At 62.1% G+C, this 222360-nt stretch carries 231 protein-coding genes, 1 tRNA gene and 1 pseudogene (2 of these 233 cut by a window edge); 89 read left to right on the forward strand and 144 right to left on the reverse strand.

Annotated elements, in window-relative coordinates; genetic code table 11:
• From GR197_RS00575 to GR197_RS00585, 3 genes are all read left to right on the forward strand, one after another.
• Positions 1-178: the 3' end of a type II secretion system F family protein gene (locus tag GR197_RS00575; protein WP_164006112.1), read on the forward strand. It extends 830 nt beyond the left edge of the window; the window shows 178 of its 1008 coding nt (coding positions 831-1008); its start codon lies beyond the left edge, outside the window; its stop codon occupies positions 176-178.
• A 15-nt stretch (positions 179-193) separates the two neighbouring features.
• Complete coding sequence (locus GR197_RS00580; protein ID WP_164006113.1) at positions 194-1180, forward strand: type II secretion system F family protein; 987 nt, start codon at positions 194-196, stop codon at positions 1178-1180.
• A gap of 75 nt (positions 1181-1255) precedes the next feature.
• Positions 1256-1888, forward strand: a complete 633-nt coding sequence (locus tag GR197_RS00585; protein ID WP_164006114.1) for a LysE family translocator — start codon at positions 1256-1258, stop codon at positions 1886-1888.
• A 38-nt stretch (positions 1889-1926) separates the two neighbouring features.
• Here the strand turns inward: GR197_RS00585 and GR197_RS00590 are convergent, their stop codons facing one another.
• Positions 1927-2763: a tetratricopeptide repeat protein gene (locus tag GR197_RS00590; protein ID WP_164006115.1), complete on the reverse strand. Its 837-nt coding sequence runs from the start codon at positions 2761-2763 to the stop codon at positions 1927-1929.
• 142 nt (positions 2764-2905) lie between these two features.
• Between GR197_RS00590 and GR197_RS00595 the strand changes: the two genes are divergently transcribed.
• From GR197_RS00595 to GR197_RS00605, 3 genes are all read left to right on the forward strand, one after another.
• Positions 2906-4297, forward strand: coding sequence for a leucyl aminopeptidase family protein (locus tag GR197_RS00595; protein WP_164006116.1), 1392 nt, complete (start codon positions 2906-2908; stop codon positions 4295-4297).
• Positions 4298-4469: 172 nt separating this feature from the next.
• A complete protein-coding gene (locus GR197_RS00600) occupies positions 4470-4820 on the forward strand; it encodes a MarR family transcriptional regulator (RefSeq protein WP_164006117.1) in 351 nt (116 codons plus the stop codon).
• A gap of 47 nt (positions 4821-4867) precedes the next feature.
• Positions 4868-5725, forward strand: coding sequence for an NlpC/P60 family protein (locus GR197_RS00605; protein WP_164006118.1), 858 nt, complete (start codon positions 4868-4870; stop codon positions 5723-5725).
• On the opposite strand, the gene GR197_RS00610 is transcribed toward GR197_RS00605, so the two are convergent.
• The 11 genes from GR197_RS00610 to GR197_RS00665 all read right to left on the reverse strand — a co-directional run bounded on the left by GR197_RS00610 (position 5726) and on the right by GR197_RS00665 (position 20297).
• Positions 5726-6586, reverse strand: a complete 861-nt coding sequence (locus GR197_RS00610; RefSeq protein ID WP_164006119.1) for an ABC transporter permease — start codon at positions 6584-6586, stop codon at positions 5726-5728.
• Between the two features lie 3 nt (positions 6587-6589).
• On the reverse strand, positions 6590-7537 hold the full coding sequence (locus GR197_RS00615) for an ABC transporter permease (RefSeq protein ID WP_164006120.1): 948 nt from the start codon (positions 7535-7537) through the stop codon (positions 6590-6592).
• A 350-nt stretch (positions 7538-7887) separates the two neighbouring features.
• On the reverse strand, positions 7888-9417 hold the full coding sequence (locus tag GR197_RS00620) for an ABC transporter substrate-binding protein (RefSeq protein ID WP_164006569.1): 1530 nt from the start codon (positions 9415-9417) through the stop codon (positions 7888-7890).
• A gap of 142 nt (positions 9418-9559) precedes the next feature.
• A complete protein-coding gene (locus tag GR197_RS00625; RefSeq protein ID WP_164006121.1) occupies positions 9560-10480 on the reverse strand; it encodes a LysR family transcriptional regulator in 921 nt (306 codons plus the stop codon).
• Between the two features lie 43 nt (positions 10481-10523).
• On the reverse strand, positions 10524-11519 hold the full coding sequence (locus GR197_RS00630) for a P1 family peptidase (protein ID WP_164006122.1): 996 nt from the start codon (positions 11517-11519) through the stop codon (positions 10524-10526).
• Positions 11520-11761: 242 nt separating this feature from the next.
• Complete coding sequence (locus GR197_RS00635) at positions 11762-11956, reverse strand: hypothetical protein (RefSeq protein ID WP_003544544.1); 195 nt, start codon at positions 11954-11956, stop codon at positions 11762-11764.
• 522 nt (positions 11957-12478) lie between these two features.
• The gene (locus GR197_RS00640) at positions 12479-15400 is read right to left on the reverse strand and encodes an aminotransferase (RefSeq protein WP_164006123.1); all 2922 of its coding nucleotides are present in this window, start codon (positions 15398-15400) and stop codon (positions 12479-12481) included.
• A 118-nt stretch (positions 15401-15518) separates the two neighbouring features.
• Positions 15519-16403: a formyltetrahydrofolate deformylase gene (gene purU, locus GR197_RS00645; RefSeq protein WP_164006124.1), complete on the reverse strand. Its 885-nt coding sequence runs from the start codon at positions 16401-16403 to the stop codon at positions 15519-15521.
• Positions 16404-16889: 486 nt separating this feature from the next.
• Positions 16890-17906, reverse strand: a complete 1017-nt coding sequence (locus GR197_RS00655; protein ID WP_164006570.1) for an acyltransferase family protein — start codon at positions 17904-17906, stop codon at positions 16890-16892.
• 64 nt (positions 17907-17970) lie between these two features.
• Positions 17971-19245, reverse strand: coding sequence for a hypothetical protein (locus tag GR197_RS00660; RefSeq protein WP_164006125.1), 1275 nt, complete (start codon positions 19243-19245; stop codon positions 17971-17973).
• A gap of 2 nt (positions 19246-19247) precedes the next feature.
• Complete coding sequence (locus tag GR197_RS00665) at positions 19248-20297, reverse strand: glycoside hydrolase family 5 protein (protein WP_164006126.1); 1050 nt, start codon at positions 20295-20297, stop codon at positions 19248-19250.
• 135 nt (positions 20298-20432) lie between these two features.
• Here GR197_RS00665 and GR197_RS00670 point away from each other — a divergent pair, with 135 nt between their 5' ends.
• A complete protein-coding gene (locus GR197_RS00670; protein WP_164006127.1) occupies positions 20433-22070 on the forward strand; it encodes a GumC family protein in 1638 nt (545 codons plus the stop codon).
• 59 nt (positions 22071-22129) lie between these two features.
• Complete coding sequence (locus GR197_RS00675) at positions 22130-22462, forward strand: hypothetical protein (RefSeq protein WP_164006128.1); 333 nt, start codon at positions 22130-22132, stop codon at positions 22460-22462.
• Positions 22463-22492: 30 nt separating this feature from the next.
• On the opposite strand, the gene GR197_RS00680 is transcribed toward GR197_RS00675, so the two are convergent.
• From GR197_RS00680 to rfbF, 14 genes are all read right to left on the reverse strand, one after another.
• Entirely contained in the window at positions 22493-23185 is a 693-nt protein-coding gene (locus GR197_RS00680; RefSeq protein ID WP_164006129.1) for a metallophosphoesterase family protein, read from the reverse strand.
• Positions 23182-24159 (reverse strand): ATP-grasp domain-containing protein, encoded by a 978-nt coding sequence (locus GR197_RS00685; RefSeq protein ID WP_164006130.1) that lies wholly within the window; start codon positions 24157-24159, stop codon positions 23182-23184. The genes GR197_RS00680 and GR197_RS00685 overlap by 4 nt, the downstream gene beginning before the upstream one ends.
• Positions 24160-24170: 11 nt before the next feature.
• Complete coding sequence (locus tag GR197_RS00690) at positions 24171-25046, reverse strand: NAD-dependent epimerase/dehydratase family protein (RefSeq protein WP_164006131.1); 876 nt, start codon at positions 25044-25046, stop codon at positions 24171-24173.
• Complete coding sequence (locus GR197_RS00695) at positions 25043-25774, reverse strand: class I SAM-dependent methyltransferase (RefSeq protein ID WP_164006132.1); 732 nt, start codon at positions 25772-25774, stop codon at positions 25043-25045. The genes GR197_RS00690 and GR197_RS00695 overlap by 4 nt, the downstream gene beginning before the upstream one ends.
• 132 nt (positions 25775-25906) lie before the next feature.
• Positions 25907-27064, reverse strand: coding sequence for a class I SAM-dependent methyltransferase (locus GR197_RS00700; RefSeq protein WP_164006133.1), 1158 nt, complete (start codon positions 27062-27064; stop codon positions 25907-25909).
• Entirely contained in the window at positions 27061-27921 is an 861-nt protein-coding gene (locus GR197_RS00705; protein ID WP_164006134.1) for a phytanoyl-CoA dioxygenase family protein, read from the reverse strand. Before GR197_RS00705 ends, GR197_RS00700 begins: the two co-directional genes overlap by 4 nt.
• Positions 27918-28643 (reverse strand): WbqC family protein, encoded by a 726-nt coding sequence (locus GR197_RS00710; protein WP_164006135.1) that lies wholly within the window; start codon positions 28641-28643, stop codon positions 27918-27920. The genes GR197_RS00705 and GR197_RS00710 overlap by 4 nt, the downstream gene beginning before the upstream one ends.
• A 78-nt stretch (positions 28644-28721) precedes the next feature.
• Complete coding sequence (locus GR197_RS00715) at positions 28722-29477, reverse strand: cephalosporin hydroxylase family protein (protein WP_164006136.1); 756 nt, start codon at positions 29475-29477, stop codon at positions 28722-28724.
• Between the two features lie 31 nt (positions 29478-29508).
• Positions 29509-30657 (reverse strand): DegT/DnrJ/EryC1/StrS family aminotransferase, encoded by a 1149-nt coding sequence (locus GR197_RS00720; RefSeq protein ID WP_164006137.1) that lies wholly within the window; start codon positions 30655-30657, stop codon positions 29509-29511.
• 122 nt (positions 30658-30779) lie between these two features.
• Complete coding sequence (locus GR197_RS00725) at positions 30780-32024, reverse strand: glycosyltransferase family 2 protein (protein ID WP_164006138.1); 1245 nt, start codon at positions 32022-32024, stop codon at positions 30780-30782.
• The gene (gene rfbC / locus GR197_RS00730) at positions 32021-32563 is read right to left on the reverse strand and encodes a dTDP-4-dehydrorhamnose 3,5-epimerase (RefSeq protein WP_164006139.1); all 543 of its coding nucleotides are present in this window, start codon (positions 32561-32563) and stop codon (positions 32021-32023) included. The genes GR197_RS00725 and rfbC overlap by 4 nt, the downstream gene beginning before the upstream one ends.
• Positions 32560-33795, reverse strand: coding sequence for a class I SAM-dependent methyltransferase (locus tag GR197_RS00735; protein WP_164006140.1), 1236 nt, complete (start codon positions 33793-33795; stop codon positions 32560-32562). The genes rfbC and GR197_RS00735 overlap by 4 nt, the downstream gene beginning before the upstream one ends.
• Positions 33792-34856, reverse strand: coding sequence for a CDP-glucose 4,6-dehydratase (gene rfbG, locus GR197_RS00740; RefSeq protein ID WP_164006571.1), 1065 nt, complete (start codon positions 34854-34856; stop codon positions 33792-33794). The genes GR197_RS00735 and rfbG overlap by 4 nt, the downstream gene beginning before the upstream one ends.
• Complete coding sequence (gene rfbF, locus GR197_RS00745; protein WP_164006141.1) at positions 34847-35620, reverse strand: glucose-1-phosphate cytidylyltransferase; 774 nt, start codon at positions 35618-35620, stop codon at positions 34847-34849. The genes rfbG and rfbF overlap by 10 nt, the downstream gene beginning before the upstream one ends.
• 285 nt (positions 35621-35905) lie before the next feature.
• Here rfbF and GR197_RS00750 point away from each other — a divergent pair, with 285 nt between their 5' ends.
• The gene (locus GR197_RS00750) at positions 35906-36202 is read left to right on the forward strand and encodes a DUF982 domain-containing protein (protein WP_164006142.1); all 297 of its coding nucleotides are present in this window, start codon (positions 35906-35908) and stop codon (positions 36200-36202) included.
• A 256-nt stretch (positions 36203-36458) separates the two neighbouring features.
• Here the strand turns inward: GR197_RS00750 and GR197_RS00755 are convergent, their stop codons facing one another.
• The 6 genes from GR197_RS00755 to GR197_RS32715 all read right to left on the reverse strand — a co-directional run bounded on the left by GR197_RS00755 (position 36459) and on the right by GR197_RS32715 (position 42193).
• Positions 36459-37682 (reverse strand): glycosyltransferase, encoded by a 1224-nt coding sequence (locus GR197_RS00755; RefSeq protein ID WP_164006143.1) that lies wholly within the window; start codon positions 37680-37682, stop codon positions 36459-36461.
• On the reverse strand, positions 37679-38521 hold the full coding sequence (locus GR197_RS00760; protein ID WP_164006144.1) for a class I SAM-dependent DNA methyltransferase: 843 nt from the start codon (positions 38519-38521) through the stop codon (positions 37679-37681). Before GR197_RS00760 ends, GR197_RS00755 begins: the two co-directional genes overlap by 4 nt.
• Positions 38522-38535: 14 nt before the next feature.
• Positions 38536-39660 (reverse strand): aminotransferase class I/II-fold pyridoxal phosphate-dependent enzyme, encoded by a 1125-nt coding sequence (locus GR197_RS00765; protein WP_164006145.1) that lies wholly within the window; start codon positions 39658-39660, stop codon positions 38536-38538.
• 36 nt (positions 39661-39696) lie between these two features.
• Positions 39697-40080, reverse strand: a complete 384-nt coding sequence (locus GR197_RS00770; protein ID WP_164006146.1) for a cupin domain-containing protein — start codon at positions 40078-40080, stop codon at positions 39697-39699.
• A 20-nt stretch (positions 40081-40100) separates the two neighbouring features.
• Entirely contained in the window at positions 40101-41324 is a 1224-nt protein-coding gene (locus tag GR197_RS00775) for a methyltransferase domain-containing protein (protein WP_164006147.1), read from the reverse strand.
• A 578-nt stretch (positions 41325-41902) separates the two neighbouring features.
• The gene (locus tag GR197_RS32715) at positions 41903-42193 is read right to left on the reverse strand and encodes a poly(hydroxyalkanoate) granule-associated protein (protein ID WP_164006148.1); all 291 of its coding nucleotides are present in this window, start codon (positions 42191-42193) and stop codon (positions 41903-41905) included.
• Between GR197_RS32715 and GR197_RS00785 the strand changes: the two genes are divergently transcribed.
• Positions 42114-42368, forward strand: a complete 255-nt coding sequence (locus tag GR197_RS00785; protein ID WP_164006011.1) for a hypothetical protein — start codon at positions 42114-42116, stop codon at positions 42366-42368. The two genes, GR197_RS32715 and GR197_RS00785, sit on opposite strands and share 80 nt — an antisense overlap.
• Positions 42369-42416: 48 nt before the next feature.
• Here the strand turns inward: GR197_RS00785 and GR197_RS00790 are convergent.
• Positions 42417-42503 (reverse strand) — tRNA-Leu (locus GR197_RS00790).
• A 168-nt stretch (positions 42504-42671) separates the two neighbouring features.
• Here GR197_RS00790 and GR197_RS00795 point away from each other — a divergent pair.
• Positions 42672-43094 (forward strand): BA14K family protein, encoded by a 423-nt coding sequence (locus tag GR197_RS00795; protein ID WP_164006149.1) that lies wholly within the window; start codon positions 42672-42674, stop codon positions 43092-43094.
• Between the two features lie 7 nt (positions 43095-43101).
• Here the strand turns inward: GR197_RS00795 and GR197_RS00800 are convergent, their stop codons facing one another.
• Positions 43102-43395 (reverse strand): SelT/SelW/SelH family protein, encoded by a 294-nt coding sequence (locus GR197_RS00800; protein ID WP_003589187.1) that lies wholly within the window; start codon positions 43393-43395, stop codon positions 43102-43104.
• Between the two features lie 124 nt (positions 43396-43519).
• Here GR197_RS00800 and GR197_RS00805 point away from each other — a divergent pair, with 124 nt between their 5' ends.
• The 3 genes from GR197_RS00805 to GR197_RS00815 all read left to right on the forward strand — a co-directional run bounded on the left by GR197_RS00805 (position 43520) and on the right by GR197_RS00815 (position 45351).
• Entirely contained in the window at positions 43520-44257 is a 738-nt protein-coding gene (locus GR197_RS00805) for a type 1 glutamine amidotransferase (protein WP_164006150.1), read from the forward strand.
• 11 nt (positions 44258-44268) lie between these two features.
• Positions 44269-44826, forward strand: coding sequence for a sugar O-acetyltransferase (locus tag GR197_RS00810; protein WP_164006151.1), 558 nt, complete (start codon positions 44269-44271; stop codon positions 44824-44826).
• Between the two features lie 72 nt (positions 44827-44898).
• Entirely contained in the window at positions 44899-45351 is a 453-nt protein-coding gene (locus GR197_RS00815; RefSeq protein WP_164006152.1) for a GFA family protein, read from the forward strand.
• 3 nt (positions 45352-45354) lie between these two features.
• On the opposite strand, the gene GR197_RS00820 is transcribed toward GR197_RS00815, so the two are convergent.
• The 4 genes from GR197_RS00820 to tenA all read right to left on the reverse strand — a co-directional run bounded on the left by GR197_RS00820 (position 45355) and on the right by tenA (position 48547).
• Complete coding sequence (locus tag GR197_RS00820; RefSeq protein WP_164006153.1) at positions 45355-45654, reverse strand: CcdB family protein; 300 nt, start codon at positions 45652-45654, stop codon at positions 45355-45357.
• Positions 45654-45884: a type II toxin-antitoxin system CcdA family antitoxin gene (locus GR197_RS00825; protein ID WP_003583594.1), complete on the reverse strand. Its 231-nt coding sequence runs from the start codon at positions 45882-45884 to the stop codon at positions 45654-45656. The genes GR197_RS00820 and GR197_RS00825 overlap by 1 nt, the downstream gene beginning before the upstream one ends.
• 58 nt (positions 45885-45942) lie before the next feature.
• Entirely contained in the window at positions 45943-47775 is a 1833-nt protein-coding gene (gene lepA / locus GR197_RS00830; protein ID WP_164006154.1) for a translation elongation factor 4, read from the reverse strand.
• 73 nt (positions 47776-47848) lie between these two features.
• Complete coding sequence (gene tenA / locus GR197_RS00835) at positions 47849-48547, reverse strand: thiaminase II (RefSeq protein WP_164006155.1); 699 nt, start codon at positions 48545-48547, stop codon at positions 47849-47851.
• 139 nt (positions 48548-48686) lie between these two features.
• Between tenA and GR197_RS00840 the strand changes: the two genes are divergently transcribed.
• Complete coding sequence (locus GR197_RS00840) at positions 48687-49256, forward strand: helix-turn-helix domain-containing protein (protein WP_164006156.1); 570 nt, start codon at positions 48687-48689, stop codon at positions 49254-49256.
• Between the two features lie 24 nt (positions 49257-49280).
• Positions 49281-49799, forward strand: coding sequence for a GNAT family N-acetyltransferase (locus GR197_RS00845; RefSeq protein ID WP_164006157.1), 519 nt, complete (start codon positions 49281-49283; stop codon positions 49797-49799).
• A gap of 18 nt (positions 49800-49817) precedes the next feature.
• Here GR197_RS00845 and GR197_RS00850 read toward each other — a convergent pair whose 3' ends face one another.
• Positions 49818-50426 (reverse strand): HAD family hydrolase, encoded by a 609-nt coding sequence (locus GR197_RS00850; protein ID WP_164006158.1) that lies wholly within the window; start codon positions 50424-50426, stop codon positions 49818-49820.
• Positions 50427-50560: 134 nt separating this feature from the next.
• On the opposite strand from GR197_RS00850, the gene GR197_RS00855 reads away from it, so the two are divergent.
• The 3 genes from GR197_RS00855 to GR197_RS00865 all read left to right on the forward strand — a co-directional run bounded on the left by GR197_RS00855 (position 50561) and on the right by GR197_RS00865 (position 53131).
• Positions 50561-51586: a histone deacetylase family protein gene (locus GR197_RS00855; RefSeq protein WP_164006159.1), complete on the forward strand. Its 1026-nt coding sequence runs from the start codon at positions 50561-50563 to the stop codon at positions 51584-51586.
• Between the two features lie 9 nt (positions 51587-51595).
• Positions 51596-52147 carry a recombination regulator RecX gene (gene recX, locus GR197_RS00860; protein WP_164006572.1) on the forward strand — a complete coding sequence of 184 codons (552 nt, stop codon included), beginning with the start codon at positions 51596-51598 and terminating at the stop codon, positions 52145-52147.
• Positions 52148-52237: 90 nt separating this feature from the next.
• Positions 52238-53131, forward strand: a complete 894-nt coding sequence (locus tag GR197_RS00865) for an EamA family transporter (protein ID WP_164006160.1) — start codon at positions 52238-52240, stop codon at positions 53129-53131.
• Positions 53132-53135: 4 nt separating this feature from the next.
• Here GR197_RS00865 and GR197_RS00870 read toward each other — a convergent pair whose 3' ends face one another.
• Positions 53136-53603 carry a group III truncated hemoglobin gene (locus GR197_RS00870; RefSeq protein WP_164006161.1) on the reverse strand — a complete coding sequence of 156 codons (468 nt, stop codon included), beginning with the start codon at positions 53601-53603 and terminating at the stop codon, positions 53136-53138.
• Between the two features lie 183 nt (positions 53604-53786).
• On the opposite strand from GR197_RS00870, the gene mbfA reads away from it, so the two are divergent.
• On the forward strand, positions 53787-54770 hold the full coding sequence (gene mbfA / locus GR197_RS00875) for an iron exporter MbfA (protein WP_164006162.1): 984 nt from the start codon (positions 53787-53789) through the stop codon (positions 54768-54770).
• Positions 54771-55000: 230 nt separating this feature from the next.
• Here mbfA and GR197_RS00880 read toward each other — a convergent pair whose 3' ends face one another.
• Together GR197_RS00880 and GR197_RS00885 are read right to left on the reverse strand one after the other, a co-directional pair.
• Complete coding sequence (locus GR197_RS00880) at positions 55001-55600, reverse strand: transglutaminase-like cysteine peptidase (RefSeq protein ID WP_164006163.1); 600 nt, start codon at positions 55598-55600, stop codon at positions 55001-55003.
• 164 nt (positions 55601-55764) lie between these two features.
• Complete coding sequence (locus tag GR197_RS00885) at positions 55765-56604, reverse strand: alpha/beta hydrolase (RefSeq protein ID WP_164006164.1); 840 nt, start codon at positions 56602-56604, stop codon at positions 55765-55767.
• Between the two features lie 179 nt (positions 56605-56783).
• Between GR197_RS00885 and infC the strand changes: the two genes are divergently transcribed.
• The 5 genes from infC to pheT all read left to right on the forward strand — a co-directional run bounded on the left by infC (position 56784) and on the right by pheT (position 61962).
• On the forward strand, positions 56784-57320 hold the full coding sequence (gene infC / locus GR197_RS00890) for a translation initiation factor IF-3 (protein ID WP_164006573.1): 537 nt from the start codon (positions 56784-56786) through the stop codon (positions 57318-57320).
• Between the two features lie 324 nt (positions 57321-57644).
• Positions 57645-57848, forward strand: coding sequence for a 50S ribosomal protein L35 (gene rpmI, locus GR197_RS00895; protein ID WP_003544621.1), 204 nt, complete (start codon positions 57645-57647; stop codon positions 57846-57848).
• A 38-nt stretch (positions 57849-57886) separates the two neighbouring features.
• Positions 57887-58291, forward strand: a complete 405-nt coding sequence (gene rplT / locus GR197_RS00900) for a 50S ribosomal protein L20 (protein ID WP_164006165.1) — start codon at positions 57887-57889, stop codon at positions 58289-58291.
• 148 nt (positions 58292-58439) lie between these two features.
• Positions 58440-59522, forward strand: coding sequence for a phenylalanine--tRNA ligase subunit alpha (gene pheS, locus GR197_RS00905; protein ID WP_164006166.1), 1083 nt, complete (start codon positions 58440-58442; stop codon positions 59520-59522).
• 16 nt (positions 59523-59538) lie between these two features.
• Entirely contained in the window at positions 59539-61962 is a 2424-nt protein-coding gene (gene pheT, locus GR197_RS00910; protein WP_164006167.1) for a phenylalanine--tRNA ligase subunit beta, read from the forward strand.
• 51 nt (positions 61963-62013) lie between these two features.
• On the opposite strand, the gene GR197_RS00915 is transcribed toward pheT, so the two are convergent.
• Both GR197_RS00915 and GR197_RS00920 read right to left on the reverse strand, forming a co-directional pair.
• A complete protein-coding gene (locus GR197_RS00915) occupies positions 62014-62373 on the reverse strand; it encodes a nuclear transport factor 2 family protein (RefSeq protein ID WP_164006168.1) in 360 nt (119 codons plus the stop codon).
• Positions 62374-62460: 87 nt separating this feature from the next.
• Complete coding sequence (locus GR197_RS00920; RefSeq protein WP_164006169.1) at positions 62461-63456, reverse strand: aldo/keto reductase; 996 nt, start codon at positions 63454-63456, stop codon at positions 62461-62463.
• Between the two features lie 123 nt (positions 63457-63579).
• Between GR197_RS00920 and GR197_RS00925 the strand changes: the two genes are divergently transcribed.
• Positions 63580-64467 carry a LysR family transcriptional regulator gene (locus tag GR197_RS00925; protein WP_164006170.1) on the forward strand — a complete coding sequence of 296 codons (888 nt, stop codon included), beginning with the start codon at positions 63580-63582 and terminating at the stop codon, positions 64465-64467.
• A 51-nt stretch (positions 64468-64518) separates the two neighbouring features.
• On the opposite strand, the gene GR197_RS00930 is transcribed toward GR197_RS00925, so the two are convergent.
• On the reverse strand, positions 64519-65016 hold the full coding sequence (locus tag GR197_RS00930; RefSeq protein WP_164006171.1) for a ferritin-like domain-containing protein: 498 nt from the start codon (positions 65014-65016) through the stop codon (positions 64519-64521).
• A 149-nt stretch (positions 65017-65165) separates the two neighbouring features.
• Here GR197_RS00930 and GR197_RS00935 point away from each other — a divergent pair, with 149 nt between their 5' ends.
• Complete coding sequence (locus tag GR197_RS00935; RefSeq protein WP_164006574.1) at positions 65166-65783, forward strand: hypothetical protein; 618 nt, start codon at positions 65166-65168, stop codon at positions 65781-65783.
• Here the strand turns inward: GR197_RS00935 and GR197_RS00940 are convergent.
• Together GR197_RS00940 and GR197_RS00945 are read right to left on the reverse strand one after the other, a co-directional pair.
• Positions 65773-66216 (reverse strand): GNAT family N-acetyltransferase, encoded by a 444-nt coding sequence (locus GR197_RS00940; RefSeq protein ID WP_164006172.1) that lies wholly within the window; start codon positions 66214-66216, stop codon positions 65773-65775. The genes GR197_RS00935 and GR197_RS00940 overlap by 11 nt on opposite strands.
• 12 nt (positions 66217-66228) lie before the next feature.
• Entirely contained in the window at positions 66229-67176 is a 948-nt protein-coding gene (locus GR197_RS00945; protein WP_164006173.1) for an aldo/keto reductase, read from the reverse strand.
• Between the two features lie 236 nt (positions 67177-67412).
• On the opposite strand from GR197_RS00945, the gene GR197_RS00950 reads away from it, so the two are divergent.
• Complete coding sequence (locus GR197_RS00950) at positions 67413-68399, forward strand: Gfo/Idh/MocA family protein (protein ID WP_164006174.1); 987 nt, start codon at positions 67413-67415, stop codon at positions 68397-68399.
• Here the strand turns inward: GR197_RS00950 and GR197_RS00955 are convergent, their stop codons facing one another.
• Both GR197_RS00955 and GR197_RS00960 read right to left on the reverse strand, forming a co-directional pair.
• Entirely contained in the window at positions 68400-68777 is a 378-nt protein-coding gene (locus tag GR197_RS00955; RefSeq protein ID WP_164006175.1) for a GtrA family protein, read from the reverse strand. It abuts the gene before it with no gap.
• The gene (locus tag GR197_RS00960) at positions 68774-69781 is read right to left on the reverse strand and encodes a glycosyltransferase (protein WP_164006176.1); all 1008 of its coding nucleotides are present in this window, start codon (positions 69779-69781) and stop codon (positions 68774-68776) included. The genes GR197_RS00955 and GR197_RS00960 overlap by 4 nt, the downstream gene beginning before the upstream one ends.
• 160 nt (positions 69782-69941) lie before the next feature.
• Between GR197_RS00960 and GR197_RS00965 the strand changes: the two genes are divergently transcribed.
• A complete protein-coding gene (locus tag GR197_RS00965; protein ID WP_164006177.1) occupies positions 69942-71786 on the forward strand; it encodes a hypothetical protein in 1845 nt (614 codons plus the stop codon).
• Positions 71787-71810: 24 nt separating this feature from the next.
• Here the strand turns inward: GR197_RS00965 and GR197_RS00970 are convergent, their stop codons facing one another.
• Positions 71811-72056 (reverse strand): hypothetical protein, encoded by a 246-nt coding sequence (locus GR197_RS00970; RefSeq protein WP_164006178.1) that lies wholly within the window; start codon positions 72054-72056, stop codon positions 71811-71813.
• Between the two features lie 322 nt (positions 72057-72378).
• Here GR197_RS00970 and xseA point away from each other — a divergent pair, with 322 nt between their 5' ends.
• The 5 genes from xseA to GR197_RS00995 all read left to right on the forward strand — a co-directional run bounded on the left by xseA (position 72379) and on the right by GR197_RS00995 (position 75948).
• Positions 72379-73965, forward strand: a complete 1587-nt coding sequence (gene xseA / locus GR197_RS00975; RefSeq protein ID WP_164006179.1) for an exodeoxyribonuclease VII large subunit — start codon at positions 72379-72381, stop codon at positions 73963-73965.
• 129 nt (positions 73966-74094) lie between these two features.
• A complete protein-coding gene (locus GR197_RS00980) occupies positions 74095-74790 on the forward strand; it encodes a helix-turn-helix transcriptional regulator (protein WP_164006180.1) in 696 nt (231 codons plus the stop codon).
• Between the two features lie 66 nt (positions 74791-74856).
• Positions 74857-75231 (forward strand): VOC family protein, encoded by a 375-nt coding sequence (locus GR197_RS00985; RefSeq protein WP_164006181.1) that lies wholly within the window; start codon positions 74857-74859, stop codon positions 75229-75231.
• Positions 75232-75234: 3 nt separating this feature from the next.
• Positions 75235-75648 carry an EVE domain-containing protein gene (locus tag GR197_RS00990; protein WP_164006182.1) on the forward strand — a complete coding sequence of 138 codons (414 nt, stop codon included), beginning with the start codon at positions 75235-75237 and terminating at the stop codon, positions 75646-75648.
• A 57-nt stretch (positions 75649-75705) separates the two neighbouring features.
• Positions 75706-75948 (forward strand): hypothetical protein, encoded by a 243-nt coding sequence (locus tag GR197_RS00995; protein WP_432444191.1) that lies wholly within the window; start codon positions 75706-75708, stop codon positions 75946-75948.
• On the opposite strand, the gene GR197_RS01000 is transcribed toward GR197_RS00995, so the two are convergent.
• Both GR197_RS01000 and GR197_RS01005 read right to left on the reverse strand, forming a co-directional pair.
• Positions 75896-77149 carry an aminopeptidase gene (locus GR197_RS01000; protein WP_164006183.1) on the reverse strand — a complete coding sequence of 418 codons (1254 nt, stop codon included), beginning with the start codon at positions 77147-77149 and terminating at the stop codon, positions 75896-75898. The genes GR197_RS00995 and GR197_RS01000 overlap by 53 nt on opposite strands.
• A gap of 122 nt (positions 77150-77271) precedes the next feature.
• Positions 77272-77955 carry a glutathione S-transferase family protein gene (locus GR197_RS01005; RefSeq protein WP_164006184.1) on the reverse strand — a complete coding sequence of 228 codons (684 nt, stop codon included), beginning with the start codon at positions 77953-77955 and terminating at the stop codon, positions 77272-77274.
• Between the two features lie 111 nt (positions 77956-78066).
• Here GR197_RS01005 and GR197_RS01010 point away from each other — a divergent pair, with 111 nt between their 5' ends.
• Entirely contained in the window at positions 78067-78510 is a 444-nt protein-coding gene (locus tag GR197_RS01010) for a MarR family winged helix-turn-helix transcriptional regulator (RefSeq protein WP_164006185.1), read from the forward strand.
• Here the strand turns inward: GR197_RS01010 and ybaK are convergent, their stop codons facing one another.
• From ybaK to GR197_RS01030, 4 genes and pseudogenes are all read right to left on the reverse strand, one after another.
• On the reverse strand, positions 78511-78984 hold the full coding sequence (gene ybaK, locus GR197_RS01015; protein ID WP_164006186.1) for a Cys-tRNA(Pro) deacylase: 474 nt from the start codon (positions 78982-78984) through the stop codon (positions 78511-78513).
• Positions 78985-79013: 29 nt separating this feature from the next.
• Complete coding sequence (locus tag GR197_RS01020) at positions 79014-79364, reverse strand: ArsC family reductase (RefSeq protein ID WP_164006187.1); 351 nt, start codon at positions 79362-79364, stop codon at positions 79014-79016.
• A 104-nt stretch (positions 79365-79468) separates the two neighbouring features.
• Entirely contained in the window at positions 79469-80530 is a 1062-nt protein-coding gene (locus GR197_RS01025) for a succinylglutamate desuccinylase/aspartoacylase domain-containing protein (RefSeq protein WP_164006188.1), read from the reverse strand.
• 97 nt (positions 80531-80627) lie between these two features.
• Positions 80628-81237: pseudogene (locus GR197_RS01030) on the reverse strand (2'-5' RNA ligase family protein).
• A 168-nt stretch (positions 81238-81405) separates the two neighbouring features.
• On the opposite strand from GR197_RS01030, the gene GR197_RS01035 reads away from it, so the two are divergent.
• Positions 81406-81969 (forward strand): methylated-DNA--[protein]-cysteine S-methyltransferase, encoded by a 564-nt coding sequence (locus GR197_RS01035; RefSeq protein WP_164006189.1) that lies wholly within the window; start codon positions 81406-81408, stop codon positions 81967-81969.
• Positions 81970-81985: 16 nt separating this feature from the next.
• Here GR197_RS01035 and GR197_RS01040 read toward each other — a convergent pair whose 3' ends face one another.
• Genes GR197_RS01040 through GR197_RS01050 form a run of 3 tightly spaced genes read right to left on the reverse strand, consistent with a single transcriptional unit; the run spans position 81986 to position 84022 of the window.
• Positions 81986-82720, reverse strand: a complete 735-nt coding sequence (locus GR197_RS01040; protein WP_164006190.1) for an SDR family oxidoreductase — start codon at positions 82718-82720, stop codon at positions 81986-81988.
• Between the two features lie 37 nt (positions 82721-82757).
• Positions 82758-83609, reverse strand: coding sequence for an oxidoreductase (locus GR197_RS01045; protein ID WP_204330002.1), 852 nt, complete (start codon positions 83607-83609; stop codon positions 82758-82760).
• A gap of 38 nt (positions 83610-83647) precedes the next feature.
• On the reverse strand, positions 83648-84022 hold the full coding sequence (locus tag GR197_RS01050; protein WP_164006192.1) for an Atu4866 domain-containing protein: 375 nt from the start codon (positions 84020-84022) through the stop codon (positions 83648-83650).
• 126 nt (positions 84023-84148) lie between these two features.
• Here GR197_RS01050 and GR197_RS01055 point away from each other — a divergent pair, with 126 nt between their 5' ends.
• From GR197_RS01055 to GR197_RS01075, 5 genes are all read left to right on the forward strand, one after another.
• Positions 84149-85045, forward strand: a complete 897-nt coding sequence (locus GR197_RS01055; RefSeq protein ID WP_054182085.1) for a LysR family transcriptional regulator — start codon at positions 84149-84151, stop codon at positions 85043-85045.
• 119 nt (positions 85046-85164) lie between these two features.
• Positions 85165-85731, forward strand: a complete 567-nt coding sequence (locus GR197_RS01060) for an isochorismatase family protein (RefSeq protein WP_164006193.1) — start codon at positions 85165-85167, stop codon at positions 85729-85731.
• Positions 85728-86738, forward strand: a complete 1011-nt coding sequence (locus GR197_RS01065; protein WP_164006194.1) for a GlxA family transcriptional regulator — start codon at positions 85728-85730, stop codon at positions 86736-86738. The genes GR197_RS01060 and GR197_RS01065 overlap by 4 nt, the downstream gene beginning before the upstream one ends.
• A 126-nt stretch (positions 86739-86864) precedes the next feature.
• The gene (locus GR197_RS01070) at positions 86865-87719 is read left to right on the forward strand and encodes a helix-turn-helix domain-containing protein (RefSeq protein ID WP_164006195.1); all 855 of its coding nucleotides are present in this window, start codon (positions 86865-86867) and stop codon (positions 87717-87719) included.
• A 38-nt stretch (positions 87720-87757) separates the two neighbouring features.
• The gene (locus tag GR197_RS01075; RefSeq protein ID WP_164006196.1) at positions 87758-88303 is read left to right on the forward strand and encodes a YbhB/YbcL family Raf kinase inhibitor-like protein; all 546 of its coding nucleotides are present in this window, start codon (positions 87758-87760) and stop codon (positions 88301-88303) included.
• Between the two features lie 226 nt (positions 88304-88529).
• Here GR197_RS01075 and GR197_RS01085 read toward each other — a convergent pair whose 3' ends face one another.
• The 5 genes from GR197_RS01085 to GR197_RS01105 form a co-directional block, all read right to left on the reverse strand.
• The gene (locus GR197_RS01085; RefSeq protein ID WP_164006576.1) at positions 88530-88952 is read right to left on the reverse strand and encodes a DUF6130 family protein; all 423 of its coding nucleotides are present in this window, start codon (positions 88950-88952) and stop codon (positions 88530-88532) included.
• Positions 88953-89046: 94 nt separating this feature from the next.
• A complete protein-coding gene (locus GR197_RS01090) occupies positions 89047-90015 on the reverse strand; it encodes an MBL fold metallo-hydrolase (protein ID WP_164006197.1) in 969 nt (322 codons plus the stop codon).
• 82 nt (positions 90016-90097) lie between these two features.
• Positions 90098-91081, reverse strand: coding sequence for an alpha/beta fold hydrolase (locus GR197_RS01095; protein ID WP_164006198.1), 984 nt, complete (start codon positions 91079-91081; stop codon positions 90098-90100).
• Between the two features lie 79 nt (positions 91082-91160).
• Positions 91161-92147 (reverse strand): alpha/beta fold hydrolase, encoded by a 987-nt coding sequence (locus GR197_RS01100; protein ID WP_164006199.1) that lies wholly within the window; start codon positions 92145-92147, stop codon positions 91161-91163.
• Positions 92148-92215: 68 nt separating this feature from the next.
• On the reverse strand, positions 92216-93031 hold the full coding sequence (locus GR197_RS01105) for an alpha/beta fold hydrolase (protein WP_164006200.1): 816 nt from the start codon (positions 93029-93031) through the stop codon (positions 92216-92218).
• A gap of 289 nt (positions 93032-93320) precedes the next feature.
• Between GR197_RS01105 and GR197_RS01110 the strand changes: the two genes are divergently transcribed.
• Positions 93321-94214, forward strand: a complete 894-nt coding sequence (locus tag GR197_RS01110; RefSeq protein WP_164006201.1) for a LysR family transcriptional regulator — start codon at positions 93321-93323, stop codon at positions 94212-94214.
• Positions 94215-94320: 106 nt separating this feature from the next.
• Here the strand turns inward: GR197_RS01110 and guaA are convergent, their stop codons facing one another.
• The 3 genes from guaA to GR197_RS01125 all read right to left on the reverse strand — a co-directional run bounded on the left by guaA (position 94321) and on the right by GR197_RS01125 (position 97081).
• Entirely contained in the window at positions 94321-95883 is a 1563-nt protein-coding gene (guaA, locus tag GR197_RS01115) for a glutamine-hydrolyzing GMP synthase (RefSeq protein WP_164006202.1), read from the reverse strand.
• 113 nt (positions 95884-95996) lie between these two features.
• Positions 95997-96635 (reverse strand): 5'-methylthioadenosine/S-adenosylhomocysteine nucleosidase, encoded by a 639-nt coding sequence (locus GR197_RS01120; protein ID WP_164006203.1) that lies wholly within the window; start codon positions 96633-96635, stop codon positions 95997-95999.
• Positions 96632-97081, reverse strand: coding sequence for a PaaI family thioesterase (locus GR197_RS01125; protein ID WP_003544704.1), 450 nt, complete (start codon positions 97079-97081; stop codon positions 96632-96634). The genes GR197_RS01120 and GR197_RS01125 overlap by 4 nt, the downstream gene beginning before the upstream one ends.
• A gap of 232 nt (positions 97082-97313) precedes the next feature.
• Here GR197_RS01125 and GR197_RS01130 point away from each other — a divergent pair, with 232 nt between their 5' ends.
• The gene (locus GR197_RS01130) at positions 97314-98390 is read left to right on the forward strand and encodes a DUF2252 family protein (protein ID WP_164006204.1); all 1077 of its coding nucleotides are present in this window, start codon (positions 97314-97316) and stop codon (positions 98388-98390) included.
• A 57-nt stretch (positions 98391-98447) separates the two neighbouring features.
• Here GR197_RS01130 and GR197_RS01135 read toward each other — a convergent pair whose 3' ends face one another.
• From GR197_RS01135 to GR197_RS01175, 9 genes are all read right to left on the reverse strand, one after another.
• Positions 98448-99527, reverse strand: a complete 1080-nt coding sequence (locus tag GR197_RS01135) for a DUF1513 domain-containing protein (protein ID WP_164006205.1) — start codon at positions 99525-99527, stop codon at positions 98448-98450.
• Positions 99528-99531: 4 nt separating this feature from the next.
• Positions 99532-100635, reverse strand: coding sequence for an imelysin family protein (locus GR197_RS01140; RefSeq protein ID WP_164006206.1), 1104 nt, complete (start codon positions 100633-100635; stop codon positions 99532-99534).
• Positions 100635-102173 carry a di-heme oxidoredictase family protein gene (locus GR197_RS01145; protein ID WP_164006207.1) on the reverse strand — a complete coding sequence of 513 codons (1539 nt, stop codon included), beginning with the start codon at positions 102171-102173 and terminating at the stop codon, positions 100635-100637. Before GR197_RS01145 ends, GR197_RS01140 begins: the two co-directional genes overlap by 1 nt.
• Before the next feature lie 46 nt (positions 102174-102219).
• Positions 102220-103494 (reverse strand): imelysin family protein, encoded by a 1275-nt coding sequence (locus GR197_RS01150; protein WP_164006208.1) that lies wholly within the window; start codon positions 103492-103494, stop codon positions 102220-102222.
• Between the two features lie 199 nt (positions 103495-103693).
• Positions 103694-104983: an RsmB/NOP family class I SAM-dependent RNA methyltransferase gene (locus GR197_RS01155; RefSeq protein WP_164006209.1), complete on the reverse strand. Its 1290-nt coding sequence runs from the start codon at positions 104981-104983 to the stop codon at positions 103694-103696.
• Between the two features lie 205 nt (positions 104984-105188).
• Positions 105189-105551: a septal ring lytic transglycosylase RlpA family protein gene (locus GR197_RS01160; protein WP_164006210.1), complete on the reverse strand. Its 363-nt coding sequence runs from the start codon at positions 105549-105551 to the stop codon at positions 105189-105191.
• Between the two features lie 407 nt (positions 105552-105958).
• The gene (locus GR197_RS01165; RefSeq protein WP_164006211.1) at positions 105959-106828 is read right to left on the reverse strand and encodes an SDR family oxidoreductase; all 870 of its coding nucleotides are present in this window, start codon (positions 106826-106828) and stop codon (positions 105959-105961) included.
• Positions 106828-107985: a tRNA epoxyqueuosine(34) reductase QueG gene (queG, locus tag GR197_RS01170; protein ID WP_164006212.1), complete on the reverse strand. Its 1158-nt coding sequence runs from the start codon at positions 107983-107985 to the stop codon at positions 106828-106830. The genes GR197_RS01165 and queG overlap by 1 nt, the downstream gene beginning before the upstream one ends.
• Before the next feature lie 12 nt (positions 107986-107997).
• Positions 107998-108690, reverse strand: coding sequence for a glutathione S-transferase family protein (locus tag GR197_RS01175; protein ID WP_164006213.1), 693 nt, complete (start codon positions 108688-108690; stop codon positions 107998-108000).
• A 236-nt stretch (positions 108691-108926) separates the two neighbouring features.
• Here GR197_RS01175 and GR197_RS01180 point away from each other — a divergent pair, with 236 nt between their 5' ends.
• Positions 108927-109724 (forward strand): undecaprenyl-diphosphate phosphatase, encoded by a 798-nt coding sequence (locus tag GR197_RS01180; protein ID WP_164006214.1) that lies wholly within the window; start codon positions 108927-108929, stop codon positions 109722-109724.
• A 672-nt stretch (positions 109725-110396) separates the two neighbouring features.
• Here GR197_RS01180 and GR197_RS01185 read toward each other — a convergent pair.
• The 7 genes from GR197_RS01185 to dnaN all read right to left on the reverse strand — a co-directional run bounded on the left by GR197_RS01185 (position 110397) and on the right by dnaN (position 115904).
• The gene (locus tag GR197_RS01185; protein WP_164006215.1) at positions 110397-111377 is read right to left on the reverse strand and encodes a complex I NDUFA9 subunit family protein; all 981 of its coding nucleotides are present in this window, start codon (positions 111375-111377) and stop codon (positions 110397-110399) included.
• Positions 111378-111488: 111 nt separating this feature from the next.
• Positions 111489-111776, reverse strand: a complete 288-nt coding sequence (locus GR197_RS01190; RefSeq protein WP_028758382.1) for a DUF1330 domain-containing protein — start codon at positions 111774-111776, stop codon at positions 111489-111491.
• Positions 111777-111804: 28 nt separating this feature from the next.
• On the reverse strand, positions 111805-112512 hold the full coding sequence (gene pyrF, locus GR197_RS01195) for an orotidine-5'-phosphate decarboxylase (protein ID WP_164006216.1): 708 nt from the start codon (positions 112510-112512) through the stop codon (positions 111805-111807).
• Positions 112513-112518: 6 nt separating this feature from the next.
• The gene (locus GR197_RS01200; RefSeq protein WP_164006217.1) at positions 112519-113100 is read right to left on the reverse strand and encodes a histidine phosphatase family protein; all 582 of its coding nucleotides are present in this window, start codon (positions 113098-113100) and stop codon (positions 112519-112521) included.
• Positions 113100-113699: a phospholipid N-methyltransferase PmtA gene (gene pmtA / locus GR197_RS01205; protein WP_164006218.1), complete on the reverse strand. Its 600-nt coding sequence runs from the start codon at positions 113697-113699 to the stop codon at positions 113100-113102. The genes GR197_RS01200 and pmtA overlap by 1 nt, the downstream gene beginning before the upstream one ends.
• Positions 113700-113794: 95 nt before the next feature.
• A complete protein-coding gene (locus GR197_RS01210) occupies positions 113795-114706 on the reverse strand; it encodes a DUF72 domain-containing protein (protein ID WP_164006219.1) in 912 nt (303 codons plus the stop codon).
• 79 nt (positions 114707-114785) lie between these two features.
• Positions 114786-115904, reverse strand: coding sequence for a DNA polymerase III subunit beta (gene dnaN / locus GR197_RS01215; protein ID WP_164006220.1), 1119 nt, complete (start codon positions 115902-115904; stop codon positions 114786-114788).
• A 92-nt stretch (positions 115905-115996) separates the two neighbouring features.
• Here dnaN and GR197_RS01220 point away from each other — a divergent pair, with 92 nt between their 5' ends.
• The 4 genes from GR197_RS01220 (at position 115997) to GR197_RS01235 (ending at position 118047) form a co-directional block, all read left to right on the forward strand.
• The gene (locus tag GR197_RS01220) at positions 115997-116155 is read left to right on the forward strand and encodes a methyltransferase (protein ID WP_164006221.1); all 159 of its coding nucleotides are present in this window, start codon (positions 115997-115999) and stop codon (positions 116153-116155) included.
• Positions 116152-117069, forward strand: a complete 918-nt coding sequence (rsmI, locus tag GR197_RS01225; protein WP_164006222.1) for a 16S rRNA (cytidine(1402)-2'-O)-methyltransferase — start codon at positions 116152-116154, stop codon at positions 117067-117069. Before GR197_RS01220 ends, rsmI begins: the two co-directional genes overlap by 4 nt.
• The gene (locus GR197_RS01230) at positions 117059-117427 is read left to right on the forward strand and encodes a YraN family protein (protein ID WP_164006223.1); all 369 of its coding nucleotides are present in this window, start codon (positions 117059-117061) and stop codon (positions 117425-117427) included. Before rsmI ends, GR197_RS01230 begins: the two co-directional genes overlap by 11 nt.
• A 116-nt stretch (positions 117428-117543) precedes the next feature.
• Positions 117544-118047, forward strand: a complete 504-nt coding sequence (locus GR197_RS01235; RefSeq protein WP_164006224.1) for a cupin domain-containing protein — start codon at positions 117544-117546, stop codon at positions 118045-118047.
• A gap of 20 nt (positions 118048-118067) precedes the next feature.
• Here GR197_RS01235 and GR197_RS01240 read toward each other — a convergent pair whose 3' ends face one another.
• A complete protein-coding gene (locus GR197_RS01240; RefSeq protein WP_164006225.1) occupies positions 118068-119078 on the reverse strand; it encodes a LacI family DNA-binding transcriptional regulator in 1011 nt (336 codons plus the stop codon).
• Between the two features lie 336 nt (positions 119079-119414).
• Between GR197_RS01240 and GR197_RS01245 the strand changes: the two genes are divergently transcribed.
• From GR197_RS01245 to GR197_RS01270, 6 genes are all read left to right on the forward strand, one after another.
• On the forward strand, positions 119415-120398 hold the full coding sequence (locus GR197_RS01245) for a sugar ABC transporter substrate-binding protein (protein ID WP_164006226.1): 984 nt from the start codon (positions 119415-119417) through the stop codon (positions 120396-120398).
• Between the two features lie 156 nt (positions 120399-120554).
• Positions 120555-122075 (forward strand): ATP-binding cassette domain-containing protein, encoded by a 1521-nt coding sequence (locus tag GR197_RS01250; RefSeq protein WP_164006227.1) that lies wholly within the window; start codon positions 120555-120557, stop codon positions 122073-122075.
• Complete coding sequence (locus tag GR197_RS01255) at positions 122059-123081, forward strand: ABC transporter permease subunit (RefSeq protein WP_164006228.1); 1023 nt, start codon at positions 122059-122061, stop codon at positions 123079-123081. Before GR197_RS01250 ends, GR197_RS01255 begins: the two co-directional genes overlap by 17 nt.
• A gap of 85 nt (positions 123082-123166) precedes the next feature.
• The gene (gshB, locus tag GR197_RS01260) at positions 123167-124114 is read left to right on the forward strand and encodes a glutathione synthase (RefSeq protein WP_164006229.1); all 948 of its coding nucleotides are present in this window, start codon (positions 123167-123169) and stop codon (positions 124112-124114) included.
• Positions 124115-124291: 177 nt separating this feature from the next.
• The gene (locus GR197_RS01265) at positions 124292-125824 is read left to right on the forward strand and encodes a YifB family Mg chelatase-like AAA ATPase (RefSeq protein ID WP_164006230.1); all 1533 of its coding nucleotides are present in this window, start codon (positions 124292-124294) and stop codon (positions 125822-125824) included.
• Positions 125825-126021: 197 nt separating this feature from the next.
• Positions 126022-126885, forward strand: a complete 864-nt coding sequence (locus GR197_RS01270) for a hypothetical protein (RefSeq protein WP_164006231.1) — start codon at positions 126022-126024, stop codon at positions 126883-126885.
• Between the two features lie 108 nt (positions 126886-126993).
• On the opposite strand, the gene cysK is transcribed toward GR197_RS01270, so the two are convergent.
• Positions 126994-127956 carry a cysteine synthase A gene (cysK, locus tag GR197_RS01275; protein ID WP_164006232.1) on the reverse strand — a complete coding sequence of 321 codons (963 nt, stop codon included), beginning with the start codon at positions 127954-127956 and terminating at the stop codon, positions 126994-126996.
• A gap of 143 nt (positions 127957-128099) precedes the next feature.
• Entirely contained in the window at positions 128100-128717 is a 618-nt protein-coding gene (locus GR197_RS01280) for a LysE family translocator (protein ID WP_164006233.1), read from the reverse strand.
• A 233-nt stretch (positions 128718-128950) separates the two neighbouring features.
• On the opposite strand from GR197_RS01280, the gene GR197_RS01285 reads away from it, so the two are divergent.
• Complete coding sequence (locus GR197_RS01285) at positions 128951-129469, forward strand: Dps family protein (RefSeq protein ID WP_164006234.1); 519 nt, start codon at positions 128951-128953, stop codon at positions 129467-129469.
• A 44-nt stretch (positions 129470-129513) separates the two neighbouring features.
• Here GR197_RS01285 and GR197_RS01290 read toward each other — a convergent pair whose 3' ends face one another.
• Positions 129514-130416 carry a DMT family transporter gene (locus tag GR197_RS01290; protein ID WP_164006577.1) on the reverse strand — a complete coding sequence of 301 codons (903 nt, stop codon included), beginning with the start codon at positions 130414-130416 and terminating at the stop codon, positions 129514-129516.
• Positions 130417-130528: 112 nt separating this feature from the next.
• Between GR197_RS01290 and GR197_RS01295 the strand changes: the two genes are divergently transcribed.
• Positions 130529-130993, forward strand: coding sequence for an Lrp/AsnC family transcriptional regulator (locus GR197_RS01295; protein ID WP_164006235.1), 465 nt, complete (start codon positions 130529-130531; stop codon positions 130991-130993).
• A 77-nt stretch (positions 130994-131070) separates the two neighbouring features.
• Here GR197_RS01295 and GR197_RS01300 read toward each other — a convergent pair whose 3' ends face one another.
• Positions 131071-131970 (reverse strand): GNAT family N-acetyltransferase, encoded by a 900-nt coding sequence (locus GR197_RS01300; RefSeq protein ID WP_164006236.1) that lies wholly within the window; start codon positions 131968-131970, stop codon positions 131071-131073.
• Positions 131970-132440, reverse strand: a complete 471-nt coding sequence (dut, locus tag GR197_RS01305; protein WP_164006237.1) for a dUTP diphosphatase — start codon at positions 132438-132440, stop codon at positions 131970-131972. Before dut ends, GR197_RS01300 begins: the two co-directional genes overlap by 1 nt.
• An 89-nt stretch (positions 132441-132529) precedes the next feature.
• On the opposite strand from dut, the gene GR197_RS01310 reads away from it, so the two are divergent.
• Positions 132530-134113: a peptide chain release factor 3 gene (locus GR197_RS01310; RefSeq protein WP_164006238.1), complete on the forward strand. Its 1584-nt coding sequence runs from the start codon at positions 132530-132532 to the stop codon at positions 134111-134113.
• Between the two features lie 13 nt (positions 134114-134126).
• On the opposite strand, the gene GR197_RS01315 is transcribed toward GR197_RS01310, so the two are convergent.
• From GR197_RS01315 to GR197_RS01335, 5 genes are all read right to left on the reverse strand, one after another.
• A complete protein-coding gene (locus GR197_RS01315; RefSeq protein WP_164006239.1) occupies positions 134127-134528 on the reverse strand; it encodes a GFA family protein in 402 nt (133 codons plus the stop codon).
• Positions 134529-134536: 8 nt separating this feature from the next.
• Positions 134537-136069 carry a S10 family peptidase gene (locus GR197_RS01320; protein WP_164006240.1) on the reverse strand — a complete coding sequence of 511 codons (1533 nt, stop codon included), beginning with the start codon at positions 136067-136069 and terminating at the stop codon, positions 134537-134539.
• Between the two features lie 95 nt (positions 136070-136164).
• Positions 136165-137457: a CynX/NimT family MFS transporter gene (locus tag GR197_RS01325; protein WP_164006241.1), complete on the reverse strand. Its 1293-nt coding sequence runs from the start codon at positions 137455-137457 to the stop codon at positions 136165-136167.
• A complete protein-coding gene (locus GR197_RS01330) occupies positions 137454-138131 on the reverse strand; it encodes a FadR/GntR family transcriptional regulator (protein WP_164006242.1) in 678 nt (225 codons plus the stop codon). Before GR197_RS01330 ends, GR197_RS01325 begins: the two co-directional genes overlap by 4 nt.
• Positions 138132-138447: 316 nt before the next feature.
• Complete coding sequence (locus GR197_RS01335; RefSeq protein WP_164006243.1) at positions 138448-139359, reverse strand: pirin family protein; 912 nt, start codon at positions 139357-139359, stop codon at positions 138448-138450.
• Positions 139360-139600: 241 nt separating this feature from the next.
• On the opposite strand from GR197_RS01335, the gene GR197_RS01340 reads away from it, so the two are divergent.
• Entirely contained in the window at positions 139601-140413 is an 813-nt protein-coding gene (locus GR197_RS01340; RefSeq protein WP_164006244.1) for a class II glutamine amidotransferase, read from the forward strand.
• On the opposite strand, the gene coaBC is transcribed toward GR197_RS01340, so the two are convergent.
• The 3 genes from coaBC to GR197_RS01355 all read right to left on the reverse strand — a co-directional run bounded on the left by coaBC (position 140400) and on the right by GR197_RS01355 (position 143354).
• Positions 140400-141611, reverse strand: coding sequence for a bifunctional phosphopantothenoylcysteine decarboxylase/phosphopantothenate--cysteine ligase CoaBC (gene coaBC / locus GR197_RS01345; protein WP_164006245.1), 1212 nt, complete (start codon positions 141609-141611; stop codon positions 140400-140402). The two genes, GR197_RS01340 and coaBC, sit on opposite strands and share 14 nt — an antisense overlap.
• A gap of 130 nt (positions 141612-141741) precedes the next feature.
• Positions 141742-142491, reverse strand: coding sequence for an SDR family oxidoreductase (locus GR197_RS01350; RefSeq protein WP_164006246.1), 750 nt, complete (start codon positions 142489-142491; stop codon positions 141742-141744).
• Positions 142492-142589: 98 nt separating this feature from the next.
• Entirely contained in the window at positions 142590-143354 is a 765-nt protein-coding gene (locus tag GR197_RS01355; RefSeq protein WP_164006247.1) for an SDR family oxidoreductase, read from the reverse strand.
• Positions 143355-143479: 125 nt separating this feature from the next.
• Between GR197_RS01355 and GR197_RS01360 the strand changes: the two genes are divergently transcribed.
• From GR197_RS01360 to GR197_RS01370, 3 genes are read left to right on the forward strand one after another with little or no spacing between them, the layout of a single operon-like run.
• Positions 143480-144385 (forward strand): LysR family transcriptional regulator, encoded by a 906-nt coding sequence (locus GR197_RS01360; RefSeq protein ID WP_164006248.1) that lies wholly within the window; start codon positions 143480-143482, stop codon positions 144383-144385.
• A 33-nt stretch (positions 144386-144418) separates the two neighbouring features.
• Positions 144419-145657 (forward strand): MFS transporter, encoded by a 1239-nt coding sequence (locus GR197_RS01365; RefSeq protein WP_164006249.1) that lies wholly within the window; start codon positions 144419-144421, stop codon positions 145655-145657.
• Positions 145654-146040, forward strand: a complete 387-nt coding sequence (locus GR197_RS01370; protein WP_164006250.1) for a VOC family protein — start codon at positions 145654-145656, stop codon at positions 146038-146040. The genes GR197_RS01365 and GR197_RS01370 overlap by 4 nt, the downstream gene beginning before the upstream one ends.
• Before the next feature lie 9 nt (positions 146041-146049).
• On the opposite strand, the gene GR197_RS01375 is transcribed toward GR197_RS01370, so the two are convergent.
• The 8 genes from GR197_RS01375 to ubiE all read right to left on the reverse strand — a co-directional run bounded on the left by GR197_RS01375 (position 146050) and on the right by ubiE (position 156048).
• A complete protein-coding gene (locus GR197_RS01375) occupies positions 146050-147711 on the reverse strand; it encodes a urocanate hydratase (protein WP_164006251.1) in 1662 nt (553 codons plus the stop codon).
• A 64-nt stretch (positions 147712-147775) separates the two neighbouring features.
• The gene (locus tag GR197_RS01380) at positions 147776-148105 is read right to left on the reverse strand and encodes a TfoX/Sxy family protein (RefSeq protein WP_164006252.1); all 330 of its coding nucleotides are present in this window, start codon (positions 148103-148105) and stop codon (positions 147776-147778) included.
• Between the two features lie 3 nt (positions 148106-148108).
• Positions 148109-149206: a DUF917 domain-containing protein gene (locus GR197_RS01385; RefSeq protein WP_164006253.1), complete on the reverse strand. Its 1098-nt coding sequence runs from the start codon at positions 149204-149206 to the stop codon at positions 148109-148111.
• Complete coding sequence (locus tag GR197_RS01390; protein ID WP_164006254.1) at positions 149187-150467, reverse strand: Zn-dependent hydrolase; 1281 nt, start codon at positions 150465-150467, stop codon at positions 149187-149189. The genes GR197_RS01385 and GR197_RS01390 overlap by 20 nt, the downstream gene beginning before the upstream one ends.
• The gene (locus GR197_RS01395; RefSeq protein WP_164006255.1) at positions 150464-151843 is read right to left on the reverse strand and encodes a dihydroorotase; all 1380 of its coding nucleotides are present in this window, start codon (positions 151841-151843) and stop codon (positions 150464-150466) included. Before GR197_RS01395 ends, GR197_RS01390 begins: the two co-directional genes overlap by 4 nt.
• Before the next feature lie 23 nt (positions 151844-151866).
• Positions 151867-153453, reverse strand: a complete 1587-nt coding sequence (locus GR197_RS01400) for an aromatic amino acid lyase (RefSeq protein WP_164006256.1) — start codon at positions 153451-153453, stop codon at positions 151867-151869.
• 195 nt (positions 153454-153648) lie between these two features.
• Positions 153649-155223: a 2-polyprenylphenol 6-hydroxylase gene (gene ubiB / locus GR197_RS01405; RefSeq protein ID WP_164006257.1), complete on the reverse strand. Its 1575-nt coding sequence runs from the start codon at positions 155221-155223 to the stop codon at positions 153649-153651.
• Between the two features lie 48 nt (positions 155224-155271).
• The gene (gene ubiE / locus GR197_RS01410; RefSeq protein ID WP_164006258.1) at positions 155272-156048 is read right to left on the reverse strand and encodes a bifunctional demethylmenaquinone methyltransferase/2-methoxy-6-polyprenyl-1,4-benzoquinol methylase UbiE; all 777 of its coding nucleotides are present in this window, start codon (positions 156046-156048) and stop codon (positions 155272-155274) included.
• Between the two features lie 149 nt (positions 156049-156197).
• Here ubiE and mutM point away from each other — a divergent pair, with 149 nt between their 5' ends.
• The 5 genes from mutM (at position 156198) to GR197_RS01435 (ending at position 162012) form a co-directional block, all read left to right on the forward strand.
• Positions 156198-157088 (forward strand): bifunctional DNA-formamidopyrimidine glycosylase/DNA-(apurinic or apyrimidinic site) lyase, encoded by an 891-nt coding sequence (gene mutM, locus GR197_RS01415; protein WP_164006259.1) that lies wholly within the window; start codon positions 156198-156200, stop codon positions 157086-157088.
• Positions 157089-157103: 15 nt separating this feature from the next.
• Complete coding sequence (locus GR197_RS01420) at positions 157104-157880, forward strand: enoyl-CoA hydratase (RefSeq protein WP_164006260.1); 777 nt, start codon at positions 157104-157106, stop codon at positions 157878-157880.
• Between the two features lie 191 nt (positions 157881-158071).
• Entirely contained in the window at positions 158072-158350 is a 279-nt protein-coding gene (gene rpsT / locus GR197_RS01425) for a 30S ribosomal protein S20 (RefSeq protein WP_164006261.1), read from the forward strand.
• Positions 158351-159207: 857 nt separating this feature from the next.
• Positions 159208-160758, forward strand: a complete 1551-nt coding sequence (gene dnaA, locus GR197_RS01430) for a chromosomal replication initiator protein DnaA (protein ID WP_164006262.1) — start codon at positions 159208-159210, stop codon at positions 160756-160758.
• 171 nt (positions 160759-160929) lie between these two features.
• On the forward strand, positions 160930-162012 hold the full coding sequence (locus GR197_RS01435) for a saccharopine dehydrogenase family protein (RefSeq protein ID WP_164006263.1): 1083 nt from the start codon (positions 160930-160932) through the stop codon (positions 162010-162012).
• A 64-nt stretch (positions 162013-162076) separates the two neighbouring features.
• On the opposite strand, the gene hemW is transcribed toward GR197_RS01435, so the two are convergent.
• Genes hemW through rph form a run of 4 tightly spaced genes read right to left on the reverse strand, consistent with a single transcriptional unit; the run spans position 162077 to position 165075 of the window.
• Positions 162077-163279, reverse strand: coding sequence for a radical SAM family heme chaperone HemW (hemW, locus tag GR197_RS01440; RefSeq protein ID WP_164006264.1), 1203 nt, complete (start codon positions 163277-163279; stop codon positions 162077-162079).
• Between the two features lie 9 nt (positions 163280-163288).
• Positions 163289-163933 carry an RdgB/HAM1 family non-canonical purine NTP pyrophosphatase gene (gene rdgB / locus GR197_RS01445; RefSeq protein WP_164006265.1) on the reverse strand — a complete coding sequence of 215 codons (645 nt, stop codon included), beginning with the start codon at positions 163931-163933 and terminating at the stop codon, positions 163289-163291.
• Positions 163934-164359, reverse strand: a complete 426-nt coding sequence (locus tag GR197_RS01450; protein WP_164006266.1) for a VOC family protein — start codon at positions 164357-164359, stop codon at positions 163934-163936.
• Positions 164356-165075: a ribonuclease PH gene (gene rph / locus GR197_RS01455; RefSeq protein ID WP_007633796.1), complete on the reverse strand. Its 720-nt coding sequence runs from the start codon at positions 165073-165075 to the stop codon at positions 164356-164358. Before rph ends, GR197_RS01450 begins: the two co-directional genes overlap by 4 nt.
• A gap of 126 nt (positions 165076-165201) precedes the next feature.
• Here rph and hrcA point away from each other — a divergent pair, with 126 nt between their 5' ends.
• Together hrcA and grpE are read left to right on the forward strand one after the other, a co-directional pair.
• Entirely contained in the window at positions 165202-166290 is a 1089-nt protein-coding gene (hrcA, locus tag GR197_RS01460) for a heat-inducible transcriptional repressor HrcA (RefSeq protein WP_164006267.1), read from the forward strand.
• Positions 166291-166449: 159 nt separating this feature from the next.
• Positions 166450-167082, forward strand: a complete 633-nt coding sequence (gene grpE, locus GR197_RS01465) for a nucleotide exchange factor GrpE (RefSeq protein WP_164006268.1) — start codon at positions 166450-166452, stop codon at positions 167080-167082.
• Positions 167083-167124: 42 nt separating this feature from the next.
• Here the strand turns inward: grpE and GR197_RS01470 are convergent, their stop codons facing one another.
• A complete protein-coding gene (locus tag GR197_RS01470) occupies positions 167125-168069 on the reverse strand; it encodes a nucleoside hydrolase (RefSeq protein WP_164006269.1) in 945 nt (314 codons plus the stop codon).
• Positions 168070-168307: 238 nt separating this feature from the next.
• Between GR197_RS01470 and GR197_RS01475 the strand changes: the two genes are divergently transcribed.
• On the forward strand, positions 168308-168733 hold the full coding sequence (locus GR197_RS01475) for an Hsp20 family protein (RefSeq protein ID WP_164006270.1): 426 nt from the start codon (positions 168308-168310) through the stop codon (positions 168731-168733).
• A 47-nt stretch (positions 168734-168780) separates the two neighbouring features.
• Positions 168781-169038: a DUF1150 family protein gene (locus GR197_RS01480; RefSeq protein ID WP_164006271.1), complete on the forward strand. Its 258-nt coding sequence runs from the start codon at positions 168781-168783 to the stop codon at positions 169036-169038.
• A gap of 338 nt (positions 169039-169376) precedes the next feature.
• Here GR197_RS01480 and trmB read toward each other — a convergent pair whose 3' ends face one another.
• From trmB to GR197_RS01560, 16 genes are all read right to left on the reverse strand, one after another.
• Positions 169377-170078 (reverse strand): tRNA (guanine(46)-N(7))-methyltransferase TrmB, encoded by a 702-nt coding sequence (gene trmB / locus GR197_RS01485; protein ID WP_164006272.1) that lies wholly within the window; start codon positions 170076-170078, stop codon positions 169377-169379.
• 8 nt (positions 170079-170086) lie between these two features.
• On the reverse strand, positions 170087-171325 hold the full coding sequence (gene metK / locus GR197_RS01490; protein WP_164006273.1) for a methionine adenosyltransferase: 1239 nt from the start codon (positions 171323-171325) through the stop codon (positions 170087-170089).
• A 175-nt stretch (positions 171326-171500) separates the two neighbouring features.
• Positions 171501-171917, reverse strand: a complete 417-nt coding sequence (locus tag GR197_RS01495) for a helix-turn-helix domain-containing protein (RefSeq protein WP_164006274.1) — start codon at positions 171915-171917, stop codon at positions 171501-171503.
• Between the two features lie 148 nt (positions 171918-172065).
• A complete protein-coding gene (lnt, locus tag GR197_RS01500; protein ID WP_164006275.1) occupies positions 172066-173670 on the reverse strand; it encodes an apolipoprotein N-acyltransferase in 1605 nt (534 codons plus the stop codon).
• 116 nt (positions 173671-173786) lie between these two features.
• Complete coding sequence (locus GR197_RS01505; RefSeq protein ID WP_164006276.1) at positions 173787-174935, reverse strand: hemolysin family protein; 1149 nt, start codon at positions 174933-174935, stop codon at positions 173787-173789.
• The gene (gene ybeY, locus GR197_RS01510; protein WP_164006277.1) at positions 174932-175447 is read right to left on the reverse strand and encodes an rRNA maturation RNase YbeY; all 516 of its coding nucleotides are present in this window, start codon (positions 175445-175447) and stop codon (positions 174932-174934) included. Before ybeY ends, GR197_RS01505 begins: the two co-directional genes overlap by 4 nt.
• Entirely contained in the window at positions 175447-176499 is a 1053-nt protein-coding gene (locus GR197_RS01515) for a PhoH family protein (protein WP_164006278.1), read from the reverse strand. Before GR197_RS01515 ends, ybeY begins: the two co-directional genes overlap by 1 nt.
• An 18-nt stretch (positions 176500-176517) precedes the next feature.
• Positions 176518-177927 carry a tRNA (N6-isopentenyl adenosine(37)-C2)-methylthiotransferase MiaB gene (gene miaB, locus GR197_RS01520; RefSeq protein ID WP_164006279.1) on the reverse strand — a complete coding sequence of 470 codons (1410 nt, stop codon included), beginning with the start codon at positions 177925-177927 and terminating at the stop codon, positions 176518-176520.
• A 60-nt stretch (positions 177928-177987) separates the two neighbouring features.
• Positions 177988-178785 (reverse strand): lysophospholipid acyltransferase family protein, encoded by a 798-nt coding sequence (locus GR197_RS01525; RefSeq protein ID WP_164006280.1) that lies wholly within the window; start codon positions 178783-178785, stop codon positions 177988-177990.
• A gap of 27 nt (positions 178786-178812) precedes the next feature.
• A complete protein-coding gene (locus GR197_RS01530; protein ID WP_007633774.1) occupies positions 178813-179241 on the reverse strand; it encodes a Fur family transcriptional regulator in 429 nt (142 codons plus the stop codon).
• An 84-nt stretch (positions 179242-179325) separates the two neighbouring features.
• Entirely contained in the window at positions 179326-179820 is a 495-nt protein-coding gene (locus GR197_RS01535) for a GNAT family N-acetyltransferase (RefSeq protein ID WP_164006281.1), read from the reverse strand.
• 2 nt (positions 179821-179822) lie between these two features.
• Complete coding sequence (gene tsaB / locus GR197_RS01540) at positions 179823-180485, reverse strand: tRNA (adenosine(37)-N6)-threonylcarbamoyltransferase complex dimerization subunit type 1 TsaB (RefSeq protein WP_164006282.1); 663 nt, start codon at positions 180483-180485, stop codon at positions 179823-179825.
• A gap of 87 nt (positions 180486-180572) precedes the next feature.
• Positions 180573-181139: a NifU family protein gene (locus GR197_RS01545; protein ID WP_003588987.1), complete on the reverse strand. Its 567-nt coding sequence runs from the start codon at positions 181137-181139 to the stop codon at positions 180573-180575.
• Positions 181140-181245: 106 nt separating this feature from the next.
• Entirely contained in the window at positions 181246-181737 is a 492-nt protein-coding gene (locus GR197_RS01550; RefSeq protein ID WP_164006283.1) for a universal stress protein, read from the reverse strand.
• A 109-nt stretch (positions 181738-181846) separates the two neighbouring features.
• A complete protein-coding gene (gene trpS, locus GR197_RS01555) occupies positions 181847-182911 on the reverse strand; it encodes a tryptophan--tRNA ligase (RefSeq protein ID WP_164006284.1) in 1065 nt (354 codons plus the stop codon).
• Between the two features lie 120 nt (positions 182912-183031).
• Positions 183032-183442 (reverse strand): VOC family protein, encoded by a 411-nt coding sequence (locus GR197_RS01560; RefSeq protein ID WP_164006285.1) that lies wholly within the window; start codon positions 183440-183442, stop codon positions 183032-183034.
• Between the two features lie 189 nt (positions 183443-183631).
• Between GR197_RS01560 and GR197_RS01565 the strand changes: the two genes are divergently transcribed.
• Positions 183632-184060, forward strand: coding sequence for a YcbK family protein (locus GR197_RS01565; RefSeq protein ID WP_164006286.1), 429 nt, complete (start codon positions 183632-183634; stop codon positions 184058-184060).
• A gap of 214 nt (positions 184061-184274) precedes the next feature.
• On the opposite strand, the gene murJ is transcribed toward GR197_RS01565, so the two are convergent.
• The 4 genes from murJ to mutS all read right to left on the reverse strand — a co-directional run bounded on the left by murJ (position 184275) and on the right by mutS (position 191910).
• A complete protein-coding gene (murJ, locus tag GR197_RS01570) occupies positions 184275-185855 on the reverse strand; it encodes a murein biosynthesis integral membrane protein MurJ (RefSeq protein WP_164006287.1) in 1581 nt (526 codons plus the stop codon).
• Between the two features lie 24 nt (positions 185856-185879).
• Entirely contained in the window at positions 185880-188786 is a 2907-nt protein-coding gene (locus tag GR197_RS01575) for a [protein-PII] uridylyltransferase (RefSeq protein WP_164006288.1), read from the reverse strand.
• 107 nt (positions 188787-188893) lie between these two features.
• Positions 188894-189169: a hypothetical protein gene (locus GR197_RS01580; RefSeq protein ID WP_164006289.1), complete on the reverse strand. Its 276-nt coding sequence runs from the start codon at positions 189167-189169 to the stop codon at positions 188894-188896.
• Positions 189170-189183: 14 nt separating this feature from the next.
• Positions 189184-191910: a DNA mismatch repair protein MutS gene (gene mutS / locus GR197_RS01585; RefSeq protein WP_164006290.1), complete on the reverse strand. Its 2727-nt coding sequence runs from the start codon at positions 191908-191910 to the stop codon at positions 189184-189186.
• A gap of 113 nt (positions 191911-192023) precedes the next feature.
• On the opposite strand from mutS, the gene GR197_RS01590 reads away from it, so the two are divergent.
• Both GR197_RS01590 and GR197_RS01595 read left to right on the forward strand, forming a co-directional pair.
• Entirely contained in the window at positions 192024-194309 is a 2286-nt protein-coding gene (locus GR197_RS01590) for an NADP-dependent malic enzyme (RefSeq protein ID WP_164006291.1), read from the forward strand.
• Positions 194310-194496: 187 nt separating this feature from the next.
• The gene (locus GR197_RS01595) at positions 194497-195483 is read left to right on the forward strand and encodes a helix-turn-helix transcriptional regulator (protein WP_164006292.1); all 987 of its coding nucleotides are present in this window, start codon (positions 194497-194499) and stop codon (positions 195481-195483) included.
• Positions 195484-195528: 45 nt separating this feature from the next.
• Here GR197_RS01595 and GR197_RS01600 read toward each other — a convergent pair whose 3' ends face one another.
• The 6 genes from GR197_RS01600 to GR197_RS01625 form a co-directional block, all read right to left on the reverse strand.
• Positions 195529-196407 (reverse strand): GNAT family N-acetyltransferase, encoded by an 879-nt coding sequence (locus tag GR197_RS01600; protein WP_164006293.1) that lies wholly within the window; start codon positions 196405-196407, stop codon positions 195529-195531.
• Positions 196408-196515: 108 nt separating this feature from the next.
• Positions 196516-198795: a hybrid sensor histidine kinase/response regulator gene (locus GR197_RS01605; protein WP_164006294.1), complete on the reverse strand. Its 2280-nt coding sequence runs from the start codon at positions 198793-198795 to the stop codon at positions 196516-196518.
• Between the two features lie 55 nt (positions 198796-198850).
• Positions 198851-199354, reverse strand: coding sequence for a signal peptidase II (lspA, locus tag GR197_RS01610; protein ID WP_164006295.1), 504 nt, complete (start codon positions 199352-199354; stop codon positions 198851-198853).
• Positions 199351-200211 (reverse strand): TrmH family RNA methyltransferase, encoded by an 861-nt coding sequence (locus tag GR197_RS01615; protein ID WP_164006296.1) that lies wholly within the window; start codon positions 200209-200211, stop codon positions 199351-199353. The genes lspA and GR197_RS01615 overlap by 4 nt, the downstream gene beginning before the upstream one ends.
• On the reverse strand, positions 200208-201305 hold the full coding sequence (locus GR197_RS01620) for a class I SAM-dependent methyltransferase (RefSeq protein WP_164006297.1): 1098 nt from the start codon (positions 201303-201305) through the stop codon (positions 200208-200210). Before GR197_RS01620 ends, GR197_RS01615 begins: the two co-directional genes overlap by 4 nt.
• 119 nt (positions 201306-201424) lie before the next feature.
• Positions 201425-202051, reverse strand: coding sequence for an NUDIX hydrolase (locus GR197_RS01625; RefSeq protein WP_432444189.1), 627 nt, complete (start codon positions 202049-202051; stop codon positions 201425-201427).
• A gap of 68 nt (positions 202052-202119) precedes the next feature.
• Here GR197_RS01625 and GR197_RS01630 point away from each other — a divergent pair, with 68 nt between their 5' ends.
• Both GR197_RS01630 and GR197_RS01635 read left to right on the forward strand, forming a co-directional pair.
• The gene (locus GR197_RS01630) at positions 202120-202575 is read left to right on the forward strand and encodes an SRPBCC family protein (RefSeq protein ID WP_164006299.1); all 456 of its coding nucleotides are present in this window, start codon (positions 202120-202122) and stop codon (positions 202573-202575) included.
• A 50-nt stretch (positions 202576-202625) separates the two neighbouring features.
• Positions 202626-203060 (forward strand): GNAT family N-acetyltransferase, encoded by a 435-nt coding sequence (locus tag GR197_RS01635; RefSeq protein ID WP_164006300.1) that lies wholly within the window; start codon positions 202626-202628, stop codon positions 203058-203060.
• Between the two features lie 31 nt (positions 203061-203091).
• Here the strand turns inward: GR197_RS01635 and GR197_RS01640 are convergent, their stop codons facing one another.
• From GR197_RS01640 to sppA, 3 genes are all read right to left on the reverse strand, one after another.
• The gene (locus GR197_RS01640; protein ID WP_164006301.1) at positions 203092-203424 is read right to left on the reverse strand and encodes a DUF1049 domain-containing protein; all 333 of its coding nucleotides are present in this window, start codon (positions 203422-203424) and stop codon (positions 203092-203094) included.
• A gap of 167 nt (positions 203425-203591) precedes the next feature.
• Complete coding sequence (locus GR197_RS01645) at positions 203592-203891, reverse strand: integration host factor subunit beta (protein ID WP_003544934.1); 300 nt, start codon at positions 203889-203891, stop codon at positions 203592-203594.
• Between the two features lie 29 nt (positions 203892-203920).
• Positions 203921-204871, reverse strand: a complete 951-nt coding sequence (sppA, locus tag GR197_RS01650; RefSeq protein WP_164006578.1) for a signal peptide peptidase SppA — start codon at positions 204869-204871, stop codon at positions 203921-203923.
• A gap of 224 nt (positions 204872-205095) precedes the next feature.
• Between sppA and lptC the strand changes: the two genes are divergently transcribed.
• The 7 genes from lptC to ptsN all read left to right on the forward strand — a co-directional run bounded on the left by lptC (position 205096) and on the right by ptsN (position 211435).
• The gene (gene lptC, locus GR197_RS01655; RefSeq protein ID WP_164006302.1) at positions 205096-205761 is read left to right on the forward strand and encodes an LPS export ABC transporter periplasmic protein LptC; all 666 of its coding nucleotides are present in this window, start codon (positions 205096-205098) and stop codon (positions 205759-205761) included.
• A 15-nt stretch (positions 205762-205776) separates the two neighbouring features.
• Positions 205777-206427 (forward strand): LptA/OstA family protein, encoded by a 651-nt coding sequence (locus GR197_RS01660; RefSeq protein WP_164006303.1) that lies wholly within the window; start codon positions 205777-205779, stop codon positions 206425-206427.
• 40 nt (positions 206428-206467) lie between these two features.
• Positions 206468-207244: an LPS export ABC transporter ATP-binding protein gene (gene lptB, locus GR197_RS01665; RefSeq protein WP_164006579.1), complete on the forward strand. Its 777-nt coding sequence runs from the start codon at positions 206468-206470 to the stop codon at positions 207242-207244.
• A 221-nt stretch (positions 207245-207465) separates the two neighbouring features.
• Positions 207466-209028, forward strand: a complete 1563-nt coding sequence (rpoN, locus tag GR197_RS01670) for an RNA polymerase factor sigma-54 (protein WP_164006304.1) — start codon at positions 207466-207468, stop codon at positions 209026-209028.
• Between the two features lie 89 nt (positions 209029-209117).
• Positions 209118-210023, forward strand: coding sequence for a DMT family transporter (locus GR197_RS01675; protein WP_164006305.1), 906 nt, complete (start codon positions 209118-209120; stop codon positions 210021-210023).
• A 301-nt stretch (positions 210024-210324) separates the two neighbouring features.
• Entirely contained in the window at positions 210325-210900 is a 576-nt protein-coding gene (hpf, locus tag GR197_RS01680; protein ID WP_007633740.1) for a ribosome hibernation-promoting factor, HPF/YfiA family, read from the forward strand.
• Between the two features lie 70 nt (positions 210901-210970).
• Positions 210971-211435, forward strand: coding sequence for a PTS IIA-like nitrogen regulatory protein PtsN (gene ptsN / locus GR197_RS01685; RefSeq protein WP_003570770.1), 465 nt, complete (start codon positions 210971-210973; stop codon positions 211433-211435).
• A gap of 155 nt (positions 211436-211590) precedes the next feature.
• Here ptsN and GR197_RS01690 read toward each other — a convergent pair whose 3' ends face one another.
• A complete protein-coding gene (locus GR197_RS01690; protein ID WP_164006306.1) occupies positions 211591-212490 on the reverse strand; it encodes a ribokinase in 900 nt (299 codons plus the stop codon).
• Positions 212491-212570: 80 nt separating this feature from the next.
• Positions 212571-213794 carry a DNA recombination protein RmuC gene (locus tag GR197_RS01695; protein WP_164006307.1) on the reverse strand — a complete coding sequence of 408 codons (1224 nt, stop codon included), beginning with the start codon at positions 213792-213794 and terminating at the stop codon, positions 212571-212573.
• Between the two features lie 202 nt (positions 213795-213996).
• Here GR197_RS01695 and GR197_RS01700 point away from each other — a divergent pair, with 202 nt between their 5' ends.
• The 6 genes from GR197_RS01700 (at position 213997) to truA (ending at position 218610) form a co-directional block, all read left to right on the forward strand.
• Positions 213997-215493 carry a globin-coupled sensor protein gene (locus tag GR197_RS01700; RefSeq protein WP_164006308.1) on the forward strand — a complete coding sequence of 499 codons (1497 nt, stop codon included), beginning with the start codon at positions 213997-213999 and terminating at the stop codon, positions 215491-215493.
• Between the two features lie 97 nt (positions 215494-215590).
• Positions 215591-216106: a peptide deformylase gene (gene def, locus GR197_RS01705; RefSeq protein ID WP_164006309.1), complete on the forward strand. Its 516-nt coding sequence runs from the start codon at positions 215591-215593 to the stop codon at positions 216104-216106.
• Positions 216107-216171: 65 nt separating this feature from the next.
• On the forward strand, positions 216172-216432 hold the full coding sequence (locus GR197_RS01710; protein WP_164006310.1) for a FitA-like ribbon-helix-helix domain-containing protein: 261 nt from the start codon (positions 216172-216174) through the stop codon (positions 216430-216432).
• Positions 216429-216848, forward strand: a complete 420-nt coding sequence (locus GR197_RS01715) for a type II toxin-antitoxin system VapC family toxin (protein ID WP_164006311.1) — start codon at positions 216429-216431, stop codon at positions 216846-216848. Before GR197_RS01710 ends, GR197_RS01715 begins: the two co-directional genes overlap by 4 nt.
• Positions 216849-216868: 20 nt before the next feature.
• The gene (gene fmt / locus GR197_RS01720) at positions 216869-217804 is read left to right on the forward strand and encodes a methionyl-tRNA formyltransferase (protein ID WP_164006312.1); all 936 of its coding nucleotides are present in this window, start codon (positions 216869-216871) and stop codon (positions 217802-217804) included.
• Positions 217804-218610 carry a tRNA pseudouridine(38-40) synthase TruA gene (gene truA, locus GR197_RS01725; RefSeq protein WP_164006313.1) on the forward strand — a complete coding sequence of 269 codons (807 nt, stop codon included), beginning with the start codon at positions 217804-217806 and terminating at the stop codon, positions 218608-218610. Before fmt ends, truA begins: the two co-directional genes overlap by 1 nt.
• A 6-nt stretch (positions 218611-218616) precedes the next feature.
• Here the strand turns inward: truA and GR197_RS01730 are convergent, their stop codons facing one another.
• The 3 genes from GR197_RS01730 to dapD all read right to left on the reverse strand — a co-directional run bounded on the left by GR197_RS01730 (position 218617) and on the right by dapD (position 221353).
• Positions 218617-219213 (reverse strand): hypothetical protein, encoded by a 597-nt coding sequence (locus GR197_RS01730; RefSeq protein ID WP_164006314.1) that lies wholly within the window; start codon positions 219211-219213, stop codon positions 218617-218619.
• Complete coding sequence (dapE, locus tag GR197_RS01735) at positions 219200-220393, reverse strand: succinyl-diaminopimelate desuccinylase (protein WP_164006315.1); 1194 nt, start codon at positions 220391-220393, stop codon at positions 219200-219202. Before dapE ends, GR197_RS01730 begins: the two co-directional genes overlap by 14 nt.
• A 99-nt stretch (positions 220394-220492) precedes the next feature.
• A complete protein-coding gene (gene dapD, locus GR197_RS01740) occupies positions 220493-221353 on the reverse strand; it encodes a 2,3,4,5-tetrahydropyridine-2,6-dicarboxylate N-succinyltransferase (RefSeq protein WP_164006316.1) in 861 nt (286 codons plus the stop codon).
• Between the two features lie 193 nt (positions 221354-221546).
• Between dapD and GR197_RS01745 the strand changes: the two genes are divergently transcribed.
• Positions 221547-222360: the 5' portion of an LOG family protein gene (locus GR197_RS01745; RefSeq protein ID WP_007633718.1), read on the forward strand. It continues 53 nt past the right edge of the window; 814 of the gene's 867 nt are visible here — the first part of the coding sequence; the start codon lies at positions 221547-221549; the stop codon falls past the right edge of the window.

Consider the following 222360-nt stretch of genomic DNA (forward strand, 5'->3'; position numbering starts at 1 on the left):
GGCCGTCATCATCGGTGCTCTGCCGTTCATCGTCGCGACCCTCGTCTATCTCACGTCGCCGAACTACATGATGATCCTTTTCACCGACCCGCGCGGCCATTTCATCATGGGTGTATCGGCGATCTGGATGTCGATCGGCATCTTCGTCATGCGCAACATGGTCAATTTTGACATCTAGCCGGAAGGACGCACCATGACGCAGGACCTTGCCGCAACCCTGACCAATCCGAGCATGCTGATCGCGCTGTTCGTCGCGATTGCCGTCTTCGCGACGTTTTACACGATCGCCACCCCCTTCTTCGAGCGCGGCGATCTCAGCAAGCGTATGAAGGCCGTCTCGACCGAGCGCGAGCAGATCCGCGCTCGCGAACGCGCCCGCATGAACGCCGAAACCGGCTCCGGCAAAGCCTCGCTCAGGAACCAGAACAATCGTTCGGTCCGCCAGATCGTCGAACGCTTCAACCTGCGCAAGGCGCTCGTCGACGAGAATACCGTCAACAAGCTGCGTGCTGCCGGTTTTCGCTCCGAGAATGCGCTGAATACCTTCCTCGTAGCGCGGTTCCTGCTGCCCTTCCTCTTCCTGGCGCTTGCCGTCTTCTGGGTTTTCGGTCTCGGCCATCTCGCCGCAAGGGGTACGCCGATCCGCATGTTCGCGGTCATCGCCATCGGCTATGTCGGTTTCTACGCGCCGAACATCTACATCTCGAACCGCATGAGCAAGCGTCAGCACTCGATCAAACGCGCCTGGCCGGATGCGCTGGACCTGATGCTGATCTGCGTCGAATCCGGCATCTCCATCGAGGCCGCAATGCGTCGGGTGTCGGAAGAGCTCGGCGAGCAGTCGCCGGCGCTCGCCGAGGAGATGGTGCTGACCACGGCCGAGCTCTCCTTCTTGCCGGATCGCCGCATGGCGCTCGAAAATCTTGCCACGCGCACCCAGATCGAGCTGGTACGCTCGGTCACTCAAGCGCTGATCCAGGCCGATCGCTACGGCACGCCGGTTGCACAGGCGCTGCGTGTCCTCGCCCAGGAAGGCCGCGACGAGCGCATGAACGAGGCGGAAAAGAAGGCAGCCGCCCTGCCGCCGAAACTGACGGTGCCGATGATCCTGTTCTTCCTGCCGGTGCTGATCGCCGTCATTCTCGGCCCGGCCGGCATCCAGGTGTCAGACAAGTTCTGATGCTTGCGGCCGGTTAAATCGATTCCGGTTTGAGGAATTATGCGGTAACCTTCGATCTCAAACGAGGGTTATCGGATGTCTTCTGCAGGCGTTTTCATCAGCATCATGGCAGCCCTGGCAGTCGGCGCCATGAGCCCCGGCCCGAGCTTCGTCATCGTTTCCAGGATTGCCATCTCGCGGTCACGGCTGGACGGTCTTGCGGCCGCACTCGGCATGGGTGCCGGCGGCGTCGTTTTTGCCGCGCTGGCACTCGCCGGGCTGACGGCGCTGCTGTCTCAGTTCGAATGGCTCTATGTCTTGCTGAAGGTCGCAGGCGGCGCCTATCTCATCTTTATCGCCGTCAATATCTGGAGAGGTGCTGCGCAGCCGCTGGAGGTTTCCGACGCCGGCGATAACCAACGTGCACCGATGCGAAGCTTCACCACCGCGCTGCTGACCCAGCTCAGCAACCCGAAGACCATCATCGTCTATGCCAGCCTCTTTGCCGCGCTTCTCCCGAGGACGGTGCCGCTCGATCTGATGGTTGCGCTGCCGCTCGGCGTCTTTGCTGTGGAGGCGGGGTGGTATTCGATCGTGGCGCTGGCCTTTTCGGCCCGCCATCCGCGGCGGCTCTATCTCGCATCGAAGAGCTGGATAGACCGGGCCGCCGGTACCGTCATGGGCGGCCTCGGCCTTCGCCTGATTCTGTCGGGCCTGAGCGCCCGCTAAAAAGGCCGACTGCCGACGACACAATCTGGATCGGTCGGTCAGTTGGTATTGCTGGCCTCCGCCGTACCCGGCGTCTTGTCCTTGGCGGCGAGTTTCTGCCAGGAATTCTGCTGCGAGAGCATGCCTCTTAGATAGGCGACATTGGCATCGGCCTGCTGCGGTGAAAGTTCGCGCCGCGCGATCTGCTCGGCCTCGGGGAAATGTCCCTGCAGGCCGACGACGAGGGCTAGGTTCTGCCTGACGCGGCTGTCGGCTGTGGGTTGGCTGGCGGCGGAGCGCAGATAGGTTTCAGCCGTGCGCAGATCGCCGGTCAGCACATAGGACATGCCGAGGTTGGAAAGGATGGAGGGCTCGTTCGGCTGGATGTCGAGCGCGTCACGGTAGCGCTGCCGGGCATCGCTTGCCCGGCCCATCTGGTCGAGGATCGCGCCTTCGGCCGAGATCAGCTTCCAGTCCGGACGGTCCGGTGTCTGGGCGCGGCCGATCGTGTCGAGTGCCTGCTGAAACTGGCCGGCCGCTGCCTGCGCCTTGCCGTAGGCGGCGAGCACGTTGCGGTCGGCGGGATTGCTGATCGCCACCTGCTGCATGACGGCGAGCGCCTGCGTGTCACGGCCGTTCATGCGCAGCAGATTGGCATAGTTGACGCCGGTGACGGGATCGCGCGGGTTCTTTTCATAGGCCTGACCGAGCCGGTCGGTTGCCGATCGCAACTCGGTCGCGTCCATCTCTTCAACCGGCTTGGTGAGCTTCGGCACCGAGCCTGTCGTCATCCGGTCCTTGGTCGTCGAGCAGCCGGCAAGTGCCAGGACGATCAGCGATGCCGCAGCACCCTGCAGGATACGATTCGTGAATGTGGTGGTGAGCGAGGCAGGCATGACGCGTTCCTGAGTTCCGAAATCGGCGCCTGACCTCGAAGCGGAACAGGGAAAGGTTTGACGCAATCTTCGCTCCAGCAATAGTCTGTTAACCCTAACAGACCGTTAAGGAGTGATTCCTTACGACCGCCGAAGGACAATCATGGCCCCCTATCAGTTCATCGAGAGAGCGACCCCTTTCAACACAAAGGGCGGTTCGACGCTGCCGATCTTTGCCGTCACTCCCGCCCATATCGAGACCGGCACGATCGATCCGATCGCGCTCGATTGGGCGCGCAGGGCGGGCTACAAAGCCGAAAGCGGTTCGGTGCTGCTGATCCCGACGGCCGAAGGCCATCTCGGCGGCGCGCTTTTTGGCCTCGGCACCAATCCATCCGAGCAGCCATACATCACCGGCAGGCTCGCCCGGGCGCTGCCGGCCGGCGACTGGCACATCGAGACTGCGCCGCTGACGGCAAATCGCCTGGCTCTCGGCTTTGGTCTCGGCAGCTACCGTTTCGACCGCTATAAGTCCGAAAAAACGCTGGCGGCGACGCTGATGATTCCCCGCGATGCCGACAGTGCCGACATCAAGCGCCAGCTCGCCGGCGTCTTTCTCGCCCGCGACCTCATCAACACGCCGACCAATGATATGGGGCCGGAACAGCTCGAGGCGGCTTTCCGCGGCCTAGCCGCACATTACAAGGCAGAGATATCGGTTATCAAAGGCGACGACCTGCTCAAACACAACTTCCCGCTGGTCCATACCGTCGGCCGCGCCAGCGCCGATGCACCGCGCCTTCTCGAATTGCGCTGGGGCAAAAAGGGCCACCGCAAGGTGACGCTCGTCGGCAAGGGCGTCTGTTTCGATACCGGTGGTCTCGACATCAAGCCTGCCGCTTCCATGCTGCTGATGAAGAAGGATATGGGCGGCGCGGCGAATGTCATGGGGCTTGCCCTGATGATCATGGACGCCAAGCTGAAGGTCGACCTGCGCGTCATCATCCCGGTTGTCGAAAACGCCATCTCGTCCAACGCCTTCCGCCCCGGCGACATCTATAAGAGCCGCAAGGGTCTGACCGTTCAGATCGACAATACCGATGCTGAAGGCCGTCTCATCCTTGCCGATGCGCTCGCCTATGCCGACGAGGAAGAGCCCGACCTCTTGATCGACATGGCGACACTGACCGGTGCCGCCCGTGTCGCCCTCGGTCCGGATCTGCCGCCCTTCTTCACCGATGACGCCAATCTGGCGCATGACCTGACCGAAGCGAGCCTGGAAACGGACGATCCGATCTGGCGCCTGCCGCTCTATTCCGGCTACGAAAAGGATATCCGCACCAAGTTTGCCGATCTGACCAATGCGCCGGCCGGCGGCATGGCGGGGGCGATCACCGCCGCCCTCTTCCTCAAGCGTTTCGTCGGCAAGGCGAAGAGCTGGGCGCATTTCGACATTTACGGCTGGGCGCAGTCCGAGCGGCCGCATTCGCCAGGCGGCGGTGAAGCGCAGGCAATCCGCGCACTCTTCCATCATATCCGCGAGAGCCTGCGCTGACGCTATAGCCAGCTGGAGCCGGGGCGCATCGCGTGACCTGTTGATGCGCTGCGCCTCCGCCGATCGTTAAAATTTTATTCACCCTGCCGGGCGGCAATTCCTGCCGCCTCTTGCAAGTCCATGCCAACTGCCGGAAAATGAAACGTTAGCGTAACGATCTTCCGGAGGGGCCGTGCCGATCGAACTGACCGCCTCGCAGGCGCTGGGGCTCTGGCATGGCGTGGCGCTCGATCAGGTCCGCCACGATGACCGCGATTTGACGTTGCGCCAGATGGCGATCCTGCTGCATATTTATCTGGTGCCGCCGCCGCATACGGTGCGCGGGCTTGCCGCCACCCTTGGCGTCACCAAGCCGGTCATCACCCGCGCCTTGGATACGATGGGCGAAATGGGCCTTGTCGATCGTGTGCGCGACGATGCCGACCGGCGCAGCGTGATTATCAAGCGCACCGTCGGCGGTGCGCTGTACCTGGAAAAGCTCGGCGATCTCGTCCGTGATCAGGCCCGCCGGCTGCCGCTCTGAGAGGCCATCTGAAAGGCCACTTGAAAGGCCACTTGAAAGGAATGCCAATGACGATGCTCGACCGCCGGCTGCATGCCTATCGGCCCGATCTCGCCGAAGCGGGGCTCGAAGGCAAGGTAGAGGCTTTGCGTTTCGTCGACGGCGCGCCGGCGCGTGTCGCCGTTCCGGTCGTCGGCCTGCGCCCCGAACCGGATCTTGCGCGTGGCATCGATACCGAACTGCTTCTTGGCGAGGACGTGACGCTGTTCGATCGCGCCGGCGGCTGGTCCTGGGTGAAAGCCGCCTCGGACGGTTATGTCGGTTATCTCCCTACAGAGGCGCTGTCGGAAGGCCTGATGGCACCGACCCATATCGTCACCGTCCAGCGCACCTTCCTCTATCCGGAGCCGGAATTGCGCAAGCCGCACCAGGCCATCCTGTCGATGGGAAGCCGCGTGCATGTCGCCGGCGAGGCGGAAGCGCGCGGCAATCGGTACGTCGTGCTCGAGGACGGGACCGCCATCTTCGCCAAGCACGTCCAACCGATCGGCGCGCTCGATGGCGCCGACTATGTCGAGATCGCAGCCCGTTTCCTGGAAACGCCCTATCTCTGGGGTGGACGCTCCGGCCTTGGCATCGATTGCTCCGGCCTCGTCCAGCTGGCGATGCTGATGACCGGCAGGGCAGCGCCGCGGGATACCGACATGCAGGCAGCCGGCCTCGGTGAGCCGATCGACCGCGCCGAAATCCGCCGCGGTGACCTGGTGTTCTGGAAGGGCCATGTCGCGGTCTTCGAGGATCCGGAAACCATCCTCCACGCCAACGGCCACAGCATGACGGTGGCGCGCGAGAATTTCGAGGCCGCGGTCAAGCGTATCGGCTGGCTCTACGAGCAGCCGACCGGCTACCGCCGCCCGACCGGCTGATCAGCGGCGCGCCTCGCGCGGGTCGAGAAGATCGCGCAAGCCGTCGCCGAGCATGTTGAAACCAAAAACGGCGATCGCGATGGCAAGTCCGGGCAAGACGGCTAGCCAGGGGGCGAGCGCCAGATAGGTTTGCGAATCGGCCAGCATCCGGCCCCAGCTCGGCGCCGGCGGCGCCATACCGAGCCCGAGGAAACTGAGACCGGCTTCGGTCAGGATCGCCAGCCCGAGCTGAATGGCGCCATGCACGATGATCTGGCTGATGATATTCGGCAGCACATGGCGCAGCGAAATGGCCAGGCGCGTATTGCCGAGCGCGCGCGCCGCCATGACATAGTCGCGGCTCCAGGCCTGCAGCGAGGTTGCCAGTGTCACCCGCGCAAAGACCGGAATCATGAAGACCGCGATCGCGGTGATCGCGGTAAAACGGCCAGGCCCGAGAAAGGCGCCGAGCACCATGGCCGACAGGATCGGCGGCAGCGCGAAGATGACGTCGCAGATGCGCATCAGCAGTGTTTCGAAAAGGCCGCGGATCGCCGCCGCCGAAATGCCGGCGATCGAACCGAGCGTCCCGCCGATCGCAACCGCGGTGATGGCGATCGACAGCGAATTCCAGCATCCCGCCATCAGCATCGACAGCACGTCGCGGCCGAACTGATCGGTGCCGAGCAGGCCGAAGACAAGCGGTGGCTGCAGTTTGTGAATGATCTGCATTTTTGCCGGCGGCAGCGGCGTCCAGACGAGCGACAGCAGCGCAACGGCGAGCAGCAGACCGATAATCACCGCCCCGGAAACCAGGTTCATTCGCCGGCTAATCTTAAAGGCCAGGCGGCTGGCAAGGGCGCTGGAAACAACGGGAGCCATGCCTCAAACCACCTTTCTCATCCTGGGATCGATCGCCAGATAGGAGAGATCGACGACGAAGTTCACCACGATGACGAGGGCTGCGAAGAACAGCACGACATCCTGCATCACGATGATATCGCGCTGGGCGAGCGCCTGCAGCGCCAGCCGCCCGAGACCGGGCAGGTTGAAGACGTTTTCCACCAGCACCGCGCCGGCGACGAGGAAGGTGAATTGCAGCCCGATCATCGTCAGGATCGGGATCAACGCGTTCGGCACGATATGCCGCCACAGCACCACTCTGGGAGAGAGCCCCTTGGCGATGGCGGTGCGGGCAAAATCCTCATGCATCGTCTCAATGACCGCCGAACGGGCCACCCGCGTCAACACGCCCGCCTGCGGCATCGCCAATGCGACGGCCGGCATGACCAGCGCCTGCAATGCGGGTAGCAGACCGGCGCTCCAGCCCGGGAAACCGCCGGCCGGCATCAGCCCGAGCATCGTCGAAAACAGGATGATCAACAGCAGCGCCACCCAGAAGGCCGGCACGGCAATGCTGATCTGCGAAAACAGCGTGGCGATGATGCCGATGAGACCGCCGCGGCGCGACGCGGCCAGCACCCCAAGCGGCAGGGCAATTGCCACCGAAAGCACGATCGCCATCAGCGCCAGCGGCAGGGTCACCGCCAGCCGCTCGACGATCAATCCGGCCACCGGGACGCCATAGGTATAGGATTGGCCGAGGTCGCCTGAGAATACACCGGCCAGCCATTGGCCGTAACGCAGGATAAGCGGCTGATCGAGCCCGAGATCGTGACGCAACGCTGCTAAGGTTTCCGGGCTTGCCGAGGTGCCGAGCATGATCGAGGCGGGATCGCCGGGGAGGAGATCCATGACCGTGAAGATCAGCAGCGAGACGATGAGAAGCGTGAGAAGCAGACCGGCGAAGCGACGGGCGAGGAGTGCGGTCATTCGGGCCACGCTTTCGGTGTGGCACCGCGGCTCTCCGATGTGCTGGCGGTGGGTTTGGTGAGAAGGCCAACCCCACTCTCCGTCATCCTCGGCCTTGAGCCGAGGATCCATGCCGCGGCTGCTGGTGGGTGCTGTGTGGATGCTCGGCTCAAGGCCGAGCATGACGGAGGGTGGGGTGGGCGGAAGGAGCCTTCCGAGGCGCCGACGCCAGGAGCGCCATCCGCCGGCAAAATCAAACAATGTCGGCCCGGGTTGAACTGACTTGGCGAGACAGGGGAAAGGTTGTGTCCTATATCGGCCAAATACATGTCGGATCTCTCCAAGGTCTCCTGCGTCCCCATCAGGCCGCCTCACTCCCCCCACGAAACCCCAGACAACACGTTGGAAGGGATCGGTTCGTTCTCCCACAGCCCCCTCAGCTTCCTGTCCCAGACGCCGAGTTTCGGCATGACGAAGAGGTAGAGCGCCGGCACATCCTTGGCGAGGATCTTCTGGGCCTCGCCATAGATCGCGTTCTGCGCGGCGGGATCGGCGGTCTCCTGGACCTTCTTCATCAGCGCGGTAAACACCGGGTTCTTATAGTTGAAATAATAGGGATCGCGCCCGTAGATGTCGATGTCGAGCGGCTCGGCATGGGCGACGATCGTCATGTCGAAGTTGCGGTCCTTCATGATGTCCTGGACCCATTTCGCCGGAAACTCGGTCGGCTCGATAGTCATCGTCACGCCGATCTCGGCAAACATCGCCTGCATCACCTCGGCGCTGCGCGGCGCATAGGCCATCTGCGGCGATTTGATCGTGAAGGTGAAGCCGTTGGGATAGCCGGCTTCTGCCAGCAGCGCCTTCGCCTTCTCGACATCGTAAGGCAGCACGCCGGTCATATCCTGATAGCCGGGATCGTTCGGCGTGTAGTGGCTGCCGATCGGCGTGCCGAGGCCGGACCATGCGCCGTCGATCACCGTCTTGCGGTCGATCGCCATCATCAGCGCCTGGCGCACGCGTCTGTCGTCGAACGGCTTCCTGGCATTGTTCATCCCGGCAACGACCTTGAGCTCGGTATTGCCGATCCTGGTGACCAGCCTCGCATCGCCATCCCAGGAACTCATCAGCTCGGGTGCGGCAAATTCCGGAAAGGCATCGAGATCGCCGGATTTCAGCGCCGCCGCCTGCGCCTGCGGATCGGCAATGAAGCGGAAGGTCACCTTGTCGAGCTTGGCGGCCGCAGCCTTGTTCCAGTAATCGGCATTCTTTTCCAGCTCGACCCTGTCGCCCTTCGCCCAACTGGCGAATTTGAACGGGCCGGTGCCCACCGGCATGGTCTTGTCGTCGGCAGCGGTCTTGGGGGCGAGCATCACCGAGGCCGGCCAGCCGAGCCAGTAGATCAGGCTGCCGGTCGGCGCCGAGAGATGCAGCACCAGCGTTTCGGCGTCGGGCGTATCGATCGAGGCGATCGAGGCGAAGAAGCGCTTCTGCGGATTGACCGAATCCGCGCCGCGGGCGCGGTCGAGCGAAAACCTGGCGCTGGCCGCATCGAAAGCCTCGCCATCGTGGAATTTGACGCCTGTCTGCAGCTTGAAGGTGTAGGTCAGGCCATCGGGCGAAATCACCCAGCTTTTCGCCAGCTGCGGCTGGATCTTGCCGGCCTGGTCGATCGTCACCAGTCCCTCGAACACGTTCTGCCAGGTCACCTGGCCGATGGCCACCGGTGCCGCGATCGTCGGGTCGAGGCCGGTCGGCTCGACGCTCATGCCAATGTTCAGGGTGGTCTTCGCTGCCTGCGCCGGCGTCATCGCCGTCATCACCAGGCCGGCCGAAATCCCGGCACCGAGGCAAAGCCGGCGGACGAAACGCGCCGAAGGCACCAACGAAACCCTGATCATCCTGTTCCCTATCTCGCGCTCGACGGCGACGACCTCTGCGGATAAAATGTCGCTATCAAGTGCACACATAATGACGATCTCATGCGCTTAGTGTAGCCGAAATAGCTACACAGCAAATTCGCCGCCATTGCAAGCCGGAACGTCAGCCTTTCCTCTCGGTCCGGCTGTCCGTAAGCTCGCGCATGAAGGTCTCGATGAAGTCGAGCAGCGTCGTTGCCGCAAAGGATAGCTGCCGATCCGGGGCAATGCAGAGATCGATGTGGGTGCGAATGCCGGTCTTGCCGGAGAGCGGAATAGCCAGAAGTTGGCCCGCTTCGATTTCGCGGCGGACGGTCAGCGCCGGCAGGAGTGTGACTGCGGCACCGCTGAGCACCAGTTCCTTCAGCATTTCGAGCGAACTGGTGACGAAGACGGGATCGAGGTCCAACCCCTCCTTTTCGAATAGGGCGTCGAAGGCCTGGCGGAAGCCGAAGGATTTCTCCGGCAGCGCCAATGCGTAGTCGGTGAGTTTCCTGATGGGGATTTCGGCATAAGCGGCGGCGGGATGCTCAGGCGTGGCGATGAGGTCATAGGCGATCTCGGAGCGCAGGCGCACCTTGGTGCCGGACATCGCTGGCGCAAACAACGTCACAGCAATATCCGCCTCGGCGCTGTTGACGGCATCGACCGCCTGCCGCGCGCTGGTGATCGTCACGCTAAAGCGCAGCTGCGGATAGTTCAGGCTGAATTCGGCCAGTACAGGCGCCAGCAGATTGGTGACGGTGGCGCCATTGGCATAGATGCTGACATGGCCGCGCTGCAGTCCCTTCAGGTCTTCGATCAGCTGCTGCACGTGATCGAGTTCGCGCAGCGTGCGGCCGGCGCGGGCAGCAAGCAGTTCGCCGGCGGCCGTCAGCTTGACGCCGCGGGCGCTGCGTTCGACGAGCGGCGCACCGAAATGATGTTCGAGGTTCTCGATCTGCCGGCTGATCGCCGTCGGCGCGACGTTGAGGTTCTCGGCCGCCTGGCGCATCGAATTGGTCCTGACCAGCTCGTCGAAATACATCAGCGCCCGGATCTGCATTCACGTCTCTCCGCCATTCTGCCCGGGTTGCGACCCTATTCAATCAATGACCGTCAGGATAGCGGTCGCGCCATGCCTTTTGCGCGCCCTCGGCCGGCAGCGCGGTGGCGGCGTAGACGCCGCGGGCGATCGCCCGCGCCATGACGATGGTTGTGAGGTGGCAAAGTTCCATCAGGCTCGCCATGTCGTCGCGGCGATGCCTGGCCGTCGAGGCGGCAAAGACGGTGTCGCCGTCGAGCGGCAGATGTGCCGGCAGCAGTGCCCGCGCAAGCCCGTCATGACCGGCGAGCGACAGCCGGTGCGCCTCGGCCTTGGTCAGCTGCGCGTCGGTCACCACTGCGCCGATCGTCGTCGCCGGCCCGTTCATACCCTTGAGCCGCATCCTGTGATCAGCCACCGCAGGCATGCCGAGCCCGCCGAATTCCCCGTCTTTTTCAAAGGGTGCCGCCCAGAAATGCGGCCCGTCGCCAATCGTTGGCGAGCCGAGCGCATTGACGGCGACAACAGCCCCGACGCGGTGGCCGGCGCTGCTGACGGCGCTGGCCGATCCGAGCCCGCCCTTGAAGGTGGCTGTCGTCGCACCCGTGCCGGCGCCTATGGTGCCGAGCGCAAAGGCGCCCTTGGCGGCCGCCTTCAAGGCGGCGTAACCCATATCGCGATAGGGTGAGTGCAGCCCCCAATCCTTGTCGCCGCCGTTCAGCAGGTCCATCAGGATCGCCTGCGGCACGATCGGTATGCGCACCGGCCCGACGGCAAAGCCGCGGCCGAGTTCGCGCAATCCTGCCTGTACGCCGCCGGCGGCATCCAGCCCGAAAGCCGAGCCGCCGGAGAGCACGAAGGCATCCACGGCATTGACGGTCATCGACGGATCGAGCAGGCCGGTGTCGCGCCCGCCCGGCGCGCCGCCGAGCACCGTGCCGGAGGCCACGGCCGGCGCGTCGAAGACGATGACCGTGACGCCGGAACCGAGCGCAAGATCGGTCGCATGGCCGACGGAAACGCCATCGATATCGGTGATGAGGTTGAGAAGATCGGGCACGGGCGGAATTCCAGCAAAAGTGTGCAGCGGTTTTGCCAGGCAAAGCGCGAAGCGCTTTCGCCGGGAATTGCGTGAAGACAAAGAGATAGAGCATTTTCGTGATTCGAAGAAAAACGGAAATACTCTAGACGCAAAGACCGCCGATAGGACTGCAATTGCCCTCAAAAAACAAGACCGGCCCCGAATGGCGGGACCGGTCGAACATCGGAAAAGCCGTGAATGCGAGTGCCGGCCTCATGCCCTCAGGCATGAAGCGGCTTCGGATGACGGCGGGTCATCAGGTCGTGGATGGCCAGCCGCACCTCGTCCGGCGAGCCGAAACGCTGCTCGTCGAGGTCGTGGACATGAAATTTCACGGCGATGAACTTCAGCCGGTCTTCATCGGGAATGACGATCCCGACGGGAACGCCTGCATATTCGATAACTTGCTTCTTCATAGATAGAACTCCTGCCGCGCGACATGCGCAGCCATGGCGAATTGACTTGTCTGGTACCGTTGAAAGGAGGACGAACGTCACATTCGACAGTTCGGGCGGGAGAGGGCGCCCGGACGGTCATTGCCAAGCACAGATCGCCCAAGGAGATCGGCGAGAATATCGATATTTATCATGCTCGTTCCTTGCGTTGGCGTTGCACTTGAGAGGTCCCGGAAGAGCCCGGGGCCGGCGATGGCTGTCTTTGATAATCCACCGACTTGGTAGAGATTACCCTGCAGCCTGTCAGAAACATATTCCGAAACGTGTCAAAAAATCGACGATCCGAAAAATTTCATTCCATCCAAGTGGAAACTTACGGAAAGAAACATATCAGCTCATCGTAAAATTCACATGACAGAATCAGCGTTCTATCGATCGCCGCAGCAGACATAGGAAGCCCGGCTGAATCAGGCAATGGCCCGTTTCGTTAAAAATCGAAATGCCTCGAAATGACCGATTTCGTTAATGCGGAAAGAGCCCCGCTCACCAGCCTTCCTCGAGCACCTTCTCCAGCATGTCCGCGAAGAAATCAGCGCTTTCGATGCTGAGGCAGAGCGGCGGCTTGATCTTCAGCACGTTTTGGTGATCACCGGTCGGCTGCATGATGACGCCGAGGGTCAGCAGCCGGTCGCAGATTGCCGCCGTCTCTTCGCTCGCCGGCTCCAGCGTTGTTCTGTCGCGGACGAATTCGAGGCCGAGATAGAGCCCCATGCCATGCACGGCGCCGGCAATCGGATGGCGGTCGATCAGTGCGGCAAGCCGCGCCTTCAGGTGATCGCCGACCGTCCGGGCATTTTCCTGCAGCATCTCCTCGGCCATGATGTCGAGCACCGCCATGCCGGCGATGCAGCTGACCGGGCTGCCGCCGGTGGAGGAAAAGAACGTGCCCTCCTTCTCCAGCGACCCGGCGATCTCCCGCGTGGTGATGACGGCGCCGAGCGGATGGCCGTTGCCCATGCCCTTGGCCACGGTGATTATGTCAGGCACGACCCCTTGCTGCTCGAAGCCCCAGAAATAATGTCCGAGCCTGGAATAGCCGACCTGCACTTCGTCGGCGATGCAGAGGCCGCCGCGGGCGCGCACCTGCGCATAGACCTGGCCGAGATACCCGTCCGGCAGCGGAATGCCGCCGGCATTGCCGTAGACCGATTCGCAGATGAAGCCGGCAAGGCCATTGCCGCCGGCGTCGATCGCCTCCAGCACGGGCGTTATGGCGCCGAGATAGCTGGTCGCCGTATCGGGACCGCGGAATGCACCGCGATAGGTATTCGGCGACACGACGGCATGCACCCAGTCTGGACGGGTGGTCAGTGCCTGCGGATTGTCGGCGATCGAGGTGGAGACGGCGTCGCTTGCCGCCGACCAGCCGTGATAGGCTTCGAGCAGGCAGAGCATGTTGCGCGCGCCGCTATGGGCCTGCGCCAGCCGGATCGCCAGATCGTTCGCCTCCGAGCCGCTGTTGACGAGGAAGACCGCGTCGAGCCCATCCGGTGAAAGCGCTGCGAGCCGCTCGGAAAATTCCGTGATCGCCGCATAGTGGAAGCGTGAATTGGTGTTGAGCCGCAGCCATTGCGCACTGATCGCCGCCGCAAGCTTGGGATTGCCATGGCCGAGAATGGAGACGTTGTTGACCATGTCGAGATAGGCGCGGCCCTCGACATCGAACAGATGTTCCTTCCAGCCGCGCTCGATCTGCGGCGGCGCTGCATAATAATTCTTCTGCGCCCCTGCCAGATGCGCGTGCCGCCTGGCGAGCAGCGCGGCGGTTTCCGGTTTCGGCGCATCGGCTCCAGGGCCGAGAAGCAGCGAGGGAGACGGGCAGAGCACCGTCCAGGCTGCTGTCTCGCTCGGTGTGGCAAAGAGCGGCGGCTCGAGCCCCGCGACGCTGCAAAGCTGAACGCGCAGCCCGCCGAGCGACGAAGCCTCTCCGACAACGGTGCCGAGCGGATCGCCGGCGGCAAGCTCGGCCTCATTCTCGACCGACAGGTCGAGCCCGTCGAGGTGCAGGGTCATGCTGTCGCTGGTCAGCGTCAGATGCTGGTCCTTCCAGCCGATGCGGCCGGCAAAGGGCGCAGCAACCGCGCTGCCCGCGGCAAGGCAAATATCGATATGCAGGGCTGCGGTCGCCTGCCCCTTGGCGGTTCCCGCCCGCGAAAGCCGGTATTCGCCGTAACGCGTCGCTGCCGTGCCATTTTCGGTCGCGGCGCGGGCAAGCAGCCGCCAGTCCATGTCGGCATTCAGCCAGTTGCCGGCGGAAAAATGCGGGCTCCGTACCCCAAGATCGACATAGGCGATCCCGGCGGGCTCGATGTCAGGCAGCAGCGGCAGCCATCCCGATGTTTCCGGGGCGGCGACATCGGCGCCGGCTGCCTTGAGGATCGCCGCTTCCATCAGCTCGAAAGGAACGGACATCGCCGTATCGAAGATCGCCCGCTCAAGGTCGAGATTGCCGCGGACATAGTCATTCTCGGGGTCGACGGAAATCTGCTGCTCGCCGCTGGCGACGAGAATGACCGCGCGCGCGACGATCAATGGCCAGAGCGCCTTCAGCTCCTCCCCGGTCAGCGGATAGATCGCCTGATAGGCGGTGACGGCGGGCAGGATATGAAAAGGGTCGCCCTCGGCATGATGCAGCAGCGAGGCGCAGGTGACGGCGAGGTCGCCGACCAGCCAGCCGCGGATGATGTCGCCGAAATCGATCACCCCGTCGGGGATTATATGGCCATGGGCATTGCGGTGACCGACGACATTGTCGCCGGTAACGTCGTGATGCACGGCCTGCAGCCGAAGCGACGGCGCCAAGGGCTGGATGCGGCGGACCGCCATCACCATGGTCTTGGCGATCCGGTCGCGCGCGGCGCTGTCGGTGATGACGGAAAGCAGTTGCACCGCGACCGGCCCGGCGCGCCTGAGATCCCATTGCAGGCTGCGGTCGAGGCCGGGATGGTTGAAATCGGCAAGCGCCAGCGCCAGCCGCGCGCAGAGCGCGCCGAGCGCAGCGACGGAAGCCGGCGCCAGATAGGTCAGTTCCGTCAGCCCCTGGCCTTCCAGATATTCGAGCAGCCGGACCTGGTAGCCCTGTCCGCGCACGGTCAGGACGAGGATCTCCCGTCCCTCATTCGTGGCGATCACATTGGGAACGCGCGGCGCATCCTGCTTGCTCTTGAGGTGATGGATCGCCGCATTCTGCGCCTGGAGTTCACGGGTCTCGTAGACGGCATGGCAGATCTTCAGGACGTAGCGACCGCGATCGCTATCGACGCGGAAGTTCCGATCTTGCTGGCTGCCGAGTTCGGCAACGGTGCCGGACAGACTGTAATGGGCAAGCAGGATCTCTTCCGCATCGGCAACGGTCACGTCGGGACGCGGCAGCGTCATACGATCAACAAGCGCCTCGTCGGTCATGACACCCCTCCCGCAGCATGATTCGATTACCTATTGAAGGCGATAATCAAATACTTGCTGCTGGCAGGCAACGGGAGATTGTCTTTGCCAGCAAAAGAGATGTGGGCCTCGGCCGCGTTCAACCCATGCGTTCGGAGGCGTAGCTGCCGGGGCTTGCCGGGAAGACCACGGTGCGGTTGCCGTTGATGAAGGTGCGATGGTGAATATGGGCGTGGATGGCGCGGGCCAGCACCTGGCTTTCGACATCGCGGCCGATCGAGACATAGTCGTCGGGCGACTGCGCATGGGTGATGCGCGCCGTGTCCTGCTCGATGATCGGGCCTTCGTCGAGATCGGCGGTGACGTAATGCGCGGTTGCCCCGATCAGCTTGACGCCGCGGCCATAGGCCTGCTTGTAGGGGTTGGCGCCCTTGAAGCTCGGCAGGAAGGAATGGTGGATGTTGATGATCTTGCCCGACATCTTCTGGCACATCTCGTCCGACAGGATCTGCATGTAGCGGGCGAGCACGATCAGCTCGGTGCCGGTCTGCTCGGCCACCTCCATGATACGGGCTTCGGCCTGAACCTTGTTGGCCTTGGTGACCGGAATATGGTGGAAGGGGATGTCGTGGTTGACCACGACCTTCTGGTAGTCGAAATGGTTGGAAACGACGCCGACGATGTCGATCGGCAGCGCGCCGATCTTCCAGCGATAGAGCAGGTCGTTGAGACAATGGCCGAAGCGCGACACCATCAGCAGCACCTTCATGCGCTTCTCGCTGTCGTGAAACTCGTAATCCATCGAAAAGGGGGCGGCGACCGGTGAAAAATCGGCGCCGATCTCGGTGCCCGAAAGACCCTCTTCCGAGATGAAGCTGACGCGCATGAAGAACTTGCCGGTATCGAGATCGTCGAACTGCGAGCTGTCGATGATGTTGCAGCCCTTGTCGGCCAGATAACTCGAAATCGCCGCCACGATGCCGCGCGTCGACTTGCAGGATACTGTCAATACATAGCTTCTCATGTCTCTCGCTCTTCCCTCTTCAAGACCGCCGCCGTGCTTAGATCAAAGCCCCGGCCGCGAACAGGCCTGCGCACTTTCATTGATGCGACAAATTGCAAGATGAACCGTCACGTTCTGCAAGTTCCCTCACGTTGGGCATAGCTTAGGAGAAGTTGCGCGAAAAACTGTGCCGCCAGCGCCGCCGGGATGCGTATTCTCGCCTTCGAGGGCTGAATCTAGAGTCTTTCCTGCTCAGATTGAAGCATTCTGCCGGAGCAGGTTTTCGTCAGGGCAGAGGCGATTGGCGATGGGCATACCCCTTGGTACGTCCGAGCCGATCGACTCTGATCCTGGCGGAAAGATGCCCGGCCCTTCGGGTTGGCTGAAACGGGCCGGCTGATCGACCGGCCGGCTTGGCCGTAGAGCTGGGCTACGACGCGCGCCGGCCGGTCGACCATCCGACTCCGTTTGAGCCAACAGAATGATTCAATCTGACCAGGAAAGGCTCTAGGCCGGCGGGCGGCCCGCCACCACCACCTTTCGCCGGGGCGTGGTGATTTCGTGGATGAGGGCGCCGCCGATCGACGACAGCGCCAGCGACAGGATCACGAAGAGCACCGGCTGCTTCAGGATGCCGATCGGCAGGTGGTCGGCGGCGACCCTGAGAAAAGCCAGCGTGAAGGCGTGAGTGATATAGATGCTGTAGGAGCAGTCGCCGAGATAGTTCAGCCAGCCGATAAAAGGCAGCCTGGAAAAGTCGATGGAGACCGCGCCGTAGACGATGAAGATCGCCGGGATCCCCCAGGCGTAGAACCGGCTTTCCGGCCCCATCAGCGCCTCGTTGATGAAGAGAAATGCGAACCCCAGGGCCAGTGCCGCCCATGCCCAGCGGTTCGGCAGAAGAAGCTTCTGCCTATACAACCAGCCGAGCACGACACCGGCGAGAAATTCCAGGATGATCGGCTCGCCGTAGAACCGGCTGGCCGTCATCTCAGGCAGCAGCCGGCAGACGATCAGGATCACGGCAAAGACGGCAAACATCGCTGGAATCCGGCGGACTTCCGGGAGCGGCAGCAGCAGCGCAAACACGAAGTAGAAGAACATCTCGTAATTCAGCGTCCAGCCCGGCACGACGACGGGGGTGATCGTGCTCGGATCCGCGGCATTGGCCCATGGGAGAAAGAATAGCGAGGCGATGAGATGCGGCAGGTCGAACACTGTCGATTTCAGCAATGACGGAGCAGTCAGCGCCACGACGGCCGAAAACAGCGTTGCCAGCCAATAGAGCGGCACGATGCGTTTGATGCGCCGGCGGGCGAAATCGATGGGGCTCATCGCGCGCCCGCTCGTCGTTAGCCACATCACCAAACCGCTGAGCACGAAGAAGATGTCGACGCCGGTCTCGCCATAGACGAAGGTGGAGGCGTCGACGGCGGGATTGACCTTGGCCAGCTGCAAGATCGCGTGGAAATAGACGACCATCAGCGCCGCGATAGCGCGCAGATATTGAAGCTGGACAAGCATCGAGCGTCTTGCTCCCTCGGGCTCGTGCGGGTCGCCGGTCTCAGCCGTGCCGCTGCGGTCAACTCTATACATCTGCCGGACGATCCTGCCGGATGCGCGGGCTGTCGTGGAAGCGCATATATCCGACGACGAACCACAGGAGACCGGCGATCTTCATCGAGAAAACAGCGGTCCCTCCGATCATCATATTCAGAAAAATGAAAAGAGAAAGTGAATGGGCGCAACGCCGCTGCGCCGCCGTGCGGCCCGCCGGAAACAGGCAGACGAACAGCCAGAAGGCGATGACGCCGAAGATCGTCGCCGCGTAGATCAGATAAACATAACCGCTATCGGCAAATTCGGCGACCCGGTCGACCGAAAGCCCGAGGATGGCGAGAGGATCGAGATCCATGACCTTCTTCATCGTCAGGTTGATGCGGCCGGTGAAGTTGTCGCCTGTCGCATTGGGTTTCAGGGTATAGACGAGGAAACCGGCGGCGACGATCAGCGGCATCAGCGCCAGATTGAAATTCTTCGGGATCTTCGGAAAGACGAAATAGCCGGCGATGCAGGCAAAACAGAAGATCAGCATCGTGCGCGTATCGTTGGTCACCAGGATCAGCACCGCCGTGCCGATGAACAGCAGCCGGTCCCAGCGGCCTGTTCTTTCCCACATGGAAATCAGGTAGATCGCGAGCACGCCGCAGAAATTGGCGAGCGACACTTGTTCGAGGAAGATCGACGACGAACGGTGGTCGATAATGCCGAAGGAGAAGCGCTCGGGAAAGCCGAGCGCGTTCTGGAACAGGCCCGTCGTGTTGTAGCTCAGCGGCAGTAGCCCGCGCGTATTGGCGAAATAATCGGACGGATGGACGATACTGACATAGAACGGCACGCTGACGATCTCGAAGATTAGGAAGATCATCACGGCAAGGCTCGCCCAACGAAAGGCGAGCTTCATGGTTTTCTCGTTGCTCCAGCCGCCGAGACCGGTAAAGCAGAAGATGATCAGCACGTTGCGGAAATGATCGACAAACAGCATGCGGTTGAGCACGCTGACGTAGATCGTCACGACAAGCGTGAACAGCAGGAACAGGAAGGCCGGGAGGTCGGTCTCGTAGATTCCCTTGTGCAGGATGTAGAAGATGGCGCTCGCCATGATCAGCCCCTCGCTGGCGGCGACATGGGTCAACGAGAGCGGCATGATGTTGTGGTTGATGAAAGCGAGAATGCCGTTGTAGAGCACCGACAGCAGGCCGAGCCAGAGCACCGGATAGTCGACGCGCGACGCTTGCCCGGCCGCATCCAGGCTGTTCCCCGCTATGGTGAACGTCACTGCCTTCTGGTCGAGGAGCGCCATTGTCAATTCCCCGCCGGCTTGACGGTGATGCAGGCGCCGGCTTTGGCTTTTGCCGCGGCGGCGAGAAGCCGCATTTGCGGCCGCTCGGTACCCTTTCGCGGCTGAACGTTGAACGGCTCGTCGGCCGGCCACCAATCGCCCGCCGCCCAATAAGACCAGCCGAGCCAGGCGTCGCCATTATCGGACATGGTGGAATAGATCTCGGTCAGCCCGCTCATGCAGTCCTTGTCGGCAGCGGCGCCGAATTCGCCGAGAAAGCCGCGCTTGTGGTTCTTCTTCAGCCAGGCAGTGACGCCGGTGATCGCTTCGACCGCGGCGGTGGCACCCTCGCAGGTCGGATGGGTTCCGGAGGAATCGACATCGAGATACTGGTGGACCTCATAGGCGTAGAAGTCGAGCGGATCGCGCACGGCGAGCATCACCGTGCCGTTGGCGCCGCCGATCACGTCCTTTTCCCAGCTTGCCGCGCCGCTCCAGGCGGTGCCCGGCACCAGGATGAGGTTGCGGGCGCCGACGGCGCGGATGCTGCGGATCGCCGCATTGGCGGCATCGAGCCAGTCCGTCGCCTTGATGTCGTGTGGCTCGTTCATCAGGCCGAAGAGCACACCATCCTGATTGGCGAATTCGACCGCGAGCCTTGCCCAGAAACCACCGAAGGCAGCATCCGTCGCCGGCGCCGTGCCGATCTGTACCTTGTCGTAATAGCCGAAATTATGCGGGTCGAGCAGCACGGCCATGCCGTGCTTGCGGATCACCTCGACGGTATCCTTGATCCGCTTGAGCTCGTCCTCGTCGAGCCGCCCGCCGAGCGCCGGCTGCAGCCGCTCCCAGCGGAACGGCAACCGGATGATCGTCATGCCTTTTTTGGCGAAATAGCCGATCGTGTCTTCGCTGGGATAGGTATAATTGGTGCCGAAGATGCCGCCGCGCTCACCATATTCGCCGCCGGAAAGATTGACGCCGCGAAAACAGGGCGCGTCGGCGGCAAGGGCCGGCGACGGGACGAGAGCGGCCGCAAGCAGCAGCGCCGTCAGATGTCGTCTCGTCCTCATGGCTATCCTCGCAATCGCGGCAAATCGCAACATCGGTGTCGCTGAGATTATTTTAACGGTCCGTTAGCTAAGAATTTCTAAAGTCTCAGCACCTCGGCTTCAGTCTTTCACGCTGGGCGGGACACGAGTGCGCGTATGAACCAGTATGACAGGAACAGGGTAAGCCGGCTCCCTGGCTGGCGCAGTTATGAGTCAACTCAGACTGCGCCGGAAGGCGTGCGCATGCGCAGCCCCGTCGTCCGTCCGGACGATTTTGTGCCTCCGGTGCCCGAACCCGCCGCTCCTGCCCCCACCGCTCCTGCCTTTGTGCCGCCACCGGCACGTGTCGTGGAACCCCGCCAGTCCGAGCGCCCGGCGCCTTCGCCCCCGACCGCACCTTTGAAACAGCCGGCCGTGGGCGTGCCGTCGAACGCAGTGCCTGTGCCTGCCGCACCGCTTCTCGATCTCCGCTCCAGCGTCGCGGCGATCTGGAGCCGGCGGCTGGTCGTGCTTGGTCTGGCACTGCTCGGCGCCGTTGCCGGCGGGGCGGCGGCGCCGTCCATCGGTCAGAAATTCACCGCCGTCAGCAGCCTCTATTTCGATCCGCGACAGATCGGCCTTGCCGACGCAAGCGGGCAATCGTCGGGGCCTTCGCCGGAAATGATTTCGACGCTAATCGACAGCCAGGTGCAGATCCTGACCTCGGGCAATGTGCTGCGCCGCGTCGTCGAAACCATGAAGCTTGACCAGGATCCGGAATTCACCGGCGGTCGCATCGATGGCGCCGCCGTCATCGGCACCCTGCAGAAGGCGCTGGTCATCACCCGCCAGGCCAGCACCTATGTCGTTTCGCTTGCCGCAACGACCAATGATCCCGAAAAATCTGCAAGGCTTGCCAACCAGGTCATCACCTCCTTCAACGAGGAGGAGAACAGCGCCTCGAACGGCATCTACGAAAACACCTCCTCGACGCTCGACGGACGTCTCGACGATCTGCGCCAGAAGGTGCTGGGGGCCGAGCAGGCCGTCGAAACCTTCCGCGCCGACAACGACATGGCCGCCACCGAAGGCAATCTGATCTCCGATCAACGGCTCGTCTCGCTGAACACGCTGCTGGTGACGGCGCAGGAAAAGACCATTCAGGCGAAGGCCCGCGCCGATGCCGTCGCCAATCTCCGCGTCGAGGACATCGTCGCCGGCAATCAGGCGGAGGGCGGCGTCACCTCGCCGCTGGTCAGCCTGCGCCAGCAATATGCCACCCAGGCCGCCGCCGTCGGCAGCCTCGAAAGCCAGATGGGCACGCGGCATCCGCGCCTGCAGGCGGCCCGCTCCTCGCTGCAAAGCATATCGGGCGAAATCAAGGGCGAATTGCAGCGTCTCGCCACCTCGGCAAAGGGCGAATACGAGCAGGCCAAGGCCGCCGAGGACAGCATCGCCAAGGAACTTGCCGTGCAGAAGGCGCTGCAGGCGAGCACCTCGGACAAGCAGGTGGAATTGAACGAATTGCAGCGCAAGGCGACGGCGGCGCGCGATATCTACGAGACGGTGCTGAAGCGCTCCAGCCAGACGAGCGAGGAGCAGAACCTCAACCAGAGCAACATTCGCGTCATCTCGCCGGCCGAGCCGCCTGTGAAGGCCGATGGCCCGGGAAAGAAGATCCTGCTGGTCGCCGGCGTCATCGGCGGTCTTTTCGCCGGTTTCGTCGTCGGTGCCGCGTTTGCGATCCTCGCCGGCCTCTTCGGCCATCCGGTCATCAGAAGTTATTTCAGGAAATCGCCCGCCACAGCCGCTTGATGACGGTCCCCGGTTTTCCTACATCCTGTGAGTGCCCTACTGCCGGCAGGAGAATTCCCATGCGGCCTATGATGATGCTTCTAATGTCGCTCGTTGCCGTGTCCAGCCTGGCGCCCGCATCCGCCTTTGCCGTCGACTGGACGAAATCGCTCGATTCCGGCGTTCAGCCGCTCTATCCCTACAAGGGCCTGCCCGGCGTCAAGGCGCAGCCGGACAAGAAAGAGGAAGAATCCTATAATTGCCGCACCGAAACCGTCCAGATCCGCCGCCGCTACGACGAGATCTTCCGCTCGGGCGGCATGCCAACGCTGATGTATGTCTGCGAACGCGACGGCTTCGTCACCATGGACGACAAGGTTCCGCTGCGCGGCCACTATCAGCCGGTGCGGTGAGAGCCGAAAGCGGACAGCGTCTCCGCCCCATCAGGCAGCTGTTATTGAGATCTTGTCGGTCCGGCCACCGATCTGAGCTCCGATATAGAGGTTTTCGTAACATTTCGCCGGAAAGCCCGTCTGTCGCATATGAAATGCCGTCCGGTCGATGTCGTAGTCGACACGGTGCAGGCCGATGACATCGCCGGCGAGCGTAGCGAAGGCGGCGCGTGGGTCGCCATCGCGCGGTTGCCCGACGGCGCCAGGATTGCAGAATCGTTTCCCGCCCAGTTCGAGCAATGCCTGGACATGGGTATGGCCAGCAAAAAGGATCGATGCTTCGTCCGGAAGATCGTCGAGCCCGATTTCATAGAGATATTGGTCGATCGGATCCTTCATACCGCCGTGGTAGAAATGGATCGGACCGTCGGCGATGAAACTCATCGAAGTCGCCAGCCAGGAGACCTGCTCCGGCGAAATGATCGTTCTCTGATAGTCGGTGATATCCGAAACCAGTTTCGACCGCGGGCATCCCTCGCCGCTGACAATGTAGTGGTCGTGATTTCCCAAGATGTTGACGATCCCGCGGGCACGCAGCAGATCGATACATTCGCCCGGCTGCGCGTAGTAACCCACGACATCGCCGAGCGATATGATTCGGCGGCATCCAAGCGCATCAATGCGCTCCAGCACCGCCTCTAGGGCCGGCAGGTTGCCGTGAATATCGGAAATGATCGCGATCATGTCACCACATAGTCTTCATAGTAGCGCCAGCCGCGGCCCGGGCGGATTTCCGGCGCTGCGGGCCGCTTGCCCCAAAGAAAAAGCTCTACGGCCATAAGGGCCTCGTTGTAGCCGAAAGCGGTGCGCAAGGACGTACTGCTGGAAAACCGGGGATTGATTTCGAGAAGATAGGGGATCTCGCCATCCATGCGGAATTGATAGTTTGTCGGTCCCAGCGGCTTGAAAAGGCCGGCAATCGTCTCGACCGTCTTGGCCAGCACCGGATGCTCGACGACTTCGGCATATTGCGTATTGCCGGCAACGGACAGCTTGCGACGGAAAATGATCGGCGACAGGCTGGTGCCGTCGCCGAAGCCGAAGGCGCCGACCGTAAATTCCGTGTCGTCGCTGCCGACGAATTTCTGGATCAGAAAATCGTCGCTGCTTTTCCGGCTCCAGTAGGAAAAATCATGCTCGTCCCGAAGAACGGCGATGCCGCGCGATCCGTTTCCGCGCCGCGGTTTCAAAAGCAGGGGAGGAGCGCCAAGGCGATCGATCGCATCCTGCCAGTCTGCGCTCAGGCAACTGGGTATGGCCGACAGGCCCAGGCGCTGCAGCGCTTCGCCGAAATCCCATTTGTCCTGCGCAAGTTCGATCAGATCGGGGTTGTTCAGTACGACCCGAGCGTCTGTCCCTTGGGTCAAGACCCGATTTCGATTGAAGAACAGGACGTCCGACTCCAGCCCTGGAAATACCAGATCGACGTTTTCTCGGATCAGGAGATTTTTCCAGAAGTCGAAATAGTCGGGGCTTTCTTCGCTGCGTGGCGGCTTGGCGAAGAAGTCGTCGCACCAGTAGCGGCCGATACCGTGCGCATCCCGATCGACGCCGATGATCCGGACAGAGTGCCCGGATTTCCGGAGGGAGCTGGCAATTCCTTGCCCGATGATGGCACCGACCGCGGTAACGACGACGGTGATGGGAGTTGTCTTCATGCCTGCTGCCGTCACGTTAGATCCATGGGGCCGAAGGCTTTCGCGGTCCCCGCATTCCGTATCATCTCAATGCCGTCTTTCATCGTGATCGAGGGCAACAAGTTCAGCTGGCTGAACGCCTGTGCTCCATCGGGGAAGTTTATCTTACGGAACGGCGCTTTTTCCGGCGCGTCGATGACATTGCCGCCAATACCGAAGGTGTCGTAAGCGACCACGGCGATTTCATCTGAGTTCATCGCTTCCGGATGGGAGATATTCAATATGCCTCTAACCTCAGTATGGCCGGCGCGGATCATCAAATCGGCGGCATCCCTGACGTGAATGAAGTTTCGGATACCGAGCGACCGGGGCATGCGGATATTTTCGCCGCGCGAGGCGTAGGCGATGATCCGACCGAACCAAGCCTGGTGGCTGCAGCAGCGTCCCTCCGTATCGTAGATCTGCGGAAAACGCAGGCTGCAAAACCGAAAACCCTGCTTTTGCGCCGCCCAGGCGAAGACTTGTTCCGCGAGACCCTTGGTCAGACCGTAGGATGTGAAATTGCCTGGATCCAAGATCTCGTCGGAAGAGGCCGAGCCTGCATAAACAAGAACGCTGGCGCCGAGCTCCTTGACCAGCTGCGCGACATCAACAGCGCTGGCAGTATTGACGTCGAAATTCTGTCTGCGCCCCTTGTCACCGTCGCCTGCAAAACTCGCCGCGCAGTGGAAGACGATATCGGCAGAGAGCCCCTCCGGCACCTTGGCCTCGGAGGCGCCGAGATCGAGGACGATATCGTCCGCCGCCGATCGTCCCGCTGTCAATATCTTGATATCGAGCGCCCGCAGCCGCTCGATAATTTGGCTTCCTAGCATCGACCGCGGACCGATGACGAGGGCTGTCGTCATGCCGCTTCGGCTTCCATCAGCAAAGCAACGCAAAGATCGGGAAATTCGATGCCGACGCGCAGCATCGCTTCGAGGTTTTCCTGGAAATCCGGCAGTGTCTTGAGAACGCCGAGCGGAAGCGGCTTGAGATAGATCCCTTCCTGGTAGGTCATCGAATAGCCGTGACGTTCCAGTTCCTGCTGGAACGTATCGCGGCAATATTGCCGACGGTGCCCAAGTGCCAGATCGTTCGCATTCAGACTGTAGATGTCGTCGATCTTGCCGAGCTCGACCCCGAGTCTCCGGTTCATCGACTTTGCGTTCGGAACTGCTGCAAAGAGCCTGCCGTCCGGCGTCAGGAATTTTCTGAACCGGTCGAGAACCACGCCCGGATCCTCGACGTGCTCGAGAACAAAGCCCATGACGATGGTGTCGAAGCGTTCTTCCGTATCGAAGTCCTCGAAGTAGGAGAAGACGACCTCGCCGGAGAAGTCAGGGCTTTTCTCGTTGAAGAGATCGATGACGACCTGAGAGCCCTCAATGATGACGTGGCGGTCGCAGGCAGCGTTGAAGATGCCAGGCGTGTATCCATGCCCAATGCCCAATTCCAGCAGCGAGCCGCAATGGCCGAAGCGCTTGATGATCCGCTCGGGGTACCAGTTGAGGATGAGATCGTTCTCGATCGCCGTTGCACCGTTCGGACGATACTCTGACGTTACCGCATCGAGGTTTATGGCTGCTGCTGTCATTGTGCAAATTCCTTCGAGTCGATGGTTCCCGAACGCACCGATATGGTCCCTTCGGTTCCGAAGTTGGCGACGACGATCGTCCGGCTCATGGACATTTTTATAGGATTCCATGCTTGCTGGTAGCTGTGCACCCTAGCCGTCAATCCAGACGAGGTTCAGTCCGGGGCGATGCAGGCTCGGCTGCTGTGCTATGGCAGCCCTTGCTTTTAACGGATTGAGCCCGACAAAAACCACGTCGACATCGTCTGCGAGGGTTGCAGGTGCAATGACCGGCTTTCCGAAATGGCTGGTACCTTGCAGGTTGGGATTCTGGTCGAGGAAGACGCTGAGAGCGACATCGCTTTCCACCCGGCTACAGATCCAGCTTCCGTAAAAGCCTGATCCGTAAATTGCCGCGCGGCGACCGGCAAACTCCTTCGCTGCCTCGTTGAGCCGAATGGCGGCTTGTTTCCAGAAAGCACAAATCTCCCTGGCCTTGTCCGTTGCCGTAGCGATCTCGGCCCTGTCGATGGTCAGCGGAACAGAATCGTCTGCACGTTTCGCAATGACGAAGAATGCGCCCGGAAAAACCTCCGTGTCGATCGTATCGACACGGAAGCCGGCCAAGCTGAAGGCCCGCTTGAACGATGGGATGCTGAAATGGTTGAGGTGATCGGCAACCGCCATGTCCCCCGGATTGGCGGCGACGTCGGGCATGGACAGGAGAAGACGCCCTTCGGGGGCGAGGAGATCATGCAGCGCCTTGAGAAAGGCGACCGGCTCGGGCACATGCTCAATCACGAAATGGCTCATGATCGCCTGGAAGCGACCAACCCATTCGGCCGGTATTGTATAGGATGCCTGATCTTCCGGTGCGACCCATCCCTGCCAGGCGGGCCTGTAGTCGGCGCTGACGTCGAAGACGTGCGGCCGAAGATCTGGTCGTGCCTTATGCATCTTGCGCAAGGTCGTCGATTTCGCCGCGCCATAATCGAGAATGGTGGCGCCTTGCGGCAGGTCGAGCAGGCGCAGGCTCACGGCTGCCTGATGGTCGGTGCGGTAGATCGGCTGATTGTCCGCACCGATGGCGAAAATCTGGTCGTGATCGTCCGACTCCATCGATATCTGGTAGGACGTATCGTAGAAGGCCTTGATATCGGGCAGATCGCCGGATTGCGCATGCCCGCATTCATCGCAAACGAAGGCGAGCGTCGGAATATCGACGAACGCCATGGTCGTTGTGAGCGCCGGCGCCGACGCCTCATATGAGGCTTCGGCAATATGCGACCCGCAGACGCGGCACGCTGTCATATGGTGTTCTCCCCATCGGTCACCAGTTCCGGGAGGATCTTGCTGAAATCGACGCCGGCGGCGAAGGAGCCGCACCATCCGATGCGGACGCCGAGCGGTTCGGCAAAATTGAAATACCGGAACTGAATGCTCCACCGCGGCGTCTTCGAAACGTTATGCCCACCCTGATGCATTGTCAGGAAGTCCATCAGAATGAGGTCGCCCGGTTCGGGAAGCGGTGCGACGACGTTATATTTTGCCAGGCGTTCGTCGACGCGATCCATGAACAGCGCATAGGCGCCGGTCTTTCCAAGACCTGCGTCATCGCGATAGACAGGGATCAGGCCCTCGGCATGGGAGCCTTCGGCGATCTGCACCGGGCCCATGTCCGGGGTAACCGGCAGCAGCGGCGTCCAGAAGACGATACCATCAAGGCTTCTCAGCTGGCCGGGAAATTCCTGGTGCCATTGCGCGCGGAATTTCTCTTCGCCGGGATTGTCGATGCGGATGCCGTAACCGCCGGCAGCGATGCCGGGGACGGAACCGGGCCGCAGATCTTCGAATACCGCAACATTTTTCGCTTTGGTGACGAGCCGCATGAAGGCCGGGATCTGCTTCACCGCATCATAGACTTCGCCGCCCCACGAACGGTTCTGGGCGATCAGCTTCGGATAGGCGATCGTCATGGCCTCATGCGTGGTTTCGGTCGGAGCGTCGACGCCGTACTTTCTGCAGAGGGTTTCGACGATCTTGCGAATACCTTCCTGGATAGGCGCGATATCGGCGGCCGGATCGTAGAAGCCGCGTATGACGAGGTAACCGTTGCTGTCGAATTCAGCGCGCAGGCTGTCCGTGAACTTCGGGTTTGCGTTGGTCATGATGTTACCGTTTCCTCCTTCAGGAAGCCTTGCCACGCCACGGTGGCCGGGATGAGACAGTTATGTGCCTCCGGACCCATTCGGGCGATTAGATCGAGTACAGAAACATAGGGGGTGAACGAGCCTCCGGGTTGTGGCCAGGGGGTGCGGCTGTAATCCATGTAGTCCACCTGCACGCCAGCTCGTTCGAAGGCTTTGTGATCCATATAGTTCGACGCGCCATGGCCGGTGAGATAGCGATTGCCGCCGGCCTTCAGAACGATGTCGAGCACGCGCTGCCAGGAAGTGCCCTCGACGCCCATATTGCTGGTTCTTTCGACCGTCCGGTTCGCACCGATGCCGAGATACCGGGCTGGCTCCTCGATGCTGGCGATCAGCAGCTTCGGCAGGGAGGAATGGCTGTAGACGCTGTCGAAGATCGAGAGAGCATCATCGATGAAGGGTGCGCCAAGCAGCGACTGACGCAGCAGCGCGCGATGGCTCGCCTTCCAGTCCTCGCCTGCCGCTGCGAGCTCGGAGATCTTCTGGAAGCTGCCTTTGCCGGCAAGCGGGATCGTCATCCAGCAGCGATCGTTGCCGCGCAGAAGCTGGATGCGGTTGGTGAAGCTGCCTTTCGAAAACTGCGTATCGTCGAGATAGACATAGCTGTCGGCGATCATGAGCTGTTCGAAGAAGCCCGGCCAGGGAAACAGCATCGGTTGCGTAATGACGACGGCAGTCATGTTACACGTTCTCCAGTCGCGGCTCAGGTCGCATCACGTCGCGCGTCATGCCACCAGCCACACGGCGGTGGCGCTCCGTCATTTGCCGACGCACTTGAGATATCCTCCCGGCGAGCTGGACAGTACCAGCTTGCCGTTCAGGGCTTCGTCGGTCTCGAAACGATCGGTCTCCTCGAGATACATGTTGAGCGCCGTATAGGGCTCATCACCCGGATGCCAGATTTTCGAGCGTCTGTTCGGCGTCAGCGCCGTATCTTTTCCATAGCCGAGCAGAGTATCGGCAACGACGATATACTGGCCCTCGGTAACTAGCGGGCCGTAGCAGCGCAACTCGTCGAGAACGTGGTCGCGGCTGTGATCGCTGTCGAGCACGACCATGACCGAAGCGCCGGCCGGAATTTCCGCTTTGACCTTGGCAAGCGTCTCCGCTGTCGTCGAAGGGCCCTCGATGAGTGTGATCAGCGGCGAGAGCGGATGTTTTTCGACGGTATCGCGGTTGTGGGCGCGGATGTCGATGTCGACGCCGATTACCTTGCCCTTGCCGATGACCTTCAGCAGCGAAGCCATGAAGATCATCGAGCCGCCGCGCGCTACACCCGTTTCGATGATGACGTCGGGTTTGGTGTTCCAGATCACTTCCTGGGTGGCAATCACGTCGGCCGGCATCTGAATGATCGGCACGCCCATCCAGGACCAGAGATAGGCATAGTCATACTTGTCGAGCGTCAGCAGCGTATTCAGCGACTGCTGGAAAGCATCTTCGTCATTGCCGAGCGCAAGCGACATTTCGCGCTTGCGGGCTTCGAATTCGAGGCGATCGTCCTTGGTGGTCATAAGTCTATGAAACCTTCTGTATATTCTGCGCTCAGGCCGATTGGCGGAGGTGAACGGAGCTTTTGTCCTGATGGCTGCGGACGACCGAGATCAGCGTCTCCGCCACGCGGTCGATATCGGCCTCGCTCATGTCGTGGTAGCTCGGCAGGTTGATCGCTCGCTCCGGAATGCTCCAGGCGTTGATGTTGGCCGGCTTTTTTCCGAACATCGAAAGGCTGGAAAGCGGGTGGAAGAAGACGCGCGCGTCGATATTGGCGGCTTCGAAGGCCTGTTGTAGCACTTCGCGGGTGATGCCGGTGGCGGGATGGAAGACGGCCGTCGGCATCCAGGCGCCGTTGATCGTGCCGGTATATTCCGGGTTCATGCTGATGCCGTTCAGGGTCGAGAGACGCACCATATAGGCGGCGAGAATTTCCCGCTTGCGGGAAACCAGCTCCTCGATACGCTCCAGTTGCGCGCAGCCGAGCGCTGCCTGGATGTTCGACATTTTATATTTGAAGCCGATCGCATCCGGCCAGAACTGCTTCTTCTGGCTGCGGGCACGGCCGTGGTTGCTGAGCGTCAGCACCTTTTCATGGAGATCGGCGTCGTTGGTGACGAGCATGCCGCCTTCGCCCGTGGTCAGCGTCTTGGTGCCGTGGAAGGAGAAAGTGCCGAATACGCCCATGGAGCCGGCGCGGCGACCATGCCAAACCGAGCCGATCGCCTCGGCTGCATCCTCGATAACGGGAATGCCTGTGCGACGGCTGATATCCAGCAGCGCATCCATATCGCAGAGATTGCCGTAGATATGGGTGGCGACAATGGCGCGCGTGCGTGGCGTGATATGACGCTCGACCTCCGCAGGGTCGATGCACCAGGTATCGGGCAACACATCGACGAACACGGGCTCGGCGCCCAGATGCTTGATCGGTGCGACGGTCGCGATCCAGTTGGTATCAGCCAGGATCACCTCATCGCCCGCGCCCATGCCGAGCGCGGCAAGCCCCATATGCATCGCGCCGGTGCAACTCGATGTCGCGATTGCAAATCCACTGTCGAGATAGGCGGCAAAATCGCGCTCGAAGCGATTGATGTAGTCGTAGCAGCGCGCGCCCCAGCCGTTCGCAGCCGCATCGGCGGCATAACCGGTTTCCAGCTCGGTGATCGATGGTTTGGTGTAGAATATCCTGTTCGTCATGCCTTGTTCTCTTGAGATGAGGGCCTGAAACTCGCAAAGCCGGGGGCACATTAAAATTGACTAACTCATGAAACTGGCGCGAGGCTTAGCGTTGACCGCAGAGCTCCGCGCGACCATCCGTCTCAGATGATCACGTGCTGGATGAGGTCCTGCTCGCTGAAGATCAGGTTCGGCTTGTAGCCGCGTGCGACGAACTCTCCGTGGCGTGCGGCGTCGGCAATGAAAACGGCTGTGTGTTTGGTGAGGCCGACATCATGTCCCGCCGTTTCCTCGATGACATCAATCGCCGCCGGCAGGCCGAGTTCGCGCAGCATCTCTTCGATGGAACGCCGGTCGGCGATGCCGCTTAGCATCAGCTGGCTGACGCCCTCGGTTGCGCCGACCTGATAGGCAAGCGTCTGGATCGCCACCATTAGCGGTAGTGAGTTGCGGATATGGACGACTTCCGGATGGTCGTGCATGCCGCCGATCGCCAGGCGTGTATAAAGCTCGTAGGCCTTGATGAAGTCCTTGCGTTGCGCCCAAAAACGAAATGCAACGGCCATGCGGTTGAGCGTGAAGACCTTGCATAATTCTTCGAATACGACGCGGGATTCGCGGGTCGTGGCAAGATTGCCGCGCTTGGAGCCGATGTAGAGGAAATATTCGAGACCGCCGCGATATTTGTCCCAGGAAGTCATGACATCGTCATTACCGGCCTGCTGCCGGTTCGGCGCGATCTTCGAAACGGCAACCGAGCGGTAGAACGGCTGTTTCAAGAAAGCGACGGCGCCTTGATCGAGGAAATGCGCGAGATAGGAGAAGGCCCAGAAGCAGAAATCGCGGGGAACCCAGGAGGAACGCAAGGCCGAGGCGCGATAGATGCCGATCTCGGGGAAGATGTGGCGCTCGCAGATGAATTGGAACACGGCTGCAAAATTACGCTGCTCGAACTTGATGGTCTCATCGATCGCGTAGAACTGAGAGAGGTCGCGGTTGGCCACCTCGTCGTAGAAATACCAGGGCGCATGACAGGCGGCGACATCGGGGTTGGTATCCAGATAGGCTATCGCCGCCTCGACGCCGCCTGGGATTAGGAAATCGTCATCGGCAAGGTATATCGAATATTCGCCGACCGCGTGATGGAAGGCGCAGGCGAGGTTTGGGCCTGCGCCACCGTTAACGGCCCGGCGATGATAGTGAATCGGCAGCCCCTTGGCGATGAATTCCTCGACGATTTGCGTCGTGTTATCCGTTGAAGCGTTGTCGGAGATGACGATCTCGTAGGGAAAGCTGAAATTGTATGTCCCGCAGTGCTCGAGCGCGTTTCTGAGATAGGCTTCGCGATTGTAGGTCGGGATGCAGATGCTGAGTTTGATACCGCTCAAAGGCTTCTCTCCTGGCTGTAGCTCTCAAGCGCGGCGTCGCGCTCGCTGATGACGCTCGGCATAAACGGCCAGGCGATGGAAAAGGCGGGATCATCCCAGCGGACCCCGCGGGCAAGTTCCGGTACGTAGCTTTGCGACATCTGGTAGAAAAGCTCGCAGTCGTCCTCGAGGGTCAGGAAGCCGTGCGCGCATCCGACAGGTATGTAGAAGGCGTTGTGACGGATGGCATCGAGTTCGACGGAGGCCCATTTGAGATAGCTCGGCGAATCCGGCCTGAGATCGAGTGCCACGTCGAAGACCCTGCCGCGCGTGGCGCGCACCAGCTTCGCCTCCGGCCGCGGTTCGGCCTGGTAATGCATGCCGCGCAGCGTCCCGAGCAGGTGGTTCCGGGAGACGTTGCACTGCGGGTAGACGGGCACCAGACCCCGCGCCGCAAAGGTCTGTGCATCGAAGGTTCGTGCGAACATTCCCCGGTCGTCGGAGCGCGCGTCGACTTCCACGACAAAGGCGCCCCAAACCGCGGTCGGAAGGAATTTCATCCGAGCACCGTCAGTTCCGGCACGGCAACTGCGAAGCGTCCGCCCCAGGCGCCGACCCTGCTATTGGCCGCCACGACTTCGTTCTTGATGTTCCAGGGCAGGATCAGAATGTAGTCCGGCTGCGTCTCGTCCATCTTCTCAGGCGCGTAGATCGGCAACTTGCTTCCCGGCAGGAAATGCCCCTGCTTGTGCGGATTGCGGTCGACGACGTATTCGATGAGATCCGTGCCGACGCCGCAGAAATTCAGCAGCGTATTGCCCTTGGCCGCAGCGCCGTAGGCGGCGACCGTCTTGCCGCTGCGTTTGGCTTGCTCGAGGAAGGCGAGCAGACCGTCCTTGATCGGCGCCACGCGGTTCTGGAAGGCCTCGTAGATCTCGACCTTGTCGAAGCCGGCGGCCGCCTCATCGGCGCGGACCTTGGCAAGGTCGTGACCGATCGCGTGAGCCGTGGATGTTGCACGGCAGGCCAGCACGCGGAGGCTCCCGCCATGCGTCGGCAGTTCTTCTACGTCGAATACCTTGAGGCCGTGCGCGGCGAAGACTTTTTCGACGGCGAGCAGCGAAAGATAGTAGAAATGCTCGTGGTAGACCGTGTCGAACTGGATGTTTTCTATCAGCCGCAGCAGATGCGGGAATTCAACGCTGACGACGCCGTCGGGTTTCAACACGGCCGAAAGCCCGCCGACGAAGTCGTTGATATCGGGCACGTGGGCCAGCACGTTGTTGCCGATGGCAATGTCGGCGGCAAGACCGCGGGAGACAAGGTCGGCAGCCGTTTCTTTGCCGAAGAAGCGCGCTTCGGTGGGAACGCCGATCTGCCGCGCCACCTCCGCGACGTTCTCGGCCGGCTCGATGCCGAGCACCGGCACGCCGGCCTCGACGAAATGCTTGAGCAGATAGCCGTCATTGCTCGCCACCTCGATCACCTGCGATGCCTCATCGAGGCCGAAACGTTCGCGGGCCATGATGGTAAACCGGCGGGCATGCTCCACCCAGCCGTCGCTGTAAGAGGAGAAGTAGGCATAGTGGCTGAAGATGTCTTCCGGCGGGACGAAGGCATCGGCCTGCACCAGCCAGCATTCTGAACAGACGAAGGCGCGCAGCGGATAGGATGGCTCCGGCTGCTCAAGCTGATCTTCCGTCAGATAGGCATTGGCGAGCGGCGTCGAGCCGAGGTCGACGAAACGATGCTTCAACGGAGCATCGCAGAACCGGCAATTATGCGCTGTCATGATACTGTTTCCTCATAGGCCTCAATCTGGCCGAGCGAGAAGGCGCGCATGTCGGCTCCGTCACGGTTGGCCTTGTACCAGGCGGCTGTCCAGTCGATGGTCTGTTGCAGGCTGAGCCGCGGGTGCCAGCCGATCGTGTCGAGTGCCAAGGCCGAGCTCAGCGTCAGCGCCGGCGCTTCCGGCAGATGTTCCCCCGGCGCCAGCCGCCACACGTCTTCGACGCGGTGCGCACGCCCGAGCGCCTCGGCAAGTTCGGAAACGGTGGCGAAGCTTTCGGGACGCGGGCCGAAATTCAACGCATCCGGCAGATTGCGCCCCCGCTTCTCGGTCAGCATTTGCGCGAAGCTGAGATAACCGCCGAGCGGCTCCAGTACATGCTGCCAGGGGCGGATCGCCGCGGGATAACGCAGCATGATCGGCTGGTTGCTTTCGAAGGCGCGGATGAAATCCGGGATCAACCGGTCCTTTGACCAGTCGCCGCCGCCGATGACGTTGCCGGCGCGCACGGTCGCCACCCTGATATCGCGTCCTCTAAAGAAACTGTCGCGGTAACTCTGGACAACGAGCTCGGCACACGCCTTTGAATTAGAATAGGGATCCTTGCCGCCGAGTGTATCGGTCTCGATGAAAGGAACGCCGCTGCCGCCATTGGCATAGACCTTATCGGAGGTAACGACGAGAACGGTCTTGACTGGTGGCGTCTCTCGGACAACATCGAGAAGATTCGCGGTTCCCATCACGTTGGTCGCAAAGGTTTCGGATGGATTATCGTAGGAGCGCCGTACCAGCGCCTGCGCGGCCATGTGGATGACAACCTCGGGCTCGAAATCGATGAGGCGCTGTTTGAATGCCGCCGCATCCCTGATGTCGGCGATGTGATGGCTGCTCCCGTTCCAAGGCGAGAGCCGCGTATAGAGAGAAGGGTTGGTCTCTGGAGCCAGCGAGACTGCCGTCACTTCTGCGCCGAGCTTTTCAAGCCACAGAGAAAGCCAGGATCCCTTGAACCCGGTGTGTCCCGTCAGGAACACGCGCCTGCCATTCCAGAAGTCTGTCAAGCCCATATCTTCCACGGTGCCTTTCCGGAACTCCAGAGCTCCTCGAGCTGGTGGCGCTCGCGGAGCGTATCCATGGGCTGCCAGAAACCATTGTGACGGAATGCAGCCAGTTGTTTGTTGGCCGTCAGCCACTGCATTGGGCCCGCTTCCCAAATTGTGTCGTCACCCCCTATGAGGTCGATCACCGAGGGGTTGAGCACGAAGAAGCCGCCATTGATGCGCTGGCCATCGCCCTCAGGCTTTTCGATAAAGGCAGTCACGACGTCGTTCTCAATGTTGGTGGCGCCGAAGCGGCCCGGAGGCGTCACCGCGCACATCGTCGCCTTCAATCCGTGACTGCGATGGAATGCGATCTCCGCGGAAACGTCGACATCGCCGACGCCGTCGCCATAGGTCATGCAGAAGGGTTCGCCTGGTGTGAGATGGTCGCGAATGCGCCCGAGACGGCCGCCGGTCATCGAATGCATGCCGGTATCGACCACGGTCACTCGCCAGTTCGGTCGTTTGCCGCCGTGATAGTTGATGCTGTTGGCACCGAGGTCAACGGTGATGTCGCTGTGGTGGAGAACAAGGTTTACGAAATATTCCTTGATCATATACCCCTTGTAGCCGGCGCAGATGATGAAGTCATCGAGCCCGTGATGGGCATAGATGTTCATGATGTGCCAGAGGATCGGCATGCCGCCGATTTCGACCAGGGGCTTAGGCCGCACGCTGGTCTCCTCGGCAAGGCGCGATCCGAGACCACCGGCGAGAATTACGACTTTCATGCCAAGCGAGCTCCCCGGGTGTTTATAAACAGTTGTGTTCCGGCCGCCTGCCGGCGAGGGCGTCCACATGCGAGGCGCTCACAGGCGGAACGGCCGTATGGGCATCCTCCTCCCGGTATCCGATTTCGTTCTTGTGCGAGCCTTGCGGGGTGTCGGACGAGGCTGCCGCGCGTTCGGCAGGCCGTTGACAAAAACGGTTCAATCGGCAACGAAACCGCCTCTGACCCTTCCCCGGCACGCTTTTTGCATTGTTACTAATATTCTAACTCTTGGGGAGAAAGTGCCATGCAATGGAACACATCGGCGGATTTTGCGCCTCTTGTTCTCTTTCTCGGCGACCGGCACAAGCGCAAGATCGTCAGGACGCTCCACGACGCAGCCGAAGTTCTGATGGTGGACTGGCCGTTTGAGGATGGCGAGGAGTATGTCGCGGCGGTGAAGGCCTGCGCCGATGCCGTCATGGGGCAAACGGGGATGGACGAGTTCAGGGAATTGCTTCTGAGCGCTGCCAGAGAAGCCGGCATCGGGGTTCTGACCGTTATTCCAGACAGCAGGAAGGCGACGGCCGAAATGGCCGCGTGAAAGCCATCATTTATTCCATCATGCGCCGACCGAAGCGGCGCTGACGCATAAAGTGCACATGCTGCGAACCGCCCGATAAGCGAAAGCTCTGCTGATGGTTCCCGCGGGATACCGGTCAACCGGCCGCTTACTGTCGACGGACGCACACGTCGTCACGAAAAAAACCTCACTTCGGAATCCCGAAATTCCCCTGCTTCGGGATTCCGAAGTGCTATATAGATTATGGAGGAGTTCCAGGAGTCGCCGCGTGAATCATTTAATGCCAGCAGCGACGTACCGCTTCGAATTCGTCAAGGATGGAGAAAATCTCCTGCACATAATCCGTCGCGGTCCATTTGCGAGCACGGATATGACCCAGTTCGATCATTTGCTGGCGCAGTGCGGGGTTTACCAGCAATTGTCGAACCGCCGCGGCGATTGAGTCCGGCGCCAACGCGTCGACATATAAGGCCGCATTCTCCAATTGTTCCTGGGCGCCGTCATAGTTCGACGCAATCACCGGGCAACCGAGAGCAAAGGCTTCCAGAGGCGGCAAATTATCCGGCCCGAAGAGGCTTGGATAGGCAAGCGCGAACGCTCCCTGATAAAGCGCGGTCAAGTCTTCACGGGTGACAAAACCGAGGAACAGCACCTGCTGCTCTACACCAAGAGTGCGCGCCAGCGAACGAAGGTGGTCGAGATTACCGTGATCAGACCCGACCAGAGCAAGCTGGAATGGCTCAGCCTCTCCATCATTGATCAATCGTAGTGCGTGCAGCAAATTGGCGTGGTTCTTGTGCGCCCAAAACTGTGCCGGATAGTACAGGTATCGACCGGTAATTCCCAGCGCCTGGAGCCGGGATGCGTTGTCGGCCGCAGGTGGATTGAAGCAAAAGCTTGGGGTCGGCAAGGGGAGGACACGGATACGCTTTGCGGGAACGCGGTAGAAGTTTTCGATTTCGCGGCGCCCCTCTTCGGTGCCTGTGATGACATAGGCAGCACGTCTGACATAACGGCTGAAGAACTCTTCGCGGACATCCCACAGGCTGCCCAGACTGACTTCGGGAAACCAGGGCTGCAGCCTGTGCTGCAGGTCAAACACCGTGGTGATGTAAGGCACGTCGAAAGCTTCGTGCTCGTAGTGTCCGATCGACCAGGTGAACTCGATTTCTTTGCGAACCAACACTGCGGCGGCCCGACTGATTTGGGGGCTCTTTTCGAGCGCCCTATTGTCTTTTCCCAATACGCGCCGGAAGAAACGCTTGACGCGCCGGCGTCGCGTCAGCGGTGGCTCGGGAGCGTCCATGGCGGAAATATGCACGTTGGCCGGACGGCCCGGAAGGGCGGAAAAATCCTCTTGCTTATGGTGCTCGCAAATCACGTGGAATTCGTGATGCGACTTCGCTGCCAGCTCCAGAAAGGACCTGAAGATATCCTGCTGATAGGTAAATACGCCGCCAGAGTGCGGGGAAGGGTCATTGAAGAAAAAACCGACCTTCAAGCTGCGCTCCGTTGCTGGCCTTGGCCGGTAGCTGTGGGTCGGCCCGACATTTTCCGCACGACATAGGTCATGTTCCAATCGCCGCTGGACAAGGCCTTGTCCGGCTGCAAAAACGGGCACCGCAGAAGAACCTCAAAACCGAGCGCTGTCAGCAAGTCGACCATTTCCTGCGGGAAATAAAACCGCACATGATGGTTCTCGCTGAAATGCTTCACCGCACCGTCGGCATATTCGACCTTGAAGTCGAAGTTGACGACGGCTTGTTGTGCGACCGCATCCACGGTTGTACGGGAGATGCGCTCCACCTTGCGCTTGTCGTCCGCATCCTGCCTCACCTTGTGGGGAGAATACTGCGGCAGCACCGCCGTGCCGTTCCACACATCGAAAATGAAAATGCCGCCGGGCGCCATTTTCTTCGCGACATTCTTCAAGGTCAGCTCAAAATCGGCAAAGTCGGTGAGGTAGCCGAGTGCCGCGAACATGGCCAGCACGACGTCGAAAGAACCCTGGATTGCGTCGGCAGTCTGAAACGAGCACTCATGAAATCGCACATCCAGCCCGCGTTCTGCCGCGCTATTACGTGCCACCGCCACCATTCCCGATGAGATGTCACTGCCTTCGACGACATAACCCGTAGTCGCCAACTCCATGGCGTGGCGACCGGTACCACAGGCCAAATCCAGAACCCGAATTGGCCCATCGTTTTGACGCGGCGCATGCTGCTCTATCAGAGCCGCGACAAAGCCGGCCTCACCAGCATAGTCCTTATCGCGGTAGATCAGGTCATAGATCGCGGAGTACTCGCCGAACGGAATCGGCTCTTGCTCTTTGCCTGTCATGGACGCACCAGCACTCATTGGTCCAACGCTTCGATCAGGCTCTGACAGACATAGTCGATATCATCATCAGCGATCGCCGGGCCACTCGGCAGGTAAAAACCACGCAGACCAAGGTCGTTCGCAACCGGGCATTCATCGGCGCTGGTCCAGCCGCGATTGATAAAAATTTCCTGCATGTTGTAAGGCAGGAAATTCTCGCGGCTTTCGACGCCTTTTTGCGCCAGCGCCTGCATCACTTCTCCGCGCCGACCCGCATTGCGTCCGCTGACGAGCACCATGTACATCCAGTGAACGTTACGGGCATACGGCTTTTCCACCGGCAGCTGCAGGTCGTCGCGTCCGCCCAGGCGTTGCGTATAGGCGTTCGCGATGCTCCGTTTGGCGTCGATGATCTGTTCGATCTTGCCGAACTGGGCATGCCCGATCGCCGCCTGCAGATTTGTCATCCGGAAGTTATATCCGATGTCCTTGTGCATGAACTTGTTCTTGTCGCCGAACGCCAATCCCTTGAGATTGCGTGCGCGAGCGGCCCACTCGGCGCTATTCAGTGTCAGCATCCCGCCTTCGCCGGTGGTGATCACCTTGTTGGCGTAGAAACTGAAGCAGCCGATGTCGCCGATACCCCCGACCTTGCGGCCTTTATAGCGCGCGCCATGAGCCTCGGCACAGTCCTCGATGACGTAGAGATTGTGCTCGCGAGCAACTTCCATCACAGGATCCATGTCGACCGGGTGGCCAAACAGGTGAACCACCAGGATCGCCTTGGTCCTGGGCGTGATCTTTGCTCGCAACAGCGTTGGATCGAGATTCAAAGTATCGGCTTCGGAGTCGATCGGCACTGGATGCGCGCCCTGGTACAGCACGGCGAAAAACGTTGCCATATTGGTCAGCGAGGCCACCAGCACCTCGTCGCCGGGGCCGATCGACAGGGTCGCCAGTGCCAGGTGAAGTGCAGTAGTGCCGCTAGACACCGCTACGCCATGGTCACAATCGCAATAGGCCGCGAATTCCTGCTCGAACATTGGCAGGTAGTCGCCAAAGAAACCCGAGATAGCGCCTTGGGCCAAGGCATTGTTGACGTGATGGGTCTCTTCAGCCCCCAGCAATGGCTGCGAGACAGGCACGCGACGTATGGACACGGATGAATCCTGACGTAAAGGGTCAATTGACATGATTTAGGTACCGGCTGCCAAAGGAACGTCGAGACGGAACGTATCGCTTTCATATTCCTTGCCGCCACGCGGCCCGCTGGTAAAGACCAGCAGCTCCGCATCATCCAGGCCGACAAGAGCATGGCGCACATGCGGCTTCGTCACGGTGAAATCGCCCGGATTCATCACAGTCTCGACCATTGGCTCGCCGGGTACCTGACTGACCAACATGATGCGGCCCGAGATCAGATAGTTCCACTGAGTGGTTTGCTTGTGGTAATGATTGCCGCGTACGGCGCCTTTTGAAAAGGTGATGCGGGTAATCGCGTTGATATTCTCGTTTTCGAGAAGATCGGTAATTTCGCCACGAGCATCCTTGAATGCGGGGATCAGCGAGATTCTCTCCATTGCGTGCTCCTTAAGCGTAATCAGTCGACGATTTTAGGGAAGGGGATCGGGATAATGAATTTGCCTCCCCGGCGCCGAAATTCGTGCAGGTTCCCGATGATTTCCTCGGCGAAATTCCAAGCCAGGAGCAAAGCATAGTCGGGCTGGTGATTGAGCAGTTCTTCGTCGGATACCACTGGAATGTGCGCTCCGGGGGTATAGCGACCAATTTTCAGCTTTGATTTCTCAGTGACGAAATCAAGTATGTCGGCGTCAAGCCCGCAGTAATTCAGCAAGGTCATGCCCTTGGCGGGAGCGCTGACGGCCGCGATCCGTTTGCCTTCATGCTTGAGCGAATGAAGCAGCCACGTCAGTTCGTCCTTGTTGCGTCGCACGGCAGCGGCAAATTCGGCCAGTTTTTCATGGCTGTATATGCCCATATCCACTTCTGCCTGCGCCATCCGTTCTGCGTCCTGCGAGGCAGGCCACATGCCGATCCGGCCGACATGCACCCGGAAAGAGCCGCCATGGATATCGCGCTCCTCAATGTGAAATATTTCCAGGCCGTGTTTGCGGAAAAACGCCAGCAAGGGTTTAACCGACAGGTATGAGAGATGCTCGTGGTAGATCGTGTCGTATTCGTTGTGCTTGAGCAGATTGACGAAATAGGGCGCTTCAAAAATGAACACGCCGCGTTCGCTGAGCAATTCCTTGACACTGGATATAAAGCTATCGAGGTCATCCACATGGGCAAAGACGTTGGTCGCCGTCACCACCGATGCATGACCTTTGTCAGCAACGATGGTGCGCGCCGTATCTTCATTGAAAAAATCACAGACCGTGTCGATGCCGTTGGCCTGCGCGATCATGACGATGTTTGCCGCAGGGTCGACGCCTTGCACCCGCAAGCCTTGGCTTTGGAAAGCTCCCAGCAACACACCCACATTGCTGCCGATATCCACCGCCAAGTCCTTTGGCCCCAATTTAAGGCGTGCAACCACACTGGCAGCGAACTCGGACCAGTGGGCTTGGCCGGTGCGGGTGGTGGAGGACTCATAGGGATAGTCGTTCCGGTATAAAACCTCTGGAGATACGACATGACTCAACTGAGCCAATCCACAGTCGTCACACATCACCACCTGCAAAGGATAATGAATGTCCGGCTCACGCGCTTGATCCTTGCGCCGGAATTGGTCGGCTGGAGGTGTAAAACCCAAGTCGAGAAATTTATGCAACTTGGTACTGCCACACATACGACAATTCATGGGTGATATCCCTTTATTTCCTATAGTCCGAAACCCAGCCGGCGATGCACTTATTCGACAGCAGACCGCTGAATTCAGCTGAACAAGGGTTTGCGAAATCGGTGTACTGAATATTGAACGGACGACGGCAATGCAACGAAGTTTTTCCGATCCGAGCGGCGTTACAGCACTGATCTCGCCCAAAAGTCGATCCCGTGCGCAACATTCTTCTTCGATGCATCGTCGGCATGAGGCCTGCCTGACGGTTTCGGATATGGGACTCAAGGTCGCTCACGCAACTGGACGGTGCAACGATGCCGCCGACATCAGCTTTCGGCTAAGGGCTGCACCTGAGCTATTGGAAAACAAGGACGCAAAACCACCCTGGGAAATTCGGCCAGTTCGCCGCCGATCCGAACAAAGCGGCCGATCGTTCCGGACAGCGCAGAAACACCATCCTTGACTATCGACAGTTGCGGGCGCGCCGCCAGAAAACCTCACTTCGGAATCCCGAAATTCCCGGCTTCGGGATTCCGAAGTGCAATAGATTATGGTAGGAATTCTTGGGATCGCCGCCAATTCTTGTCCCGGAGAGACGGTTAGGCCTCGAGATCAAGCTGGAGTGGAGTGCTGGCTGCTTCGGCGACTTTAGCCTTCCGATTTTTTGCCGCACGGCGTGGTGGCTTTGTCATCTTCGGCAGCGTGTCGGACCCGCGCTCGTCTGACTCGGAGCCGACCAGCAGCGGATAGGCAGCAGGGACCGCACCGGTCGAGGATTCATCAACGACCGGTTTGGGCGGAAGCATTTCAATGGCCAGCTTGGCGGCTGACGCCTCGCGCGCCTTTGAGGGCTCGGGGCTGCTGGCTACGGATGTGGCGTATCGGATCATCACAAGGCTCCATTATGTTCGCTTTATGTTCCATTCGGCGATCAACAAGTCAATGGCGGCCGGCTATCGCGGGCCGGAATACCCGTTAATACAGATTCTGAAAGTCCGTGGAGTTGAGCAGACAAGCCTTGAAGGCATTGCTGCCCGCCTGTTTCCACAGGCACAAAATGCGTAAATTTTGGAAAGGCTTAACTCCTTGATCCGGCAGCGATCAAGAATGGAATGGTGCCCAGAAGAGGACTCGAACCTCCACACCCTTTCGGGTACCAGCACCTGAAGCTGGCGCGTCTACCAATTCCGCCATCTGGGCGACGGAGAGCGATGTAAGGGGGCGGCTCCTGACTGTCAACCGGGTTTTTGAAGTTTTTCTGACAGTTGGCGAAAAACAGTTGGTCATATGAGCGGGAGCGGCCGGAGGGCAGGCATAGCGCTTCGCTTGGTCCGCCCTATATAAAGGAAATATCGAAAGGAATCCCTCATGCCCGTTGCCCGCATGATAGTGTTCGCCGGTCTTCTCGCCGTTCTCGCGCCTGCCATGGCGGGCGCTGATTCGCTGAAGCTGGGCAAGCCAGGGGTCGGGCCGCTCGATACCGGATCGACGCTCTGCGATTTTCGCGGCTGCTTCGGTTTCGGGCCGCAGCAATGGCATCGACCCGCCTATGTCCAGCCGAATTACCGCCCGCGCGGCGCGACGGGTCCGACCTATTACCAGCCGGGTGCGGCCGGCCGGCCGCAACTGACCTATGAACCGCCGCCGGTACGCCGGCTGCAGCCGAGGGTGGCTGACAAGAACAGCCATGTCGCCTGGTGCAGCAACGAATACCGCTCCTACGATCCAAGAACGGATCGTTTCCTCACCTATGAAGGCATCTATAAGACCTGCCGGTCGCCCTATCGCTAAGTTGTTGTCAGCTTTCGAGCGAGGCGCGGTCGACATGACCGAGATCGCGGCCCGGCTCGATGATATCGCGAACCCGCTGCTTCAACTCCTTCGGCCCGGGAAAGCCGCCGTCGCGCTTGCGCTCCCAGATCAGATCGCCGTTGACGCGGATCTCGAAATTGCCGCCGGTGCCGGGGATCAGCGCCACTTCCCCGAGACTGTCGGAAAAAGTGTGCAGCAGCTCCTGCGCCATCCAGGCGGCGCGCAGCAGCCAATTGCACTGGGTGCAGTAGAGGATGGAGACACGGGCTTTTTCGGTCATGGCAGACTCCTTTTCTCTGCGCTGATGTAAGCGCTGTTATCGGCGCGCGCAATCGCCTCCAAGCGTCTTGCGCGCCACTCGCCGGCATGGTCTCTTCCCCTATCGGCCATACCGGGAAACACCCATGCGAGTCGCGGTCATCGAAAACATGAGGAATATCGGTCTCGGCGCGCTTGCCGCTGCCCTCGACGAGGCGGGGGCTCATATCGAGTGGTTCCGGGTGTGGCAGGACGGCGTCCTGCCGCCGGATATATCCGGCCATGACGCGCTTGTCGTTCTGGGTGGCGAGCAGAGCGCGCTGGATGACGAGGCGCATCCTTACCTGCCGGAGCTCGTTCAGCTGACGCGCCGCTTCGGCGATGCCGGCAAGGCGGTGCTCGGCATCTGCCTCGGCAGCCAGATCCTCGCCCGCGCCTATGGCGGCGACAATATCTTGGGGAGCGCCCGCGAATTCGGCTGGCACGGGATCGGCGTCACCGAGGAGGGCCGGGCCGACCCGCTGCTGTCGGCGCTTGGCGGCGAATTCACCATCTTCGAATGGCATGCCGATACGTTTTCCTTGCCCGCGGGCGCGATGCGTCTGGCGAGAAGCCCCGTTGCTGAGAACCAGGCTTTCCGCATCGGCCGCGCCGTCTATGGCACTCAGTTCCATTTCGAGGCCAATTCCGCGGTCGTCGCGCAATGGAAGGCAGAATTCCCCGATACGATCGAGCGCATCGCGCCAGGCTGGCTGGAGAGCCATGCCGAACTGGCGGCAAACCATGGCGGTGCCGCCGATGCCGCGGGCCTGGCCATCGCCCGCGCCTGGGTCAGCCTGATCGAAGCTGCCGAGATCAGGATGCTGTCAGAGGCCTCGGCGTGAGAGGCGAGGTCATGCCGGCAAGCGAACGCGAGAAGATGGCGGCAGGCGAATGGTATTGCTGCCTCGATGACGAGCTCGATCTCTTGCGCCGGCAGGCCCGCCTGGCCGTCCATGCCCACAATACGCTGCCGCCCGACGCGCGCGGCGCGATGGCGCCAGCCCTGAGGGCGCTCTTTGCGGGCGTGGCACCCGATGTCTTCATCGAAGCGCCGTTTCACTGCTCCTACGGCATCAACATCACTCTCGGCGCGCGCGTCTATTTCAATGCCGGCTGCACCATCCTGGATTCCGGCCGGGTGACCATCGGCGACCGCACCATGTTCGGCCCCGGCGTGCAGATTTATTGCGCCGAACATCACAAGGACCCGAAACGTCGCAGCCAGGGCATCGAGATCGCCCGGCCGGTCGTTATCGGCAGCGACGTCTGGATCGGCGGCAGCGCCATCATCCTCGGCGGCATTACGATCGGCGATGGTGCGATTGTCGGCGCTGGCGCCGTTGTAACGAAAGACGTGCCGACTGGAGCAACCGTAGTCGGTAACTCGGCGCGCCGGATAAACGCCACCTGAAATTCGGCATGCCTCGCCTCTCTCGACAACGGCTCCAGCTCCACTAAATCAGGGCGGAACGGGAGAAATATCATGACAGCACAAAACCTACCCATGGAAGGCGGCTGCCGTTGCGGCCGGGTGCGGTTGAAGATCAGCGCGCCGCCGCTGCTGACCATGGCCTGCCATTGCACAGGCTGCCAGAGGATGACCGCGAGCGCCTATTCGCTGAGCGCCGCCGTTCCCAGTGAAGGCTTCGAGGTGACGAAAGGCGAGCCCGTCATCGGCGGCCTGCACGGCGTTACGAAACATTATTTCTGCCCGCATTGCATGAGCTGGATGTTCACCCGCCCGGAAGGCATGGACTGGTTCGTCAACCTGCGTGTCACCATGCTCGACGATCCCAGCTGGTTCACCCCCTTCATCGAGACCTGGACGAGCGAGAAGCTGGCCTTTGCCGAGACCGGCGCCGTGCACAGCTACGCGGCGCTGCCCGAGATGGACGCTTATGAGGGGCTGGTGAAGGAATATATGGCGCGCGAGTGATCCTCAGAAGCCCTGGAAGAGAAAATCCAGGGCGCTGGTGATACGATCGCTGTCGGAGGTGAGATCCGCGGCGACGACGCCGATCTCTTTAATGGAAATCGCACCGACAAATTGGGTCGCCATCACGTATGGCACGTGGTTGATCACGAATTGCGGATTGAGCTGGCGCATTATTTTGGGAAGAGCTTCCAGCGGAAGCATCGGCGCCATGATTCGCGTCGTCAGCTCGCCATGCAGAACTGACTGCAGATCGAGAGCAAGCGCATCGGTATGCACGAGATTGTAGACGTGAAACCGCGCCATCAGAATTGGCGATATTTCTGAAACGGCAGCCCGTGCTTTTCCACATAGGCGTTGGAAGCGGCGATGGCCTCGGCATTCTCGATACGCCAAAGCCGCTCGCGTTCCGCCTTTATGGCTTTCGCGATTCCATCTTCCGCCGCCCTGGATATATTGATCTTGAGCTCGCGCGCCTGCGAGACGAGTCCCTCATCGAGAGAGAGGTTCGCTGCTTTTCTCGCCTGTTGCGCCATGACGATCTCCTTGGCCTGATGCGCACACTATATGCGCATCAGATGCCATTGAGAAGCGTTACTCGTCGCCCATCTTCAGCGCTGCAATAAACGCTTCCTGCGGAATCTCGACCTTGCCGAACTGGCGCATGCGCTTCTTGCCGGCCTTCTGCTTGTCGAGCAGCTTGCGCTTGCGGGTGGCGTCGCCGCCATAGCATTTCGCGGTCACATCCTTGCGCAGCGCCGAGATCGTCTCGCGGGCGATGACGTTGCCGCCGATTGCCGCCTGGATCGGGATCTTGAACATGTGCTTCGGGATCAGCTCCTTGAGCTTCTCGCACATGTCGCGGCCGCGCTTTTCGGCCGCGGTCCGGTGCACCATCATCGACAGTGCGTCGACCGGCTCGCCGTTGACGAGGATCGACATCTTCACCAGGTTGCCCTCGCGGTGGTCGGTCAGCGTGTAGTCGAAGGAGGCGTAACCCTTGGAGATCGACTTCAGCCGGTCATAGAAATCGAAGACGACTTCGTTGAGCGGCAGGTCGTAGGTCAGCATCGCGCGCGTGCCGACATAGGTGAGCTCGATCTGGATGCCGCGCCGGTCCTGGCAAAGCTTCAGAATGCCGCCGAGATAATCGTCCGGCGTCAGGATCGTCGCGCGGATCCACGGCTCGTGGATTTCGGAGATCTTGACGACATCGGGCATGTCGGCCGGATTGTGCAGCTCGCGCTCCGTGCCGTCGGTCATGAACATCTTGTAGACGACGGAGGGGGCGGTGGCGATGAGGTCGAGATCGAACTCGCGCTCCAGCCGCTCCTGGATGATTTCGAGATGCAGCAAGCCGAGGAAGCCGCAGCGGAAGCCGAAACCGAGAGCGGCCGAGGATTCCATCTCGAAGGAAAACGATGCGTCGTTGAGGCGAAGCTTGCCCATGGCGGCACGCAGATCCTCGAAATCGGCGGCATCGACCGGGAACAGGCCACAGAACACCACCGGCTGCGCCGGCTTGAAGCCCGGCAGCGCTTGGGCGGTCGGCCGCTTGTCCTCGGTGATCGTATCGCCGACGCGGGTATCGGCCACTTCCTTGATCGAGGCAGTGATGAAGCCGATCTCACCGGGGCCGAGGCTATCGGCATTGACCATTTTCGGCGTCAGCACTCCGACGCGCTCCACCTGGTATTTCGCATCGGTGCCCATCATGCGGATCGTCTGGCCCTTGGTCAGCACGCCGTCGATGATGCGCACGAGAACCATGACGCCGAGATAGGTGTCGTACCAGCTGTCGACGAGCAGCGCCTTCAGCGGCGCTTTTTCGCCGCCGGGGCTCTTCGGCGCCGGCAGCTTGTTGACGATCGCCTCCAGCACGTCGGGAATGCCGAGACCGGTTTTGGCCGAAATCAGTACGGCCTCCGAAGCGTCGATACCGATCACTTCCTCGATCTGCTCCTTGATGCGGTCGGGTTCGGCGGCCGGCAGGTCGATCTTGTTGAGGACGGTGACAATCTCGTGATTGTTGTCGATTGCCTGGTAGACATTGGCGAGTGTCTGCGCCTCGACGCCCTGGCTGGCATCGACGACGAGCAGCGAGCCCTCGCAGGCCGACAGCGACCGCGAGACTTCGTAGGCGAAGTCGACATGGCCGGGCGTGTCGATCAGGTTGAGAATATATTTCTCGCCATTGTTCGCCTGGTAATGCAGGCGCACGGTCTGCGCCTTGATGGTGATGCCGCGCTCGCGCTCGATATCCATATTGTCGAGCACCTGCTCGGACATTTCGCGCTCGGCAAGGCCGCCCGTCGTCTGGATCAGCCGGTCGGCCAGGGTCGATTTGCCGTGGTCGATATGGGCCACGATCGAAAAGTTGCGGATATGGGACAGCGGAGTGGTGGAATTGGTGCTCATGCGCGCCATATAGCAGCGCCGCCCCCTGCCGCAAAGCGGTAATTAGCCCGCTGTTTACGCTATTTGTCGGCCGGTCGGGCGATCAGACCGGCCACGTCTCCAGCCGCCAGGCTGAATCCCAGAACATCCATTCATATTGCGAGGCGCGCACAAAGACATCGCTCATCTCGGCGCGCTCCACCGGCGATGCGGCGCGGGCGGCAATGTCGGTCAGCGCGATCACCTCGCGGGCGCCGGCGGCAAATTGCGGATCGCCATAGGTGTTGATCCAGGCCTGAAAGGCATTGCCCGCGATCGCCGGCCGGCTCTTGATCGCCTCGCCGACATGCCAGTAGATCCAGAAGCAGGGAAGGATTGAGGAAAGCGCCACCGCGTAGGAGCGGTGATAGGCCGTGGCGAGCAGAAAATTCGTATAGGCAAAGCAGGCAGGCGAGGGTTCGGCTGATGTCACATCCGCAGAGGTGATGCCGAACTGGGTGAGGAAGCCGGCATGCAGGCCCTGCTCGACGGTGATCGCCTTCTGTGCCGAACCGAGGAAGCGCAGCACCTGCGCATTGTCGGGGGCCTTGGCGGCGACGATCGCCAGGCAGCGCGCATAATGCTTCAGGTAGAGCGCATCCTGCAGAATGTAGTGCCGGAAAACCTCAGGCGGCAGCGTGCCATCGGACAGGCGGGTGAGAAGCGGCAAGACCTCGATTTTGGCCATGACGGGCGCGATCCTGTCCCAGGCAGCGGCCGTGAAGCTTCCGGTCGTATCCGTGCCGTGCGTGCTGGCGTCCATCACTTTCTCCGATCTGAATTGCGCTGCCATATACCGGCGAGGCTGTGGCGAAAGCAAGGTCGAGCGCCAGCCGCCTGAAGAGGGTTGATTCCATTATCGGATCATGTATTTCTCCTATAGTGGAATAATGGATCGGAAAATGGAAGAGCAACTGGAACAGGCGATCGGCATCCGTATCCGCAAGCTGCGGCTGGAAAAGGGGCTGACCCTTGACGATCTCGCCACGGCCTCCGGGGTCAGCCGGGCGATGATCTCGCGTATCGAGCGGGCCGAGGCGAGCCCCACCGCCTCGCTGCTGGCAAGGATCTGTGCCGCCCTCGGCCTGTCGCTGTCGGCCTTCTTTGCCGAAGAGGGGCAGCAGGCCTCGCCGCTTGCCCGCCGGCAGGAGCAGCAGGTCTGGCGCGATCCGGAGACCGGTTATCTCAGGCGGTCTGTTTCAGCGCCGGGCACGACGTCCGACGTCGATATCGTCGAAGTCGAATTCCCCGCTGGCGCCCGCGTCAGCTTTCCCCCGCATGCCAGCGCCCATGGCATGACGCAGCATGTCTGGCTGTTCGACGGAGAGCTGGAGATGACGGCGGGGGAGGCGGTCTACCGGCTGCGCCCCGGCGATTGTCTCTTCATGCCCGTCGGCGAGGGCCATGTCTTCCACAATCCCGGCCAAGCCCCGGCGCGCTATTGCGTCGTGCTCGATCGCGGCGGCCGGTAGCAACATTCATTTCAGGAGAACAGCATGGCCGATATTCGTACTCTTTCTGCCGAAGAAGCGCGCGCCGCTATTCCGGCGCTTGCGCAGGTGCTTGCCGATTGTGTCGCCGGCGGCGCCTCGGTCGGCTTCATGCAGCCCTATGGGCCAGAGGATGCCGAGCCCTATTGGCGCGATGTCGCCGATGCGATCGCCACCGGCGGCAATCTGCTACTGGTCGCCGAACTGGAAGGCCGGATCGTCGGCACGGTGCAGGTGGGTGCCGCGCAGATGCCGAACCAGCCGCATCGCGGCGATCTGAAGAAGCTCTTGGTGCACCGTTCCGCCCGCGGACGTGGCCTTGCCCGGCTGCTGATGGCTGCCGCCGAGCGCGAGGCGGCAAGGCGCGGCAAGACCCTGCTGGTGCTCGATACGGCAACCGGCAGCGATGCCGAGGCGATCTATCCGCGCCTCGGCTGGCAGCGCGTCGGTGTCATCCCGGATTATGCGCTGTGGCCGCAAGGCGGCTTCTGCGATACCACCCTGTTCTACAAGCGGCTCGCCTGATTGCGCTCCCGACTGATCTCAGATGGCTCGTCCCGGATGGCTGAAGGCGGAAAGCGTCTCGTGCAGCCTGGCGCCCGCGGTCCATTGCGCCGCGTTCCAGCCGAACTGCCGCGCCGCTTCGATATTTTCCGCCATATCGTCGATAAAGGCGATTTCACCGGGCAGGACGCCGGCCCGCTCGGTCCCCAGCCGGAAAAACTCAGGCGAAGGTTTTCGATGCCCGAGCGCTGCGGAATAGAGGATGCCGTCGAAATGCGCGCCAAGGCCGACCTCTTCCATGAGATAGCGCGCCCGCCTGTGTTCCTGGTTGGTCGCCAGGAACAGAGAGATGCCGCTTTGCCGGATCGCCGCGAGTTCTTCGAGCAGATTGAGATCGAGGCGGCGATCGTTTTCGAACCAGTAATCGATCAGCGTCGCGGCGCTGAGATGGGGTGCGATCTTTGCCAGCACTTTGGCAAGCCCGGGCTCCAACGGCTCGCGGCCGATAATGATATCGCCCCAGCAGGTCTGAAAGAATTCCTGCTGCAGCAGCCCGAGATCGCGCTCGAGATAGGTGAAGAGCGGCAGGCCGTCGGTCGGACGACCATGAATGAGCACGCCGTCGACATCGACCATCAGCACTTTCATGCAGGAAATTTCCTCGTTCTCAAAAACACCGGTGAAGGTGGCGTTATCTGCCGCGGCGATCAATGCCTCATGCGGCTTTTTTGCTGGCGTCAACCCGTGTAAATCTCGGCATTCAATCAAGGGCAGGATCTGAAATGCGCGTCATCTATTCCGAAGACCACAAGCTGCGCGACGCCAAGACCGAGCTTTATGCCGGTCAACTGGTGACGCCCTTCGAGGCGCCGTTCCGGGCCGAATGGATCCTGGCGGCGGTGAAGGAGGCGGGCTTTGCCGATGTTGTGGCGCCCGATGCCCACGGGTTGGAAACGGCTGGAAAGGTGCATGATCCCGCCTATCTCGATTTTCTCGCCACCGTCTGGGATCGCTGGGTGGCGGCCGGGTTCGAAGGTGAGGCGATCGCCAATTCCTTCCCGGTGCGCCGCACCAGCCAGCGCGTGCCCGACAATATCGTCGGCGCGATCGGCCATTATGCCAATGCCGCCGACACCTCGATCACCAAGGGCTCCTATGAGGCGGCAATCGCCGCGATGCGCTGCGCCGTCACGGGCGCCGACTGGCTGGCGCAAAATCATCGTTTTGCCTTCGCGCTTTGCCGCCCGCCCGGCCACCATGCAGGCATCGATCTCTTCGGCGGCTACTGCTTCATCAACAATTCGGGCGTCGCCGCACAGCGGCTGCTCGATCGCGGCGCGAAAAACGTCGCTGTGCTCGATGTCGATTTCCACCATGGCAACGGCACCCAGGATCTCTTCTATCACAGAGGCGATGTCTTCACCGCGTCGCTGCACGGCGATCCCATGCAGGCCTTTCCCTATTTCCTCGGCCATGCCGACGAGGAGGGCGAGGGGGCGGGCACCGGCGCCAACCGCAATTATCCGATGCCGCCGGGCACGCCCTGGGAGGTCTGGTCTTCGGCCCTCGCCGATGCGCTTGCCCGCATCAAGGTCTTCGGCGCCGAGGCGATCGTCGTGGCGCTCGGCGTCGATACTTTCGAGCGTGATCCGATCTCCTTCTTCAGCCTCACCTCCGACGATTTCACCCGCATGGGCGCAATGATCGCTTCCGCCGGCCTGCCGGTGCTCGTCTGCATGGAGGGCGGCTACGGCGTGCCGGAAATCGGCCTCAACGTTGCCAATGTCCTCAAAGGTCTGGAAGCCTGATTGCTTGATATGACCGAGGAGACCGTTCCATCCGATATTCCGACACCCCGTATGCTGAGCTGGGCGCGCAACTCCGCCATCTATCGCCTGGAGCGGCGGATGATGACGGAAAAGCAGCTCTTCGACGCCATCACCCGCAAGGCCAAGGAGAAGTTCGAGGATATCAGCGCGGCGCAACTCAAGGCCGTTGCCGATTTCGCCGTCAAATTCGCCTATGACAACAAGGTGCTCGACGATAGCGCCTATGCCGAGATCAGCGCGCGCTCTGCCGTGCGCGGCGGCAAATCGAAGCGCGCGATCGCCCAGAAACTGACAGCCAAGGGTGTCTCCAGCGACAAGGTTGAGGCAGCACTCGAGGGGGCTGACGATCTCCATGCCGCAGCAATATTTGCCCGCAAGCGCGCCTTCGGTCCCTTCCGCCGGGTCGAGCTCGACGAAAAGCGAAAGGCCAAGGAGCTCTCGGCTTTCGCCCGCAACGGCTTCAGTTTCGACATCGGCAGGAAGGTCTTCGAGATGAGCTTCGAAGACGCTGAAGAGGTGATCCTCTCCGGCCGCCTCTGATGCATCAGGTCTTTTGCTGCCTGGATCAGAAGTTTGAATTTGTCGGTCGTAAATCGCCTTCGTATGAAGAGCTCTCAATCGGAGACGCACATGGAAGACAGAACGAACGACGGTTCCGGCGTGCTGGCCATCGAAGCGCCGGCAACATCCGGCGGCCTGGCGGCGGGTGCCCTGATGTGCCTCATGTCCATGTCCTCAATTCAGTTTGGTGCGGCACTTTCCTCCTCCGCCATCGCCACCTATGGGCCAGCCGGCGCCAGCTGGCTACGCCTTGCCTTTGCCGCCCTCATTCTGGCCGTCGCCGTCCGTCCGCGCATATTCAGCTATAGCAAAGAGCAATGGACAAGCGCTCTGGTTCTCGGCACGACGACAGCGCTGATGACTATGAGTTTCTTCGCGGCGATCGAGCGCATCCCGCTCGGTCTCGCCGTGGCGATCGATTTTCTCGGCCCGCTTTCAGTCGCGACCATCGGCTACGGCCTCAGCCGGCGTCTGGTCTGGCCGTTGATTGCCGCGCTCGGCGTTCTGGCTCTTGCCCATGATGGTGAAGGCTGGGTTGGGAATATACCGGGCATTCTCTTCGCCTGCGGCGCGGGAACCGGTTGGGCGATCTATATCGTGCTCACCAAGAAGATCGGCGCAAGCTTCAAGGGGCTGGAAGGGCTTTCCATGTCGCTCATGGTTGCCGCTGTCGTCGCGACACCTTTCGGCTTCGCAGGCGCCGTGCCGGCGCTCGATAGCTACGGCCTGATCGAAATGGCGGGCCTCGCCGTTCTCGTGCCACTGCTGCCCTACACTCTGGAGCTAATTGCCCTGCGGCGCATGCCGACATCTTCCTTCGGCATCCTGATGAGCCTCGAGCCGGCCATTGCGGCTCTTGCGGGCTTTGCCATTCTGACGCAGCCAATGACCCTTCTGCAGATGGCGGGAACGGCTCTGGTCGTCGCCGCAAGCGCCGGCGCCACCTTTTCCGCAAAGCAGTAAGGGATCAGCCCGTCTTCCTCGTCGGGTCGTCGAGGGCGGGATTGTAGAACAGCGAGAGCGTCAGGCTTTTGGCGATCCGCTCCGCCGTCGCCATGAACCAGGCCTTGGCCTCCGGCGTTGGGGCGATATCGTCGAGCGTCGCGGCAAACAGCGACAGCCACTTCGGAAACAGGTCAAGCGTCAGGTTCTGGACACCGGAATGCGCCTGCACCGGCTTGCCGCCATAGGCGCCGCTGCGGAAGGCAACCGCCGACCAGAAGCTCTTCATCTTCGCTATATGCTCTGGCCAACGGCCCGACAGCCTGGCGTCGAACACCGGGCCGAGATCGGGATGCGCAAGCACGCGGGCGTAGAATGTCTCGACCAGCCTGTCGATGAAGGCCGCGTCGATACCAATTTCCCGCATTTCGGCCTCCGCCCTTTCGCGGATCGCCGCGATATGGGCAGGGCGGCCCTGAATCTCATTGTCCATCATAATCCCCGGCGCTGCGTGATGCAGCAGCCCTCATATAGGCCTTCATGGCTGCGTGCCAAAGTCGCCGGTGCCGATTGCGGCAATCTGTCAGTCGGTTTGCGCCGACGACTATCCCAAGCACTTGACCGTGATTGCCTCGTTCTTTAGATTTAGAATTATTCTAAAGAATTGGAGAAAGTCATGCTGGCGCGATTTTTCAGATCCCCGAAACGATCCTTTGAGTCGCTGTCCGAGCAGGAGATTCTCGCCCTTGCGATCGCCTCCGAGGAGGACGATGCCCGCATCTATCTCGCCTATGCCGATAGGCTGCGCCGCGAATTTCCGGCCTCGGCCAAAGTCTTCGAAGATATGGCCGAGGTCGAGGACACGCATCGCAAATCCTTGTTCGAAATCCATCGCCAGCGTTTCGGCGAGCGCATTCCGCTGATCCGGCGTGAACATGTCGAAGGTTTTTATGAGCGCAAGCCCGACTGGCTGAGGGCAAACCTGACGCTGGATGCGATGCGCCGGGAGACCGAGGCGATGGAGGAGCAGGCCTACCGTTTCTATGTCGAGGCGGCAAAACGCACCTCGGACGCCTCGACGCGCGAGCTTCTCGGCGACCTTGCGCTTGCCGAACAAGGGCATGAGGACATCGCCCGCATGCTGGGCGACAAACATACGCCTGAAGATGTCAAACATGACGAAAACGAGACGGTGCATCGGCAGTTCGTGCTGACCTATGTGCAGCCGGGTCTAGCCGGGCTGATGGATGGCTCGGTCTCGACGCTGGCGCCGATCTTCGCCGCCGCCTTCGCCACGCAGGATACCTGGCAGACTTTCCTTATCGGCCTGTCGGCCTCCGTCGGCGCCGGCATCTCGATGGGTTTCACCGAGGCCGCCCATGACGACGGCAAGATCTCCGGCAGGGGCTCGCCGGTCAAACGCGGCCTTGCCTGCGGCATCATGACGGCGCTCGGCGGGCTCGGCCACGCCCTGCCTTACCTGATCCCGCATTTCTGGACGGCGACCATCACCGCCGCCATCGTCGTCTTCTTCGAACTCTGGGCAATCGCCTTCATCCAGAACCGCTACATGGAAACCCCCTTCCTGCGCGCCGCCTTCCAGGTGGTGCTCGGCGGCGGCCTGGTGCTCGGCGCGGGTATTCTGATTGGCAATGGGTGAGGAGCGGTCGGCGAAGCCGAGCAATCGATCCAATGAATCGATTGCAGCGACGAACGCGCTGAGCCCAAGGCGAAGGGCCGGGAAACGGTGCGGCAAACCCATGCCTTATCTCATGCGAGGCTGCAGCACAGCGATCAGGCCTTCGTGAGGGCCGGAGCGCTCCCTTAGCGCCACCCCAAAAAGCAAAAGGCCGACTTTCGCCGGCCTTTTCCCACGCCCCCCAAAAACTCTTAGCGCAGTGCGCCGACCAGAACGTCGCGGCCGTTCTCGATGGTGACCCAGCGGCCGGAATTGTAGCTCGATTGGCGCTTGACGAAGGAATAGGGCGTCCCAAACCACGGCTTGACGTCGGAGGCGAGGTTGTCGAGCACGAAATCGCCCTCGCCAGTGCGCAGCGTCAGCACGGCATGGCCTTCACCGTCCGGCTTGCGCACGACGGTCATCAGCAGGTCGGCCGCCGAAAAGCCGCGCTGGATCAGCATGCGGCGCTTCAGCAGCGCGAAATCCTCGCAGTCGCCGGCCGTGGTCGGATAGGCCCAGACTTCATCCTTGCCGTAGATTTCCTTGTCGGTCATCGGCGTGATCGTGCGGTTGACCGTGGCGTTGACCGAACGCACCAGCGACCATTTTGCCGGCGTCATCTCGACCGGGCCGGAATTGCGGTTTGCGCCGCATTCACTGCGGTGGATCTGACAGAAATCGTAATGGCCAATCGGCTGAGACGTGGCATTGCCCGTTACCATGGAAGCATTTCTGCTGGGGGCCGGTATGGCGGCCGTCGCCATCGCAAACATGGCCATCATGGCCACAAAAATACCCTTTATCCGCACGCCCGCTCTTCCTCGCATCGCCCCTTATTTATTAACAAAGTGTTAATGGAGAGGGCCGAGAAGAGTCAATCGTTACTTCTTGGGAGCACCTTGCGACTCGCCGACATGGTTAAAATGTCACGGGTCAGGGGCTTGCGTCAGGGGAGTTTCTCGGCCGGTGCCGTTCAAACGGGCATCTGCCTGCTGGTCGATGAACGGATGATGCCTTTGACGGCGGCAAGCAGAAGGGCGATATCGCTCGGGCGGGACAGCCGGTGGTCGCCGTCGCGGATGAAGGTCAGCACCACGTCGTCGGCGGGAAGATGCTCCACAAGTTTCATCGCATGCGCATGCGGCACGTCGGCGTCTTTCATGCCCTGGAGAATATGTACCGGGCAGCCCGTTTCGATGATGCCGTCGAGCACCCGGTTTTCGCGGCCGTCCTCGATCAGTGCCCTGGTATAGATGTTCGGCTCGGGACTATATTGCGATCGCTCTTCGAAATAGCCGCGCTCGGCAAGCGACTTGCGCTCCTTGGCCTTGAGGTTCGGCTCGATCAGCTCGGAGGTGAAATCGGGCGCCGGCGCGATCAGCACCATTCCTTCGAGTTTTGGCCCCTCGAGCTTTGGGCCGTCTCGCCGTTGAAGTTCCTGAGCCAGGCGAAGCGCGATCCAGCCACCCATCGAGGAGCCGACGAGGATCACCCGTTCAGGGGCAACGTGGCGGATGACGGCAAGCGCCTCCTCCAGCCAGCGTGAGATCGTCCCATCTGTGAAGCTGCCGCCGGACAGTCCGTGGCCGGAATAATCGAGACGGATGCAGGCAAGCCCAAGTTCCGCCGCCAGCCCGTCGAGTTCCGCCGCCTTGGTGCCGCTCATGTCGGAGCGGTAGCCGGACAGCCAGACGAGCGCCGGGGCGCCATTGCCGGCCTGCGCCGGGCGCACCAGCATGGCGATCTCGCGCGCTGCCTCTCCCTCGCCGACCGTCAGGAACTGCGGCTGGGCATTGGGCATCTGATCGAACATCGGCGAAACTCCTGTTATTTTGGCCTATAAAACAGATTCTTGGCAGGCTGACAGCGGGTGATTTTTCCGCTAAAGGATGATATTGACTCCGTTGCAGCGATGACGCGACACGTTTGTGCACCCCGATATGGGAGCGCGAGGCTGCAACGTTCCGAAAACAACGCGAGGAGAATACGACCATTCGCAGACCTTTTAAAACCGACGCGCCCGTGAAGGACGGACCGCGCTCGAACCGTGAAATCCGCATTCCCAAAGTTCAGCTGATCGGGGCTGACGGCGAGAATATGGGCGTCGTGCCTACCGACCAGGCCTTGAAAATGGCTGAGGAAGCCGGCCTCGATCTCGTCGAAATTTCCCCCAATGTCGAGCCGCCTGTGTGCAAGATCCTCGATCTGGGCAAGCTGAAATATGCCAACCAGAAGAAGGCTGCCGAGGCGCGCAAGAAGCAGAAGATCGTCGAAGTCAAAGAAATCAAAATGCGCCCGAACATCGACACCCATGACTATGAGGTGAAGATGAAGGCGATGGGTCGCTTCTTCGACGAAGGCGACAAGGTCAAGGTGACGCTGAAGTTCCGCGGCCGTGAAATGGCCCACCAGGAACTCGGCATGAAGCTTCTGCAGCAGGTCAAGGCCGATACGACCGAGTTCGCCAAGGTCGAAGCTGAGCCCAAGCTCGAAGGCCGCCAGATGATGATGGTGCTGGCGCCGAAGTAAGCGCCAGGCACTTTTTCGCCCCAAGGCCGTCCGCAAGGGCGGCTTTTGTGCTTTCGGCCATGATGATTCAGGCCTTGTACCGGATGTGCGAAGATTCCGCCCGTCGCCCCGTTGCACTTTCAGGACGCTGCGGTTATAAGCGCGCGTCCGAACTGACCGGCAGGGCATGCCGTGGCAGTTTCGAATGCTTGCGGAACGGTTCGTCACTGAAGCCGCAGATCAACAACAAGCGCTCCCGCACCTTGTTGCGACGGCCGGAGAACCGGACTTCGCGAGAAGGGCTTTTTTGATAAAGCGCGCAGGGAGGACAGAAGGAGTAGCAAAATGCCCAAGATGAAGACGAAGTCCTCTGCCAAGAAGCGGTTCAAGATCACCGCAACCGGCAAGGTCAAGGCTGCCGCTGCCGGCAAGCGCCATGGCATGATCAAGCGTTCCAACAAGTTCATTCGCGATGCACGTGGCACCATGGTTCTCGCAGAACCGGATGGCCGCAAGGTTATCAAGAATTACCTGCCGAACGGTCTCTGAGACTCGTCCGCGAACGCTAGATTTAAGGAGATCATGATATGGCACGTGTAAAAAGAGGCGTCACCTCGCACGCCAAGCATAAGAAGGTTCTGAAGGCCGCAAAGGGCTTTTACGGCCGTCGCAAGAACACCATCCGGACCGCCAAGGCTGCTGTCGATCGTTCGAAGCAGTACGCTTACCGCGACCGCAAGGTCAACAAGCGCAACTTCCGTGCGCTCTGGATCCAGCGCATCAACGCCGCTGTCCGCGAATTCGGCCTGACCTACGGCCGCTTCATCGACGGCCTGACCAAGGCTGGCATCGAAGTCGACCGCAAGGTTCTCTCCGACATGGCGATCCACGAGCCGGAAGCATTCGGCGCGCTGGTCAACGCTGCCAAGAAGGCTCTTGAGTACCTCAAGGACGCCGGCACGGCCAACGAGTTTGAAGGCGCGGTCAAGTAACCAGCGCTTCCCAGCTTTGAATTTTTGATTTTGGGAAACCCGCGCTGGTTTGGGCTAGCGCGGGTTTTTCTTTCTTTATATTCCTTGCGCCGGCCGGCGCCGCCTGCCTCCCGATCGCCCGCCTGATACTGGACGGAAAGAAGTGACAATGTCAGATATCGACCAGCTCAACGCCTCGCTGCTCGCCGAAATCGCCGCCGCCAATGACGAGGCGGCCCTCGAGGCCGTGCGCGTTTCCGCCCTCGGCAAGAAGGGCTCCGTCTCCGAGCTGTTGAAGACGCTCGGCGCCATGACGCCGGAGGAACGCCAGACCAAGGGCGCTGCGATCAACACCTTGAAGAATGCGGTGACCGAGGCGCTCGCCGCCCGCAAAACGACGCTCCGCCAAGAGGCGATCAATGCGCGGCTGAAGGCCGAGACGGTCGATGTCAGCCTGCCGGTGCGCTCTTCGCCTGCCGAGCGCGGCCGCATCCATCCGATCAGTCAGATCGTCGACGAGATCACCGCGATCTTTGCCGACATGGGCTTCTCGATCGCCGAAGGTCCGGACATCGAGACCGATTATTACAATTTCACCGCGCTGAATTTCCCCGAAGGCCACCCGGCCCGCGAGATGCACGACACCTTTTTCTTCCATCCGGACGAGAATGGCGAGCGCAAGGTGCTGCGCACCCATACCTCGCCGGTGCAGGTGCGTACCATGGAGACGCAGAAGCCGCCGATCCGCATCATCATCCCCGGCAAGACCTACCGCCAGGACAGCGACGCCACGCATTCGCCGATGTTTCATCAGGTCGAGGGCCTGGTCGTCGACAAGAAGGCCAATGTCGCCAACATCCGCTGGGTGCTCGAGGAATTCTGCAAGACCTTCTTCGAGGTCGACAGCGTGACAATGCGTTTCCGCCCGTCTTTCTTTCCTTTCACCGAGCCCTCTTTCGAGGTCGATATCCAGTGCGACCGCTCCGGCCCGATCGTCAAGTTCGGCGAAGGCAGCGACTGGATGGAGATCCTCGGCTGCGGCATGGTCCATCCGAACGTGCTGCGTTACGGCGGGCTCGATCCGGACGAATATCAGGGTTTTGCCTGGGGCATGGGCCTCGACCGCATCGCCATGCTGAAATACGGCATGCCCGACCTGCGCGATTTCTTCAACGCCGACGTCCGCTGGATGACGCATTACGGTTTCCGCCCGCTCGACATGCCGACGCTGTTCGGCGGCCTCAGCGCTTGAACGGAGAATTGGGACGATGAAATTCACGCTCTCCTGGCTGAAAGAGCATCTGGAAACGGATGCCGGCCTCGATGAAATCTGCACGCGCCTCACCGAGATCGGGCTGGAGGTCGAGGATGTCGACGACAAGGCGGCATTCAAGCCCTTCGTTATCGCTAGAATTGTCTCGGCGGAAAAACATCCGCAGGCCGATCGCCTGAAGGTGCTGATGGTCGATACCGGGGCCGGTGCGCCGGTTCAGGTCGTCTGCGGCGCCCCGAATGCGCGCGCCGGCCTGGTCGGCGCCTTCGCCGCCCCCGGAACCTATGTTCCCGGCATCGATGTGACGCTTGCCGTCGGCAATATCCGCGGCGTCGAAAGCCATGGCATGATGTGCTCCGAAAAGGAGCTGCAGATCTCCGACAGTCACGACGGCATCATCGATCTGCCTGAAGATGCGCCGGTCGGAAAGAGTTATGCCGCCTATGCGCATCTCGACGATCCGGTCATCGAGATCAACCTGACGCCCAACCGGCCGGATTGCACCTCGATCCACGGCATTGCCCGCGATCTCGCCGCCTCCGGCCTCGGCACGCTGAAGACCCGGCCCGCGCCGTCCTTCGCCGTCGACGGCGAGACGCCGGTGAAGCTGACGCTCGATCTCGATGATCAGAGGCTCTGCCCGGGCTTTGCGCTGCGCCTCGTGCGCGGCGTCAGCAACGGCCCAAGCCCGCGCTGGATGCAGCAGCGGCTCACCGCCATCGGCCTGCGCCCGATCAACGCGCTGGTCGATGTCACCAATTACATGACCTTCGATCAGGGCCGGCCGATGCACGTCTTCGACGCTGCCAAGGTCAAGGGCAACCTCACCGTTCGCCGTGCCGTCGAAGGCGAGACCGTGCTGGCGCTCGACCAACGCGAATACAAGCTCGGCCCGAACAATGTCGTCATCTCCGATGAAGACGGCATCGAATCGATCGGCGGCATAATGGGCGGCGAACATTCCGGCTGCGACGAGAACACTGTCGACGTGCTGATCGAATCCGCCCTCTGGGATCCGATGAACATCGCCAAATCGGGCCGTAGCCTCGGCATCATCACCGATGCCCGCTACCGCTTCGAACGCGGCGTCGATCCGGACTACATGGTGCCCGGTCTCGAACGCACGACGGAACTGGTGCTGGAACTCTGCGGCGGCACGGCCGCCAAGGCCGAAATCGTCGGCTACAAGGGTTACGAACCGAAGATCGTCGATTTCCCTTATTCCGAGGTCAAGCGCCTGACGGGGCTCGAAGTCTCGGATGAGGAAAGCAACAGCATTCTGACCCGCCTCGGCTTCACGGTCTCCGGTTCCGGCGAGCGTGTCTCCGTCGCCGTTCCTTCCTGGCGTCCCGACGTCGACGGCAAGGCCGATCTCGTCGAGGAGGTCATGCGGATCCACGGCGTCGACAATATCAAGCCGGCGCCGCTCGAAAGCCATGCGGCCGTTAACGGCAAGATCCTGACGACGCTGCAGATCCGCACCCGCATCGCCAAGCGGGCGCTTGCTTCGCGCGGCATGCTCGAAGCCGTCACCTGGTCCTTCATTCCGGAAGATCAGGCCAAGCTCTTCGGCGGCGGTTCTTCCGCCCTCAAGCTTGCCAATCCGATCGCTGCCGAAATGTCGGATATGCGCCCCTCGCTGCTGCCCGGCCTGCTGACCGCAGCCCAGCGCAACGCCGACAAGGGTTACGCCGACGTCGCCCTCTTCGAGGTCTCCGGCACCTATGAGAACGACAGGCCGGACGGCCAGCGCCGCGTTGCCGGCGGCATCCGCCGCGGCACGGCTTCGCTTGCCGGCGCCGGTCGCGCCTGGTCGAATGCCGCCAAGGGCGGCGGCAAGCCGGTCGACGTCTTCGATGCCAAGGCCGATGCGCTCGCCGTCATCGAAGCCTGCGGCCTGCCGATGGGCAATATTCAGATCGAGCAGGGCGGGCCGGAATGGTATCATCCCGGCCGCTCCGGCACGATCAAGATGGGGCCGAAGGTGGTGCTCGGCTATTTCGGCGAATTCCATCCGCTGACGCTGGAAGCGCTCGATGTCTCCGGCGCGCTCTGCGGCTTCGAGGTCTATCTCGATGCCATGCCCGAGCCGAAGAAAAAGGCGACCCGCACCAAACCGGCGCTCGAGCTGTCGCCCTTCCAGGCGGTCAAGCGGGATTTCGCCTTCGTCGTCGACAAGACGGTGGAAGCAGGCGCCATCATCAAGGCTGCGACAAGTGCCGACCGCAAGCTCGTCACGGGCGTCAATGTTTTCGACATCTTCGAAGGCGCTTCTGTCGGCGAGGGCAAGAAGTCGGTGGCGATCGAGGTTCAGATCCAGCCGGTCGAACGCACGCTGACGGATGAGGATTTCGAGGCGCTGACGCAGAAGATCATCGCCAGCGTGATGAAATTTACCGGCGGCGTCCTCAGAAGCTGATCCTGCCGGCTTGCCGAGACAATGGGACCGGTCGTCAAGCGGCCGGTCTTTTCATGTGTGGAGATGGTAGAGCTTGCTGACGATCGTCCAACGGCCTTCGATCTTCAGCAGCGAGAGATAATCGGTGAATCGCATTCCGGCGAAATCGTCGGTGACCTTGACGCTCGCCGCATCGCCCTCGACATCGACGTTTTGGATATCCATGAACGGCTGCGTTCCGGGCGGCGCCGGCTCCTCCGCCAGGATTGCGGCGATGAACTCGTCCCGCGTCAGCCATTCGACGGCATTCTGGTAATAGCCGATGATCGAGCTTTTCGGGTGGAAGGCCTTTTTCAAGGCCGCCTCATTGGCGAAGGCCATGCCTTCGACATAGAGATGAACCGTCTGTTCGACTGCCTGCCTGTCCGACATGTTTTCATCCCGCTTGGTGAGATGGCGGTAAATAGTTTCACTCGGCTGGAAGGCAAGCCCGGCCGGTTGCAGCCGGCCGGGCTTGGTTTACAGGTTCGTCATCGCAAGCGAGGCATCCGAATAGCGTTTGCCGGCCACCTCCCCTACGGGGATCGCCCGGCCGAGCTCTTCAAGCTCCGCCGCACTCAGCACGATATCGGCAGCGGCGGCATTCTGTTCGAGGTGGTGAAGCTTGCGGGCGCCGGGGATCGGCACGATGTCGTCGCCCTGGCTCAACACCCAGGCCAGCGCCAGCTGTGCGGCGGTCACGCCCTTCTCGACGGCAAGCCGCTCGAGCGTGGCGACAAGGGCCGCGTTAACGCCGAAATTCTCCGCCTGGAAGCGCGGAACCTGGCGGCGGAAATCGTCGGCTGCGAGATCGTCGACCTTGCGGATCGCCCCCGTGAGGAAACCGCGGCCGAGCGGGCTGTAGGGCACGAAGCCGATGCCGAGTTCGCGGCAGGTGGCAAGCACATCCTCTTCGGGATCGCGTGTCCAGAGCGAATATTCGCTCTGCAGTGCGGCGATCGGATGCACCGCATGGGCGCGGCGGATGGTGGCGCTGCCGGCTTCGGAGAGGCCGAGCGCGCGGACCTTGCCCTCCCTCACCAGCTCGGCCATGACGCCGACCGTGTCTTCAATCGGCACATTGGGATCGACGCGGTGCTGGTAGAACAGGTCGATGGTCTCGATCCCCAGCCGCTTCAGCGAGGACTCGGCGACCGCTCTAACATGCTCCGGGCGGCTGTCGACGCCGGCGATGGCGGCAGCGCCAGCCTGGCTAGGATCGATCTTGAAACCGAACTTGGTGGCGATCACCACCCGGTTTCGAAACGGTTTCAGCGCCTCTCCGAGAAGAACCTCGTTGGTAAAGGGGCCATAGACCTCGGCGGTGTCGAAAAAGGTGACGCCGAGATCGACGGCGCGATTGAGCGTCCGCACCGATTCCGCTTCGTCGCTGGCGCCATAGGCAAAGCTCATGCCCATGCAGCCGAGGCCGACGGCAGAGACGGTCAGATCGTTTCCAAGTTTGCGGGTTTTCATAATGCGCTCCTGAGATGGTTTTGAACCGCGTGAGGGGGATGGCGGTACGGAGAGACCATATTCCTCCCGCATCCATCAGAAAACACATGCAGTTTCAAACGGGTTGTTCTATTATTTCGATCAATGAACCGGACACAACTCTCGCAACTCGCCGTTCTCGCCGCCGTCTCCGAGCATCGCAGCTTCCGGGCCGCGGCCAAGGAGCTCCTGGTCGCCCCTTCGGCCATCAGCCATGCGATCTCGAGCCTCGAGGAGAGCCTGGGTGTCAGGCTCCTGGCGCGCACCACCCGCAGCGTCGCGCCGACGGAGGAGGGCCGCCTTCTTCTCGACAGGCTTCGCCCGGCGCTTGAGGAGATTGGCATTGCTTTGGAGGCGGTCCGTGATACCCGCGCCAGGCCCGCCGGAAACCTGCGCATCACCGCGCCGCGCTTTGCCTCCGATCTCCTGCTCGCCCCGCGCCTCGGCGACTTTCTCAACCTCTATCCCGATATCACCCTGGAGATTGCCAATGAGGACGGCTTCACCGATATCGTCAAGGAAGGGTTCGATGCCGGCATAAGGCTGGAGGAGAGCCTGGAAGCCGATATGATCGCCGTCAAGGTCTCGCCCGATATGACGACGGTGATCGCCGCGTCGCCTGACTATTTCCAGCGCTATCCCAAACCTGAGCATCCGCGCGATCTCGTCCACCACCGCTGCATCAAACGGCGCTTCACCAACGGCTCGATCTATCGCTGGGAGTTTGAAAAGGACGGGCAGGAACTGGTCGTTTCCGTCGACGGGCCGTTGATCGTCAGCGAGGACCGGCTGGCCCTGCTTGCGGCGCTGAACGGCGCCGGCCTCGCTTATCTGTTCGACATGCGGGTCGATGCCGAGCTGGCGAGCGGCGGGCTCGTTCGGGTGCTGGAGGATTGGTGCGCGCCCTATTCCGGGCCGTTTCTCTATTATCCCACCCGCCGGCAGATGCGCCCGGCACTGCGTGCCTTCATCGATTTCTTCAAATATGTTTAGGAGGAAACGGGCGACCGGCAAGGAACCTGCCGCCCGTTTCTGTTCATTCCGTCAGGCCGCTTTCGCCTTCTGGTTCGCCGCCGTGGTGGCGAGCTGCGACAGGGTCTTGTCGGTCGCCGTTTCCTCCTGCAGCGTCTGGTCGAGCAGGCGGACGGCATCCTTGAGGCCGAGCGTCGCCGCCCAGGTCTTCAGCGTGCCGTAACGGGCGATTTCATAATGCTCGACAGCCTGGGCAGCAGAGATCAGACCGGCATCGAGGGCGGATGTGCCCTTGAATTCCTCCATGATTTCCTCGCCCTCGGCGATAATGCCCTGGATCGCCTCGCAGGTCTTGCCCTGAGCGCGTTTGCCCATCAGTTCGAAAACCTGCTGCAGGCGCTCGACCTGGCCTTCGGTTTCCTCGCGATGCTTTTCGAAGCCCGCCTTCAGTTCGGGTGACTGGGCGGCGCGCGCCATCTTCGGCAGGGCGCGCAAGATCTGCCGTTCGGCAAAATAAATGTCCTTCAGCGTATCGTAGAACAGATCTTCCAACGTCTTTTCCTTGGCCATTTTCTCGATCCTCGTTGTGGGAAAGGCCGCGAATGCGGCTACACATTAAGAAGCGAGGATTGCGCAAATTGTTCCCGATCGATTTCGGGTGGACTGGAAATCTGCTCCGAGCGATCATTCTGCTGTCGATGTGGGAGGAAGATAAAGTCATGCGCAAGCCGGGTTCGATGAAGGGTCTGGAGGATCTTGGCCGCGTGCGGCTGTCGCAGAACTTCTTCCTCCGCGATTTCCTGCACTCCGAAATTGCCGATTTCTATCGCATTCCCAATATCCCCGAGGATCCCGATCTGGCGATCGAAGCGGGCAGGAGGCTTTGCGAGGAATTGCTGGAGCCGCTGGAAGCAACCTTCGGGCGCCTGCATATCCGCTCCGGCTATCGCTCGCCCGCGGTCAACCGGTTCGGCAACGAGAATGATCTGAACTGCTCGACCAATGCCGCCACCGCAGCACATCACATCTGGGATATGCGGGACTTCGACGGCTGCATGGGTGCCGCGGTCTGCATTGTCGTGCCGTGGATGGTCGATCACTACAGCGATGAAAGCGACTGGCAACGGCTCGCCTGGTGGATCCACGACCACCTGCCTTATGCCTCACTCTGCTTCTTCCCCAAACTCTGGGCCTTCAACATCCAGTGGCACGAACGGCCGAAACGGGTGATCCAGAGTTACATCAGCCCGCGCGGCATTCTCACCAAGCCGGGCATGGCGAACTGGGAGGGCGATCACGCCGCTTTCTACCAAGGTTTGCCCAGACTCAAAAGCTGATGCGGTAGCGGATGTGGCCGTCGCTCTCGACATAGCTGTCGTAGAGCGTCCGGGCCGTCTTGTTCTGCTCGCTCGTATGCCAATAGAGCCGCGACCAGCCCTTGGCCTTGCAGATGGCGACGAGATCATCCATCAGCGCCCGCCCAACGCCTTTGCCGCGTGCATCGGCATCGACGAACAGGTCTTCGAGATAGCAGTCCCTGCCGCGGATCCAGGTGCCCTCGTGGGTGAGATAGAGCGCAAAGCCCATAATCCTGCCATCGACCTCGGCCACCCGCATGGCGATCACTGAGGCCGGATCGAAAATCCGGCGCCAAGTGGAATCGGTGATATCGGCATCGACCGTGACTTCGTAAAAGGCGAGGTAATCAGCCCAAAGTTCGCGCCAGCGGCTTTCGTCCTCGGCGCGGACATCGCGTGTTGTCACGGTCATGGGCCCTCTCTTTCAGTTCCCGGCTTGATCGAGCAGGGCCATAGCGTCATCGGAAAGCGCCAGTGTCGCCGATTTCGCCAGGCTTTCAAGCTGCGAAAGGCTGGTAGCACTGGCGATCGGCGCCGTCACGCCCTTCTTGCGCAGCAGCCAGGCGAGCGAAATTTCCGCGGGCTTGGCGCCGGTCTCGGCAGAAACCGTGTCGAGCGCGGCAAGAATGCGCAGGCCCTTGTCGTCCAGATATGTCGAAACCCGGCCTTCGCGGGCGCGGCCCTGCGTATCGGCCTTGCTACGGTACTTGCCGGTGAGGAAGCCGGCAGCCAGGCTGAAATAGGTGATGACGCCGATATCCTCTTTGACGCAGAGCTCGGCGAGCGGCCCCTCGAAGCTTGTGCGCTCATAAAGATTATATTCCGGCTGCACCACGTCGTAACGCGGCAGACCGGCTTTTTCGGCAGCGTCGAAGGAGGCCCGCAGCAGCGTCGCATCATAGTTCGAGCAGCCGATCGCGCGGATCTTGCCCTGCTGTTTCAGCTTGGCATAGGCGCCGAGCGTTTCCTCGTGCGGCGTATCGGCATCCGGCCAATGCGAGAGATAGAGGTCGATATAGTCAGTCTGCAGCCGGCTGAGCGAATCCTCGACGGCCTTCAGGATATAGCTCTCCTTCAGTGTCTTTCCCTGTCCCATGTCCGAGCCGACCTTGGTGACGATGACTGCCCGGTCGCGGGAAACCTTGGCCTGCTTCAGCCACCGCCCGATGATCTCCTCGGAATCGCCACCCTTGTTGCCCGGCACCCATGCGGAATAGACATCCGCCGTATCGATCGTGTTGAGGCCCGCGTCGAAGAAGGCGTCGAGGATGGCAAAGGATGTTTTCTCGTCGGCCGTCCAGCCGAAGACATTGCCGCCGATGACGATCGGCGCGACCGAAAGACCTGTTTTTCCAAGCCGCCGCATTTCCATGACGCTCTCCAAAATCCTGTATTGATTGAAATCGTGGTACGGCAGAACGCCGTCCCGGAGCATGATGCCGAAAAGTGTAAGCGGTTTTCGGGTGGCATCATGCTCCAGCTTTCTGACACAACCTAGCGCGATCCAGGCATGAGGGAAGGCAAACTTCCGTGATTTCAGCCCCCGCCATTGCGCCGCAGCTAAGGCCTGAATATGGTTCGCGGAAATCTGTTGGGGAGGTTTGGATCATGCTGCGCTTCGGTATCATTTCAACGGCAAAGATCGGCCGTGACAATGTTGTTCCGGCAATCCAGGACGCGGAAAATTGCGTCGTCACGGCGATTGCCAGCCGTGATCTCACGCGCGCAAGGGAGATGGCCGACCGCTTCTCCGTGCCGCATGCCTTCGGCTCCTACGAGGAGATGCTGGCCTCCGACCTCATCGACGCCGTCTATATCCCGCTGCCGACCTCGCAGCATATCGAATGGTCGATCAAATCAGCCGATGCCGGCAAGCACGTGCTCTGCGAAAAACCGCTTGCCTTGAAGGCCGGAGATATCGACGATGTGATCGCCGCTCGCGACCGCAACCGCGTGGTGGTCACCGAAGCCTATATGATCACCTATTCCCCGGTCTGGCAGAAGGTGCGCGCGCTGATCGACGAGGGCGCGATCGGTAAGCTCCGGCATGTGCAGGGCGCCTTCACCTATTTCAACCGCGATCCCGCCAATATGCGCAACGTTCCCGAACTCGGCGGCGGCGGTCTTCCCGATATCGGTGTCTATCCGGTGATGGGCACGCGTTTTTCCACCGGCAAGGAGCCGCTCTCGATCCAGGCGATCACCGAGCGGGATCCGGATTTCGGCACCGATATCTATTCGAGCGTCAAGGCCGATTTCGGCGATTTCGAGCTGAGCTTCTATATCTCGACGCAGATGGCCAACCGCCAGGTCATGATCTTCCACGGCACCGAAGGTTACATCGAGGTCAAGTCGCCGTTCAACGCCAATCGCTTCGGGCCCGAGGAGATCGAGCTTGCCGATCGCAGCCATAATGAATCGCGCATCTTCCGCTTCCAGGACAGCCGCCAGTACAAGCGGCAGGTCGAAGCCTTCGCCCGGGCGGTGAAAGGCGGCAAGGAAGAGATCGTCACGCTGGAAAATTCGAAACTGAACCAGAAGGTGATCGACGCGATCTACCGTGCCAGCGAGAAGGACGGCTGGGAAACCGTCTGACTATTCCGTCCGGAAGACGAAGCGCGAATAGCCGAAGAAGCTGAAGACCATCGAGGCCATGCTGGCGATCACCATGGCCGCCAGCGGCTGAAGTGCCGGCAGCGAAAGCAGAAGTGCGGAATAAAGCCCGTAATTGACGAGTGCTGCCGTTACCCCGACCGAGCCATAGCGGAAGCCTTCGACGGCCAGCGACCGGCTGGACCGCTCGAAGGTGAAGCGACGGTTGAAAACCCAGGTCACCGCCATTGCGGCCGCGATCGCCACGATCCGCGCCAGAAACGGCCCGAGCGGCGTTAGATGCAGCAGCGCCGCCAGCACGCCGGCATCGACCAGGAAGCCGATACCGCCGGCGATGGCGAAACGGATGAGCTTTCTCACGCCGCATCCGCCTTTCCGGGACGCGCGCGCGATGCGGGCGCTGCTTCGCTGAGCGGAGCCTTGGCCATGCTCGGCGTCTCCAGGCTCATATAGTGGATACGAAGCTGTTCGGCGCGGGCGCGGGCAACCGAATCCAGAATGACGCCGGCGGTAAACAGCATGAAGGAGATCATCATCAGCGCCGTCGACAGCACCCAGGTCGGCATTCGGCTGACGAGACCCGTCTGGAAATATTCCGCCAGCACCGGCGCCATGAAGCCGAGGCTCGTCAGCATGAACATGGCGCTGATCGTGCTGAAGAAGGCGAAGGGCCGGGTTTCCTTCATCAGCATGGCGAACATCCAGAGGATCTTGGCGCCGTCGCGGAATGTCGAAAGCTTCGAGTGCGAGCCTTCCGGCCGGCGGCCATAGTCGAGTTCCAGTTCGCTGACCGGAAGCTTCAGCCGCGAGGCGTGCACGGACATCTCGGTTTCGATTTCGAAGCCGCCCGATACCGCTGGGAAGCTCTTGACGAAGCGGCGCGAGAAAGCGCGGTAGCCGGAAAAGATATCGGTGAAGTCGGGGCCGAAGATCGTCCGGTAGAGCAGATTGAAAAGCCGGTTGCCGAGCGCATGGCCTTGACGGCCGGCATCGGCATGAACGCCGCGCCGGGTTCCCACCACCATGTCGGCGCGCTCGGTCAGCAGTGTGCGCACCAGCTCTTCGGCATCACCAGGCGCATAAGTGCCGTCACCATCGGCGATGATGTAGATGTCTGCGTCGATGTCGGCGAACATCCGGCGGACGACGTGGCCCTTGCCTTGGCGTCGCTCACGCACGACATGCGCGCCGGCAAGCATTGCCTGCAGCGCGGTGCCGTCGGTGGAATTATTGTCGTAGACGTGGATCGCCGCATCCGGCAGCGTCGCGCGGAAACCCCGCACGACTGCGCCGATCGTTGCGGCTTCATTATAGCAGGGAAGCAAGACGGCAATCTTGGGATTATCGGTACGCGATCGGGCCATGACTCTACTCGTTACACTGAAAGCCGCACGCAGCCTAAATCACCCGCCGTTAATAAGACCCTATGACGCAGGCAAAATCGGCACCGGCCGCAAGCGGCTTTACACTTTCTTGATCGGCGGTCGCTAAGCTTCGGCCATCTGAAACAAAGCGCTAACCACGATGAACGCTGTGCAGCCGATCGCCAATGCCTCCTCCGTAACCACTGCTGCAAGGGGAGGGCTGGGCAGGCTGTTGATGCGCCTCTGGCCAACCGTCATTATCTATAGCGTCATCCTCGCCGCTACCCTCCTTGTCACCAAGCTGTCCACCGCGACCGATTACGTCGGTCCCGACAATGACGACGGAATGCGCCTCATCGAGGTTCGCGATCTTCTCGCCGGGCAGAGCTGGTTCGATCTGACGCAATACCGCCTCGGCCTTGAAGGCGGCACGCTGATGCACTGGTCGAGGCTGATCGATCTGCCGATCGCTTCGCTGATCTGGTTCTTCGGCCTGTTTGCACCCCACGAGACGGCCGAGGCGCTGGCGCTTGCCGTCTGGCCGGTATCGCTCGTCCTTCCCGCCATGCTCGCCATGGCCGTTGCCGGGCGGCGTATCGGCGGTGTTGCCGGCATGCACCTCAGTCTCGTCATGACCGGGCTTGCGATCTACACCGGCAGCCGGTTCGCGCCGGGAGCCATCGATCATCACAATGCGCAGCTGGGGCTGGTCGCGACGATGGTGGCGATGCTTCTGGATCCGCAGCGCCGCGGCTGGAGCTATGCGATCGCCGGCATCGCCGCAGCGGTCGCCATCGCCATCGGCGCCGAGACGACGCCTTTCGTCGCCGCCGTCTGCCTGACCGTCGCTTTGCTCTGGGCATGGGAGGGGCAGAATTTCGCTGTTGCCGCAGGGGCCTTCGGCCTGGCGCTGGCGATTGCCATCAGCATCCTCTTTGCCGCAACGGTGCCCCCCCGGCTCTATTCGGTGGTTACCTGCGACAATCTCTCGCTCGGTTATTATAGCCTTTCGGCAATCGGCGGCGGGCTGCTGTTGTTTTCGGCGGTCTTTGCAAGCCGCCTGCGTCGACCCCTGCGCTTCGCCACGCTTGGTCTCGTCGGGGCCGGCGTTCTTGGTTCGGCAATGGTGATTGCGCCGCAATGCCTGAGCGACCCGCTGGCCAGTCTCGATCCGATGCTGGTCGAGCTCTGGCTGAGGAACGTGTCGGAAGCGCAGTCAGCCTTGGTGCTCGCGCGTACCGATCCCTTTTCGATCGGTGCCTTCTATGCGGCCGGGCTGTTCGGCATCGCCGTCTGCATTTTCCGCATCGTTCGGCGCGACCGTATGCAGATCCATCTGGTGCTGCTCTTCCTGCTCGCCACCAGCTGGGCGATCGCGCTGGTCCAGGTGCGCGGCGCGACTTTCTCGAACCTGCTCTCCATTCTACCGCTTGCGCTGCTGATCATCGATATCAGGCGGATCTCCAACAGCGACAGCGACAATGTTGCCGCCGCCTTCGTCTATATCGTGACGGTGCTCGCAAGCGTTCCGGCGGCCTGGGCGGTCGCCGGCGGACTTGTCTCGCTGCAGATGGAAAATGGCGCGCAGAAGGCGGCGGCGGCGGCAAAGGTACTTTCCTGCACCTCGAAAGAGGCGCTGGCGCCGCTTGCCGGGCTTCCGGATGGGCTGATCTCCGCACCGTCGCAGATGGGTGTCCCGATCCTTCGCTTCACCAAAAACCGGGTTCTCTCGGCGCCGTATCACCGCAATCAGGGCGGCATGCTGACGGAACTGCATATCGGCCTGGCGGAGCCGAAGGAGGCGGAAGCCTTCCTGAAGGGGACGGGGGTGGCGGTGCTTGCTTTCTGCCCCAACGACCCGCAGACCCGCGAGCTTTCCAAGCTGAAACCGGATGGCCTTTATGCTGAGCTCGGCAAGGGCAATATCCCGCCCTATCTGGAGCCGCTTCCGAAGGCAGCGGGGGTGGGCGTTCAGTTCTTTCGCTATCGGCCGGCGGCGAACTGACGCCGGCATTTTTCGGTAAAAAATTTAGTGGGAAACGCGCATCGCGCGGCGCAGGCGGGCATTGGCAAAGAGCCCGAGAACGAAGAGCATGAGGCCGCCGTTAAAGCCGAGCACGGCATAGACGAACGCCAGGATCGACACTGGTCCGGGCGAGGTTATCGCCGCCACCGCGAACGTTATTCCGATCAGCGCGGCGACCAACGCGATTGCGGCAGCCGAGCGCGTTTGCCCGGCGCTGACGCCCAATGCTGCTGCTGTGAGAATAATCATTTTCAGCACCTTCCCAGAGATAACGAGGGGAAGCATAGGAGGCGCCAACTAACAAAGATTTACCGGCGGCCATGGCCGAAAAGCCTTTGTATTGCGGTGGTTAGCAACTCCTTTCGTCTATAACGCGCATTCTAACGATACGTTCCGCAACCAAAACGGATTTGACCGATTTCGTTGTTAATCCGCCAAGCTGCCACAGCCGCATGGTGAGCATGCGTGGCGTAGCGTGCGCCCGCCGCCAACGACGTAGACAGCCCGGAAAACAAATCTCGGCGATGGCCGCGACCTTCCAGTTTGTCACCGATCGACATAGAAAGAAGGGATGAGCAACGTCTTCGACAGCGATTCGCCGACCAACCTTGCCGAATATTCGGTTTCGGAGCTTTCCGGCTCGATCAAGCGCACCGTCGAAACGGCCTTTGACCAGGTCCGCGTGCGCGGCGAGATCTCCGGCTATCGTGGCCCGCACTCCTCGGGCCATGCCTATTTCGCGCTGAAGGACGATCGTGCCCGTATCGACGCCGTCATCTGGAAGGGCACCTTCTCGCGGCTGAAATTCCGTCCGGAAGAGGGCATGGAGGTCATCGCCACCGGCAAGGTCACCACCTTTCCCGGCTCTTCGAAATATCAGATCGTCATCGAGACGCTGGAACCGGCCGGCGCCGGCGCGCTGATGGCGCTGATCGAGGAGCGCAAGCGCAAACTTGGCGCCGAGGGACTGTTCGATGCCGCCCGCAAGAAGCGGCTGCCCTTCATGCCAAGGGTGATTGGTGTCGTCACCTCGCCGACCGGTGCGGTCATCCGCGATATTCTTCACCGCATCTCCGATCGGTTTCCCGTGCATGTCCTCGTCTGGCCCGTGAAGGTTCAGGGCGAGGGGTCCGGCGAGGAGGTGGCGAACGCCATTCGCGGCTTCAACGCGCTGGAGCCGGCCGGCGCCATTCCGCGCCCGGACGTGCTGATCGTCGCGCGGGGCGGCGGCAGCCTCGAAGATCTCTGGAGCTTCAACGACGAAATCGTCGTGCGCGCTGCGGCCGAAAGCCGGATCCCGCTGATCTCGGCCGTCGGCCATGAAACCGACTGGACGCTGATCGACTATGCCGCCGATGTCCGTGCCCCGACGCCGACGGGGGCTGCGGAAATGGCGGTGCCGGTCAAGGCGGAGCTGGAGGCCCAGGCCGCCGCCCTTGCCGCGCGGCTGCAGGGCTGCATGAACCGGCAGATGGATCAGCGCCGCCAGTCTGTCCGGGCTCTGATGCGGGCATTGCCGTCGCTCGATCAGCTTCTCGCCTTGCCGCGCCGGCGTTTCGACGAGGCGGCGGCCGGTCTTGGCCGCGGCCTGGAGCTCAACACCATCAACAAGCGCCGCGGCTTCGAGCGCGTCGCCGCGCATCTGCGCCCCGATCTGCTCTCCGGCCGCATCGCCGAGCGCCGCCAGACGCTGAATGAGCGGATCGTGCGGGCCGAGCGCATGGTCGAGCGGCTGATCGACCGCTCGAAATCCCGCGTCGGCCGTGCCGAGGCGGTCTTCGCCACACTGCCCGCCCGCCTGCAGGCGCAGACCGGCCGCGCCCGCGAACATCTCGCCAATCTCGTCAGGCACGCCGATACCGCGACATCCCATCGGCTGATCCGGGCAAAAGCCGCGCTTGCGGCGCAAGATCGCGTGCTGCAGTCGCTCTCCTACAAGAACGTGCTGAAGCGCGGTTACGCGGTGATCCGCGACGACGAGGACAGGCCGGTTTCGCAAGCCGCAGGGGTTTCGGCCGGTACGGCGGTCTCGATCGAATTTTCCGACGGTCGCATCGGCGCGGTGACCACCGAAGGCGGCCTGCCGCCGGCTTCGCTGAGGAAGCGGCCCGCCAAGCCGGAAGCCGGCGATCCGTCGAAGCAGGGAAGTCTTTTTTAGAGTATTTCCGGTTTTCTTCGAATCACGAAAATGCTCTATCTCTTCGCTTTTGCGCAATTCCGAACGCAAAAGCGTGCAGTCTAATCCTGCCACTATCTGGCAGTGGCAGGAATGTATAGATTTGCCTGCATGTCCCGTTCAGAACGCCTCCTCGACCTTCTTCAGGTGCTGCGCCGCCATCGTCGGCCGGTGAGTGGCGCGGTGCTGGCCGACGAAATCGGCGTCAGTATCCGCACCCTCTACCGCGATATCGCCAGCCTTCAGGCCCAGGGCGCCGCGATCGAGGGTGAGCCGGGCGTTGGTTATGTCTTGAAACCGGGATTTCTGCTGCCGCCGCTGATGTTTCCGCCGGAGGAGATAGAGGCGCTTGTGCTCGGCTCCCGGTGGGTGGCGGACAGAGCTGACGGTCATCTGCGCGATGCGGCGCGAAATGCGCTGGCACGGATCGCCGCCGTGTTGCCGCCCGAGCTGCGCGACGAGCTGGATGCCTCTGCGCTTCTGGTGGGGCCTGGCGTCAGCATCCCTGTCGATTCGGTCGATCCGGCCCTGCTGCGCAAGGCGATCCGCACCGAACACAAGCTTTCCCTGTCCTATCGCGATGGCGCCGGCGTCGGGTCGGAGCGTGTGGTGTGGCCGTTTGCGCTGGCTTTTTTCGACCAGGTGCGTGTCCTCCTCGGCTGGTGCGAACTCCGCCAGGATTTCCGCTCTTTTCGCACGGATCGAATTGCCCATGCGGAAGCGCTCGACGCCCGCTATCCCAAACGCCGGCAGGCGCTGCTGAAACAGTGGCGGGAGATCCAGGGAATATCGCCTGGAGGCAAATGATACTGCCAGTTTTTGGCAGTATCAGATCGTAAGGTCATAACGTCCAACCAACGACGGGAGATCCTTATGACCGACAAAAACAGCATTCTGCTCTACGTGACCGACGCCCCGACCAGCGCCCGCTTCTACACCATGCTGCTTGGGCAGGAGCCCGTGGAGACAAGTGCAACCTTCGCCATGTTCATCTTGCCGTCCGGCCTGGGGCTCGGTCTCTGGGGCAAGGCCGGCGTGGAGCCCGCGCCGGCGGCAACAGGCGGCGGCAGCGAGATCGGGTTCAAGGTTTCCACGGCCGGCAAGGTCGATGCGACCCATGCCGATTGGCAGGCCAAGGGCGCCAACATCGTCATGGCGCCGGCCGATCTTGGCTTCGGCCGAAGCTTCGTCGCTGCCGATCCCGATGGGCATCGCCTGCGCGTCTACACCGTGTCCGAGGAGGTTTGAGCCATGGCCAAGGCCTGGATCGCCGTTGCCTCCGCAGCGCATGTCCGCATCGGCCGTCAAGTCGGCTTCATGCAGGTCTGTCACGGCAAGGCGTCACCCCTCAGGCGAATTACGCCGGGGGATCGTGTGATCTACTACTCGCCCACCGTCGTCTTTGGCGGCAAGGACCGCCTGCAAGCTTTCACCGCGATCGGCCTGGCACGCGATGGCGCGCCTTACCAGGTCGAGATGGAAAGCGGCTTCAGGCCTTGGCGGCGGGATGTCGATTGGCGGCCTGCGGAGGAAACCCCGATCCGGCCGCTGCTCGGCCGGCTTGCCTTCACCCAGGTCGGCCCCAATTGGGGTTACCAGCTCCGTTTCGGTCTGTTCGGCATCAACAATGAGGATGCCGATATGATTGCAGAAGCGATGCTGTAAGCGCGGCAGAACTTCTTCCCAAATGCCGTCATCTCCGCCCTTTCGCTGCCTTTACCTATCTGCTGTGGTTTCGCGGCCTGTCGCGCATCGAACCCTCGGCAGTCTCATCACTCGGCTTTCTTGAGCCCGCTGGTCGCGACGCTGCTCGGCTGGCTGGCGCTCGGCCAGAGCCTGGCGCCGGCGCAGATCGCCGGCCTCGTCATGGTGCTTGCCAGCGTCTGGCTCAGTCAGCGCATAATGATGCCGGTCAGGCCCATTCGCCCTGCCGCATCACCGGAACCCGCGAGCCATCCGGCTTGACGCCGTCGATATCTACTTTATCCGAGCCGATCATCCAGTCGATATGGATCAGGCTGGAATTGCCGCCCTGCGCCTTGATTTGCTCCTGGCTCAGTGTCGCGCCGTCGAGGAAGCACTTGGAATAGCACTGGCCGAGCGCGATGTGGCACGAGGCATTTTCGTCGAACAGCGTGTTGTAGAACAGGATGCCGCTGGCGGAAATCGGCGAGGAATGCGGCACCAGCGCCACTTCGCCGAGCCGCCGCGCGCCCTCGTCGGTATCAAGCACCTTGTTCAAGACTTTTTCGCCGCGCGAGGCCTTGGCCTCGACGATGCGGCCAGCCTCGAAGCGCACCTGGATATTGTCGATCAGCGTTCCCTGGTGCGAAAGCGGCTTGGTGCTCGAGACATGGCCCTCGACGCGCAGCGCATGCGGCGTCGTGAAGACTTCCTCGGTCGGGATGTTCGGATTGCAGGTAATGCCGTTCTTAGCGGTCGACGCGCCGCCATGCCATTCATGCCCGTCGGCAAGCCCGACCGTCAGGTGGGTGCCCGGTCCCTGGAAATGCAGCGAAGCGAAGCGCTCGCCGTTCAGCCAGGCGGAGCGCTTGGCCAGATTTGCATTGTGCTCGGCCCAGGCGGCGACGGGATCGCTGACATCGACGCGCGAGGCGGCAAAGATCGCCTTGGCGAGCTTGGCGATGGCGATCGGTTCGGGATCGTCGGGGAAGACCACCTTGGCCCAGGATGGATTGGGATAGGAGACGATGTTCCAGTTGATGTCGAAATTCGAGATCTTTTCCAGCGCCGGTTTGTAGGCGGTGGATGTGGCGCGGTTGGCGCGGCCGACCTTGTCGGCGTCCTGCTCTGAAAGCAGCAAAGGATTGTCGCCGGCGATCGCCAGACGGGCCGTCCCGTTGGCATAGGCCTTGGCCATGCCCTCGTAGAGCCAGCCGGAGGCGCGGTCGAAGCTCTCGTCGCTGCCATGCTGATAGCGCGAAAGCGTCGTTTCCTCGTCCGAATAGAAGGCGGTGACGAGGCCGGCGCCGGCCTGATAGGCGTGTTTGGTGATCAGGCGAACGAGCGGCAGCGCCACCACCGGCGCGGTAATCACCAGATCCTGACCCTTCTGCAGCTGCAGCCCGACCTTGACGGCAACTTTCGCAAGCTTCTCCAGCTTGACGGGATCAATGGTGTTCTGGCTCTGGGGCATGAAAGTCATGGTTCAACCTGCCTTCTGTCATAGACTGAGAGGACGGCAGGCTTAAACCCGTTTGCGGCGAAAATGAAGCGTAGCACCGCTGAATTGCCAGTAGCCGGATCGACACCCGGCCACTAGCGCGCTTACACGGCGGCGGGCTGCCTGAGCAGGATCGAGTCGTGTTTCTTGAGGAAATCCGTCAGCCGCTCGGGGTAATCCTCGCCAACGGCGGCCCGGACGCTCGCGCGCTCTGTCAGCGCCCTGCGCCAGCGCTTTACCCGCTCGAGCCCGTCGAAGATGCCGCTGTCGCCGAGTGTGTCGAAGAGATCGAAATAACGAAACACCGGCGCGAAGACGGCGTCGACGAGGCTGAAGCCACTGCCGGAAAAATAGGGCCCGTTGCCCAGCGCCCCTTCGATCGTCGTGAATTTTGCGATGAGCGCCTTGCGCTTGGCCTCCAGCTGCAGTTCATCCTGCGCCGTTTCATAACCCCAGAGATCGGACAGCACGGACGAGCCGAATTCCATCCAGCCGCGATGACGGGCGCGGGTCCGCGCATCCTCGGGATGCAGCGCAGTCCCCGCCTGCGTTTCCTCAAGATATTCGCAGATCACGCTGCTTTCGAACAGCACCGCCTCGCTGCCATCCTCCTCTTCGATCCGCAGCAGCGGCACCTTGCCGAGCGGCGAGATTTTCAGGAACCAGTCCGGCTTGTTGGCAAGATCGATGTTGATGCGCTCGAACGGCACGCCCTTTTCGAGAAGCGCGATCGCGGCGCGCTGCACATAGGGGCAGAGGTGGTGGCTGATCAATGTAAGCTTGCTCATGGCGCTCTCCTTGATGCCGCACGCCGCGGCTGAAAATATCGATAGCAACGATAGATGCAAATGCATATAATAGCGATTGCGCCGGCGATCAAGTTAAATGTAACTGCATCTATGTCCGATAAAACCACGACGCCGAGCGAAGCCGCGACCAGCGCATGGATACACATCATGCGCGCCCGCGATCGACTTCTTGCGGCGATCGAAACCGAGTTCAAGACCGCGAAAATGCCGCCGCTTTCCTGGTACGACGTGCTTTGGGAGCTGGCGAGGGCAAAGGGCGGGCGATTGCGCCCCTATGAGATCGAAGAGCGGACGCTGCTTGCGCAATATAATCTCTCCCGTCTGGTAGACCGGCTGGAAAGGGAGGGCTTGGTCCGCCGCGAGACCTTTGACGAGGATGCGCGCGGCCGCTGGGTCGTGATCACCGATGCCGGGCTGCAACTGCGAGAGCGCATGTGGGCGGTCTATGCCAGGTCGATCGAAACCCATATTGGCTGCAAGCTTGCCGAGAACGAGGCAAATACCATAACGGCTTTACTGGCTCGTTTCCTTTGATCAGGAGATCAGTGGCACGGCGACCGCTTTCAAGGCCTTCAATGCATCCTTTGGATCGAGCCGCACCTGCAGCCCTCTCTGGCCGCCATTGATATAGACGAGCGGTTCGGCCAGGGCAGTTTCCTCGATCGCCGTCGGCACGGATTTCTTCTGGCCGAAGGGGCTGATGCCGCCGACATGATAGCCCGTAAGCCGCTCGGCATCGGCAGGCTTCATCATGTTGGCCGATTTGCCGTGAAAGGCGCTGGCAAGCTTCTTCATGCTGACTTCGCGATCCGACGGCACGACGACGCAGACCGGCTTGCGGTCCACCTCGGCCATCAACGTCTTCAGCACCCGGTGCGGCGCTTCGCCAAGGGCTTCCGCCGCCTGCAGGCCGACGCGCTCGGCGCCCGGGTCGTAGTCATAGGCATGCACGGTGAAGGCGATGCCTGCCTGGGAAAGAACCTGTGTCGCGCGCGTGGTCTTGGACATCTCTAGCTCGGGAGGGTGTTGCCTGTCTTTCAGCCTGAAAACGCGCCGGCATAAATCTCCGGCTTGAAACCGATCAGTAATTTGCCGCTGGCTTCCAGCACCGGCCGCTTGATCATCGACGGCTGGTCGAGCATCAGTTGGACCGCCTTCTCCCGGCTGAGGTTCTCGCGCTCGGCATCCGGCAGTTTGCGAAAGGTGGTGCCGGCGCGGTTGAGCACGGTATCGAGCCCGGCCTGATCGATCCAGGCTTCAAGATGGGCGCGGTCGATGCCGAGCGCCTTGTAATCGTGAAACGCATAGGCAACGCCGTGTTCTTCCAGCCAGCTGCGGGCCTTCTTCATCGTGTCGCAGTTCTTGATGCCATAGATTGTGACGGTCATGCCCGGTCGATTCCTTGTGATCGCAGCGAGATACCATGCAAGAAGACCGGCGCAAACGCCCGTGCGACACTTTTATCCCGGCGCTCGCCGGGATCCGGCCCGGCTCAATTCTCCAGCGTGCCGGCCTTGCGCAAGGCGTCGCTTGGGCTGTCGCAGGCGATCTTCATCAGGTCGCCGCGCCGCCGTACCAGCCGGTCGGACGTTCGCGTCAGGATCAACCCGTCCTGCGGCGCGCGGAGCTCGATGCTGCCGCCAGGCTGACCCGGGCGGGTGACAATCGTCGCCAGAAGCTCGCCCTCTGCAACCCTGTCGCCGATGCTGCGATGAAAGAGCACGGCCCCACCTTCAGGAGCGCGAATGATCTCGACATTGTCGAGCGGCACGGCCGGGCCGGAAAACGCCTTTGCCTCCGCGTTCACGTCACCGACGATCCCCCGTGCCGCAAGGAACCGCCAAAGCCCCTCCGCATCCTTCTCTGCCAGCACCGGATCGACGTCGCGCTTGCCGCGCAGCTCGACGGTGACGGAAAGCTTGCCCGCCAGCCGCGATTGGCGTTCGCCGGGAACCTCATATGTCCAGGCAAAGCCGACGGCCTCTTCGAAGGCCGAGCTCTCGCCATCCGAAAGCAGCACGGCCTGCATGTCGAGTGCGGCGGCAAGATCGGCCGCCTCCGGCCAGAAGGCCTCGTCGATATAGGCATATTGCAGGGATTCGTCGTCGCAATGCAGATCGAGGACGAGATCGGCGCCCAGCGCCATATGCAAAAGCTGCCGCTTCAGCCTGTCGGTAGCCGGATAATCGTCGAGGTCTTCGATCAGTGTGGCCCGATCGGCAATGGAGATCAGCGGGAAATCCCGGTTGAAATTGGTGCGTGACCCAAGATCGAAACGGCCCTGCAGCTCGCCGAAATGCGATTGCGCCGCACCGACCGGATTGGCCTGCGGCACGATGGTGATGTCGCCGGCGATCCCGCCTTCGCTTTCCGCCTGTCGCAGCCGTTCGCAGAGGAAATGCAGGAGCACCGTTCCCGGCAGCTCGCCGGCATGCAGTGCGGCCTGGATATAGATCTTCGGCGCCTTCGGATCGTGGCCTGCAAAACGCAGCACCGGCAGCCGCCACTCCATTCCTGGCGTATCGCCGGGGATGATGATTTCTGAAACGTCCATGCTGCCTTCCCTCCGCGTTTGCCATCCCGGCGGTTCGTCCAGCTTTATGCGCGGAAATCGCGGAAGTGCAAGCTTTGGTCCGGAGATGCCGTTGCCGTCAGCCGAGCAGCGGCCAGCGATCGATGATGTGGTGTTCGGTTTTTCCAAGGACGCTGTGGATCAGCAGGAATTCCCGAGCCGTCCATGAGGCCGGCCTGTCGAGGCTCGTCGGCGGCACCGCCTTGCGATCATAGAGCAACGTCATATGCGGCGTGAAATCGCGGCCGATATTATGCGGCAATCCCGTTATTGTACATGCCGACACCAAGCTGGACATGCAGTCGCATGAGCGGCATCAGCCCGTCTTTGCTGCACAGCACCAGAGGCCGCGCCTTGCCTTCCCGCTTGAAGCTCATGATCCTGTCGAAGGTGACCGCGATCGGCGCGCCCTCGACTGTGGCGGCGGCCTGCCGGGCCGCAAAGATCACGTCCTCCGGCAACACTTCATAGTCGCCGATGCCGATAACGCTCACATGCAGGGTCGTCAGCCGCGGTTTTGCGGAAAGCGAGAAGGTCTTGCAATAGTCATCGGCGATCGAAGCCGCTTGCCGTTCGAGGATCGCAGGCGGGCGGGGTGCAAAGAAAAGCCTGTGACCGCCGGTCCGGCTTTCACCCGCCCGGCCGCGCTGATTTTGACCATGGTCGAAATCGAAGGAAAACTGGTTCATGGCCTGTCAGGTCGTCATGACCGCCTCGCGCTCCAAAAAAGAGGTGAAAGATACGCCGGCAAGGGAGAATATCAAGAACAAAAAAAGAACAAGATACGCGAGAATCGGGTTGAAACAGCGGCCGTCCCGTACGATTTTAGTGGTAATCGAAAACGCGGAGGCTGTGTCATGGCCCAGACGATCCATCACTATCTCATCTTCGAAACCGCAGGCGGTTTCTGCGGCGTCGCCTGGAGCGACGCCGGCATCGCCCGCTTCCAGCTGCCGACGAAGTCAGCGGAAGCGACCGAGCGGCTCTTGCTGCGCCGCCTGCCGGAGGCAGAACCCGGCGCGCCGACCCCGGATGTGCTCGAAACGGTGGCCGCCGTGAAGCGTTATTTCCAGGGCGAGGAAACGGATTTTTCCGGTGTCGAACTCGACCTTGACGGCCAGGATGCCTTCTTAAGGGATATTTACGCGGCGGCAAGGCGTGTCGGCTGGGGCCATACGACCACCTACGGCGCGCTGGCGAAAGAGCTTGGCGCCGGGCCGGAGGTCGCGCGCGACGTCGGCCAGGCGATGGCGAAGAACCCGGTCGCGCTGATCATCCCCTGCCACCGGGTGCTGGCCGCCGGTGGCAAGATCGGCGGTTTCTCCGCGCCAGGCGGCTCGTCGTCCAAGGCCCGCATGCTGGAGCTTGAGGGCGTCAACCTCGCCCCGCCGCCGCCCGCCCAGCAGTCGCTGGGCCTTTAGCCGAAATACCAGCTGCTCAATGCGGGCTCGCCGTCGGTCGGATGATGATCTCGCTGACGTCGACGTCGTCGGGTTGGCTGATGGCGTAGAGGATCGAATTGGCGACGGCCTCGGGGCTGATCGTCACCGCCCTGAAAGCTTTCATGGCGTCGCGTGCGGTCGCATCGGTGATCGTCTCGGCCAGTTCCGACGTCGTCGTGCCGGGCGAGATGACGGTGACGCGGATGCGATCGGTCTCCTGCCGCAGCCCGTCCGAGATCGCACGCACCGCAAATTTCGTCGCGCAATAGACGGCGGCCGTTGGCGAGACGCTGTGACCGCCGATCGAAGACAGGTTGATGATCTGCCCCGATCCTTGCACTTTCATGATCGGCAGGGCTGCGGCGATGCCGTAGAGCACACCCTTGATGTTGACATCGACCATCCGGTCCCACTCGTCGACCTTGAGAGCGTCGAGCGGCGAAAGCGGCATGACGCCGGCATTGTTCACGATGACGTCAAGCCGGCCGAATTCCGATCTGGCAAAACCGGCAAAAGCCTCGACCTCGGAACGGTCGGTGACGTCAAGTTTTCGCAGACGCACCGTCCCGCCCCGAGCTTCGATTTCGCCGGCAAGCGCCTGCAGCCGCTCGGTGCGGCGCGCGCCGATCACGATATGGGCGCCTGCGGCAGCCAGCACCCTTGCCGCGGCCTCTCCGATGCCGCTGCTGGCTCCGGTGATGGCAACTACTTTTCCTTCCACATTCGTCATTTCAAGCTCCATTTTTCGATAAGTGTTTTTCGGGCGATCAGCTGGGGAAATCGGCGCTGAGCGTCGTCTCCGCCCAGGCGTCGAAATTTGCCCGCAGCGCATCGAGCCGTTCGCGGGCGATCCTCAGGGCGGGTCCGCCAAGCAACAGGCGCAGCGGCGGCTCATCCGCCTCGAATGCCGATATGATCGCGGCGGCGGCGCGCGCCGGATCGCCCGGCTGCTTGCCGGAGACCGAACGGGTGGCTTGGCGCCGCTTGCCCGATGTCTCGGCATAGTCGTCGATCACGGTTTTGGATTCGACCATCGACCGGCCGGCCCAATCCGTGCGGAAGGCGCCGGGCTCGAGGATCGTCACATCGATGCCGAGCGGCTTGACCTCATGGAAAAGCGACTCCGACAGGGCTTCGACCGCGAATTTGGTGGCATGGTAATAGCCGGTCGCGGCGAAGGCGACGAGCCCGCCGAGCGAAGAGACGTTGAAGATATGCCCCCGATGGCGCGAGCGCATGCCCGGCAGAACCTGCTTGGTAACATCCACCAAGCCAAAGACGTTGGTCTCGAACTGGGCGCGGATCTCGGCATCCTCGCCTTCTTCGATCGCCGAGAGGTAGCCATAACCGGCATTGTTGACGAGCACGTCGATCGCGCCGAAATGCGCTTCGGCGTCCTGAACCGCGCGGGCGACGGAGCGGGCATCCGTCACATCGAGCGCGAGAGCGAGGGTGCGGTCGCCGTGTTCTGCCGTGAGATCTTTCAAGGCTTCGGGTCTGCGCGCGGTAATGGCGGCGCGCCAGCCACGGGCGAGAACCGCTGTGGCAAGCGCCCGGCCGAGGCCGGACGACGCGCCTGTTATGAACCAGATGGGTGTGGTGGAAGACATGATCGCCATCCTTTCCGGCCGGAAACGGCCTTATCCTGAGTGATGGGTTATTTGCGGCGAAACACCATGCCGCCATGATGGAGTGTGTTGCTGTCGACGAAATCGCCGTCGGCGGTGAAGCCGGTGTCGTCCCAATATTCGATGTGGCTTCCGGTGACTTGGTAGCGGCCGCGATAGGCGCTTTCCCGGTTGCCGCGGGCTTCGTCGTAACGGCCGTTGGCCAGAAGTTCGTGGCGCACACGACCGTCATCCGTGACCCACATGCCGACATAGGGATGGTGCTGCATCATGTTCTCGCTTGTTTGTTGACGCACGGATTGCCGGTCGTTGAGGGCATCCGTGGCTGACGGGCCGATCGCCGTGCCGGCCAGCGTGGTTGCGGCGAAAATATGCAGAACAGGTCTCGCTGAAATGTTTTGCATCGGTCTTCCTTTCGACAGAGGCCTGTCCATGAACACTGCGTTGCTTGGCCTCGAGAGGAAGATAGTCTCCTTGGTCGACGTGATTAAGTTGCCAATCCGGGATGCCATGGTTAGAAATGCTAACCAATGGTCGATGATCTCGAAGGAATTTCGGTCTTTCTTGCGGTGGCGGAGGCGCGCAACTTTCGTCTTGCCGGCGAGCGGCTGGGCGTCACCCGCTCCGCCGTCAGCCAGGCTTTACAGCGCCTGGAAGATCGCCTCGGCGTTGCGCTCGTCCAGCGCACGACGCGCAGCGTCAGCCTGACCGAGGCCGGCGAGGTGTTCTTCGAGGCGGTTCGCCCGTCGGTGCGGCAGGTCAGGGATGCGATGCAGACGGTGCGGGAAATGCAGGCGCGCCCGAGCGGCCTGCTCAGGATCACCGTCTCGTCGATTGCCGAGAGTTTTCTGTCCGGCACCCTGCTGGCCGGTTTCATGCAGGCTTGCCCCGAGATCAAACTCGATATCACCATCACCGATGACGAATTCGATATCGTCGAGGCCGGCTTCGACGCGGGCGTCCGGCTCGGTGAGGTGATCGAGCAGGACATGATCGCAATCTCGGTCTCCGAGCGGCAGAGGCAATATGCTGTGGCATCCCCCGCCTACCTCGAGCGCCGCGGTCGTCCCCGCCATCCCGGCGAACTGCAGGGTCATGCCTGCATCGGCTGGCGCCCGCGCCCGGATACGGCGCCCTATCGCTGGGAATTCACCGAAAATGACCGCGATTTCGACGTCGCCGTCGATCCCGCGGTCACGACCAACGACATGGGCATGATGATCCGCATGGCCTGCGCCGGCGCCGGGATTACCTTCGGCATGGTGGAAACCTTTCAGCCCTATGTCGAACGAGGCGAACTCGTGCCGCTTCTCGAAGATTTCTGTCCGCCGTTTCCGGGCTTCTATCTCTATTATCCCAGGCGCCAGCGGCAGCCGCTGAAGCTGCGAGCGCTGGTCGATCACATCAGGACCTCCGCCAGGCGTTAGGGTCTGCCGTTGAACTCAGCTGTTGGCGTGAATTGTCCGCTCTTTGTCCGCGGCGTGCATTTCGCGCCACTATCAAATCACGGAATATGACGTCATGATCAATCTCGAAGGAGCAAAAAATGTCCGATCATGATACCGTTCTTCTCGTCATCGACGCCCAGGAATCCTTCAGGCATTGCGATTATTGGGATGATGAGCTCGCCTCCGCCTATATCGATCGCCAGCAGGCTTTGATCGACGGTGCAGAAGCCCGCGGCATAACCGTCATACAGATCTTTCATGTCGATGGAAGCGGGCCGTTCTCGGAAAGCTCCGGCTTCGTCAGAACGCTTGGCCCCCTCCGGATCGCACCGAAGGCGACCTTCAGGAAGAGCCGCCATAGCGCTCTCGTCGGTTCGGGACTTGACGTGTGGCTGACCGAGAATGGCGTCCGCCGTCTCCTCGTCTCCGGCATCCGCACCGAACAGTGCTGCGAGACCACGACGCGTCACGCCTCGGATCTCGGCTATCAAGTCGATTATGTCGGCGAAGCCACCCTGACATTCCCGATGACCGACGCCACCGGACGCAGCTGGAGCGCCAGGGAAATCCGGGACCGGACCGAACTTGTCCTCTCCGGTCGTTTCGCGCGGATCGCGACCGTCGAACAGGCACTGGCCAGCCGTGGGGAGCTGCTCGCTGCATGACCGACCCTGCGCAGCCCCTCGATATCCCGGTTTTCGTCATCGTGCCGCCGCGCATCCTTTTGCTCGACGTGGCCGGCCCGATCGAGGTGCTGCGCAAGGCAAACCTCGAACAGCGCAGTGTGCGCTTTACCGTCACCTATATCGGTCCGTCGGCGACGGTCGGCAGCTCGATCGGTCTTGCCGTTACCGGCGTCGCTCCGTTGCCGGAGCGATTGCCGGATGGCGCGCTCGTCGTCATTGCCGGCAGCGCCGACACCCCGATGGAAAACGGCCTCGAGCATGGCGAACGGGGATGCGCCGATGAGGCTGCCATCGTCGGATGGTTGAGACGCGCCATTCGTCCGGGAATTCGCCTGGCCTCGATCTGTTCGGGTGCATTGCTCGCCGCCGAGGCGGGTATGCTCGACGATTACGATTGCACCACCCATCACGGCTGCATGGAAGATCTGATCAGGCTTGCGCCCACGGCGCGCGTCCGGGAGAATCGGCTTTATGTCGAGGACGGAGAGCGCCTGACGAGCGCCGGCATCACCGCCGGCATCGACCTCATGCTGCATATCGTCGCCGAAGCGGCGGGCCACGCATGCGCTGTCGCAGTGGCGCGATATCTCGTCGTCTACCTCAGGCGCGGCGGCTCCGACCCGCAGCTTTCGCCCTGGCTTGAAGGCCGAAACCATATCCATCCGGTCATTCATCGTGCGCAGGACGCAGTGGTGGCCGATCCGGCTCAGGACTGGTCGGTCGCCGCACTTGCCCGCCTCAGCGGCGCCAGCCCGCGCAACCTCTCGCGGCTGTTCAACGAACAGACGGGTATGAGCGTCACAGATTTCGTCAATCGTATGCGCGTGGCGCTCGCCCGCGAGATGCTCGCCGGTTCGCGGCTGGACATGGAGGCCGTCGCAATGCGCGCCGGCTTCGGCTCCGCGCGGCAGCTGCGTCGCGCCTGGAACCGTTTGCATGAAAGCCCGCCGAGTACGGCACGATCAAGGCTGCAGATGGGGGCATAGGTAAAGTCACTTCCGCTCGACCATGGTCTGTGCCCCGGCCCCAAGGTTGCCGCTGGCACGTGGTTTTGCTATCCCACCCAAAGGGAGAAGCGGTCGCGCTCCGCTCCATCCGTTGCCGGAGAACCTATGCTGGACGATGTCTTTCCCATTCCGACCAGGGCCTTGATCCGCCAAGGTGGGCGGGCCTGTTTTTATCGTCTCGTCAATACCAGCCCCTTGTTGATCCAGGTGCAATCGGGAACGAAGATCGTCATGGCGGATGATAAGGCCTTGCGCTTCGAGGCGGGCGCATATGGCCTGCTGCCCGACTATCGACCGTTGACAATGGAGAATATTCCCAAGGCGCCGCAGAAATATCAGACCCTGGCGCTTCCTGTTCCCAGGCCGCTCTTCGAAGATGCCTATCTTAGCATGGGGTCGGTGGCCATTCCTTCTCGGCCGCTCCCGGCAAGCGCCTCGACCCTGCCGGAGGAAGCAGCGGCATTGTTTGACTATTGCTGTCAGCCCGGCAATCTGACGCGGCTTCCCGGCGCCATTGCCAAGGCGCGTCTGATGGAGCTGATCACCTGGTTTGCGCTCTGCGGCGCGGTATTGGGCCAGAGCCAGAGCCCTCGACTTGAGGATCGGCTGAGGCAGATGATTGAAGGCGATACGGCTTTTGATTGGACGCTGGGGCACGCGGCGCGCGCCTTCAACATGAGCGAAGCGACGCTCAGGCGCAGGCTGGCCGCCGAGAAGACCGGTTTCAGCGAGATCCTGAGCGATACCAGGATGAATTGCGCCCTTGGCCTCATTCAAACCACAACCTTGCCGATGGCGCAGGTCGCGCTTGAGGTCGGTTACGATTCTCCCTCGCAATTTTCGGCTCGGTTCAAAGAGCGCTTTGGCGTCAGTCCGCGCCATGTGCGGGGCGAACCTGAGCGTTTTGAGCGGATCGGGGCAGAAGTTGAGCATAGTGGGGCAGATGCACCTGCTCCGTGACGATAGCTTTCCTGCATTATCAACCGCAGGAAAACAGCATGCGTCTCATAACAGCAGTCCTTCTCGCCGCATCCGTCTTCGGCGCTACATCAGCCCATGCCGAAATGAAGCTCACCTCGAAAGATTTGACCGGCGGTAAATCCATGGCCGATGCGCAGGTTTTCAACAGCTTCGGCTGTGCCGGCAAGAACATCTCCCCGGACCTGGCCTGGTCGGGTGCTCCTAAGGGAACCAAGAGTTTCGCCATCATGGCTTACGATCCGGATGCTCCGACCGGTTCGGGCTGGTGGCATTGGTCGGTGTTCAACATCCCCGTAGATGCCTCAACGATTGCCGCAGGCGCCAGCGGCGACAAAAAGCTTCCGGCCGGCGCCGTCGAAGGCCACACGGACTTTGGTGTCTCAGGATATGGCGGCGCCTGCCCGCCTGCCGGCGATACGCCGCACCATTACCAGTTCACCGTCTACGCGCTTTCGGTCGACAAGCTGCCGCTTCCCGATACCGCGCCGGGCGCCATGGTTGGTTTCTATGTCAGGGCAAATACGCTCGACAAGGCCTCCGTCGAGGTCACCTACGGCCGCTGAAGCGGCCGACTTTTGGCGACCGGTTCACACCGGCCGATAGATCTGCGCCACCGCGCCGCCCGGAAAGGCCTTCGAGCTCACCAGCTTCAGAGGCTTCGGCGCGGTGAGTTCTAGGAATAACGGCAGGCCTTTGCTCAGCGCCACGGGATCACAAGCAGGGCGAACTGATCGACCAGTCCGTCGGCGATCAGACTGCGGGCAAACCTGACGCCGCCGTGGGAAGCTGTTATGGCGTGCCTGGCTTGGCGGGGAGACTAAAGTTGACGGTCTTGCGATCGATGACGTGGTGGGTCGGATCCGCCAGCTCGACCAGCACCTTGTGAGGACCGGGTTCCAGACCAACCACGATGATCGTCTCGCCACTGGCGTCAACGAAATGCCAAGGCGCGTCATCCACGGTAATGTGGACATGTCCGATACGCGGCGATACGTCCAGGGCGCCTGTGCCGAACACCGGCACCACCCGCAGGTTCTCTGTCCGGTATTGTATGAAAACGAGGCCCCGCGACAGGGGCTCAGCCAATGGTGGATCGACGATAAGCCTTGGCGCAGGCTCGTTGTCGATGGCAACAAGGGGCGACGGGCCGACGATGTCCTTGGCGCTTTGCGCGGAGGCTCCCGCGGAACCGACTGCGGCGGTTAAGGCCATGGCGATCAGACCCTTATGAAAGACATTCATCTGCAGCTCCCGATGCCGCTGATTGCACCCATCATGACAGCGACTTTCGCGTCGAGGCGACCCATCACACGCCCTCGTAGACCAGTCGGGTGAAGAACGGAGGGTCAATGACGAAATTGCCGAATGTCGCATCGAAGGCGGCGGTTGGCTTGGCCGCGACGGTCTCGTCCCGCGTTCGGCCTTCGTGTTTCAGTTCGGCGACGGCGTCCCTGACGGCGACCAGCATGTCGCGGAACGCCTGCAGTTCGGTTCGGTTGCTGACCGGCTGCCCGTGGCCGGGAATGATGATTGTGTTGTCGGTCGTTGCGCTGAGATTCGCGTCGGAAGCCGCGATCATGCCGTCAATGCTGCCGCCGGTCGAATAGTCGATGAAGGGGTAGACGCCGTTCCAGAACGTGTCCGCGACGTGGACGATGTCCGCTTCGCCGAACGTTACGGAAATGTCGCTGTCAGTGTGAGCCGAACCGTAGTGCTTGAGCGCAATCGACGCGCCGTTGAGTTCAATGTCGTGGCTGTCGGAAAATACTTCCGTCGGAAGCCCATCGGCGCGCAGCGGCAGGAAATTGTAGTCCCACTCGTCGACACGCTGGACCTGCGACAGGTATTTGCGAGTGTTGTTCTGCGCGATGATCTTGGCGCCGGAAGGACCGAGCCAGGAATTGCCGTCGGCATGGTCGAAATGCCAGTGTGTGTTGATCAAGTGTGTCACAGGGTCGGCCGAGATTTCCCCAAGTCTCTTTGTCATCTGAGGCTGCGAGACGCTTATCCCCGCGTCCACAAGCAATTTGCCTTCCGGTCCGCTGAGCACGGCGACGTTGCCGCCGGAACCCTCCAAGACGCTGATGTTGTTGCGCAGCCTGTGAACTGTGATTGGCGATGCCGCCGCGCTGTCCTTTATCAGGCTGACGAGGCCCCTGGCCTCCGCGTAGGCCTTGCGGGGGCTGAGCCATCCCCCTGCCGCGACGGCCGAGGCGCTTACGCAGCAGAAGCAGAAGTCACGGCGCGTAAGGGGATGCTGTCGGGGTGCGGGCATCGTCGTGGTCCTCGAATATGGTTGAAAGTCGCGTATTTGCTCGTGCCGGTTCCCGCCCGACACCGATGTAGGGCGACCTGGCTCAGTTCCTGGCCACCTTGCGATCGAGAAAATTCCTGATCAGCGGCGCAATTTCGTCGAGCTTGTCCTCGAGCGCGAAATGTCCGGCGTCGATCAGGTGGTACTCCGCGTCCGGCAAATCCTTGAGATAGGGCAGCGCTCCGCTAACGGGAAAAATCTTATCGTTCCGGCCCCAGACGATGATCGTCGGCGGTTTCTGAGTGCGAAAGAAGTCCTGGAATTTCGGATAAAGCGGAACGTTGCTGCCGTAGTCCTTGAACAGGTCAAGCTGGATGTCGAGGTTGCCCGGCCGATCGAGAAGCGCCTGGTCGTGGATCCAATTGTCAGGATCGATACGCGAGAGATCGCTCATGCCGTCGGTGTATTGGAACTTCGTCGTCTCGAGTGTCATCAGACTTTCCAGGGCCTTTCGATGCTCGGGCGTATCGCTGTTCCAATAGGCCTTGATCGGATCCCAGAAGAGACCGAGCCCTTCATCATAGGCGTTGCCGTTCTGGATGATCAGGGCGCTGACCCGCTCTGGGTGCTTAAGTGCCAGCCGGTAGCCGACGGGAGCACCATAATCCATGACGTACATGGCGTAGCTCTTCATTCCGATCTGGCCGAGCAGGTCGTCGACCAGGTCGGCGTAGTGGCCGAAAGTGTAGGCAAACTCTTTGTGATCGGGCGCGGCACTTTGGCCAAACCCCGGATAGTCGGGCGCGATAACGTGGTATCGATCCGCCAGCAGCGGGATCAGGTTCCGGAACATATGAGACGATGTCGGAAAGCCGTGCAGCAAAAGCACTACGGGCGTATCCGCAGGCCCGGCTTCGCGATAGAAGATATCGACGCCATCGATCTTTTTTGTGCGGTAGTGGACAGTCGGCGGGACCGTCTGTTCGGCGGCGTGCGCTTCCAAGAGTTTGCTGGGGAAAAGCGCCGTCGATGCAAGCAGCACGGATGCAACCGCCAACGCAGCAGCACTCAACTTGAAATTAGACATTTCGACTCCTTTACCAGCCGTGGCCGGGACTAGAGAAAAGGGGGCCGCGTAGCGCGGCTTCGGCCAATGCCGGACGGATTCAATCCGAAGCGCAAATGAATGAAAGAAGCGCGGTGTTGATGTCGTCCTTGCGGGTGGTGCACAGGCCGTGCGGCGCTCCCTTGATGATTTTAAGCTCCGAATCCTTGATCAGCTTGGCAGTCAGCAAGGCTGAGTCCGCGATGGGCACGAGTTGATCGTCCTCGCCGTGAAGGATGAGTGTCGGAACGTCGATCTTCTTGAGATCGCCGGTGAAGTCAGTTTCGGACTGCGCCTTGATGCCGAGATAGGACGCTGGCATGCCGGCCATCATGCATTGCAGCACGAACTGGTCGCGGACGCCCTGCGAGATCTTCGCACCTGGCCTGTTGTAGCCGTAAAATGGGAGTGACAAGTCGTTCCAGAAGGCCGATCGATCTGTATGAATTTGGTCTCGAAGCTGATTGAACGCTTCGATCGGAGCGCCCAGCGGATTTGCCTCGGTCTGCAGCCTTAGTGGCGGTATCGCGCTGATCAGCACAAGCTTCGCAACACGCTTGGTCCCGTGCCGGCCGACATAGCGCGCAACTTCGCCACCGCCGGTGGAATGGCCGATATGGACGGCGTGTCTGAGGTCGAGCGCACCGACGAGTTCAGCGAGGTCGTCGGCATATGTGTCGATGTCGTTGCCGTTCCAAGGCTGGCTGGAGCGCCCATGGCCGCGCCGGTCCGCTGCGATGGCGCGGTAGCCGTTCGAGGCAAGGAAGAACATTTGGTCTTCAAAGGCGTCCGAAGACAGCGGCCAGCCATGGCTGAAGACGATCGGCTGCCCCGAGCCCCAGTCCTTATAATAGATTTGCGTTCCGTCGCTGGTAGTCAGGATGCTTCCTGACAGTTTTCCCTTCTTACGCACTGTTGCGGCGGCGGCGCGGTTTGCACCTGGCAATCCAGGCAGACCGAGAGCCGCGGCGGCAAGCATACCTGTCGTCCCCATCAGAACGGTACGGCGCGATGCCGCGCGAAGGCGCGCGTGCAAATTCTCGCTCATATCTTATCCTTTCGATTGACCCGGATTGTTCAGGTTTCGGTCAGAGCCTCAGGGCACTTCCGCGGTGCTTAAGAGGTGATGAAAGACAGCAACTCTTCGTTCACCCGATCCTTGAGCGTCGTGCACATGCCGTGCGGGGCGTCCTTGTAGACGACGAGTTTCGCGTTCTTGACGATCTTGGACGACAGCAGAGCAGAATCGGCGATCGGCACGATCTGGTCATCGTCGCCGTGCAGCACCAAGGTCGGCACATCTATCCGTTTTAGGTCTTCTGTCAGATCGGTTTCGGAAAACGCCTTGATGCAAAAATAGGAGGCCGGGAAGCCTGCCATGATGCTCTGCAGCCAGAACGACTGGCGCACTCCTTCCGAAATTTTTGCACCGGGCCTGTTGTAGCCATAGAAGGGGAGGCTGAGGTCTTTCCAAAACTGGGATCGATCCGCGACAACGGCTGCGCGGAGCTGATCGAACGCCTCCATCGGCGTGCCGCCTGGGTTCTTTTCCGACTTGATCATGACAGGCGGGATCGCGCCAATCAGTACGGCCTTGGCGACGCGCTTGGTGCCGTGACGTCCAATGTAGCGGGTGACTTCGCCACCGCCTGTCGAGTGCCCTACATGGATTGCGTCTTTTAGATCGAGCGCTGCTGTCAGTTCGGCGAGGTCGTCCGCGTAGGTGTCGAGGTCATTGCCCTGCCATGGTTGGCTTGATCGGCCATGGCCGCGGCGATCGTGCGCGATGCAGCGGTAGCCGCGGGAGGCCAGAAAAAACATCTGATCTTCGAAGGCGTCGGCCGTGAGTGGCCAGCCATGGCTGAACACGATCGGCTGGCCGGATCCCCAATCCTTGTAGTATATCGTGGTGCCGTCTTTGGTGGTGAACATGCTTGCCCCATTTCTCGCTCGTACGAAGTTAAGTGCTGGCATCTCAGGGCCACCACCCTACGAGTGACCATAATCGTGCTGTCTGCTTCTAGGATCGCTAACCGCGTTGGTCAGAACTGAGCGATATCTCACTCACCTTTGACGCCATCAATTCATCTTGTCCGAGAGGCTAATCGCAGTTCGACGGCGTAGTTATCTGTAGGTATACATACCGGATTGCGCATAAGGCGAGCACTCCGCATTATCGAAAAGGACCTTTGCGAAGTTTGGAAAGACGGGGTCGGTGCCTATGGATCGTCTGGAAGCAATGTCTGTAATCGTGGCGGTCGCCGAAGCAGGTAGTCTGTCAGCGGCTGCCCGCAAGTTGGGGAGGCCGATTGCTACGGTCAGCCGCAAGCTCTCCGAGCTTGAGGCGCGATTGAATGCCCAGCTCTTTCAGAGATCTTCACGGCACATGACGCTGACGGATGCTGGGCGCTCTTATATCGAGTCATGCAGACTCATCATCGAACAGGTGGAAGACGCTGAACGGCAGGTGTCCGGAGAATACAGAACGCCAAGCGGTGATCTGACAGTTACGGCGCCATGGGGCCTGGGCCACATGCATTTGTTGCCGATCTCATGCGAGTTTCTAAACGAGTATCCGGAAATCTCTTTACGCCTTCTCCTCACCGACCGGGTTCTCAACCCGCAGGAAGAAAAAATCGATGTTGCTATTCGAATCGGCCACCTTCCCGACAGCAGTTTGATAGCGACAAGAATCGGCTCTGTCAGGTTCGTGGCTTGCGCCAGTCCGGACTATTTGGAGGCTCATGGAGTGGCGACTGAACCCGGTGACCTTAGCGAGCACAACTGCATTCTCATCAAGGATGGTGGGGGTGCGAGGCCGTGGAAATTTTCCAAAGCAGGAAACGACGTTCCTGCGTCCATTAGTTCAAGGCTGACCGTTAGCACATCCGAAGCGGCGGTGGAGGCAGCGATCGCGGGCGCGGGGATAGCGCGGGTGATGCACTATAAAATGGAGGCAGCGCGACTTGCGGGGAAGCTGATTGTGATTTTGAAGGATTTTGAACTGGAGGCGCTGCCAGTGCACATCGTCCATGCCGAGTGGAGGCCAGTCCCCCTCAAGCTTCGGGCTTATCTTGATTGGGTGACACCACGTCTGAAGGTTAGGTTGCCCTAGTTTCTCAATCACCGTGGCGCCACCAGACTGTTGGAATAGCTGCGCCTGTCAACTGTCACCGCATTCCCGGCCTCGCCAAAACTACGCTATTGCCGCCGTTTGCCTTTCACTCCCACTCGATCGTGCCGGGCGGCTTCGAGGTGACGTCATAGACCACGCGGTTGATGCCGCGCACCTCGTTGATGATGCGGGTGGCGGCGCGGCCGAGGAATTCCATGTCGTAGTGGTAGAAATCCGCGGTCATGCCGTCGACCGAGGTGACGGCGCGCAGTGCGCAGACGAATTCATAGGTGCGCCCGTCGCCCATGACGCCGACGGTCTGGACGGGCAGCAGCACGGCAAAAGCCTGCCAGATGGCGTCGTAGAGGCCGGCCTTGCGGATTTCGTCGAGATAGATTGCATCGGCTTCGCGCAGGATCTCCAGCTTCTCGCGGGTGATGCCGCCGGGGCAGCGGATCGCAAGGCCGGGGCCGGGGAAGGGGTGGCGGCCGATAAAGCTGTCGGGCAGGCCGAGTTCACGGCCGAGTGCCCGCACCTCGTCCTTGAACAGTTCGCGCAGCGGCTCGACGAGCTGCATCTTCATGCGATCCGGCAGGCCGCCGACATTGTGGTGCGACTTGATCGTCACCGACGGGCCGCCGGTGAAGGAAACGCTTTCGATCACGTCGGGATAGAGCGTGCCCTGGCCGAGGAAATCGGCGCCGCCGAGTTTCTTTGCCTCTTCCTCGAAGGTTTCGATGAACAGCCGGCCGATGATCTTGCGCTTGGTTTCCGGGTCGCTGACGCCTTCGAGTTCGCCGATGAAACGGTCGGAAGCGTCGACATGCAGCAGATGCAGATTGTAGTGCTCGCGGAACATGGCGACGACGCCGGCCGCCTCGTCCTTGCGCATCAGGCCGTGGTCGACGAGGATGCAGGTCAGCTGGTCGCCGACTGCCTCGTGGATTAGCAGCGCCGCGACCGAGCTGTCGACGCCGCCCGAAAGCGCGCAGATGACGCGCTTGTCGCCCACCTGCCTGCGGATCTCATCGACCGCCTTCTGGCGATAGGCCGACATCGACCAGTCGCCCTTGAGGCCGGCGATGTTGTGGATGAAGTTGCCGATCAGCTTGGCGCCGTCGGGCGTGTGCACGACCTCGGGATGGAACTGCACGCCGTAATATTTGCGCTTCTCGTCGGCGATAAAGGCGTAGGGCGCGTTGGAGGAGGTGGCGACCACCTCAAAACCCTCAGGCAGCGCGGTGACGCGGTCGCCATGGCTCATCCATACCTGGTGGCGCGAGCCGGAGGACCAGAGGCCCTCGAAAAGCTGGCAGTCCCTGTCGACCTCCAGGAAGGCGCGGCCGAATTCGCGGTGATGGCCGCTCTCGACCTTGCCGCCGAGCTGCATGCACATCGTCTGCTGGCCATAGCAGATGCCGAACACAGGCAGGCCGCTGTCGAAGATGATCTGAGGCGCTCGCGGCGATCCCTCGTCGACCGTCGAAGCCGGGCTGCCGGACAGGATCACCGCTTTGGGCTGGAGGCGCTTGAAGCCCTCTTCGGCCGATTGAAAGGGAACGATCTCGCAATAGACGCCGGCCTCGCGCACGCGCCGTGCGATGAGCTGGGTCACCTGGCTGCCGAAATCGACGATGAGAACGGAGTCGGGATGTGCTGTCTGGGTCATGGCGAGGCTTTAAAGAAAAGCGCTTCGCCTTGCAATCCGGGAAATCGGCGGCATTCGGTTTTTATTGTTCCGATTGTCCCCGCATCCGATAAGACGCGCGGCGCTTTTACAGGTCAGAACCAGAAAACCCCATCCTCCAGCGCCGTGAACAGGCTGTCGACGCCGTAGGAGAGCTTGCGGTCGACGATGTGCAGATATTCGGTCCAGCCCGAAATGTGCTGCAGTTCGACCACGCCGTCGGAAATGCCGCGCAGGCCGATCAGCGGCAGCTTGTAGCCCTGGCAGGCGCGCAGCACCGCAAAGGTCTCCATGTCGACCATGTCGGCGTCGATATCATTATAGGCCGCGCCCGAGATGACGTTACCGCCGGTGGAAAGGCTTGCTTCGGGAATGCCCGGAATGCGCAGCGGCAGTTCGAGCACAGCCGGCAGGTCAAGAAACGGCGTCCTGCCTTTTTCGAAGCCGAGCGGCGAGGCGTCCATGTCGCGGTAGGAAACCGAGGTGACCTGATAGATTTCCGTCTGCTCCAGTTTGGCGGAGCCGGCCGAGCCGAGGGAAACCACAAGATCGGGCAGGTCGTCGGCCGCATCCAGCCGCGCCAGCGTCTTGGTCAGCGCGACCGCCGCCTCGACAGGCCCGACGCCGGTCATCAGAGGTTCGATGCGCGACCGCAGGAAGGGGCCGTATTCGGCCTCCGCGGCCATGACGAACAGCATGGACTTTCCCGCGACCGACTTCAGCTCGAACTTCATCCCGTAATTCCTTCTCTACCGCGGATCACCATCATCGTTCCGGTCATCGAGGCGATGAGCTTTGCCGGCCCGTCGCTGATCGCATAGCCTCGCCCGTCGGCGACGATGATGGTAGAGCCGGGTTTGGTGATTTCCCCGCGAAACAGGAAACGATCGCCACGCCCCGGCGACATCAGATTGACCTTGAACTCGATCGTCAGGATCGAAGCTTCGGGGTCGATGACGCTATAGGCGGCAAAGCCGCAAGCCGAATCGAGCGCTGCGGAAATAATGCCTGCGTGCAGGATGCCGTGCTGCTGTGTCAGTTTGACGTCGAAGGGAAGCTCGATTTCGACGACGCCATGCTCGACGCGCGTCAGCTCTGCGCCGATCGTCTCCATCGCCGCCTGCCGCGCAAAATTGCGGCGGATTCGCGCGCGGAAATCGCCCCTGTCAGTCTCGCTCATGTCTGCCCCTCTTGCAGCCGGGAAAGTGGCATGGCGGGCCGGATTCGACAAGCTGCACATTGCTGAAATTAGTCTCGGCGCCGATGGAAAGCTGCGTCCGTGTCGCCGGGGCAACCTTTCGCCTTTTCGTCGCCATCCAAGCGGTGATGCAAGCCGGTGCGAAGACGATTGCAGCTTCGCGCCCAGCGCGTATTCTCCATCACAATGTCTCGAAATGAGGGAGCGCCGACGCATGACGACGATATCGCAATCGGTCCGGAATTTCGAGACCTGGCTGGCCGGCGAACTCGGGTCCGATCTCGTCGCGGACGATCTCCGGGAGAAGCACGAGAAGATGCGAAGCGGCGGCTTCGTCTTCCTGCGCGCCACCTATTGGCGCTGGTGCGAGACCATCCTCGATATCTGCCCGGAACTCGGCCGCGCGCCCGAGGTGCTGGCGATCGGCGATACCCATCTGGAGAATTTCGGCACCTGGCGTGATGGCGAGGGCCGGCTCGTCTGGGGCGTCAATGATTTCGACGATGCGGCGGTGATGCCCTATGCGCTGGATCTCGTTCGGCTTGCGGCCAGCGCCGTGCTGGCGCGTGGCGATGATGGCCCCTCGGTTCGGATGATCGGCGAATTGATCCTTGGCGGCTATCGCAGGGGCCTTGAAAATCCGCTGCCCGTCATCCTTGAGCGCGATCACAAATGGCTGCGCAAGGCGCTGATGCTGCCAAATTCCGAACGTCGGCAATTCTGGGAGAAGTATGAAATGCTGCTTCCCGGCAGCGAGCCTGCGCCCTCCGCCTATGTCAAGGCGCTCGCAGATGCACTGCCACCCGGCTCAGGCCCCTTCGTGGCGAAGCCGCGCAGCGGCGGCACCGGCAGCCTCGGCCGGCCGCGTTTCGTCGCCTATGCCGAATGGCAGGGCGGGCCGGTGCTGCGTGAGGCCAAGGCGCTGCTGCCGTCTGCCTGGTCGCTTCGCCACAGACCCCAGGACGTGGCGATCCATGCGGTCGAGATCGCCGACGGGCGGATGCGCTGCGTCGATCCACACTACCGGGTTTCCGGCCGCATCCTCGTGCGCCGGATCTCGCCGAACAGCTGCAAGATCGAAATCGACCGGCACCCCGAAATCCTGCTTTCGCCGACGATGCTCGAGCTGATGGGCTTCGAGATCGCCAATTGCCATTCCAACGATGCGGCAGCGGTCGCCGTGATCCTCCGCGATATCAAGGCACGGGGAAACGAATGGCTGCATGAGGCGGCAAGGGCCGCGGCATCGAGCATCAGCGCCGAGCAGAAGGCCTACGTGCGCGATGGTTGATGCATGTCGCCCTGATGTGCGCGGTTTTCGCGCAAGATCACGCTCTACGTCGCTGGTTCAGATCCGCACGATGTGCTGATCCCAGGCGACGTCGCTGCGGGTTGACAGGAAATCGCCATCATAGGAGGAGACCGCAAAGCCGCTTTTTGCCGGCGCGATGCCGGCCGCATCCGGAACGCTGGTCTCGGTCAGCACCTTGCCCGTCCTTGCGTCGAGTGTCACCGAGGCGCCGCCCTTCGGCGAGGTGATACCGACGAGGCCTTCGCTGCGATTGACGGCAATGGCTCCGACGTAATTGGCAAGCCTGCGCGTCGTCTGCTCCGGCAGGTCGATGAAGGTAAGATCCTCTCCCTTGGCAAAATGGCCGACGAGCGGCGGCAAATCCTTGCGGTGACCCTCGTACTGGCAGGCAAACCAGATGCGGCCCTTGTCGTCGAGATCGACGTGGCGGGTGGAGAGTTCTGCCCATTCCGCCGGCAGCGCATGTTTTTCCACCAGAGCACTGGTCGCGGCATCGATCAGCACCAGTGACGGCTGCATCTCTCCGAGATTGAGCTTGGTGCGGCCGAAATCCGGATGTGTCTCGATGCCGCCATTGGCGACGATCAGGAGACGTCCGTCGTCGGAGACCGTCATGTCGTGCGGGCCGATGCCGTAGGTCTCGAATTCGCCGATACGGGCGAAGCGGTCGGTGGCGTCGTAGAGGCCGATCATGCCACGATTGCCGTCGAAATCGTTCTCGCTGGCGTAGAGCAAACGACCATCGGGGGAAAAGGCGCCGTGGCCGTAGAAATGCCGGTCTTCCCGCGAGCTGATGACGATCGGTTCGCCCTTATTGCGGGGATCGAAAATCATCGCATAGGTGCCCGGCCGGCGGGCGAAGGCGACGGTCCTGCCGGTGACGGCGCTGAAGGCCATGCCGTGGGCCCGGGCGGGAAGCTTGACCTGGTCGATGACTTCGCCGCGCTCCGTCACGGTCGCGACAGCAAAGGAGCCGTCGGCCGCGCGAATGCCCGAGGCATAGACTGCGTCCGCCCGCTCCAGGGCCATCAGCGATTTCGGCGCCAAGGTGGCGAGGAAACCGAGCCCGGCCGCCTTGACGAAATAGCGTCGGTTGATCGCAGCGCTTCGCATCATTGGTTCAGTCCCCGTCCGAAAAGGAAAAGCCGGCCGAAAGGCCGATGGCGGCGCCATATTCGTCGCTGATCCGGGTGATCAGGTCGCGGCTCTCGGCCAGCAGCGTATCGAGCTTGGCCTTCTCCGCATCACTGGTGGCGACGTCGATGTCGGGATTGAGTTTCGGCACGCTGTCGAGCAGCGATTTGAAATCCTCGTCGATCGAGGCGGCGATCGGCTGTTTGTCCGGCGGCAGAAGCTCGGCCATGCCGGCCTTCTGCCAGAGCGTGCGTAGCCCCTCCAGATTGGCGGCCATCGATTTCCAGGTGTTTTTCGAGCGCCAGTAGATCGCCATGCGCGGGCGCGGCGCGGCATCCTTGCCCTTGTAGAATTGTTCGAGCCGCTGGTCGCGGAGGTTCTCCGCGCCGTGGACGAGAATGCCGAGCAGCGCGGTCACCGCTTCCTTGTTGTCCATGAAATCGTTGCTCTGCGGGCTTGGATGTTTCCAGCTCGCCTGCACGCCGTCGGGTTTTTCCCAGGCGGCGACGACTTCGCCGGCCTCACGCTGGATATTGCCGGCAACCGCCTGGCCGTAAAGGCAGCGAAAGCCGCCCTTCTGCTTGACGAGATCGTCGGCGCCATTGCCGTAAAGCACGTATTCCAGCGCCGTCAGGCCCTGCAGCGCAACGCTCTTGCCGGCGATCGCATCGACCGTCGCATCCTTCGGATCGGCCTTGGCGATCAGCGCCTGCACCTGCTTCAGGCCGACGCCTTTGCGGTCGGGGTAAAACAGGATGTGTTCGAAGAGATTGTCCTGGATGACGGGCCCGGTCTGGACGATCTCGATGATCGACCAGTAGCGGATCGTGTCGTCGAAGGTGGATTTGGCCTTGTCGAGCGTCTGCTGCGTGCCGTCGTCGCAGAGATCCTTCATCGCCGTCGTCAGCCGGGCGGCCGATTGCTGCATGTTGCGATAACCGGGGCGGATGACTTCGTCGACGGCGCGCTGCATGACGGCGGGAACGGCATCCTCGTTCAGCCCTGCCGGAGGAGTGGCGGCGGTCTGAGCGACCGCCGATGTGGCCAGGCCGATCAGAGTGAGGCAGAGCAGGGGGTGCCAAAGGCGCATCAAAGTGACTCCAGGAATGTAATCAGGGCCGCCCTGTCGTCTTTTGACAGGGAGGAGAAAGCGTTGCGGGCCTGTTCAGCTTCGCCGCCATGCCAGAGGATAGCCTCGGTGAGATCTCTCGCACGGCCGTCATGCAGGAAAAAGCTGTGTCCGCTGACAGTCCGGGTCAGTCCTATACCCCATAGCGGTGGTGTGCGCCATTCACGTCCGCTTGCAAGACCGACCTGCTGCCCGTCGGCAAGTCCGTTGCCCATATCGTGCAGAAGAAAGTCGGAATAGGGCCAGATCAGCTGGAAGGACTGCGCCTTGTCGGGCGAATCCCTACGGGTGACGAATTTCGGCACATGGCAGGAAATGCAGCCGCTGTCGTAGAAAATCTGCTTGCCCTTCAGCGTCTCGGGAAAGCTCGCCTTGCGGCGGGCCGGAACGGCAAGATTTTCGGAATAGAAGGTCACCAGGTCGAGAATGGGATCCGGCGCCTCTTGCTCCCCCAGCCGTTTCTGCACGCCCGTCGGCATATCAAGGCATTTTTTTTCCGCTTTGGTGCAATCGCCCTGCGCATTCGGCTGATCGGAAGTCGAGATACCGATATCGTTGGCAAAGGCATCGGCACTCTGGTCGCGCACCGTGGCGTTCTGCGCCTTCCAGCCGAACCGCCCGAGTGCAACCTTGCCGCTGCGGTGGTCACGCACGATCGCGGCCTTTCCCGAGATGCCGTCGCCGTCGGCATCGTTAGGGTCGGCATGGGCGATAATATCGGCCTCGGGAATAGCCTCGATCAGCCCAAGGCCGATCATCGCCGAGGCGACACGCGGCGAAATCGTCGTCGCCGGATCGAGCGGTCCATAGGCAAGGTTGGTCACCGCATAATGCGGCCGGCGCAGCGATACGGTCTCGCCGTCGCCGAGCGTCACCTTCTCTTCATCATAATTGATTGCCATCCGGCCTTCGGCGGCAAGGCCGGGAACGGCAAGGTCCTGCAACTGATGGCCATAAACCGGATCGGGGAAGTTGACGACTTCAGCTCCCGCGATCGCCTTTTCCTCATCAGGCGTTGCGGCTGCGCGGGAAAGCCGCAGCAGCATCGAGACAGCACTTGGGCCACCCTCCGGCGGTTTGCCGCGGCCGTCATTGACATGGCAGCTCATGCAGGAGCGGGCGTTGAAGAGCGGGCCTAGGCCATCGGAGGCCTGCGTCGAGGAGGGAGCGGAAACCCAGAGCTTGCGGAACAGCGCATTGCCCAGCCGGAAATTCTGCTCTTCCTCGAAGGGGATGTTGGCCGAAATATGCGAGAAGCTGTCTTCGGTGACCGGGTCGATCGATGTCGTCGCACCCGCCTGCATCGCCTCGTATTGCTCGGCCTTGGAAAAATCCCTGGTGGGGCGTGTCACGTCGGCGACGCGTTTCAGATCGGCTTCGGAGAGGTCGTTGCGTTTCGTCGGCAGATCGAAACCGGCGGCGATGGTTGCGGAAAAACCGGCAAGCGTGGCGCAAAGCGCTGCGCGGGCGATCAATCTGCGGGCCGGGGCATGCGACATTTCAGGGTTCGGGCCGCTCCGGTTTTCGAAGCGGCCCGCCTTTTGCTTATTTGAAGACGGCGTTAGGATTATCCAAGCTGTCGGAACCTTCAAGCTGAACCGTGCCGAGATCGAGTGCGGCAATAACGCGCTGTACCGATTTCGTCTGGTCGATCAGTCCGTCGATGGCGGCCTGGACGACGGCATTGCCTTCCTTGTTGCCTTCACCGATCATCTGGTCGTACTTCTCGACCGTCTCGCCGCGCTTCGCCATGGCATTCATCGCGTCGAGCGTCTTGTTGAGCTTGCCTTCCATCTCCGCATCGAGCGCCTTGTCCTTGGCGGCCACCAGATCATGCAGCGACGGGCCGCTGAGCTTGGTGCCGTTGACGCGGGTATAGTTGCCGGTATAGGCGGCGGCGATGCCGATCGCGTCGTTCAGATGCGAGTTATAGGTATTGTCGGAGAAGCAATCATGCTCTTCCTCGGGATCGTGCAGCAGCAGGCCGAGTTTCATGCGCTCGCCGGCAAGCTCGCCGTAGGAAAGCGAACCCATGCCCGTCAGGATCGCGACGAGACCGGCCTTCGGGTCGGCTTCGACATGCTTCGTCGCTGCCCCATCCGCCTTCCAATTGTCGGTCATTTCCTGCAGGTCGGACACCAGCAGGGTGGAGGCGGATTTCAGATATTCGGCGCGGCGGTCGCAATTGCCGTGCGTGCAATTCTTCAGGTCATAATCGGTCGCCGGGCGGTTGCCGGCGCCGGGTCCCGTGCCGTTCAGATCCTGGCCCCAGAGCAGGAATTCGATGGCGTGGTAGCCGGTGGCGACATTGGCTTCGATGCCGCCGGCCTCGGCGAGCGTGCCGGAGAGGAATTCCGGCGTCAGCTTGGAGGCGTCGACATCCTTGCCGTCGATCTTGATCGTCTTGTTGGCAATGACATTGGCCACATAGAGCGAATTTTCGTCGCTCTCGGTGCCATAGGAGGGATCGACATAGTCGATCAGGCCTTCATCGAGCGGCCATGCATTGACCTTGCCTTCCCAGTCGTCGACGATCGGATTGCCGAAACGATAGACTTCCGTCTGCTGGTAGGGCACGCGCGCCTTGATCCAGGCGTCCCTGGCTCCCTTCAGCGTCGCGTCATCAGGCGCCTTCAGGAAGGCGTCGATCGCGGTATCGAGTGCCTTTGCCGTCGTCAGCGCATCCTCGTATTTCGCATGTCCGACGTCGGCATAGTGTTTCACCACGGCCGCGGCATCGGTCTCGGCATGGGCGGGAAGAGCGAGCAGGGCGGCGGGGGCAATCGCCAGCACGGCTGCGCGGAATGTATTGAGCTTCATGGACCTCTCCTGTGACGGATATCCGTCTAATCGGGCTCCGTCTCTTCGCCCAAAAGCAAACTTGTGTCAAATGCTCTAGTTTGGAATAATTTTAAGGACGGAGAGGGGCTGCAAACTCACCTGTTTTGAAAGGCACCCCCGGAAAATCCGCTAATGCTGCGCCGTTTCGCCGCGGCGTCGCGATGTTCAACAGGCCGCCTCAGGCCTTCCGCTGCATGCGGCAGAAGAAGAAACCGTCAGTATCGGTGGAGGCCGGCGTCAGCGTCACCGTCAGGCCGTCGGACGAGCGCGGGCGCGGCGCAGCCTTGCCGAACAGGCCATCCCAGGCGGGCAGGGCGCTGACGATCTGAAAATCAGGGTGGTCAGCCGTGAAGCGGCGCACCTGCTCCTCGTTTTCCTGGGGCAGCACCGAGCAGGTGACGTAGATCAGCTCACCGCCTGGCTTGACGAAGCTGCTTGCCTGTCTCAGCGCGTCCTGCTGCTGGGTGGTGCGCTCGTCGAGATTCTTCGCCGTCAGCCGCCATTTCGTATCGGGGCGGCGGCGCCATGTGCCGGTGCCGGTGCAGGGCGCATCGACCAGCACCTTGTCGCAACGCCCGGCAAGACTGGAAAGCGCTCTGGCGTCGTCATGCACCTGGACATTGCGCGTGCCCGCCCGCTTCAGCCGCTCGATGATCGGCGCCAGCCTTTTGCGGTCGGCGTCATAGGCGTGAACCTGTCCCTTGTTCTGCATGGCGGCCGCCATGGCGAGCGTCTTGCCGCCGCCGCCGGCGCAATAGTCGAGAACCTGATCGCCTTCATGGGCGAGCACCAGGTCGGCGACGATCTGCGATCCCTCGTCCTGAACTTCGAACCAGCCCTTTTGGAACGAAAGCTCGGCCGTCACGTTGGGTAGACGCGAAGCGCCTTCGCCGGCAGCAATCCGGATGCCGTAGCGAGCTATCTTCGCCGCCTGCGCGCCGGCCCTTTCGAGCGCCTTGACGGCCTTGTCGCGGGAAGACTTCAGGATATTGGCGCGCAGATCGAGCGTCGGGCGGGCGGCAAGCGCCTCTGCCTCGGCCAGCCAGCTGGCGCCGAAAGCTTGTTCGAAGGAGGATTGGACCCATTCGGGAATATCGCTGCGGATATGCGGCGGCGCATCGTCGAGCGAGCGGCTTGCAAACGCCGCGGCGGCATCGGCGTTCAGCGGCGCCGGCGCAAATTTGTCGTCCGCCAGATCGGCGGCAAGGCTGTCTGGTGTGAAACCCCATTGGCGGAACATGACGGCGTGGGCGATGGCTGCAGCGCTGTCGTCATCCATCAGCCAGGCATGGGAAAGCCGCATGCGCAGCGCGTCATAGACGATGTTGCCGATGGCGGCACGATCGCCGGAGCCGGCGAAACGATGCGCGAGGCCCCAGTCCTTCAGCGCGTCGGCGACGGGCCGCTTGCGGGCATCGATATCCGCGAGCACAGAAATCGCCCCTTCGAGGCGGCCGCCCAATCGCATTCAAAGTCTCCTAATTGCCATGGCCTGGGATCGATCCGCACGGGCGCCACAGGCGCGGGGCGGAATGTCCACAAGTCTCAACCGCGTGGTAACCGCGATTGACGGCAAGAGCAAGCGCTGCTGACGGCGCAGCTGGTTGTCAGGCCGTACGCCTCAGCTGATCAACTCGGCTGTCAGCCTTAGCTGATCACCTCGGCTGTCAGCTTTAGCTGATCACCTGGTAGCAGACCTTCGCCGTGCCGGAACTCACCATGCCGATATTCTGGGCGGCGGCACGCGACAGGTCGAGCACCCGGCCGCGGATGAACGGACCGCGATCGTTGATGCGAACGACGACGGTGCGGCCATTGTTGCGGTTGGTGACCTTCACCTTGGTGCCGAAGGCAAGCGAACGATGTGCGGCAGTCAAGACGGCAGGGTTCATACGTTCCCCGGAAGCAGTTTTGGAGTGAAGTGCGTACCATGAAGCACCGCCGCAACCATCTCCAGCAGAACTCTCCGCCGGAAGCAGGCAAGAGCAGGCTGCAATAGTTACGGCAGCGATAATAGAACGACGTATTTTCTTCAAAACAGAGTATCCCTCAACTATTGAACGCAACGCCTCTGCAGGCGGCGGGGCTTAAATCTGTGAAAAAGTGGCGAAAAAGTGCCGCGGCCGATCACGGAATATTACTATCTGTAACATTCGTGAGCGCAATGGCGGAATTTCGCAAACAGGCTGCGATCACCTCGCCGGAAAAAACACAATGAAATCAGTTAAAATACGAACGAATTTTCCAGGAGAATGGTTAACATCCCGGCGTTCACAAAAATCGCAAAAATTTTTTTCCGGCTTTGCCATATTTGTTGCCACATTTGCGCAAATTTAAAGGCCGTTAACCATAATAAACGGCGAAAATTGTCCCGCCAAATGGGGAAAGTAGGAATTTCCTACTCATTTCGGGTGATGATATTGGTCACATCAAGCGGCCGGCCCTAACCCCGCCAGCGTCCGTCTCGCCATAATTGCGCAAGCGACATCGGATAGGTCGGGAAGGAGAATTCGAAGCCGGCGGCCTTCAGTTTCGCATTGGAAACCCGTTTGTTCTCGCCGTAAAACGAGCGCGCCATCGGTGACAGTTCGGCGGTTTCGAAGGCCTGCTCCGGTGGTGGTTCGACGCCCATCAGCCGCGCCGCCTCGACGATCACATCCTGCGGCGGGCCGGGCCGGTCGTCGGTGACATTATAGATGCCGCCGAGGCCACGATCCGACAGGAAGCGGGTCGCCGCACCGATATCCTCGACGCGGATACGATTGAACACCTGGTCCTTCTTGATCAGCCGCCGCGCCGTGCCCTTGTCCAGATTGCAGAAGGCATTGCGTCCCGGCCCATAGATGCCGGAAAGCCGAAGCACCGCGGCCGGTACGCCGCGCTCCCGGCCCATCGCCAGCCAGCCCTCTTCCGCCTCGAGCCGCTCCTTCGACCGCCCGGAAACCGGAACGCACGGCGTTTCCTCATTGATCCAGGCCCCCTTATGATCGCCATAGACGCCGACCGTGGAGAGATAACCGATCCATTCGAGCCTGGGCGGCAGGCTTACGCGGCCCTCGCCGAGCAGCCGCAGCAGCGGGTCACCCGCCCCGGGCGCGATCGACTGCACGAGATGGGTGACATCAGCCAGCGCCCGGCGCAACGCGTCATCAAGGGTTTCGCCGTCGAAAAGGAAGGCGTCGACGCCGTTTTGCCGGAGCGCCTCCATCTTGTCGGCCGAGCGTGTGGTGCCGGAAATGCGCACGCCGTTATCGGCGAAGGCTTTGGCGATCGCCGTGCCCGAATAGCCGCAGCCAAAGACCATCACATGCATCAGCCCACTCCCGCCAGCCGCCATTCGTTCAGCACGTCGTCATCACTCTCATCTGTCATTTGTGCAGCAAAGACCGAGAATTCGCCAGCCGCCATCAGCCGCGACAGCGCCCAGACCGCCATGCCGCGCACCACTGGCGCGGCATCGCCGGCAAGCAGGCGACATTGGCCGACAAGCGCCGTCTCGCCGGAATTGCCGGCGGCGATCAGCACATTGCGGATAAAGCGGTCGCGGCCGACCCGCTTCACCGGCGAGCCGCTGAAGAAGGTTCGAAAGGTGGCATCGTCGAGCGTCAGCAGAAAGGCGATCGTCGGCTCACGCAGATCTTCCCGTGCCTTCAGCTTCATCTCGGAGGCGGAGCTTGCGAACTTGTTCCACGGGCAGGCGGCCAGACAGTCGTCGCAGCCATAGATGCGATTGCCGATCAGTGGCCGCAAATCGGGGTCGATCGGCCCCTTGTGCTCGATGGTGAGATAGGAGATGCAGCGCCGCGCATCGATCTGGTAAGGCGCCGGGAAGGCAGCCGTCGGGCAAGCATCGAGGCAGGCGCGGCAGGAGCCGCAATGATCGGTCTCCCCAGCATCGACGGCAAGATCGGCGGTGGTGAACATCGTGCCGAGGAACAGCCAGGAACCGTGTATGCGGCTGACGAGATTGGTGTGTTTGCCCTGCCAGCCGAGGCCGGCCGCCGCCGCCAGCGGCTTTTCCATCACAGGGGCGGTATCGACGAAGACTTTCACATCAGCGCCGGCGCGCGCCGCAAAACGCGTGGCGATCTCCTTCAGCCGGCCCTTGATGATGTCGTGATAATCGCGGTTACGGGCATAGACGGAGATCGCTGCTTTGTCCGGCTTGTCGAGAATGCCGCGCGGATCTTCCTCGGGGGTGTAATTGAGGCCGAAGACGACGACGGATCGCACCTCGCTCCAGAGTGTGCGGGGATCGCCGCGCCGTTCGCGTGTTTCCGCCATCCACGCCATCGTCCCGTGCCGCCCGGCATCGATGAACTCGCCGAGACGCTCTTTTGCATGCGGGATCGCGTCGGGCCGGGTGATGCGACAGAGATCGAAGCCCTTGGCGGCAGATTCCGCCCGCACGAAGGCGGTCAAATTGTCGCGGCGGCGGCGCTCTTTGTCATCTCTCTCGGCTTCGGGCATGAACAGCCCTCGTCAGAAATCCAGATCGGCATAGTGCGAAACCGGCGTCAGCCCGCGCACCCGTTCGGTCAGCATCGGCCGGAAGGAAGGGCGCGACTTCAGCCGCTGGTACCAGTCCTTGACGAGGGGCGCATCCGCCCAGTCGATCTCGCCGAGATAGTCGAGGATCGAAATCGACGCCGCGGCGGCAAGGTCGGCATAGCTCATCCGCTCGCCCGCCAGCCACTGGCGCGAGCCGGCAAGCCAGGTAAGATAGCGCATATGCTGGCGGATATTCGCGCGGGCCGTGCGCAAAACCTTCGAATCCGGCGCTCCGCCGCCCTGATCGGCGGTCATCTGCAACTTGTAGACACGCTCGCGAGCGAGCGGCTTGGTCACGTCGTTTTCCATCTTCTGCAGGAACCATTCGCTCAGCCGGCGGATCTCCGCCCGCTGGAACGGGTCCTCGGCGAGCAGCCGCCGATCGCGTTTCAACACGCCGTGCGTCTCGTCCAGGTACTCGGAAATGACGGTCGCGCCGCAGAGCGCACGCATGCTGTCGTCGACATAAACAGGCAGCGTGCCGGCCGGGTTGAGCGCCAGGAAATCCCGGCGCTTCTCCCATGTCTGCTCCTCGATCAGATCGGCCTGATAGCCGTATTCGGCCAGGATCAGCCGGACGAAGCGGGATGCGGATGACATGGGATGATGATAAAGCGTGGGCATCGATACTCGGGCTTTATGATTGCTGTTACAGGACTGTGTGGCAGCTCAGTTATAGCGCCCTAGTCATGACTCATTGGTTGAAGCTATAGGAGTTTGGCCCGGCCAATACAAGCGAATCGGCCTTCATGCCATCTGACGAGGGACAAAACACGCTTCTTGCGTATGAGGATAGCGGCCGCGCCTGATCGGCTCAAGCGCGGCTCAAGTCTGACCGACCTTTAAACCGGAGACAATTTATGGACTATATCAATGCTGCCATTCTCGGTGTCATCGAGGGGATCACCGAGTTTCTGCCGATCTCGAGCACCGGCCATCTCATCATTGCGGAGCAATGGCTCGGCCACCGGTCGGACATGTTCAACATCGTCATTCAGGCGGGCGCTATCCTCGCCGTCACCATCATTTACTGGCGTCGCCTGCTGGATTTGGTGCTGGGCTGGCGGGTGCCTGAGAATCGCGATTACGCCGCCAAACTGATCGTCGCCTTCCTCATCACCGCAATTCTCGGACTGATCGTCAAGAAGCTCGGCTTCGAATTGCCGGAGACCGCAACGCCGATCGCCTGGGCGCTCATCATCGGCGGTATCTGGATGATCTTTGCCGAATGGGCCGCGGCGCGCAAAGCTCCCCATAAGGAGATCACCTGGCTTGTCGCCATCCTGGTCGGCATCGCCCAGATCGTTGCCGGCGTCTTCCCGGGAACCTCGCGCTCCGGCGCCACGATTTTCGTCGCCATGCTCGCCGGTACCGGCAACCGCGCCGCAGCGACCGAATTCGCCTTTCTCGTCGGCATCCCCACCATGTATGCCGCCAGCGGCTATGAGCTGTTGAAGACCTTCAAGGATGGCGGCGCGGCAAACGAAGACTGGACGGCGCTCGGCATCGCCTTCGTCGTCTCCACGGTCGTCGCTTTCATCGCCGTCAAATGGCTGCTGGCCTATATCAGAAGCAACCGCTTTACGCTGTTTGCCGTCTACCGCATCATTCTCGGTGTCTTGCTGCTCGGCATGGCGGCAACCGGCCTGATCGCCTGAGACATTCCCACCGCATCGCATTCGCGCAACCCGCGCGGATGCAAATGCCCTGTCGGGCTTGGCGATCGGACACCCGATTGCCGGCAGCCGCCGATTTTCCAGATAGCAATGTTGAAAGAGTAAGCGCCGCTGTTTTTAAAGCCGGCAAGACCGACCGTTTATTGGGAGCGTCCTGCTTCAGACGCTCCGGCCGCCGCTTGTCTTTGTGAGGCCGGCATCGAGGCGCGGCCTTCTCTTCAATGGCTGATCGAAGCCGTCGAGCAAGGATCGACGCCGTAGGCCGGCGAGCAATCACCCTTTACCGCCGCGACAGAACCTGGCGCCACAAACGAGCCTGCCAGGATAATTAGCGCCGCACACGCAAAAAGGAGCGCGATTGACTTGCCCATCGAGAATTGCCTTTCACAGTGATTGCCGCACGCGATCCCGGGCGTTGAGTCCGTTGGAAGACGCGCGGGTTTGGTAGTCAGTGGAATGGCAAATAGCAATAAACGTTCCTGCTAAATTTGGCGTTAATTCCACAAAATTCCCGATGCGTCTTTTATGCAACTGCACTTGGTATGGCCGGCACAACAACATTTCAAACTTGTGCCAGCTTTGCTTGAGCCGGCAAAACAAAACGCCGTCCGCGTTATGCGCGAACGGCGTCGTTCCGAAGGTTCGAAAAATTGGTCAGGCGGCCTTGCCGGTGCCCGTGTACTGGCCGTGCGGCCGATAATGCACGAGATAGGAGTCGAGCACCGACGCTGCCATGGTCGGCGTGATGCCGAGGCCCTTCAGGGTGCGGCCTTCCGCCTCGGCTGCTGCGGAGACGATGTTGTCGTGCTTCAGCATGCGCACCTGGTCCGGCGTGATCGGCGGCGTCACGAAGGGGATCAGCGAAGCGATGCTGCCGATCAGTGAAGCGACGCTAAAGGGCAGGGAGACCAGCGGGTTCTTGCGGCACGTCACCTTCAGCATTGTCTCGAGACATTCGCGGAAGCTCAAGACCTCAGGCCCGCCAAGCTCATAGATCTTGCCGCCTGCGACTTTGCCGTCGACGGCGCGAGCAACAGCCTCGGCGATATCCTCGACATAGACCGGCTGGAATTTCGTCTTGCCGCCGCCGACCAAGGGCAGGACGGGCGACATGCGGGCCATATCGGCAAACTTGTTGAAGAAGCTGTCCTCCGGACCGAAGACGATCGACGGACGCAGGATCACCGCATCGGGCTTGATGGAGAGGATGGCGGTTTCGGCACGGCCCTTGGTGCGGCCATAACCTGATTCCGAATTCGCATTGGCGCCGATCGCCGAAATATGGGTGAGCGTGGCGCCTGCGCCGCGCGCCGCTTCGGCAACCGCGCGTGCGCCGAATTCCTGCACGGCGTCGAAGGTGTTGCGGCCGGTCTCGTGCAGAATGCCGACGCAATTGACGACATGGCTTGCACCGTCGACGGCGCGGTCGATTGAACTGCGATAGCGCAGGTTCGCCTGCACGAAGGAGATCTGGCCGACATTGCCGAGCGGCTGCAGGAAACCGGCGAGATCGGGACGGCGCACGGCGACGCGGATATTATAACCGCGCTTGGCGAGCGCCCGGACCACGTGCCTGCCCACAAAGCCGGACCCTCCAAACACGGTGACGAGCGGCGGCAGGTTGGCAAGGGTCATGGCAGGCTCCTCGAAAGGCTTGGCGGGATGCTGTATCGGCTCCGTCTTAGCCCAATCCCGGCGCGACGGGAAGGCCTATCGCGCCCACAGTTTTTGCGGATGTGAACCCGTTCAGACGCCCTCGACGACGACCATTTCCGCATCAGCCACTTCCTGGCGGATTTTCGCGGCGATCTGGTATTCCGGCGAATTATAACAGTCGACGGCATGCTGCAGCGAGGGAAATTCGATCACCACGTTGCGCACCCGCGCCTTGCCCTCGAGTTCGGTGAAGGCACCGCCGCGCGCCAGGAAGTTCGCGCCGTATTTTTCGAAGGCGGGCTTGGCCGCCGCCACGTAATCCTTGTAGCGCTCGGCATCGCGAACATCGACGCGGGCGATCCAATATCCCTTGGCCATGATCTTCTCCCTTTCGTGTTGGTTTCTGTCAGCGGTTTGCCGGCCAGAGCGCGCCGACCATTTCGTTGAGCACTGCGCGGGCGGCATGCCGGGGATCGGGCGCCTTGACGATCGGCCGGGCAACGACGAGATGGGTGGCGCCCGCCTTCAGCGCGTCGAACGGCGTCATCACCCGCTTCTGGTCGCCGTGGTCGCTGCCCGTCGGGCGAATGCCGGGGGTGACGATCGCCATGTCGGGTCCGACGATCTCGCGCACCTCGGCCGCCTCAGCCGCCGAGCAGACGATGCCGCCCATGCCGGCAGCGCGTGCCTGTCCGGCGCGGCGCAGCACCAGGCTGTGCGGATCCTGGCTATAGCCGGCATCGGCAAGGTCTTCGGCATCCATCGAGGTCAGCACGGTGACGCCGAGCAGGCAAAGGCCGGACCCGGCCGCCGCCTCGACTGCCGCCCTCATCGCTTTGGGATAGGCATGCAGCGTCAGCATCGACATGCCCATCTTGGCGATATTCTCGACGCCCGAGGCAACGGTGTTGTCGATGTCGAGCAGCTTCATGTCGAGAAAGATCTTCTTGCCGCTTGCGGCAAGGTCGCGGGCGAATTCCAGGCCGCCGGCAAAGGCCAGCTGATAGCCGATCTTATAGAAGAGAATGTCGTCGCCGAGCGTGGAAACCAGCTTTTCCGCCTCGCCGATCGTTGGAACATCCAGGCCGACGATCAGCCGCTCGCGTGCGTCCATTTCAAGTCACCCCCGCCAGTCTTCGATGGGTGTCCAGTCGCATGTCAGGGCCAGATCCGCAAGGCCGAAAGCATAGAGGTTGCCGCCGCCGGCCGGCTGGTCGCGGTCGCGGCCGATCGGCCTGCCGGCGAGATGGCATTTCAGCAGCGTGCCGACGCCGCCATGACCGACGAAGGCGATCGGCGCTGTCCCATCATGCGTGGCCAGAACCGTCTTCACCGCCGTAACGATGCGGGCTTGCGCGTCTGCGGCGCGTTCCCAGCCTTTGAAGCTCTCTTCCGGATGGGCGAAGAACCAGTTGGCCGCTTCCTCGAATTGCGGCGGCGGCAGAAAGCCGGTGGCCGAACGGTCGTTTTCATGCATGCCGTGGACGATCTCGATCGTCACGCCGGAGGCTTCCGCCAGAATTTCGGCCGTTTCGATCGCCTTCGTCTCGTCGCTGGAGATGATGCGTCGCAATTGCCGCGCCCAGCCGCTCTCGGCTGCCTTGCGGGCACGCGCCGCGCCGACATCCGAAAGCCCCCATTTCGGCACCGGCACGTTGGCATCGATCTTGACTTGCGGATGGGTGATATAGAGCCCGAACATCAGCCGCGCCGGTAGATCCAGAGCTGCGCCGGCGGAATGTTGCGCATGACGAAGTCGAAATGCTGAATATGGTAGCGGTCGGGATTGGCGGCGATCGGCGAGATCGCACCATAGGAAATCTGCACCACCGGCCGGCCCGGAGGCAGGCGGTCGAGCAGGCTTTCGAGCAGCGACACGCGCATCGCCATCGGGAAGTTCAGAAGCGGAATGCACGAGATGACGCAATCGAACGTCCCATCGCCGAAAGCGCCAAGTGTGGCCTGAAGGTCGAAAGCATCGCCGTTGATGAAGTGCACGCCGGGATAGGCGCGCTGCAGATGCTGATGAAAATCCGTCGAATATTCGATCGCGACCAGATTGTCCGGCTTCACACCGCGACCGAGAATGGCCTTGGTGATGGCGCCGGTGCCGGGTCCGAGTTCGAGCACCGGCAGGCCGGAATGCATGTCGATGACGCTTGCCATGCGCTTGGCGGTAATCGAAGAGGTCGGCACGATCGACCCAACCGTCTTCGGCCCCTGCATCATGCCCCGGAAGAAGCGGATTTCGTCGTCGAACTTCTTGCCCAGCCGTTCCTTCACATTGACCCGTAAGCGCATTCTCCACCCATCCGCACGTTGATCGAATGCCTTAATATGCTGCTTGTCGCTGCCGGGACAAGGATTTTCGCAACAAGGACATCGGCATCAACAGCTCATGCGGCTTTCGGCGCCGAACGCGGCATGAGATCGGCAAGCCGTTCGCTCAGATGATCGGCGTCGATGGGCGCGCGCAGCTTCTTGTCGGTATTGTCGAAATAGAGATAAACGTCGCGGCCCGTGTTGCGCGTTGTAAGCGGCGCCAGCACCCGCGTCGCATTCTTCGGTTCCCCGCCGGTTGCCCAGCAACGGATCCGGTCTGCCCATAGGTCGAGTGCCTCGTCCTCATAGCCGCTGACATAGAGTTGTTCGGAACCATGCAGGCGGCAATAGACGAAATCGGCGGTGACATCCATCAGCAGCGGCCATTCCACGGTGTCGGCGCAGACGAGGGCGACATTATGTCGCCGGAGCATCTCGATGAAAGCGGCAGAGCGGAAGCTGTCGTGGCGGATTTCGAGCGCGTGGCGGATCGGCTGATGGCCGTCGCTTCGAAGCCAGGCCCGGCCCTTGACGTGCCCGTCATGCCGCCTAGCGAGTGCTGTCGCCGCATCGCGGTCCTGCGGCAGCAGCGTCAGGAAATTTTCGAAAAGATCGGGATCAAAGGCCATGTTCGGCGGGAATTGCCAGAGGATCGGCCCGAGCTTCGGGCCAAGCCGCAAAAGGCCGGAAGCAAGGAAATTAGCGAGCGCCGTCTCGATCTCGCGCAGCCGCAGCATATGGGTGATGAAGCGCGGCCCTTTGACCGCGAAGACGAAATCAGCGGGCGTTTCGTCGCGCCAGCGGCCGAAGCTTTCGGAACGCTGCAGACTGTAAAAAGTGCCGTTGATCTCGATCGACGGGAAGTGTCGGGCGGCGTAGGAGAGCTCCTGCTTCTGCGGCAGATCCTCCGGGTAGAATTGGCCGCGCCAGGGCGCGTAGGTCCAGCCGGACACGCCGATGCGTACCATTCCCGTCTTTGTCATCATCGCATCCTCCGTTTTCAGAGGAGGAGCAATCCTCCGCTTCGATAGGAGGAAAAACGGTGACGGGCGGCCTTCGTTCCCGTCAGACGCGCATCGGCATCAGCACGTAGAGCGCATCGTCGCCCGCCGTGTCGCGGATCAGCGTCGGCGAGCCGGCATCGGCCAGCAGGAAGATCGCTTCTTCGCCGGAAAGCTGCGCGGTAATGTCGAGCAGGTACTTGGCATTGAAGCCGATTTCCATCGCATCCGTGTCGTAGCCGACGGCGACTTCTTCTGTCGCACTGCCGGAATCCGGATTGTTGACGGTCAGCATCAGCTGCCCTTCGGACAGCGCCAGCTTCACGGCGCGGCCGCGCTCGGAGGAAATGGTCGAGACGCGGTCGACGGCCTGGGCGAAGGTCGTGCAGTCGACGCGCATTTCCTTGTCGTTGCCGGTCGGGATGACCCGCTGGTAGTCCGGGAAGGTGCCGTCGATCAGCTTCGAGGTCATAACGATTGAGCCGATCGTCATGCGGATCTTGGCGTCGGAGACCTCGACCGTCACCATCACCTCGGGATTGTCGACCAGCTTCTGCAACTCGCCGACCGTCTTTCGCGGAATGATGATGCCGGGCATGCCTTCGGAGCCGGAGGGCGCATCGACATCGGCGCGCGCTAGCCGGTGGCCGTCGGTGGCAACCGCCCTGAGCTTCAGGTCGCCCTTGCTCTCGATCGTGTGGAAGAAGATGCCGTTGAGATAATAGCGGGTCTCCTCAGTGGAGATCGCGAACTGCGTGCGGTCGATCAGCATCTTCAAATCGGCCGCCTTCAGCTTGAAGGAATGCGTGAAGGTGCCGGCGGTCAGATCCGGGAAGTCCGATTGCGGCAGGCACTGCAGCGAGAATTTCGAGCGGCCGGACTGCACGGTCATCGAGCCGCCGTCGGCGCTGGTCGCCAGCAGCACTTCCGATCCGTCGGAAAGCTTGCGCACGATATCGTAGAGAAGATGGGCGGGAACGGTGGTGGCGCCTGATTGTTCGACGTTTGCCGGCGTCGCCTCGGTAATCTCCAGGTCGAGGTCGGTCGCCTTCATGTCGAGGTTCTGGCCATCGGCCTTCAGCAATACGTTGGACAGGATCGGGATCGTGTTGCGACGTTCGACCACGCGGTGCACGTGGTTCAGCGATTTCAACAGGTTTGACCGCTCAATAGTAATACGCATGGGATGCTACCGCTTTCGACCGTGACTGTCCGGGCGCATCGAGCACCCGAAGAATGCTTTCCCGGCCTGGGCCGGGGGAGTGGACGGGCAAAATGGCAGACTTCAGCATCGGTTTGCAAGAGGCATGCAGAGCCAAGCGCCTGCATTTGCGGTTTTCCAGCGCAATGCGCACAGAAATCCGAACCCTTGCCGAAGCCGTGCCGCTCGCCCATAAAGGCGCGATGACGGCGGGACGAAAGCAAATGGCATGAATGAGGAAACGACAGAGCAGGCCGCCAGCCGGCGAAGCTTCCGCCTGCACAATATGGCGGTGCCGGCGCGGCCGCTGGAGCTGGCGCTTTATCTGGTCGCCACTCCGATCGGCAATCTCGGCGATATCACGCTGCGCGCGCTGGAAACGCTGGCCGGCGCCGATGTGCTTGCCTGCGAGGATACGCGTGTCACCCGCGTGCTGCTCGACCGCTACGGCATCCAGAACCGCCCCTTCGCCTATCACGAATACAATGCCGACGAGGCCGGCCCCCGGCTCATCCAGGCGCTGGAGGCCGGCCGCTCGGTGGCGCTGGTGTCGGATGCCGGCACGCCGCTGGTCTCCGATCCCGGTTATCGGCTGGCGCAGCAGGCGATCACGGCAGGTTACCGCGTCATTCCCATTCCCGGCGCCTCGGCCCCGCTTGCAGCCCTTGTCGGCTCCGGCCTGCCCAACGATGCCTTTCTGTTTGCCGGTTTCCTGCCGGTCAAGGATAAGGCCCGCCGCGATCGTCTTGGCGAATTTGCCGCAGCCCCGGCAACGCTGATCTTTTTTGAATCGCCCCATCGCATCGGCGCCACGCTTCTCGCCGCCGCCGATGTGCTGGGCGGCACCCGGCCCGCCTCCGTCTGCCGCGAACTGACCAAGACTTTTGAGGAATTCCGCCGCGGCACGCTTGGCGAGCTTGCCGCGCATTATCAGCAGGTGGAAAACGTCAAGGGCGAGATCGTCCTCGTCGTCGGCCCGCCGGAGCCTGTGGAAACGCCGGAGGCCGATGTCGAAGCGGTGCTGGCCGATCTCGTCAAGACCATGCCGACGGCCAAGGCCGCGACCGAGGCGGCCCGTCTCACCGGCCTGCCGCGCAAGGTGCTTTACCAGCGCCTGCTGGAGCTGAAGGGCGCCGATGGGCGATAACGAGCGCACCGCCATCCGAAGGAAGGCGCTACGCCGGGGCCTGATGTCGGAATATGTCGCCGCCGTTTTTTTGATGCTGAAGGGTTACCGCATCCTGGCGCTGCGCCACCGCACCCGGCTCGGCGAGATCGATATTATCGCCCGCAAGGGCGATCTCGCCGTCTTCGTCGAGGTCAAGGCCCGCCATGGCGAGGCCGCAGCCGTCGACGCCGTCTCTGTCTTTGCGCAAAAACGAATAAGAGCGGCAAGCGATCTCTGGCTCGCCCGCCAGGCGGATCAGGCCCGTCTTTCCCAGCGCTATGATATCGTCGCGGTCACGCCCGGCCGGCTGCCGCGGCACTTTCCGGACGCTTTCTAGCCCGCTTTTTCAAGATCGCTTGCCCAATCGTTAAACTTTTAGTCCCGGCGTGAACCAGCTTCTTACGACTTTCTGCTACCCAGATCTCGGTAGGGATAACAATTGGGGGTTGTTTCATGGCTTGGAAGCTGATGCTTGCAAGTGCGGTCGCCATGGCCGCGCGCTCGGTGCCTTATGCCGTGGCGAAGCCGGCGGGGAAATCTTTCGTCGCCCATGCAAGCGACCTGCTGCCGCTGAAGCCTTCGCCGATCAATCCGGACTGGATCGTCAGCGGCAACCCGCAGGCCCGCACCGCCGAACATTCCCGCGGCCATGACGAGGCCTCGCTGACGGCGATCTGGGACTGCACATCAGGCGAATTCCGCTGGTATTTCGGTTGGGACGAGACCGTGATGATCCTCGAAGGCGAGGTCCACATCACCGCCGAGGACGGCACCGAACGAACGCTCTGCGCCGGCGACGTCGCCTTTTTCGCCGGCGGAACCTGGGCAAGCTGGCGCGTCGACAACTATGTCCGCAAGGTCGCCTTCCTGCGCAAACCCTTTCCGAAGCCCTTGGCGATCGCCTATCGTCTCCGCAACATGCTGCGCAATGGCGGCAATCAGGGCATCGCCGCCTGAAAAGCGCGGCCAATCATGTGCTAATCCGGCTGGGGCGGGGCGGTGGTTTCGCCGTTTAGAACCTCGCATGCAAACAGGATCGGATTGTCGAGTTCGGGCGCGGTCTGCTTGTTCAACAGAACGGCGACCGCGGCGGCGGCCACGTCCTGAATCGGCTGCTTCACCGTCGTCAGCCGCGGCGTCGTCATGCTGGCGAGCGGGATACCGTCGAAGCCCATGATCGAAAGCGCGGCAGGGATCGGGATTCCGAGATCATGGGCGGCCCGCATGCAGCCGATTGCCTGCTGGTCCGAACTTGCAAAGATCGCCGTCGGCCGCTCGTTGCGGGCCCGGGCCAAAAGGTAATTTCCCGCCGAACGACCGCTCTCATAGTCGAAAGCCGCCTCGGCAATCAGGGGCGGCCCTGCCATTTTCGCGCCGCCGTCCATCTGCTCCAATGCGTCGAGATAACCCATCAGGCGATCATTGGCGGGGACGGAATGCCCAGGCCCCGAGATGAAGCCGATGCGGCGATGCCCGAGCCTGACAAGATGCTCGACACCAAGGCGAACGCCGTTGCGGTGATCGGCGGCAATGCCGGAATATCCCGGCATCAGACGGTCGACGACGACGATCGGCAATCCCTTCGGCAGCTTGATCGTATGGAAATCATTGCTCGGAACAAGGATGATGCCGTCGACCTTGCGGCTCGTCAGCTGCCGGATGCGATCGGCTTCCTTGGCGGCATGATCCAGCGAGGTCATGACGATGATATTGTAGCCGTGATTGGCCGCCGCTTGTTCCGCCGATTGCACAAGCTCCGAGAAGAACGGATTGGTCAGATCCGGAATGACGATGCCGATCAGGCGGCTGACCTTGCTGCGCATGCTTCGCGCCGACGGGTCGGGCATATAGCCGAGGTCTTTGATGATCCCGGTGACGCGCGCCCGCAACTCCTTGGTCACCGAGGGATGATCGTTCAAAACCCTGGAAACGGTGCCGGTGGAAACTCCCGCAAGCGTGGCAACCTCTCTAATCCCGACCTTTGACATGACAGAAACAGTTGCCCTTCTTCTTCGCCTTCGCAAGACGCCCGGGGGCGCCTGACTGCGACTTCCAGCTAATGGTCTTTGCTGCCCCAGTCAAAGGGCTGCACGTCAGTCATCATGGTCGTCTCTTCTAGCATGAAGGCGGTGCGCCACTCAATGGAACCGGTTCATCATACAGGTGACCAAAGAGGTGAATATTGCCGCTTCTTTGAGCTGTCTGCCTCATCGAAGGCATCTTGACAATTCCTGGGGGCGTGTTACCCAGTTCGCGTTGGAAACGGTTCATTTGCCGCGGGCAACTCAGATGGAGCTGAGCCCAGAGCCGTTCGGGAGGAAAATATGTCCAATTCTAAGCGTCAATCCGTCTTGATCAATGCACCGCGCCGTGCGGCCCTGAAGCTCGGCCTTGCCGGCAGCTTGGTGCTGGCGCTGTCTTGCAGCGTGTCGCCTGCCTTTGCGGCCGAGAAGCCGAAGGTCGGCCTGATCATGAAGTCCTTGTCGAATGAGTTCTTCAAGCAGATGAAGGCCGGCGCCGACAAATATGCGGCCGAGAACAAGGATAAGTTCGACTTCAAAGCCGTCGGTATGAAGGACGAGCGTGACTTCGCCTCGCAGGTCGACGCCGTCGAGAACTTCGTCACCCAGAAATACGATATCATCGTCGTAGCACCGGCCGATTCCAAGGCGATGGCAACGCCGCTGGCAAAGGCGGTCAAGGCCGGCGTCAAGGTCATCAACATCGACGTGCCGCTCGATGCCGATGCCAAGAAGAAGGCCGGTATCGATCTGGCTTTCTTCGGTCCTGACAACAAGGAAGGCGCAAAGCTTGCCGGCGATGCGCTTGCCAAGGACCTCGGACCGGGCGCCAAGGTGGTTATCCTCGAGGGCAACCCCGAGGCCGACAATGGCAAGGAGCGCAAGGAAGGCTTCATGGGTTCCATCAAAACCGGCAAGCTTGAGCTTCTCGACAGCAAGACCGCCCATTGGGAGACTGAGGAAGCCAACACCGTCATGACCAATTTCCTGACGAAATATAAGGATATCAATGGCGTCATGGCCGCCAACGACTCCATGGCCCTCGGCGTCGTCAAGGCTCTCGATGCGGCCGGCCAGGCCGGCAAGATCAAGGTCGTCGGCTTCGACAACATTCCGCCCGTTCAGCCGCTGATCAAGGATGGCAAGATGCTCGCCACCGTCGAACAGTATGGCGCGCAGATGGCCGTCATGGGCATCGACTATGGCATGCGGGAACTTGCCGGCGAAAAATTCACCGGCTGGGTCAAGACCGACGTCAAGCTGGTCACGGCAGCCGATCTGAAATAATCGGGATTACCGACAACACGACAATGAGGCGCCGGCTTGCTGCCGGCGCCAACGACTCCCACCGATCGACGCGTTGATCGCTCCGGACGAGGCTTGCTTGCGAGCCTCCCCGATGCGCCCCTCGTGGAGAATCGCCTAATCGTGCATGAGGTCGACGTGTCAGACGCAGCAGATGACGACATCCTGAGACTGGAAGGGATCGGCAAGCGCTTCCCCGGCGTCGTGGCGCTCAAGGATGTCTCGATGCGGATCGGCCGCGGCAAGGGACACGTTCTTCTCGGTGAAAACGGGGCCGGAAAGTCGACGCTGATCAATCTGCTCGGCGGCGTCTTCAGGCCGGATGACGGCCACATCCTGTTTGACGGCAAGCCCTACCATCCCTCCTCGCCGCTGGAGGCGTTCAAGGCCGGCATCCGTGTCATTCACCAGGAACTGCATCCCCTCTCCAACCTGACGGTTGCCGAAAATCTGCTGTTTGAGCATCTGCCGCGCCGATACGGCCTGGTGAACTATAAGGCGATGAACGCCAGGGCGGCCGAGCTCCTCGAAGAGGTCGGCCTATACGTCGCCCCGACGACGCTGGCAAGCAGCCTCAGCGTTGCGCAGCTTCAGTTGGTCGAGATCGCCAAGGCGCTTTGCTACGAAAGCAAGCTTCTCGTTCTCGATGAACCGACGGCGACCCTGACCTCCAAGGAGGTCGATCGCCTGTTCGAAATCCTGAAGCGTCTGAAGGGCCGCGGCGTCACCACGCTTTATATCTCGCATCGGCTGGAGGAGATCTTCGACGTCGGTGACGATGTGACGGTGCTGCGCGACGGCCAGCATGTGATCACCCGTCCGCTGGCAGGGCTTGGTATCCCTGACATCGTCGAGCTGATGGTCGGGCGCAAGCTTTCCGATCACGGCATCTTCAAAGGCGACAGCATCGTATCTGGCGAAGCGCTCGGCGTTTCCGGCCTGAAGGTGACGCGCAACAGCCCGGAACTGTCATTTTCTGTGGCAAAGGGCGAAATCGTCGGCATTGCCGGCCTTGTCGGCAGCGGCCGCACCGAGGCGGTTCGGGCTCTCTTCGGCGCCGACGTCAAGGCATCAGGCGAAATCCGCCTGAATGGCCAGCCGGTCGAAATCAATTCGCCGAGGGATGCCGTTGCCGCCGGGCTTTGCCTGGCGACCGAAGACCGCAAGATGCAGGGCCTGATGCTCGACATGAGCTGCGCCCAAAACGCCACGATTACCGACCTCGCCAAGATCTCCCGCAACGGCCTGATCAACGGCAAAGCGGAGGATGATCACGCCCAGCGCCTGGTGCGCGAGCTGCGGATCAAGACCCCCTCCATTCATCAGGCCGTCAGGACCTTTTCCGGCGGCAATCAGCAAAAGGTGGTCATCGCCAAATGGCTGTTCCGCGGCCCCAAGGTGCTGATCTTCGATGAGCCGACCCGCGGCATCGACGTTGGCGCCAAGGCCGAAATTTATGAGCTGCTGTGGAAATTTGCCGCCGAAGGAAAAGGCGTGTTGGTGGTATCTTCGGATCTGCCGGAACTGATGGGCATTTGCCACCGCATCATCGTTTTCTCCGACGGCAAGATATCCGGCGAAATCGCGCGCGAACAATTTGACGAGAGCAGGATCCTGTCGCTCGCCTACAAGGAGTACAGTCGTGTCCGCCAACATTGAAAAACAGACCGAGGCAAAAGAGGCGCGCTTCTGGGACAAGCTGATCAGGATCTCGATGAAGGAGGCGGGCGTCGCCATCGCCCTCATCCTGATCCTGGCGTTTTTCTCGGCGACTGCGCCCTATTTCGCCACGCCTGAGAATTTCCTGAAGATCTTCGTGCAGATCGCCATCAACACCGTCCTTGCTGCCGGCATGACCTTCGTCATCCTGGTCGGCGGCATCGACCTGTCGGTCGGATCGCTGCTTGCCCTTTGCACGGTGATCGGCGCCACGATCATGATCAATCCGGCCTTTTCGCCGTGGCAGGCGATCATTCTCGCATGTCTGGCGTCGATGGGCACCGGCGCTGTGCTTGGCGCCGTCAACGGCTGGATCTGCGAGAAGTGGAAGCTTCCCTCCTTCATCGTCACCCTTGGCATGCTCAACGTCGCCAGCGGCCTGGCCCGCGTCGTCAGCGATAACTCCACGATCACCGGCCTGCCGCAGCCTTTCGTCGATTTCGGCAACCTGATCTTCTGGGGCATACTCCCGTCGATCTTTCTGATTGCGGTCGCCGTCGTCCTCATCGGCTGGTTCGTGCTGCGTTATACCGTCTTCGGCCGCTTCGTCTTCGCCATCGGCACCAATGAAGAGGCTGTCCGGCTCTCGGGACACCAGCCGAAAAAATACAAGATCGCGGTCTTCACCATCTCAGGGCTGACCGCCGGCATCGCCGCCATGGTCTATCTGCTCCGCCTCAATGTCGGCAGCCCGGTTGCCGGCATCGGTTATGAGCTGAATGCCATCGCCGCCGTCATCATCGGCGGCACCAGCCTCTCGGGCGGCAAAGGCTCGATCATCGGCACGCTGGTCGGCGCCTGCATTCTGCAGGTGCTGTCGACCGGATTGCAGCTGCTGGGCGCCGACGACAATATCAAGCCGATCGTCATCGGCGCCGTCATCGTCCTTGCCGTCATCCTCGACAGCTATCGCGGCCGATTGATGCGGATCCTCGAAACCCGGTAATTGGGTAGCGCCGGAAACCCTGATTGGCCGTTGCATCTGATATCTCTCCGACCTACATCTGTCCGGCATTCAGCGAGGGACGGAAATGGCCAAGATCACCAATGTAGCGGTCCAGATGGACCATGTCGCCGGCATCAATATTGCGGGCGATTCCACCTTCGCCATGAGCCTGGAAGCGCAAGTGCGCGGCTACAGGCTGTTCCATTACACGCCCGAGCGCCTGAGCTTCCGTGACGGCAAGCTCTATGCCAGCGTCGAGCCGATGCTGCTGCGCGACGTCAAGGGCGATCACTTCGAGCTTGGCACCCCTGAGCGCGTCGATCTCTCCACCATGGACGTCGTGCTGCTGCGCCAGGACCCGCCCTTCGACATGGCCTATATCACCTCGACGCATCTGCTCGAGCGCATCCACCCGAAGACGCTCGTCGTCAACGATCCGGCCTGGGTGCGCAATTCGCCGGAAAAGATCTTCGTCACCGAATTCGCCGACCTGATGCCGAAGACGCTGATCACCAAGGATGCCGCCGAGATCCGCCGCTTCCGCGACGAGATGGGCGATATCATCCTGAAGCCGCTCTACGGCAATGGCGGCGCCGGCGTCTTCCATTCGACCCGCGACGACCGCAATCTCTCCTCGCTGCTGGAAATGTTCGGCCAGCTCTTCCGCGAGCCGTTCATCGCCCAGCAATATCTTCCCGACGTGCGCAAGGGCGACAAACGCATCATCCTGGTCGACGGCGAATTCGCCGGCGCCATCAATCGCGTGCCGGCCGAACATGACAGCCGCTCCAACATGCATGTCGGCGGCCGCGCCGAGGCGACCGAGCTGACGTCACGCGAAAAGGAAATCTGCGCCCGCATCGGCCCGGCGCTCAGAGAACGCGGCTTCCTGCTCGTCGGCATCGATGTCATCGGCGATTACATGACCGAGATCAACGTCACCTCGCCGACAGGCATCCGCGAAGTCAAGAAGTTCGGCGGCGCCGATATCGCAAGCCTGCTCTGGGATGCGATCGAGCGCAAACGCGGCTGAGCCTGCGGCTCCGCGACCTCACGCTGCTGCTGTGACTGGGCACAACCCCGGTCACAGTCTATATCTGACTACGTTCCTTTCTTGTTCTTGTTTTATTCCCGTTCTCGTGCCAGATTGCAACTGCTGGCCCTGAAGGGTTGCGGGCGGTATAAGAGTTTGCGGGCAGGGGATGGAGTTATGGTCGCGCGTGTCAGTACGGTGGCATTTCAGGGCATCGAAGGTGTGCCGGTCGAGGTCCAGGTCATGGTCGCTCCCGGCAAAGTCGGCATGCAGATCGTCGGCCTGCCTGATAAGGCGGTGGCTGAAAGCCGCGAGCGTGTGCAGGCCGCCCTTCACGCCTCCGGCCTGGCGCTGCCGGCCAAGCGGGTGACCGTCAACCTGGCGCCGGCCGATCTGCCGAAAGAAGGCTCGCATTTCGACCTGCCGATCGCCCTCGCCCTGATGGCCGCACTCGGCGCGATTCCCGCCGCCGCATTGGCGGACTATGTCGTCGTCGGGGAGCTCAACCTCGACGGCACGATCGCCGCCATATCTGGCGCACTGCCGGCCGCCATCGGCGCCAATGGGCTCGGCAAGGGGCTGATCTGCCCGGCCGAAAGCGGCGCCGAGGCTGCCTGGGCCGGCGCCGAGGTCAATATCCTCGCACCGCGCAGCCTGATTGCCCTTGCCAACCATTTCCGCGGCACGCAGGTCCTTTCTAGGCCGGAAGCATCGATCCGCGCCAATGCCGCCAATCTGCCCGATCTTGCCGAGATCAAGGGCCAGGAAAGCGCCAAGCGCGCGCTTGAGGTCGCGGCCGCCGGCGGCCATAATCTGCTGATGGTCGGTCCTCCCGGTTCCGGCAAGTCGATGCTGGCGTCAAGGCTGCCGTCGATCCTGCCGCCGCTCTCGGCCGCTGAACTGCTTGAAGTGTCGATGGTCCATTCGATCGCCGGCCAGCTCTCCGGCGGCAAACTTTCCGACCGCCGGCCCTTCCGCACCCCGCACCATTCCGCCACCATGGCGGCGCTGGTCGGCGGCGGCATCCGCGCCCGGCCGGGCGAAGCCTCGCTTGCCCATCACGGCGTGCTCTTCCTCGACGAGTTTCCCGAATTCACCCCGCAGGCGCTCGATGCATTGCGCCAGCCGCTCGAAGGCGGCGAATGCGTCATTGCGCGTGCCAATCACCGCGTTTCCTATCCGGCGAAGTTCCAGCTGATCGCGGCAATGAACCCCTGCCGCTGTGGCATGGCAGGCGAACCCGGCCACACCTGCGCCCGCGGTCCGCGCTGCATGAGCGATTACCAGGCCCGCATCTCCGGCCCGCTGATGGACCGCATCGATATCCGCATCGACGTGCCGGCCGTCTCCGCTGCCGATCTGATCCGGCCGATGGCGGCCGAGGCCAGCGCCGACGTCGCCCGCCGCGTCGCCCGCGCCCGCGAAATCCAGCAGCAGCGCTTCGAGGCCGCCGGCGCCAAGGGCATCGGCACCAACGCCCGCTGCTCCACCGCGATGATCGAGAAGCTCGCCGAACCCGACGCCGGCGGCCTGCAGCTCTTGCGCGACGCCGCCGAAAAAATGAAATTCTCCGCCCGCGGCTACCACCGCGTCCTCAAGGTCGCCCGAACCCTCGCCGACCTCGACGGCAAACCGACGGTCGGCCGAATGCATCTGGCTGAGGCGATCTCCTACAGGATTGCGGGTGAGAGGCTGACGGTAGCTGCGTGAGAAGAGAGAACGTTCTGACAGCGAGAGCGCCAAAAGCCGCTGCCAGCTGCCATGTGATTGCGGTGAAAGCCGGCGTCCCCTCGACCTCGCCTGATTTGCTAGTGTCCACCTATTCAGCATGAAATTTTCGTCGGAAAGGGTTGTATTACTACACTCGCCTACGATTATTCTGGTTACGCATCAAATGCGGGAGCCCAATGTCTAACTTCCTTTCCCAATTGTGGCACAGAGTTCCATGGGCTTCGCTCACACCATTCATCGGCGCAATCGCAACAGTTATCGCAGCCACCTTAGGTGCTCTGGTTGTCATTTGGCAGAATGCCAAGCAAGCCAAACGCGCCACCGCGCAGGTTAGACATACCGAAGCGCTCAAACTGAGAATGCAAATTTACAAAGAGATTGTTGATCTGTGTCATAACGCGGTTGATGCAGAGGTGTCATATTCGTCCTACGCTCGCGGGTTTGTCACTGACCTAAAGCTCTACAGGGAGATGTCGCAGGCAGGCCTAAATTGGCGCATCCCGAAGGCTCGGGCACCGGCTTTGTTCGAAGAGCAGGGGCGCTTCAGCCAGGCGGCAATAGCCCTGATCTCCTTGACTGAGCGATGGGGCGTCATCCATCCAGGCCTTGAAATGTACCGTACAGCTTTCAACGTCGCGCTGCATGACGAGGGCATCGCGTTCACCCCGTACCGCAGTCTCGCAATTCGCTTGATGCCAGCGGAGAACCCGAATAGTCCTCAACAAGGATCGCTTTTTCCGTGGACCTTGCCGGATGCCGCTACCATTCAAGGGCTCGAAGTAGCGACCGACGCGCTCATCAACGCGATTGATAGCTTCGGTGGCTTCATCTACGACTTCCAAATCGACATGCAGAACCTCCTCGTGGGTGAGTTATTCGAACATCGAATTGCTCCACGCGAGCCTCTTGACCCTAAGGTCGTTGTCGCTCGGCTTGATGATTGGAAAAAGATGAAAGGGTATTTCGAAAACAGCACGGCGTGGGGGAAGATGAAGAATGACACAGAAGCACGAGTGCGCACATCAAACGAAGGACGTTGAGCGCGAGGGCTCGGTCAATTGCTACAAAGAGATAGAGCTTGCCCTCGGCCGTCTACACCTCGAATAACCTACGAGCATGAACGACCGAGAGCCCCGCCAATGCCTGCGTCAGCTACCCAGCCCTTCAAACAGCGCCGTCGACAGATAACGTTCCGCGAAGGACGGAATGATGATCACAATGTTCTTGCCGGCATTCTCCGGCCGGCTGCCGATCTTGATGGCGGCCGCCAGTGCCGCGCCCGAGGAGATCCCGACCGGTACGCCTTCGAGCCTGGCGACGAGGCGCGCCTGTTCGAAGGCCTCGTCATTGGTGATGGTGACGACCTCGTCGTAGATGCCGGTATCGAGGATTTTTGGGGCGAAGCCGGCGCCGATGCCCTGGATCTTGTGCGGGCCGGGATTGCCGCCGGAGAGGATCGGCGAATCGGCGGGCTCGACGGCGATGATCTGGATCTCGGGTTTGCGGCTCTTCAGCACCTGGCCGACGCCGGTGATCGTGCCGCCGGTGCCGATGCCGGAGATGAGGATGTCGACCGTGCCGTCGGTGTCGTTCCAGATTTCCTCAGCCGTCGTCTTGCGGTGGATCTCCGGATTATCCGGATTTTCGAACTGCTGCGGAATGACGGCATCGGGAAGCGAGCCGGCCAGTTCCTCGGCCTTGGCAATGGCGCCCTTCATGCCCTTCGGTCCCTCGGTCAGCACCAGCTCGGCGCCGAGCAGCGCCAGCATCTTGCGGCGCTCGACCGACATGGTTTCCGGCATGGTGAGGATCAGCCGATAACCCTTGGCGGCGGCGGCAAAGGCAAGCGCGATGCCGGTATTGCCGGAGGTCGGCTCGATCAGCACCGTCTTTCCAGGGGTGATCTTGCCCTGCGCTTCCAGGCCTTCGATCATCGCCACGCCGATGCGGTCCTTGACGGAGGCGATCGGGTTGAAGAATTCGAGCTTGCCGATCAGGTTCGCCACCACGCCCTTTTCCCGCGCCAGCTTGTCGAAGCGCACGAGCGGCGTGTTGCCTATGGTCTCGGTGATCGAGGAATAGATGCGGCCGCGGCCGGGCTTGTGCGACATGGATGCTCTCCCTTTGAAATCCTGCGCCTGAAATCGAGGGGAGAATAGGGTCAAAGACCGGAAGAGGCCAGACCGCGATCACCCGAGGGAGCGGCGCGCGGAGAAAAAAACCTTTGAAAACCGGTTCTTGCCGGATGTTTATTTCAGGCCGCCCGGGTGGCGATGAAGGCCGCCGTGCCGGCCAGGATGCCTGAAGCAACCCGGTTCAGCGCCTGCAGGGCGCGCGGTCGCTTCAGCATCGTGCGGGCCCGCGAGGCCAGCAGCATATAGGGCACCAGGACCACGATCAGCACCACGAAGGTCACTGCGAGCAGCAGCGCATAGTCACCCAGTCCGATATTGCCGATATCGATCAGCGTCGGCGCAAGCGCGACATAAAACAGCATCGTCTTCGGATTGCCGAGCGTCACCAGCAGGCCGGAAAGGAAGGACAGGCCGATATTGCTGGATTTCCGCGCCTCGATGTCCTGCGGCAGCAGCCCCGTCGTCCAGAGTTTCCAGGCGATATAGCCGAGATAGAGGGCGCCGGCGATCTTGATGACGATGAACACCTCGGTGAAGGTCTGCGCCACGAAGGCAAGGCCGAGAATGACCGCGGTCAGATAGGTCATATCGCCGAGCACCAGGCCGAGGCCCATGAAAAAGGTCTCGCGGAAATTCGAGCCGAGCGCGCGGGCGACGATCGCGGTAATCCCGGGTCCGGGGATGGCGGCTGCGATGAACAGCGCTCCGGCATAGGCGATCAGGGCGGTAAGGCTCATCTTTGATATCCACTGGATTGCGCGATCTCTCTATAGGCGCGCGTCGCCGCCTCATCAATGCTTCGGCGCTGATCGGTCCATAACCATAAGGAATAGGTCTGTTGAACGATAAGCCACTTGGAAAGCGATCCGGCCTTGCTAGTTTTCTCTCTGCACGCGCGCCATCGGCAGCCTTCGCGCTTCCCGAAAAGACCGACGGCGCCGTCGAGATTTCATCACCAAGGAGAAAATGAATGTCCCCGTCCTCAGCCGAGACCCGCAGACTTTCGCCGCTCAAGACGCCATCCACCCTGCCGACCAATGCCGTCACCGATATTTCGGCGGCGCTGACCGCGCTGCTTGCCGATGTCTTCACCCTTTATATGAAAACCAAAAACTTCCACTGGCACATGTCCGGCCCGCATTTCCGCGATTATCACCTGCTGCTCGACGAACAGGCAGAGCAGATCTTCGCCATGACCGACGACATTGCCGAGCGCGCCCGCAAGATCGGCGGCGTGACGCTGCGCTCCATCGGCCAGATCGCCCGCCAGCAGCGCATAACCGATAATGACGCCGATTTCGTCACGGCCGAGGACATGCTGTCGGAACTGCGCGAGGACAATGGTCAGCTCGTTTCGCTGCTGCGCGAGGTGCATGGTCTCTGCGACGAGCATAATGATGTCGCAACCGCCAGTCTGATCGAGAACTGGATCGACGAGGGTGAGCGCCGCACCTGGTTCCTGTTCGAAACGACTCGGCGGCAGAAATAATATCGGTAGCCGGGCGGGTGTCATATGTGCGCCACGCCCGGCTCTTAGCCCTGCAGCGCCCGCGGCCGCAGCCATCTTGGGCTCCAGCCGAGGTTCATGCCGGCGGCGGCAATGAGGATGATTGCGGCGCCGGCGATCTGCATCGGCTGCAGCGCGTGGCCGAAGGCCAGCCGGTCGACGAGGATCGCCGCGATCGGATAGAGGAAGGAGAGGGCGCCGGTGAGGTGCGTCGGCAGCCTCTGGATGGCGCCATAGAGCAGCACATACATCAGGCCGGTATGGACGACGCCGACGATAATCAGGATCGCCCATGTCCCCACATCCGTGGGCGGATGCGAAAAGTCGGTCATCGGCGCCAGCATCAGCATGCCGGTCGCGACCTGGATCAGCGCGATCAGATGCGGCGGCGTGCCCTTCAGCCATTTCGCGGCGAGCGCTGCGAGCGCGTAGAAGAAAGCCGCGCCCAGCGCCATCAGGATACCGAGGCCGTAGCCGTCCAGCGCATCGCCGCTTCCACCTGGTTTCCCCTGAACGATCGCCATCATGCCGGCGAAGGCGAGCACCAGCCAGAACAGCTTGGTCGCGGTGATCTTTTCGCCGAGAAACAGCGCGCCGAGCACCAGCAGCATGAAGGGCTGGGTGTTGTAGACGGTCGTGGCGACCGAGATCGTCGCATGCGAGTAGGAGGCAAACAGCAGCAGCCAGTTCAAGACGATGGCGACGCCGCCGAAGACGGCGATGCCGAAGGTACGAAGCGTCAGAATACCGGGCCGCAGCAGCCCGAGGGCGCCGCAGATGACGAGCAGGGTGAGCGCGCCGAACAGGCAGCGCCAGAAAACCACGCCGCTGACCGGCTGGCCGGACATGACGACGAACCAGCCGATCGTCCCCGAGATCAGCATCGCTGCCGTCATTTCCGCCGTGCCTCTTTTGATGTCGCTGCCCATGATCACCTCCGTTTTCAGTGACATCAGAATATTGCAGCGACAGGCGATTTTATATAAGGATAGGAAGGAAGGCGATCGATCTTGCCTAATCATGAGAGGGAAAATTGACTCAATGGCTAATGATGCGCAATCGCTGGATGACATCGATCAGGCCATTCTGGAAGCCTTGGCCGGCAATGCGCGCATCTCGCTGAAGGAGCTGGCGCAGCAGGTGGGGCTTTCCTCGCCGAGTGCTGCCGAGCGCCTGCGGCGGCTGGAGGAGCGCGGCGTCATTAAGGCTTTCACCATCGATCTCGACCCCGCCGCCGTCGGTTATCCCCTGCAGGCGATCGTCCGTGTGCGGCCGCTGCCGGGGCAGCTGCACATCGTCGAGCGCATCATCCAGGACATTCCCGAAATCGTCGAATGCGACAAGGTGACCGGCGAGGATTGTTTCATCGCCCGCCTGGTCATCCGCTCGATGGCGGAGCTCGACGGTCTCCTCGACAGGGTCGCCGAACGGGCGGAAACCAACACCGCGATGATCAAGGCCTCGCCCGTCAAACGCCGCCTGCCGCCGCTGTCTCGGAAAAAGTAAACTCGGCACGTGCCTCCAATGCATGTCGCCCGAAAGTGTGCAGCGATTCCCAACGACACGCATCAAAATAAAGAGCTTTAGAAATCCGCCATCGGCGACAGCATCGCCGGAAAATGCGGGACCTCATCGCCGAGCCCGCGCAGCATCAACACCGTGCCGCTGTTTACCGGCTGCGGGGCACCCGCCCAGCCTAGCTTGTCGGGACGGAAAAACACCTCGACGGCGGCGGAGGCGATGTCGAGCCCGCCGAGGATTTCTTCAATTGTCGGGATCTCCGTCGCCACGACATCGAGAAGGCTGAAGCGGCCCGCCGCATCCATCTTCCAGGCGATGATAGCCTGCCGGTCTTCCAGCAAGCTGACGCGGACATCGGGATCGAGCTGCGTATTGATGAGAAACATCGCCGCGTTGACTGTCACCGACAGCGACGACGAAACCGGGCTTCGCGCTTTCAGCAGCGATTGCAGCAGAGCAAGATCATCGGCATTGCTCGGCGTAAGCAGCCGGGCGGTGCCTGAAAAAATCGAGGGGTCTGGTGCCGCTCCTTCATATCGATGCTGCGGTATCGCGCGAAAACCATACGCTTCGTAGAGCGACGGCTTGTCGGTGTAGAGGATGACGGCTTCAAAACCCTGCCGCTCGCACCAGTCGAGCGCCTTCACCGTCAGATCACGATAGAGCCCGCGGCCACGCCATGGCGGCCGCACCGCACCCGATTGCAGCCCGGCGGCATGGATTATCCGGCCGTTGAGGACGAAGGGCAGTGCAAAGGCCGAGATATTGGCCGCAAGTGCGCCCTCGGCATCGAACCAGCCGAACGGCATACTGGTGGGATCGGGGCCGCCGAGCTGCTGCAGCGGGCCGATATCGATGCCGAAAATATCCTGGAGCAGGCAGACCAAGGCCGCCCAACCGGCCGGATCGCCGAAATAATCCTGGCGGAAGGTCAGGCCCGCGCTGTCGGGGCGCTTGTTCATCACACGCCGGTGGAGCCGAAGCCGCCGGCGCCGCGTGTCGTTTCGCTTGCCGCGGCACTTTCGGCCACCCGCGCCTGGCTCACCGGCGCGATCACCATCTGGGCGATGCGCATGCCGCGCTCGACGGTGAAGGCTTCCTCGCCGAGATTGGCGAGCAGCACCTTCACCTCGCCGCGATAGTCGCTGTCGACGGTGCCTGGCGAATTCAGGCAGGTAATGCCGTGTTTGAAGGCAAGGCCGGAGCGTGGCCGCACCTGACCCTCGAACCCCTCGGGGATCTCGAAGATGAAGCCGGTCGGCACCAGCGCCCGTTTGCCGGGCAGCAGCGTCAGCGGTGCTGCCGCGTCGACGGCGGCGCGCAGGTCCATGCCGGCTGCCCCCTTGCTTTCATAGGCAGGCAGGTCGAGGCCTTCGCCATTGGCCAGGCGGATGAGGTTCAGCGTCGGGCGCGTATCGTGATGAATGGTCATGCCCATTACTTTGCGCCCGGAGCGCCGAGGTCAATTGCAAAGCCGGGCTTTAATCGTTAGATACGCGGCAATTCCACAGGATTCATAGTATGGCCGAAAGTCTCGCCGAGGCGGTTTCCCGCCGCCGCACATTCGCTATTATCGCCCACCCGGACGCGGGCAAGACGACGCTCACCGAAAAGCTGCTGCTGTTCGGCGGCGCCATTCAGCTTGCCGGCGAAGTCAAGGCGAAGAAGGATCGCATGCAGACGCGCTCCGACTGGATGAAGATCGAGCGCGAGCGCGGCATCTCCGTCGTCACCTCGGTGATGACCTTCGAATATAACGACAATGTCTTCAACATCCTCGACACGCCAGGCCACGAGGATTTCGCCGACGACACCTATCGCACGCTGACCGCCGTCGATGCCGCCGTCATGGTCATCGATGCCGCCAAGGGCATCGAGCCACGCACGCTGAAGCTTTTCGAAGTCTGCCGCATGCGCGATATCCCGATCATCACCTTCATCAACAAGATGGACCGCGAAAGCCGCGATCCCTTCGAGATTCTTGACGAGGTGGAAGAAAAGCTGGCGCTGGATACGGCGCCGATCACCTGGCCGATCGGCCGCTCGAAGACCTTCTGCGGCTCCTACAATATCGCTGCCAACACGGTGCGCGGCTCGGATACCGAAATCGAGGGAACGCCGGTCGACGGCCCGCAGAGCGTTGCCGGCCGGCTGCCGGAAAACGAGCGCCAGGTCTTCGTCGAGGAGACCGAACTGGCGATCGAGGCCTGCCGCCCCTTCGACCGCCAATCCTTCCTGGAAGGTCATATGACGCCGGTTTTCTTCGGCTCGGCGCTGCGCAATTACGGCGTCCGCGACCTGATCAACGCGCTCGGTGAATTTGCGCCGCCGCCGCGCGACCAGGTTGCCGATACCAGGACGGTGCATGCGACCGACGACAAGATGACCGCCTTCGTCTTCAAGATCCAGGCCAACATGGACCCCAACCACCGCGACCGCATCGCCTTTGCCCGCATCTGCTCCGGCAAGCTCGAGCGCGGCATGAAGGCAAGGCTTGCCCGCACCGGCAAGCAGCTCGGCCTGACGGCGCCGCAATTCTTCTTCGCCTCGCAGCGCCAGCTCGCCGACACCGCCTATGCCGGCGATGTCGTCGGCATTCCCAATCACGGGACGCTGCGCATCGGCGATACGCTGACCGAAGGCGAATCGTTGGTCTTCCAGGGCGTGCCGAACTTCTCGCCCGAGATCCTGCGCCGCGTGCGCCTGGAAGACGCGATGAAGGCGAAAAAGCTGAAGGAAGCCCTGCAGCAGATGGCCGAAGAAGGCGTCGTCCAGTTGTTTTCGCCTGAGGACGGCTCACCGGCAATCGTCGGCGTCGTCGGCGCCCTGCAGCTCGACGTCCTGAAGGAGCGGCTGATGGCCGAATACGGCCTGCCGGTCTCCTTCGAAATGTCGCGCTTCTCCGTCTGCCGCTGGATTTCGGCCGATCAGACGGCCGATCTGGAAAAATTCCTCACCGTCAAACGCGGCGATATCGCCCGCGATCTCGACGGCGATCCGGTCTTCCTCGCCCAGGACGGTTTCTCGCTGCGCTACGAGTCCGAACGCCATCCGGCGATCAAGATGGTCGCCATCAAAGAATATCACGCCGCCAAGGCGGCGTGATACCCTGCAGACTCTAATCCTCGCGATCGAACCGTGGCAGCGGCTCGATATTCTCCACCCAGGGCAGGGCCGACCGACACCATATCTGTTTCCTTGGCGTGAGGTCTCGCCGCTGGTCGATGCCGCCAAGGCGGATGCCGATCGCGCCGCCGTCGCCATTGGTGCGGTAAAGCGGCGACCCGCAATTCGGGCAGAAGAACTGCCGGCTGAGGCCGCCGCTGTCGCCATATTTGCTGTAGCCGCGCGGTTCGCCTGATGTGAGCGTGAAGCTTCCCGGCCGCGCTGGCGCGGTGATGCGATAGGCCGAACCTGTCAATCGCTGGCAATCGGTGCAATGGCAGATCGACACCCGCTCCGGATCGATCTCGGCCTGATAGCGGATCGCTCCGCAATGGCATCCTCCGGTGATATGCATCGACATCCTCAATCCGCCGGCTGCGCGGCCGGGCGTGTGGCGTAGAAGGCCTTGGCATCCGCTGTGAAGGCGGCCCGCTGATCGACCTTGGTATAGAACATATGGCCGCCGCGATAAAGTTTCAGCCCGACGCGGCCGGCGGTGAGAGAGGGCGGCAGGTGGTCGACCACATAGCGGCTGACGCCGTAGGGCGTCACGAGATCGCTGTAGCCATGCGCGATCAACAGGTGGAAGGCCGGGTTCGAGGCGAGCAACTGCCGGAGGTCGTCTGTGGCACTCGCCTGGAGGCGCGATCCGCCGCCGCGCCCGCCGCCCCATTCCCAGCGCCGGCTGATATCACCGTCGAGCAGCGAATAGGTCATCTCGGTTTTGAAGCCGAGCGTGTTGCGGGCGTAATCGGCAAAGGCGCCGCCATAGGCGCGGGTGAAGCCGTCGAGGATGGCGTCGTCGCCCCGGTCGTAATCCGATTCCGGATAGGGGTCGGGGGTGGCAAAGGCGGCGTCGTAGGGGCTCATCACTTCGCCGCTGCCCCCATCAGAGTGTTTGACGAAGGAATTGCCGAGGAAGCCGCGGTTGCGGGTGACGATATCCTCGGGAATACCCGTCAGCCCGGCGATCCTGCCATAGAAGGCGGTGGCCCCGGCACCCGTCGGCGGCGGCCCGGCGAGCGTCGTCAGATAATCGCCGAGCGCGAAGGTTTCGGCCTCGCGCTGCTTCTCTTCGTCGAAAGCATTGTGCCGGTCGAGTTCGGCCGCCGCCAGCGACGGCAGCTCCAGGGCGGCACCGAGCGCGAATTGGTCGGCATTGAACATCAACTGTCCCTCGAGCAGGGGCGACAGCATCACCGCGCCGGCGACGATGATGCCCTGGCTTTCCTGCAGCGTGGAAGCGACCTTGGCAGCGCGGAAGCCGCCGTAGCTTTCGCCGAGAAGATATTTTGGCGCGTTGGAGCGGTTGTTGTGCGCGACATAGAGCGCGATCGCCTTGGCGATGCTCTGGGCGTCTGCGTTGACGTTGTAATAGTTGGAAGCGTCGTCCGCCTTTGCCGTCCGGCTCCAGCCGGTGCCGATCGGGTCGATCAGCACCAGATCGGTGAAATCCAGCCAGCTTTGCGGGTTGTCGACGAGTTTTGCATGGGCGCCGTCACGGGCGTGAGGCCCGAAGTCGAGCACCTCAGGCCCGACCAGCCCGAGATGCAGGAAGGCGGACGCGGCACCCGGCCCGCCGTTGAAGGCAAAGGTCAGCGGCCGGTCCGGCCCTCCGTCCTTCGCGATATAGGCGGTGTAGAAGATTGCCCCGGCCGGCGCGCCGTCCTGGCCGAAGAGATCCAGCGTGCCGGCGGTTGCGGTATAGGCAATCTTACGGCCACCGATCGTCAGTTCGTGCTCGGTGACGGAATCGGCCGGCAGCAGCTTCAGCACGCCGTCGCGCGTGCCGCTTTCGACATTCGCCCGGCCTTTGCCGCTGTCCTGCGCGGGAGAAAGGCCAGGGACGAGCGACGCCGCAAGAGCGGCAAGCAGAAAGAGGGTTCGTAGGCGCAAGGTGCTTCTCCGACGGTGGGTAATGGGGCTGAGAGATAGCGTAGCATCCGCCGCCGGCGACCGGCATCAAGCGATGGTGATGGGCCGGTGAGGGCTCAGCTCGCCTTCTCCACCGCATGGACGTTGATCTCGACCGACCGGCCGGCCTTCCAGCCATTGATTGCCGCTCCGAGCCCGAGCGCGACGAAGAGGGCGGCGCACCAGGAAAAGCTGCCGCTCCAATCGCGGATGAGCCCGACGATGAGCGGGCCGATTGATGCAAGCAGGTAACCGACGCATTGTGCCATGCCGGAAAGATGGGCGGCGACATCGGGATCGCGCGAGCGCAGCACGATCGTCGTCATCGCCGCCGCGATCAGCCCGCCCTGGCCGATGCCCTGCAGCACAGCCCACAGCCAGACCGTCGGCAGCGGCGCAAACAGCAGGCCGAGCAGGGCGGTGACGGCGACGCCGCAAAGGCTCGCATTGATCAGCCGCTGGTCTTTCCCCCGCACGGCGATATGCGGCACGATCAGGCAGGATGCCGCCTGCACCATCACCGACAGCGAAACGATTGCCCCGGCAGTGATGCCGTCGAAACCGCGTTCGCGCAGGATCGGCACCAGCCAGCCGAAGACGCAATAGGCAAGCGCCGATTGCAGCCCCATGAACAGCGTCACCTGCCAGGCCAGCCGGTCGCGCCACAGGCCTTTGACATGAAATCCGTTTCGCCTGGCCTGCCTGCCGCTGCGCAGAACCTGCGGCAGCCAGAGCAGGCTGACGGCGAGCGCCGGCAGGGCCCAGGCGGCGAGCGCGCCGTCGAGAGAGCCGCCGAGAGCGTGTTCGATCGGCAGTGTCAGCCCGGCCGCACTGGCCGCACCGGCGCAGAGCGCCATCGTGTAGAAGCCGGTCATCAGCGCGGCGCGTCCGGCGAAATCCCGTTTCACCAGCCCCGGCAGCAGCACGTTGCCGACAGCGATGCAGGCGCCGGCAAGGGCGGTGCCGATGAACAGCAGCGGCACCGAGGAGAACCCGCGCAATGCAGTGCCGAGTGCCAGAAGCAGAATAACCCCGAGCAGCGTGCGTTCCGTGCCGAGGCGCTGGGCAAGACGCGGCGCCAGCGGCGAGAAGGCGCCGAGGCAGACGACCGGTAGCGTCGTCAGCAGGCTGGCGCCAAGCGCGCTGAGGCCAAGTTCCGCGCGGATTTCCGGCAGCAGCGCCGAGGCGCTCGAAAAGACCGGGCGCAGGTTGAAGGCGATCAGCACCAGGCTGGCGCCAAGCAGGAAACGATCTGCGGCGCCGCGCACCGCTGTTGCCTGCGGCGGTGGCAGGCTGCCGGCCTCGGCGTCGATCAGCAGTTCGTCGGCCGCGTCAAGCGCGGCGATGACATCGGCGGACGGTGTGGTCATGACAGGATCATCCGGTCGAGGGCGGCAAGAACCGGCGCCATGAAGCGGCGCACCGCCGCATCTGCTTGGTCGGGATCGCCGGTTTCGATGGCGTCGACGATATGGGCATGGGCCTGCATATCCGGTTCGGGAATATCTCTGCCGAGTGTGGCAGCGATGGTATCGGCGATCGAGGCCGAGAAGAAATCGTAGATCTCGATCATCGCCCGGTTGCCGGAAGCGGCGATGACGGCCTTGTGGAAGGCAAGGTCGCGTTCGATGAAGGCGGCCTGGTTGCCGCCGTCGTAACCGCCGCGTTCGGCAAGCAGCCGGCGAAGCTCGGCAACCGTCTCCACTCTCTTGCGCACCGCCGTCAGCCGGGCGGCCTCGACGTCGAGCGCCAGGCGCGCCTCGAACTGGTCGCGCAGGCTGGCGCGGCGCGCCATCGTCAACGGCCGGCCGGCATCGCTGGTCGCGCGAACATAGGTTCCCGAACCCTGGCGGGTTTCCAGATAACCCTGGGAGACCAATACCCGCACCGCCTCGCGGACCGTACCGCGGCTGACGGAGAGCATGGCCGACAGCGAGGCTTCGTTCGGCAATTTCTCGCCGACCGCCCAGCGTTTGCCGAGAATGTCGCTGCGGATCGCCTCGACAGCGTCATCGGCGAGATTGGTCCTGCTGATCGCGCGCATTCCACTACTCATAAAGTCATCTGATGACTTTATGAGTAGTCAGATTTCGATTGTCCGTCAATGGTCTCAAATCAGGGCAATAAAAAAGGGCCGCCTCGGCGACCCTTTCCATGAGTTTGGCCTCAAACGGGCCCGGACTGTCTATGCAGCCCCAGGAAGGCGGGGATTAGTGCGAGGGCTGCCTCGCTTTCATCACATCTCCCATGCCCGTTACGAGGTCCGAAATCTCATTAGACATTGGATCACCTTCCTTTCGTTCTGTTGCTGATGATCCAAAAGTAGGCCGATTCTTCGCAGATGCAAGAGAGAAATGCGATCAATGCGCCGCCTTGATGAAGGTGCCGTTCTGCAGTTCGCGCATCGCCTGCATGATTTCCTCGCGCGAGTTCATCACGATCGGGCCGTGCCATGCGACCGGCTCCTCGATTGGCTTGCCTGATACCAGCAGGAAACGGATGCCCTGGTCCCCCGCCTGCACCGTCACTTCGTCGCCGCTGTCGAAGACCACAAGCGTGCGGTTGCCGGACATGTCGCGAATGTTCAACTCCTCACCGTCGACTTCCTTCTCGACGCGCACGCCGAAGGGTTTCGACGCATCGCGAAAGGTGCCGGAGCCGGCGAAGATATAGGCGAAGGCGTTGCGGTAGGTGTCGACCGGCAGACGCTTCTTCCTGCCGGGCGGCACCGAGACGTCGAGATAGATCGGCTCGGCGGCGACGCCGTCGACGGGGCCGGCCTTGCCCCAGAAATCGCCGCATATCACCCGCACAGCCGTGCCGTCATCATCGACGACGACAGGGATGTCGGCGGATTTGACGTCCTGATAGCGCGGCGCCGTCATCTTCAGCGAGGAGGGCAGGTTTGCCCAGAGCTGGAAACCGTGCATGCGGCCGGCGAAATCGCCGTTCGGCATTTCCTGGTGCATGATGCCGCTGCCGGCCGTCATCCACTGGATATCGCCGGCACCGAGCAGGCCACGGTTGCCAAGGCTGTCGCCATGCTCGACGGTGCCTGCAAGCACATAGGTGATCGTCTCGATGCCGCGATGCGGGTGCCATGGGAAACCGCGAATATATTCCGCCGGATTGTCATTGCGGAAATCGTCCATCATCAGGAAGGGATCGGTCATCGCAGGATCGCCGAAGCCGAAGACGCGGTGCAGCTTCACGCCCGCGCCTTCCATGGTCGGTGTGGCGGTACTTTCATGTTTGACGGGGCGGATCGACATGGTGTCCTCTTGAAGGTTCAACTTGGCGGCAACTATAGCGGCCCGGCCGCCAAGCGCGAAGCCTGCCCTGCGGACAACGCAGTGTTCACAAAAGAACACAGGCTTTCGCCGAATCCGAGGCGCCACGAAACCGTCATCTTGCGCTTGCAAACCGGCGGCGCGTTAAGCAGTTATTAGCCGCGACGTCAGACAATTTCAGCATGCCCGCCGATGCGGCGGCGGGTCCCGGAGCAAGAAAGCCATGTGTCGCTGGGCAGCCTATCGCGGAGACCCTCTTTATCTCGAGGAGCTGGTATCCTCGCCCGCTCATTCGCTGATCGAGCAGTCCCATTGCGCCACCCGCGCCAAGACGGCGACGAATGGCGATGGCTTCGGCATCGCCTGGTATGGCGACAGGCCCGAGCCCGGCCGCTATCGCGATATCCTGCCGGCCTGGTCGGATTGCAATCTGAAGAGCCTGGCGCGGCAGATCCGTTCGCCGCTCTTCCTCGCCCATGTCCGCGCGGCCACAGGCGGCGGCACGCGCCGCGACAATTGCCACCCCTTCACCCATGACACCTGGTCCTTCATGCACAATGGCCAGATCTCCGGCTTCGAGCGCCTGCGCCGGCCGATGGAGGCGATGCTCGATGACGACCTGTTCAACGCCCGCGGCGGCACGACCGATTCTGAGCTGATGTTCCTGCTGGCGCTGCAGTTCGGCCTGCGCGAGGCGCCGGTCGCCGCAATGGCTGACATGGTCGGCTTCGTCGAGGAGGTGGCCGAAAGCGTCATCGGCTCGATCCTGCTGCGCTTTACCGCCGCCTTCTCCGACGGCAACACGCTCTATGCGATCCGCTATGCCACCGATCGCAAGGCGCCGACGCTCTATGCGTCTCCCGTCGGCGCCGGCTATTGCCTGGTCTCCGAGCCGTTGAACGACGATGTCGATGCCTGGGCGGAAATTCCGAACGGCAGCGCCGTCACCGTCGGCAGGAACGGCATCGACGTCGCCGACTTCCGGCCGGGAATGCGAAGCGCCGCCAGGCCGCAACGCGTATCTATTCCCGCCTGAAACTTTCGGCGATCAGCGCCGCCAGCCTTTCGGCAACCTCTTCCTTCGCCAGGTCAGGCCATTGCTCGACGCCGTCGCGGCGAATGAGTTTGACGCTATTGCGACTGCCGCCCATGATGCCGGTGGCGGGAGAGACGTCATTGGCGACGATCAGGTCGGCGCCCTTGCGCTCGAGCTTCGCCTTCGCATTGCTTTCCACGTCCTGTGTCTCGGCGGCAAAGCCGATCACCAGTTTCGGCCGCATCGTATGATGTCCCAGAGTTTTCAGGATGTCCGGATTCTCGGTCAGCGCCAGCGTCGGAATGGATTCGCCCGGATGTTTCTTCAGCTTCTGGTCGGCGGCCGAGGCCACCCGCCAGTCTGCCACCGCCGCGACCATCACCGCGATATCGGCCGGCAGCGCCGCCAGCACGGCATCGCGCATTTCCTCAGCCCGCTCGACATGGATGACGTTGACGCCGACCGGGTCGGCGATCGTCACCGGCCCCGAGACCAGCGTCACCTCCGCCCCGAGCCTGGCAAGAGCGGCGGCGATCGCATGCCCCTGCCGGCCGGAAGAGCGGTTGGCGATGTAGCGCACCGGATCGATCGGCTCATGCGTCGGTCCCGACGTGACGATCGCCTTGCGTCCCTTCAGCGGCTTTTCTCCGTCGTCGAGCATGGTTTCGGCCGCCGCGACGATCTCCAGCGGTTCCGCCATCCGGCCGAGCCCGGCTTCCCGGCTCTCCGCCATCTCGCCGGCCATCGGCCCGACGAAGCGGACGCCATCGTCCCTGAGTCTCGCCGCATTGCGCCGCGTCGCCGGATTCGCCCACATGCGGGGGTTCATCGCCGGTGCGGCCAGCACCGGCCTCTCCGTCGCCAAAAGCACGGTCGAGGCGAGATCGTCGGCAAGCCCGTTTGCCATCTTCGCCAACAGGTCGGCCGTGGCGGGAGCGATGAGCACGAGGTCGCAGTCGCGCGCCAGCCGGATATGGCCGACATCCTGTTCGTCCTGGCGCGAAAACAGATCGAGGAAGACGTGGTCCGCCGCAAGCGCACCGACGGCCAGCGGCGTGACGAATTCCTGGGCGCCTTTGGTCATCACCGGGCGCACGCTGGCGCCGCGCTCGCGCAGCCGGCGGATCAGATCCAGGCTCTTATAGGCCGCGATGCCGCCGGAGATGATGAGGAGGATGCGTTTGCCGCTGAGAGCCATGGCTTTCTACCCGTCGCCTTTTTTCTGACCCTAAGCCTTTGGTGGAGAACATGCAATCGCGGGACGGCACACATCGCCGCGCTCGGCCGGTGCCGCCCCGTTCATGACGTCAGCCGTCATTCTCGTGGGCTCAGAGGTTGCTCATCCCGCCGTCGATGATGAGTTCGCTGCCGACGATATAGGCGGCCTCATCGGAAGCGAGAAAGACGATCGTCTTTGCGACCTCGCTGGGGTTCCCGAAACGGCCGACGGGGATCTGCGACTGGATCTCAGCGGCCATCGCCTTGGATTGGGCTTCCGAGGCTCCAAGCTTGCTGTAGAGCGGCGTGGCGATCGGGCCGGGGCTGACGGCGTTGACGCGGATGCCGCGACCGATGAGTTCGCCCGACAGCGTCTTGGCAAGCGTCAGCAATGCACCCTTCGTCAGGGAATAGACGCTGGAGTTCGGCATGCCGATATGGGCGTTGATCGAGGTGTTGAGCACGATTGCGGCCTGGCTCGAAAAGATCGGCAGCAGCGACTGGATCAGGAAAAACGGTCCCTTGACATTGATCGCCACCGACTTGTCGAAGGCTGCTTCGCTCCACTGTTCCAGCGGTCTGAATTCGGCGACACCGGCATTGACGAAGAGGATGTCGAGCGTGCCGAAAGCTTGCTTCACCGTATCGGCGACGGCCTTCTGGCCGGCCGCATTGCCGGCATCGGCCTGGATGACGATCGCCTTGTCGCCGAGTTCGCTACGGGCGGCTTCGACGCTTGCGGCGCTGCTGCCGGTAACGACGACACGGGCGCCTTCGGCGATGAATTGGCGGGCGGTTTCGATGCCGATGCCGCTGGTGCCGCCGGTGATGAGGGCTGTTTTGTTCTGCAGTCGTGACATGATGACGTTCCTTTTAATCGGATACTGGGGCCGCAGCCCGTTATTGGTCAATGGGAGGATGCGCCGGAGAACGTGCGCGATCATCCAGCGAGCTGGCGTCAGGTGCGGGTGATCGAAGCGCCGCCATCGACCAGCGAGGCAGTGCCGGTGACGAAACTCGCATCGTCGGAGGCGAGGTAGAGAACCGAGCGGGCCAGTTCCTCAGGCGCTGCGACACGCTTCAGCGCATGCAGATTGGTGATGAAGGACTGCTTGTCGGAGGTGTCGTTCATCTCCCGATACATGTCGGTGTCGACGGCGCCCGGCAGGATGGCATTGACGCGCACGCCCTGCTGTCCGTATTCGGCCGCGAGCGCCTGGGTGAGGCCGATCAGGCCGGATTTGCTGGCGGCATAGGCGGCGACGCCGGGAAAGGCGAAGCTGTAGCCGACGAAGGTCGAGGTGAAGATCACCGACCCGCCGCCATTCTTGACCATTTCGCCGATCTGGTGCTTGGCGGCGAGGAAGGAGGCGGTCAGATTGATCGCCAGCGCATCGCTGAAGCCTGCTTCCGAAACGCCGGTGCTCGGCCCGGCTTCGCCGAGCGTGCCGGCATTGTTGAAGGCAATGTCGAGTTTGCCGTAGTTCGCCACGGCGGCCGCGACCAGCGCCTTGTGATAGTCTTCCGATCGGACATCGCCGGCAAGGGCGACAGCATCGCCGCCCTCTGCCTTGATCTCCGCAACGAGGCTGTCGAGTTCGCGCTCGCGGCGGGCGCCGACGACGACTTTGGCGCCCTCGGCGGCGAAGAGCTTTGCCGTGGTGCGGCCGATGCCGGAGCTTGCGCCGGTGACGATTGCGACCTTGTTGTTCAAGCGGTTCATGGTCTCGTTCCTGATCTTGATCCGAGACGGCCCCTGCCGTCCCTTCCGTTGAATGGAAGATGGCATTTTCCGTTCGTTCGGATTAGTCTCCAGATCGTGGAATTCGAATTCGGAAAAGCCGAACGATGATCAGGATCGAAGGGATTGCGGCTTTTGTCGCCGTCACCGAGGCAGGCTCGGTCAGCGAGGCCGCCCGGCGGCTGCGGCTGTCCAAATCCGTCGTCAGCGAAAGGCTGGCCGAGCTGGAGAAGTCGCTCGGTGGCACGCTGCTGCACCGAACGACACGCAAGCTCGCCTTGACCGAGGATGGTGCGGTCTTCCTGGAGCGGGCCGGTCGCATCGTCCGCGAGATCGAGGAGGCCGTAGCCGACATGGCCGAGCGGCGTGGAACCCTGTCGGGGCCGATCCGCATTGCCGCACCCGTCACCTTCGGCCGCATGCATCTCGGCCCGGCGCTTTATCCCTTCCTCGCCGAACATCCCGATATCGAACTGACGCTTGATATCGATGACCGGCGTGTCGATGCGTCCTCGGACGGCTACGACGCCGTCATCCGCAACGGCCCGATCGCCGATAGCCGGCTGGTCGCCTGGAAGCTTGCGCCAAGCCGCCGCCTGCTCTGCGCTTCGCCGGATTATCTCGCGCGGGCGGGAGTGCCGGCGTCGCTGGCGGATCTCAGCACCCATCGCGGCATCTTCTACACCCATCGCGGCGTTGCCGACTGGCGCTTCCAGACGCCCGACGGTGCGATCGTCGTCCGCGCGAAACAGGCGCTCGGCATGAACAATGGCGACATGCTTCGTGACGCCGCGATTGCCGGTCTCGGCATCGCGCTGCTGCCTGCCTTCATTGCCGGCCCGGCGATCCGCGAGGGCCGGCTTGCCGAAATCGATGTCGGCCACAGGCCGGAGGCCGAGTTCATCTATATAGCCCATCCGGAGGGACGGAATCCCTCGGCCAAGCTCCGCGCCATCGCCGATCACTTGAAGAAGAGCTTCGGCGATCCGCCCTATTGGGATCCGGCGGGTTAACCCATGAATTCGAAGGCTCATCAGGATGAAGATATGCCGCCGTCAGCACATGCCGTGAAGACCGTGATCGCAGGAGAGAAGCATTATCTGACGCGCGGCACCGCCGCCTATCGCCGCGCCAGCCTGGCGCTCTTCCTTTCCGGCTTTTCCACCTTCTCGCTGCTCTATTGCGTGCAGCCGCTGCTGCCGATCTTCTCGCAGGAATTTGCCGTCAGCCCGGCCGAAAGTTCGCTGTCCCTCTCACTCTCCACCGGTTTTCTGGCGGTCGCCATCATCTGCGCCGCCGCCGTTTCGGAAGGTCTCGGCCGCCGCAGCCTGATGGCACTATCGCTGGTCGGCGCGGCATTGCTGACGATTGCCACCGCCTTTGCTCCGGATTGGCACCTGCTGCTCGTCATCCGCGCCCTGCAGGGCCTCGTTCTCGGCGGCGTGCCGGCTGTCGCCATGGCCTATCTCGCCGAGGAAATCGATCCGCGCGGCCTCGGTGCCACCATGGGCCTCTATGTCGCCGGCACGGCCTTCGGCGGCATGTCCGGTCGCGTGCTGACAGGCATCTTCGCCGAATATTTTACCTGGCGCCCGGCGCTTTTCATCATCGGCGCTATCGGCCTTGCCGCCGCGCTCGGCTTCATCGCCCTCTTGCCGCGGTCGAGGAATTTCGTCCGCCGGCCGGGCTTCGATCTCAGCTTTCATATCAAGGCCTGGCTCGGCCATCTCGAAAATCCGGCGCTGCCCTTCATCTTCGCCATCGCCTTCCTGGCGATGGGCTCCTTCGTGACGATCTACAACTATGCCGGTTTCCGCCTCGTGGCGCCGCCCTATGGCCTCAACCAGACCGAGCTCGGCCTGATCTTCACCGTCTATCTCTTCGGCATCGGCGCCTCCTCGATCGGCGGTCTCATCGGAGACCGGATCGGCCACTTTCGCGTGCTTCTCTCCGGTCTGGCGCTGACGGCCGCCGGCAGCGCGCTGACGCTGTTTGCCCCGCTGCCATCCATCATTCTCGGCATCATCGTGCTGACGACCGGCTTCTTCATGAGCCATTCCATCGCCAGCGGCCTTGTCGGCAAGTTGGCGCATGGCACCAAAGGCCACGCCTCGTCGCTCTATATGCTGGCCTATTATGTCGGCTCCAGCCTTATGGGCTCGGCCGGCGGCTGGTTCTTCGCGATGGAAGGCTGGGCCGCCGTCGTCCTCTTCACGCTTGCCATGCTGGCGCTGGCCTTTATCTCCGCCTGTGTGGCGCAGCGCCTTGCGAGGAGAAAAGCATGATCCGCATAGACCGTCTCGACCATCTCGTGTTCACGGTCGCCGATATCGAAACCACCTGCGATTTCTATTCCCGCATCCTTGGCATGTCGGTCGAGATCTTCGCGGAAGACCGCAAGGCGCTGAAATTCGGCAGACAGAAGATCAACCTGCATCAGGCCGGTCACGAATTCGAACCCAAGGCGAGACATCCGACCCCTGGTTCAGGTGATCTCTGCTTCATCGCCGAGACGCCGCTTGCTGATGTCATCACCCATCTGCAGGCCGCAGGCGTTGCGATCGAAGAAGGGCCGGTCGAACGCACCGGCGCGACGGGGCGCCTGCGCTCGGTCTATTTCAGAGACCCCGACGGCAATCTCATCGAAGTTTCGAATCTGATCGGCTGACTGCCCACATCAACCAAGCCGGATATAGGGCACGTCCTTCTTCGCCACCTCGTCCAGCGCCTCCTCGTAGCCCGCATCGGCATACCGCATGACGCCGAGTGCGGTGTCGTTGGTCAGCGCGTGGTCGAGCCGCTCGTCGGCGGCATCGGTGCCGTCGGCGATAACGGTGACGCCGCAGCTCGTCATGTAGCCGGCATATCCGCCGCCGCCGGAATGGATGACGACGAGATCGGCCATCGATGAGCAGAGCATCATTGCGTCGATCAGCGGCCAGTCGGCGATCGCATCAGAGCCGTCCTTCATCCGCTCGGTCATGATGTTGGGATGCGCCATGGCGCCGGCATCGAGATGGTCGCGGGAGAAGGCGACCGGGCCTTTGAGGTCGCCGGTCGCCACCAGCGTGTTGACGCGCCGGGCGAGCATCGTGCGTTCGCCGTGGCCGAGCCAGGCGATGCGGGCCGGCAGCCCTTCGAAGGGAACGTGCTGGCGCGCCAGCCGGATCCAGTTGGTGATGATCTTGTTGTCGGGGAATAATTCCAGCAGCAGGTCGTCGATGCGGGCGATATCGCTCTCCTCGCCCGACAGCGCCATCCAGCGGAACGGTCCGATCGCCCGGGCAAACAGCGGCCTCAGATAGGCTTCGGTGAAGATCGGAATGTCGAAGGCTTTGGTCACGCCGCCTTCTTTTGCCTGGGTGCGGATAAGGTTGCCGTTGTCGAAGACCTCAGAACCGCGCTTCTGGAATTCCAGCATCGCGGTCACATGGTCAACGATCGAGGCGCGACTGGCCGCCATCAATTGCCCCTGGCCGTCCTCGCGCAGTCCCCTGACCTGCTCTAGGTCCATGCCCTTCGGCACATAGCCATAGACGAGGTCGTGCGCCGAGGTCTGGTCGGTGACGATGTCGGGCACGATGCCGCGCCGGGCAATCTCCGGATAGACCTCGGCCGCATTGCCGACAAGGCCGACGGAAAGCGCCCGCTTGTCCTTCACCGCCGCATCGATCATCTCCAGGGCGCTATCGAGATCGGGGGCGATTTCCTGGAGATAGCCGATCTGCTGGCGCTTGCGGGCGCGTTCTGCATCAATATCGATGCAGAGGATCGCCGCCCCTGCCATGCGGCCGGCGAGCGGCTGCGCCCCACCCATGCCGCCGAGACCGGCCGTCAGCACGAAGCGGCCGAGAAGATCGCCGCCGAAGCGCCGCTCGGCGATGCGCATGAAGATCTCGTAAGTGCCCTGAATGACGCCCTGGCTGCCGATATATTGCCAGGCGCCGGCCGTCAGCCCGCCCCAGCAGATCAGCCCCTTGCGCTGCAGCTCGTAGAACACCTCGGCTTTCGCCCATTGCCCGACGATATTGCAGTTCGCCATGATGACCAGCGGCGCCTTGGCGTGCGTTCGAACGAGGCCGATCGGTTTGCCGGACTGGATGAGCAGCGTCTGGTCTTCGTCCATCTCGGTCAGTGCCTTGACGATGCCCTTGTGCGCCGCCCAGTTGCGAGCCGCCTTGCCGAGTGCGGCATAGACGATCAGGTTTTCCGGATCCTCGCCGACCGACAGCACGTTTTCGAGCAGCCGCAGCAGCGCCTCCTGCCGCCAGCCCTTGGCCCGCAGCTGCGGCCCGCCGGGTATCGGAAAGTTCGGATGACGTGGATTGGCCTTCGGCATCGTGGATTCCTCGTTGGTTCTCTGCTCTTTCTCTTCTCCCCGCTGGGGAGAAGAGGGTATCAGGTCACTTGCCAGGCAGCGATTCCACATAGGCGAGCGCCGCATCGAGCAAACGCCGTCTGAGCGCATCGTCGCCGTAAACCGCAGCTGTCGCCCGCACCCAGCCCCGCATCACACGCTCGCCGGACAGCATCTGGATCACGCCGGACAGCGCCAGTGCCCAGCCGTCATTGCCCTTGCCGAGACGGATCAGCATGCCGTCATGGCGCGCGCAGCAGAGAAGATTGCCGTTCAGCATGAAGGCCCAGCCGCCGAACATGGATTTTTCGGCAAGGCCAGGCCGCTCGCCGAGTTCCTCGCGCATCAGCTCTTCGAGACCGGAATCGCGCGTCATGACTCAAGCTCTCGTCGCCAGTGCATAACGGGCGATCTCGATCCCCATCGCCTTTTCGACGACCGGATAGACGGTCGGGTCGAGCACGCTTGCCGACAGCGGTATGATATCCTTCGGCACATGCAGGATGAAGATAGGCATGCCCTCCTTGAGCTGGCCGACGCTGAGCGGTTCGCCCTCCGGCGACAGCGTGGTGATGACGGCGGGGAAGGTGGCAAGCCGCCCGCCATCCGCGGCGTCCACCGCCATATATTCGTTCATCACATGTAGCCGCACCGATTTTTCGCCCCTGCCGACGGTGACCGTGCCGATGTCGAAGGCCTCCTTGGTGTAGACGACGTCCTTGCGGGTGATGACGCCCTCGGCGAGGATATGCCCGCCCGTCGTCTTGCAGATGGCGTCGATGACAGCAGATCCGCCGCGCTTCTCCGCCGCAATGATTGCCTCGCCGAGCGCAAGCGCCATCGAGATGCCGCCGAGTGCTGCATGGCTGCGCACATAGGAGGCTCTCAGCGGATTGCGGCAGCTGGCGATGAAGCCACCGGATTGATCGGCGGCGGCGCGCAGCACCGGTGAGATCTTCGCGGTCGCGCCCTTGACCACCAGTTCGATATAGCGGTTCTCGGCCCGATTGCCGCCGACGGCGGTCTGGATCATCTGCTCCGGCGAGCCGGCCATGCCGATCGAGCCCATGTCGCCTGTGGGGTGCGCACGGATATCGCCGACCGCGTCGACCACCTTGGTGCCGAGGATTGCCGACGGCAGCCAGCCGTTCAGCGTCGAGGATTTGCCGTTCTGGCCGATGATCAGTCCGGAGAGCCTTTCGCCTAGCGCCTCCTGCAGCAGCTGCACGGCTTTGACATAATCGATGCCTTGCATTTCCCAGGGCGTGGTCGAGGCCGGCGCGCCGATTGCCGCCGCCGTCGCGATCCAGTCCTCGTCCTGCAACTCGTCGATCGACACCAGTTCCGGTTTGCCGATAGTGACGGCCGCCAACCCAAGCATCCGCCCGTGATCGGCCCAGCCGCCGCCGCCGGCGGCATAGACGGAGCCGCCCTTGACGGCCGCTTCCACGTCCTTCTCAACCAGTATGCGTCCCATCCGGCTTCTCCTGGTTCGAATTTCTATCCATCTCGCGCACCGCCTCAAACAGCACGGCGGCGCCGAGCGCGATGTCGTCATTGTCAGCCCATTCGTCAGGGCAATGGCTGCGGCCGTCCCGGCAGGGCACGAAGATCATCGCCGCCGGCGCCACCTTGGCGATCCAGGCCGTATCGTGCCCTGCGCCGGAAGCCATGCGGCGATGCTTGGCGCCGACGCGCTCGCAGGCGGCCTCCAGCGTCGACAGCAGCCCGGCATCACCCGGCGTCGGCAGGTTGTCGGACACCCGGTTCGGCGCCTTGATCGTCACGCCATAGGCGTCCGCCAGCTTTTCGACATGGCCGTCGAGCCAGCGGCAGAAGGCCTCCATGTCGGCGCGGATCTCGGCGCGGCCATCGATCAGCAGCACCACCTTCGAGGGCACGACATTGGCCGCATTCGGCTCGATCCGGAATTCCCCGACCGTCGCTGCGAAGTGCCCTGGTGTTTTGGCTAGCTCGGCGGCGGCGTTGCGGATGTCGAGCACCAGCTGCGAGGCCGCCACCAGCGCATCCGCCCGCCGGTCCATCGGCGTCGTGCCGGCGTGATCGGCCCGCCCCTCGACGGTAATCTCCAGGCGGGTGATGCCCGAAATCGCGGTGACGATGCCGATATCGGCTTTTTCGGCTTCGAGCACCGGCCCCTGTTCGATATGGAGTTCGAGAAAGCCTGCCAGATCGGGCCGCTTCTGCTGCGCCAGCACGTCTGGACTGCCCCCTACCTCAGCGATACCCTCGGCAAGGTCGCGCTCGTCGCTGACGCGTGAAAGCCAGGCTTCCGGCAATTGCCCGGTCATCCCCCGGCTGCCGATGCAGGACACGCCGAAGATGCTCACCTCCTCGGCAAGAAAATCGACGATCTCCAGATCGTGGTCGAGCTCCACGCCCTGCTCACCCAGCGCACGCGCCACCTCCAGCGCCGAGATCACCCCGGCAATACCGTCGAAGCGGCCGCCATCCGGCACCGTGTCGGAATGCGAACCGACCATGATCGTGCCGAGCCAGGGTTTGCGGCCGGTGCGCCGGCCGATCAGATTGCCGGCGGCATCGATCCGCGTTTCCAGTCCCGCCGCCTTCATCCGCGTTTCGATATAGGCCCGCCCTTCGAGAAAGAGCGGCGTAAAGGCCCGCCGCGTCCACGGATGCCCCGGCTCGGTGATGGCGGCCAGCGCCTCGATATCGCCAGCGATCCGGCCGGCATCGACGGGAAGATTGCGGCTCATGCACCGGCTCCCGCGATAACCTGGCGCGGCAGCGGCCGCACGAACCGGCCGGTGCCGGGCATGGCCAGCACCTTCCCGCGCTCGGCGATCTTTTCGCCGCGCAGATAGGTGGCCGCAACGGTCCAGAGCAGGCGGATGCCATTATAGGGGCTCCAGCCGACGACGTTGTTGCCGCTTGCGGCGGCATCATAGACGCTCTCCCGCGGCTCCAGCACGACGATATCGGCATCCTTGCCGGGGGTCAGCGCGCCCTTGATATGGTCGAGCCGGAAATGCTTGGCCGGGTTTTCCGCCATCAGCTTGGCCGCCCAGGTGAGTGGAATACCGCGTTCGCTGGCGCCTTTGATGAAAAGCGGTACCATCACCTCGAGACCGGGAACGCCGGAGGCGTTGGCGAGCATGTCGGGATTGGTCTTGCGGTTCTCCGACCAGCTGACGTGATCGGTCGAAACCAGCCAGACATCGCCCTTCGCCACCTTCCGCCAAAGCTTTTCCACCTCGGCGCGCGGCCGTACCGGCGGATTGATCTTTGCTTTGCCGCCAAGGCGCTGCACGTCGTTTTCTTCGTCGAGCGTTAGATAATGGATGCAGCATTCGACCGTCGCGACAAAACCGTCGCGGCGATAGGAACGTGCGATATCGTAGCCGCGCCCGAGCGAGCAGTGCACCACATGCGCCGGGCAGCCGGTCGCAGCCCCGGTCTCGAAGATCGTGTGCATCGCCAGGAGTTCGGTAATCGCCGGCCGCGACAGGCCGTGCGCCCGCCAGTCGGTGATGCCGCTCGCCTTCACCTGCTCCATGTAGCTGCGCACCGCCTCGTCGTCCTCATTGTGCACGCCAGCCGTCAGCCCCGTCGGCGCGATTGCCGCAAAGCAGGCGTCGAGCAGAGCCGGCGGAATGCGCGGAAAACGCTTGGGGTCTGTGCCGAAGGTCGAGAATTTGAACGCCGCAACGCCCGCCACGACCATCTCGGCAATCCGCGCGGCACCTTCTTGCGGATCGACCGTGCCGTAAAGCGCGAAGTCGACGCGCGCTTGCGGGCTCGCATGGTCGATCTTCCGTTTTACCGCCGCGGCCGAGCAGACGAGGTCGCCCTCGTCATAGGGCATGTCGACAATGACAGTCACGCCGCCGGCGGCTGCCGAGCGCGTCGACCAGATGAAATCCTCTTGGTCTTTCTGGGACAGCGAATGGACCTGCGCGTCGATCGCGCCGGGCAGGATCAACGCTTTGCCGAGCAGATGCCGTTCGCGCGCCGCAGGCGGCACGCCGAGGCCGACCTCGGCGATGCGGCCGTCGCGCACGGCGACATAACCCGCTTCGACAACGCGGTCCGGCAGCACCACCGTGCCCTGCAGAACGAGATCGAAGTCCATGACGCTTCCTCCCTAAGCTGAGATCAGAGTGCCGGTGCCTCATGGCGGGCCAGCCGCTCCTCGATGCGCTCCAGCGAGCCGAGCGCGAAGAAATCGTCGAAGGATGCGATCGGAACCTGCTCGGTCAGCCTGGAGACGAAGTCGTCCGAGCCGAGTTCCTCTTCGATCGCCTCCACCTCGGCCGAAAGCGGCCGATCGACGGTATAGAAATCCGCATGTTTGCGCACCACCTCGTAGAGCATGGCGGCGACGCCCTTCGGCTCGTCGCCGAGAATGTCGATCGCCTGGGCAGACAGCAGCGCCTCGAGCGCTGCGAGACGCTTCAGCGCCCGCATCTGCCGGTCGAAGCGCTCGATGACCAGCGGCAGGAAGGCTGCTTCGTCCTCCAGGCCCGCCGCCACCACCAGCGACTGCGCCGACACAGGATTGGACATTGACAGCACGCGCGAAAAAATCTCGCCGGCCAGCTTAATGATCGGCCCGAAACCGGTGGCGATCCGCCCCGGCGGCACGAGATTGACCGGCAGGTCGCGGCGCTGGCCGTTGCCGAGAATGACGCAACGGTTGAAGGCATTGCGCGCCGCATGCGCCATGCAGAGAGCCGCCGATTCGAGCAGGATCGTCACATCGAGCGGCAGTGAACCGCCCGAGGTCATCACCCGGCCTTCGACCACGACCGGATTGTCGTCCGAGCGCCCGGTGGCGGCAAGGATCTTGTGGCCGGTTGACAGCAGGTTTTCGATCACCGCGCCGAACACCTGGGCAATCATCCGCAGGCTGAGCGGATCCTGCACATGCGTGGCGACCGGCCAGTTCCAGTCGTCGGAGGCGTTGCAGAGCCAGGCGCCGATCAGCGCCTCGCGCGCCGTGCCGACGTGGCGGACCGCCTTCCAGGGATCGCGGGACGCCCCAAGCGCCCCGGCCGCCATCATCGCCGTTGCCAGCAGGATGCGGATCGAGGCGGCGGCATTGCGTGTCGTTTCGGCCGCCGCCGCAAAGCTCACCGCATTGATGCTGAGCGAGGCGAGGCTGTCGCGCGGGGCCATCCGCACCGGCTCCAGCCCGGCCGCCCGAAAAGCCTCTGCCGCCTGCATCCGGTTGCCGCGATAGACCGCTTCGCCGACGCCGGTCAGCACCGCGCCGATCTGTCCCATCAACCCGATATCGGCACAGCCGATCGAGCCGGTGCGGCGCACGACCGGGATGAGATCGGCCTCAAGCATCCTGATATAGGCCTGGATCAGCTCCGGCGTGCAGCCGACCTGGCCGGTCAGCGCCGTATTGACGCGGATCGCCATGGCATTGCGCACGACATTGCAGGAAAAGGGTGTGCCGGTGCCGAAATGATGGGCGCGCACCAGGCCGAGGTTGAAGGTGTCGAGTTCGTCGGCCGACCACTCCACATCCTTCATGGCGCCGACGCCGGTCGTCGCGCCGTAGACGGGCATGCCTGAGGCAATGGCCTCCTCGACGACCTCGCGGGCGATAGCGATGCGGGCCATGCCGGTCGCCGACGCCGAAATCGTCGCCTTGCCCGCACCGATCGTCACCATCTCGGCAAAACCGAGCGGCCGTCCGGAAAGTTCGATGCCAGGGCGTTCGTGCTGCATGTGCCATATCTCCTACAGCATGTCGCGCAAAAGTGTGCAGCGGTTTTGCGATAACGACATGCGTAAAAACAAAGACCTAAAGCGCAAGGAGCGAATCTGAAAGATCGCGACGCGCGTTAGATTACGAGACTAAGCGGCCCCTCCGTCACATGGGATATCCTAAATGCCGAACACAGCATGTTTTTGACAGGCGGATCAGCTCACCATCCAGGCAATATAGAGAAGCGTCAATGCGATGACCCAAAGCGCGATCCTGGCCGAGCGGTTATGCCGTGCTTCGGCCTTGCCGATCGCCTCGGCCGTCTGCGCATCGAAGCGCAGCCCGTGTTCGCTCATATGCAGCAGCTGGTGGTGGAATTTTTCGGTTTTCGCGGCGATTTCGGGCACGGCTTCAGCGAGTTTGATCGCCGCCTTCAGCCCGTCCTTGATATCGGTGGCAATCCGCTTCGGGCCGAGATTGGTGCGGATCCAGTCGCCGACAACCGGCTCGGATGCCTTCCACATGTTGAAGCGCGGGTTGAGCATGCGCGACACGCCTTCGACGACGACCATGGTCTTCTGCAGCATCACCAGCTCCGGCCGTGTCGCCATGTCGAACAGCTCGGTCACTTCGAAAAGCAGCGTCAACAGCTTGCCCATCGAGATCGTCTCGGCTGGCTGCCCGTGGATCGGCTCACCGATCGCCCGGATCGCCTGGGCAAAGCTCTCGACATTGTGATGGCCGGGCACATAACCCGCCTCGAAATGCACTTCGGCGACGCGGATATAATCGCGGGTGATGAAGCCGTAGAGGATTTCGGCGAGGAACCGCCGCTCCTTCTTGCCGAGGCGCCCGACGATGCCCATGTCGACGGCGACGATCATGCCGCCCGCATCGACGAACAGGTTACCCGGATGCATGTCGGCGTGAAAGAAGCCGTCGCGCAGCGTGTGGCGCAGGAATGACTGGATCAGCGTATCGGCGAGCAGGTTGAGATCGTGGCCGGCCGCCCGCAGCTCCTCGACGTCGGACATGCGGGTGCCGTCGATCCATTCCATGGTGATGACGTCGCGCCCGGTGCGCTCCCAGTCGACCTTCGGCACGCGGAAGCCCGGGTCTTTTTCGGTATTCTCGGCGATCTCGGAAAGGGCGGCCGCCTCCAGGCGAAGATCCATCTCCACCTTCGTTGTCTGCTCCAGCGTCTTCGTCACCTCGACCGGCCGCAGCCGTCGGCTGGAGGCCAGGAAACGCTCCTGCATACGGGCGACGAGATACATCGCCTCGATGTCATGGGCAAAACGCTGGCGCACCCCCGGCCGCACGATCTTGACGGCGACCTTCTTGCGGCCCTCTGACGTCTCAATCTCGGCGGGGTGCACCTGGGCGATCGAGGCAGCGGCGATCGGCTCGTCGAAGCTCGCATAGAGTTCGCTGATCGGCCGCCCGAGCGAGCCTTCGATATTGGCCTTGGCGGCAGCGGAGGGAAAGAAGGCCATCCGGTCCTGAAGCTGCGACAGGTCGTTGGCGAATTCGACGCCGACGACATCCGGCCGCGTCGCCAGGAACTGGCCGATCTTCACATAGGAGGGGCCGAGCCGCTCGACGGCCTGCGCCAATCGGTCGCTGCGCTTCTGATGCCGCGCCTTGCTGCGCTCGAAAATCGTCACGAAGGATTTGGCGACCGCGACCGGTGGCGGCAGACCTTCGGATGGAAGAGCCGATACGACACCCTCGCGCACAAGCACCCAGCCAACGCGCCAAAGGCGGAAATAGGCCCCGAAAGTGCTCATGCTGCACTGCCCCGCCGGCCGAGGTTCGTGTTTTCTTGCCTCATACCCTCAAAGCTTCCAGCCGGAATGCAGCGCGGCAATGCCGCCGGTATAATTGGTGTAGGTGACGCGCGAAAAGCCGGGCTGGCGGATCATTGCCGCGAAATTCTCCTGGTTCGGGAATTTGCGGATCGATTCCACCAGATATTGGTAGGGTTCGGCCTCGCCGGTGATCGCCTTGCCGAATTGCGGAATGGCATTGAACGACCATGCGTCATAGATCTTGTCGAGAAGCGGCATATCGACTTCGGAAAATTCCAGCACCAGCAGGCGTCCGCCACGCTTCAACACCCGGTAGGCCTCCGCCAGCGCCGCATCGATCCGCGGCACGTTGCGGATGCCGAAGGCGATCGTATAGGCGTCGAAGCTGGCAGCCTCGAAAGGCAGTTCCTCGGCATTCGCCTCGACGAAGGTGAGATTGCCGGAAAGCTTCTTCTTTTCCGCCCGCTCGGCGCCGACGCCGAGCATCGAGCCGTTGATGTCGAGCACGGTCGCATGCGCCTGCCGGCCCGAGGCCTCGACGATACGGAAGGCGATGTCGCCGGTGCCGCCGGCAACGTCCAGCACCTTGTAACCCGGCTCCTTGCGAGGGTTCAGCGCCGAGATCATCGCATCTTTCCAGGCACGGTGCATGCCCATCGACATGACGTCGTTCATGATGTCGTAGCGCTTGGCGACCTTGTGGAACACCTGGTTGACGAGGCCCTGCTTCTCGCCGTCAGACACCTCACGGAAGCCGTAGGAGGTCTCCATGCCGCCATCGGCGGAAGTGCGGCTTTCTGACATCAGGCTGCTCCATTCCTTAAGATTCGGGCACGGCGGCCATAGCGAAAGACCGCGCGCGACGTTATCACAGGGCCGCACTCTGCGCGGCACACTGGCGCTATAGCGCACATCGCCGTCGGTTGAAACACGTTAGATATAGATGGGTTAAGATGCCGGAATTGCCAGAAGTCGAAACGGTGAAACGCGGCTTGGCGCCGGCGATGGAAGGGGCTCGCATCGCCAGGCTGGAACTGCGCCGCGGCGATCTGCGCTTCCCCTTTCCCGACGCTTTCGCCGAAAGGGTGTCCGGCCGCACCATCGTCAGCCTTGGCCGCCGGGCCAAATATCTGCTGGTCGATCTCGACGACGGCAACACGCTGATTTCCCATCTCGGCATGTCCGGCTCTTTTCGCATCGAGGAGGGTGCCATCTCCGGCGCGCCGGGTGAATTCCACCATGCCCGCTCGAAGGACGAGAAGCACGATCACGTCGTCTTTCATCTGGAAGGTCAAGGCGGTCCTCGCCGCGTCGTCTACAACGACCCGCGCCGTTTCGGCTTCATGGATATGGTGGGGCGCGCCGAACTTGCCGCCCATCCCTTCTTCCGCGATCTCGGCCCGGAGCCGACGGGAAACGAGCTCAGCGCTGCCTATCTCGCCGAGCGCTTCCGGGACAAGGCGCAGCCATTGAAGAGTGCGCTGCTCGACCAGAAGAACATTGCCGGTCTCGGCAATATATATGTCTGCGAGGCGCTGTGGCGCGCCCATCTTTCGCCGATCCGCGCCGCCGGCACGCTGGTGACGGCGGGCGGCCGGCCGAAACAGCAGCTTGACCTGCTCGTTGCCTCGATCCGCGACGTCATCGCCGATGCGATCGCCGCCGGCGGATCGTCGCTGCGTGATCATATCCAGACCGACGGATCGCTCGGCTATTTCCAGCATTCCTTCTCCGTCTACGATCGCGAAGGTCAGGCTTGCCGCACGCCCGGCTGCGGCGGTACGGTCGTCCGCATCGTCCAGGCGGGCCGCTCCACCTTCTATTGCGCCACCTGCCAGAAGTAAGAACGGGAGAACAGCATGGCCTATGAGACCCTGATCGTCGAAACTCGAGGCAATGTCGGCCTCGTCACGCTGAACCGACCGCAGGCGCTGAACGCGCTGAATTCTACGGTTCTCAAGGAACTGAGGCAGGCCTATGCCGCCTTCCATGCCGACGAGGCGGTCGGCGCCATCGTGCTCACCGGTTCCGAGCGCGCCTTTGCCGCCGGCGCCGATATCAAGGAGATGCAGCCGCTTGAATTCGCCGATATCTATAAGAGTGATTTCATCAGCGGCTGGGATGAAGTCGCCAAGGCGCGCAAGCCGGTGATCGCCGCCGTCAGCGGGTTTGCGCTCGGCGGCGGCTGCGAACTCGCGATGATGTGCGATTTCATTATCGCCGCGGAGACGGCCAAGTTCGGCCAGCCGGAAATCACCCTCGGCGTCATTCCCGGCATGGGCGGCTCGCAGCGGCTGACGCGCGCCGTCGGCAAGGCGAAGGCGATGGATCTCATCCTGACCGGCCGGATGATGGATGCCGCCGAGGCGGAACGATCGGGACTCGTTTCGCGTGTGGTGGCGCCGCCCGAGCGTCTCATCGACGAGGCGCTGGCCGCAGCCGAAAAGATCGCCTCACTGTCGCGCCCCTCGGTCCTGATGGCCAAGGAGGCGGTCAATCGCGCATTCGAGACGACGCTGGAGGAAGGGCTTCGCTTCGAGCGCCGGCTGTTTCACAGTCTCTTTGCCACCGAGGACCAGAAGGAAGGCATGGCGGCCTTTGTCGAGAAGCGCAAACCGGCTTTTACGCACCGTTGAATGCTTTTAGGCGGTTCCGGCGGCAAAGCTTGAAAATCCGCGTTGACGTGGGCCGGCTTTAGAGTTATATGCCCGCCCACGGTTCGGAAAGCCGGTTTGGTTTTCCGCGATTGCTCCCGCATTGCTGGATTTTGTGGCCGCAGGGCCCGCGGTAATGGCGGAGTTTGTTCGAATTCTTGAGAGAGGCATCCATGGCCAATACAACTTCGGCGAAAAAAGCGACCCGCAAGATCGCCCGCCGTACCGACGTCAATAAGGCTCGTCGCTCGCGCGTTCGTACTTTCGTTCGCCAGGTCGAAGAGGCCATCGCATCCGGTGACGCCGCCAAGGCGAAGGAAGCTTTCCTGGCTGCTCAGCCCGAGCTTGCCCGCGCCGCCAGCAAGGGCGTGGTGCACGCCAACACGGCATCGCGCAAGGTCTCGCGTCTGGCCGCTCGCGTGAAGGCTCTTTCGGTCACCGCGACCGCGTAATCTTCCATTAACGACTTCTTCTTTATGATTAGCCCGGTAATTTTACCGGGCTTTTTCGATTCCGCTGTTCAGCCCTTGCATGGTTAATCTTGAGACCGTTTCGTGTCAGCGCCATGACAGGAAAAATTGTTTGAAAACAAAGACTTGCGCAAGGATGCTTTCACGCCGCGCGACTCTCCCCCACGCGTCCCGGACCAAGGGGGAGTCAAGAAGATTATTATTTTTTTTCTTTCCCTGCGTGTCGAAATAGCCCGAACGGGGAATCTCCTTGATTCAAAAGCGATTCTTTTTTGACGCTGGTGTGACGCCCGAAAAGGGTCGGCGGAGTCAATGCCCGCTTGTTAATTTTGCGTAAAATTCATCGTTGATATTGCCTTTTGATCCTGCCTAAATGGCCTCCAACAAAGGGCGCGGACATCACCTGCAGAGGCTCGGTCTTAACTGCCACGTCGGCAGGGCGATTGGTTCGTGTCATTTGTTACGGAGCATTGCGCTTTCGTTTTTTCAAGCACTCGACGGATTTGGGCCGTAACGTGGCTGTTACGGGCAGGGATGTTTTGTGCCTTCAGTGGCCACACGTTTAAGGCGAGGTCGCCGGGGAAGGTTAAAGTGATATTGCGTTCGGGCTGATCGGTCGAAAACGAGGATCGACCGCCAGCCTGGCACGGGAAGCCGATGAAGGTTGCGGCATGAATGCGGTCCCTGCAACGGAATTTTGTGCCGGTCCCTTCGGGGGCAGTGTTTGAGTGAACCGGCAGGTAAGCGGCTTCATGAGGATGCCGTTCGCTCGCCAAAGCGGGGAATGATCGGGCGGCTATTTTAGCGGAAGCCGCCCGGTGGAATTGAAAGGCGGCATTATGCAGATGAATACGATGACAAAGGGCGGGCCTGACAATGGGGATATGGCACCGCAGACGTTTGGCTCCATTCGCCTCGAAGTGGGAGAAGCAAAGGCGGAAATGAAGCACAGCATCTTGTTTGAGCGCGTCAGCGCGCGCTTGAAGGCCCAGGTTGGTCCTGACGTCTATGCCAGCTGGTTTGCCAGGCTGAAGCTGCATTCGGTATCGAAGAGCGTGGTGCGCCTTTCGGTTCCCACCACTTTTCTGAAGTCATGGATCAACAATCGTTATCTCGATCTCATCACCGGCCTGTTTCAGGCTGAGGATTCAGAAATTCTGAAGATCGAAGTCCTGGTGCGCACGGCAACGCGCAGCGGCACGAAAGCGCTCGATGAGGCGGCCCAGCCCGAGCCGGTCGCTGCCCCTCAGGCGCGCCGTCCCGCAAGTGCCCAGCCGGCCGGCCAGGCCGTCCAGCAGGCGGTTTCCTCCGTTGCTGCGGCAAGGCCTGCAAGCTTTGGTTCGCCGCTCTTCGGTTCGCCGCTCGACAGCCGTTTCACCTTCGACACCTTCGTCGAAGGCAGCTCGAACCGCGTAGCACTTGCAGCGGCAAAGACGATCGCCGAAGCCGGTTCCGGCGCCGTTCGCTTCAACCCACTCTTCATCCATTCGACGGTCGGCCTCGGCAAGACCCACCTGTTGCAGGCAATTGCCAATGCGGCGGTGCAGAACCCGCGGGCTCTGCGCGTCGTCTATCTGACGGCCGAATATTTCATGTGGCGCTTTGCCACCGCAATCCGCGACAATGATGCGCTGACGCTGAAGGATTCGCTGCGCAACATTGATCTCTTGATCATCGACGACATGCAGTTCCTGCAGGGCAAGATGATCCAGCACGAATTCTGCCATCTCCTCAACATGCTGCTCGACAGCGCCAAGCAGGTGGTCGTCGCCGCCGACAGAGCTCCCTGGGAGCTGGAATCGCTCGACCCACGCGTCCGCTCGCGCCTGCAGGGCGGTGTCGCGATCGAATTCGACGCGCCGGATTACGAGATGCGTCTCGAAATTCTCAAGCGCCGCCTGGCAGCGGCCCGGATTGAAGATCCGTCGCTGGAAATTCCGGCCGAACTGCTCCAGCACGTCGCCCGCAACGTCACCGCCAGCGGCCGTGAACTCGAAGGCGCATTCAATCAGCTGGTCTTCCGGCGCTCCTTCGAGCCGAACCTGTCGATCGAGCGCGTCGACGAGTTGCTGGCGCATCTGGTTGGCTCCGGCGAGCCCCGCCGTGTGCGCATCGAGGACATCCAGCGCATCGTCGCCAGACACTACAACGTCTCGCGCCAGGAACTGGTCTCGAACCGCCGCACCCGCGTCATCGTCAAGCCGCGCCAGATCGCCATGTATCTGGCCAAGACGCTGACGCCGCGCTCCTTCCCAGAGATCGGCCGCCGTTTCGGCGGGCGCGATCACACGACTGTGCTGCATGCCGTGCGCAAGATCGAGGAGCTGATTTCGGGCGACAACAAGCTTTCGCACGAAGTCGAGCTGCTGAAGCGGCTGATCAACGAATAACGATCCCATTTTGAAAAAAACTTTGACGGCTGGGAGCGATTCCGGCCGTTTTCTTTTATGAGCTTTTTATTCTATACCTCCGGTCTTCCAATGCCTGTCGCTCAAAACGGCGGCGGTATTGGAAGGGCGATACAAGATGAAGAAACGCCGAATGGCGCGTGGGAGGAATGAATGGGTTTTAGAAAGATTGCCGTAATCGGCCTGGGCAAGGTCGGACGGCTGGCGGCGACGCTGTTGCATGAAGGCGGCTTCGAGGTCATCGGCGTCGATGCGCAATTGCCGCTGAGCGACGTTCCCTTCAAGTGCCGCGCCGGCGATATTTCCGACCCTCGGGTGGTCGGCGAGCTGCTGTCGAATGTCGAGGCGGTGCTCTCCTGCCTGCCTTACCATCTGAACATCGAATTGGCGCGCGCCGCCCATCTGGCCGGCATTCATTATTTCGACCTGACCGAAGACGTTCCCACCACCAATTTCATCATCGAACTGTCAAAGACCGCTCGCGGCCTGATGGCGCCCCAATGCGGCCTGGCGCCGGGTTTCGTCGGCATCGTCGGCGCAAGCCTTGCCGACGGCTTCGATCGCTGCCGTTCGATCCGCATGCGCGTCGGCGCCCTGCCACAGCATCCGACGGGACTGCTGGGTTATGCCTTCAACTGGTCGCCTGAGGGTGTCGTCAACGAATATCTGAACGATTGCGAGGTCATCGAGGGCGGTGTGCGCAAGCTCGTCTCGCCGATGGAATGGCACGAGACCGTCTATGTCGGCGGCGTCAAGCTCGAGGCCTTCACGACGTCTGGCGGTCTCGGCACCATGTGCGATACGATGCTCGGCAAGATCGACAATCTCGATTACAAGACCATGCGCTATCCCGGCCATATGGAGCTGATGAACTTCTTCTTCCACGAGCTTCTGATGCGCGACAAGCGCAAGCTCGCAGGCGAGATCCTGACCAATGCCAAGCCGCCTGTTGAAGACGATGTCGTCTATGTTCATGTCGCCGCCGAGGGCACGGAGAACGGCAGCCTGCGCCGCAAGGAGTTCGTGCGCGCCTATTACCCGATCGAGATTGCCGGCGCACGCCGCACGGCAATCGCCTGGACGACGTCGGCCTCCGTTGTTGCCGTCATCGAAATGGTCCGCGACGGCCTGCTGCCGGCGACCGGTTTCCTGCACCAGGAGCATATTCCGCTGGAAATGTTTTTAAAGACGCCGACCGGCAGCCTGTTCAAGGCGGGCGCTACCAGCCACAGCTGAGACATGCCTCCCGATGCGGCGGCGATTGATGCCGCCGCATGCGAAACCAATGGTCCTATGGGCCTCAGCAGGCGAGGTCAGCGACGACGGAATCGAGGATCAGCATGCCGGAGGGTGTGCAGCGCAGGCGTGAATTGCCGATCCGCTCGATGAATTTATGTTCAAGCAGGAATTCCTCGCGTTTCGGGTCGAGGTCGCGGCCGGAAAGCTGCTGCCACCGGGCAAGATCGACGCCCTCCCTGAGCCGCAGTCCCATCAGCAGCAATTCGTCGGACTGTTCCTCATAGCCGAGCCGCTCCTCGTCGAGAATGCCGTGGCCGTTGCGCTCGACCATGTCGAGCCAGGCTTCCGGCTTGCGCTCGGTCGCCGTCGCGAGCTTCTCGGCGCCACGCGTCAGCCGGCCATGGGCGCCCGGGCCGATGCCGGCGTAATCGCCGTAGCGCCAATAGGTGAGGTTATGCCGGCTTTCCGCACCCGGCCGGGCATGGTTGGAAACCTCATAGGCGGGCATGCCCTCGCGCGCGGTGATCTCCTGCGTCGCCTCGTAGAGCACTGCCGATTGCTCGCCATCCGGCACGATCAGCTTGCCTGACTTGTGCAGGCCATAGAAGGGCGTGCCTTCCTCAATGGTCAGCTGATAGAGCGAAAGATGGTCGACCGCGTAGGAGATCGCTTGCCTCAGTTCCTTTTCCCATTCCTCGACCGTCTGGTCTGGTCGGGCGTAAATCAGATCGAACGACATGCGCGGAAAAATGTCGCGCGCCAGCCGGATCGCCTTCAGCGCGTCGGCGACATCATGCAGCCGGCCGAGGAATTTCAGATCCCGGTCGTTCAGCGCCTGCACACCGAGCGAGACGCGATTGACGCCGGCCGCCCGGTAGCCGCGGAAACGTTCCGCCTCGACGCTCGAAGGATTGGCCTCCATGGTGATCTCGATGCCGGCAGGCACATGCCAATGCCGCGCAATGCCGTCGAGAATGGCCGAGACCGTTTCCGGCTTCATCAGCGAGGGCGTGCCGCCGCCGAGGAAGATGCTCGTCACCGTCTTCGGCCCGCTCATCGCCCGCACCACCGCCATCTCTTTCAGGAAGGCTGATGCAAAGCGCTCCTGATCGACAGGCTGGTGGCGCACATGGCTGTTGAAGTCGCAGTAGGGACACTTCGCCGCGCAGAAGGGCCAATGCACGTAGACGCCGAAACCGGGCTCGCCGGTATCGGGCAGCAGTGCGGCGTCGCGCGAAAGGCTTGGCGTGTCGAAATTGTCCACGGAGTGATCCTATGCCTCCAGGCAGGTTTCGACAAAGAGTTTGAAGGCGCGGGCCCGGTGCGACAGCGCCTGCGGCTTGCCGGCGCTCCAGCCGTGTTTTTCCTCGCTGCTCATTTCCCCGAAGGTGATGTCGTAACCCTCCGGCTGGAAGACCGGATCGTAGCCGAAGCCCTGGGTGCCGCGCGGCGGCCAGGCGACGCTGCCTTCCACCTCGCCGCGGAACAGCTCCGTGTGGCCGTCCGGCCAGGCAAGGCAGAGCACGCTGACAAAACGCGCGGTACGCTGTTCCGGCTTGGTCGCGCCGGCATCCTGCAGCGCCTTTTCCACCTTGGCCATCGCCATGTCGAAATCGCGCGTGCCGTCCGATGTCTCCGCCCAATTGGCGGTGTAGACACCGGGATCGCCGTCAAGCGCGTCAACCACCAGCCCGGAATCGTCCGAAAGCGCCGGCATGCCGGAAGCATTGGCCGAGGCGACCGCTTTGATCGTCGCATTCTCCTCGAAGCTGGTGCCGGTTTCATCAGGTTCGACGAAATTCAGCTCGGCGGCCGATTTGGCGGTGAAGCCGAGCGGTCCGATCAATTCCTGGATTTCGCGGATCTTGCCGGCATTGTGGCTGGCGACGACGATGGTCTTCGTTTCGAGCTTGCGCATTCAGATGTCCTGTTCGATGCCCCAGATTTTCGCCTCCGCGCATTCCAGGCTGTTGCCCTCAGGATCGCGGAAATAGATCGAGCGGCCGCCATTCGGCCAGTGCACTTCGGATTCGATCGCCACGCCGGCCGTTCTCAGCCGCTCAGTCATCGCATCGATATTGCGGCCGGACACCCGAAAGCAGGCATGGCCCCGTCCGGTCGTGCCATGCGGCGGCACCTGCAGCGCGTCCCGCGCCAGCGGCTTCACCGTTTCCTCAGGATTGAAGATCAGGAGAACGCCGGGGCCGCAGCGGAAGAAGACATGCCGGTTGGCGGCGCGGGTGATCTTTTCAAGGCCGAGAACGTCTTCGTAGAACGCCTCGGCCTGGTCGAGATCGCGTGCATAGAGCGCCGTTTCCAACATGCCTTCCAGCATGGAGTTCATCCTTCGACGGCTTGCTTCTGCAGCGCGACCAGTTCGCCGATGCCGTTTCTGGCAAGCTGCATCAGCGAGGTGAATTCGCCCTCGCTGAACGGTGTGCCTTCGGCCGTGCCCTGGATCTCGACGATCCCGCCGGTGCCGGTCATCACGAAATTGGCATCGGTCTCGGCCGAGGAATCTTCGAGGTAATCGAGATCGATCACCGGCTGGCTGGCGAAGATACCGCAGGAGATGGCGGCGACATGATCCTTCAGGACCCGGTCGACCTTGATCATGTTGCGGCTTTCCATCCATTTCAGGCAGTCGTAAAGCGCAATCCAGCCGCCGGTGATCGAGGCTGTCCGCGTGCCGCCATCGGCCTGGATGACGTCGCAATCAAGGGTGATCTGCCGTTCGCCGAGCGCCTGCAGGTCGACGACGGCGCGCAACGACCGGCCGATCAGCCGCTGGATTTCCTGGGTGCGGCCGCCCTGTTTGCCGGCGGCCGCCTCGCGCTTCATGCGCTCGCCGGTCGCCCGCGGCAGCATGCCGTATTCGGCAGTGACCCAGCCCTTGCCGGAATTGCGCAGCCATGGCGGCGTCTTTTCTTCGAGGCTGGCCGTGCAGAGCACATGCGTATCGCCGAACTTTACCAGGCACGAGCCTTCCGCATGCTTGGAAAAATTGCGCTCGAACGAGACCTTGCGCATCTGGTCGATTTTTCTGCCTGAAGGCCGCATTCTTATCTCCTGGGGTTTGTTGACCGCTTCTACGATTGGCGGCGCCCATTTGCAAATTCCCTTTTGCCACGGCTGCGAGTTTGACTTACTTTCGCGAAATATCATCAGCGCGGGTTCGAGAGGTTCATGGGCATCAGGTCGACATCGGTTTCGGATGCCGTTGCTGCGCTCGACGAGCGCTCCAGGGAAATTTTTCGCCGCATCGTCGAAGGGTATCTGGAAAGCGGCGAGCCGCTCGGTTCGCGCAATCTGTCCCGCCTGCTGCCGATGTCGCTGTCGCCGGCCTCGGTGCGCAACGTTATGAGCGATCTCGAAGATCTCGGCCTTATCTATTCGCCGCATACCAGCGCCGGCCGGCTGCCCACCCAGATCGGCCTGCGCTTCTTCGTCGATGCCTTCATGCAGGTCGGTGATCTCTCCGCCGAAGACCGCGCCAATATCGATCGGCAGGTGCGGGCCGAAAGTGGCGGCAATCCGGTGGAATCGATGATGAACGAGGCCAGCCGCATGCTGTCTGGCATTTCGCGCGGCGCCGGCCTGGTCATCACCTCGAAAAGCGATCCGGTGCTGAAACATGTTGAGTTCATCCGGCTCGAACCGACAAAGGCGCTGGCCGTGCTCGTCGGCGATCACGACCAGGTGGAAAACCGCATCATCGAGCTGCCGGCGGGCGTCACCTCCTCGCAGCTGGCGGAGGCGGCGAATTTTCTCAATGCCCATATGTCCGGCCAGACCCTGCCGGAGCTTCGCAAACAATTAAGCCAGCTGAAGGATAACGTCCGTCACGAACTCGATGCCCTGTCGCGTGATCTCGTCGAGCGCGGAATCGCGGTCTGGGCCGGCAGCCCGGACGAGGGAAAGCCGACGCAGCTGATCATCCGCGGCCGCGCCAACCTGCTCGAAGGCCTCGCCGGCGCCGAGGATCTCGACCGGCTGCGGCTGCTGTTCGACGATCTCGAAAAGAAGGACAGCCTGATCGAGATCCTCAATCTCGCCGAAACCGGTTCGGGCGTGCGTATCTTCATCGGTTCGGAAAACAAGCTCTTCTCGCTGTCCGGCTCATCGCTCATCGTCGCGCCCTATCGTGACGATGACGATCGCATCGTCGGCGCCGTCGGCGTCATCGGCCCGACGCGGCTCAACTATTCCCGCATCGTGCCGATGGTGGATTACACCGCCCAACTCGTCTCCAGACTTTCGCGCAATCAGCTTTGACGCCGCAGCATATCAAATTTGACAGCGTCCGTTGCGCGTCAGAAGAGACCTGCGGCGCAGCAAAGGCGCGGAATTTTCGGTTCTTTGTCACGCAGACTTGATTTTTTTCGGTCAAACCTCGATATCGGGCGCATCTGAAGACACCAACCGGAGACCGTCATGACCGATGACACGACGAAAAACGGACCTGACGCAACTGCGGCCGATGCCGCAGCCGACGCTGCCGCCTACGTCGAGAACGATATTGCGCAGGAAGAGGCCACCCAGCCTGATGCACTCGAGCTTCTGAAAGCCGAAAACGGCGAACTGCGCGACCGCTATCTGCGCCTTGCTGCCGAGATGGACAATCTGCGCCGGCGCACCGAACGCGAGGTCAAGGATGCCAAGTCCTATTCCGTCGCCGGTTTTGCCCGTGACATGCTGGCCGTCTCGGACAATCTGCGCCGGGCGCTGGATGCCGTCCCGCCAGAGCTCAAGGACGCGGCCGATGCCGGTCTGACGACGCTGATCGAGGGTGTCGAGATGACCGAGCGCGCCATGCTGTCGGCGCTCGAACGCCATGGCGTTCGCAAGCTGGAGCCGGTCGGCCAGAAGTTCGACCCGAATTTCCATCAGGCGATGTTCGAGGTGCCGAACCCCGATGTGCCGAATAACACGGTCGTCCAGGTGGTGCAGGCAGGCTTTTCCATCGGCGAGCGCGTGCTGCGCCCAGCCATGGTCGGCGTTGCCAAGGGCGGCCCGAAGGCGGCCGAAGCCGAAACCAATTCGGTCTTCGACGAGAAGGACGCCTGAGGTCGCCGTTGTCCTCTCCTCAGGAGAAGGACATCCAAAAAATCAGATGCGGGCGAAGCGTTCGATCAAGAGATCGAAGAAGCCGTCCGCATCGACGTGGCGCATGACTTTCGCATTGCGCTTGCGCTCGGTGACATGCCACCAGTCGACGACCGTCATGCCGGCGGTGAGTTCGGACTGAATCTCGATCTCGACATTGCAGTCTCGGCCCTTGAAAAGCTCCGGCTTCAGCAGGTAGGCGACGACGGTGGGGTCATGCAGTGGCCCGCCGTCGGAGCCGTATTTCTCGATATCGAACCGCTCGAAGAATTCCAGCATCTCGACCATGGCCTTTGCCGGCGCCGTGCCGATCTCGGCCATGCGCTTGACCCGGTCCTTGCGGGTCAGCAACTGGTGCGTCACGTCGAGCGGCATCATCACGATCGGTATGCCTGAGCGGAAGACGATATCGGCTGCCTCGGGGTCGACATAGATGTTGAATTCGGCCGCCGGGGTTATGTTGCCGCCCTCGAAGAAGCCGCCGCCCATCATCACCAGTTCGCGGATGCGCGGGGCGATATCGGGTGCTTTCTGCAAGGCCATGCCGATATTGGTGAGCGGCCCGAGCGTGCAGAGCGTCACCGTGCCTTCCGGCTCCAGGCGCAGCGTCTCGATGATGAAGTCGACGGAATGGCCGGGCTGCAGCGCCATCGTCGGCTCGGCGAGTTCAGGACCATCGAGGCCGGTCTTGCCGTGCACATGTTCGGCGGTCACCAGCTTGCGGGCAATCGGCGCGTCGGCGCCGGCGAAAACCTTCGTTTCCGTCCGGCCGCAGAGCTCGCAGACGATGCGTGCGTTGCGGCTGGTGAGCGAAAGCGGCACGTTGCCGGCGACCGTGGTGATCCCCAGAACCTCCAGCTCCTCGGGGCTGCCGAAGGCCAGCATGATGGCGGCCGCGTCGTCCTGACCGGGATCCGTGTCGATGATGATCTTTCTTGCGTTTGCCATCCGATGCACCGTTTTCTTCATTTCTCGTCACAAATCGGCACGTTCCGCGCCGGCACGTTTTGATGCGAGGCAGCAGGCGCTTTGTCAAGCAGCCGACCGCCACCACCTTAAAATTGAGGGTGGGGCCGGGACGTCGCCTGCGTCTTGCAGCGCCGGGGTGCGGTCCCCATATTAGCGGCATCCGGATGCTGCCCCCCAAGGTCCGGGATGGTCGCTTGCATCAAGGACTTGAAAAGAGATGAGCCGCATTACCCCTTTCGCCAGCCCGCTGCTTCTGGGCTTCGATGCCATGGAAAAGACGCTGGAGCGCATTTCCAAGGCGAGCGACGGATATCCGCCCTATAATATCGAGCGCATCGGCGCCGATAGCGGCGCACCGGAACGTCTGCGCATCACGCTGGCGGTGGCCGGTTTCAGCGAGGAGGAACTCGATGTCTCTATCGAGGAGAACCAGCTTCTGATCCGCGGCCGCCAGGTGGAACAGGGTGAACGGGATTATCTCTATCGCGGCATCGCCGCCCGCCAGTTCCAACGCACCTTCGTTCTCGCCGATGGCATGCAGGTGCTTGGAGCCGGTCTGAAGAACGGTCTGCTCTCCGTCGATCTAATTCGTCCGGAACCCGCGCGCATGGTCAAGAAAATTAACATTTCGGTCTCAGAGTAGCACAACGGTTTGTCGAACCGTTGGTCCCTTCTTCCGGAGGAACAGGAATGTTGATGAAAGAAGCCACGTCTCACTTGACCAAATCCGAGCTTGCCCACATCGGCAGCGGTGAGGTCGCCTATATCAGAAAAATGCGCACCGATGAGGTCGCCAAGTGCTTTCCCGAGGCGCCGGATATCGATCCGAACGTCGACCTCTGGGCGCTCTTCGGCGCCGACGGCACGCCGATCCTTCTGACGGACAATCGCTCCAGCACCTTCTTCAAGGCTGCCGAGGACGAACTGAAGACGGTCAGCCTGCACTGACCGTCGAATGCTGTTCGTCGCGTGTGACCGCGATTGCGGTGCATCAGGCATTTGCAGCGATACCGCGTCGAGTATAACTGATCGTCGTTGACGCTGTGCCGTGTAGCCCCCCTCATCCGACCCTGCAGGCCACCTTCTCCCCGCTGGGGAGAAGAGGGGAGAATACCGCCGATGCTGCCCAAACGAACCCGGCCGTTCAGAAGCACGTCATCCAATGTGATCGATAAGGAAGCTGCTTGCTCCCTCTTCTCCCCAGCGGGGAGAAGGTGGCCCGAAGGGTCGGATGAGGGGCCGCACGGCACGCCATTCATGAGCGCCTTTGCCGACTTCCCTAAAACTCAGATCTTCCTAAACGTCAGATAGGCCGAGGACCGGCCCTCGCGCCGTGCCTTGGCCTCGTAGCGGGTGCTCGGCCAGCCCTCGTAGGGTGTCAGCCAATCCGCCGCATTGCCGGCCGTCCAGTCGAAGCCGCCATGGTCGCGGCATTTGAGCAGCGTCCAGTTCACATAGGTATCGATGTCGGAGGCGAAGCAGAACAGGCCGCCGGGCTTCAGCACGCGATGGAAGCGGTCGAGATTGGTCTTCGAGACGAAGCGGCGTTTCCAGTGCTTCCGCTTCGGCCAGGGGTCTGGATAAAGCAGATCGATCTGATCGAGCGAAGCTTCCGGCAGCCAGTCGAGCAGCTGCGTCGCATCGTCATTATAGACGCGGATGTTGCGTGCGCCCGTCTCGCCGACGCGCGACAGCAGTTTCTGCATGGAATTGACGAAGGGCTCGACGCCGATGAAGCCGGTCGAAGGTGTCTCGAGGGCGCGGTGGATCAGATGCTCGCCGCCGCCGAAACCGATTTCCAGCCGCAATCTTTCGACCGGAACCGGAAAGAGCGATGTCAGCGGCTCCGGTGGAGCCGCTGAAAGATCGATAAGGAATGCCGGCAGCAGACTGTTCAGCGTCTCGGCCTGCTGTTCACGCAGGGCCTTGCCCTTGCGGCGACCGAAGAAGGCTTCGGTCGCCCGGCCGCGGCGTTCCATATCCGTCATGCTTTATCTCAGGCCTTCACGCTTTCCTTGAGCGCCTTCACGAGGTCGGTGCGCTCCCAGGAGAACGAGCCGTCGCGGCCGGCCTTGCGGCCGAAATGGCCGTAGGCAGAGGTCTTCGCATAGATCGGCTTGTTGAGGTCGAGATGGCGGCGGATGCCTGAGGGAGACAGGTCCATGTTCTTGCGGATAGCCGCTTCGACCTGATCTTCGCTGAACTTGCCGGTGCCGTGCAGGTCGACATAGATCGACAGCGGCTGGGCGACGCCGATCGCGTAGGAGATCTGGATCGTGCAGCGGTCGGCAAGGCCGGCGGCGACGACGTTCTTGGCAAGGTAGCGCGCGGCATAGGCGGCCGAACGGTCGACCTTCGTCGTGTCCTTGCCGGAGAATGCACCGCCGCCATGCGGAGCCGCACCGCCGTAGGTGTCGACGATGATCTTGCGGCCGGTGAGGCCCGCATCGCCGTCCGGTCCGCCGATGACGAACTTGCCGGTCGGGTTGATGTACCACTTACAATCGTCAGCGATCTTCAGGTCGCCGAGCGCTTCGCGGATATAGGGCTCGACGACGGCGCGGACCTTCTTCGAATCCCAGCTCTCGTCGAGATGCTGGGTCGAAAGCACGATCGACGTTGCTTCCGAAGGCTTGCCGTCGACGTAGCGCACGGTCACCTGGCTCTTGGCGTCGGGACCGAGCTTGGCGACTTCGCCGTCGCCCTTCTTGCGGGCCGTTGCGAGCAGCTGCAGGATCTTGTGGGAATAATAGATCGGCGCCGGCATCAGATCCGGCGTTTCGCGGCAGGCGTAACCGAACATGATGCCCTGGTCGCCGGCGCCCTCGTCGCCCTGCTGGTCGGCGGCGCTGTCGACGCCCTGCGCGATGTCGGCCGACTGCGAATGCAAGAGCACGTCGATCTTCGCCTTCTTCCAGTGGAAGCCGTCCTGCTCGTAGCCGATATCCTTGATGGCGCGGCGAGCGGCGGCCTTGAACTTCGAAGGATTGATGACGTCCTTGCCATCCTTATCCTTCTTCATCAGGCTCGGCGGCAGGCGGACTTCACCGGCGATGACGACGCGGTTGGTGGTCGCCAGCGTTTCGCAGGCAATGCGCACGCCCCACGGATTGACGCCGGTCTTGGCCGCTTCGCGGTAGACCAGATCGACGATCTCGTCGGAGATGCGGTCACAGACCTTGTCCGGATGACCTTCGGCAACAGATTCGCTGGTAAAGAGATAATTCGCGCGCATTCCGGGATTCCCCTCAAAGAACAAAAGCTCGCTAGTAGGTACTCAGTTCGAGGCCTGATGACAAGCGCAGAAGGACATAAATATATCTTTATATCTGCGGCAAAGTGACAAATTTTGCCCCAAAAACGCAAAAAAGCGGCCTTTCGGCCGCCTTTCCAATTCTGCGATGGAGGGTTCAGTCGGCGTCGGCTTCCGCCGCCAATGCCTTCACCAGCTCGACGACCTTGCGGCGAACCTTGGGATCGGAAATCTTGACGAAGGCGCGGTTGAGCTGCAGGCCTTCGGAGGAAGAGAGGAAATCGACGACATAATTCGAGCTGGACGTTTCCATTCCGCCGACGGCGCCGGAATTTTCGCCGGGTGCGTCCTCGAAGAAAAAGGAAACCGGAACGTTGAGGATGTTCGAGATATTCTGCAGACGGCTTGCGCCGACACGGTTGGTGCCTTTTTCGTATTTCTGGATCTGCTGGAAGGTAATGCCAAGGCTTTCGCCGAGTTTTTCCTGGCTCATGCCCAGCATTGTTCGGCGAAGGCGAATACGGCTGCCAACGTGGATGTCGATCGGATTCGGCTTCTTTTTGTTTTCAATCATGGTCGTGCCCTAGCTAAGAATTTCAACCTGTTTAACCGGCATGCCCCTGATCCATCCCAAACGCCACGTTGCAAGCGGTGAGAACCCACCTTTGAACAGACGTTCGGAACGCCGATTGTCATCACTATGCAATTTTAGGGGTTTTTGGTCAATTCAACCCGGAAATAAAACCTCTACGAGAAACCAGCGCAATCAAAATGAGCAGCGCCTCGGTCAACCAGAAGTGTGTTTGCAGGGGGAATGTCGTTCCAGCTTCTCCACCGAACCTATCATGGGTTGCATCAATAAAGCCGGTTTCCTCAAGGCCGAGGCCCGTAATTATTTCCCCATGTGCATTCACAATTGCTGAAATGCCGCTATTGGCGTCGCGAATCAGTGGCAGCCCGGTTTCCACAGCCCGCACTCGCGCCTGCTGGAAGTGCTGATAGGGACCGGGCGTCGCACCGAACCAGGCATCATTGGTGATGTTGAGGATCGCATTGGCGTCTTTGATGTCGCCGGTCATTTCATCGGGGAAAATGATCTCGTAGCAGATCAGCGGATAGAGATTGAGCCCGCCGGGCAGCGCCAGCAGGTGCCGGCTGGCAGCCGCCGAAAACCCGCCCGGCATCTCGACGACGTTCTGAATGCCGAATTCGGTGAGCAGGTCCTCGAAGGGCAGGTATTCGCCGAAAGGCACGAGATGAACCTTGTCGGAGGCAGCGATGATCTGACCGCGGCCGTCGATGACGTAGATGGAATTATAGTAGCGTGTCGGCGTGCCTGGACCCATCTCCTCGGCGCGGACGGCGCCGGCAATCAGGATCTGGTTGTCGTCGAGCGTATCGGCGATCCGCTTCAGCGCATCCTGGTTGTCGGTGAGGATGAAGGGGATCGAGGTTTCCGGCCAGACGATGATATCGGGCCTCCGTCCGCCGTTTTTCGGCGCTTCGGCCGACAGTTTCAGATGGGTCTCGAAGATCGCATTGCGGTCGGCGTCGTTGTCCATCTTCGCCGCCTGATCGATATCAGGCTGCACCAACCGCACCACCTGTCGCTTGTCCTCGGGCAAGGCCTCGGGACGCGGCGCGAGATAGAGGACATAAGCGCCATAACCGAGATGGGCGGCAAACAGCAGGGCGGCGAGCGCGATGCCGGTGCGCGCGCCTTGCCGCGTGCCGGCAAGGGCAGGCGCAGAAAAAATGAAGACGGCAAGTGCCGTCACGCCCATCACCCCGATCACATGCGCCGACTGCATCATCAGCGGAACGGGCATCATGCCGTAGCCGATGGCGTTCCAGGGAAAGCCGGTCAGGATGACGCTTCGAAGCCATTCCATCAGCCCGAAGCCGGCCGCAAGTGCGGCGATCCGTCCCATGCCATCGGACCAGAAGATGCGGGCAAGTGCGGCCGCCAGCCCGTAGAAAATCGCCAGACAGGCCGGCAACCCGAGAATTGCCAAGGGCAGCGCCCAGGCGAACTCCTCCTGATCGACCAGCAGCGCATGGCCGAGCCACCAGAGACCGGCGACGAAATACCCGAAGCCGAACAGCCAGCCGGTGGCAAAGGCCGGCCACAGTCTGCCGACCAGGCCGCTGTCAGGCGAAGCCGCCGCCCCGTCGATCAGCCAGACGAGCAGGGTGAAGGAGAGGAACATTGCCGCAAAAAAGCCGAAAGGCGGCAGCGCCAGCACGGCGAAAGCTCCGGCGGCAATGGCCAGCAGCGACCGTTTAACCCCCCAGACGAGGATAACCCTGTCCGCAAGCCGCTCCATGCGCACTCCCATCAAACCGCGAATCAACCCATTCGCAGTCTTTCAAAAAAGCGGCTCTTTGTCCTGCTAGAGCATGATGAAGCGCGTCGCAGGAATCAAACTGAATGCGATGCGCTTTAGTTGGCGGTCGATTCCGCCGACCGGTCGTCGCCGGCGTCGGAGCCGGGCGAAATATCGCCATCGACTTTGGCGCGGCGGCGGATCGCGTGGCGCTTGCGGGTGATGCGCAACCGCTTGATGCGGCGCGGATCGGCGTCGAGGATGTGGAATTCGAAGCCGGGCAGCGCCTGGACGACCTCGCCGCGCACCGGGATGCGGCCGAGCGCGGAGAAGATCAGGCCGCCCAGCGTATCGACCTCGTCGACCTGCTCGCTGATGTCGAAATCCGGCCCGATCGCTGCGGCGATCTCTTCCAATTCGACGCGGGCGTCGGCGATGAAGACGTCTTCGGCGACCCGCTTGAACATCACCTCTTCGTCGTCATGTTCGTCGTCGATGTCGCCGACCACCATTTCGACGATGTCCTCATGCGAGGCGAGCCCATCGGTGCCGCCATATTCGTCGATGACGAGCGCCATCTGCGTGCGGTTCACCTGCATGCGCCGCAACAGGTCGGATGCAAGCATCGACGGCGGCACGAACAGGATCTTGCGGATGATGCCGGCTTCCGTCAGCGTCTTCTGCAAGTCGACGCGGGCGAGGTCCAAATTGGGCTTGGCCAAACGTGCGGTCTTCTGGATGTTTTCGGGCGCAACCTCGATCGCCGGCAGCGCCGGCAGGCTTACGGCCGGTTTCGTCGGGCCGCGGCGCTTGTTGCGCGCCTGCTTGGCGACATAGGAGAGCAGGTCGCGGATATGCACCATGCCGCGCGGATCGTCGAGCGTATCGGCATAGACGGGCATGCGCGAGCGGCCGGATTCCTCAAACAGGATCATCAACTCGCCGATGGTGATGTTCTGGTCGACGGCCTCGATATCGGCGCGCGGCACCATCACATCGGCGACGCGCACCTCGCGAAAGCGCAGGATGTTGTGCAGCATTGCCCGTTCGTCGGGCGAGAAGGCATCGTCGCCATGCGCATCGGTCATCAGTGCGTCGGCAAGGTCCTCACGCAGCGAGCCCTGCTGCGGCCGGAGGATGCGCGCGGCGCGCGACCAGAAGGATTGGGATCGGCCGGAGGGCCGACTACTGCCTGCCTCATCCGAAGAGGAGGATGGCTCGGAGTCCTTGGCGTCTGCCGCCGGCTTCGTCGTAAAGTCGCTCATGGTTCCATTTTAAGGTCTTGACCCTCGTAGGGATCAGATAGGCCGAGCTGCGCCAAAATGCGAGTCTCCAGCCCCTCCATAGTTTCGGCTTCGGCACTATTCATATGGTCGTAGCCGAGAAGATGCAAGAAACCGTGCACCAGAAGGTGAGTCAGGTGGTCGTCGAAACTCTTTTCGAGCTCGCCGGCTTCCCGCTCCACAGTCTCCCGGGCGATGATGATGTCGCCGAGCATCGGACCGGGCATCTTGCCGGGCTGAACCGGAAAGGCAGGAAAGGACAGCACATTGGTCGCTTTGTCCTTGCCGCGCCATTCGGCGTTGATGTCCTGGATCGAAGCGTCGTCGGTGAAAACGAGCGAAACCTCGGGCGGCATCGTCGGGAAGGGCTGCTTCTCGCTGTCGCGGAGATAGACCACGGCTGCGCCGAGCACGCGTTCGCAAAACGACAGCAGCGTCTCCTCGCCCGGCCAGCCGATGTCCTCGACGCTGATCTGGATGTCGAGTTCGGCCATCAGTCCTGCCGGCTGACTGCTTCGGTTTCGACGGCATAGGTCGAATCATAGGCCCTGACGATGCGCCCGACCAGCGGATGGCGGACGACGTCGGTATCCTTGAAGCGCACGATCGAGATGCCCTCGACGCCGTTCAGGAGCTGCAGCGCCTCGACGAGGCCGGATTTGACGCCGCGCGGCAAGTCGATCTGGCTCGGGTCGCCGGTGATGATCATCCGGGCATTTTCGCCGAGACGCGTCAGGAACATCTTCATCTGCATCGATGTCGTGTTCTGCGCTTCGTCGAGGATGATGGCGGCGTTGGCAAGGGTGCGGCCGCGCATGAAGGCGAGCGGCGCGATTTCGATGACACCGGCGGTGATCGCCCGATCGACCTTGTCGGCGGGGATCATGTCGTAGAGTGCGTCATAGAGCGGGCGAAGATAGGGGTCGACCTTTTCCTTCATGTCGCCGGGCAGGAAGCCGAGACGCTCGCCTGCTTCGACGGCAGGGCGCGACAGGATGATCTTTTCGACGGCGCCGCGCTCCAGCAACTGGGCGGCATGGGCGACGGCAAGATAGGTCTTGCCGGTGCCGGCCGGGCCGACGCCGAAGACCATTTCGGCGCGTTCCAGCGCCCTGATATAGGCGTCCTGCGTCGGCGTGCGGGCAATGATTGTCTTCTTGCGGGTCGAAACCTGTGCCATCGTCAACTTGGCCTTGCGCTCCATCGTGGGAAGGCTGAGCTGATCGTCGGCGGCGACCGCCATGCGGATTGCGCCCTCGACGTCGGATCGTTCCACGCTGCCGCCTTTCTGAAGTTTTTCGTAGAGATAGTCGAGTGTGCGCCGCGCCTGGTTGGTGGTCACGACATCGCCTGAGATGACGACCGAATTGCCGCGCGCCCGCGCATCGATGTTGAGCCGTTCCTCAAGCAGCTTGAGGTTCTGGTCGAATTGACCGAAGAGCTCGCTGGCGAAGCGGTTGTTCTCGAACGTCAGGACAAAGTGATTGGAGTCGCTTGGCGTGCGGGGGTGGCGCGGTGAAGAAGAAACCAATTCTTGTCCGTTCAAGCGGTCGGGCTCCTTGGGTTAAACCGCAGCCTCTGCGCGTTCGGCAAACAGGCTGTTGTTTCCGGTTCCGGTGATTCGCACTTTAATAATGTCACCGATTTGCGATGCTTTTGCATCAACATTCACGGATTGAAGCCAGGGAGAACGGCCGATTAGCTGTTCCGGCATGCGACCGGGCTTTTCGAGCAACAGATCAATCTCTTTGCCGATGCAGGATTCGGCAAATTCCTGCTGCTGCTTCAGGAGAAGCGCTTGCAGGCGTTCCAGCCGTTCTGCCTTGATCTCTTCCGGCACCTGGTCCTTCAGCTCCGCGCCGGGCGTGCCCGGCCGTGTCGAGTATTTGAACGAGAAGGCCTGTGCATAACGGACCTCCTCCACAAGCCGGAGTGTATCCTCAAAATCGGCGTATGTCTCCCCCGGAAAGCCGGTAATGAAATCGCCAGACAGCGCGATATCGGGCCGCACCGCGCGGATGCGCGCAATCAACGTCAGGTATTCGGCTGCCGTGTGGCGCCGGTTCATCGCTTTGAGGATACGGTCGGAGCCCGATTGCACCGGCAGGTGCAGATAGGGCATCAGCGCCCTGAGGTCGCGATGGGCGTTGATCAGCCGGTCGTCCATGTCGCGCGGATGGCTTGTGGTATAACGCAGCCGCGCAAGGCCGGGGATCTCGGCAAGGCGGTAGAGCAAATCGCCGAGGCTCCATGCCTCGCCCTGCGGCCCGGCGCCGTGCCAGGCATTGACGTTTTGCCCGAGCAGGGTGATTTCGCGCACCCCGCCTTCGACGAGCTTTTCGGCCTCCTCGACGATCTGAGAAACCGGCCGCGACACTTCCGAGCCGCGCGTATAGGGCACCACGCAGAAGGTGCAGAACTTGTCGCAGCCCTCCTGCACCGTCAGGAAGGCGGTAACGCCGCGGGCGCGGATCTTGCGGCTCTCGGCGATCGGCAGATGCTCGAACTTGTCCTCGATCGCATATTCGGTATCGACGACGCGCTGGCCCTCTTTGGCCCGGCGCAGCGCCTCCGGCAGGCGGTGGTAGGTCTGCGGGCCGATGACGACGTCGACGGCCGGCGCCCGGCGCAGGATCTCCTCGCCTTCGGCCTGGGCGACGCAGCCGGCAACGCCGATCATCATCTCCCTTCCGTCCGCTGCCTTCCTCTTTTTCATGTCGCGCAGCCGCCCGAGCGCCGAATAGACCTTCTCGGCCGCCTTTTCGCGGATATGGCAGGTGTTGAGCAGAACCAGGTCCGCCTCTTCCATGTCCTCGGTCGGCTCATAGCCATCGCGGGCGAGCGCATCGCTCATGCGCGTCGAATCATAGACGTTCATCTGGCAGCCATAGGTCTTGATGAAGACCTTGCGGCTGTTGCTGCCGTCGGCGACGATCGGCTCCGGGGCCTGGAGAAGGGCGCTGTCCTGTGTCATGGCGCGCTATTTAGTGGTTTTTGCCGTCCGAGAAAATCGAAATCTTGTTTTAGCAGCGAGCTAAGAGATTTCCCGCCCGCGCAGGCAGCTGTTCAACAGGTTGCGGATGCGCAAGGCGATCGTCGCGCTGACCTCCTTGCGATTGGTGTCGGCGCGGTAATCCACGGCCTCGCCGAAGCAAACCTCGGCGTCGATCGCGCCGCATCGCACGATATCGATCAGATGCGGCAACAGCTCGATATCCCCCGGCCAGGCAGCCAGCGGCCGGTGATAGCGGCCCATGGCAATGCCGTGCACCCTGGTATAGGCAATCGCCACCGGCTGCACCACGACGGTTCCCGTCGGCGAAGCGGGCACCGCCATCGCCGCGGCTCCGAACAGCGAGGATTTGACCTCCAGCAGCCGGTTGCCGTCGGAAGTCGTCCCTTCCGGGAAGAGCACGACGATCTCGCCGTCGGCCATGCGCCCGGCAATCTCGTTGGCCTGGTGGCCGGTCCTGCGCTTCTCCTCGCGCACGACGAAGACGCTCTTCTGCAGCTTGGCGAGCGTGCCGAAGATCGGCCATTCCGCTACCTCGATCTTGGCGATGAAGGCGACGTCGGCAACGGCCGACATCACCATGATATCGAGCCAGGACGAGTGGTTGGAGCAGAGCATCAGCGGCCGGCGCTCTTCCAGCCTGCCGGTGACGCGGATGCGGATGCCGAGACAATAGCAGACGATACGGTGCCAGACGCGCGGAAGCCTGCGGCGCAGCCGCCAGTCGAAACGCAGGGCAAGCAGCTGCAGCGGCATGAGCACGATGCTGACGGCGAGGATGACGATCGCAGCAAGCGTGATGCGCAGCCTGGCGATCAAATGCTGGTCTCCCGGCCGGCCATTGCTTCAGAGATCTTCCTTCTTCAACGGAACGCCGTAGAGCTCGAGCCGGTGGTCGACCAGCCGGAAGCCATGCTCGCGGGCGATGCGTTCCTGCAGTGCCTCGATCTCCGGCGAGCGGAATTCGATGACCGTGCCGGTCTTCAGGTCGATCAGGTGGTCGTGATGCTCTTCTGGCACCGTTTCGTAGCGCGAGCGTCCGTCGCGGAAATCGTGGCGGGCGATGATGCCGGCATCCTCGAACAGCTTCACGGTGCGATAGACGGTCGAAATCGAAATCTTCGCATCGACCTTCACCGAGCGGCGGTAGAGCTCTTCCACGTCGGGATGATCCTCGGAATCTTCGAGGATGCGCGCGATCACGCGGCGCTGCTCGGTCATGCGCATGCCGCGTTCGGTGCAAAGCTCCTCAAGGGTCTTGGCTACATCAGACATGGCCCGCCTGTAAAATATCCGTGTTTCGACAACGCCGCGCGGCGCTTGCGCCGGCCTGCATGTCATCATCTCGCTGCAAGGCAACTACCGAAGAACGCGCTTCATGACAAGCGCTGTGGAGAGGGCGCCATTGTCCTGCTTGTAGTAACCCTTGCGTTCGCCGACCTTTTCGAAGCCGAGCTTGCGATAGAGGCCAAGGGCTGCGGTATTGCCGTTGTCGACTTCGAGAAACATGCTCTCGGCGCCGCGCGCGCGCGCTTCCCGGAGCGCCGCCTGCATCAGCCGCCAGCCGAGCCCGGCACGGGCGACTTTCGCCTGTACGGCGATCGTCAGGATCTCCGCCTCGCCAGCGACATGGCGGGCCAGGATAAAGCCGGGAAGCGGCTTTTTCAGGAAGGCATTGGTCTGGCGCGCGACGAAACCGAACACGGTGTCCTGCATCAGCAGGCCGTGGAATTCACCATCGCCCCAGGGCCGGGCAAAGCGCTCCCCGTGCAGGACGGCGACATCGCGGCAATCCTCGCGCTCCATGGCGATGATTTCGAATTCCGGCTTCAGCGTCAGGTAGGATTCCAGCATGGTCACACTCGTCGGGCGATTGCATACCCGGCCTGCGGCTTGGCATCGGGTCCGCGCAGATAAAGGGGCTTCGGCTTTCCGGCATCGGGGGAGGCGGCAGCACCGAGGCGCGCCACGACGGAGATCGGGAAACTGTTGGTGTGATCGCCGCCGGCGCCGGCCTTCAGCAGCGGCGTCGCCGAACCGGTGATCTCGCCGTCGAAGTCTTTAGCAAAAGCCTGCGCGTCTGCAACGCTTAACGCCCGTGGCGCGTCGAGAGACGAGCCGTCTGATGAAAAGGATTGGAGGTAGATTTCGTCCCGCTTGGCGTCCATTGCTGCCAGCACGGCGCGATGAGGCGTCTTTTCGCGCTGGGCTGATGCCATGACCTCGAGCGTCGTGACGCCGACGGCCGGCACATTGAGGGAAAGCGCAAAACCGCGGGCTGCGGCAGCGCCGACGCGAATACCGGTAAACGAGCCGGGGCCGATAGTGACGGCAATCCGGTCAATATGAGAAAGTGCCAGCCCCGCCTGATCGAGTGCGCGATCAACGATATCGATCAGATGTTCAGCATGCCCCTTGCCGATCATGTCCGATGCCTCCCCCAGCATCGTATTCCTGCCACTGTCGTAAACGGCGGCAGCGCAGTCTACACCTGCCGTGTCGAGCGCCAGAACAATCATGCCATCAATTTCCGAAAAATCTATTGTCGCTTGAACATAAATCCGTCTGGCCGAACGAGAGATGAACGGCCGGACGGATTCAAGCTTTTAAGCGGCAATCACTTCCTGCACTTCCGGGACGAAATGGCGCAGAAGGTTCTGGACGCCGTGCTTCAGCGTTGCCGTCGAAGACGGGCAGCCGGCGCAGGAACCCTTCATGTTCAGATAGACCTTGCCGTCCTTGAAGCCGCGGAAGGTGATGTCGCCGCCGTCTTGGGCAACGGCGGGGCGCACGCGGGTCTCGAGAAGCTCCTTGATGGTCAGCACGATCGATTCATCGCCCTCGTCGAAGAATTCGTCGCCGGCATCGACGTCTTCCGAAAGGATGGAGGCATCACCCATGACCGGTTTGCCGGACATGAAATGCTCCATGATCGAGCCCAATATAGCCGGCTTAAGATGCTGCCATTCGGCATCGTCCTTGGAGACGGAAATGAAATCATAGCCGAAATAGACGCCGGTGACGCCAGGGATTTCGAACAGGCGGGCAGCCAGCGGCGAAGCCTCAGCCTCCTCGGCGCTGCGGAACTCGGCCGTGCCGTTTTCCATCACCACCTTGCCCGGCAGGAACTTCTGCGTGGCGGGGTTCGGCGTGGCTTCGGTCTGAATGAACATCTGGGTCTCCATGCGGCTGGCCCATGGCTTCGCCGTCTTTAGAATTCTTCAAAAGAAGATAAGCCCATTGCCGGTTCCATTCAAGAGATTTTTACTCAAGAAATTGTCAGCAGAGGGCGTCGATTTCCTCGTTGGTGAGCGTATCCGGCAACACGGTCACCGGGATCGGAAACGCCGCCGCGCGGCCGGCAACCGACGAAACCAGCGGTCCGGGACCTTCCTTTGCCGAACCGGCAGCCAGAACCAAGATCGCCACATCGCGGTCTTCCTCGATCACGGCGTTGATCTGTTCGGCCGCACTGCCCTCACGGATGACGACCTCGGGCTCGATGCCGATCGTCTCGCGCACGATCTGGGCGATCTTGGCAACGACCGCTTCGGCCTCTTCACGGGCTTCCGCCCGCATGATCGCCTCGACGCCGAGCCATTGCTGGAAATCCCCGTCGGGGATGACATAGAGCAGCACCAGCCCGCCATTGGAATTCTTCGCGCGCCGGCCGGCATAATGAACGGCGCGCTGGCATTCGGGTGTACCGTCGATCACCGCCATGAATTTGCGGCGATGACCTTCGAGCCGTGAGAGTCGCTTCGATACCATGGCGCGGACTCTGACACCCGAAGCGGAAAATTTGCAAGCCCAGTTTTTCCTCTTCTCCCCCGGGAGAAGGTTCTCTTCTCCCCCGCCGGGGGAGAAGAACAGATCACCCTCAGTAGAGGAAGCCGATGACGTCGCGAACCTGCTTCATCGTTACCTCGGCGCGGGCCCTGGCGCGTTCGCCGCCCTTGCGCAGGATCGCGTCGATATGGCTGGTATCGTCCATCAGCCGGCGCATCTCGCCGGTGATCGGCGCCAGCACATGGATGGCGAGATCGACCAGCGCCGGCTTGAAGACGGAGAACTGCTGGCCGCCGAATTCGGCAAGTACCTCGGCCTTCGACCTGTCGGCAAGGGCCGCATAGATCGCCACCAGATTGTCGGCTTCCGGGCGGCCCTGCAGCCCGTCGATCTCGCTCGGCAGGCCGTCCGGATCGGTCTTTGCCTTGCGGATCTTCTTGGAGATCGCGTCCTCGTCGTCCATCAGGTTGATGCGCGAGAGGTCGGAAGGGTCGGATTTCGACATTTTCTTGGTGCCGTCACGCAGCGACATGACGCGCGGCGCCGGCCCGCCGATCAGCGGCTCGACCATCGGGAAATAGGCATGCACCGGCTCGTTGCCGACGGTGATGTCGACGCCGTAACCGGTCCTGCTGATATGCTCGGCATAATCGAGGTTGAACTTCATCGCGATGTCGCGGGCAAGCTCCAGATGCTGCTTCTGATCCTCGCCGACCGGCACATGGGTGGCGCGATAGACGAGAATGTCGGCGGCCATCAGGCTCGGATAGGCGTAGAGACCGAGCGAAGCCTGTTCGCGGTCCTTGCCGGCCTTGTCCTTGAACTGCGTCATGCGGTTCATCCAGCCGATACGGGCGACGCAATTGAAGATCCACGCAAGTTCGGCATGCTGCGGCACGGCCGACTGGTTGAAGACGATGTGCTTTTCCGGATCGATGCCGGCGGCGATAAAGGCGGCGGCAATCGAGCGCGTCTGGCTCGGCATGTCCTCATGCACGAGTTGGGCGGTGAGCGCATGCATGTCAACGACGCAGTAGATGCAGTCATTGCCGTCCTGCAGCGCCACGAAGCGGCGGATCGCGCCGAGATAATTGCCGAGATGCAGATTGCCGGTCGGCTGCACGCCGGAGAATACGAGTTTCTTGAATTCGCTCATGTCGTCCTCAATAGGCTGGTGGAGGGCCCACAGCTTTAAATGGCTGCATTGCAGCAGGGCTTTCGCCCGTGTTGCTAACGCCGCGGCTTATGCACGGGCAACCGGCCGCAATCAAGAGGTTCAGGCAGCGTGATGCTGGATCAGATCGAAGCTGTTGCCGTAGGGATCGGCAAACACCGCGACCGTGCCGTAAACCTCATGCCGCGGCTCTTCCAGAAAGCGCACGCCGGCCGCAAGCATTGCGGCATGGTCGCGGGCAAAATCGTCGGTCTTCAGAAAGAAGCCGACACGGCCGCCGGTCTGGTTGCCGATCGCCGCGCGCTGCGTCGCATCTGCCGCCTGCGCCAGCAGAAACGCGGCGCCATCTCCAACACCGGCGCCACCCTTCGGCTTCACCACCACCCAGCGCTTGCCCTCCGGCTGCGTCTCGTCCTGCAGGCAGTCGAAACCGAGGGCGCCGCAATAGAAAGCCTTGGCGCGGTCGTAATCGTCAACCACGAGGGTGACGAGGAAAAGTGACTGGATCGTCATGTTCTATCTCCCGATTGAGACGATTATTCCAAATTGGATCGGCAATATCCGCGGTTTTAAGCCAAATTGATCAAGGCGATTACTTATAATTGGGTATAAAATTTCACAGAAAAGCTTTTATTGAACTGAAAATCCTCGACCGCGCGGCATCGGCCCAATGGCCGCCGTGTCAACCGCCCGGAGGGGACCATGCAGAACGCCAGTTTGCTCGCCATGGCAGGCCTTTTCGCCCTACAATCCGCAACCAGCGCCGTCGGTCAAGACAGCAGAAGACCTGTCCTTCATCTTCCCAGGCCCGACGCCCGCCTCGCTTACACGGTCCAGACCGTCAGCGTTCGTGCCGGCTGTTTTCCCGAGCGTCTTCGGGCGGTCCTGTCGCATATCGCCGTAAAAACCGGACGCCGGCCGATGATCACCTCCGGCCTGCGGCCGCATCCCAGCCGCCATGGATCCCTGCACGGAAAATGCCTGGCGGCCGATATCAGAATGCCGGGCCTGTCGGAGCGCACCATCATCGCAGCCGCCAGAAGCGCGCCTGGCATCGGCGGCATCGGCACTTATTGCAACGGCATCGTCCATGTCGACGTCGGACCGCAGCGGCGATGGGTCGATTGTTGAAGCAATCCAGGAAAGTGCTGCTCGGCTTTGCAAATGGCTGTCCGGTTTGTGCCGGGATTTGCCCCTCACCCTCACCCTCTCCCGTAAAAAACGGGGAGAGGGGACGTGCCCCGCGAGAGGTCGGTGAGGTCGCGGCATATCCCCTTCGCCCCGTTTACGGGGGAGAAGGTGCCGGCAGGCGGATGAGGGGCAGGTCTCGGCAATCTCCCTAACCTCAACCGTCCTTTGCCGGCGCCGGCTTGCGGTTCAGATTGCGCCGGATCATGCCGAGATTTGCTCCGCCGATCAGGAAGGCGGCGGCGAAATAGACCAGCATGGCAATCGCAATCAGCAGCCCGAGGGTGCCGATCTTGGTCAGAAGCGGCGCGCCGGAGGCAAGCGAGGGCGCAAAGTGCTGCTTGAGGAAGACGATCGCCGCGCCCATGACGGCTGCGGCGACGATCAGCAGAGCGGTGCGTTTTGCCAGCGCCCATTCCCATGTCAGATGGCCGCGGCGCAAAAGCGTGGTGAACAGCAGCACGGTGCTGATCCAGCCGGCAGTGGCTTCGGCAACGGCGATGCCGGGCGCACCCATATAGGGAAAGAGGGTCAGCGCCGTGGCGCAGTTGGTGGCCACCGCGATTGCCGAAAAGCGCATCGGCGTCTTGGTGTCCTCACGCGCATAGAAGCCCGGCTGCAGCGCCTTGATCAGCACGAAGGCCGGCAGGCCGATGCCGTAAATCGCCAGGATCGAGCCGACGACGGCGGTGTTTTCCTGATGGAAGGCGCCGCGCTCGTAAAGCACGCGGATGATCTCGTCGGAGAGGATCCACAGCGCGAAGGCGGCGGGGATCGTCAGGAACAGCACGAATTCGATCGAGCGGTTCTGCAGGTTTCCGGCCTCGCGCAGATTGCCGCCCTTCAGCGCCCGGGCAAGTTCCGGCAGCAGAACCACGCCGACGGCAACGCCGACGACGCCGAGCGGCAGCTGGTAGATCCGGTCGGCATATTGCAGCGCTGCGATGGCACCCTCGCGCGACGAGGCGATCGCCTGGCCGATCAACTGGTTGATCTGGGTGATGCCGCCGGTCACCGCAGCCGGCACCGCCAGGATCAGCAGCCGCTTGACGTTCGGGGTCATCTTCGGGAAGCGGAAACCGATGCTCATGCCGGCCGCAAGCACGCCGACATAGACGACGGCGAGCTGCAGGACGCCGGCGGCAAGAACGCCAAAGGAGAGATACCAGGCCGTCGTCAGCGGATCGGCACCGCTATGGAGCGCATAAAACAGCGCCCCGATCATCACCACGTTGAGGAAAACCGGCGCGATGGCCGCGGCGAAGAAATGATGCAGCGAATTCAGCATGCCGCTCATCATCGCCGTCAGCGACATGCACATCAGATAGGGAAACATCACCGCCGCCATGCGGATGGTGATCGAGAATTTTTCGGGATCATCGGCAAAGCCCGGCGCAATGACGAAGCGCACCAAAAGCGGCATGCAAAGCTCCATCACGATGGTGATGAGCAGCAGCACCGAAAACAGCACGCCGAAGACTTCTTCCGAAAAGCGCTTGGCGCCATCGGTGCCGTTCGCCTCGATCTCCTTGGCAAAAAGCGGCACGAAGGCGGCGTTGAAGGCGCCCTCGGCAAACAGCCGGCGAAACAGGTTCGGAAAGCGGAAGGCGGCGTAAAAGACGTCGGCCATCGGTCCGGTGCCGAGTGCGGCGGCCATCAGCGTTTCGCGGGCAAAACCGAAGATGCGGCTGCCGAGGGTGGCGCCGCCAACGGTTGCGAATTTCTTGACGAGGCTCATTCGTGGGGGCTCATGCTTGGTCGCTCATGCGGGGGAATCGGCTTTCTTTTCGGCTGAGGGCAATGTCCGGGCGGTGGCGGCCGGCGCGATGATGCCGGAGGGCATACGCTCGCGCAGCTCGTCTTCCTCCTCGGCCATGACGGCCTTCATCCGGGCGGTGATGTTGGCGCGCTTGCTGTCGCCGGAGATCTTCTGTCCCACGAGATCGGTAACGTAGAAAGTGTCGATCACCTTCTCGCCGAAGGTGGTGATGCGGGCCGACTGGATGTCGAGCGACAGGTCGGAGAGCACGGCGGTGATCTCCGACAGCAGTCCCGGCCGGTCGAGGCATTCGACCTCGATGACCGTGAACTTGTTCGACAGGCTGTTGGTGATGTTGACCGACGGCGGAATGACGAAGGCCTTGTTCTTCTTGCGGTGGCGCGCGCGCGTGGCGATCACCTCGGGCAGCCGCTTGCGGCCGGACAGCACGTCCTCGATCATCCGCCCGATCGTCGCGGCCCGGCGCAACTCGTCGGCATCGTCGGCAAATTCGCGGCTGACATGGATGGTGTCGAGCGCCCGCCCGTCCGACGTCGTGAAGATCTGCGCGTCGACGATGTTGGCGCCGGCCGCAGCACAGGCGCCGGCGATGACGGCGAGCAGGCGCGGATGGTCGGGCGACAGCACGGTGATCTCGGTGATCGCATGGAAACTGTCGGTGCGCACCGTGGTGGCGAGCGCCTGGCCGGATTTGTCGGCATGGCGGATGAAGTGGGCGTGGCGGATCTGGTCTTCCAGCGGCACGGAGAGCAGATAGGGCTGGTAGTGCAGCTTGGTATAGGTGTTGCGGTCCTTCTGGCTCCAGTCGGCCAGTGCCGAATGCAGCGCCTCGGCGGCGGCGCCGGCGCGCTCCTTGCGGGAGACCTCCGAAAAACCGCCGGCGAGCAGCAGCTCGGTTTCGTAATAGAGCGTGCGCAGCAACTGGCCCTTCCAACCGTTCCAGACGCCCGGACCGACGGCGCGGATATCGCAGATCGTCAGGATCAACAGCATCTTCAACCGGTCGAGCGACTGGACGCGGTCGGCGAAATCGGTGATCGTCTTACGGTCGGTGAGGTCGCGGGTCTGCGCCACCATCGACATGGTCAGATGTTCCTCGATCAGCCAGACGACGATTTCCGTCTGCTTCTGCGACAGGCCGAAGCGGCTGCACAGCTTGCGGGCGACGCGGGCGCCGGCGATCGAGTGATCCTCCTGGCGGCCCTTGGCGATGTCGTGCAGCAGAACGGCGACATAAAGCGCCTCGCGATCCTCGATGCCTGAGAACAGCTTGTTGGCGAGCGGATGCAGATCCTCGGAGCGTCCCTGGTCGATCTCGGAGAGAACGTCGACGGTGCGGAGCAGATGTTCGTCGACCGTATAGTGGTGATACATGTTGAACTGCATCATCGCGACGATCTTGCCGAATTCGGGAATGAAGCGGCCGAGCACGCCGGCCTCGTTCATCCGCCGCAGGATGAGCGCCGGATCGCGCTTCGACGTCAGGATCGACATGAACAGGCGGTTCGCCTCGTCGTTTTCCCGCAGATTATTATCGATCAGCGCCAGCGAACGGGTGACGCGTTTCAGCGCATCCGGGTGGAATTCCAGCCCGTTGATGTCGGCGACGTGAAAGAGCCGGAGGATGCTGACCGGATCGCGTTTGAAGACCTCCGCGTCGGCAAGCGCGATGCGGCCGCGGTCCTCGACGAATTCGACGCTGCCGGCGATCTTGCGATTGCGATGGGTGAAGCGGCTGATGACGCCGGTCAGGCCCGGGATCGACTTCGCCTGCTGGTCTTCGAGCGCGGCGCAGAGGATGCGGGTCAGATCGCCGACATCCTTGGCGACGAGGAAATAGTGCTTCATGAAGCGCTCGACCGCCGAAAGGCCGGGGCGGGTGTGATAGCCGAAGGCCTCAGCGATCTCGCGCTGGATGTCGAAGGACAGCCGTTCCTCGGCCTTGCCGGTGAGGAAGTGCATATGGCAGCGCACCGCCCAGAGAAAATCGTCGGCTTTCTCGAGCAGACGGTATTCGTGCTTCGAGAGCACGCCGAGCTTGACCAGTTCCGCCTGGTCGCGCACGTGATAATAATATTTCGAGATCCAGAACAGCGTGTGCAGGTCGCGAAGCCCGCCCTTGCCTTCCTTGACGTTCGGTTCGACGAGATAGCGCGTATCGCCCGCCTTGCGGTGGCGCTCGTCGCGCTCGGCAAGCTTGGCAGCGATGAATTCCGGGCCGGTGCCGGTGACGATTTCCTTGTCGAAGCGGGTCTCGAGCTCGGTTTCCAGCCGTTGCAGGCCGCAGATATAGCGCATCTCCAGGATGGCGGTGCGGATCGTCATGTCGGATTTGGAAAGCGCGATGCATTCCTCCACCGTGCGGGTGGCGTGGCCGACCTTGAAGCCCATGTCCCAGAGCACGTAGAGCATGAATTCGACCGCCTTGTGCGTCTCCTCCGCCGGCCTCGGCGTGAAGAGGAAAAGCAGGTCGATATCGGAGCCGGGGGCCAGCGTGTCGCGGCCGTAGCCGCCGACGGCGGTGACCGCGAACTTGTCCTTCTGCTGCGGAAAGATATGGGCGGTGGCGAAATTGTAGAGGACGGTGATGATCTGGTCCTGCAGCCAGGAAATCCGGTAGGCGCAATTCAGCCCGCCGCCGTCGGCCATCAATGCGGCCCGCGCCTTCTGCCGGCCTTCGGTGCTTGCCTTTTTCAAAACGGCGAGAAGATCGGCGCGCAGCACGTCGGGCCGGTTGCGGTTGGCCTCGCCGACGGCATCGCACTGCTTCTGCAACAGTTCGACGTCAAGGATATGGGAAAAATCAAGCTCGCGCATCGCTGTCGCCGGGGCGGTTTCCTGTTCATGCCGGACGGCCTGATCCTGGCTCGCCTCGTGTTTCGTCTGCATGCGCTATAATCCCTTTATCAGGCGATTGACACGCGCCCTCATACTGCAAGAACCTTTAAATTTGGCGAAATGGTGTTGGTCAGCCGCGCGACGGCTTTCCTGAAAACTCAGGTGGTGGCCCGCGCATTCAGCAAATGCAGCACCTGCCGTGTCTCTCTCATGATCTCCTCAAGCGACTGCCGGTCGCATTCGCGATAACCGGCCTTGGCGATCGACGTTCCGAGCTCCGAGATCATAGCGCAACAGCGGGTAATTTTCAGCATGCCGATCGGCGACGTCCAGCCGCGCGCATTGCGGTCGGCGTCGGCGCGCCGCATCGTATCGAGCATCGAGCAGATGAGCGAGAGGCGCTCCGTTTCGCGAACCAGCTTTTCCATGAACATCGCGTGCCGCTGCCCTATTTCAGTTTCTTCTTGAGGTCGTAAAGTGCATCCATTGCCTCGCGCGGCGTCATGTCGTCGAGGCTCATCGCCTTCAGCGCCTCCTCGACCTTGGACGGTCCGCGGGCCGTGTCCTCGCGGCGCACCGCCACCTGGAAGAGCGGCAGGTCGTCGATCAGCTGGCTCGCCGGGTTCTTGCGGTCGGCATCCTCCAGCCGGGTCAGCACATCGCGGGCCCGTGTCACGACCGAGGCCGGGAGCCCGGCAAGGCGCGCGACCTGGATACCGTAGGAGCGGTCGGCCGCACCCGGCCCGACCTCGTGCAGGAAGATGACGTCGCCATCCCATTCCTTGACCCGCATCGTGGCGTTCGATAGCCGGCCAAGCTTTTCCGAAAGCACGGTCAGCTCATGGAAATGCGTGGCGAAGAGGCCCCGGCAGCGGTTGGCCTCATGCAGGTGCTCGACGGAGGCCCAGGCGATCGACAGGCCGTCGAAGGTGGCGGTGCCGCGGCCGATTTCGTCGAGGATAACCAGCGAACGGTCGCTTGCCTGGTTGAGGATAGCAGCGGTTTCGACCATCTCGACCATGAAGGTGGAGCGCCCGCGGGCCAGGTCGTCGGAGGCGCCGACGCGCGAGAAAAGCCGGTCCACGATGCCGATATGGGCTGATGTCGCCGGCACGAAGCAGCCCATCTGCGCCAGGATTGCTATCAGCGCGTTCTGCCGCAGGAAGGTCGACTTTCCCCCCATGTTCGGCCCGGTCAGGAGCCAGATCGCGCCGTCCCGGTCGCCGGCCCTCGGCGACAGATCGCAATTGTTGGCGACAAAGGGGCCGCCCGCCTGCCGCCGCAGCGCCTGCTCGACGACCGGATGGCGCCCGCCTTCGATGGCAAACATCTTCGAGCCGTCGACCTGCGGGCGGCAATAGGCCTGCTCCTCGGCTAGAAGCGCCAGGCCTGCTGCAACATCGATGACGGCAAGCGCCCGGGCGCCGGATTTGATCGCCTCGGCTTCCGCAACCACGGCCGCCGTCATCTTCTCGAAGGCGGCGAGCTCGATCGTCAGCGCCCGATCGGCGGCGTTGGCGATGCGGCTTTCGAGATCGGCAAGTTCGGTCGTGGTGAAGCGCATTGCGCTCGCCATCGTCTGGCGGTGGATGAAGCGGGCCTTGGCCTCCGCCGTCGCGGTCATCGGCGAGGCATTGCCTGCCGTCACCTCGATGAAATAGCCGAGGATGTTATTGTGCTTGATCTTCAGCGACCGGATGCCGGTCTCCTCGGCATATTGCAATTGCAGGCCGGCGATCACCCGCCGCGACTGGTCGCGCAGCGCCCGGACCTCGTCGAGCTCGGGGCTAGCGCCATCGCGCAGGAAACCGCCGTCGCGTTTCAACAGCGGCAATTCGTCGGCGAGCGTCTCGGCCAGCAGAGTTTCGATCGCTGCGGGGAGGGCTTGCAGCCCGGACAGCGCCTGGCCGAGTTCTTCAGGCAGCATCGCGCCGGCGAGCATGGCCGCAACTTCGCTCGCCGCTTGAAGTCCCTGGCGGATCGCTGCGAGATCGCGCGGGCCGCCGCGGTCGAGCGCCAGCCGCGACAGCGCCCGCGGCATATCAGGCACATGTTTCAGCGTGTCGCGCAGATTGCCGCAGAGCAGCGGCTCGTCGATCAGGAAGCCGATCGAATCGAGCCGCGCATTGATGCGGACGGGGTCGGTCAGCGGCGACATCAATCGCTCGGCAAGAAGCCGCGCCCCGCCGCCGGTGACGGTGCGGTCGATCGCTTTCAGCAGCGAGCCGTTACGGTCGCCAGACAGCGTCCGGGCCAGTTCCAGATTGGCGCGGGTGGCGGGATCGATGAACAGCGTCGATGCCGCACTTTCCCGTTCCGGCTTTCCAAGCGGCGGCCGCTCGGCGATCTGGGTCTTCTCGACATAGGCGACGGCGGCGGCTGCCGCCGCCAGCTCGGCGCGCGAGAAGGTGCCGAAGCCGTCGAGCGTCGCGACGCCGAAATAACGCGCGATCCGGCCTTCGGCGCTGGCGCTGTCGAAAAGCACGGAAGGTTGCGGCACGGCGGTGCGGCCGAGCACGTCGAAGACCGGTTTGAGTTCCGGATCGTGGAAGATCGTTTCGGGCAGGATGAGTTCGCGCGGATCGATACGCAGGATATCGGCAAGCAGCCGCGAGGCTTCGGTCTCGGCAAGCCGGAAGACGCCGGTGGAAATATCGATCCAGGCCAGCGCCAGCAAGGGTTCGGCCCCGCTGCGAATGCGGGTCAGCGCCATCAGATAATTGGATTCCGAGGGCGAAAGCAGCTTTTCCTCGGTGATCGTGCCCGGTGTGACCAGGCGAACGACATCGCGCTTGACGACCGATTTGCCGCCGCGTTTTTTCGCTTCGGCCGGATCCTCGATCTGCTCGCAGACGGCGACGCGAAAACCGAGGGAAATCAGCTTCTGCAGATAATCGTCGGCCGCATGCACCGGAACGCCGCACATCGGGATATCCTGGCCCATGTGCTGGCCGCGCTTCGTCAGCGTGATGCCGAGCGCCCGCGAGGCTTCCAGCGCATCTTCGAAGAACAGCTCGTAGAAGTCACCCATGCGATAGAACAGCAGCGAACCCGGATTGTTCGCCTTGATCTCGATAAATTGCTCCATCATCGGCGTCGCCGAGGCACGGCTTTCCGCCGTGGCAAGCTCGGCTGCCGAAAAGGCTTCATTCCCTGTGTCTATTCGTGCGTTCACGGAGGTGCAGTTTTTCCCAAAAAAACAGGTGCCAACCCTATCCGCGCGCCGCTATAGATGACAACAGCATTTGAGGAAGAGCAAAGCGTCGCCCACAGGACGTTGGAGGATTTATGCCCGATATCGATAATAAGAACCGGCCAACGACATCTGTTACCGACCAGGAGGCGCTCGAATTTCACGCCATGGGCCGCCCAGGGAAACTGGAGGTCGTCCCGACCAAGCCGATGGCGACGCAGCGCGACCTCTCGCTTGCCTATTCGCCGGGTGTCGCCGTGCCGGTCAAGGCGATCGCCGCCGACCCGCAGACGGCCTATGATTACACCGCGCGCGGCAACATGGTCGCGGTCATTTCCAACGGCACGGCAATCCTCGGCCTCGGCAATCTCGGCGCCCTGGCTTCCAAGCCGGTCATGGAAGGCAAGGCGGTGCTGTTCAAGCGCTTTGCCGACGTCGATTCCATCGATCTTGAGATCGATACGGAAAATGTCGACGAGTTCATCAATTGCGTGCGCTTCCTCGGCCCCTCCTTCGGCGGCATCAACCTCGAAGATATCAAGGCGCCGGATTGTTTCGTCATCGAAAGCCGGCTGCGCGAGCTGATGGATATTCCCGTCTTCCACGACGACCAGCATGGAACGGCAATCATCGCCGCCGCCGGCCTGATCAACGCGCTGGAGCTGACCGGCCGCGACCTGAAGACCACCAAGCTCGTCTGCAACGGCGCCGGTGCTGCGGCGATCGCCTGCATCGAGCTCATCAAGGCGATGGGCTTTGCGCCCGAGAACATCATCCTCTGCGACACCAAGGGCGTCATCTACCAGGGTCGCACCGAGGGCATGAACCAGTGGAAATCGGCGCATGCGGCAAAGACCGACACGCGCACGCTGGAGGAGGCGATGGAGGGCGCCGACGTCGTTTTCGGCCTGTCGCAGAAGGGCGCGTTTTCGGCCGAGATGATCCGCTCGATGGCCGAGCGGCCGATCATCTTCGCGATGGCCAATCCCGATCCCGAGATCACCCCGGAAGAGGTGGCCCGCATCCGCGATGACGCCATCATGGCCACCGGCCGTTCGGACTATCCGAACCAGGTCAACAACGTCCTCGGTTTTCCCTATATTTTCCGCGGCGCTCTCGATGTCCGGGCCTCCACAATCAACGACGCGATGAAGATCGCCGCCGTCAAGGCGCTGGCAAACCTTGCCCGTGAGGATGTGCCCGATGACGTGGTGGCCGCCTATCAGGGCAACCGGCCGCGTTTCGGGTCGCAATACATCATCCCCGTTCCCTTCGATCCGCGGCTGATCTCGGCGATACCGGTCGCGGTCGCTGAAGCGGCGATCGAAAGCGGCGTCGCCCGCAAGGTCATCACCGATATGGCGGGTTACGCCCGTGAGCTTTCGGCGCGCCGCGATCCGATCGCCTCGACCTTGGCACGGCTCTACGAGCGTGTGCGCCGGCACCCGAAGCGGATCGTCTTTGCCGAGGCCGAGGAGGAACAGGTCCTGCGCGCCGCGATGTCCTACGCCAACCAGCAGCTCGGCACCGCCATCCTGCTCGGCCGCGAGGACCTGATCCGGGCAACGGCGGAACGCGCCGGCATCGATCTCAACCGGCCGGGCCTCGAAATCGTCAATGCCCGTATTTCGACCCGGGTCGAGGCCTATATCGACTATCTCTATGCCAGGCTGCAGCGCCAGGGTTACCTCTACCGCGACGCCCAGCGGCTGATCCACAACGACCGCAACCATTTTGCCGCTACCATGGTGGCACTCGGCGACGCCGACGGCATGGTGACGGGCATCACGCGCAATTATTCGACGGCGCTCGAAGATGTGCGCCGCTGCATCGACAAGAAGCCCGGCCACCGCATCATCGGCGTATCGCTGGCGCTCTGCCGCGGCCGCACGGTCTTCGTGGCCGATACCGCCGTACACGACATGCCGACGGCCGAGGAGCTTGCCGATATCGCCGAGGAGGCCGCGGGTCTGGCGCGGCGCATGGGGTATCCGCCGCGCGTCGCCCTGCTCGCCTATTCCACCTTCGGCCATCCCTCCGGCGAACGCTCCGAGCGGGTGCGCGAGGCGGTGAAAATCCTCGACAAGCGCCGCGTCGATTTCGAATATGACGGCGAGATGGCCGCCGACGTCGCTCTGAACCGCAAGGTGATGGAGCAATATCCGTTCTGCCGCCTGTCCGGTCCTGCCAACGTGCTGGTCATGCCGGCTTTCCACTCGGCCTCGATCTCGACCAAGATGCTGCAGGAGCTCGGCGGCTCCACGGTCATCGGCCCGATCCTCGTCGGCGTCGACAAGCCGGTGCAGATCACCTCGATGGGCGCGAAGGACAGCGACATCGTGAACATGGCGGCGATCGCCGCTTATGGCGCCGGTTCGTAAACTCGCTCTGCCTCCGATATGAGACGGCATTCTGTGCCCGGCCGACAACATGTCGGCCGGGCACAGCCTTTTGTGGCTTATTCACCGAGGACATGGTTGAAAGGGTTAACCTGATAAGTCATACTTTTGATGCGGCAATCTTATGCGGGCGGCATAATCAAATATTTCATCAGCCCTTTGAGTTCCCATGTTGGAAAATGCATCCGTCAATTTCATCGCCCGATTTCAGGGGGCAACTTTCGACCATATGGTCGAGGCTCTGACCAAGGGGTTCGGTTCGTTCGACGCATGGCGCAATGGTCGAGAGAAACCCCTCGACTGGAAGGTCGGGTTTTGGGGTGATGAGAGGTTGTCGCTGGTCAGCAACCAGGATTCCGGCGGCTGGGGTGCAAGAACTGCACATGGGACGGAAACTCTGGCAGTCATCGTTCCGCGCACTGGTGCCCTCGACGTAGCGTTTGGTCGGACTGTGGCCGAAGCGACCCCCGGGCGGCTGTTATTGTCGAACAATCTTGAGCCGGAACGGGTTTCCGTGAGGGCAGCACCTCACCGGTCAGACACACTCAGTCTGAGCTGGGCGATCATCGCTCAGGCCGTCGCCGCCGTATTGGAGACCCCGCTGATCGGGCCAATGGACTTGGCGCCGGTCGTCGAACGTTCCACCGCAGCGGGACAGTTGATCGGCAATCTCGCCCAAACGATGATCATCGGCATGCGCAATGACGGCCCGCTGCTTCGCTCGCCAATTGCCATGTCTAACCTGATCCAGGCGTTTGCCGATCTGGTGGTGCGCTTGGTTCCTCATCGGCTCTCGCATCTCCTCGACAAGAAAATCCATCTGATCGCGCCGCGGCAAGTCCGTTGTGCAATTGAATTTATGCATGCGAATATCGCACAGCCGGTGACGATGCAGAGTGTCGCAGAGGCGGCGGGCATTTCCATTCGCTCTCTTGAAGTCAGTTTTCGTGCCTTCAAGGGAACCACACCGTCTGTCTACTTCAGGACGATTCGCCTGCAAGCGGTCCGAGAGGATCTACGCGATCCTTCAAACCGGCAGTCGTTGCGGGACATCTGCTTGAAGTGGGGGTTCGTTCACTTTGGCCGTTTTGCGGCAACCTATCGGGCGGCATATGGAGAGAACCCGTCGGACACGAGAAGGCGCTTCGATATATGAGGGCGCGCCATCGGAGAGCCTAAAGCGCTTCGCGATCTCTCCGTTCTAGCTCGCGAAGCGGCCGGCGTCGGCGCCATAATAGTTGAGGTAGCGGTCGGAAATGCTGGAGATCGGCAGTACGATCAGCACGTCGGTCGTGTTGAAGGCATGATCGACAACGGCGCTGGAGCCGACCATCGCGCCAAGGCGCATATAACCCTTGATCAGCGGCGGCAGCGCCATCAGCGCCCGCTTCGGGTTGACCGCTTCGACCGGCATCAGGTCCATATTGCGGGCGAGATGCGGCAGTGCGCTGACGGCCCATTCGTTCTTCGCCAGCACATTATGGTAGAGGAAAGACAGCGCCAGCGCATGGCTCTCCAGATAGACGCCGGGGAAAGAGGCGCAGCCGAACATGGCGCTGACGCCGTGCTTCAGCGCATAGGCCCAGTTGCCCTGCCACAGCAACTCGACGGTGCGCTTGGTGCGGTATTCCGGCAGCACGCAGGAACGGCCAAGCTCCATGAAACGCTTGTCCGGATGTTTGGCAATGAGGCTCTCGATCTCGAATTCGGAAGCCGAGTAAAAACCGCCATTGGCGATGGCGACATCCTGGCGCAGCAGCCGGTAGGTGCCGACGATCTGGTCTTCCGGATCACCTTCGATCGTGCGGTCGAGAACGAGAAGATGGTCACAGAAGGCGTCATAGGCATCGACATCGCGCTGGCGGCGCATGGCGTCAAGCGGCAGCTGTGCCTTCATTTCGTTGACGAAGACGCGGTAGCGCACGGCCTGGGCGGCATCGATCTCGCGCGCCGTGCGGGCGAGGCGGGTTTCCAGATTGCCGATGCGGCCGAGGATATCGCCGTCCTTCTGCACAGCCGCCGTCGAGGGCGGTGCAGCCTCGGCGGTAGTGTCACGATTCAGGATGTCGATGGCGGACATGACGATTCTCCCGTTGCCGGCTTATCGACGCCATAAAACACTTCTCTGCGACAAGAAAGTGACATATTGGATTTCCCAGCGCAAGACGCATGCCGGCCCCGCGGCACGTTACCGCGCCTCTGCCCGACGGGCGGAAAGTGCGGCGACCGCTTGAACTTCGGTCAGCAGCCGCACCGGGTCGACGGGCTTTACCATCACGCGGTTGGCGCCGTTCAGCAACACCTGGCGGCGCGATTCGTCGCTTTTGTCGGCGGTGAGCACGATCACCGGCACCGGGGCAAGATCGAGCCGCCTTTCGTGGCCGCGCAGGCGTCCCAGCATGTCGATGCCGTTGCCGCCGGGCATCGACAGGTCGCTGATGATGATATCGGGCCGGGCATTCGCCTCGCAGAGAGCGCAATCGAGCAGCGCCTCGAAATCCTCGACGTGGCGCACCTTATGCCCGCCCTTTTCGAGCACCACACGCACCAGCATGGCATTGATCGGATCGTCCTCGCCAAGCAGGATGTTGAGCCCGCTGGCTGTCACCAGCGTCTCCGCCAGCGAAAGGCCGAAGCCCGGCTGATTGTCGTTTAGCGCGTCGCGCTTCTCCATGCCGCGCATGCGCCCACGCAGCACGTCGATCAGCGATTGTTCGCGCAGCGGCCGGATGAGCCAGGCATCGAAGAGGTCGAGCGGATGGGCGCTGCGCTCTTCCGGATTGACGAGCAGGACCTTGCGCAGGCCAAGAGCGGCGATTTCGGCGCGATCGGCAAGATGGGCGGAAAATTCCGCCGACATGCGATGGTCGATGATGATATCGGTCGGCCGCTTTTTGCCGTTGGCCAAGCCGAGCAGCGCTGCCCGCGCGCTCTCGCCGTCGGCGACGAGATGGCAGAGGCCGCCGAGCGTGGTGATCGTCTCGGCGATGGCGGTGCGCGCAGCACCCGCCGGCGCCAACAGCACGACGCTGTTGCCGGCAAGCAGCATATTTCGCCTGTCGGGGCGCTCGCTGCCGACATCGACAGGGAAGCGGATGGTGAATTCGCTGCCTCTGCCCTTTTCGCTGGCAACCGTCAGCGTGCCATTGAATTCGCGCATGATGCGAGCCGAGATGGCAAGGCCGAGCCCGGTGCCGCTACCCCTGTCGGCAACGGTCCCGCCTTGCTCGAACTCGCCGAAGACGCGCGCCTGCTCCTCCGCCGTCATGCCGGGACCGCTATCGGTGACGGTGATCGACAGGTTGTCTGCGTCGAGCGTCACGCGAATGAAGACGCCGCCGACCTGGGTGAACTTCACGGCATTGCCGATGACGTTGAAAAGAACCTGGCGTAGCCGCGCCGGATCGAAGCTCATATTTTCCGGCACGTCTGAAGACACCGTGGCGCCGATCTCAATCCCTTTTTCATGCGCCCGATGGGCGAGCATCTCGACAACGCTTTCCAGAAGCTTGCGCAGCGATTCCGAGCGCGGGTGCAGCGCGAAGCGACCGACCTCGATGGTGGAGAAATCGAGCAGATCCTCGACGAGCTGGGTCAGCGCGTGGCCGGACTGGCGGATATTGGCGAGATAGTTCTGCTGCTCCTGCGTCAGCCGAGTCTCGGCGAGCAGATGCGTCATGCCGAGGATACCGGAAAGCGGCGTGCGCACCTCGTGACTGACTGTGGCAAGCAGCCTCGATTTGGCGGCGCTGTTATATTCGGCCTTCTGGCGGGCCTCCTCGCGGCCCTGGGCGATCAGCCGCTCGTCGGTCACATCACGCGCCACGCTCTGCAGCAGCAGACGGCCGTTTGCCGGATCGCGGGTGACGACGTCGCGCCAGAGAAAGATGCGCTGGCCGTCCGGCGTCGAGATCTCGACGTCGAAGCAATGCGGTATCGGGCCGGGGCGGAAGGCAAGCCCGATCTCCTCGCAGCTCCGTCCTTCCGGACGCAGCCGCCCGGTCAGGCGGCGAAACGTGTCGTTGGCGGCGATGATGCGCCGGTCCATGCTGCGGCTGACGGTGATGTCGCCGAGGACGTCGTGCACGTCGGCAAACAGCTTTGCGCCATCGTTCCAATCCGGCAGGGATTTGCCGCCGCGCCGGGCGATGCGCCGGCGAACCATCAGGACGGCGTAACTGGCGATGACGGCAAGGCCGAGAACGACAAGACCGCCCGAAAGCAGCAGCGGATCGCCGGCATGGGCAAGCAGCGTCAGGATCATCGCGGCAAGCAGGCCGGCGCCACCAAGCCAGTAGACCAGCAGGCGCCGTGTCGTTGCAGGCCCCATGTCGCTGTCATCGGCTGCCTCAGTCGCCGACGCGACCGGTCGCAAGGAGGAGGCCCCCACCCGCTCTTCATGCGGCTTGGCGGCGGGTCCGCCGAAGGCGGCGGACAATCTTTCCTGCAACTGTCCCAGGTTGTGCATGCTATTTTGATAACATGAGGCCTCTTCCGAATGCCTTCAGGAATTCGATAAGATTTTAGTGGCCGGCCTTTTTCGGCAGCAGCAGCTCGTCGAGAATGACGCAGCCGGCCCCGATGGTGATGAAGCTGTCGGCGAGATTGAACACCGCGAAGGACCAGCTTTCGGTGTGGAAAAGAATGTAATCGATCACATGGCCATAGGCGAAGCGGTCGACGAGATTGCCGATCGCGCCGGCGATGATCAGCGCATAACCGAGATGGGCGAGCCAGCGGTCCTTCGCCGTGCGGTTCCACAGCCAGATGACGAAGGCGACGATGACGAGCCGCATGCCGACGATGAACCAGCCGTCCATGCCCGACAGCATCGAAAAGGCGACGCCGAGATTGTAGGTGCGGTAGAGCGCCAGCATCGGAATAACCGGCACGGCCTCCTGCAGCGGCAGGTAATGATCGACAGCGATCTTGACGGCCTGGTCGATGACAACGGCGATGACGATGAAGAAGAGGATCGGCGCCGGGCGCGAAAACAGCGCGGGGCGGGCATACGTCTGTTCGGTCATTTGCCCTCGGCAAGTGAGAGGAGATGGCGGCGGGCTTCGAAAAGCATGACGGCAGTGGCGACGGCAAGGTTCAAGGAATCGGCGCGGCCCTGCTGCGGAATGCGGGCAAGCGCGTCGGCTTGCCCGGCCAGCTGGTCCGGCAGGCCGGATTGCTCGTTGCCCATCAACAGCACAACGGGCTTTTTCCGGTAGTCGATGGTGCGGTAATCGACCGCGCCGGCAAGATGCGTCGCGACCACGCAAACACCGGCCGATTTCCGCCAGGCGACGAATTCCTCCGGTGTCGCGCGTGCGACCGGAACCGCGAAGACCGAGCCCATGGTGGCCCGCACCGTTTCGAGCGAGAACGGATCGGTCGTCTCGCCGATCAGGATGATGCCGGAAGCGCCGGCTGCATCCGCCGTGCGGATGATGGTGCCGAGATTGCCGGGGTCTCGCACCCGGTCGAGCGCCACCCAGGTCTCGCCCTCCCTCGGCCGGATAGCCTTGAGCTGCGCCCAGCGTTGCTCGAAAATGCCGACCACCATCTGCGGATTGTCGCGGCGGGTGATCGAGGCAAGCACCTTTTCGTTGACTTCGAGCACCAGCCCGCCCGAGGCGACGGTCCTTGCCGCCATCTGCTCGACCAGCGGCTTGCCCTTGGCCGCCTTGGCATAGACCAGCGTGCGGATCGTCCAGCCAAGTTCGATCGCATCGATGACGAGCTTCAGTCCTTCGGCCAGGAAAGTCCCGCTTTCCTCCCGCGACTTCTTGTTCGTCAGCGCCTTGATGTCCTTGATGATGGGATTGGCAAGCGAGGTGACTTCCTTCACCTGTCCGACCCTGCGCGGTCCCTGATCGTGGAAGTCCTTGCTCATTTCGGCACCCAGCGGGAAAAGAGGGAAGTGGAAAGCGCGCGGCCCTGGGTCTTGCCGTCGAGGCCCGCCTCGCGGATCACCAGTTCGCCGGATTCGACCACCCCGCCGGCGCCCCGCATCGTCTCGCGCATCAGTTCGTGGATCGAATAGAAGCTGGCGCGGATCGAATAGGCCGTCAGCACCAGACCCACCGCCTTCGGCGACAGGATCTCGCGGCAGACATCGAGCATCAAGGGCAGATGCTCGAAGAGATGCCAGACTTCGCCGTTCGGGCCGCGGCCGAATTTCGGCGGATCGGTGAGGATGATGTCGTATTGGCTGCCGCGACGTTCCTCGCGCAGGATGAATTTCATCGCATCCTCGCAGATCCAGCGGATCGGCAGCTTCTCCATGCGCCCGAGCGCCTGGTTTTCGCGCGCCCAGCCGATTGCCTTTTTCGACGCGTCGACATGGGTGACCTCGGCGCCGGCTGCGGCGGCAACCAGCGAGGCGACGCCGGTATAGCCGAAAAGATTCAGCACCTTCAGCGGCCGGCCAGCCTTTTCGACCTGCTCCTTCATCCAGCTCCAGTGCACGATCTGCTCGGGGAAGACACCGACATGGCGGAAGGACGTGAAGCGGCCGAGGAAATCGACGCCGAGCAGATTGAGCGGCCAGGCCTCGCCCAGCGCCTCCTTGGGGAAGCGCCAGCGGCCGGTGCCTTCCTCGTCGGTATCGCCGGTGAAGACGGCATCGACCTTTTCCCAGACATGGGGCGGCAGCGATGGCCGCCACAGCGCTTGGGCCTCCGGGCGGATGATGCGGTAGGGCCCGTATTGCTCGAGCTTTTCGCCGTTGCCACTGTCGATCAGGTGGAAGTCGCCGGCTCCGAGCGATTCGAGGATGACGGGCACGCGCTCGGTTGGACGCTCGCCGCTGCGGGTCATCAGCGGACGCTCGATAGCGGCAGGCACAGCCGCCTCGCGCGCCGTCTCGCGGCTGGCCGCAGGCTGCGCGACCGGCTTTGGCGGCCGGCTGGCCCGATCGTCCCTGCGGCTTTCACCGGAAGAACCTGAGGTCTTCTTCTGGCCCGGCCGGCGTTCTCTCTGTCTCAACGTGCTCTTCCGCGTCTCTGTCGGGGATATTACAATGGGTCTGCGTCCTTCACAGCGCCCTTTGAAGTATGCAGTAGCCCAGAAAACCGTGCCGGATCAACTGCGCGCCCGCATCGCAGTTATTTCAAGCCTTCGGCCGACTGCCTGCGAAGCCAGCTTTCCGCCGCATAAAGGGCTGCGACATGCATCGATTGCATGATGACCGCGCCGGATTGCAGGTCGCCGAGGATGTCGGCAAGATCGGCAAACAGCAGCTCGACCTTCTCGCCGGGGTCGAAACGCGGCTCGCCGGCCCTGCTGAGGCCGAGCGCCAGCCAGCTGGTCACGGCGTTGCTGTGGCTTGCGGCATTCGGATAGGAGGTCAGCAGCTTGACGAAGGTCGAGGCTTCATAGCCTGTCTCTTCCCGCAGTTCGCGCTTGGCTGCCGCCAAGGCCGCATCGCCGATCTCGCCGTCTGCCGGTTCGACGCCGCCGGCAACGAGACCGTGGAGGATCTCGCCGCGACCGTGCCGATATTCCCGGGTCAGCAGCACGCGCCCGTCGGGCATGACAGGCACGACGTTGATCCAGTCGGGATAGTCGAGCACATGGAAGGGCGCGATGACGGTCCCATCGGCGGTGACGCAATCATCGCTGCGGACCCGAATCCAGCGGTCCTCATAGGTGATGCGGCTTGCCGTAACGTTCCAGGGCTTCAATTCGTCACTCATCGCCAATTCCTTGCTCCGCAACCAGCGAGATAACATTCCTCCCCGCCTTGGCAAAAGGCTTTTCCACTGGGATAAGGTGGACGAATTAGAGATGGGGCTATCGAATGGATTTCACCGGCGAAGAACGCATCGCCGCGCCGCGGGACGTCGTCTGGGCAGCGCTCAACGATCCCGAAATCATGCGCGGTTGCATTCCAGGCTGCCAGGGCATCGAGCGGCTGTCGCCAGATGCCTTCGAGGCGACGATCAGGGTCAAGTTCAGCCTGTTGTCGGCCACCTTCCATGGGGTGCTGACGCTGTCCAATGTTGATGCGCCGAAGAGCTACACGCTGTCGGCCGAAGGCAAGGGCGGTCTTGCCGGCTTCGCCAAAGGCAGCGCCGATATCGTGCTCGAGCAAAGCGGCGCCGAGACCATCCTGCATTATCGGGCAAAAGCCGAACTCGGCGGCAGGCTCGCCCAGCTCGGCGCACGCCTGCTCGATTCGACCTCGCGAGAGCTCGCCGAACGGTTCTTTTCGGATATCAATGCCGCCGTCATGGCGAAGATGGCGGCCGGCTGATCGCGCGCTTTGGGCTTGGCGGGAATAGGGGCTTGGGTTAAATCGACGTCATGACGTGGACAATCAGGCCGCCCGGCGCGAAAGACCAGGAAATGCTCGCGGAGATTTATCTTTCCGTGCGCCGCCAAACATTCGTCTGGGTCGACCCCGGCAAGTTCTACCGCGAGGATTTTGCCGCCCATACCAATGGCGAGACGGTCTTCGTCTGCGAGCATGAAAACGGCAGTGTAGCCGGCTTCCTGTCGCTCTGGCCGGCCGATGATTTCATTCACATGCTCTATATCAGCCCGGACTTCCAGGGCTTTGGGGCCGGTACGGCGCTGCTGCAGGCGCTGCCCGAATGGCCGCAACACCGGTACCGGCTGAAATGCCTGGTGAAGAACGGCAGGGCGAAAGCATTCTACCTCGCCCATGGTTTCCAGGTGACTGGCAACGGCACCTCGCCGGAGGGCGACTACGAGGAACTGAGCTTTTTTCCGGATTGACCGGTGGTCGAAGCGTCCCCGACATAGCCTGTTACCGCGACGGCAGCTGCCCGGCGATCTCCTCGGCGCGGTTCTTGTGGCGGTCGGCTTCACCCTGCCAGCGGATGGCTTCCTTGGCTTCGGTGCGGGCGCGCTTGCGGTGTTTGCCCTGGCTGAACCAGGTGGCGGCCGAACCGATCAGCATGCCTGTGATCAGGGCAATGAACAGGAAGACGAAGAAGGGCGCAGAAATTGCAAGCACCTGATCGTCAGGCCGGAACGGGTTGAAGGCGAGCGTAGCGCTCTGCCGGTTGGCGACGCAAAAGATGATGAGGATGACGCCGAGCGGCAGCAGAATCAACAGGTTGACGATCTTCTTGGCCATTTGAGGTCTCCACATGCCGGATTGCGCCGATCTTTCCTGGCGCGTTTCAAGCCTTTAATCAACGCGTCGGCCCCGAAAATCGATTCCGATTTTCGGGGCCGACGTGCAAGCAGAATAGGAAAACGGCCTTCGAGTTCAAGTGCGGATTCGCCGCAGGCGGCCGAGACTCAATCCTCTTCGTCGGCCTGGCCGGGGTTCAGCCGCTCGCGCAGCTCCTTGCCGGTCTTGAAGAAGGGAACCCACTTCTCCTCGACGAAGACGGTATCGCCGGTGCGCGGGTTGCGTCCGGAGCGGGAAGGGCGGTTCTTCACCGAAAACGCGCCAAAGCCGCGCAATTCGACGCGGTTGCCAGCAGCCAGTGCATCCGTGATCTCGTCGAGAACCGCGTTGACGATATTCTCGACGTCGCGATGATAGAGATGCGGGTTGCGTGCCGCAACAATCTGCACCAATTCGGACTTGATCACGTTCGCCCCCTTAAATTATTGATTTCTTATCAATCGTGGCCAACCTGCCAAACTGAAAGCAGCCCGTCAAGAAGCAACTTTGGGGGCAGGATTCCATTGATATCCTGGCCTTTCAAGAGATCATCATAACCGAAGATCGTAATCAACCGCGAAACAGCCCCAGCGAGCAGAAAGGGCGTATTGCTCTTCTTGTCCCAGTCCACCATCGGCAGGTCGGCGTCGACGCCGCGCGATTTGAGATAGGCACGGATTTCCGCCTCGCCGCCAATCGTATCGACGAGTTTCACCTTTAGCGCCTGGCGGCCGGTATAGATTGTGCCGTCGGCGAGTTTCAGCACCTCGTCGCGCGGCAGCTTGCGCCGGTCGGCGACCAGATCGACGAACCAGTTATAGCTGTCGACCACCATATTGCGGATCATCGCCTTAGCTTCCTCGCTCGCCTCGTGGAAGGGCGAGGGCTCGGCCTTCAGCGGCGAGGACTTGATCTCCTGCAGCGAGACGCCGATCTTGTCGAGCAGCGGCTGGATCTGCGGATACTGGAAGATGACGCCGATCGAGCCGGTGATCGAGCTGTCGCCGGCGATGATCGTGTCGCCGGCAGTGGCGATCATGTAGCCGGCCGAAGCGGCAAGCGTGCGCACGTCGGAGACGACAGGCTTCTTGGCCGATATCGCCCGGATCGCCTTGAAGATTTTTTCGCCGCCATAGGTGGTGCCGCCGGGCGAGGAGATCGAAATCACCACGGCCTTGACCTGGTCGTTGGTCTCGACCTTCTTCAGCCGCTCCAGCAGCTCGTCATCGTCGACGATCAGCCCCGATATCGTCACATGGGCGATGTGCGGGCGCTGCGTTCCGGCATCGCCGAGGGCGAAGCGGTAGAAGGCGAACCCAAGCGCCACGAAGAGGGCCACCGTGAGCAGGCGCCAGAACCAGAGCTTGCGGCGCAGCCGCCGGCGATCGGCAATCATCGAACTGTCCATAGAAACCTCCAGCGCTGGCACCGGCTTCGGCATGCCGCCGACCAATCCGGTGAAATAGGTGGCAGCGGCGCGTACGAATGCCACTTTTTGATGTTTTTCCGTTTTGTTGCTTGTTGCAGAAAAAATTCCATATTGGCAAGCCAATGTAATAATGCGAAACGAACTGTGATTGGCGGCCGGCTTGTTATGAAGGCGCGGCAATCACCGCACATGGAACGAGACCTATGCTCGAGACCCTGAAGAACAACGGACATGCCGCCTATGCCGGGTCCGGCAAGAGCGCCTATGGCGATGCGTTGTTCCATTCCGCCCGCGTGCGGCGGCTGAAGATCTTGCTGCCGGTGGCGGCCGTCATCATCGCGGCTGGCCTTGCGGCGGTAGCGTTGGTCAGTATCTATCTGCCTGAAAACATCAAGATGGAAGGCGCCAAGATCGAGAACGGCAAGGTCGTGATGGAAAAGCCGGCGATCGCTGGACGCAATTCCGACGGCATCAATTATTCGATGCTTGCCGAAAGGGCGTTGCAGGATATCCGCAATCCCGATCTGATCACGCTCGAGACCATCAAGGCTGCCGTGCCGATGAATGACGGGCTGATCGCCCGTGTCGTCGCCTCGACGGCCGATTACAATCGCGCCACCGACAACCTGCATATGACGGCCCCCTTCACCCTGGTGCTGAGCAGCGGCCTCAACGCGAATTTCCAATCCGCCCATCTCGACATCAAGGGCGGAAACATGCGCAGCGACGACCCCGTCACGATCACCAAGGACAATGCCTCCATTGTTGCGAAGACGCTGGAGATAACCGATAAGGGGCGGGTGATCACATTCGAGGGGGATGTTCGCATGAATGTCGATCCATCCACCATCCATAAACAGGGCACCTAACCAGCCGGGTCATCCATGACAAAAGATTGTCGCATTTCCACTTGCAAGACTGGCCTGGCGTTCATTGCCGGCGCATTTGCGCTTATTCTGACGGCATCGGGCGCGGGCGCGCAGCAGGCGACGGCCTCGATGTCGGGCATGAAACTTTCCAACGACCAGCCGATCCAGATCGAAAGCGACAAGCTTGAGATCCACGACCAGGAACACACCGCCTTGTTCACCGGCAAAGTCAAGGTCGTCCAGGGGACGACGACGATGCAGTCCGGCAAGATGACCGTTTATTACAAGGACAAGGCGGCAAAGCCGGCCGCGGACGGGGCGCAACCTGCAGCCCAGCCCGCAACGAAGCCGCAGCAGTCGGCCTCGCTCGCCTCGGGAAATGCCGATATCGACAAGATCCTGGTCACCGACAAGGTCTTGCTGACCTCGGGCACGCAGACGGCGACCGCCGATGACGGTGCTTTCGACATGGCCTCGCAGACCTTCATCCTGACGGCGGATCAGGGCAATAAGGTCATTCTGTCGGATGGGCCGAACGTTTTTACCGGCTGCAAATTGACGGTTCACATGCAGACCGGCCAGGCGGAGCTTGAAAGCTGCGGCGGTCGTGTCCAGATTCAGCTCGATCCGAAATCGCAGCCGAATGCGCAGCAGAAGCAGAACTGAGAAGCCGGCCTCCCACGTGAAATTAACATCGCTATCCACCATGTTCGGCAAGCCCGAGCCACAAGCTGCGGGTGCCGCCGACAAGAGCCGCTATCAGGGCACGCTCATCGCACGCGGTCTGACGAAGACCTATGCGACGCGTCGGGTCGTCAACGGCGTCTCGCTGGTGGTGCGCCGTGGCGAGGCCGTCGGCCTGCTCGGACCGAACGGCGCCGGCAAGACCACCTGTTTTTACATGATCACCGGCCTGGTGCCGGTGGATGAAGGCACGATCGAGATCGACGGCAACGATGTCACGACCATGCCGATGTACCGCCGCTCGCGCCTCGGCGTCGGTTACCTGCCGCAGGAAGCTTCGATCTTCCGTGGCTTGACGGTGGAAGAGAATATCCGCGCCGTGCTCGAAGTGCATGTCAAGGACAAGGCCGAGCGCGAGCAGAAACTGAACGAGCTACTGGAGGAGTTTCATATCCAGAAGCTGCGCAAGACTGCTGCCGTCGCCCTGTCGGGCGGTGAGCGTCGCCGCCTCGAAATCGCGCGCGCCCTTGCGACCGATCCGACCTTCATGCTGCTCGACGAGCCCTTCGCCGGCGTCGACCCGATCTCGGTCGCCGACATCCAGAATCTCGTCCACCACCTGACCGCGCGCGGCATCGGCGTTCTCATCACCGACCACAATGTGCGCGAGACCCTGGGTCTGATCGACCGCGCCTACATCATCCATGCCGGTGAGGTGCTGACCCATGGCCGGGCAAATGACATCGTCAACAATCCGGAAGTGCGCCGGCTCTATCTCGGCGACAATTTCAGCCTCTGAGCGCGGACGATGCCAAAATAGAGAAGGTGCGCCCCAGTCGTCCTGAAACGGCGCAGGCCTTCCGGCGACACTCGTCCCATCGCAGAAATTAACCGCGCCGACACAGTTCCGCTTGACCAAATGAGATAAAAAAGCAATTTTTGGGCCAGTTGGTTTTCCGCGGCCTGAAGCCTTGATCGGACGCGGTTTCCCGGAGGAATCGAGGGAGTTTCGCGTCCGTTATGGCACTGTCCGCCAGTCTTTTCCTGCGCCAGAACCAATCCCTGGTGATGACACCGCAACTGATGCAATCCATCCAGTTGCTGCAGATGACGCATGTCGAACTCAGCCAGTTCATCGCCCAGGAAGTGGAGAAGAACCCGCTGCTCGAATTTCCGTCGAATGACGGCGAGGCAGGGGGCGAACGCGGCGAAGCCGAAGACGAGCCTTATGGTCATCCGCCGGAGGATGCAGGCTCGGACGACGGCTACGACAACCGCACCGAAGCGCTCTCCAGCGACTGGTACGACAATGGCGGCAGCGCCAGCACCAGCCGGCTTAACGACGAACTCGACGCCAACTATACCAATGTCTTTCCCGATGACAGCGCGCCGCAGCGCCTCGATGCGCCGGAGCTCGTCGGCCAGTGGAAATCGATGCCGGGCAGCGGCGGCGAGGGCGCCGATTACGATCTCGACGATTTCGTCGCCGGCCAGGTGTCGCTGCGCGATCATCTCGCCCAGCAGATCCCCTTCGTCCTGCCTGACATTGCCGATCGGCTGATCGCGCAGAACTTCGTCGATCAGCTTGACGATGCCGGTTATCTGCAAGTCGATCTCGTCGAGACCGGCGAGCGGCTCGGCGCCAGCCTCACGGCCGCCGAGCGCGTGCTTGCCGCCCTCCAGACGCTCGATCCGCCGGGGGTTTTCGCCCGCAGTCTCGCGGAATGCCTGGCGATCCAGCTCCGGCAGAAGGACCGATACGACCCGGCCATGCAGGCGCTCGTCGAAAACCTCGAACTGTTGGCGCGGCGCGATTTCGCCACGCTGAAGCGGCTTTGCGGCGTCGACGAGGAAGACCTTCTCGACATGCTCGGCGAAATCCGCCAGCTCAATCCCAAGCCTGGCAGCGGTTTCGAGGCCGGTGTTTCCGAAGCGATCATGCCTGATGTGGTCGTCAGAGCCTCCTCGGATACCGGCTGGCTGGTCGAGCTCAATCCGGATACCCTGCCGCGGGTGCTGGTCAACCAGTCCTATTTTTCCCGCGTGACCCGGAATGGCCAGGATCACGCCTTCCTCTCCGATTGTCTGCAGAGCGCCAATTGGCTGACGCGCAGCCTCGACCAGCGGGCGAAGACCATCATGAAGGTGGCAAGCGAGATCGTCCGCCAGCAGGACGCCTTCCTGCTGTACGGCGTCGACCACTTGCGTCCGCTGAACCTGAAGACGGTCGCCGAGGCGATCAAGATGCACGAATCCACCGTCAGCCGCGTCACCTCGAACAAATACATGCTGACGCCGCGCGGCCTCTTCGAGCTCAAATATTTCTTCACTGTCTCGATCAGCGCCGTCGCGGGTGGCGACAGCCATTCGGCCGAGGCCGTGCGTCACAAGATCCGCGCGCTGATCATGCAGGAGAGCCCTGACGCGGTGCTCTCCGACGACGATATCGTCGACATGCTGAAGAAGGGCGGCGTGGATCTCGCTCGCCGCACGGTTGCGAAATACCGGGAGGCCATGAACATTGCCTCTTCGGTCCAGCGCCGCCGCGAAAAGCGGGCGCTCGCCAAGGTCGCCGGCTTCTGACGCCGCAATGCTTCGGTCTTGATCGAAGCATTGAGCTCCAAATCCCCGCTATTCCTCTGACGTCTTGAACGAACTTGGGAAAGCCGACCATGACGCCGCAAAATCCGAAGCTTGCCAGGGAGCTTCTCCTGCTGCTGGTGCTGGCAACCCTTTGGGGGGCCTCCTATACTTTCATCAAGATCGGTGTCGAGACGATTCCGCCGGTGACGTTGATCGCCGTCCGCACGCTGATTGCCGGCGGCATCCTGCTTGTCGTTCTCCGCTGCCGACGGATCCGCCTGCCCAGTGACCGCGCAACCTGGCGGCGGTTTTTCGTTCAGGCCTGTCTGAACAGCGTCATTCCCTTCACCTTGATCGCCTGGGCGGAACAGTCCGTCGATGCCGGGCTGGCTGTGATCCTCAATTCGGCAACGCCGATCTTCACCTTCCTGCTGACCGTGCTGATAGCCCGCCATGAGCAGGTAACTGCGCGAAAGCTTTTCGGCGTCATATCGGGGCTTGCCGGTATCTGCCTGGTCATCGGCGTCGAGGTGCTCGGCGGTCTCGGCGAAAGCCTGATGGCGCAGCTCGCCATCATCCTGGCGACCGCCTGTTATGCCGGTGCGGCGATTTTCAGCAAGAACTTCAAGGGGCTCGATCCCGCCGTGCCGGCGGCCGGCTCGTTGATCTCGGGCGCGGTCATTCTCTTGCCGGTCAGTCTCGTCGTCGACCGGCCGTGGACGCTCGATTCCTCGGCCGCATCGATTCTGGCGCTGCTGGCTCTTTCCGCCTTTTCGACGGCTCTTGCCTTTGCGATCTATTTCCGACTCGTCCAGACATTGGGTTCGGTCGGAACGACGTCGCAAGCCTATCTCAGGGTGCCGATCGGAGTGACGATCGGCATCGTTTTCCTCGGCGAAAGGCTGAGCCCGACGGCCTGGATTGGACTCGTTTGCGTCATCCTCGGTGTCGCAGCCATGACGATCCCGGCAAGAGTGAGCGCAATCAAAGCGTGAAGTCTCTAGAAATCATAGGCCGGCGGCCGGCGGCCGGCCCTGTATTCGCACGCATTTGCCGCACGCAGCGCGCGCATTAGCAATCGCGGTTTTTCGCCCTATTGACTTTTCGGCAGCGGCTGGCTAGAAGCCCGCCGCAATCGATGCCGCAAACGGCGTCTGGAGTTATCCCCAGCATCAGAAGGGCACCAAGGACCAGCAGGCTGACGCCGATCTTGCTTGAGATTGCGCGAAGTGCTTGGATGAACCTGAGGCTTGGCGTAAACTGATACCCGCAAACGACGATAAGAAGGGAAACTCCATGAGTGTGCGTGTGTCCGGTAAACATATGGAAATTGGTGACTCGTTCCGTCAAAAGATCGAGGACCAAATTGGTATGGCCATCACGAAATACTTCGACGGGGGATATTCGGGTCAGGTGACCGTGGAAAAGGCGAGTTCTCGTTACTCGGCAGACTGCAAGCTTCATCTCGACAGTGGGGTGGTGCTGCATGCGGCCGGCGAGGCGACGGACCCGCAGCTGGCTTTCGACGCCGCTTCCCAGCGCATCGAAAAACGGCTGCGCCGCTACAAGCGCAAGCTGAAGGACCATCATGCCGGAAACCATCTGAACGGTTTTGCAGAAGTCGCCTACACGGTCATGGATTCCGTTCCTGACCACGAAGATGAAATCCCCGACGATTTCGCGCCCGCGATCGTCGCCGAAAGCACGAAGCAGCTGAAGACCATGTCGGTCGCCACCGCCGTAATGGCGCTCGACATGACCGACGAGCCGCTTCTCCTGTTCCGCAGCCCCGGCAAGGAACACCTGAACATCGTTTACCGTCGGCACGACGGAAATATTGGCTGGATCGATTCAGCCAATATCAAAGGCTGAGATCAGGGCGGTGAGCGGCGGTATTGCCGCCGCTCCTTGCATTTGATCAAGGCGACAGAAGGAAAAAGAAATGGCATTGGCAGATTTGCTCCATCAGGATGCGATCATTCCCGCCCTCAGAGTAAATTCCAAGAAACAGCTGCTTCAGGAATTGGCCGCAAGAGCCGCCAGGATCACCGGGCTCTCCGAACGGGAGATTTTCGACGTCATCCTGCAGCGCGAACGCCTTGGCTCGACCGGCGTCGGCAACGGCATCGCCATTCCCCACGGCAAGCTGGTCAACATCCATTCGATCGTCGGCATCTTCGCCCGGCTGGAGCAGCCTGTCGATTTCGAGGCCCTGGACGACCAGCCTGTCGATCTCGTCTTCCTGCTACTGGCGCCGGAGGGCGCGGGTGCTGATCACCTCAAGGCCCTGTCGCGGATTGCCCGCGTGCTGCGCGATCACGATCTGGTCGCCAAGCTGCGCGCCACCGATTCCGCTTCGGCGATCTACGCCTTCCTCAATGAAGAGCAGACGTCGAACGCCGCCTGAGGCATATCCTCACAAAACTGTGCAGCAGTTTGCGATTAGGATCAGCAGAAAGCGTCGCATGAATCGCCTTCGATGCGAGGCGCATTAGGCAGGAAAACCGCCGGAATTCCCGGAATCAGCGGGAGTTTTGCCGGCGGCTTCGCAAGGAAACCCCGCTATATCCGGGCTGCGACCTCTTCACCCGAAGGGATCGACGGTTGTGCCCCTGATTTGAGGCAGGCGAGCGAACCGGCAACGGCCGCACGGCGCAGCGCCGAGGCAAAATCGAGGCCGTCGTCGAGGCTCGCAGCGAAATAGCCGCAGAAGGTGTCGCCGGCGCCGACCGTATCGACGGGTTCGATCTTCAGACCCTGTGCCCTTGAAATCGCCCCATCGCGGATGGCGACGACGCCGTCGCCGCCAAGCGTCACGATCAGCGTCTGACCGGTTTCGGCATGCAGGCGGGTCAGGGCTGCCTCGCGCGCCGGCGCATCCATGCCATCCTGGCCGGCGAGCCGCTCGAACTCGGTCTCGTTGGCAATGACGATATCGGCAAGTCGGCCGAGACGCGGCGCATCGGGGATCAAAGGAGCAAGGTTGAGGATGCTGGTGACGCCTTTGGCGCGGGCGGCCGACAGGGCGCGTTCGACTGAAGCAGCCGGCACTTCGAGCTGCAGCATCAGGATGTCGCCTTCCTTCATGCCGCCGATCGCCGTCTCGGCATCCTCAGGCGTGACCAGGCCGTTGGCGCCGGGAACGACGGCGATCATGTTTTCGCCGTCGCCGCCGACAAGGATCAGCGCCGTGCCGGTGGGGCCATCGACATGCCTGACGAGAGAAAGATCGGTTCCCGCATCATCGAGCAGGGAAAGGGCATCGGCGGCGAAACTATCCTTGCCGACGGCGCCGGCCATATGCACATAGCGGCCGGCGCGCCGCGCTGCCAGCGCCTGGTTGGCGCCCTTGCCGCCGGCGGCTGTGGCAAAACCGTTGCCGGCCACCGTTTCGCCGGGCTTCGGCAGGCGCTCGGTCGTGGCGATGAGGTCCATGTTGATGGACCCGAAAACTGTGATCATCAGGGGTGTCCCGTCCTTTGGGGCATGCGGCGACATCATGCTCCTGCTGTTTCATGCGGGCGAGACACTGCCCGAAGCGGTCACTCCTCGTCAACCACCCTGAGCTTGAGAAGACCGGTGCGGCTTTCCACCGATTTGGTCGCAGGTTCGCTGTCGCGAGCAGGCTTGGCCTCGCCGCCTGCCTCGAATTCCAGCGCTTCGATCTTGGCGCCGCGCCTGGTGAGTTTGTCGGCCGAGGTGACCACCATGTCGATATCCTTCTGCGCCAGGGCGAAATGACCCTGCAGCTTGCGCACCCGCTCGTCGAGGCGGCCGAGATCGTCCATCAGGATCGCCACCTCGCCCTGGATCAGATGCGCCTGCGCCCGCATGCGCTGGTCCTTGAGCACGGCCTGGATGACCTGGATCGACAGCATCAGCAGCGACGGCGAGACGATGACGATGCGCGCCCGGTGCGCCTTCTGCACCACCGGCTCGAAGTTTTCGTGGATCTCGGCAAAGATCGATTCCGACGGCACGAAGAGAAAGGCGGTGTCCTGAGTTTCGCCCTGGATCAGATATTTCTCGGAAATGTCCCTTATATGGACCTCCATGTCGCGGCGGAACTGCTGGCCGGCGATCTTGCCGGCCTCGGGGCTGCCGGCGTCGCGGATCGCGTTCCAGGCCTCGAGCGGGAATTTTGCGTCGATCACCAGCGGCGGCGCGCCGTTCGGCATGCGGATCGTGCAATCCGGTCGTGAGCCGTTGGTGAGCGTCTGCTGGAAGGTATAGGCGCCCATCGGCAGGCCGTCGGCGACGATGGTCTCCATCCGCGACTGGCCAAAGGCGCCGCGTGTCTGCTTGTTGGACAGAATGGCCTGTAGCCCGACGACATCCTTGGCAAGCGTCTGGATATTGTTCTGCGCGGCATCGATCACCGCCAGCCGCTCCTGCAGCCGCTGCAGGTTCTCATGCGTCGATTTGGTCTGCTCGGTGATCGTCGAGTTGACGCGCTGCGACATGCCGTCGAGGCGTTGGCTGATCGTCTGGTTGAGCTCGCTCTGCCGCGCGCCGAAAACCTCGGTCATTGCCGCGATGCGGCCCTGCATCTCCGCCTGGATCCTGAGAAGCTCGGCCATGCGCGCGTCGCTTTCCCCCGCGCGAAAGCTTGCCTCCTCCGCCTGCTCGCGGCGAAGGCTTGCGCCCCGCAGCAGCAGCACGATCACCAGCAGGACAAACGCCAAGAGAACCCCGCCGGCAAGAGCCAGCATGGCCGGGCTGATCGAGGCAAGCGACACAGTGAACGAATCGGAATTGACGGTCATGCCGCAACCATACCAGAAGAGACGGCAATTTATAGATCAAAACGTGAACGGAATTGGCAGTCGCCACTATCCTCGCACGCCGCTTCTTCTTCAGGCTCCTGCGGAGAAATTGCGGCTCGATTTAACGATTGCTCAACCATATTCGCCAAAACCTGCGGCGCAGAATTCTTCCCGCGCGCTCGCGCCAAGTACAGAGATCCCGATGACCTCCCAGCAGACCGACAGTGCCCTCAGGCAGCGCCTTGATTTCATCGAACTCGACGAGGCGGCGCGCAAGTCGATGCGGGATCTGCGCCCTGTGATTACCGAGCTGATCGGCGGCGCCCTCGATAAATTCTACGCCAAGATTGCCAAGACCCCGGCTGTCGCCGGCTTCTTTGCCGATAGGAACCATGTCGGCAAAGCCAAGCAGCGCCAGCAGGATCATTGGGTGAATATCGCCGGCGGCGCCTTCGACGACAGTTATGTCGACGGCGTGACCGCGGTCGGGCGGACGCACGCCCGCATCGGCCTGGAGCCGCGCTGGTATATCGGCGGTTACGCCATCGTCATGTCCGAACTCGTCAAGGGCATCATGGAAAAGCAGTGGCCGTCGGTCTTCGCGCGCCAGCAAGGCAAGCTGCTGGCCGAGAAGCTGGCGGCCGTCATCAAGGCCGGCATGCTCGATATGGACTATTCCATCTCGGTCTATCTCGAAACGCTCGAAGCCAAGCGTCGCGCCTTGGAAGAGCAGCGCGCCAAGGCCGAATCCGACCAGGCGATGGCATTGGCGCAGCTGCGCCGCGGTCTGGAAGCACTGTCGAACGGCGATCTCGAAGCCACTCTGCCGTCCGACCTGCCGGGTGATTTCCGGCAGATGGCCGAGGACTACAACCGCGCCGTCGGCGCCCTTCGCAAGTCCTTTGCATCCGTGCGCGAGACCTCGGGCCAGATCATGGGCGGCGCCGATGTCATTGCCACTGCGACCAACGACCTGGCGCTGCGCACCGCCCAGCAGGCGGCAGGCGTCGAGGAGAGCTCGGCCGCCCTGCAACAGCTTTCCGTCAGCGTCGGCCAGACGGCCGCCAATGCCGAGAAGGCATCGGCTGCAGTGCGCGAGACACAGCAGAAAGCGAAGAACTCCGGCGAACTCGTCACCAGCGCCGTCTCGGCGATGGCCGGCATCGAGAAATCCTCGACCGGAATCTCCAAGATCATCGGCGTCATCGATGAGATCGCCTTCCAGACCAATCTTCTGGCGCTGAACGCCGGTGTCGAGGCGGCGCGTGCCGGGGAAGCCGGCAAGGGTTTTGCCGTCGTCGCCCAGGAAGTCCGCCAGCTCGCCCAGCGCACGGCGGAAGCCGCCAAGGAGATCAAGAACCTGATCTCGCAGAGCTCGACCCAGGTCAATGAAGGCGTCGGCATCGTCTCCAGCACCGGTGAGGCGCTGAACGACATGATCAGCCGCATCGACATCATCAACCGTTTCGTCGCCGATATCGCCGCCGCCGCCCGCGATCAGGCGACCGGTGTCAACGAGGTCAGCATCGCGGTCCGCAACATGGGTGCGATCACCCAGCAGAATTCGGACATGGTCGAGCACTCCTCGGCAGAAACCCGCCGTCTCAAGGACGAGGTGGAGAACCTGATCGAGCTGCTGCGCGGCTTCCGCGCAGGGCGCGATGGCCGTGCCGCCATCGCTGCTCGCCGGGCGGCCTGAGGTAAATATGGCGAAATTCCAGGCGGGGATGCAAAAAAGCGTCTTCCCCGCCTGCCGGATAATTCCATAGTCGGAAAAGATGGGTTATGGGAACGCCATGACCATCAAGCCACTCATCATTCTTCCCGATCCCGTTCTCCGTCAGATCTCCAAGCCGATCGAGCGGGTTGACGCCGACCTGCAGCGCCTTGCCGACGACATGCTGGAAACCATGTACGACGCGCCGGGCATCGGCCTTGCCGCAGTTCAGATCGGCGTACCGCGCCGCATGCTGGTCATCGACATCGCGCGCGAGGGCGAGGAAAAGCAGCCGCAGGTGTTCATCAACCCGGAGATCGTCACCTCCTCCGACGAGCGCTCGGTCTACGAGGAAGGCTGCCTGTCGATTCCGGATTATTATGCCGAGGTCGAGCGCCCTGCTGTCGTCTCGGTCAAATATCTCGACCGAAACGGCTCGGAACAGACGGTTGAAGCCGACGGCCTGCTCGCCACCTGCCTGCAGCACGAGATCGACCATCTGAACGGCGTGCTGTTCATCGATTATATCTCGCGGCTGAAGCGGGAGATGGTGATCAAGAAGTTCACCAAGGCGGCGAAGTCGAAAGCGCTCTGAGCATTACGTTGAAAATTCACCGGAAAGGCACTATGATATCACCGATATCATGATGGAGATGCCGAATGGGTGACCTGCTTATCCGCGATGTTCCGGATGTGATGAAACGGCAGCTTCAGGAAAGCGCGCAGCGCAATGGCCGCAGCCTTTCGGAAGAGGCGATCGAAATCCTCCGCCGGCAGATCGCTGCGGAGCGCTCGGGCGTTTCGGCCGGGCAGCGCCTGCGCTCCCTGATGGGTGACGAAAGATTGCGCGAAGATGAAGTGGAAGCCATTGCCGCATCGCGCCACGAACGCGATCGCGAACCACCGCGCTTCGACACATGATCGTCCTCGATACGAATGTGATTTCCGAAATGCAGGGTAGGGCCTACAGCGAGCGGATATTGAATTGGCTTGATGGCTACGACGTTGAGACGCTATTTCTGACGACGATCGCCGTCGCCGAAATGCGCTATGGTCTTGAACTCCTCGACGACGGCAGGCGAAAGACAGCATTGGTATCCGACTTCAATCGGATAGAGTCGGAATTTGCCGGCCGAATCCTCGGGTTCTCCCTCAGTGCAGCGAACCGCTACGGGCTATTGGCAGCGGAGCGTAGGAAGGCTGGGCGGCCGATCGAAACGAAGGATGCAATGATTGCCGCCATCTGCCTTGCCAACGGCGCGACGCTTGCCACCCGCAACACCAGAGATTTCGAGGGGCTTGATCTCAAGCTCGTAAACCCGTTTGAAGACGGCTGATCCACAATTGGCGAGATAGAATGTCTCTTCGCATCATTTTCATGGGAACCCCGGATTTCTCGGTCCCGACCCTGCGCCTGCTCGTCGATGCCGGCCACCGGATCGTCGCCGTCTATACGCAGCCGCCGCGGCCGGGCGGGCGGCGCGGGCTCGATCTGCAGAAATCGCCGGTGCATCAGGCAGCCGAACTGCTGGGGCTTCCGGTCTTCACGCCGGTCAATTTTAAAGACCCGGAGGAGCGCGAGAGATTTGCCGCATTCGATGCCGATGTCGGCGTCGTCGTCGCCTACGGATTGCTGCTGCCGGAGGCGGTTTTGAACGGCACCCGCGACGGCTGCTATAATGGACATGCCTCGCTGCTGCCGCGTTGGCGCGGTGCCGCGCCGATCCAGCGGGCGATCATGGCCGGTGATGAGAAGACCGGCATGATGGTGATGAAGATGGACAAGGGCCTCGATACCGGCGCCGTGGCGCTGACCCGTGAAGTCGAAATCGGCCGCAACATGACCGCAGGCGAATTGCATGACCGGCTGATGCAGGTCGGCGCCAAGGCGATGGCCGAGGCCATGGTCAAGCTGGAGATGAACGACCTGCCGCTGACGCCGCAGCCGGAGGAGGGCGTGCTCTATGCCGCCAAGATCGACAAGGCCGAGACGCGGATCGATTTCGCCAGGGATGCCAGGGATGTGCACAATCATATCCGCGGCCTGGCGCCATTTCCCGGCGCCTGGTTCGAAGTTGAGATCGGCGGCAAGCCCGAACGGGTGAAGGTGCTGGGCTCCGAGCTGGCCGAAGGGCAGGGCATAGCCGGGCAATTGCTGACCGATGATCTCCTGGTCGCCTGCAGATCGGGCGGGGTGCGGCTGACACGGCTGCAGAAGGCCGGCGGCAAGCCGCTGGCGGCAGCCGATTTCCTCAGGGGCACGCCGCTTGGCGCAGGCACGAGGCTTTCCTGATGCCGCGTTTTCGCATGACCGTCGAATATGACGGCGGCCCCTACGTCGGCTGGCAGCGACAGGAGAACGGTCACTCGGTGCAGGGCGCCATAGAAGCGGCGGTGCTGTCGCTGACCGGCGAGGCGGTCTTGGTCCGCGGCGCCGGCCGCACCGATTCCGGCGTCCACGCCATAGGGCAGGTGATCCATGCCGATCTTTCCAAGGACTGGTCGCCCTACAAGCTGCAGAATGCGTTAAACGCACATCTGAGGCTTGCCCGCGAGCGTGTCTCCATTCTCGATGTGCGCGATGCCCCCGACTTCTTCGACGCCCGTTTCTCGGCGCTGCGGCGCCATTACCTCTACCGCATCGTCAGCCGCCGGGCGCCACTGGCGCTTGAAGCCGGCAAGGCCTGGTGGGTGGCGAAGGTGCTCGATCACGAGGTCATGCACGCCGCCGCCCAGAAGCTGGTCGGCCGGCACGATTTTTCCACCTTCCGCGCCGCCCATTGCCAGGCAAACAGCCCGGTGCGCACGCTCGACCGGCTGGATGTGACGCGCAACGGCGAACTGATCGAGATCCGCGCCACCGCGCAGAGCTTTCTCCACAACCAGATCCGCTCCTTCGCCGGCACGCTGAAGCTCGCCGGCGAAGGCAAATGGACGCCTGACGATGTTAAGGCAGCTCTCGAAGCCCGCGACCGCAAGGCCTGCGGCCCGGTGGCGCCGCCGGACGGGCTCTATTTCATGCAGGTGGATTATCCAGACGTGATCCCCGACCGTCGCAGGCCGGTCACTGAGATCGATGACGGTGAGGATCTGTCGTAAGTCCGCTCAGGCGGGATAGATGCCGAGGAAGTGCTGCAGATATTCCGAAAGGATCATCGACGGCACGAGCAGCACCAGCGTCAGCGCCCCGACCATCAGCGCGTGACCATGGCAGATCATCCGGATAATGCGCGCCAGCGCGAAGACCTGCGCCAGCATGAAGGCAAGCAGCAGCAGCGAGACGAAGCCGACGGAGCCGGGAAGGAAGAACACCAGCGCCAGCATCAGTCCGTTGATATAGGAGAGCGGCACGCCGAGCCAGTTGACGCTGACGACGACGGGGGCGAAACGCTCGCCCATCCGGAAGGCAAGCAGTAGCAGCCCGGCAAAGACCAACGGCACGAACCAGTTGGCAACCTCGACGAGGCCGAGCCTGATATAGAAGGCAAAGCCGACATCGGCTTCCGGCGGCATCGACCGCAGGAAGGCCTGTCGCCACCACAGCCAGGAAATGCCCATCGGCGGCAGGCACCAGGCCATCGCCCAGAACGAGCGGTTGACGCCGCGCTCGGACATGTCGAGGTAGCGGAAGCCGCGCGGATCCAGCCGGATCAGCAGCCAGAGGCCGGCCAGATAGTATTGGACTTCCCTAAGCCCCGGCATGTGCGAACCAGCGGGCGATGAAGGTCTCGTAGATCGCCGTCAGCGTCTCCAGATCGGCGACCGCGACGCGCTCGTCGACCATGTGCATCGTCTGGCCGACGAGGCCGAACTCGACGACCGGACAATAATCCTTGATGAAGCGCGCATCCGACGTGCCGCCGGTGGTCGAAAGCGCCGGCGACTGGCCGGCAATGCTCTCGACGGCCGATGACAGTGACGCGATCAAGCCATTGTTGCGGGTGAGAAAGACGTGGCTTGGCCGGTCGGCCCAGACGATATCGTATTTTACCGGCTCCCGGCCCGGCCGCAGTTGGCCGTTGCCGGCGGCGGCATCGAGACGGCTGAGGATTTCGGCGCGCAGCGTTTCGGCCGTCCAGCTGTCGTTGAAGCGGATGTTGAAGCTGGCCGATGCCTTCGCCGGAATGACATTGGTCGCCGGATTGCCGACATCGACCGTGGTCACCTCGAGGTTCGACGGCTGGAAGTCGTTGGTGCCGCCATCGAAGGGCGGGTCCATCAGCGCCTGGGTCAGCTGCAGCATGCCGCGCACCGGATTGTCGGCAAGATGCGGATAGGCCGCATGGCCCTGGACGCCGTGCACGGTGATCCGGCCAGACATCGAGCCGCGCCGGCCGATCTTGATCATATCGCCCAGCCTGTCCGGATTTGTCGGCTCGCCGACCAGGCAGGCATCCCAGCGCTCGCCGCGCTCGGTTGCCCATTGCAAGAGCTTGACCGTGCCGTTGATCGCCGGGCCTTCTTCATCGCCGGTGATCAGGAAGGAAATCGAGCCGGCGGGCGGCCCGTTTTTCTCGATATGGCGGGCGACGGCGGCGACGAAACAGGCGATGCCGCCCTTCATGTCGACGGCGCCGCGGCCGAAAAGCTCGCCCTTCTCAATCTCGGCGGAAAAGGGCGGATGCGTCCAGGCGGCCTCGTCGCCGACCGGCACGACATCGGTATGGCCGGCAAACATCAGATGCGGGCCATCCTTGCCGAGGCGGGCATAGAGGTTTTCGATATCGGCTGTGCCCTCTTCGCTGGCCTTCACCTTGTCGACGGTGAAGCCGAGCGGCGAAAGCATGGCGTCGAGCGCCGACAGCGCGCCACCTTCGGCAGGTGTCACGGAGGGGCAGCGAATCAGCGTCTGAAGATTGGCGACGGGATCGGTAGCGGTCATGGCGTCGAACTATCCGGCGGGAATGGCAAAGACATGGCAAGGCGGCGGCGCCTCGCGTAAAAGACGCCGTCTGTTTACCGGATCAATGTCCTGGTGTCATCAATCTCTGAGCAGCTCGTTGATCCCGGTCTTGGAACGGGTCTGTTCATCGACGCGTTTGACGATGACGGCGCAGTAGAGATGCGGCGCCGGCTTGCCGTTGCCCATCGTCGCATTGCCCGACGGCATCGAGCCGGCGACGACGACGGAATAAGGCGGCACTTCGCCGTAGCTCACCTCACCGGTGGCGCGGTCGACGATCTTGGTCGACTTGCCGATAAAGACGCCCATGCCGAGCACCGAGCCCTCGCGGACGATGCAGCCCTCGACCACCTCCGAACGGGCGCCGATAAAGCAATTGTCCTCGATGATCGTCGGGCCGGCCTGCATCGGTTCCAGCACGCCGCCGATGCCGACGCCGCCGGAGAGATGCACATGTTTGCCGATCTGCGCGCAGGAGCCGACCGTCGCCCAGGTATCGACCATCGTGCCTTCGCCGACATAGGCGCCGAGATTGACGAAGGAGGGCATCAGGATGGCGTTCGGGGCGATATAGGCCGAGCGGCGCACGACGCAGTTCGGCACGGCGCGGAAGCCCGCGGCGCGGAAATGGTTCTCGCCCCAGTTTTCGAACTTCGACGGCACCTTGTCCCACCAGGTGGAATTGCCCGAACCGCCCTTGACCACGTCCATGTCGTTGAGGCGGAAGAACAAGAGAACGGCCTTCTTCAGCCACTGATTGACCGTCCAGGCACCGTCAGCGCCGCGCGTCGCGACGCGAACCTTGCCGGCATCGAGCAGATCGAGCGCGGCTTCGACCGCATCGCGAACCTCGCCCTTCGTCGACGTGTTCACATTGTCGCGATTGTCGAAGGCGGCTTCGATGGTCTTTTCGAGGGATGCGAGGTCGGTGGCGCTCATGAGAATTCCTTAAACTTCGATCTTTATCGTGGAGACGGCGAAGTCTCCGGAAGGCGGTTGGCGGGGATTTATCCTGCTCTACAGCATGCAGCCGTAGAACGGAATGATTTTTCCGACAAGATCGTACCTGGATTCAAGGCGTTATAGCGACATATCCGGCTTCGTAGCCGGCAAGACTGAAAGGCATTTCGAGATGGCGAAGGGACGGAACGGCGGTTCGCGGCGCAAGGATGGCGTATGGGACCCGCTGAAGAGCAGTTCGACCGACAGGCAGCGCGCCGAGGCCGTGCCGAAGACGCCGCAGACGATGTCGCCTGCCTATCGCCTTGCCTATGTCGACGAGGATTTCCTTTGCCGCGAGGAACTGCGGCCGATCCGCCTGCAGCTGGAACTGATGAAGCCGGAAATGATGCTGACCGAACGCGGCATCAAGTCGACCGTCGTCATGTTCGGCGGCGCCCGCATTCCCGCCCCCGGCCAAAGCGCCTGGGCCGCCCGCAACGATGTCCAGCGCGTCAACCTGGAGGCGGCCTCGGTCTATTATGACGAGGCGCGCAAATTTGCCCGGCTTTGCTCGAAATATTCGGCAAGCTTCGATTTCCACGAATATGTTATCGTCACCGGCGGCGGCCCCGGCGTCATGGAAGCGGGCAATCGCGGCGCGGCCGACGAGGGCGCACCTTCGATCGGCCTCAACATCGTGCTGCCGCACGAGCAGGCGCCGAACGCCTATGTGACGCCGGAACTCAGCTTCAACTTCCACTATTTTGCCATCCGCAAAATGCATTTCATGGTGCGCGCCAAGGCAATCGCGGTGTTCCCCGGCGGCTTCGGAACACTCGACGAATTCTTCGAATGCCTGACGCTGATCCAGACCGGCCGCATGGAGCGCCTGCCGCTGATCCTCTTCGGGGAGACGTTCTGGCGAAGCATCATCAATTTCGACGCACTGGCCGAATTCGGCACGATCGCGCCCGACGACGTCAAGCTGATCAGCTTCGTCGACA

The sequence above is a fragment of the Rhizobium phaseoli genome (genome assembly GCF_010668805.1).
Lineage (GTDB): Bacteria > Pseudomonadota > Alphaproteobacteria > Rhizobiales > Rhizobiaceae > Rhizobium > Rhizobium phaseoli_A.

Bases quoted from the DNA above. Each gene is read 5' to 3' on its own strand.
- GR197_RS00580 (WP_164006113.1), top strand. From the start codon at position 194: ATGACGCAGGACCTTGCCGCAACCCTGACCAATCCGAGCATGCTGATC.
- GR197_RS00585 (WP_164006114.1), top strand. From the start codon at position 1,256: ATGTCTTCTGCAGGCGTTTTCATCAGCATCATGGCAGCCCTGGCAGTC.
- GR197_RS00590 (WP_164006115.1), bottom strand. From the start codon at position 2,763: ATGCCTGCCTCGCTCACCACCACATTCACGAATCGTATCCTGCAGGGT.
- GR197_RS00595 (WP_164006116.1), top strand. From the start codon at position 2,906: ATGGCCCCCTATCAGTTCATCGAGAGAGCGACCCCTTTCAACACAAAG.
- GR197_RS00605 (WP_164006118.1), top strand. From the start codon at position 4,868: ATGACGATGCTCGACCGCCGGCTGCATGCCTATCGGCCCGATCTCGCC.
- GR197_RS00610 (WP_164006119.1), bottom strand. From the start codon at position 6,586: ATGGCTCCCGTTGTTTCCAGCGCCCTTGCCAGCCGCCTGGCCTTTAAG.
- GR197_RS00615 (WP_164006120.1), bottom strand. From the start codon at position 7,537: ATGACCGCACTCCTCGCCCGTCGCTTCGCCGGTCTGCTTCTCACGCTT.
- GR197_RS00620 (WP_164006569.1), bottom strand. From the start codon at position 9,417: ATGATCAGGGTTTCGTTGGTGCCTTCGGCGCGTTTCGTCCGCCGGCTT.
- GR197_RS00625 (WP_164006121.1), bottom strand. From the start codon at position 10,480: ATGCAGATCCGGGCGCTGATGTATTTCGACGAGCTGGTCAGGACCAAT.
- GR197_RS00635 (WP_003544544.1), bottom strand. From the start codon at position 11,956: ATGAAGAAGCAAGTTATCGAATATGCAGGCGTTCCCGTCGGGATCGTC.
- GR197_RS00640 (WP_164006123.1), bottom strand. From the start codon at position 15,400: ATGACCGACGAGGCGCTTGTTGATCGTATGACGCTGCCGCGTCCCGAC.
- purU (WP_164006124.1), bottom strand. From the start codon at position 16,403: ATGAGAAGCTATGTATTGACAGTATCCTGCAAGTCGACGCGCGGCATC.
- GR197_RS00655 (WP_164006570.1), bottom strand. From the start codon at position 17,906: ATGCTTGTCCAGCTTCAATATCTGCGCGCTATCGCGGCGCTGATGGTC.
- GR197_RS00660 (WP_164006125.1), bottom strand. From the start codon at position 19,245: ATGGCGCTCCTCGACCAGAAGGCAGTGACGTTCACCATAGCGGGGAAC.
- GR197_RS00665 (WP_164006126.1), bottom strand. From the start codon at position 20,297: ATGAGGACGAGACGACATCTGACGGCGCTGCTGCTTGCGGCCGCTCTC.
- GR197_RS00670 (WP_164006127.1), top strand. From the start codon at position 20,433: ATGAACCAGTATGACAGGAACAGGGTAAGCCGGCTCCCTGGCTGGCGC.
- GR197_RS00675 (WP_164006128.1), top strand. From the start codon at position 22,130: ATGCGGCCTATGATGATGCTTCTAATGTCGCTCGTTGCCGTGTCCAGC.
- GR197_RS00680 (WP_164006129.1), bottom strand. From the start codon at position 23,185: ATGATCGCGATCATTTCCGATATTCACGGCAACCTGCCGGCCCTAGAG.
- GR197_RS00685 (WP_164006130.1), bottom strand. From the start codon at position 24,159: ATGAAGACAACTCCCATCACCGTCGTCGTTACCGCGGTCGGTGCCATC.
- GR197_RS00690 (WP_164006131.1), bottom strand. From the start codon at position 25,046: ATGACGACAGCCCTCGTCATCGGTCCGCGGTCGATGCTAGGAAGCCAA.
- GR197_RS00695 (WP_164006132.1), bottom strand. From the start codon at position 25,774: ATGACAGCAGCAGCCATAAACCTCGATGCGGTAACGTCAGAGTATCGT.
- GR197_RS00700 (WP_164006133.1), bottom strand. From the start codon at position 27,064: ATGACAGCGTGCCGCGTCTGCGGGTCGCATATTGCCGAAGCCTCATAT.
- GR197_RS00705 (WP_164006134.1), bottom strand. From the start codon at position 27,921: ATGACCAACGCAAACCCGAAGTTCACGGACAGCCTGCGCGCTGAATTC.
- GR197_RS00710 (WP_164006135.1), bottom strand. From the start codon at position 28,643: ATGACTGCCGTCGTCATTACGCAACCGATGCTGTTTCCCTGGCCGGGC.
- GR197_RS00715 (WP_164006136.1), bottom strand. From the start codon at position 29,477: ATGACCACCAAGGACGATCGCCTCGAATTCGAAGCCCGCAAGCGCGAA.
- GR197_RS00720 (WP_164006137.1), bottom strand. From the start codon at position 30,657: ATGACGAACAGGATATTCTACACCAAACCATCGATCACCGAGCTGGAA.
- rfbC (WP_164006139.1), bottom strand. From the start codon at position 32,563: ATGAAATTCCTTCCGACCGCGGTTTGGGGCGCCTTTGTCGTGGAAGTC.
- GR197_RS00735 (WP_164006140.1), bottom strand. From the start codon at position 33,795: ATGACAGCGCATAATTGCCGGTTCTGCGATGCTCCGTTGAAGCATCGT.
- rfbG (WP_164006571.1), bottom strand. From the start codon at position 34,856: ATGGGCTTGACAGACTTCTGGAATGGCAGGCGCGTGTTCCTGACGGGA.
- rfbF (WP_164006141.1), bottom strand. From the start codon at position 35,620: ATGAAAGTCGTAATTCTCGCCGGTGGTCTCGGATCGCGCCTTGCCGAG.
- GR197_RS00750 (WP_164006142.1), top strand. From the start codon at position 35,906: ATGCAATGGAACACATCGGCGGATTTTGCGCCTCTTGTTCTCTTTCTC.
- GR197_RS00760 (WP_164006144.1), bottom strand. From the start codon at position 38,521: ATGACAGGCAAAGAGCAAGAGCCGATTCCGTTCGGCGAGTACTCCGCG.
- GR197_RS00770 (WP_164006146.1), bottom strand. From the start codon at position 40,080: ATGGAGAGAATCTCGCTGATCCCCGCATTCAAGGATGCTCGTGGCGAA.
- GR197_RS00775 (WP_164006147.1), bottom strand. From the start codon at position 41,324: ATGAATTGTCGTATGTGTGGCAGTACCAAGTTGCATAAATTTCTCGAC.
- GR197_RS00785 (WP_164006011.1), top strand. From the start codon at position 42,114: ATGGCCAGCTTGGCGGCTGACGCCTCGCGCGCCTTTGAGGGCTCGGGG.
- GR197_RS32715 (WP_164006148.1), bottom strand. From the start codon at position 42,193: ATGATCCGATACGCCACATCCGTAGCCAGCAGCCCCGAGCCCTCAAAG.
- GR197_RS00795 (WP_164006149.1), top strand. From the start codon at position 42,672: ATGCCCGTTGCCCGCATGATAGTGTTCGCCGGTCTTCTCGCCGTTCTC.
- GR197_RS00800 (WP_003589187.1), bottom strand. From the start codon at position 43,395: ATGACCGAAAAAGCCCGTGTCTCCATCCTCTACTGCACCCAGTGCAAT.
- GR197_RS00805 (WP_164006150.1), top strand. From the start codon at position 43,520: ATGCGAGTCGCGGTCATCGAAAACATGAGGAATATCGGTCTCGGCGCG.
- GR197_RS00810 (WP_164006151.1), top strand. From the start codon at position 44,269: ATGCCGGCAAGCGAACGCGAGAAGATGGCGGCAGGCGAATGGTATTGC.
- GR197_RS00815 (WP_164006152.1), top strand. From the start codon at position 44,899: ATGACAGCACAAAACCTACCCATGGAAGGCGGCTGCCGTTGCGGCCGG.
- GR197_RS00820 (WP_164006153.1), bottom strand. From the start codon at position 45,654: ATGGCGCGGTTTCACGTCTACAATCTCGTGCATACCGATGCGCTTGCT.
- GR197_RS00825 (WP_003583594.1), bottom strand. From the start codon at position 45,884: ATGGCGCAACAGGCGAGAAAAGCAGCGAACCTCTCTCTCGATGAGGGA.
- lepA (WP_164006154.1), bottom strand. From the start codon at position 47,775: ATGGCGCGCATGAGCACCAATTCCACCACTCCGCTGTCCCATATCCGC.
- tenA (WP_164006155.1), bottom strand. From the start codon at position 48,547: ATGGACGCCAGCACGCACGGCACGGATACGACCGGAAGCTTCACGGCC.
- GR197_RS00840 (WP_164006156.1), top strand. From the start codon at position 48,687: ATGGAAGAGCAACTGGAACAGGCGATCGGCATCCGTATCCGCAAGCTG.
- GR197_RS00845 (WP_164006157.1), top strand. From the start codon at position 49,281: ATGGCCGATATTCGTACTCTTTCTGCCGAAGAAGCGCGCGCCGCTATT.
- GR197_RS00850 (WP_164006158.1), bottom strand. From the start codon at position 50,426: ATGAAAGTGCTGATGGTCGATGTCGACGGCGTGCTCATTCATGGTCGT.
- GR197_RS00855 (WP_164006159.1), top strand. From the start codon at position 50,561: ATGCGCGTCATCTATTCCGAAGACCACAAGCTGCGCGACGCCAAGACC.
- recX (WP_164006572.1), top strand. From the start codon at position 51,596: ATGACCGAGGAGACCGTTCCATCCGATATTCCGACACCCCGTATGCTG.
- GR197_RS00865 (WP_164006160.1), top strand. From the start codon at position 52,238: ATGGAAGACAGAACGAACGACGGTTCCGGCGTGCTGGCCATCGAAGCG.
- GR197_RS00870 (WP_164006161.1), bottom strand. From the start codon at position 53,603: ATGGACAATGAGATTCAGGGCCGCCCTGCCCATATCGCGGCGATCCGC.
- mbfA (WP_164006162.1), top strand. From the start codon at position 53,787: ATGCTGGCGCGATTTTTCAGATCCCCGAAACGATCCTTTGAGTCGCTG.
- GR197_RS00885 (WP_164006164.1), bottom strand. From the start codon at position 56,604: ATGTTCGATCAGATGCCCAATGCCCAGCCGCAGTTCCTGACGGTCGGC.
- rpmI (WP_003544621.1), top strand. From the start codon at position 57,645: ATGCCCAAGATGAAGACGAAGTCCTCTGCCAAGAAGCGGTTCAAGATC.
- rplT (WP_164006165.1), top strand. From the start codon at position 57,887: ATGGCACGTGTAAAAAGAGGCGTCACCTCGCACGCCAAGCATAAGAAG.
- pheS (WP_164006166.1), top strand. From the start codon at position 58,440: ATGTCAGATATCGACCAGCTCAACGCCTCGCTGCTCGCCGAAATCGCC.
- pheT (WP_164006167.1), top strand. From the start codon at position 59,539: ATGAAATTCACGCTCTCCTGGCTGAAAGAGCATCTGGAAACGGATGCC.
- GR197_RS00915 (WP_164006168.1), bottom strand. From the start codon at position 62,373: ATGTCGGACAGGCAGGCAGTCGAACAGACGGTTCATCTCTATGTCGAA.
- GR197_RS00920 (WP_164006169.1), bottom strand. From the start codon at position 63,456: ATGAAAACCCGCAAACTTGGAAACGATCTGACCGTCTCTGCCGTCGGC.
- GR197_RS00925 (WP_164006170.1), top strand. From the start codon at position 63,580: ATGAACCGGACACAACTCTCGCAACTCGCCGTTCTCGCCGCCGTCTCC.
- GR197_RS00930 (WP_164006171.1), bottom strand. From the start codon at position 65,016: ATGGCCAAGGAAAAGACGTTGGAAGATCTGTTCTACGATACGCTGAAG.
- GR197_RS00935 (WP_164006574.1), top strand. From the start codon at position 65,166: ATGCGCAAGCCGGGTTCGATGAAGGGTCTGGAGGATCTTGGCCGCGTG.
- GR197_RS00940 (WP_164006172.1), bottom strand. From the start codon at position 66,216: ATGACCGTGACAACACGCGATGTCCGCGCCGAGGACGAAAGCCGCTGG.
- GR197_RS00945 (WP_164006173.1), bottom strand. From the start codon at position 67,176: ATGGAAATGCGGCGGCTTGGAAAAACAGGTCTTTCGGTCGCGCCGATC.
- GR197_RS00950 (WP_164006174.1), top strand. From the start codon at position 67,413: ATGCTGCGCTTCGGTATCATTTCAACGGCAAAGATCGGCCGTGACAAT.
- GR197_RS00960 (WP_164006176.1), bottom strand. From the start codon at position 69,781: ATGGCCCGATCGCGTACCGATAATCCCAAGATTGCCGTCTTGCTTCCC.
- GR197_RS00965 (WP_164006177.1), top strand. From the start codon at position 69,942: ATGAACGCTGTGCAGCCGATCGCCAATGCCTCCTCCGTAACCACTGCT.
- GR197_RS00970 (WP_164006178.1), bottom strand. From the start codon at position 72,056: ATGATTATTCTCACAGCAGCAGCATTGGGCGTCAGCGCCGGGCAAACG.
- xseA (WP_164006179.1), top strand. From the start codon at position 72,379: ATGAGCAACGTCTTCGACAGCGATTCGCCGACCAACCTTGCCGAATAT.
- GR197_RS00980 (WP_164006180.1), top strand. From the start codon at position 74,095: ATGTCCCGTTCAGAACGCCTCCTCGACCTTCTTCAGGTGCTGCGCCGC.
- GR197_RS00985 (WP_164006181.1), top strand. From the start codon at position 74,857: ATGACCGACAAAAACAGCATTCTGCTCTACGTGACCGACGCCCCGACC.
- GR197_RS00990 (WP_164006182.1), top strand. From the start codon at position 75,235: ATGGCCAAGGCCTGGATCGCCGTTGCCTCCGCAGCGCATGTCCGCATC.
- GR197_RS01000 (WP_164006183.1), bottom strand. From the start codon at position 77,149: ATGACTTTCATGCCCCAGAGCCAGAACACCATTGATCCCGTCAAGCTG.
- GR197_RS01005 (WP_164006184.1), bottom strand. From the start codon at position 77,955: ATGAGCAAGCTTACATTGATCAGCCACCACCTCTGCCCCTATGTGCAG.
- GR197_RS01010 (WP_164006185.1), top strand. From the start codon at position 78,067: ATGTCCGATAAAACCACGACGCCGAGCGAAGCCGCGACCAGCGCATGG.
- ybaK (WP_164006186.1), bottom strand. From the start codon at position 78,984: ATGTCCAAGACCACGCGCGCGACACAGGTTCTTTCCCAGGCAGGCATC.
- GR197_RS01020 (WP_164006187.1), bottom strand. From the start codon at position 79,364: ATGACCGTCACAATCTATGGCATCAAGAACTGCGACACGATGAAGAAG.
- GR197_RS01025 (WP_164006188.1), bottom strand. From the start codon at position 80,530: ATGGACGTTTCAGAAATCATCATCCCCGGCGATACGCCAGGAATGGAG.
- GR197_RS01035 (WP_164006189.1), top strand. From the start codon at position 81,406: ATGGCCCAGACGATCCATCACTATCTCATCTTCGAAACCGCAGGCGGT.
- GR197_RS01040 (WP_164006190.1), bottom strand. From the start codon at position 82,720: ATGACGAATGTGGAAGGAAAAGTAGTTGCCATCACCGGAGCCAGCAGC.
- GR197_RS01045 (WP_204330002.1), bottom strand. From the start codon at position 83,609: ATGGCGATCATGTCTTCCACCACACCCATCTGGTTCATAACAGGCGCG.
- GR197_RS01050 (WP_164006192.1), bottom strand. From the start codon at position 84,022: ATGCAAAACATTTCAGCGAGACCTGTTCTGCATATTTTCGCCGCAACC.
- GR197_RS01055 (WP_054182085.1), top strand. From the start codon at position 84,149: ATGGTCGATGATCTCGAAGGAATTTCGGTCTTTCTTGCGGTGGCGGAG.
- GR197_RS01060 (WP_164006193.1), top strand. From the start codon at position 85,165: ATGTCCGATCATGATACCGTTCTTCTCGTCATCGACGCCCAGGAATCC.
- GR197_RS01065 (WP_164006194.1), top strand. From the start codon at position 85,728: ATGACCGACCCTGCGCAGCCCCTCGATATCCCGGTTTTCGTCATCGTG.
- GR197_RS01070 (WP_164006195.1), top strand. From the start codon at position 86,865: ATGCTGGACGATGTCTTTCCCATTCCGACCAGGGCCTTGATCCGCCAA.
- GR197_RS01075 (WP_164006196.1), top strand. From the start codon at position 87,758: ATGCGTCTCATAACAGCAGTCCTTCTCGCCGCATCCGTCTTCGGCGCT.
- GR197_RS01085 (WP_164006576.1), bottom strand. From the start codon at position 88,952: ATGGCCTTAACCGCCGCAGTCGGTTCCGCGGGAGCCTCCGCGCAAAGC.
- GR197_RS01090 (WP_164006197.1), bottom strand. From the start codon at position 90,015: ATGCCCGCACCCCGACAGCATCCCCTTACGCGCCGTGACTTCTGCTTC.
- GR197_RS01095 (WP_164006198.1), bottom strand. From the start codon at position 91,081: ATGTCTAATTTCAAGTTGAGTGCTGCTGCGTTGGCGGTTGCATCCGTG.
- GR197_RS01100 (WP_164006199.1), bottom strand. From the start codon at position 92,147: ATGAGCGAGAATTTGCACGCGCGCCTTCGCGCGGCATCGCGCCGTACC.
- GR197_RS01105 (WP_164006200.1), bottom strand. From the start codon at position 93,031: ATGTTCACCACCAAAGACGGCACCACGATATACTACAAGGATTGGGGA.
- GR197_RS01110 (WP_164006201.1), top strand. From the start codon at position 93,321: ATGGATCGTCTGGAAGCAATGTCTGTAATCGTGGCGGTCGCCGAAGCA.
- guaA (WP_164006202.1), bottom strand. From the start codon at position 95,883: ATGACCCAGACAGCACATCCCGACTCCGTTCTCATCGTCGATTTCGGC.
- GR197_RS01120 (WP_164006203.1), bottom strand. From the start codon at position 96,635: ATGAAGTTCGAGCTGAAGTCGGTCGCGGGAAAGTCCATGCTGTTCGTC.
- GR197_RS01125 (WP_003544704.1), bottom strand. From the start codon at position 97,081: ATGAGCGAGACTGACAGGGGCGATTTCCGCGCGCGAATCCGCCGCAAT.
- GR197_RS01130 (WP_164006204.1), top strand. From the start codon at position 97,314: ATGACGACGATATCGCAATCGGTCCGGAATTTCGAGACCTGGCTGGCC.
- GR197_RS01135 (WP_164006205.1), bottom strand. From the start codon at position 99,527: ATGATGCGAAGCGCTGCGATCAACCGACGCTATTTCGTCAAGGCGGCC.
- GR197_RS01140 (WP_164006206.1), bottom strand. From the start codon at position 100,635: ATGCGCCTTTGGCACCCCCTGCTCTGCCTCACTCTGATCGGCCTGGCC.
- GR197_RS01145 (WP_164006207.1), bottom strand. From the start codon at position 102,173: ATGTCGCATGCCCCGGCCCGCAGATTGATCGCCCGCGCAGCGCTTTGC.
- GR197_RS01150 (WP_164006208.1), bottom strand. From the start codon at position 103,494: ATGAAGCTCAATACATTCCGCGCAGCCGTGCTGGCGATTGCCCCCGCC.
- GR197_RS01155 (WP_164006209.1), bottom strand. From the start codon at position 104,983: ATGCGATTGGGCGGCCGCCTCGAAGGGGCGATTTCTGTGCTCGCGGAT.
- GR197_RS01165 (WP_164006211.1), bottom strand. From the start codon at position 106,828: ATGCATGTGATGGTCTTTGGCTGCGGCTATTCGGGCACGGCGATCGCC.
- queG (WP_164006212.1), bottom strand. From the start codon at position 107,985: ATGCCCGAAGCCGAGAGAGATGACAAAGAGCGCCGCCGCCGCGACAAT.
- GR197_RS01175 (WP_164006213.1), bottom strand. From the start codon at position 108,690: ATGCCCACGCTTTATCATCATCCCATGTCATCCGCATCCCGCTTCGTC.
- GR197_RS01180 (WP_164006214.1), top strand. From the start codon at position 108,927: ATGGACTATATCAATGCTGCCATTCTCGGTGTCATCGAGGGGATCACC.
- GR197_RS01185 (WP_164006215.1), bottom strand. From the start codon at position 111,377: ATGACCCTTGCCAACCTGCCGCCGCTCGTCACCGTGTTTGGAGGGTCC.
- GR197_RS01190 (WP_028758382.1), bottom strand. From the start codon at position 111,776: ATGGCCAAGGGATATTGGATCGCCCGCGTCGATGTTCGCGATGCCGAG.
- pyrF (WP_164006216.1), bottom strand. From the start codon at position 112,512: ATGGACGCACGCGAGCGGCTGATCGTCGGCCTGGATGTTCCAACGATC.
- GR197_RS01200 (WP_164006217.1), bottom strand. From the start codon at position 113,100: ATGTTCGGGCTCTATATCACCCATCCGCAAGTCAAGATCGATGCCAAC.
- pmtA (WP_164006218.1), bottom strand. From the start codon at position 113,699: ATGCGCTTACGGGTCAATGTGAAGGAACGGCTGGGCAAGAAGTTCGAC.
- GR197_RS01210 (WP_164006219.1), bottom strand. From the start codon at position 114,706: ATGATGACAAAGACGGGAATGGTACGCATCGGCGTGTCCGGCTGGACC.
- dnaN (WP_164006220.1), bottom strand. From the start codon at position 115,904: ATGCGTATTACTATTGAGCGGTCAAACCTGTTGAAATCGCTGAACCAC.
- GR197_RS01220 (WP_164006221.1), top strand. From the start codon at position 115,997: ATGGCAGACTTCAGCATCGGTTTGCAAGAGGCATGCAGAGCCAAGCGC.
- rsmI (WP_164006222.1), top strand. From the start codon at position 116,152: ATGAATGAGGAAACGACAGAGCAGGCCGCCAGCCGGCGAAGCTTCCGC.
- GR197_RS01230 (WP_164006223.1), top strand. From the start codon at position 117,059: ATGGGCGATAACGAGCGCACCGCCATCCGAAGGAAGGCGCTACGCCGG.
- GR197_RS01235 (WP_164006224.1), top strand. From the start codon at position 117,544: ATGGCTTGGAAGCTGATGCTTGCAAGTGCGGTCGCCATGGCCGCGCGC.
- GR197_RS01240 (WP_164006225.1), bottom strand. From the start codon at position 119,078: ATGTCAAAGGTCGGGATTAGAGAGGTTGCCACGCTTGCGGGAGTTTCC.
- GR197_RS01245 (WP_164006226.1), top strand. From the start codon at position 119,415: ATGTCCAATTCTAAGCGTCAATCCGTCTTGATCAATGCACCGCGCCGT.
- gshB (WP_164006229.1), top strand. From the start codon at position 123,167: ATGGCCAAGATCACCAATGTAGCGGTCCAGATGGACCATGTCGCCGGC.
- GR197_RS01265 (WP_164006230.1), top strand. From the start codon at position 124,292: ATGGTCGCGCGTGTCAGTACGGTGGCATTTCAGGGCATCGAAGGTGTG.
- GR197_RS01270 (WP_164006231.1), top strand. From the start codon at position 126,022: ATGTCTAACTTCCTTTCCCAATTGTGGCACAGAGTTCCATGGGCTTCG.
- cysK (WP_164006232.1), bottom strand. From the start codon at position 127,956: ATGTCGCACAAGCCCGGCCGCGGCCGCATCTATTCCTCGATCACCGAG.
- GR197_RS01280 (WP_164006233.1), bottom strand. From the start codon at position 128,717: ATGAGCCTTACCGCCCTGATCGCCTATGCCGGAGCGCTGTTCATCGCA.
- GR197_RS01285 (WP_164006234.1), top strand. From the start codon at position 128,951: ATGTCCCCGTCCTCAGCCGAGACCCGCAGACTTTCGCCGCTCAAGACG.
- GR197_RS01290 (WP_164006577.1), bottom strand. From the start codon at position 130,416: ATGGGCAGCGACATCAAAAGAGGCACGGCGGAAATGACGGCAGCGATG.
- GR197_RS01295 (WP_164006235.1), top strand. From the start codon at position 130,529: ATGGCTAATGATGCGCAATCGCTGGATGACATCGATCAGGCCATTCTG.
- GR197_RS01300 (WP_164006236.1), bottom strand. From the start codon at position 131,970: ATGAACAAGCGCCCCGACAGCGCGGGCCTGACCTTCCGCCAGGATTAT.
- dut (WP_164006237.1), bottom strand. From the start codon at position 132,440: ATGACCATTCATCACGATACGCGCCCGACGCTGAACCTCATCCGCCTG.
- GR197_RS01310 (WP_164006238.1), top strand. From the start codon at position 132,530: ATGGCCGAAAGTCTCGCCGAGGCGGTTTCCCGCCGCCGCACATTCGCT.
- GR197_RS01315 (WP_164006239.1), bottom strand. From the start codon at position 134,528: ATGCATATCACCGGAGGATGCCATTGCGGAGCGATCCGCTATCAGGCC.
- GR197_RS01325 (WP_164006241.1), bottom strand. From the start codon at position 137,457: ATGACCACACCGTCCGCCGATGTCATCGCCGCGCTTGACGCGGCCGAC.
- GR197_RS01330 (WP_164006242.1), bottom strand. From the start codon at position 138,131: ATGCGCGCGATCAGCAGGACCAATCTCGCCGATGACGCTGTCGAGGCG.
- GR197_RS01335 (WP_164006243.1), bottom strand. From the start codon at position 139,359: ATGTCGATCCGCCCCGTCAAACATGAAAGTACCGCCACACCGACCATG.
- GR197_RS01340 (WP_164006244.1), top strand. From the start codon at position 139,601: ATGTGTCGCTGGGCAGCCTATCGCGGAGACCCTCTTTATCTCGAGGAG.
- coaBC (WP_164006245.1), bottom strand. From the start codon at position 141,611: ATGGCTCTCAGCGGCAAACGCATCCTCCTCATCATCTCCGGCGGCATC.
- GR197_RS01350 (WP_164006246.1), bottom strand. From the start codon at position 142,491: ATGTCACGACTGCAGAACAAAACAGCCCTCATCACCGGCGGCACCAGC.
- GR197_RS01355 (WP_164006247.1), bottom strand. From the start codon at position 143,354: ATGAACCGCTTGAACAACAAGGTCGCAATCGTCACCGGCGCAAGCTCC.
- GR197_RS01360 (WP_164006248.1), top strand. From the start codon at position 143,480: ATGATCAGGATCGAAGGGATTGCGGCTTTTGTCGCCGTCACCGAGGCA.
- GR197_RS01365 (WP_164006249.1), top strand. From the start codon at position 144,419: ATGCCGCCGTCAGCACATGCCGTGAAGACCGTGATCGCAGGAGAGAAG.
- GR197_RS01370 (WP_164006250.1), top strand. From the start codon at position 145,654: ATGATCCGCATAGACCGTCTCGACCATCTCGTGTTCACGGTCGCCGAT.
- GR197_RS01375 (WP_164006251.1), bottom strand. From the start codon at position 147,711: ATGCCGAAGGCCAATCCACGTCATCCGAACTTTCCGATACCCGGCGGG.
- GR197_RS01380 (WP_164006252.1), bottom strand. From the start codon at position 148,105: ATGACGCGCGATTCCGGTCTCGAAGAGCTGATGCGCGAGGAACTCGGC.
- GR197_RS01385 (WP_164006253.1), bottom strand. From the start codon at position 149,206: ATGGGACGCATACTGGTTGAGAAGGACGTGGAAGCGGCCGTCAAGGGC.
- GR197_RS01390 (WP_164006254.1), bottom strand. From the start codon at position 150,467: ATGAGCCGCAATCTTCCCGTCGATGCCGGCCGGATCGCTGGCGATATC.
- GR197_RS01395 (WP_164006255.1), bottom strand. From the start codon at position 151,843: ATGGACTTCGATCTCGTTCTGCAGGGCACGGTGGTGCTGCCGGACCGC.
- GR197_RS01400 (WP_164006256.1), bottom strand. From the start codon at position 153,453: ATGCAGCACGAACGCCCTGGCATCGAACTTTCCGGACGGCCGCTCGGT.
- ubiB (WP_164006257.1), bottom strand. From the start codon at position 155,223: ATGAGCACTTTCGGGGCCTATTTCCGCCTTTGGCGCGTTGGCTGGGTG.
- ubiE (WP_164006258.1), bottom strand. From the start codon at position 156,048: ATGTCAGAAAGCCGCACTTCCGCCGATGGCGGCATGGAGACCTCCTAC.
- mutM (WP_164006259.1), top strand. From the start codon at position 156,198: ATGCCGGAATTGCCAGAAGTCGAAACGGTGAAACGCGGCTTGGCGCCG.
- GR197_RS01420 (WP_164006260.1), top strand. From the start codon at position 157,104: ATGGCCTATGAGACCCTGATCGTCGAAACTCGAGGCAATGTCGGCCTC.
- rpsT (WP_164006261.1), top strand. From the start codon at position 158,072: ATGGCCAATACAACTTCGGCGAAAAAAGCGACCCGCAAGATCGCCCGC.
- dnaA (WP_164006262.1), top strand. From the start codon at position 159,208: ATGCAGATGAATACGATGACAAAGGGCGGGCCTGACAATGGGGATATG.
- GR197_RS01435 (WP_164006263.1), top strand. From the start codon at position 160,930: ATGGGTTTTAGAAAGATTGCCGTAATCGGCCTGGGCAAGGTCGGACGG.
- rdgB (WP_164006265.1), bottom strand. From the start codon at position 163,933: ATGCGCAAGCTCGAAACGAAGACCATCGTCGTCGCCAGCCACAATGCC.
- GR197_RS01450 (WP_164006266.1), bottom strand. From the start codon at position 164,359: ATGAACTCCATGCTGGAAGGCATGTTGGAAACGGCGCTCTATGCACGC.
- rph (WP_007633796.1), bottom strand. From the start codon at position 165,075: ATGCGGCCTTCAGGCAGAAAAATCGACCAGATGCGCAAGGTCTCGTTC.
- hrcA (WP_164006267.1), top strand. From the start codon at position 165,202: ATGGGCATCAGGTCGACATCGGTTTCGGATGCCGTTGCTGCGCTCGAC.
- grpE (WP_164006268.1), top strand. From the start codon at position 166,450: ATGACCGATGACACGACGAAAAACGGACCTGACGCAACTGCGGCCGAT.
- GR197_RS01470 (WP_164006269.1), bottom strand. From the start codon at position 168,069: ATGGCAAACGCAAGAAAGATCATCATCGACACGGATCCCGGTCAGGAC.
- GR197_RS01475 (WP_164006270.1), top strand. From the start codon at position 168,308: ATGAGCCGCATTACCCCTTTCGCCAGCCCGCTGCTTCTGGGCTTCGAT.
- GR197_RS01480 (WP_164006271.1), top strand. From the start codon at position 168,781: ATGTTGATGAAAGAAGCCACGTCTCACTTGACCAAATCCGAGCTTGCC.
- trmB (WP_164006272.1), bottom strand. From the start codon at position 170,078: ATGACGGATATGGAACGCCGCGGCCGGGCGACCGAAGCCTTCTTCGGT.
- metK (WP_164006273.1), bottom strand. From the start codon at position 171,325: ATGCGCGCGAATTATCTCTTTACCAGCGAATCTGTTGCCGAAGGTCAT.
- GR197_RS01495 (WP_164006274.1), bottom strand. From the start codon at position 171,917: ATGATTGAAAACAAAAAGAAGCCGAATCCGATCGACATCCACGTTGGC.
- lnt (WP_164006275.1), bottom strand. From the start codon at position 173,670: ATGGAGCGGCTTGCGGACAGGGTTATCCTCGTCTGGGGGGTTAAACGG.
- GR197_RS01505 (WP_164006276.1), bottom strand. From the start codon at position 174,935: ATGAGCGACTTTACGACGAAGCCGGCGGCAGACGCCAAGGACTCCGAG.
- ybeY (WP_164006277.1), bottom strand. From the start codon at position 175,447: ATGGCCGAACTCGACATCCAGATCAGCGTCGAGGACATCGGCTGGCCG.
- miaB (WP_164006279.1), bottom strand. From the start codon at position 177,927: ATGACACAGGACAGCGCCCTTCTCCAGGCCCCGGAGCCGATCGTCGCC.
- GR197_RS01530 (WP_007633774.1), bottom strand. From the start codon at position 179,241: ATGTCTGATGTAGCCAAGACCCTTGAGGAGCTTTGCACCGAACGCGGC.
- GR197_RS01535 (WP_164006281.1), bottom strand. From the start codon at position 179,820: ATGCTGGAATCCTACCTGACGCTGAAGCCGGAATTCGAAATCATCGCC.
- tsaB (WP_164006282.1), bottom strand. From the start codon at position 180,485: ATGATTGTTCTGGCGCTCGACACGGCAGGTGTAGACTGCGCTGCCGCC.
- GR197_RS01545 (WP_003588987.1), bottom strand. From the start codon at position 181,139: ATGTTCATTCAGACCGAAGCCACGCCGAACCCCGCCACGCAGAAGTTC.
- GR197_RS01550 (WP_164006283.1), bottom strand. From the start codon at position 181,737: ATGGTATCGAAGCGACTCTCACGGCTCGAAGGTCATCGCCGCAAATTC.
- trpS (WP_164006284.1), bottom strand. From the start codon at position 182,911: ATGAGCGAATTCAAGAAACTCGTATTCTCCGGCGTGCAGCCGACCGGC.
- GR197_RS01560 (WP_164006285.1), bottom strand. From the start codon at position 183,442: ATGACGATCCAGTCACTTTTCCTCGTCACCCTCGTGGTTGACGATTAC.
- GR197_RS01565 (WP_164006286.1), top strand. From the start codon at position 183,632: ATGCAGAACGCCAGTTTGCTCGCCATGGCAGGCCTTTTCGCCCTACAA.
- murJ (WP_164006287.1), bottom strand. From the start codon at position 185,855: ATGAGCCTCGTCAAGAAATTCGCAACCGTTGGCGGCGCCACCCTCGGC.
- GR197_RS01575 (WP_164006288.1), bottom strand. From the start codon at position 188,786: ATGCAGACGAAACACGAGGCGAGCCAGGATCAGGCCGTCCGGCATGAA.
- GR197_RS01580 (WP_164006289.1), bottom strand. From the start codon at position 189,169: ATGTTCATGGAAAAGCTGGTTCGCGAAACGGAGCGCCTCTCGCTCATC.
- GR197_RS01590 (WP_164006291.1), top strand. From the start codon at position 192,024: ATGCCCGATATCGATAATAAGAACCGGCCAACGACATCTGTTACCGAC.
- GR197_RS01595 (WP_164006292.1), top strand. From the start codon at position 194,497: ATGTTGGAAAATGCATCCGTCAATTTCATCGCCCGATTTCAGGGGGCA.
- GR197_RS01600 (WP_164006293.1), bottom strand. From the start codon at position 196,407: ATGTCCGCCATCGACATCCTGAATCGTGACACTACCGCCGAGGCTGCA.
- GR197_RS01605 (WP_164006294.1), bottom strand. From the start codon at position 198,795: ATGCACAACCTGGGACAGTTGCAGGAAAGATTGTCCGCCGCCTTCGGC.
- lspA (WP_164006295.1), bottom strand. From the start codon at position 199,354: ATGACCGAACAGACGTATGCCCGCCCCGCGCTGTTTTCGCGCCCGGCG.
- GR197_RS01615 (WP_164006296.1), bottom strand. From the start codon at position 200,211: ATGAGCAAGGACTTCCACGATCAGGGACCGCGCAGGGTCGGACAGGTG.
- GR197_RS01625 (WP_432444189.1), bottom strand. From the start codon at position 202,051: ATGTTATCTCGCTGGTTGCGGAGCAAGGAATTGGCGATGAGTGACGAA.
- GR197_RS01630 (WP_164006299.1), top strand. From the start codon at position 202,120: ATGGATTTCACCGGCGAAGAACGCATCGCCGCGCCGCGGGACGTCGTC.
- GR197_RS01635 (WP_164006300.1), top strand. From the start codon at position 202,626: ATGACGTGGACAATCAGGCCGCCCGGCGCGAAAGACCAGGAAATGCTC.
- GR197_RS01640 (WP_164006301.1), bottom strand. From the start codon at position 203,424: ATGGCCAAGAAGATCGTCAACCTGTTGATTCTGCTGCCGCTCGGCGTC.
- sppA (WP_164006578.1), bottom strand. From the start codon at position 204,871: ATGGACAGTTCGATGATTGCCGATCGCCGGCGGCTGCGCCGCAAGCTC.
- lptC (WP_164006302.1), top strand. From the start codon at position 205,096: ATGCTCGAGACCCTGAAGAACAACGGACATGCCGCCTATGCCGGGTCC.
- GR197_RS01660 (WP_164006303.1), top strand. From the start codon at position 205,777: ATGACAAAAGATTGTCGCATTTCCACTTGCAAGACTGGCCTGGCGTTC.
- lptB (WP_164006579.1), top strand. From the start codon at position 206,468: ATGTTCGGCAAGCCCGAGCCACAAGCTGCGGGTGCCGCCGACAAGAGC.
- rpoN (WP_164006304.1), top strand. From the start codon at position 207,466: ATGGCACTGTCCGCCAGTCTTTTCCTGCGCCAGAACCAATCCCTGGTG.
- GR197_RS01675 (WP_164006305.1), top strand. From the start codon at position 209,118: ATGACGCCGCAAAATCCGAAGCTTGCCAGGGAGCTTCTCCTGCTGCTG.
- hpf (WP_007633740.1), top strand. From the start codon at position 210,325: ATGAGTGTGCGTGTGTCCGGTAAACATATGGAAATTGGTGACTCGTTC.
- ptsN (WP_003570770.1), top strand. From the start codon at position 210,971: ATGGCATTGGCAGATTTGCTCCATCAGGATGCGATCATTCCCGCCCTC.
- GR197_RS01690 (WP_164006306.1), bottom strand. From the start codon at position 212,490: ATGATCACAGTTTTCGGGTCCATCAACATGGACCTCATCGCCACGACC.
- GR197_RS01695 (WP_164006307.1), bottom strand. From the start codon at position 213,794: ATGACCGTCAATTCCGATTCGTTCACTGTGTCGCTTGCCTCGATCAGC.
- GR197_RS01700 (WP_164006308.1), top strand. From the start codon at position 213,997: ATGACCTCCCAGCAGACCGACAGTGCCCTCAGGCAGCGCCTTGATTTC.
- def (WP_164006309.1), top strand. From the start codon at position 215,591: ATGACCATCAAGCCACTCATCATTCTTCCCGATCCCGTTCTCCGTCAG.
- GR197_RS01710 (WP_164006310.1), top strand. From the start codon at position 216,172: ATGGGTGACCTGCTTATCCGCGATGTTCCGGATGTGATGAAACGGCAG.
- GR197_RS01715 (WP_164006311.1), top strand. From the start codon at position 216,429: ATGATCGTCCTCGATACGAATGTGATTTCCGAAATGCAGGGTAGGGCC.
- fmt (WP_164006312.1), top strand. From the start codon at position 216,869: ATGTCTCTTCGCATCATTTTCATGGGAACCCCGGATTTCTCGGTCCCG.
- truA (WP_164006313.1), top strand. From the start codon at position 217,804: ATGCCGCGTTTTCGCATGACCGTCGAATATGACGGCGGCCCCTACGTC.
- GR197_RS01730 (WP_164006314.1), bottom strand. From the start codon at position 219,213: ATGCCGGGGCTTAGGGAAGTCCAATACTATCTGGCCGGCCTCTGGCTG.
- dapE (WP_164006315.1), bottom strand. From the start codon at position 220,393: ATGACCGCTACCGATCCCGTCGCCAATCTTCAGACGCTGATTCGCTGC.
- dapD (WP_164006316.1), bottom strand. From the start codon at position 221,353: ATGAGCGCCACCGACCTCGCATCCCTCGAAAAGACCATCGAAGCCGCC.